Consider the following 230,686-nt stretch of genomic DNA (forward strand, 5'->3'; position numbering starts at 1 on the left):
CAATATCGCCTAGCTGGCTGATTGCGCCATCCACTGGATGAATGATGATATTGCTATCTTCTACCATTGGGCGCATGCCTTCTTTTAGAGGGCGAGTAAAAAATTCATTAAAGCTTTTATAATGAGCCGGATCTGGGTATTGGGCTTCGCTCATATCTACTTTATATTGCTTAATAAATAGTTTAATTAAAGTAGTGGTTAAAGCACCCGCTTTTGCAGCAGCTAATTTGCCGACTACGCGTGAAATAAAATGTTTTGGCATTGCGTACTGCATTGCGATTTTAAATTTGTCTAAACTCACAGTATTTTTCCTAAATTATACGCGAGGCGCACGGGCGCCTGCACGGCCATCGGCCATTGTTTCTAAAATTCGGTGGTAGCTGTCAAAGCGCAATTGAGAAATTCTTCCATCGGCTACTGCTTCTTTAACGATGCAACCCGGATCGTTTAAATGTTTACAGTCTCTAAAGCGGCACCCGCCTATAAATTCTCTAAACTCTTTAAAGCACCACGTTACACGCTCAACATCTAAATGCCATAAACCAAACTCACGAATACCTGGCGAGTCGATTAGGTTACCGCCACTTGGTAAATGGTGAAGTCGCGAAACAGTTGTTGTGTGCTGGCCTAAGCCGCTGTTTTCAGATACTTCTTTAGTTAATATTTCAGCGTTAGGCAATACAGTATTAACGAGGGTTGATTTCCCCACACCACTTTGGCCAACAAAAATATTATTTTTATCAACAAGTACTTCTTTTAATTTATTAATACCATCGCCTGATATATTACTAACAAGAAGTACTTGGTAATCAAGTTTACGATAGATATCGAGAACTTTTTGTATTTCGTTAAGGCCTGCTTCGTCAATTAAATCGGTTTTATTGAGCACTAAAATTGGCTCAATGCCCATATCTTCACAGGCTATTAAATAACGGTCGATAATACTGGGTGTAAATTCGGGTAATACCGCCGATACCATGAGTATTTGGTCAATGTTTGCTGCGATTACTTTTACACCGTCGTAAAAGTCAGGGCGGGTAAGTTGCGAGCGACGCTCTTGCGTGGCTTCAATTACACCGGCTAAATCACCCTCACTTACTTTGGCACGGCGAAATAATACTTCATCACCACATACTAAATTAGACACAGTACGGCGTATATTACAGCGGAGTACATCGCCATTTTCAGTTTCGACATCGGCGTGTTGGCCAAAACGACTGATCACAATTGCGCTCTCGACCTGACCTAAGTTATCGGTTTGCCATTCTTGCGCCCCTTTTTTAGCCGGTCTTGAGTCTGCGCTATTAATGCGCTTTTGGTGATTGGCCTTGATCTGACGCGATTGGCCTTTACTTAATTTTTTTTGTTTTGCCACTGGAGGCCTATAACCTTAGTTAAATGTCGCTTTTCCTAAAAAAAGCTTTAGCTCGACGGTTGATGCTAATATGATATATCGAAATGCGTTGGATCTAAAGGAAAGCACCGCTTAGGTAATTATGACTATTAATAAATCAAATTTAATTTGGCTCGATCTTGAAATGACAGGGCTCGAACCAGAGACCGATAAAATACTCGAAATTGCGACGGTTGTCACTGACGCAGACCTGAATATATTAGCCGAAGGGCCAACTATAGCAATTCATCAAAGTGATGAATTACTAAATGGCATGGACGAGTGGTGTACTACTCAACATGGTAAGTCGGGTTTAACAGCGCGCTGCAAAGCAAGTACCTTTGATGAAGCCTATGCTGTGGAGCAAACTTTAGCGTTTTTAAAGCAGTGGGTACCAGCAGGCACTTCGCCAATGTGTGGTAATTCAATTGGTCAAGACCGCCGCTTTATGAATAAATATATGCGCGAGCTTGAAGACTTCTTTCATTACAGAAATCTTGATGTGAGTACTATTAAAGAATTAGCACGTCGCTGGAAACCAGAAGTGCTTGCAAAAGTGAACAAAAAAGGTTCGCACCTTGCTTTGGATGACATTAAAGATTCGATTATGGAATTAAAAGTCTATAGAGAAAATTTCTTTAATTTGTAAAAAACACTTGCAAACAGACTGTATTATTGTAGAATCCTGCCCCGCTCAAGACGATAACCCACGCGGGGTTAGTGTGTTTGAGTGATTGAATTACCATCAATAAATGCGGTACTAGCTCAGTTGCTAGAATGTTGAACGCGACCTGTCGCGCACCAACGTAAAATAACTGAAGAAGTGAAAATGCGGTACTAGCTCAGTTGGTAGAGCGCGACCTTGCCAAGGTCGAGGTCACGAGTTCGAGCCTCGTGTACCGCTCCAATTTCTAACCAAAAGAAATTGAAGTGAATAAAAGCTAGCTCAGTTGCTAGGATGTTGAACGCAATTTATTGTACATCAATAAAATAACTGAAAAATGCGGTACTAGCTCAGTTGGTAGAGCGCGACCTTGCCAAGGTCGAGGTCACGAGTTCGAGCCTCGTGTACCGCTCCAATTTCTAACCAAAAGAAATTGTAGTGTTGAATGAAAATATAATGCGGTACTAGCTCAGTTGCTAGAATGTTGAACGCGACCTGTCGCGCACCAACGTAAATAACTACAGAAATAAAAATGCGGTACTAGCTCAGTTGGTAGAGCGCGACCTTGCCAAGGTCGAGGTCACGAGTTCGAGCCTCGTGTACCGCTCCAATCTTTTTATATCCTTTCAAAATTTTCTGTATTAAAAATCATAAATAAAATTATAATTTAAAATCTCTCTTATCTACTTTATTCTATGTGCAATATTCAGCATTGAAGTTTTGGTTGTTAGAAGCTATCGCTTCGCGCGAGCTCTTCGCCTACAAGAAAGGTGTCGTACTTTGAAGTTATGAGATATGAGTGAGGTACAGAAGAGTTAATACTTTGAAACCTGAAGCTTTTGTTAAAATAGCTCCCCCTGAATAGTTGCTATAACTCGTCTAGAGCCACCAGAATCACGATGTTCACCTAAATAAATGCCTTGCCATGTACCTAACGCTAAATAACCATTTGAAATAGGAATACTTAGCTCGCAGCCTAACGTACTGGTTTTTATGTGTGCAGGCATGTCGTCGTCACCTTCATAATCATGGCGATAATAAGGTTGACGCTCAGGGACGAATTTATTGAAATGGCTTTCCATGTCCATACGAACAGTGGGATCTGCATTTTCGTTTATTGTAAGGCTCGCTGAGGTATGCTGAATAAATAAATGTAACAAGCCAATTTTGTAACTCGCCAGTTCAGGAAGTTGAGATAATATTTCGTCATCAATTATATGAAAACCTCGCTGGCGAGGCTTTAATATAATTTGCTTTTGCTGCCAACTCATAGTTTATCGAAGCTAACTTCAATGTTTGCATTACCAGCATCACAACTAAATGGCATGATGATTTTTTTGCCTTGGCTTTTATGAGTAATTGTATGACCTTTACCCGATACCACAATAGGCGTTGCCATATCAAAGTCGAAGCCTTTCTCGCCAAGTAAATTTTTAGCACCACCAGTTACCATGTTGGTTATTTCGCCAACCATATCGGTAACTTCTTCATCTATAGTATCAGGGCGTTCGCCAAGCATACGCTCCATGATGGTTAATGCTAATCCTTCATCAAATGTAATTGAAAATGATCCACGCGTTTGCGGGCCAACCATACCAATCAAACCTGATACATCACCACAGGCTATCTCATCAGTTTTAATGCGAGGTTTACCCGGCTTCAATTGAGTTTGAGCCATAGTGCTTAAAACATTAATTAAAGAAGATAAAAAAGGATTGATGAATTCTACATTCATAGTGGCTACTCTTAAATTTGTTCTGTGAAATGACTATATAGTTTGAGTATAGTCACTAAGGATAACTTTGAAGGATTATGATGCTCTGCAAGATTCACATTTACCATGTGCTTCTATTGTTTGCCCTGATACGACAAAGCCACCTTCGGCAGCTAGATTATTAAGCTCATGCGAAATTACACTCGAGTGTAATTCTTTAACAAAGCCACATGTATCGCAAATTAATAATTGTACCGGGTGAATATGATCAAAATGATGGCACAGCATAAATGCATTTGTGCTTTCAATTTTATGAATAAAACCTAGTTCAGCTAAAAAGTCTAATGCACGATAAATAGTTGCAGGTTTAGCACCTGTTTCAGTTACTTTTAATTGCTCAAGCAAATCGTATGCACCAACACCACCTTGTGCACTGGCTAATAGACGAAATACTTTCTCGCGGATAGGCGTAAAACGCGCACCACGGTTGTCACAAACTTGTTTTGCTTTACTTACGAGTGATTCTATATTCATCATTACTCTTATCCTTATGCTACCGTGATATACTAACATACTGTGTTGTAGTTGCAGCGTTTTTATTAAGCGCTTTTTACCTAGGAAACCCAGTAATGCACGAACTATTGGCTATATTTATTTTCTTTTTTGCGGTTATTGACCCCATTGGCACTGTACCTGTATTTATTGCAGTCACACGTGGTGATGATGAGAAATTTAAACGTAAAGTTATATTTAAAGCGGTAGGCGTATCTGCATTAGTGCTCTTATTTTTTGTACTCGCAGGTGAGCAATTACTTAACGCAATTGAAATTCCACTTTCGGCTTTTCAAATAGCCGGCGGTATCATATTACTTATTTTTGCGCTTTCAATGATATTTGGTGAAAGTAAACCTGAAGCCGAAATTAAAAGTGTACGCGACAGCACTGAAACCGCTATTTTTCCGCTTGCGATTCCGTCTATCGCGAGCCCTGGCGCTATGTTAGGTGCTGTATTAATGACCCGCAATGAAGAATATACATGGGTTGAGCAGTTACTAACGTCTTCAATGATGCTTGCTGTATTAGCGGTTGTACTGGTTTTATTGCTGCTTGCAACGCACGTACATAGATTAATTGGTGATAGTGGTGCAAGTATAATAAGTAGAATTATGGGGCTTATTTTAAGCTCGGTTGCGGTTACCAATATTTTAAATGGCATAGCCCATTATTTTGGCTTGCAGGTATTTAATTAAAAGTAGTCCCTACTTAGAGGTGCAAGGCGTTACGCTATATTGCTGTTCTGGGTTTTTGGCGATCATTATGATCTAATGACGACTTAATATCTTCGTAGCTTCCTCTCAACGTTTTTTAAGTGTTCCCTTACTTCTTTCTATAGAGTGCTGTACAGAGAATAGGTATTAATATAGCCCTCAATCTATGTTGCTATCGTGATTAGTGATAAGAGTTACCCCACCCAGCAAAAATAAGCATGTTTCATATAAATAAAACTGCGTCATTTATAGTCTTGAATGATTTCATAAAAAATTTTACTAAGTAAGCAACCCTTCCTATATTTACTAGTGATATTGCCCCACATATGAAATAAATTTTTTTTAACAGTTTATTTAGTTATTACATTTTAGCTTTGTTATAAGGAATACTGACGGTGATGTAGTGTGGGCGTTTTTTTGTTTCCTTATTTAAAAGAGAAAATTATGAAAAATAAAACTGTAAAGCTCACGGTATGTTTATTAACTTTTTTAGCTCCAATTGCTCAAGCCAGTGATGAGGTAAAGCATATTCCTGGTTTTTTTATTGGTACTACACATTTTGATAGTGAGACTGAGTTTACGTTTGGTGTTGAATATGAATATAAGTTTACTCAAGCTTGGGGCGCTGGGATGATATTTGAGCGTACAAACGATGCTCATCATGGCGATGGTACTGCTATAGCTTTGGCTTCGCTTTATTATCATCCAACCAAAAGTATACGTTTAGGTGTGGGCTATGGTGAGGAGAGAATTGGCGGAGCTCACCCTCATAATGAAAATTTATACCGCATAAGTTCTGCTTATGATTTTCATATAGGAGATTTTGGAATTGCACCCACTATAGCTGTTGATTTTATTGATAATGAAGAAGCAATTGTTGTGGGTTTAGCTATTACCAGACCTTTTTAATGTGTTGACTTGTAACTGTAGAGTTAGGTTAAACCTAAATTATTAAGAGGTCTGAAATGTTAAATAAATTGTCTATTACAAGTAAAATATACCTTCTAGGGGTATCACAAATACTACTAATGTTTGTGATCGGAGTTATATCTTTAATACAAATGAATAAAATTGGTATAGAGCTAGTTGATATAGCTGAGCGAGATATACCGCTTAGCAATATGCTTTCTAAAATGTCTGAGCATAAATTAGAACAGACAATATTATTTCAGCGAGCTTTATTACAGGTAAGTTTAAATCCAGAGGGTGACAATGCAGAAATTGAGCAAAAACTCACTTCATTAACACAGAAAATTAAGAGTGAATTTGATAAGTCAGAAAAATTTGTCACTGACTCAATTGATAAATTGCATAGTGAAAAAGCGAAATTGAGTTTTAAGTCTCTCGCGAGCGATTTAAAGCTTTTAAATAAAGAGTATCAAAGTATTGCTGTGAGTATTAGTGATGTTATTGATATGACTAAAACGCAGACCGTTTCTAGTGTGAGTAATAAAGTAAAATCAATAGAGGTTGCGGAAGATAAGTTCGATAAAAAGCTTATAGCTTTACTGTCCCAGATCCAACAATTTACCTTAAATTCAGCGCTCCAAGCTGAAAATGATGAAAAACAAGGTATTCATTTTATTCTTTATATATTTATATTCTCCGTCATTGTTGGCGTTGCTTTATCATATTTGATCAGTCGAGCAATTGCTTTACCAGTGAATAAGCTAAAAAATAGATTGATTGAAATAGCTGATGGCGATGGTGATTTAACTTTAAAACTTGACGAGAGCGCTGGTGATGAAACTGGAGATACAGCCAGAGCATTTAATAAATTTTTACTAATGCTAAGAGAAACAATAAACGAGGCTAATATACACCTCTCCCAATTAGATGAATCATCAAAGTTTGCTGTAACTGTAATGCAAGAAACAGTCGTTAATGTTGAAATGCAAAGAGCTGAGACAGAAATGGTTTCAACCGCTGTAGAGGAAATGAATTGTACTACCCAAGAGGTTGCTAGTAATACCCAAAATGCATCGGACGTAACTGAAGCAGTTAAAGAGCGTGTATCAAAGGGGAAATTAGAAGCTTCACAGGCAAAAGTTGTTATTCAGCGTTTAGCTCAAGAAATAGATGAAGCAAGCACTGTAATAGAGTGCCTTGTTACTGAAACGAACAGCATTGGTAGTGTTTTAGACACAATACAAAGTATTGCCGAACAGACTAACTTACTTGCTTTAAATGCTGCTATAGAAGCTGCACGCGCTGGTGATACTGGTAGAGGCTTTGCAGTAGTTGCGGATGAAGTGAGAGCGCTTGCTCAACGAACGCAGGTTTCAACCATTGATATACAAGGACTGGTTACTCGCTTACAAAGCGAAGCTAAAAATGCGGTTATTAGTATGAATAAAGGCATTAATAGTGCTGACGAGTGCCTGCAAAAAAGTACTCAAACGTCAGAAATATTTGCCAACTCAGCCATTGCTGTTAATGAAATTACAGACTTAAACTTACAGATTGCTACCGCGGCAGAAGAGCAATCTGCTGTTGTAAGTGAAATAAATCAAAACCTGATTAATATTACTAACATTGCAATAGAAACGTCTACAGGTGCAAAAAACACATCAGAAGCGAATGAAAGTATTGCCCGATACATCGCTAATTTAAGAGTGAATTTAAATAAATTTAAAGTTTAAATTATATTTTTGGCTTAGCGGCGTTAATGGAATCGAATTATTGCTCGTCAAAAAATATATATGCCTAAGGTAGATAATCGCTTTATGAAATATGGTTATGTGCTTGTCTTGCTGCAGTTGTATTAGTTTCATTATTGCCGCACAGACAAATTAATCAATAATAGTCGCGTTAATATATTGAGCCTGTTAAATCTTCAGTTTTAAGATTTGTTTTATCTAGGGGAATTAATCGCGGCGTGAGGTTTGTAACCTTGTGGGCTCGCTAAAAAACGGGGCAAAGTTTTTGTGTTCTGTTAATGTCCCTAATCTAAACCTATGTAGGCAACAAAGGAAAATCGCCCAAGGAGAAATCCAAAGAGCGACATCTGTTTGGTATTTATACCGATTATCGCTTATTTATAGCAAATGAGCACACCACTTAGGCTTTGCCTTATTTAAAAATAAACATAGCTGTTGAAAGTTTAACCTCTACAGGTAAACGGGCTTTAGCAGAGTGATATGGTTTATTTTAATTGGTGTAGATTATTATTTTGGTTTTTAGGGGTTTTCTTTACATTGATGCTCGCTAGGCTTTTGTGTAAAATGCAGCGCCTTTTAAGCTGTGCTTAATAACTTTAATACCCTGAGGTTTGCTTTGAATAAATGTACTTTGGATAGACGCTTTTCTGTGGCCCCAATGCTTGATTGGACTGATCGCCATTGTCGTACTTTTCATCGCAAAATGACTAAACATACTGTGCTTTATACTGAAATGATAACCACAGGGGCTATTTTATTTGGTCGAGGCGACTACTTACATTTTAATAAACACGAAGGCCCAGTTGCGCTGCAACTTGGTGGCTCTGATCCTAAAGCGCTTGCGCAATGTGCAAAGCTCGCAGGTGAGCGTGGTTATGACGAAATAAATTTAAATGTAGGTTGCCCGTCAGACCGAGTTCAAAATGGTCGATTTGGCGCATGTTTAATGGCTGAACCTCAATTAGTCGCTGAGTGTGTTGCAGCAATGAAAAACGAAGTAAACATTCCTGTTACCGTTAAAACGCGCATTGGTATTGATGAGCAAGATTCGTATGAGTTTTTATGTGCGCTTATTGAAGCGTCTCATAAAGTAGGGTGTGATGATTTTATTATTCATGCTCGTAAAGCATGGCTTAATGGTTTAAGCCCGAAAGAAAATCGTGAAGTCCCACCGCTTGATTACCCACGCGTTTACCAGCTTAAAAAAGATTATCCGCAGCTAGACTTAAGCCTAAATGGCGGCGTTAAAACAATTGAGCAGAGCCTAGAACATCTACAACATATTGATGGTGTAATGATTGGTCGTGAAGCTTACAGTAACCCATTTATGCTCAATGACGTTGATGAGAAAATTTATGGTGATGCTGCAAACACGCAATCACGCCACGACGTAGTGCGCTCAATGTACAGCTACATTGAAGAAGAAATGCGTTTGGGTGCTAATTTTTGGCATATTGCACGTCACATGCTCGGTATTTTTCAGGGGCAGCCTGGTGCACGAGGTTTTAGACGCCACCTTTCTGAAAGTGGTCATGGTAAGCAAGCTGATTTATCGGTAATGGATAAAGCATTAAGCTTTGTACCAGAATAAAGCTAAGCTTTAAAAGTTCTAAATTTAAGCCACTTTCGAGTGGCTTTTTTGATCCTAAATATTAGTCAAAAGCATAATTTATTGGCCAATTACACTCTATGCTGTTCAGCTGGAAGTCACTAAAAACTAGAGTGCTTGTTGTTTATCACTATGATTTTAAATGTTTTATTTTTTTTTGATGAACTTGGCACAACTCTTGGAATCTTCTTGTTGAAATTAATTAAAAATCAACAGGAGAATACCATGGGAATATTTAACCGCGTAAATGATGTAATTCAATCAAACATTGTCGCTATGCTTGATAAAGCTGAAGACCCAGAAAAACTTTTAAACTTGATGCTTACCGAGATGCAAGATGCGTTGAATGAGTGCCGTAGTACAGCAGCCGCTTTATTGTGTGAAGAGAAAATAATTAATCGCCAACTTGATACTAAAAAAACAGAATTAGCAGCTTGGCAAATTAAAGCAGAACGTGCGGTTGAGAAGGGCAGTGATGACCTTGCTAAGTCTGCCTTACTTGAAAAGCAGCGCGTTAACGAAAGCATTGAAAATAAGCAAACTCAACTAGAAACACTGCAAGAGTCTATTGCAAAAATTAAGGTTGATTGTGAGCGTCTGCAGCAAAAAATGGCTATGGCTAAAACTAAGCAAGCTCAGTTAATGCAACGTCATAATGTTGCTATTGCTAGAGAGCGAATCAGTACGCAACTACAAAGCGATAAAGTAGCTCATGCGTTGTCTCGTTTTGAACAAATAGAGCAGCGTGTTGAAGGTATTGAAGCTCAAGTAGAGGCTTATGAGCTGACTGATACAGCAAGCTCTACGAGTGCCCAAATTGAGTCGTTAGTTAAAAATGAAAAAATTGATGCTGAACTGGCTCGCTTAAAAGCGAACTTAAATACTAATTTAAAACAAACTGCTTAGGAGATTGCTATGAACAGCTTTAATCGTCAACGAGGTTGGTATAAAGATACTCTAAATAAAAAAATATCGGGTGTTTGTAGTGGTTTAGCTCGTAGATTGGATTTTCCTGTATGGGCAACACGCGTAGTTACTATTTTGTTGTTTTTGAGTTTTCCGTTTGCAGTTGCACTTGGTTATTTTATAGCGCATTGCTGCCTTGAAAATAAAGAGTATTAATACCAAAAGGCATAAATATTTGAACAATTTAACGAATTAAATCACTCTATAACGTTATTAAAAATTTTTATTTAGAACAACTAGATATAAAAATTTTTGCCTAGTTATAGCGCAATTTTCTTATCGTTAAATAGACCTCATATATAAGCCAGTTGGTATAAGGAGAATTACTATGAAAGCTTTGGCAGTATGTGTAATTATCTATTTATTACTGTTTACTGATTTAATAACGTTTGTGCAGATTGATTCTTGGCAGTTGCCGTTATGGATTGCTGATATTAGCTGGGCTGGGCTTGAGCTTGTAGGTGCTTTGGTCGCAATTGTTGCTGTAGTTGCTGTAGTGGCTTTAATTACTGTGGGATTAGTTGGTGCGGGTGTAGTGGCATTAGCAGGGACTGTTTTAGCGCTTTTATTCGGATCTATAATGATTGCATGGCCGTTACTATTTGTTGCAGTGTTGTGTTGGCTTGTTGCCGATAACAAAAAAGTAGCCTCTTAATCCTTAATTTGACTGACTATTATAGGTTAACTATGTTAAATTTAGCCTGTAATTTAAAGTTTTCATAAGGATAAGAATGATGACGAAACTATGTTTTTCGATGGCTTCTGCATTAATATTTAGTTTTTTTTCGTCATCGTTGGCGGCGCACTCAGGGCATGATCATGGTTCTGATGTGGCTGTGCTCGAAGTAACTAACGCGCAAGTTAGAGAGTTTTTACCTGGCAGTGCTTCAACTGTAGGTTATTTAACCCTTATTAATCACAGTGGAGCCGCAGCAACTTTAACTAAGGCAACTATTGATGGCTTAGGGCGTGTTGAAATACACGAGCATTCACATGTAGACGGCATGATGAAAATGCAACAAGTTGAATCGGTTGAAATTAAGGCGCACGAAAGTGTCAGCTTTCAGCCTGGCGGTTATCATTTAATGGCATTTGAACCACAAGAGCCATTAAAAATAGGGCAAGAACGCAAACTCACGCTATATTTTAGTGACGGTAATCGCTTGTTCACTAATGCTCAAGTCGTGTCGCTTGAAGCGCAAGCTACGCAGTCAAAACCATCTACTCAACACGCTCATCACTAGGAGTACACATGTCGCAACACAAAGGAAAAATAGCAGGAATAGTTGTTTTACTGCTTATCATATTTTACGCAATTGCTGTTTATTGGAGCACTGAGCCTTCACGTTTTGATGTTGTTGCAAACGCCAAAGAGCAAGCGCAGCTTCGTAATGAAAAAATAGTTACGGGTTATGTAACTACTTCTACATTAATTACGGTAGCAAATACCTTACTAGATAAACCCGGTGGCTACTTATCAAATGATGTAATACCACCAAGTATTATTATGGATGATATGCCGGCGTGGGAATATGGCGCGCTAGAAATGGTGCGTGATTTATCGCTTTCTATGCGAAAAGATTTTAGCCGTTCGCAATCACAGTCTACTGAGCATGAAGCACTTAAAAAGGCGCAGCCACAGTTTAATATAAGCTCTGAAGCATGGGCATGGCCAAGTGCTGAAGGTGAGTATCAAAAAGGTATTGATTATTTAATGGTATATCGTGGACAAATTGCTAACGAGCATGAGCGCGATAGCCAATTTTACGCACGAGCAGATAACTTACGTAGTTGGCTTAAAGAAGCTGAAAAACGTTTAGGTAGCTTAAGTCAGCGTTTAAGTGCCAGTGTAGGCCAAGAAAAAGTGAACACCGATTTAGCAGGTAATTCATCAAATAAACAAGCAACTCTTGCTCCACTTCAGCAGCAAGTAAGAACACCGTGGTTAGAAATTGACGATGTATTTTACGAGTCTCGCGGTGCTACTTGGGCGTTACTACACTTTTTACAAGCGATAGAGTACGACTTTGCTGATGTACTTGAAAAGAAAAATGCGCGTGTAAGCGTTCAACAAATTATACGTGAGCTTGAGGCAACCCAAGAAACAGTGTGGAGCCCACTTATTTTAAACGGGAATGGTTTTGGCTATGTTGCTAACCACTCTTTAGTTATGGCAAATTATATTTCTAGAGCCAATGCGGCTTTAATCGAACTTAGCGAACTACTAGCTCAAGGATAAAAAATGAAAAAGTATTGTTTAGCAGCAGCCCTTTCAATGGCATGTTTAGCACCGGCAGCGCAAGCTGACACTCTACTAGGTTTATACGTAGGTGTTGATGGATGGAAGTCAGATAACGATGGCCAATTTTCTTACAAAAATAATGCATCTCAAGATTTTAATTTTGAAGATGAGACTTTTGTAAGTTATTACGCGGCGCTTGAGCACCCAGTGCCGTTAGTACCAAATATCAAATTAAAGTATACAGAGCTTGAGTTAAATGGTTCTGCGCTGCTTACAGATACATTTAGCTTTAATGGTTCTGATTATGTTGTTGGTTCTACTGTAAATACGGTAAGTGATTTAACGCATATTGATTATATTTTTTATTATGAAATTTTTGATAATGACTTAATTTCAATAGACCTAGGTTTAAATGCTAAACAGTTTGACGGTGATATTGTTGTAAGCGGCACTACCCAAAATGGTGGTATTAACTTTACCGAAACCAAAGACTTCTCTGGTTTTGTTCCTCTTGCATACGGCCGTGCCGAAGCTGGCTTACCATTTACTGGTTTAAGTGTATTTTTTGAAGGTAGCTTTTTGGCTATTGACGACAGCAAAGTACAAGATTACCAAGTAGGCGTAGCGTGGGAACTTATTGATAACTTGGCAGTAGATGTTGCTGTTAAAGCCGGTTACCGCTCTATGGTATTAGAACTTGATGATGTAGATGATATTACTACTGATATTGATGCATCTGGCCCATTTGCGGGTATTCAGGTTCATTTTTAATTAGTATTTTCTAATTAAACAAAGCGTGGCATATTATTTTATTGCGTGCCACGCTAAATCAAACTCTCCCTCTAGCGCATTATTAATCAACTGCTTATAGACCTTATTGACAGGGAAATTAATGAGTTTAGATAGCTCGTCACCTGTTTGCGTAAACTTGTAATAGCTTAATACCAAATCACTACTCTTTGCTTTTAACGTTACCTTTTGCGATAAAAATGAAAGGGTAAGTTCTTGTCCCGCTTTAAGCACTGCAGATTCAATTTCTTTTCTATACAGTAAATTAAGATCCATGAGCGTTAAAATATCAGGAAAGCTAATACCCGTTTTTCCTAAATTTAGAGATACTTTATTGCCTTTTCGTAGCAAATCAAACAAAGATGGTTTTTTGTAAAAACCGAGTAAAATAAAGTGGCTGTCGTCTTTTTCGTTATAGCCTGAGAGCGACACACATTTTTGCAAAGAGTCTGCTTCTCGCTGTGTCATATGTTTTAAAGTTTGTAGGCTTTTAATTGAAAACGTACCAGGATTGAGTGTTTCTCCTGTTAAAATTTTTGCCCATAAAATTTGCATTGATTCATTAGAAGTATCTTCACACAGAGCTATAAAATGCTCTACCCAATCAACATCGGGCTGTTTACTACTTGCTACATCAGGGCAAAACCCCATAGCCATTGCTAAAATTGATTCTATATTTTGTTGTTGTTTAATAAGTAATAAATCTTGGCGCTTTTGAGCGCGAGCTAAAACAGAGTTTTCACTGTTGATATGATAAAGCGGCTTAATTTGGCCCTTAATATCGTAACTTTGCTCGTTAGTGGGTAGTACACCGTTACTACCTACTTTTGTTATAGGGTAACCAAGTAAGGATTCGATGATGTTGGCAAGATTAATTCTCGCCTGTGCTGTTTTGACTGTCATGACTGTGCATTATCCTTTGTGGATCACTAAGCTGTGCAACAGTTTGAAGGTTATTTAACCCCAGTGAAACTGTATTACTGAGTACGTACTCGCTTAAAATTGCAGTGTAACCAGATATTAAAGGAGCAGTTGTTTGACCTTTAATATTACATATTAACGTAACTATACCGTTTTGCTCGCTAAGGTTAAAAGTGCCTCTAATAATATGTTCAGCATTTAAAAGTATGTTGAAGCTGACTTTATTTTGGCTTACCGAAGTTATGATCATTTCACCATACCCCCATTTTCCTTTCCAAGACTGATGAGCCCCTAGGCCAGAACTGGGTTCGCCCAAAGTAAAACGTATGCTGGGGTCTACTTTTTCCCATGGAGACCATTTTTGCCATTGGCTAAAGTCGGTGATAAGCGGCTTTATTACTTTAAGATTGGCATTAATTTCGATTGTTTTATTTACACTATAACTTTGAGGCAGTATTAGCCCTACCAGTGCCAATACTAATAGTAATAACAGTACGCATTTGATTAATATTTTTAATGGTTTAATAAGCACACCTTTTATTAGTTTTTCAAGTTGAAATACAACAACTTTTTATTAATCGACTATAGTATGAATTAGATTATAAACCAAAAATAATTTATTGATTGCTACTTAGGAGAGCGAATGTCGTCAGATCAAAACGATTTTTTATTTTTTGAACAAGATTTTGAAGACGATGCTGTTGTTGAGCAGACTAAGTTTTGGGATATTTTAATTGTTGATGACGAACCTGAGATTCATTCTGTAACAAAATTAGCTTTGTCTGGCGTTGAGTTTTTAGGGGCTGGCTTGCGATTTCACGATGCTTATTCGGGTGCAGAAGCAATAGAAGTGCTAGCTAAAAATAAAAATATTTCGGTTATTTTTTTAGACGTTGTTATGGAAACTGACGATGCCGGTTTGCAGGTTGTAAAAAGGGTGCGTGACGAATTAAATAATCAACATGTAAGAATTATTTTAAGAACAGGGCAAGCAGGTATTACACCAGAAGAAAAAGTAATACGAGAATACGACATAAATGACTATAAAACGAAAACAGAGCTGACTCGTTCTAAGTTAGTAACTTCGCTTATAACCGCTATTCGCTCATACGAGCAGGTATGTCAGCTTGAATATCAAAGTGATGCAATGAACACGATTGTTTCAGCATCAAAGTCTATTTTAGGACTTACTGATGTTAAGCAATTATGCAAAGAAATCATCAAGCACATGAGTATTATTTTAAAATGTTCACCTAGAGGGCTTGTTTGCAGTAAGTTAGATGGCGATGATTTTATTCAGGTCTTAGGTGGTTGCGGGCATTACGAAAGCTATTTTGGTAAAAAATTAATTAATGTTGATAGCAAAGTATTTGAACAAGTTGAGTCGTGTTTTGGTTTGTCGAAGCACCAACACATAGACTCAAGTTCAACATTTATATTAAAAAGTAAGCATCGAAAAGCGGCTTTATATATAGAGTGCGACCACATTCCCTTACAAGCACAGCTACAATTTGCTGAAGTTTTCTTAACTAATGTAAGTGTAGCACTTGATAACATAAGGTTATTTGTAAAGTTAAGAGATGCTGCTTATAAAGATGTGCTTACTGGTATTTCAAATCGTACTAACTTTATTGAGCGGGTGGTGAGTTATCAAAAGCCACACGTGAACGATCATGTATTTGTATTACTTGATGTAGTTAATTTTGCAGATATTAATAATGGCTTAGGGCAAGAGGTCGGCAATAAAGTATTAATTGGCATTGTGCAAAGGTTAAGAGAAAATTACCCAACAGCTAAATTACTATCACGTATTGGCGCTGATGTTTTTGGTTTTATTATTCGCCAAGACGAATTTGACTTAAAAAAATTGAATGAGCAATTAGGTATTTCATTTTACGCAGAAGAACATTTACTCCCTATCGATTTTAGAGTGGGCTTATGCCAACAACAAGACTTTCAAAGTAGCGGTATTGATACACTTAAAGTTGCTTATATTGCACTTGACCAAGCTAAAAAAGCAAAGCATAAAGAAGGCGTTTATTACAATATTGATATGCAAGATAAGATGGCTTGGCGGATAGGGATTATTAGGCAGTTACGTCATGACTTTGCTCGAAATAAATTAGAGGTATGGTACCAACCTCAACTTGCACTAGATGACTTATCGCTAATTGGATGTGAGGCATTATTACGCTGGCCGGCAAGTGATGGCGTGTATATATCACCGGCTGTATTTGTGCCACTTGCAGAGGATGCGGGCTTAATTGTTGATATAGGGCAGTGGGTATTAGAACAAGCTTGCCAACAGCAAAAGCGCCTAGAAAATATGGGCACAGAAATTTGTATTGCAGTTAATGTGTCTGTTCCACAGTTTAAAGTAAAAGGTTATGCGCAAACTGTTAAAAATACATTGTTAAAATATGGTGTTAAGCCAAAAAACATAGAATTAGAAATCACCGAGAGCGTAGTAATGGATGAGCTGGAAACGGTTATTAGTACGCTAAGCGAGCTAAAAGAACTCGGAATGGAAGTTGCTATTGATGACTTTGGTACTGGTTTTTCGTCGCTGAGTTACATTCAAAGTTTACCTTTGGATCGGTTGAAAATAGATCGTGCATTTATTAAAGATTTACCAAATGACGACACTGGCGCTATTGCTGCCTTAGTTATATCACTTGGTGCTAAGTTGGGCTTAAAAACAATTGCTGAAGGGGTCGAAACACAAGAGCAAGCCCAGTTCTTAAAAAATTTAGGATGCGATGAAGTACAAGGTTTTATGTATGCTAAACCCATGCCTGAAAATGAATTAATAGAATTTATAAATAAACGCTAAAAAGATTAACTTATTATTTAAGCTAATGAACGATTTAGAATTTAAGGCGCGATATGCTTTGACTACTTTGTATATATAAACAATTTAGTAGGGTATAATTCGCGCCTTTTGTTATTCTACGGCCACAATTATGAGCACACTCAAAGCTAAGCGCGCCTTATTTTCATACCCTAAATACTGGGCTGAATGTTATGGCACCGCGCCATTTTTACCAACTACACGTGAAGAAATGGATGCACTTGGCTGGGATAGCTGCGACATAATAATAATTAGTGGTGACGCGTACGTCGATCATCCTAGTTTTGGTATGGCGGTAATTGGCCGTGTACTTGAAGCGCAAGGTTTTAGAGTAGGTATTATCGCCCAGCCAGCATGGGACTCTAAAGATGCATTTATGGAACTAGGCAGACCGAATTTATTTTTTGGTGTAACAGCTGGCAACATGGATTCGATGATTAACCGCTATACAGCTGAAAAGCGTATGCGCCACGATGATGCTTACACGCCAGATAACGTAGGTGGTAAACGTCCAGATCGCGCCGTAATGATTTACTCGCAAAAATGCCGTGAAGCATACAAAGGAATACCAATTGTTATTGGTGGTATTGAAGCGAGTCTTCGTCGTATAGCTCATTACGACTATTGGCAAGAAAAAGTACGTCGTAGTATTTTGTTTGATGCAAAAGCTGATATTTTAATTTACGGTAACGCAGAGCGTCCGTTAGTTGAAGTTGCACATCGTATTGCCGCAGGCGAAACAATGGATACTATTCAAGATATTCGCGGCACGGCTGTTATCAGAAAAGAACCTTTACCAGGTTGGCGTGGAAGTGACTCCACCGCTATAGATAAAATTGGTAAAATTGATCCAATTCCAAATCCATACGGCGCTGATGATGTTGGCTGTAGTAAATCTGAATTTAAACAAGCCGGTATAGATTTAAAAGCAGAAGCTGCAAAACCGATTATGGTTCAGCCTGCGCGACCTAAGCCATGGGAAAAAACTTACGTTAAGTTACCTGCTTATGAGCAAGTAAGTGTTAACAAACCTTTATACGCCCACGCTTCGCGTATTCTACATCAAGAAACAAATCCTGGTTGTGCAAGAGCACTGTTTCAGCGACACGGCGATCGTTCTATTTGGGTAAACCCGCCAGCATACCCATTAGAAACACATGAGATGGATGCTGTGTTTGGTTTACCGTATCAGCGTATTCCTCACCCAAGTTACGGCGACTCTAAAATTCCTGCTTACGACATGATAAAAACGTCAGTTAATATTATGCGCGGCTGTTTTGGAGGTTGTTCGTTTTGCTCAATTACGGAGCATGAAGGGCGTATTATTCAAAGCCGTTCGCAAGAATCAATTATTGAAGAAATTGAACAGATTAGAGATAAGGTACCCGGTTTTACTGGTGTTATCTCTGACTTAGGTGGCCCAACGGCAAATATGTATAAACTGCGTTGTACTAGCAAAAAGGCAGAAAGTACCTGTAGACGTTTATCATGTGTGTATCCTGAAATTTGTAAGCATATGGATACAGATCATACGCCAACAATAGACTTATACAAAAAAGCACGTGAAGTTAAGGGTATCAAAAAGGTATTGATTGCTTCTGGAGTTCGTTACGACTTAGCTGTACGCGACCCGCGTTACGTTAAAGAATTAGTAACGCATCATGTAGGTGGCTACTTAAAAATAGCGCCAGAGCATACAGAGGATGGTCCATTATCAAAAATGATGAAACCAGGTATGGGGGCGTACGATCAATTTAAAGAATTATTTGATAAGTACTCTAAAGAAGCCGGTAAAAAGCAGTATTTAATTCCTTACTTTATATCTGCTCACCCAGGGACAAAAGATGAAGACATGGTAAACATGGCTTTATGGCTTAAATCAAACGACTTTAAGCTTGATCAGGTACAAAATTTTTACCCATCACCGATGGCTAATGCGACGACTATTTACCACACAGAAATGAACTCTTTACGTAATATAAAAAACAATACAGAAGTTGTTCCAGTACCTAAAGGTGCTCGCCAACGTAGATTACATAAAGCTATTTTACGCTACCATGATGCAGCAGGTTGGCCGATGATACGTGAAGCACTGCGTAAAATGGGTAAAGCTAATTTAATTGGTAAAGGGCCTAACTGTTTAGTGCCTGAAGAAGGGCGTGATGAAAAAGCAGGTAAAGGTGGCAGTAAAGGCGGACGTCCTGCACTAACGCGACATACCGGTTTTAGCCAATTTAAAAAGGCAAACACTAAACCAAAAGTAGGCGGTAATCGTCAAAGTACACGTTAGTGATTCAATCTAATAACAACTAGTAGATTAGTTTAATTACGCTAAGGTTTTTTAAAACCTTTTTAATACGTAAATTAAGTAAACCTTGCTCTTTATTATCTATATTATTGTAGGTGATAAAGAGCGAGCTTTTAGAAACCCCTCTTGAGATAGCACATATTTAGTGCCTATATACTTGCAGTTAGTTTTTTCTTAAAACGTTGATGATAACCACAAACGTAATTTAAGTGACCATAACGGCTGAATGCCTGTTAGCCCTTGCGTCATTTTATTATCTTTTAAGATTATATAAGATGGCGTGACTTGCCCTTGCCAATCGGCAAATATCTCACCGTGTTGATCGTTGACAGTGGTAAAACTGTAGCCATGATCATTTAGATACTCATGTAGTTTTTGATCCGAGCCTGATTTTATTGCGATGCTCACGACAGGGTAGTTATTCTCGTTTGCGAGTTCGTTTATGGCAGGGGAGGTAATGCTACAAATAGGGCACCAAGTTCCCCAAAAATAGACAAGTGTTGGTTTATCTTGGCTCATTGCTGACAAATCAATGTTTTGCCCTTTATAATCTATTAATTGTAATTGAGGATTTGCTGGCATAACAGGTTGTCGCCACCAATTTACAGCGTTATAAATTACGAAAAATATGAAACCATATATCAACACACTTTTTAATATTGATAGGCCTTTTTGTTTTGGCGTTTTTTTAGGTGTGTCTTTTTTATTTTTGATATCCGTTGTCATAGTTGCAGCTTTACCCTAAGTGTTTTTTACTTTAGTTATTTGCAAAGGTTTCTAATTTAAACCAGCAACCAAGTAGCAGTACCTAAAAAGGCGAATATACCCACAATATCTGTCACCGTGGTTAGCACCACACTCCCTGCAAGTGCTGGGTCTATATTCATTCTTTTAAGAATAATAGGGATACTCGCACCAGCAACACCTGCCACCACTAAGTTCATAAACATAGCGAAGGCGAGTACGCCACCAAGCATAAAATCCCATTGCCATAGGGCAATAACACCTGCTATTAACAACGACCACAAAACACCGTTTAACGCGCCAATAGCAAGCTCTTTCATCATTAAAAAGCGTTGGTTAGTTTGATTTATATGGCCTACCGCAATACCACGAATAACAAGCGTTAATGATTGGCTACCTGCAACACCGCCCATAGAAGGGACAATACCGTTAAGTACAGCTAAAATAGGTAAAACATCTAAAGTGCCTTCAAAAAAGCTAGCTACAAAAGCAGCTGCAAGTGCAGTTAGTAAGTTGACACCTAACCAAACTGAGCGTTTTTTAGAGCTTTTTAGTACTGGCGCAAAGGTATCTTCTTCATCATCAAGACCGGCTAAGCCCAATAAACTATGCTCAGCATCTTCTCGGATTACGTCAACGATGTCATCGATAGTGACACGGCCAAGGAGCTGATCGTTATCATCGACTACGGGGGCCGATATCCAATTATGACGTTCAAATAATTGCGCGACTTCACTTTCATCCATTGAGATTGGAATGGATTCACAATCTTCATCCATTAAATCGCGAACAATCTTTTCTGGCGGGTTAGTTAATAATGTACTCAGCGATAAAGCGCCTATAAAGCAGTTATGCTTATCAACAACGTACAAGTCATCGGTACCTTCTGGTAACTCGCCACGTAGCCTAATATACCTAAGTACAACATCAAGCGTAACATCAGGGCGAATGGTCACCGTATCGGTGTTCATTAGCGCGCCAGCAGAACGCTCTTGATACGAAAGTGCTTGTGTTGCACGCTCACGGTCTTGAATGTCCATCGCGCTAACAACGTCTTTATAAACGGTGTCTGGCAGACTACGTAATACTTCACCTAAGTCATCGTGGCCCATATCTTCTGTTGCGGCTGCAATGTGCTTAGGTTCCATTTGGGCAATAATGCCTAAACGAACATCTTCTGATAGTTCTTCAAGAACATCACCTTGCACATCAGGATCAACCAACTGCCAAAGGAGTCGGCGAATTTTATGTGGTGATGATTCTAATAATAATGCGGTATCACAAGGAGCTGTTTTTGCGAGCATGCGCCTAACTTGAACAAATTGACCACTATTGAGTGACTTAGTCACCTGTTTTAGTTGCTGTAGTGGGTAATCTTGTTCAAAAGCTTCAGGCATTGGCGTCCTTTATAAATTTTTATATTACTTTATGGGGAGAGGTGAGTTAACTGGCGTCACTAACCGTATTTATTTTATATATCTGTTTTAGTTGGGGCATTAGTAATGCGAGCATTATTTTTATAACTGTTTATTCTTGTTCATTAAAACGTTGTGCTATTAATTCTCCAACAGCATGTAAAGCTTGCTCAGAATCGGGGCCTTTACATACAACTTTTACTTCTTTGCCTTGGCTACTTTCAAGTAACATTAATGCAAGTACGCTATCGCCTGCAGCTTCTTTGTCATCTTGAAATAATGTAATTGTCGCATCAAACTGCACTGCCAATTGGGCAAGCACTGTGGCTGCTCTGGCGTGCAATCCTAATTTGTTTTTTATTAAAAAAGTGTCTTCACAATGCATAACTTACTCTACCTAAGCTGAACAGGTGATTATTCAGCTATATTATTTTTCTTGTTCGCGATGGCGAATTTTCACATTGGGATGTGTCATTGCAAAACTTTCACCGATAGTTTGCGCTAAATATACAGAGCGATGTTGTCCGCCTGTACACCCAATGGCAATGGTTAAATAACTGCGGTTATTTCGCTCTAAGTGCGGTAACCATGTTTGTACAAATGTTTGAATTTGCCATGTGAATTTTTGCACTATGCTGTGATTGGCCAAATAATCTTTAACGGGTTGATCTAACCCATTTAAAGGTTTTAATTCAGGTTCCCAATGTGGATTTGGTAAAAAGCGTGCATCAAATACGTAATCTGCTTCTTTTGGTATACCGTATTTAAAACCAAACGATTCAAACGTGACAATCAGTTGCTTATCTTTTTTACCTAAAATCTTTTCACGAATAGATTCAGCAAGTTGATGAACGCTTAAATCAGTCGTATCTATCATAAAGTCGGCGCGGGTGATTAATACATCAAGTAATTCTTTTTCTTTTTTGATGGCTAAATCAAGAGGCAACGAGTCAATTGATAGTGGGTGTAATCTACGAGTTTCAGAAAAACGTTTGATCAATGTTTGATCGTCGCTATCTAAATAAAATAACGTAGGGTTTGCAAAGCCTGGCAAGTATTCAAGAATATCGTTAAATTCATCTTGTTGTTTAGGGATGTTACGCACATCAATGCTAACAGCAATTTTATCGTAGCTATCAGACACACTGCGAACTAATGAAGGAAGCAAGTTAACTGGAATATTATCTACGCAATAATAACCTAAATCTTCTACAACGCGTAAAGCAACCGACTTTCCAGAACCAGAACGGCCGCTTATGATAATTAACTCCATTTAACACCCTTTATAAAACTATGATTGATTGACAATAACTTGGTAAAGCTCAGCATCTGATTTTGCACTGCGTAACTGTTTACAAAAATCTTTGTTGTTTAGTTTATCAGCAATGGTTGCTAGAGTCTTTAAGTGCTGCTGGTTATCGCCATCTGGTACGATGAGTGCAACGAAAATATCAACAGGGCGATTATCGATTGCATCAAAATTTATTGGAGTTTCGCTAACGAGTACTAAAGCCAAAGGCTCTTCTGCACCGCTCATTCTTCCATGAGGAATGGCAATGCCACGCCCTATACCTGTACTACCCAATTTTTCTCTGCTCATTAAAGCATTAAGAATATCTTGTTGCGGTAAATACGGAAGTTTGTCGTGAGCAAGTTCGCTAATGAACTCTAAAATTCTTTTTTTGCTATTAAAAAGGACCGCAGCTTTGCTGCAGTCCTGGCATATAAGTGAGCTTAATTTCATCATATTAGTGTCGAGCAAGCTTCTCTTTGTGTTTAATTACTTGTCGATCGAGCTTGTCGATCAACGAGTCAATGGCGGCATACATATCTTGATGTTCTGTAGAGGCAAATAGCTCAGCACCGCTTACGTGTATGGTGGCTTCTGCTTTTTGATTTAATTTTTCTACATCGAGAATGACATGAACATTATTAATATGATCAGAGTGTCTTTCTAGCTTCGCAAATTTGGTATTAATATAGTCTCTTAGTGAATCGGTTAATTCTACGTGACGACCAGTTAAGTTTAGTTGCATAAGCATTACCCTCTTTTTTTTGCGTCTTAAATCAAACTTTTACGCTGATTTGACGGTGGAATAGCCAGAGATTCGCGGTATTTTGCGATTGTACGTCTCGCTACTTTAATTCCTTGCTCAGCCAATATATCCGCTATTTTGCTATCACTCAATGGTTTTGCTGAGTTTTCTGCTGCGATTAATTTTCGGATAAGCGCACGGATTGCTGTAGATGAACATTCACCACCGTTTTCGGTGCTTACATGGCTTGAGAAAAAGTATTTAAGCTCAAATATACCACGGGGTGTGTGCATATACTTTTGGGTTGTTACGCGCGAAATTGTTGATTCGTGCATTTCTACCATTTCAGCAACATCATTTAAAACCATTGGTTTCATGGCTTCAGGACCGTGTTCAAAAAAGCCTTGTTGTTGCTTAACAATACAATTTGTTACTTTTAATAGCGTGTCGTTTCTACTTTCTAAGCTTTTAATAAACCATTTAGCTTCTTGTAAATGCGAGCGAATAAACTGGCTGTCACCACTGGATTTTACAGTGCGAGACATTGCAGCGTATTGGCTATTAACACGAATTTTAGGCATGCTATCTGGGTTTAACTCAACAACCCAGCGGCCTTTAATTTTTTTAACTGACACATCGGGAATAACATACTCAGATTCTTCTCTTACAATAGTATCTGCAGGTTTAGGGCTAAGAGTATGTATTAATGTCATTACTTCTTTAAGCTCTTCTTCTTTGAGCTTAGTTTTCTTCATTAATGTACGATAGTCACGAGCAGCTAATAAATCAATATGCTCGGTTAAAATCATTTTTGTTTCATTAATGTAAGGTGTTTCTTTATCAAACTGGTTAAGCTGAATACACAAACACTCTTGTAAACTACGTGCAGCAATACCAACAGGATCAAACAGTTGGATGCGTTTTAATACAGCTTCAATTTCATCAAGTTCGACTTCGTTATCATCTTCGTTTTCTTGATTAAAGCTTTCTAAAATCTCTTCGCAGCTTAGTGTTAAAATACCTGAATCATCGACGGCTTCTACAATAGCAATAGCAATAGCTTCGTCTGTAGGGCTAAATGGCGTTAGTTGTAACTGCCACATTAGATACTCATGGAGCGTTTCAGTAGAGGCGCCTTGGTATATTGATTCGTCTTCAGGCATCGGACCCGATGATGCTGCTGGAGCGGCACTCATGTACTCATCCCAACTAACATCCATAGCCATGTCGTCACTTAGCGTGTCTTTTGCAAGTGCTTCACCACTATCTTGTTCGTATTCGCTTGGAGCATCATCGGCAGATGCGCTAACAGTTATGTCATCTGTATCTGCTTTTTGCTCGTTTTTACCTGCAGCGTCTTCTGAATAGTCTGCTTCTTCAACCTCTAATAGCGGGTTGCTGTCGAGAGCTTCTTGTATTTCTTGCTGGAGATCCAATGTACTGAGTTGCAACAAACGAATAGCTTGTTGCAGCTGTGGAGTCATTGTAAGTTGCTGGCCCATGCGCAGCTGTAGTGATTGCCTCATGTATCTCTAACAATCCTTTTATGTTGTTATAATTAATACTAGCAGATGCTTAAAGACATGGCGTAAATGTTACAGCCTAAATTGCTCGCCTAAGTAAACATCGCGTACTGTTTTATCATTTAATACGTGTTCTGGAGTACCTGATGCAATCAGCTCCCCATGAGAAACAATGTAGGCTTTTTCACAAACATCAAGGGTTTCTCTTACGTTATGATCGGTAATTAATACACCAATCCCACGATTTTTAAGATGTTCTATTATTTTCTTTATATCTAATACCGAAATCGGGTCAACACCTGCAAATGGTTCATCCAGTAATATAAATTTAGGATCTGCTGCCAGCGCACGTGCTATTTCAACACGACGACGTTCGCCACCCGACAATGCCATACCTTGGCTATCACGAATGTGTTGTATGCTAAATTCATCTAATAATTTATCGAGAGTGTCTTCTCTAGCTTGTTTATTTAACTCTTTGCGCGTTTCTAAAATGGCCATTAAGTTTTGATAAACAGTCAGCTTTCTGAATATTGAAGACTCTTGCGGTAAGTAGCCAATGCCTAATCTAGCACGACTATGCATAGGTAAAAGAGTAATATCGTTATCGTCTATCGATATTTTACCTTTGTCGCTAGGTACAAGTCCTACTATCATATAAAACGTGGTGGTTTTACCTGCGCCGTTAGGGCCAAGTAAGCCAACAATACTGCCAGCTTTGACTTCAAGGCCGACGTTTTTTACAACTTCACGGCCTTTATAGCTCTTTGCTAATAGCTCTGCTTTTAATGTGCTCATGGTTGACCTTTGTCGCTTTTTTTACTTTTTTTAGTCTCGATTGGTACTAAAATTGTGTGAACGCGGTCAGTTGAGTTTTCATCTTTTTCGGCACTGATTAGCTGCTGCTCTATATCGTAGGTAATGCTTTTAGCATTTATTTTTTGTCCCGCTTGCGATACTTGTGCATTACCAACAAGCGTTAAAAAACGCTTAGATACATCATAACGCACTTCGTCAGCACTGGCGCTCATAGTCGTGCCATCTGATTGCTTTTCTTCAAAGTGCGCAGGGCTACCTGTAGCAATTAATAATTGTTTATTATCACCAAGTTCATCGCGTTTATGTACTTCTAAGCGGTCGGCTGTGATACGGCGGTTACCGTGAATAATTTCAACGTTTTTCTCAAAAATCCCGACATTAGCTTTTAATTGACCTTCTTGCTTATCGGCGCTTATTGAAATTTGATTTGCAGTCGGTTGCGTGTTTTGCTCTGCAGCACTACTATTAAACGCTAGTATAAGTGTAGGAATAATAAGTGATTTTAATATTTTATTGGTCATAATATATGGTTCGCGTATGGTTAATTAGTTTTATCACTTCGGTTTTTAAGTCGGCTTCTAGGCCTTTACCAGTGATTTTTAAATTGGGTCCAGTGATGATAACGGGTTGCTCCGAACGCATTGTTAATAGCTTTATATCTACCTGAATATTATCAGCATTGATTTTGTCTATCATGGCGTTATCGGTTAAGTTTTTGGCAACCACATTGCCTTCTAAAATTAATTGTTTGTCTTCGTATAATGTTGCTTCGTCTGCATTTATTTGCCACGTTTGCTTTTCGTTATATAAAGTAAAAATAGGTTTTTCAAAAAACGTAAAACCTAATTGTTGATATAGCTCCATTTTAGCCGCAGTGACTTTGTGGCTAATTTTACCTTGTTCGTCATAGGCTGTTTGTTTGAGTTCAATGGCTATGTAATCAGGCTTGGCAATAACTTCAGGCTCAGTCTGAGGTACAATATTTGTTTGTGTAAAATAAGGGTACCAAAGCCAAACCATACAGCTAATGAATAAAACGCTTAATATTATGCGCGCTGCATTCATGAACTAGTGCCTTGTGTAGTCAATGCTTTACCATTTTCAAGCATAAGTAAGTCGGTGAGCTCTCTTACTGCACCAAAGCCGCCAGGCATTTGCGTTACATAGTGTGATAAACGTTTAATAAGTGGATGGGCATCATTTACTGCAACAGCAAAGCCGACTAATTCCATAACGGGCATGTCAGGACCATCATCACCGATATAAGCAATTTGTTCATCGCTAAGGTTGAGTTTGTCTTTTAATTCTTGATAGGCAATGAGCTTATTTTCTTGGCCTTGATAAATATGCTGTACGGTTAAGCTGCTCATACGTTGTTGCACTATTTGTGAATGACGACCAGTAATTACAGCAACTTCAAAGCCACTGTTTATAAGCGCTTTAATGCCAAAACCATCTTTTGTATTAAATGCTTTTAGCTCTTCACCTTGATTACCAAGGTAAATACGGCCATCAGAAAATACACCATCAATATCGCATATAAGTAGTTTTACTTTTTTAGCGCGTGCTTTTGCATCATCGCTCAGCGGTTGATAGAGTTCTTCAAATTGCATTTATAATACTCCTGCTTTTAATAGGTCTTGCATGTTTAATGCGCCAATAGGTTGGTTTTTCTCATTGACGACGATTAAGCCATTTATACGTTTGTGTTCCATAATATTAAGCGCTTCAGCAGCCAAAATATCTTGCGTAGCCGTTGTGCATGACTTAGTCATAACAACATCTATTTGTGTTGTATGAATATCAATTCTTTGCTCTAAAATACGACGCAAATCACCATCGGTAAATAATCCCACGAGCTGCTGATTTTCATCAACAATGGCTGTCATGCCTAGCCCTTTAGCAGACATTTCAATAAGGGCATCTTTAACTGTTTGTGAAACGCTAATAATAGGTGTATTTGCGCCGCTGTGCATAACATCTTTTAAAGTAAGTAATAAGCGCTTGCCTAAACTACCACCTGGGTGAGATAGCGCGAAGTCATCAGCTGTAAAGCCGCGAGCTTCTAATAATGCAACCGCCATGGCATCGCCCATCGCAAGCGTTGCAGTGGTACTTGATGTAGGAGCTAGACCCAATGAACAGGCTTCTTTTTCTACTTTAATACACACATGTACATTAGCAAGGGTCGCCATGGTTGATTGCGTATTGCCAGTCATCGATATCATTTTGGCACCAAGTCGTTTTAAAACCGGAATGATATTTAAAACTTCGCTGGTCTCCCCTGAATTAGAAATAAGCATAACCACGTCATTTTTAGTGATCATCCCTAAATCACCATGACTTGCTTCACCAGGGTGAACAAAAAATGCTGGACTGCCAGTGCTTGCAAGGGTTGCCGCTATTTTATTGCCAATATGACCTGATTTACCCATACCAATGACAATAATACGGCCTTCGCAGTCGTACATTAATTGGCACGCGTTATGAAAGTTTTCATCTACATATTGTGCAATATCACTAAGTGCTTGGCGTTCAACATCTAAAACGCGAAGGCCTTGTTCAATAAAATTTAGCGTTGCCATCATTTACCCTACTTGACTAAAAATATACCCTTGGTAACCCAAAAACGCTATTAGCAATAAGCCGCCTTCTACTCTATTGATACGTTGGGTGCCTCTAAAGTTCAATGACATAATAATAAGAGCAAGTGTTGCGCCAATCATAATTAATACGTCTCGGCTTACTAATGATGGGTCAATGGCAGAAGGGTTAATAATACCGGCAAGTGGTAATACCGCTAGAATATTAAATATGTTTGAGCCAACAATATTACCTAGTGCTAAATCATCTTCATTTTTAAGTACACCTGCAACCGAAGCGGCAAGTTCAGGCAAACTAGTACCGATGGCAATAATTGTTAAGCCAATGACTAAGTCGCTTAAGCCGAAGTATTTAGCAATATCGACAGCCGAACCTATTAAAAAATGAGAGCTAACAGGTAGGAGTATCATGCCGACAACTAACCAAAATACCGCTTTTTTCGTAGGTACATCGTTTGGTACATCGTCGCAGGCTTCTGACACAAATGGATCATCTTGGTTTTTTGCACGCATAGATACAATAATTAACCCACCGATGAATACGATAAAGCCAACCAAAAGTGCAACACCTTCATTAAATGAAAAGTAGTTATCTGAGAACACATACCAAGTAGCTAAAGATACGAGCATCACTAATGGCATTTCACGTTTTAATGTACTTGATGAAACTGAAAGAGGGCGAAATAGAGCAGTGATACCTAACACAAGTAAAATGTTTGTAATATTAGAGCCAACAGCATTGCCAACCGCTGTGTCGGTTTTGTTAGCTAGAGCGGCAGAGGCTGAAACCATCATTTCAGGTGCTGAAGAGCCCATAGCTACCACGGTTAAACCAACAATAAGTGTAGGTACACCAAAGTTTTTAGCAAGAGCCGCAGCGCCATAAACAAACCTGTCTGCACTCCAAACAAGAGCTGCAAAACCAAGAATTAAAATAACAAACGAGGTAACCATTGTGTTAAGCCAGTTATACAAAATACGGATGGCGCGAATAGTAACAAAAGCCAAGATGAAAGTATAAATAAAAGAGTAAGGTCAACTACGTAACAATGCTGCTTTTAAACAGCTAATTTAAAAATTTAAGCCGGGGTTAAGCTGTTTTGAGCGAGTCTTATAATCCTTTTCATGGGTGTATTACAAAATCTTACGAATTGTTTTTTCCATCTTTGACAAAAAAGCTTTAAAATAGGTGCACTAGTGAACATTTTTATGGAGAGCGACTTGTCGCAATCAATAGTAGAAGTCAAGGATGTTAGCTTTTCGAGAGGCAATAGAACTATATATAAAAATATGAGTTTTAGCGTTCCTAAAGGTAAAATTACTGCGATCATGGGGCCAAGCGGAATTGGCAAAACCACTATGTTGCGTTTAATTGGTGGTCAGCTTAAACCAGATTCAGGTGATATTTTATTTGAAGGTGGCAGCATTCCTAAAATGTCTCGTAAAGAGTTATACGAAGCACGTACTAAAATGAGCATGCTTTTTCAAAGTGGTGCGCTGTTTACTGATATGTCGGTATTTGACAATATTGCGTTTCCTATAAGAGAGCACACAAAGCTAAGTGAAGACCTTATCCGATTAGTTGTATTAATGAAATTGCAAGCGGTTGGGCTACGTGGCGCTAAAGATTTAATGCCCTCTGAGTTATCGGGCGGTATGGCAAGACGTGCTGCACTTGCGCGCGCTATAGCACTTGATCCAGAGCTAATCATGTACGATGAACCATTTGCAGGACAAGATCCTATTTCGATGGGCGTATTGGTTAAGCTAATTAAGTCGCTTAACGAAGTATTGGGTTTATCGTCTTTAATTGTTACACACGATGTGACAGAGGTAATGAGTATTGCCGATCACGTTATAATTATCGCCGATCAAGGTGTAATTGGTTGTGGTACTCCTGATGAAATGCGCAATCATGAATCTCCTTTAGTTCAACAGTTTTTAAAAGGCTTGTCGGATGGTCCAGTACCATTTCATTTTCCGGCTCAAGCTTATGCAGATGAACTGCTTGGAGAAAAAGCATAATGTTGGATTTATTTCAAAAGCTAGGGCATAAAACGCTAGGACGTTTTGCGGCTCTTGGCCGTTCGGCTTATATGCTATTTAGTGCGCTTGCGCATGTTCCTAATTTTAAAAAAGGCACACCGTTACTTGTTCGCCAGCTTTATATGGTGGGTTCGCAATCGTTGCTGATTATTATGGTGTCGGGTTTGTTTATCGGCATGGTGTTGGCTCTACAAGGTTACACCGTATTAGTTGGTTATGGTGCTGAGGATAGTTTAGGGCCGTTAGTGGCACTGAGTTTATTGCGAGAACTGGGCCCGGTTGTTACTGCATTACTATTTGCAGGACGCGCAGGTAGCGCATTGACTGCTGAAATTGGCTTAATGAAAGCAACAGAGCAACTTTCATCACTTGAGATGATGGCAATCGATCCGCTAAAACGTATTATTGCACCGCGCTTTTGGGCGGGTTTTATAAGCATGCCATTGCTTGCATTGATATTTTCAGCCGTAGCAATCATAGGCGCTCATTTAGTGGGTGTAGATTGGCTGGGGGTTGATACAGGTAGTTTTTGGTCAATCATGCAATCACAAGTGTCGTTTCAGCAAGACATACTAAACGGTATTATTAAGAGTTTTGTATTTGCCATAGTGGTGACCTGGATTGCGCTTTATAAAGGATATGACTGTGTGCCGACCTCAGAAGGGATCAGCAAAGCAACCACCGAAACGGTTGTTCATTCGTCATTAGCAGTTTTAGGTTTTGACTTTATTTTGACAGCGGTAATGTTTACCAGCTAATAGGGTATAGATAATGAATTCACGGAAATTAGAAATTTTAGTTGGTTTTTTTGTAGCACTTGGCATTTTAGCTTTTGCGATGCTCGCACTTAAAGTTGCCAATTCAGGTATTAGTGGCTCTGGCGAAACATATACGCTTAATGCCAAGTTTGAAAACATTGGCTCATTAAAAGCACGTGCACCAGTAAAAGTAGGTGGTGTTGTAATTGGTCGTGTTGAATCAATTTATGTTCACCCACAAGAATTTTTACCAGTGGTAAACATGACCATTGATGCACAGTATTTATGTCGTTTTTCAGACACAAGCTCAATCTCTATTTTAACGTCGGGTATTTTAGGTGAGCAGTACTTAGGTATTCACCCTGTCATTTCTCCAGATTCGGCTAAACAACGTTGTTTAGGCGAAACAGTGACTGAAAACAAGCAAGATGAAGCAATTGACGATTTGTTTGGTGTGGAAAGTAAAGCACTAGGTGATGGCGATTCAATTACTGACACTAAGTCTGCCATTGTACTTGAAGAATTAATCGGGCAGTTTTTATTCAACCAAGGTAGTGAGTAATTATTATGTTGAAAAAGTTTTTAGCTATTGTAGCAATTGGCACAATGACGCTAACTCAAAGCGTAAGTGCAGCAGATGTAAAATTAATCGATCCAAATAAAATGGTACGCCAAGTTGCTGATAATACATTTGCACGTATTAAAAAAGATCAGCCATTAATTGTTAAAAATCAAGAGCATCTTCGCGTAATCGTTGAAGAAGAATTAATGCCTTATATCGACTACAAATATGCAGCACTTCGCGTACTAGGTAGTGAAGTATCTAAAGTACGTGCAATTACCGACGAAGCTGAAAAAGCCAAAGCAATTAAAGAAATTCAACGCTTTATTGGTGTGTTTAGAGAGTATTTAGTTGCTACTTATGCAGGTGTATTCACTCAATATACAAACCAGAAAGTTGAGTTTGGTGCAGAACAAGCATTTAAAGGCAAAGATGTCGTTGTCGTTAAAACTAAAATTATTGAAGATGGTAAACCTGATATCAGAATCGATTTTAAAGTACGCGAAGACCGTGACGGTGAATGGCGCGCGTACGATATGATTGCTGAAGGTATTAGTTTACTAGATGCAAAACAAAGTGAGCTACAAGGTATTTTGCGTCAGCAAGGTATTGATAATGTAAGTAACCTTTTAGAGCAAAAGAGTCAGCTACCAGTTCAGTTTAGAGGCAGTAACTCGAATGACTAAATTGGCAATAAGCCAAGTTGATGGACAACATTTTCGAGTAAACGGTGAGCTTACTCGAAATTCAATTGGCGATGAACAGCTTCTGAACAACAAGCTATTAACCAAGCATAAAATCATCTATTTCGACCTAAGTGGTGTATCTAGGGTTGACACAGCGGGCTTAGCTTGGTTAATTCACTCTTTTGCAGAATTAAAGCAGCAAGGCATTCGCCTTGAATTGCAAAACCTACCTGAGCAATTGCAAAATTTAATGCAATTGGGTCAGGTTACAACCCTATTTGAGTGAGAGTTATGGAAACTAGCCAAGTCGAAACATTATTACGCGAAGAACTTCAATTAGCTGAAGTACATGTAAAAGCCAATGGTAGTCATTATGAAGTTGTTGCAGTAGGTGAATGCTTTGACGGTTTAAGCCGAGTTAAAAAGCAGCAGCTAGTTTATGGCCCATTAATGAATACAATTTCAGATGGCACAATTCACGCAGTATCTATTCGTGCATTTACTCCTGTAGAGTGGAAGCGTGAACAAAAATTTATTTTACCGCAATAAATAGGGCCTCTTAATGGATCAATTTGTAATTCAAGGTGGTACTTCACTTGCTGGTGAAGTGACTATTTCTGGCGCTAAAAATGCCGCACTTCCTATTTTGTTTGCTTCATTATTAGCTGATGGAAAAAGTACATTTACTAATGTACCGCGCCTTCGCGATATAGTGACCACTGAAGCCTTATTAAAAACTCTAGGCGCTGATGTTAATTGGCACGGCGATACGCTAGTGATTGACGGCGCAACGGTTAATAAAACATTAGCGCCATACGACTTAGTTAAGCAAATGCGTGCTTCAGTACTTGCATTAGGCCCTTTAGTTGCTCGTTTTGGTGAAGCTCAAGTGTCTTTACCTGGTGGGTGTGCTATTGGTGCTCGCCCTGTTGATATACATATTCAAGGTTTGGAGCGCATGGGCGCACAAATAAACGTTGAAAATGGTTATATTAATGCCAAGGTAAACGGTCGCTTAAAAGGCGCTGAAATCTTTATGGAAATGGTAAGCGTAGGCGCTACCGAAAATCTATTGATGGCAGCAGCCCTCGCTGATGGTAAAACCATACTTGATAATGCTGCACGCGAGCCCGAAATAATTGATTTAGCTAACTGCTTAATTGCTATGGGCGCTAAAATTACGGGTGCAGGCACCAGCCGCATTGAAGTTGAAGGCGTTGAGCGTTTAGCAGGATGCGAGCACAGCATTTTACCAGACAGAATAGAAACAGGTACATTTTTAGTCGCTGCAGCAATGGCAGGCGGTGAAGTACTTTGTAAAAACACTGACTTTCATTCTCTTGAGCCTGTGATTGAAAAGTTACGCGCAACAAATGCACATCTAGAAGTGCATAACGACAGTATTTATCTTGATATGCGCGGCCGAGAACTGAGAGCCGTGAATATTAAAACAGCTCCACACCCAGGTTTCCCTACGGATATGCAAGCTCAGTTTACAGCATTAAATGTAGTAGCGAATGGTAGTGCGACTATTACAGAAACGATTTTTGAAAACCGTTTTATGCATGTACCAGAGTTGCAGCGTATGGGTGCTAATATTCGTTTAGAGGGGCATACCGCAATTTGTGGTGAGACTGAGAGCTTAACGGGCGCGCAAGTGATGGCAACCGACCTGCGGGCTTCAGCTAGCTTAATCTTAACGGGTATAGTGGCACAGGGTGAAACGGTTGTTGACCGTATTTATCACGTTGATAGAGGCTATCAGCGCATTGAAGATAAGCTAAGTGCGTTGGGTGCAAATATTAAACGTCGAAGTAGTTAAGTAGATATTTAACTAGCTAAGCTATTTTAAAAAGGTCGGACACGCAAATTGCTATCCGACCTTTTTATTGACGATGTATGAAAGTTGGTATTATTTTTTATTAAAGCTTTGTTTCAAGCTCAGCTACCACCACCATGATTTTTTCTATTTTACCATTCCGGTAAAGCTCAAATTCTATTTCTTTACCTGGTTCTGTATTACCTATTTCTTCCAGCACTTTTTGTGGATTTGCTACCGAAAGCCCTGCAATTTTAATAACAATATCTTGCTCTTCAATGCCCGCTTGCCATGCTGGTCCCAAAGGGTCTAAATTAGTAATACGCATGCCAGTAACTGGGGTTAGGCTGTCGTTCACTTCCTTGCCGGTACTATCTACTGCTGTGCCTTCAAAGCCTAAATAGCCGCGCACAACGCGACCATGACGAATGAGCTTACCCATTACTTTTTTAGCAAGTGAGTAAGGAACCGCAAAGAATATTCCTTGAATATTCAAGTTCTCACGCGTTTTAAACTGCGCAGAAGTAATGCCAACTAAATCACCATTGGAGTTAACTAATGCGCCGCCAGAGTTGCCCACATTAATAGCCGCATCCATTTGCAATAAGTTATTGTACGGACTGTCTGTAATTTTTTGCTTACCCGTTGCGCTAATAATGCCTTGCGTGATTGTTTGGCCTAAATTAAGCGGGTTACCTATGGCAAGTACAACATCGCCTACACTGGATACATAGCTATCATTTACAGGAATTACCGGGAGGTGATCTGCATTGATTTTAAGTAAGGCTAGATCAGTAATAGTATCAAAACCAATTAGCTGTACATCAAAAAAGCGTCTGCCATCGGTTAGAATAACCATAATTTGATCTGCATTATTAACAACATGGTAGTTGGTAAGAATGTAACCGTCTTGCGACATGATGACGCCAGAGCCTAGTTCTTGTACCGTGTTTTTTCTTTTATAACGAGGTTCTTTGGAAATACTTTCTGAAAAAATAGTAACCACAGAAGGAGCTGCTCGTTTAACTGCATCAGAAAAACTCAGGTGACTCGAACTCATTGCGCTTGGTAGGGGAACATTTGGAAGTAAAGCCGCTCGCATATTAGGGCTGAAAAAAACCACTAAAAAAGCAATACTTAGGCCTGCAAATAAAGGGGGAAGAATAAATTTTATTAGTTTCAGCACGATTTTCTTATTATGTAAGTGAGCAATCTCTTTATGATGACATAAAAAAAATAACAGCGGCAAGTGCCACTGTTATTTTTATTACATTAATAGTGCTATTTATTACTGAATTAAAATAAATATAGACTCACGACCACGTTGCACGCCAAGTACTATATTACCTTTTGTACTGTCGATGATTTTATTCATGTCGCGAATTGTTTCTACTCGTTGACGATTCACTTGCATAATAATATCGCCTTCTTCAAGGCCAACACGGGCAGACGGTGAGCGAGGATCTACAGAAGTAACCTCAACACCTTTATTACTGTTTTTTTGTACATTTTCAAGTGTCGCACCTTGAAATGCAGGATGGAGTTCTTCACCGGTCGCTGTAACACCTGATGCACCATCAAGGGTTACTTTCACTGTTTTAATTTTACCATCGCGGTAAATGCCTAGTTTTATCTCACGGCCTTCACCTAGCGTAGCAATTTTACTACGTAGTTCATGGAAGCCACTAATGTCGCCACCGTTTATGCTAACAATAACGTCACCAGCTTCAATTCCAGCCTTACTTGCGGCAGTGTCGTCCATTACTTGCATTACATAAGCACCTTGTTTGACATCAAGTTGCTGTGCTTTTGCAAGTCCAGCATCAAGTGGACGACCAGAAATGCCTAACGAGCCTCGACGCACTTCACCATGTTCAATAATTTGATCGACTAGATTTTTCATCATATTAGATGGAATCGCAAAACCAATGCCCACGTTGCCGCCAGAAGCACCTAAAATAGCGGTATTAATACCAATCAACTCACCATTGAGGTTAACTAAAGCACCGCCAGAATTACCTTGGTTAATAGCTGCGTCGGTTTGAATGAAATCTTCGTAGCCCTCAATGTTTAAACCACTTCGACCAAGGGCACTAACAATACCAGAGGTAACTGTATGGCTAAGGCCAAACGGGTTACCAATCGCAACCGCAAAGTCGCCCACTCGTAAATTATCTGAGTTAGCGAGTTTGATTTCGGTTAAGTCATCAGCGTCTATTTGTAAAAGAGCGATGTCTGATTCTGTGTCAGTACCAATTTTAGTTGCTTCAAATTCACGGCCATCTTCGAGAGTAACTACCATTTTTTCGGCGTCTTGGATTACGTGGTTATTAGTCACTACATAGCCCTCATCAGCATCAATAATGACCCCAGAACCTAATCCACTAAATTGGCGTTTTTGACTGCGAGGCTGCTGTTGTCCAAAAAAGTATTCGAGAGGATCTGCACGGCGGCGTACTTCTTTAGAGCCTGAAACTTGAATACTTACAACACCAGGAGATATTTTCTCTAGCATGGGGGCAAGAGTGGGTAGTTGTTGACCATTTACTGCAATTGGCATTTTTGCATAAGACGCTACAGGGCTCATTAATAAGCTTGTAGATAAAATAGCTGCGCTGATAAGTGATAATTTCATTTTCATAGTCAGGGGTAACTCCACTTAAGATAAAGCAAAAACAAAAAGGGCTACTTTAAAAGCAGCCCTTTTTGGTTTATTAAGATAAAATAACAAAGCTGTTATATCTAAAGACTATGGGGTCTAAAAAAAGTTCATCAAGATACTTTAGAATGTTCTGAAACTTTATTTTGACCAGCAAATAAACCAGATTCACCCGATACATAATCAGCTGGTTGTGCTGCGGCTGAAGAACGATCTGAACGACGCTCTTTTAAAGACGCTTGTAGTTGTTCTGTTGTTTCTTTAGAAAAATAAGGTTCTGCTGGTGCTTTATTTCTATCTTCTAGAAGAAGTTGGTTTGTTTCTTCAACGTGACTAAGCAGTTGATCATAGTTTTCTTTCATTTTATTTACGAGCTTGCCAGTATTCGCTAAATGATCAGCTACATCTTGACGATACTGCTCTAACGCATTTTCAGCTTGCTCTGCCTGCTCTTTTAATTCATCTTGTTTGAATTGTTTTTTAGTAACAAATGCGCCAATAAAAAATGCTACAACAGCAGCAATAACAATTAAACCTACCCACATAACTGTGCCCATAAAAACTACCCCTTTGGGAAAATAACTAACGAATGCCGATTCAATTATAAATCATACTAAGTGTAATATACCCCGAGTTATGATGCGTGTTAATATGCTTTGCAAATTAAACTGTGTTTTAACTGTAAATAGATATGACTCCTTGGCAAACATACCAACAAGACTTAAAGCGAGATGACTTTGTACACGACGCAGCACAAGAAAATGCTGTGCGCCATTTACAACGTCTATACGATGACCTAACTCAGGCAAAGCCAAAACAAAAAGGTTTTTTTGCTAAGTTATTTAGTAAAGATGAACCTGCGCCTATAAAAGGTTTGTACTTTTGGGGTGGAGTAGGGCGTGGTAAAACTTATTTAGTTGACACTTTTTACGAATCACTACCGGGCACACGTAAAATGCGCGTGCACTTTCATCGATTTATGCACCGAGTGCATAATGAGCTTAAAAAACTAAACAATACGGCTAATCCATTAGAAAAAATAGCCGACACTTTCAAAGCAGAAACAGACATAATTTGTTTTGATGAGTTTTTTGTTCAAGACATTACCGATGCTATGTTGCTAGGTGGCTTAATGGAAGCGCTATTTGCACGGGGTATAGTACTTGTTGCTACATCTAATATAGTGCCTGATGAGCTTTACAGAAATGGCTTGCAGCGTGCCCGCTTTGTCCCTGCTATAGAACTGGTTAAGCTCAATACAGAAATAGTTAATGTAGACTCAGGTATTGATTATCGGTTGCGTACCTTAGAGCAAGCCGAAATTTTTCATAGTCCGTTAGATAAAGAAGCGGATAAAAACTTATTTGAATACTTCGATAAGCTATCGTCAGAGCCTGGACAATTAGATGAGCCGATAGAGATAGAAGGTCGTTTAATCAAAACGCGAAAAGTAGCTAAATGCGTGGTGATGTTTGAGTTTAGTGAATTATGCGAAACAGCGCGTAGTCAGGTTGATTACATGGAGATTAGCCGCTTATATAATACGGTGATTATTTCTAACGTAAAACAGCTTGGGCAAACTAATGATGATGCCGCTAGACGCTTTATTGCTTTAGTGGATGAATTTTACGAGCGCCATGTAACTTTAATTATATCGGCTGAAAAACCTATTACCGAACTTTATACCCAAGGTAATTTAAACTTTGAATTTAAGCGCTGTATAAGCCGTTTGCAAGAAATGCAGTCTCTAGAGTATTTAGCTAGAGAGCATTTGGTTTAAATTAGTAGGTAAAAGTGTAATAGGTTAGCCATTAAAAGTAAGAGGTGCATATATAGTACTTCTTATTTCTAAAATTTCTTGTGGAAAAAACAACCGGCGAGTAGCAATGTGTTTTAAGTGCTGGTATACTCCCGCGTCTGCCACGTTGCGTTCTATGCCCTCATATAGTCTAGCCACTTGTGAGCGGCGCAAAAGTCTAAAACTCGAAGGGGTTATAGCAAACTTAGAGCAGTAGTTAATATTAACTACTTGTGGTTTTAATTGAAAAACATTGGATTTTTATAAATGAAAACGTTTGTTGCTAAACCAGAAACAGTAAAACGTGACTGGTACGTAGTTGACGCTGAAGGTAAAACTTTAGGTCGCATCGCTACTGAAATCGCTCATCGCCTACGCGGTAAGCATAAAGTTGAATATACACCGCACGTAGATACTGGTGATTATATCATCGTTATCAACGCTGAAAAAGTTACTGTAACTGGTAACAAATTCAAAAACAAAGTGTACTATTCACACTCTGGTTTTCCAGGTGGTCTTAAGTCTACTACTTTTGATAAACTTCAAGCTGCAAAGCCTGAAATGATCATCGAGAAGGCTGTTAAGGGCATGTTGCCACGTGGTCCTTTAGGCCGCGCTATGTACCGTAAACTTAAAGTTTACACAGGTACTGAGCACAACCATGCTGCACAACAGCCTCAGGTTCTAGACATTTAAGGAGCACCATCATGGCAAATCAATACTACGGTACAGGTCGTCGTAAAAGTTCAAGTGCTCGCGTATTCTTACGCCCAGGCACTGGTAACATCGTAATCAACAAACGCTCTCTAGAAGAGTATTTTGGTCGCGAAACAGCACGCATGGTTGTTCATCAAGCTCTTGAGCTAGTTGATATGACTGAAAAATTTGACCTTTACATCACCGTTTCTGGTGGTGGTACAACTGGTCAAGCTGGTGCTATCCGTCATGGTATCACTCGTGCACTTATGGAGTTTGACGAATCATTACGTTCACAACTTCGTAAAGCAGGTTTTGTTACACGTGATGCACGTAAAGTTGAACGTAAGAAAGTGGGTCTTAAGAAAGCGCGTAAGCGTCCACAGTTCTCAAAACGTTAATCTATACGTTATCAAGAATTCAAAAACCCAGCTTATGCTGGGTTTTTTGTTTTCAAATCAAAATGTTTACATTTGCAACTTAATATAAAGTTATTTATATCGACGGTGATACTGGGTGATTGCAGCAATTAATGATGATCAAATTGATTAATAACTGCGTATTAATCAAACGAAAGTTAAAAAACACTCAGATAGCTGCAAAAAAGTTAAATAATTATCGTAATTAGTTTAAATCCATCAGTTAATTGGTGGAATTTTTTGCTACAATTGGCATTGAAGTAAAATGAGTGAGTTTAACCGCACTATGTACAGTTTTTTACTGTTTCCTCTTAGTGGTGTTGATCTTGGTCAGTATATTGTTTTTACAGAAGCGTTATTATAGTCGTTCGGCTTTATTCTCGAGCTTACTTAATCAAATTTTGATCAAGTTAGTTTTATTCGAGCATAGGGCTTTGAATAACCTTGTTTTAATCAAGGGTTTTAATTATGATCGCTTCTATTTTAAAAATTCGAATAATTAACCTGCTGTAACTGATGTTCTCAATATAGCAAGTGTTGAGAATCATAGTGGAGATAAGTGGATGAGCAATGCGCCTGTAGACAATGGCCGACGTCGCTTTTTAACCATAGCTACCTCTGTTGTAGGTGGTGTTGGTGCGGCTGGGGCTGCTGTTCCTTTTATTGCGTCTTGGAATCCAAGTGAGCGAGCTAAATCTGCGGGTGCGCCTGTAGAAGTAGATATCAGCAAACTTGAACCGGGACAATTAATACGTGTCGAGTGGCGTGGTAAACCTGTATGGGTTGTATCACGGACCCCAAAAATGCTTGAGCAAATGAAAGAACATGAAGGTCAACTTCGTGATCCGCATTCGCAAGAGCCACAACAATTAGAATCATCAACAAATGATTACCGTTCATTACGTCCAGAAATCTTTCTGGCTGTAGGTATTTGTACGCATTTAGGGTGTTCACCTGGCTTTTTCCAAGGTAACTTTAGTGAGAAAGTTGAAGGAACCGATGATGGCTTCTATTGCCCATGTCATGGTTCTAAATTTGATATGGCTGGCCGTGTATTTCAATCGGTACCTGCTCCATTAAACTTAGAGATACCACCTTATACTTTTCTTGATGAGACCACTATTTTAGTGGGCGAAGAAAAAGGGGCAGCCTAATGTTTGGTAAGATTATTGGTTGGATAGACGACCGTATCCCAATGACACGTGTTTGGAACATGCATATTGCACAGTATCCAGCACCTAAAAACTTTAACTTCTGGTACTTTTTTGGCTCATTAGCCATGTTGGTACTAGTAAACCAAATCCTAACGGGTATTTGGTTAACGATGAACTTTGTTCCGTCTTCTGAAGGCGCATTCGCTTCAGTAGAATACATCATGCGTGATGTAGAATATGGCTGGTTATTACGTTACTTGCACTCAACCGGTGCATCAGCGTTTTTCATTGTTGTATATATGCATATGTTCCGTGGCATGATCTACGGTTCTTATCAAAAACCACGTGAGTTACTGTGGTTATTTGGTATGTTTATTTTCTTAGCGCTAATGGCTGAAGCATTCATGGGGTATTTATTACCATGGGGGCAAATGTCGTTCTGGGGTGCACAGGTAATCATCTCCTTATTCGGGGCTATTCCGGTTATTGGTGATGACTTAACACTTTGGATCCGTGGTGACTATGTAATATCAGGTGCAACGCTTAACCGCTTCTTTGCATTACATGTAATTGCACTACCACTGGTTATTGTAATCTTAGTTTTCTTACACATTGTTGCTCTACACGAAGTGGGTTCAAATAACCCTGAAGGTATTGAGATTAAACGTAAGAAAGGCTCAGTAGCTGAAGAAGATAAGCCTAAATTTAAATTTCATGAGTATTACACTGACAAGAAAGATATTGTTGATGCGATACCGTTCCACCCTTACTACACAGTTAAAGATATTGTGGGTGTGGTTGGTTTCTTAATATTGTTCTGTTGGGTTGTTTTCTTTATGCCAGCGATGAATGGCTTCTTTTTAGAAGGTCCAAACTTCGAGGCAGCTAACCCACTTAAAACACCTGAGCATATTTTCCCGGTTTGGTACTTTACGCCATTCTATGCAATCTTACGTGCAATCCCTGATAAGTTAATCGGTGTTGCGGCGATGGGTGCATCGATTGTGGTACTTGCGTTACTACCTTGGGTAGACCGTGGTAGAGTTAAATCGGTTCGTTACCGTTGTGGTTTCCATAAATGGAACATTGCAGGTTTTGTTGTAACTTTCGTTCTTCTAGGTTGGGTGGGTGCAACTCCACAAACTGATATGAAAACGATTATTTCTCAAATCTGTACTGTGACTTACTTTATGTTCTTCGTACTGTTGTTTGTATACAGTAAGAACGAAAAAACTAAGCCATTGCCAGAGAGGTTAACGAAATGATGAAGAAGCTTATTATTGGTTTATTTGCTTTATCAGTAAACTTGTTGCCGAACATGGTTATGGCAGCGGGTCCATCGGTTCCTTTAATGGAAGCGAACAACGACCTTACTGATCAACCATCTTTACAACGCGGTGCAAAGTTGTTCATGAACTACTGTCTTGGTTGTCACCAAATGCAGTATCAACGTTATGAACGTACTTTTCGTGATATCGGTATCCCAACAGAGGTTGGTTTAGAACAGTTGATTTTTGACGGTTCTAAAGTTGGTAGTCATATTACTAACGCGATTACAAAAGACGATGCAGCAAAATGGTTTGGTGCGGCTCCGCCGGATTTAACTCTAATTGCTCGTGTAAAATCACCAGATTATATTTACACGTACTTAAAATCGTTTTATAAAGATGAATCTCGCCCGTTTGGGGTTAACAACATTGTTTTCCCATCGGTAGGTATGCCTCACGTTCTTCAAGAACTACAAGGTTTACCAACACCTATCACTAAAGAAGTACAAGAGCATGGTCACACTGTGACTAAAGTTATTGCTACTGAAACAGATGGTACGGGCGAATTAAGCATAGATGAATACGACCAAGCGGCTCGTGATTTAACAAACTTCCTTGAGTACGTGGGTGAACCTTCACGTCTTGAATCGGAAGCGCTAGGTATTAAGGTAATAGGATTTTTAATTATCCTGTTTATCTTGGCATTTATGCTTAAGAAAGAATACTGGAGAGATGTTCATTAGGTTGAACATTTTTAAAGGTAATTTTGCAATAGGGGCTTAAGCCCCTTTTGCTGTTTTAGTTATTTAATGGAGGTATAGGCATGGCCGTAGCTGCCAATAAGCGCCCTGTAATGACCCTTTTTTCTGGTGCTAACTGTATGTATAGCCACCAAGTACGTATTGTACTTGCGGAAAAAGGTGTAAGTGTAGATATTCATTTGGCTGAAAAAGATAACTTGCCAGAAGCACTTCACGAAATTAACCCTTACGGTACAGTGCCAACACTGATTGACCGTGAGCTTGGTTTATATCAGGCAAACATCATCATGGAATACCTTGATGAACGTTTTCCTCATCCTCCACTAATGCCTGTTTACCCGGTAATGCGTGGTCGTAGCCGCTTAATGATGCATCGTATTGATACTGATTGGTACAGCCTAGCTGATAAAATCAGTAACAACACGTCAGACGCTGCTCAAGCTCGTAAAGAGCTAACAGAAGCATTGCTTGCTGTAGCACCTATTTTTAGCGAAGCACCTTACTTTATGAGTGAAGAGTTTAGCTTAGTAGACTGTTATTTAGCTCCACTATTATGGCGTTTACCAGAGTTTGGTATTGAGCTTAATGGTGCAGGTTCTAAAGAGCTTAAAGAGTACATGATCCGTTTATTTGAACGTGAGTCATTCCAAGCCTCTTTAACTGAAGCTGAGCGTGAGATCCGTTTATAATGACGCCTAATCGTCCTTATTTATTACGTGCTTTTTTTGATTGGATAGTCGATAACGAGTGTACACCGCATTTAGTGGTAGACGCTGGATTTGCAAATGTACAAGTGCCAACACAATTTGTTCAAGACGGACAAATTGTTTTAAACATAAGTCCATCAGCGGTCACACAGTTTTCGTTAGACTTAACCCAACTTAGCTTCAGTGCGCGCTTTGGTGGTCAGCCAATGCAAGTGTATGTACCTCTAGGTGCTGTGCTTGCAATATACGCGCGTGAAAATGGCGAAGGAACAGTCTTTACCGCAGATGAGTTTTTAGAGGACGAAGACGATTTTGTGCCAGAGCTTGAAAGTGTTGATTCATCAGCTGAGTTTATTGATGAAACACCACCAGAAAAGCCTGAGAAGAAAAAAGGCTCTCATTTACGCGTTATTAAATAATAAGTAAATGCCAAAAAAAACCGCTGAATAAGCGGTTTTTTTATGTCTGTATTTTGTGTTTACAAGTATTCAAATACTTTAATTACACGCTCTACGCCAGAAACATTGCGGGCAATATTTACAGCTTGAGTTGACTCAGAGTCAGATACTAAGCCCATTAAAAAAACTTCAGCATTTTCTGTCACTACTTTAATGTTATTACTGCTAATGTCTTTTGCTGTTAGTAGCTGGGCTTTTACTTTAGAAGTTAGCCAAGAGTCGTGAGTTTGTGTAGTAATGCCAGTATTTGAGCCAATACGAATTTGGTTATGTATTTTACGAATACCTGAAACGCCCTCAATGGTGCGCTGCGCTTCGTTTCTCATTTCTTCGTTAGATACTTGGCCAACAAGTAAAACAATACCGTTAACGCTTACAGCGCTTATATTGGCAAACTTTTCAAGACGTTCTACTTCGCTAAGTGCAATACTGGCTTTTATTTCAATGTTGTTATCGTCAATTTGAGAGCCAATAGTACGGCGGTCGTTCGCTGCAGTTACTGCACTGGCTGTACCTGCAACAACAGCGGCTGCGCAGCCTTGCAGTAATACAACAGTACCTAAAACAATAAGAGAGCGTTTAAACATAATTTTCATCCTGAGGGAAAAGCGTTAAATCAACAAGTTCGCTTAAACAATGTAAGTTAACTAAATGGGATTCGATAATGCGGCTAGGGCGTTTAGATGGCGATCTAATTTCAACATCGTTAGGGCCAAGTAGGCCTACCAACTCGCCACCATCATCACCAACCATAACTATGACCTTCATATCTTTAGTTAGTGCAGCTTCAACGGCAGAAATAACATGTTTTTCGTTACCGTTTATAGCCAGTACAAGCAATAAATCACCTTGTTGGGCAAAAGCGCGGACTTGGCGAGCAAATGTATCGTGATCGTCCACTTGAGTACTTTGCCCCAGATTAACGTTTTCTTGCGATAGAGCAATTGCAGGTAAGCAGGGACGTTCGGTTTCATAATGATTAACCAACACACCCGCCATATGCTGAGCGAGCATGTGGCAATTTGCAGTACCGCAGCAAATGAGTTTATTTCCGTTGATCAGACTTTGTGCAATAGTAAATGCAGCTGACTCAAGCGCACTAGGTAGCACTTCACCAGCAGCGATTTGAACTTGAATGCTTTCTGTAAAAATTTCTTTAATTGTGTCTTGCATAGCCTACCAATAATTTATCTTTGTATTTGCGTTTAAAATACATTTTTAAGCCAATTAATATTAGGAGATGCTTCTCCTGTAATGGCTACATAATCAATTCTTAGAGCTTGGTTAGTTAAATTTTTAGCTGCTAAGTAATGATAAATACTACGTTTTAATCGAGCTTGTTTTTGTGGACTAAGCGCATAGTTGGCACCGCCACGAGCATTATTTTTGCGAAACTTAACCTCAACGAATACAAGGGTATCGCCTTCTTTCATAATGACATCAAGCTCACCAAAGGGGCAGTAATAATTACGCTCAATGGGTGTTAGCCCTTGAGTAACTAAGTATTTTTGCGCTTCAAGCTCATAATACTGGCCTTTTTCGCGACTATTGTGCCACAGCTCTTTAAACCACGACATGCCGCCCCCTTAATTAAATTTAATTGATAGTTTGTATGTCACCCGCTGATTGCATAAACAATGGTACAGGGCGTTGTGTTTCTAATTGCACAGGCTTAATGCGACGGTTTGTATATTGAGCCCAGTCGAGCGTGCGTTCTATATGGCCGCTGGTATTAACAGATAACTTACCGCTTAAACCACTATATTGATTGCCTGGCATTACGCTTAACTGCCTGATGTCATGTAATATTGATACAGCATCGTACGCCATTGCAAATAAGCGTTGGCTAATATCTACTTGCTCTGGCCATAATGAATCATACTGCTGGCGTAAGTTATGTTGTTTAATTTGCGAATCGAGCATCCACGGCAATTCAGTGAAGTATAGGCCGTCTAAGTCGCCTTTGTCAGTACTGTCAATTTGTTTACTATGACTTTTAGAGCTGGCATAAAGAGGAATACGATCTGCAAATGTACTTACGTTTACATCAAGGTAAGGTTTAATTAAGCGTGTTTCTATTGCATCACCCAAAATATAAATAACGTCTATATCACTACGCGAACGGGTTTCGTTTTCTACTTCCTGTTTAAATAGTGCTTTAATCGTTTTTATGCGCTCTTTTGATTTATCAACTTCTAACAAGCTGGTAATTGTATTAGGCATATCTTTTTTATCGTTATAAAAACCTATTTGCGGCTTGGTTTCGCTATAGCGTTGCCACTGTAAGTTAAAGTAATCAACCAAGCGTTGGCCATTTGCGTTATTTGGTGCAAGCAACATAGGTTTTTGATAGCCCTTAGTTAAAAAGTGTTCTAAGGCTTGTTGTACTTCGTGCTCAGGGTTTAGTGCAAAGTAATAATGCTGAAGCGAAATTCGCTCACCATCAAAGGTGTTTAAATGCAGTACCGGAGTATCAATAAGAGTTTGCGCATTAGCTAGTTTATCAATATTTGCTTTAAGTAGAGGACCAATTACAAAGTCAGGCTTTATTTCTTCAAGTTGCGCTGCAATTTCTTCTGTACTTAGGTTTTCATCAATAAAAATAGTGTCGTTGATATTTTGCGTATCAAGTGCAGCTAATACGCCAGCTTTAAGGGCATCACCTAAACGTTCGTTAGGGCCCGATTGTGGAAACAGCACAACTAAGCGCTCTATATTGATAGGAGCAAGTTCAGTAAGCATTTCATCTTGTTCAGGTAATACAGTAAAAGCCGGATGCCCAATATAGCGTCTGCGCCAATTGTTGATCGCTTGATCTAACTCTACGCCACTACTTGCATATACTTGATGATATAACGCTAGGTTAGCCCACCCTTGCTGAATAACCGAACCACGGTTAAAGCGTTCAAGCGCGTAAGAAGAAAGTTGCTTTAAGTTATCCCACAAATTTTGATTAAGTTGAGGGATTTCTATATTATTTTTTGTTGCTGTTTCAGAGGCTCTAAAAAAGTAGGGGGCAGCTTTTTTAGGAAAATTTTGCGATGCGTAAATGCTGGCCGTTAAAAACTGATGCCAAGCAAAATGCTCAGGTTGAGTCAGTTGTCCGTCTAGCGACTGTAAAATAACCAAAGCTTGATCATTTTTATTCTGTTGTTTTTGTGCAAATGCAATATAAAGACGGTTCTGGATTTGATCAACACTTGCGGTTAATTCAAGCTCATTCCCAATTATCTCTAATAAAGGCCAGTTTTGCTCACTAATTGCGGCATCACGGGCGCTATACAATAACTGTATTTTATCGGCACCTTGGCGGTTTTGCGCCAATTGGTAGATAGATTGCGCACTGGTTGCCTGATTTTGCAGTGCATTAGTGCGGTTACTTACGTTATCGCTGTTTTTAGTTGGTTTTTCGGTTGTGCTACACGCCGATAACCCTGACAATATAATTAATAGACTAACTAGTTTAAGTCGCACAATGATTTCCCAATACGTTAACGCGATTTGCTTATATTACTGACTGACGCAGGAGACCTCAATGTTAAATGAGGAGAATTCACAGAAAATTGGCACTCTTTACATTGTTGCCACCCCAATTGGCAATTATGACGACTTGAGTCACCGTGCCATTGCGACATTATCGCAAGTTGACTTAATAGCTGCTGAAGACACTCGCCATACCGGCAAGCTACTTAGCCACTTTGGAATTAAGGCAAAAACGTTTGCATTACACGACCACAACGAAAAGCAAAAAGCACAACAAATTATTGATCAACTTAATCAAGGTTTAAATATTGCTTTAGTATCTGACGCTGGTACACCACTAATTAGTGATCCAGGCTACGCTGTTGTAAATCTGTGTCGTGAACAAGGTGCTCATGTTACACCTGTTCCAGGTGCATGTGCTGCAATTACAGCCGTATGTTGTTCAGGCTTACCAACTGACCGCTTTCAGTTTATTGGTTTTACGCCAGCTAAAAGCAAAGCTCGCCAAGACTTTTTTACCGAAGCTGTTAACTCAGGCATTACCAGCATAATGTACGAAAGTACGCACCGTATTATGGCAAGCCTTGATGATTTAGCACTAGCCCTTGGTGATGAGCAGCAAGTTGTGTTTGCTAAAGAGCTAACCAAAACCTTTGAAACATTTTTTAATGGTAGTGTAAGTGAGCTTAAACAGTTTTTAACTGATGATCCTACCAAGCAGCGCGGCGAAATAGTGCTTATGCTTCCGGGCAAACCAAAGCAAATAGACGATGTTCCGCCTGAAGCGCGCAAAATGCTGGCACTGCTTGAAAGTGAAATGCCAATGAAAAAGGCCTGTGGTGTGGTTGCAGAATACTTTGGTATGAAGAAAAACGCTCTATACAAAACAATTATTGAAGAAAAAGAGTAAATTTTACTGCGCTTGGTATTAGCCTCATGTATACTGCGCGCCGAGTCAGCCAAGATGATCGCTGCCTGTGACGAAAATGATCAGGGGGAGGAAAGTCCGGGCTCCATAGGGCAGAGTGCCAGCTAACGGCTGGGGGGCGTGAGCCCACGACAAGTGCAGCAGAGAGGAGACCGCCAATTTTCGGATTGGTAAGGGTGAAAGGGTGCGGTAAGAGCGCACCGGGCCGCTAGTAATAGTCGGTTGCAAGGTAAACTCCACTCGGAGCAAGACCAAATAGGGTTCCTTATGGCGTGGCCCACGTTGGAACCGGGTAGGTTGCTTGAGCCATAGAGCGATTTATGGCCTAGACGAATGATTATCACTTTCTTCGGAAAGGACAAAACCCGGCTTATACGGCTGACTCACTCATTCAATAAAAAGCCCGCAGTTAACACTGCGGGTTTTTTTGTGTTTAAAAATTAAGATAAGCGATTAGTTTTTGGCTATCTGTTTGCAGTACTCGTTAGAATTTCAGCAAAGAGTGATAACCGGGCAGTGAGAAATTATGATGTATGAAGTTAAGATTCGTCCCCATTGGCTTTGGTGAACTTTTAGGGGGTTCAAATCAGCATATTTCAAAAATGGAATTGGGTAAAACTAGAATTTTCGCTGCACAATTAGCAGATTATTATAATGTCAGTATTTCGTATTTTTGTATTTAGTATTAAAGATTGTTTTTTTGAATACTAGCTCTGGTAACCTATTGTAAAATCTTATATAATTTTTTTGGGTTACCGCGCACTTAACCGCAATGATGCAATCAATTTACCGCTTGTAAAAGGGTTTGCAGGAGTTGTCAGTGGCTAGCACTGTCGTAGATATACGAGGTTACTAGCATGATAGTTAAAACTGTTTTAGTTAGAAAATATCAGCGCTTTCGTCTAGGGAAGTGGGAAGATGTTTCACAACATCTTCGTTCACTACCTAGATAATGAGCGTTAGCGGTAGCCCACTACTACACTTCAACAGTTTCTTCCTCAATTAGAGTAGCAGGATTATCAATTCCCATCATTTGATAATAATGATCTGAATATCCAGTATTTTCAAAAACTTGTTTGAACTTCTCAATGTATTTTTCAACATCAATCCCTTCAAAGTCATTTATGTTTATTGAATCAGAATGTGATTCCCTATTAATATATCTAAATAAAGGCTTAAATTCTGACGAAGTTTTCCCTAAATCTTCCAATGTCTTCTTCAGAGCATCTTTCTTATGAATAAAGGTGAAGTAATGTTCAAGAATGTTTCTCATAGCATTTGGTAACATATTTGCGTAACTATGACTCTCTGAGCAATCTTTTATTATTTGCCAATATGTTTGATAGTCATTTTGAATTTCATTTCTTTGAAGGTCTTTAACTTTACTAAAATCTGATTTAGTAATTCTATGTAATTTATAAGGGACTGCGCGATTGCTAGGCGCTTTAAGCATTAATAATTCATGAAAGAAAAATAAATTATGAGTAAGAATAAATATTTGCTTAAAATTAGCTAGCAAGACTTTATGATGAATCAATGTTGCTATATCGTAAATGTAGTTATGAGAAAGACTTGAGATCGGATCATCTATTACAATGATCCTTCTATTAAGTATAACTGTAGATTCTTGATCTGTCGCACCGGCACAACTTTCTAGAAAATATAAGAAAGTTATTAAAGTCTTTTCACCTTCACTTAAAGTATTATAAACATCTTCATCAGCTTCGCTTTCTCGCACAATTTTATAATGTTGTGAGTCTTCTGACGCTTTTTCAAGTTGAAAACCTTGTAAGCCTAATTCTTTAAGCTGACTATTAATATTTTTTATTGAAAGATCTATATTGGTAATTTTTTTACTATTTTCGATAATAATATTATCTTGCTCTCTTTTATCTTTGTTTTTATTTTTATAATTTTCTCTTAGTTGTTCTACCTCTAGATTTAAAGATTTTGTTTTATCAATAGTAGCTTCTATTAAAGCAGCATATTCTAAATTTAATAATGACCAAAATTTTCTGTTTATGTTGGTTAAATGAATATTTTTATTTTTAATTTTGTCATTGAAAGTATCTACTTCGGATTGAATCTTCATAATGACATTATTTAAATTATCAATAAGCTCAGTAGTATCTAACAGTTTTATCACTTCACTAGGTTTAGTGTATTTATCGTTAATCAAAGACAGGTTATCTTTTAAGCACGTCAATAAAAGTAATTTTGTGGTACTAAACTCAGAATTATCAACAACGTACTCTGCTAAAAATGCGCCATTAACTAAATTAGACTCAAGAATCGAAATAGAGTTTTCATATACATTTTTTAAATTAAGAATTTCTTCCTTTTTAGATTGGTAAGTCGTATCAAACAATTGATTTATTGCAGTAGAAAAATCAGCTTCTAGTTCTTGTTGGCAAAATGGACAAGGTTCATCATCATTTAGATACTTCATACCAGATTGAACCCAATCTGAATTACCAAGTTTCTCGACTAACTCAGCTAAATAGGAGTCTTCCGATCCTACTATTCTAGATTTAAAAATCTGCTCATTTTCTATATAACTTCCGCTAAAAGAAATGGTTTGAATGCTCTCCCTTGGTGTACCATCTTGTTCATTTAATTCTTTAGCTTCAGCTTTAAGATCTTTTATAGTTGAATCACAGGAAGATTGGCTATCTTTTATCTTTTGAAGAAATTTATCCTTAGTCTTAAATCCTGCTAAACAAAACTCAAGCTCTGTTCGCTCATACTTGGATTTAGATTTCCAAACTGCCTCTTTTAAAGTACTTTCTTCATTCGTAATTTCTTTATTCTTTTTGTTTGCATTTATTTCAATTTCACTTTGAGAATCTTCAAGTTTTTTTATAGCATATTCAGCTTTTTCAATAGCTTCTTCCGCATCTTTGTTAGCTTCACTTAAAGTGAAAATACCTTTTTGCTGCGGTATTTCATAAAAATTATCCCGAACAAAATTTTGATTATAAACAATTATTTCATGTTCAACATTGCTTGGAGAAATTTCACAATGTTGATAGACAGGATCAGTTTTAGATTGTAAAAAATTACCTAAGGTAGATTTTCCTGAACCATTTAATCCATAAAATAGATTTACTTTTTTATTATCTGTATTAACAATGACAGGGGTTGTAGGCGAGTAACTAGCCACATCCATTAGCTTTATTGAGGTGATCACTTTATAAATCCTTTTTTATTTTTGATTAAATAATAATTATTACATTGTCAGATTACTTCACTACATTGATTAAATGCACTTTTATATCAAATTATTGTTATATTTTTTTAATAACTAAAATTTACACTGTTTATTTGTTTATCATAAAAAGTATCTAGCGCCAATTAACTTGGTCGGTTGACACCGAATTTTATTTTCTCTTATTGAGCGCTGTTCTGCGTCGGTAACTTTCATCTTCGCAAACTGAAGGCAAAAGAGTCAAATCTTAACTTCATACATCAATGATCTAGATTTATAGTTTATTGCTCATTGAGTTTATTATTATGTCTAGACCACTACGAATAGAGTATGAAAATTCGTTTTATCATGTGATGAATCGCGGAAGAGGGCGTGAAAACACCTTTTTGAGTGATGACGATCTTAAGCATTTTTTTTACTACATTGAGCAAGCAAGCTTTCGTTTTATATTGAAGTGCATTCGTATTATTTAATAACCAATTATTACCACCTACCAATAAAACCCCTGATGCGAACTTGGGCAGAGCCATGAAACATATTAAATATACACAATACAGATGGTGCACTGTTTAGAGGTCGCGACAAAGCGGTGTTGGTGGATTGTAGTAGTAACGAGACTAGACTAACTGTGGGCATCTGACCAAGTTAAAGAAATTGAAATTATGCTCTAGCAATCTCTATAACTGATTTTGAAAATGAGGAGGCTAGATTATATCAACAAATTTCAATAAAATTACAAGCAAGAGAACAAGCCAAACAAAGAGCAAAAGTCGGTTAATACCCTACAAATACAAAGCCTTTGCCTTTTCTTAAAGTACTTCCCAACCAGCGTTAATATATATTAGCATTTATTGCTTACTTTGGTGATTGGGTCGAGAGTATTAATATTGAGCTAAATATTAATATATACAACTTCAGCATCCTTAAATAATATTTTTCCCTTGTTCTGGATCGCGAGATTGCTCTGCTTGTTCACGTATTTCGTCGGTATCACTGCTTACATCATCAAGCGTTTTAGTTTGCTCAACAGTTTCACTTTTTTCGCTTTGTATTTGCGATGGTTGTTTTTCCTCTAAACTAGAAGCATTTTCATTAGGGTCGGTGAGTATAATTCTCTCTCGTGCGTCATCAGGCATGCTGATGTTTTGTTTTGTGAACTCATTGACTAATTCGCGCATAAGTTGTGAGGCTACTTTTAATGGGCTGTGTTGCTCGCTATTAACCCAAAAATATAAAACGAAGTTAATAGTAGATGAGCCTAAGTTTTTTATTAAAACTTGCGCAGGCGGGTCGCTAAGTACCGCATTTTGTTGATTGGCAATATCTAGGGCGAGGGTTTGTGCGCTGCGTATATCGTTATCGTAGCCAATACCAATTTCTACTTTGCCGCGCATTTTTGGATTGGCAGTCAGGTTTTTAATGGTATTTTTATATACAGTCGCATTGGGTATTTGAATATGATTGCCATCGTAATCAACAAGCGTGGTTGCTCTTGCTGTTACTTTTTTAACAATACCTAATCGGCCATCCACTTCAATTACATCGTCAATTTTAAAAGGTCTTTGTACGCTCAGTAATAAACTAGCAATAAAGTTCTCTGCTATGTCTCTAAAAGCAAAGCCGAGTATTAAACCTATCAACCCAGTCCCACTCATAATAGCAACAGCAAACTGAGTGAGCCCAGCTAAACGTAAAAATAAATATACCCCAAATAAAATTATTAGGGTGCTTATGCTGCGCCTTATGACTAGGTGAACAAGCTTGCTGTCAGTCATATAGTCAATGGGTTTGATTAGTAATCTAGAAAGTGGTCCTGAAATTAAGTAACTGAGTACCAAAAGCATTATGCCGAGTAAAATAGTGGGTAATATTTGCGCTGTTACGTGAAGTAATTGCACGCCTTGCTCATAAAAGAAATTCCACGAAAGTGTATCAACTTTGATCACGTCAGTTATTGGTGTTGTATTATTTAGCGCTACACTGCTTTTTAGGGTACCGAGCATGGCTTATCTTCCGTGTTAGAGTCATTTATAGATAAATATTAGCAAGTTTGGTACCAAACGCTTATAACTTGGCAAATATTTTGCTGTAGTAACGTAATAGAAATATTGAGGTTTAGAATGAAAGAAGCTAAACGAGGACAGCAAGCAGAGCAGCCTGCACATATCCCTTTTATAGGTTGGTGGGATATTGTTAAACGTATTTTTAAGCAAATGAGTGAAGATAACTTATCTATAGTGGCAGCCGGTGTGGCATTTTATGCGTTACTTGCTATTTTTCCAGCCATTGCGGCGATGGTATCGGTGTATGCGTACTTTTCATCCCCAACAGATATTAGTGAGCACTTAAGTAAAATAGTTACTTTGCTTCCACCAAGCACCAGTGAACTGATTTTATCTCAGGTTTCTAGCCTTGCTAAAACATCAAGTGCAAGCTTGAGCTTAAGTGCAATTGGTACGCTCATACTTACTATTTGGAGTAGTTCAAAGGGCAGCCAAGCACTTATTACTGCATGTAATATTAGTTATCGTGAGTATGAAAAACGCTCATTTTTTCAGGCTCAACTAGTGCGTTTTTTATTTTCGGTAGGAGCGATTGTAGTCGCAATTTTTGCGCTATTAATTATTGGTATTTTACCTATTGTACTTAATTTAGTGGGACTAAAAGAAAGTATAGATTTATTAATTAAACTCATTTCTTGGCCATTATTGGCTTTTACCTTTAATTTTGCATTGGTACTTTTATATCGTTATGCCCCACATCGTAAACCGGCTAAATGGCGTTGGATCACAATGGGATCGTCTATTGCTACCGTGCTGTGGATTTTGGCATCTATAGGTTTTTCATTTTATGTATCGCGTTTTTCTAGTTATAACGAAACGTATGGTTCGCTTGGTGGTGTAGTGATCATGTTGATGTGGCTGTATATCAGCGCTTATATAATCACATTAGGTGCTGTTATTAATGCAGCAACTGAGCAGCAAACAGGTAAAGATAGCACTGTAGGGCCGGCTAAAGAGCGTGGGCAGCGAGGCGCCTATGTAGCAGATCACCTCGATGTAAAAAATGAATAGCTATTAATTAGCTAAATTAGTAAGTGCAGTAATTTGCTCTTTAAACTCTTGTGCTGCAGGACCAAGCCTGTCGTTGTCGTTGCACATTAAATATAAATTAAGAGTGCGGGTTGTACCTTGGTCTAAATTAAGTGCAATGAGGGTTTGATCTTCAATTAAGTGTGCAATTTGTGTTTTTGGCAGCCAAGCGTAACCTAAATTCTGACTAACCATATCAATAGAGTTACGTAAGTGGCTTACTGTCCAGCGCATATCAGCACCTAGCCAGCCTTCGTTGTGACTGGTGTGGGTTGCTGAATCGCGAACTACTATTTGCCGGTGTAGCTTTAAATCACGAAAGTTGAGTTGTTCAGTATGTTGGTGTAATACATGGTCTTTATGCGCAACCGCTATAAACTCTATATCGCATAACGTACTGCAGCTAATTCCATAGATAGGAATTGACGAAATAGCTAAATCAACCACTGAGTTATGTAATAATTCGTTTGCACCTGTTAGCACGCTTTCTACTAAATCAATTTTTAAAAGAGGGTAAAGCTCACTCGTTTTAGCAAGTGCTTGGTATAAAATAGCGTGTGGAAAAACCTCATCAACAGCTATTTTTAACGTGCTTTCTACGCCTTCGCTTAGCGTACTTGCTACCGATTCTATTTTAGTCGCTTCTTCAATTAAAAACTCGGCTCTGCGTAAAATCAGCTTACCGCTATCGGTTAAAAATGCTTTACGGCCTTTTACTTCAAGCAACTTAATTTGCAAGGCGGCTTCAAGTTTTTGCACAGCATGGTGTACGGTTGACTGACTTTTATGTACAGCTGCGCTTGCGCCTGCAAACCCGCCATGATCCACAACCGCTTTAAACATTCGCCATTGCTCTAATGTTGCTTTTGCCATTTTTAAATCCTGTTACTACTTTATATCTGATTGCTTAACTTGACCGCGCAGACGCATTATTTATTGCGTAACAGTGATTTTTTGTCTATTTATTTTAACAAAGCTACTTTTTTATCAGCTAGAAGTGCCATAAAACTGCTTTTATTTAAAGGTCTTGAAAATAAATAACCTTGACCGTAATCGCATCCTGCTTCAAGTAGTAGCTGCATTTGTAATTTAGTTTCAATTCCTTCGGCGATTACTTTTAAGCCCAACTGATGCGCCATAACAATGATGGCTTCACACAATGCAAGTTCTTGGCTGCCTACTTGAATATTATCAACAAAACGTTTATCTATTTTTAAATAGTCGGTGTCCATTTCTTGTAAGTAAGCGAGCGACGAATACCCGGTACCAAAGTCATCAAGAGCAAGCTGCATACCTGATTTTACTATTTCTTTTAGGCGTCTTTGCGTAAGTGCTTCAGGGTTAACCATTAAGCCTTCAGTTATTTCTGCGACAATTGACGAAGCAGGCAGCTTTGCTGCTTTTAGCATATCGTACCATTCATCTATGCCACTCTCTGGCGTGGATAATTGCACTGGCGATACGTTTACACTTATTTGAAAAGTATCATCGGTTAGTGTTTTTATATCGTTAAGTGTTTGCAAAGCTTGGGCAAATACAAATTGACCAATTGCATTTATTTGCCTGGTTTCTTCAGCAAGTGGGATAAATGCGATAGGGCTAATTAGGCCTTTTTCGGGATGTTGCCAACGAATAAGCGCTTCAGCTTTATGGATATGTAAATCATTTAAAGCAACTATGGGCTGATAAAATAACTCAAACTGTTCAAGTTCTATGGCACTTCGTAAGTCTTTTAATAGCACCATGCGCGCGTGTGCATATTCGCGCATGTCAGCAGAGAAAAACTCAAAACAGTTACGACCATTACTTTTTGCTTTATACATAGCCTGATCGGCTGCCTTTAAAAGCTGTTCAGTATTTTCACCATCATTAGGAGCGCAAGCAATGCCTATGCTTGCACTAATAAATAACTCTTCGTTTTCAAGATGCAAAGCTGACGATAGACTAAGTAAAATATTACTCGCAATTTGATTAATATGGCGCGTACTTTTAATGTGACTAAATACAATAACAAACTCATCTCCCCCAATTCGTGCCACAAACTCAGCGTTTTTTGCCGACTGGACTATACGCTGAGATACGAGTTTTAATAAGTTATCGCCATAGTGATGGCCTAATGTGTCATTAATATCTTTAAAGTGATCAATATCTAAAAGCATGACAACCAATTGATTATCTGGAGTAACAACATTTGAAAATCGTTGATTTAATCGCTCCTTTAACTCTAAACGATTTGGTAAGTCAGTTAGGTGATCAAAATGAGCTTGTCGCCAAATGGTTTCATCAGCTTGTTTTTTTTCTGTGAGGTCTGTGAATATCGCGATACGACGAATAGGTGCGTTGTTTGTATCATAAATAGTATCGATTGTGAGCCACTCAGAGTAAAGCTGCCCATTTTTTTTACGGTTAATAACCTCGCCTTGCCAGCGGCCTGTTTGCTGTAATTCAGACCACATTTTATTGTAAAAATTCTTATCATGTTTTCCTGATGAAAGAATTGAAGAGGACCGGCCAATAACTTCTTCTTTACTATATAAAGTCGTTTTACAAAACGCAGGATTTACATCAAATATAATGCCCGTTGGATCGGTGATTGCCATGCCTTCACTACTGTTGTTATACACTAGTGAGGCAAGGTGGAGTGCTTCTTCATTTACTTTTCGTTGTGTTATATCTCGTAGCACAACAACGTATTCATTTTTACTTTGCATTGCGCTAATACGTGCTTCAAAGCTGCGTTTAGGATCTGATTTTTCGAGTGTGAATTCTAAATTGCTCGAAACATCAAGTTTAGATAACTGCGATAACAAAAGCTGAACATTGCTGTGTGAAAGTATTGATGATAAATGAGGTACTACAGTGCTGTTAGGATTTACTTGAGGCTTAAACTGTCCTGTTATGTTGAGAATATCGCCATGGATGTTAATTCTAACGTAACTATCGGGCAGAGTATTAAGCAAGCTAGTAAGCTCATCATGCTTGTTTTTTAAATTAGCTTCAGCTGTTAACCGAGTTTGCGCCATTGATTTAAAACGCTGATAGAGAGTATTTAGCTCTGGATTATTGGGTTGTATTTTTTGTGCGGGCATCTCGCCCTTAGCCAATACGTTTGTTGCATTTGTTAGATTATTAATTGGGTCAATAATGCTGGTTTTAAGTAGTTTACGTGCAATTAAAGACAGTATCAGCAGCGATAAAATAAACACACCAATCGCTATAAAAAAATTATTATTTATTTGCTTTAAAGCATGTGTGACAGGAAGTGCAATATGTATATTTAAGCTGTTATTACTTGGATCGCTGTAAATAACAGAGTGATGAAGCATTCGGGCTTCACCTTCAATGGATTTTATTTTTGTTGATGCCTCATTATCAATCGAAGAATCAGTTGCTAATAAAGTCTGTGCAATATTATCGCCAAGCGCGGCCGTTGTAGGTGGATAACGCGCTAAAATTTTTCCGTTAGAATCAGCAATTGCAGCAATAGAGCCTGGCGGAAGTTCAATGTCATTAAAAGCATTGTTCCACCAGTCAAGCGCAACAACGATAACTACAACCCCCTGAATTACATTTTTTTTATTAATAATAGGTAACGCAAAATTAAGAGTGTTTTTTTGCAGGCTTCGGTCGTGCTGAAAATAACCTACCGACAATTGGTTACTTTTTAAGGCGTTTTGGAAATACGCCCGATCGGCAATATTAATTGTTTTGGCTAACCCGCTTGTTGTACATATAACAATGCCATTTGGATCTATAATCCCGATATTGGCAACATGTGCGTAAATAGATCTAAATTGATTAAAATAATTAGGGCAGGTCGTTGCTAGATTTTCTTTCTTACTTTCCTCTTTAGCCAAATAACGTGCTAAACGGTCAATATCATCGACTAAGTGCTTTTGCTGTAAAATTAATTGCTTAGCAATATTTTCTACTTTTTTTTCACTTTGCTCAATAGAGTGATCGCGTTCAAGCAGCAGTGTAAAAATAATTACAGCGGTGCCCGGAATACTTAGCAATATAAGTAAACGATAAAGCTGATGTTTGAGAGAATAAGTAAAAATAACCATTCCTTAGTTTTGTATTTTGCAATAACAATTGTAGCCAAATTCACTCCAAATAACCATAGTAATTATAAGGTTGAAAATGTAACCAATGAATCATTATAGTTCTATTTTTTGGAATGTTAAGGTCGATTTAAAGACATAGTTGTTTTGTTTAATGAATGATTTAATAGCCTCATAAACTTATTCTTTAGAGTGAATTAAAAAATGAAAATATCAAAAATACTTACAGCTTATGCAACTCAAGATGGCGACGGCGTAAGCATTAGCCGCATACCAGGGTTTGATGGTAAATATTTAGATCCCTTTTTAATGATTGATGAACTTAAGTCAGACGACAAAAAAGATTATATGGGAGGCTTTCCTGAGCATCCGCACCGAGGTATTGAAACGTTTACTTATATTCTAAAAGGTGGCTTTGAACATCGTGACCAAATGGGTAACAGAGAAGCAATTAAAGCAGGCGATGTGCAATGGATGAGTACAGGGCGCGGCGTCATGCACAGTGAAATGCCACTCGCGGATGCTGTAGATGGACTGCATGGCTTTCAAATTTGGATCAACATGCCAAGCGCAGAAAAAATGCGTGATTCACGTTATCAAGATACTACTAAAAACCCAGCTCCGAGTTTTACAAATACGCAAGGTGTGACGTTAAAATCACTTGCGGGATCGTGGCAGTTCGAAAGTGAAACGCTTACAAGCGCTCTGCAAAGTTTAGCGGCTAATGCGGCGCTCGCTGATATTACATTACCCGCTGGTAAAAACATCTATTTAGAGCCTCTTAGCCAACAAAAAGTAATGCTTTATATTCATAGCGGCTCACTAATAATGAGCGACAATCAAACAATACCAGCGGGCAAGTTACTTATTTTGGAACCAGGCAGTGACATCAATATTAGCTCTGAGCACGGCGCTGGTGTTTTGGTTTTAGCAGGCGATCCACTTAATCAACCGATTGCTCATATGGGGCCGTTTGTAATGACGACGCAAGCAGAAGTACAGCAAGCAGTGCGTGATTATCAAAACGGCGAGTTTGGCAAAATTTAACGGTATTTTTAGGAGAGTTTTATGGGATTATTAGTTAACGGCCAATGGCAAGATAAATGGTACGACACCGATTCAAGTAACGGTAAGTTTGAGCGCGAAACAGCGCAGTTACGTCACTGGATAACTGTTGATGGTAGCGCTGGAATAACGGGCGAGGCCGGTTTTAAAGCTCAAGCGAACAGGTATCATTTATATGTGTCACTTGCGTGTCCTTGGGCGCATCGAACGCTTATATTTAGAGCGTTAAAAGGGCTGCAAGATTTAATTACGGTGTCGGTTGTTAGCCCTGACATGCTTAATAGTGGTTGGGAGTTTGATACGAAAAATCATAGTACTGGCGATGCATTATTTAATAGTAATTACTTACATCAAGTGTATACAAAAAATAACCCTGAGTATTCTGGGCGAGTAACGGTTCCCGTATTGTGGGATAAAAAGCTCAATAAAATTGTTAGTAATGAGTCTGCCGATATTATACGTATGTTCAATAGTGCGTTTAATGAATTAACAGGTAATAACGATGATTACTATCCTGAGGCACTGCAACCAAAAATTGACGAATTAAATACACTGATTTATCCAAATATAAATAATGGTGTTTATCGTACGGGCTTTGCTACAACTCAAGATGCGTATGAAGAGGCGTTTAACGATGTATTTAAAGCACTCGATACAGTAGAGGGGATACTGAGCAAACAGCGGTATTTAACAGGGGATAACCTCACAGAGGCTGATTGGCGATTATTCACCACGCTCATTCGGTTTGATAGTGTGTATGTTGGCCACTTTAAATGTAATTTACGCACAATTGAAAGCTATCCTGCACTGAGCGGATACCTTAGAGAGCTATATCAGGTTAAGGGAGTAGCACAGACAGTTGATTTTTATCATATTAAACGTCATTACTATTTTAGCCATACAATGATCAATCCAACACAAGTTGTGCCAAATGGCCCAAGTGTTGATTACTTATCTGATCACGGTAGAAATGTTTAACGTTTAAGCAAATAGCCTAACAAGCCAGCCGTATTTTCTTACCAAGCTGGTTTCGCCTTTCCCTGCTTGTACAGCTGCGCCGGCTAAAAAGGCACTTGTTAGTCCCACTTTAGTTGCGGCAAAACGCTTTAGTCTATATTGAAACGCTGCATGATGTTGGCGTTTTAACTCACTGCGCGTGTCCATTTGCTTACTAAGAGCATCAACGTTTTTATTAGGTGCTTTGATTAAGTAGTTAACTAACATGATAATTTCCTTATAAGTTAAACAGTTGTTTTAAGCTTTTGAGCGTTTTACTAAAGCCAATTTTATTGCTTAGGTAAACTGTATTTTTCCAAAGCCATGCTAAACAAGCAACTTGCAGCAAAGCAGCTGTTGCAATACTCAGCCATACTGACCCAAAAACATCGTATACACCGTATCCAACAGCACCTAGAAATCCTGCCCACAACAAAACCAAACCACTGGCAAAACAGCCTAAAAATATAGTGATCAATGCAAGCGATCTAAGCGATAACCGCCATTCAGCTTTAGCAAGCTGATGGGTGATCTTTCCTTGAGTTTGGTAATCATCCTTGAGCTGCTTAGAGTACTCTAAAAGCTTTGCAATATGATCTTGCCAATCGTCCTTTTGGCTCTGCTGCTCAGTAGTTTGGTTTTGCGCTTCACCATCCTTGGCTGCGCTTGTTTGTGGGTTATTCATCACTGATTACTTACGACGAAATAGTGATGTAATCAGCATACCCGCAGCAAAAGCAATACCCGCGGTTGCTAATGGATTTTCAGAAGCAAATGCACGGGTTTTAGCTGTACATTCACTTAACTTTTCACGTGCGATAAGTTGTTTTTCGCTTAATGCATCTGCTGAGCTAGAAGCTCCTTTACGCACACTGCTTTCAGCTGTTGCAGCTTTGCTAGAAAGTGCATCTACCGCATCGTGCGCCGCTGATGTTGCTTTCTCTGTAAGAGGAGACTCAGTATTTGTTAGTTTAACGTCAGGCTTAACATCTGAAGTTGTGTTTGGTTTCGTATTTGTTGCAGTAGCCATAATCAATCCTTAATAAGTTAAAAAATTTAAATAGTGATTCAGATAATGCAATGATTAAACCAAAACTGTTGTTTATTTTAACTTGTTGAATTTATTGCTTTTACTGTGCATATGTAGCTTTTTTATATTTAGTAATTTAAAGCAAACAGTAACTATTACTACACGATTAGGTAAATTTTACAAAGAGAGTAAAAATGCTTAAAAAGTTGTAAATATTCATTGGTTATTCAGTAAGCAAAGCGTGTAAACAAAAAGTTATAAAAAACAGAATAAATATTTTTTCCATCACAATCCCACTTTTTCCCACGTAATTCAAACGCTTCGCTTGAGCCCTTATTTTTTCTAGCTTTGGGACTTACTAAAGCTGGTCAGCTTACTTGACAAAATGGCTTGTCAAGCCCTAAACTGGAGCACTGTGGTAAAAAGTGGTTTTTAGTGGATCACACTGGATAAAAATAAACAAAAGTTGAATAAAACAATTTTAAAGTAGGTTTTTTATGTTTCGTGGCGCGAGTTCACTGAGTTTGGATGATAAGGGGCGTTTTGCGGTACCGACTAAGTACCGAGAATCTCTATTGTCTGAAGATCAGGGAACGGTTATTTGTACCGTCGCATTAAATGAGCCGTGTTTATGGTTGTATCCGTTGGCTGAGTGGCTCGAAATAGAAAGCCGTTTAGCTAAAATCTCCAATATGAACCCACGAGCCCGTCGAATGCAGCGTATGTTGCTCGGGAATGCTACTGAATATCAACTTGATAAAAATGGTCGAATTTTGCTTGCGCCGTCACTGCGGGCTCATGCATCACTTGGCAAAAAAATCATGCTAGTTGGTTTGATGAATAAATTTGAAATTTGGGATGAGGCGCGTTGGCACGAGCAAATGCAGCAAGATACTGAGCTTGAAAGGCTTGGCGATTTTGAACCTAACCAAGATTTAGATAATTTTACACTCTAACAGCACAAAAAAAGGCAAATAATAGCTAATGACAGCGCAATTTGAACACGTATCCGTATTAATGGACGAAACCATCGATGCCCTCGCAATTAAGCCAGACGGTATATACATGGATGGTACGTTTGGACGTGGCGGCCACTCTGGACAAATTTTAGCACGCCTTGGTGATGAAGGTCGCCTGCAAGCAATTGACCAAGATCCGCAAGCGATACAATCAGCCGAAAAATTTGCTGATGATCCACGTTTTGCGATTGCACATACTCGTTTTTCAAATTTATACGAAGTAGCAGAGCAGAACGATCTCATTGGTAAAGTAGATGGCATTTTATTAGACATTGGTGTCTCGTCGCCACAACTGGATGACGCTGCGCGTGGTTTTAGTTTCATGAAAGATGGGCCACTTGATATGCGCATGGACCCAACAACAGGTCGCAGTGCTGCACAGTGGTTAGCAGAAGCCGAGTTAGATGATATTACTCACGTAATTAAAAAACTGGGCGAAGAAAAGTTTGGAAAACGCATTGCACACAAAGTACTCGAAGTTCGTGAGCACACGCCAATCACAACAACCAAGCAACTTGCTGACCTTGTTGATGAAGCAGTGCCGGTAAAAGATAAGTTTAAGCACCCTGCAACACGTACTTTTCAGGCGATTCGTATTTATATCAATAGCGAGCTTGAAGAGATTCAAACAGCGCTACAGTCTGCAGTTAAAGTGCTAAAGCCAGGCGGACGTTTAGTGGTGATTTCGTTTCACTCACTAGAGGATCGTATTGTAAAACAGTTTATTAGAAAACAGAGTAGGGGAGAAGTGTTACCCAGAGGTCTGCCTTTAACTGATGCACAAATAAATAAAAACCTGACGTTAAAAGCAGTGGGTAAGGCTATTAAGCCAAGTACTGTTGAAGTAGAACGTAATCCACGTTCTCGTAGTTCTGTACTTAGGATTGCACAGAGGTTGGGATGAGTAAAAAAGCGAGCTATCGTCAACCCAATTTATTCTTTGAAATATTAAAAGGCCTAGGTGCTAACAAGCTAACCTCGGCCTTGTTGGTTGTGATATTCGCTTCTAGTTTAGCTGTTGTGCAAACAACACATTTAGCTCGTGGGCAACTTATAAAGCAAGATCAATTATTACAAGAACGTGATGAACTCGATTTAGAGTGGCGCTACTTACTTGTTGAAGAAGAATTTTATTCGCAACATGCACGCATTGAAGAAGTTGCTATATCACAATTAAAAATGAAACGACCTACGAGTCAAGATGAGCAGGTAATAATAGTACAATGAGAAATAGAGGCAAAAAACCAGTCACTAATTTAATCACATGGCGCTTTATGCTGGTGTGTACAGTTGTGTTTATGGTGTTTGTAACACTCGTATCTCGCGCTGCTTATTTACAAGTGATAGAACCCGATAAAGCACGTTCAGAAAGTGATAAGCGCACGGTACGTGTTGAAAAACTGCATGTGCAACGCGGAATGATTTTTGACCGCAATGGTAAAGAATTAGCGGTAAGTGTGCCTGTGGTAAGTGTATATGCTGATCCTAAAGCATTACATAAATCGCTTGTTTCTAAAGTAATCAAACAAGCCCGCAAAAGCGGCGAAGATCACTTATCTTTAACTGAAAACACTGTTGAGCTTGATAAACGTACTGCACTTTATTATAAAAACGATTTACGCTGGCGTGAGCTTGCAGATGTGCTGCGTATTGATCCTAAAAAGATTAATTCTCGACTTTTAAACGATCCTTCGCGTCGCTTTGTGTATTTAAAGCGCCAAGTTACTCCTGCTGTAGCAAATTATATTGGTGATTTACGCCTCCCTGGTATCCATTTACTAGATGAATCTAAACGCTACTACCCTGCAGGTGAAGTTACCGCGCATGTTATTGGTTTTACCAATATCGATGGCAAAGGCATTGAAGGCATTGAAAAGCTATACGAAAATGCTTTAACGGGCGAGGAAGGCCGCCGCACCATTCGTAAAGACGCACAAGGGCGTGAGGTAGAAGTACTTGACGAACGAGAACGTGTAGAGCCAGAAAGTATAGAACTAAGTATTGATCAACGAATTCAAGCCATTGCGTACAAGGCCGTAAAATCAGCTGTACTGACTTATAAAGCCACATCGGGCTCAGCTATGGTAGTTGATGTTAAAACCGGTGAAGTACTGGCAATGGTAAATAGCCCTTCATTTAATCCAAACAACTTAAGCGATGCTGCACCTCATAAACGTCGTAACCGCGCAATTACAGATTTGTTTGAACCAGGCTCAACTGTTAAGCCTCTAGCCATTTTGGCTGGGCTAGACTACGGCGCCATTCAGGCAGATGACACGATTGATACCTACCCAGGTTGGATGCGTTTAGGTGGTAGTTTAGTGAGAGATACCCGTAATCACGGCGAACTAACACTGCGCGAAATACTAAAGTACTCCTCAAACATGGGAGTTGCGAAGGTTACTCAGTTAGTGCCTAAAGATTACCTTGTTGGTTTATACCAAAAAGTAGGCTTTGGTAGTGATACTGGAACAGGCATGGTCGGTGAAAGCAGCGGTTTGTTTTATCCAAATCGTCGTTGGTCTGACTTTGAAATTGCCACTTTATCATTTGGTTATGCGATTTCGGTAAGTACTGCGCAAATGGCGCGCTTTTATACCATGTTAGGCGCTGGTGGAGTTAATCGACCACTGACTATTTTAAAGCAAGACAATATACCTGAAGGCGAACGTATTTTTAAACAAAAAGACGTAGAAGCCGTAGTGCACATGATGGAAAGTGTATTTGAAAAAGACGGTACTGCTCGCAACATAAAAGTTGATGGGTATCGTGCAGCTGGTAAAACAGGTACATCTAAAAAAGCCGTAGCAGGTGGTTATGGTGATGAATATGTAGGTTATTTTGCAGGTGTAGCGCCGGCAAGTAATCCTCGTTTAGCCGTGGTAGTTATGATTAATGAACCAGGTGGTGATGTGTACTATGGAGGTGCCACCGCTGGCCCTGCATTTGCAGAAATCATCTCTAACGCATTAAGAATATTAAACGTAGCGCCTGACAAGGAAGAGGTTGCGTACGTACAAGGTAAAGATAACGATGCGTGATTTAAAGGATATTTTAAAATACATCGAAATAGATGCGCCCTCGCAACTGGTAAAACATTTACGCCTTGATAGCCGTGAAGTAACGCCAGGTGATGTATTTGTTGCTATTAAAGGCCATGCACTTGATGGCGGTCAATTTATTAATAAAGCAATTGAAAATGGCGCAACAGCTATTATTGCTGACAGATTATGTGAATTTGAAACAAGTTTTGAGCCACTATATTTAGTTTCGGAGCTTGATAAAAAGCTTCCAGAATTAGCAAGTCGCTTTTATAGCCAGCCAAGTCAGGCTCTTGATTTAATTGGTGTGACAGGTACAAACGGTAAATCGACAACCACAGCAATGATTGCCCACTTGGCGCAATTTTGCAGTACTGATTCGGCTATTATTGGCACTTTAGGTTATGGTCATCCTGATAACTTAATTCCACTGATTAATACCACACCTTCAACGGTTGATTTACAGCATATTTTGAGCGATTTAAATTCGCAGCATAAAAAGCTGGTAGCCATGGAAGTGTCATCTCATGGATTAGTGCAGCAGCGTGTTGCTAAATGCGCGTTTAAAGCGGCTGTGTTTACTAATCTTTCGCGCGATCACTTAGATTACCATGGTGATATGGCAAGTTACGGTGATGCGAAACTAATGCTTTTCCGTGATTTTGAGCCGCAAGTTGTAGTGCTTAATCAAGATGATTCTCAAGCTGAGCAATGGCTTGAAAAGTATGATTTTAATAACCTAATCTGTTATGGCCGCAAAAACTTAGCCCCTAAGAATGCTCAGTACGTTTATTTTTCTAATGTTGAATATTCAAGTGAAGGTATTTCGGCGCAGTTATCGACTAGTTGGGGTGATATATCGATTAAATCCCCTCTGTTTGGCGAATTCAACTTATATAACTTAACGGCCGCGATCGCTACATTACTAGGGCTTGGTTATCCGCTTGAGCAATTAGTTTCAGGTTGTGCGCAGTTACAGCCAGTAGCTGGGCGAATGCAAGCATTTAGCCAAGCAGGCATGCCGACGTGTGTTGTTGATTACGCCCATACACCCGATGCACTTGCGCTTGCATTACAAGCATTACAGCTGCATGTGCCAGGTGGTGTAAGTTGTGTATTTGGTTGCGGTGGCGACAGAGATAAAGGTAAGCGTGCATTGATGGCGCAAGCTGCAGAGCAAAACGCTAATAAAGTTATTATTACCAGTGATAACCCTCGCTCAGAAAACCCTGATGACATTATTGCAGATGTAGCAGGCGGTTTAACCCATCCTCAAAATGCACATTTAGAGGCTGATAGAGCAACTGCAATTCGTTTTGCTATAGAAAATGCTACAGCTGATGACGTTATTTTGATTGCAGGTAAAGGCCACGAAGATTATCAAATTATAGGCGATAAGCGAATCGACTTTTGCGATCGCCGGTATGTACAAGAACAACTAAAAAAAGCAGTAAGAGGGATAACACAATGATCCCAATGGATTTTGATTGGTTAGCTAATGTGCTAACAACCGATTATCAAGGTGATAATCAACACGTGCTTAATATAAATACTGATACTCGTACAGTGTGCGATGGCGAAGTGTTTTTAGCACTGAAAGGGCCAAATTTTGATGGGCATAAATTTATAGCTGAGGCTAAACAAAAAGGCGCTATTGGCGTTATTGTTCAGCACAAAGTTGATGTAGATATTCCACAATTTATAGTAAGCGATACACGTATTGCACTAGGTGTAATTGGCACCGCTGTTATGGCCCAGGTGGCGCCTAAAACAATTGCAATTACAGGGAGTGTAGGCAAAACCACCGTAAAAGAAATGTGTGCGGCAATTTTGTCGGTTCACGGTGATGTATTAGCTACTAAAGGTAATTTTAATAACGATATTGGCGTCCCACTTACGTTATTGCGCTTAGAGCCTCAACATCGCTTTGCAGTAATTGAACTAGGTGCAAATCACTTAGGTGAAATTGCTTACACCACTGCAATGACAAAACCAGATGTAGCCGTTGTATGTAATGTTGCAGCAGCCCACTTAGAAGGTTTTGGTAGTTTAATGGGCGTCGCAAAAGCTAAAGGTGAGATTTTTGATGGCCTTAAAGATGATGGCGTTGCGATTGTTAACTGCGATAGTGAATTTAGCCAATATTGGTTAGATAAGCTTGAAGGGCGTAATGTTAAACGTTTTTCTACAACTGAAAAACTAGATATTTGGGCAGAGAACATCACGCTTGATGCCAATGCGCGTGCAAGCTTTACGCTTTGCACTAAAAACAAGCAAGTACCTGTTACTTTGGCACTTCCGGGTAAGCACAATATTAGTAACGCACTTATCGCAGCTGCACTGACCCGTGAATTTGATGTAACCCTTGAAGAAATAGCCAATGCACTTGCCACAATGGCTAATGTAAAAGGGCGCGTTAATTTAATTGAAGTGTCTGATTTACTCACCGTGGTTGATGATACCTATAATGCCAATGTTAAGTCTGTAAAGGCTGCGATTGACTTGTTAAGTGATATGCAAGGTCACCGCATTTTAGCACTCGGAGATATGGGTGAGCTAGGTGAAGATGCACGTAAGTACCATCAAGAAGTTGGCGAGTATGCACTTGAGCAAGGTATTGATGAGTTATTTACATTAGGTGTATTAAGTAAATACGCAAGTGATGTGTTTGAACTACCTAATCGCCACTTTTCGAGCCGCGAACAGATGCAGCAAAAAATTCAAGAAAGTATTAATAAAGTGAATACTAAAACAACAATAGTAGTGAAAGGATCGCGCAGTTCTCGCATGGAATTATTAGTAACCGATTTAGTTAATGGCCAGCAACAAGCCATCAATGGAGTATCATAATGTTAGTTTGGCTGGCAGAGTATTTAACACAGTATTTTAGTGGTTTTCATGTTTTTTCGTATTTAACGCTACGTGCCATTTTAGGTATTTTAACTGCGCTAATTATGTCTCTTTATTTAGGACCTAAGTTAATTCGTGGTTTGCAACGTATGCAAATAGGCCAAACAGTTCGAGACGACGGTCCGCAATCGCATTTGTCTAAGTCGGGTACACCGACTATGGGTGGCTTACTTATTTTAGCGGCCATTTTTACCAGCACGCTACTTTGGGCCGATTTATCAAATAAATACGTATGGGCAACACTGTTTGTAATTGGCTCTTTAGGTATTGTTGGCTTTGTTGATGATTACCGTAAAGTTATTCGTAAAGATCCAAAAGGCTTAATTGCTAAGTGGAAGTACTTTTGGCAGTCGGTCATTGCATTAGTTGTAGCTACTGCTTTGTATTTTACCAGTGCACAAGCATCTGAAACATCACTTGTTGTTCCATTTTTTAAAGACGTGTTACCGCAATTAGGTTTGTTTTATATCGTGCTTACGTATTTTGCCATAGTAGGTACATCAAACGCGGTAAACCTGACCGATGGTTTAGATGGCTTGGCGATTGTGCCAATTATTTTAGTGGCTTCAGCACTGGCAATTATTGCTTACTTAACAGGTAATATTAACTTTTCGGCTTACTTACATATTCCACATTTACCGCTGGCGAGTGAGCTTGTGGTTGTATGTACTGCCATTGTGGGCGCAGGGCTTGGCTTTTTATGGTTTAACACTTACCCAGCACAAGTATTTATGGGCGATGTTGGCTCATTAGCACTTGGTGGCGCATTAGGTATTATTGCTGTTTTAGTACGCCAAGAGTTACTGCTTATTATTATGGGCGGTGTATTTGTAATGGAAGCACTATCGGTAATATTACAAGTGGGGTCGTATAAATTACGCGGTCAACGTATTTTTAGAATGGCGCCGATTCATCATCATTATGAATTAAAAGGTTGGCCAGAGCCTCGCGTTATTGTGCGCTTTTGGATTATTTCTGTTGTGCTAGTGCTTGCTGGCTTAGCTACTTTAAAGATTCGATAAATGCAGTATTTAAACGAGATAAAAAACAAACAAATAACAGTGCTCGGACTCGGTGTAACCGGTCTGGGCATTGTGCGTTTTCTATTATCTCATGGCCTTACACCAAAGGTCGTTGATAGCCGAGTAACCCCGCCGGGGATTGATTGGTTAAAAGAGCACGCGCCAACTCTAGATACCCACTTTGGTAATTTGGATGACGCAGAGCTTTGTTTAAGCGATATGATTATTATAAGCCCTGGGCTTAGCTTAAAAATACCAGCTGTTGCAGATGCAATTAACGCAGGTGTTGAAGTGATTGGCGACGTTGAGTTATTTGCACGTATTAATACAAAACCTGTTGTTGCAGTAACGGGCTCTAACGGTAAATCAACCGTGGTTACGCTCGCTTATGAAGTGTTAAAAGAAGCCGGCTATAAAGTTGCTTTGGGTGGGAATATTGGCACAGCGGTACTTGATTTACTCAATGATGATTTTGATGTGTATGTGCTTGAGTTATCGAGTTTTCAGTTAGATACCACAACGAGTTTAAAACCAGTAAGTGCAACGGTATTAAATGTGTCTGAAGATCATCTTGACCGCTACGACAGTTACCAAGCTTATATAGACTCAAAGCTAAGTATTTATAATTTTGCAGAGCTTATTGTTGTCAATGCAGACGATAGTCAAACACATCCAGTTGAGCGCGGTACAACCCCTTTAATTAGCTTTGGTGCTCAACAAGGTGATTACCATTTAGCGCAGCACAATGGCGAAACTCACTTTATGGTTAAAGGCGATGTCTTTTTACCTGTTGATACACTTGCGGTAGTGGGTAAGCACAATTATTCAAATACGCTTGCAGTAATGGCGCTCTTAAGTCCGTTTGAAGTAAGCAAAGAGCAATATAAAAATGCATTAGGTCAATTTAATGGGTTAGCTCATCGTTGCCAATTTGTAGCTGAGCTTAACGGTGTAAAGTATTTTAACGATTCAAAGGCAACTAATGTTGGAGCGACCATTGCTGCAATAGATAGTTTAGCTAGTGACGGTGAAAATCTGATTGTTATTGCTGGTGGCGATGCCAAAGGCGCTGATTTAAATGCGCTTAAACCCTACATAGAACAGCATGTAAAAGCATTAATTTGTTTTGGTAAAGATGCAAGTGACTTAGCTGCGATTACCAATAAGAGTTATTTAACTAACAATATGGAAGAAGCCGTTACTTTGGCCAAAGTACTTAGTAGTACAGGCAATATTGTTTTATTAGCACCCGCATGTGCCAGCATTGATATGTATAACAATTATATGCAACGCGGTGATGACTTTGTTCAGTGTGTAATGGCAGAGGCGTTATGATTGCTTTTGCCGATATAAGAGACGCATTAACACCTAAGCCTTCGGCGCAGTTATACGATGTACCGCTATTGTACTGCGTAATAATGCTCATTGGTGTTGGTTTTATCATGGTGACCAGCGCATCAATGCCTACCGCAGAGCGGTTATTTGATGACCCGTACCATATTACCATTCGCCACAGCATGTTTTTGGCAATGGCTTTTGTGCTTTTTTGGATAAGCGTTTGTGTGCCAATGGAGTGGTGGAAACGATCAAACCCTTATCTATTAATACTAGGCATGGTGCTATTAATAGCGGTATTGATTATTGGGCGTGAAGTAAACGGCGCTAAACGATGGATACCTATTGGACCTGTTGGTTTTCAGGTGGCTGAGGCCGCTAAGTTGTACTTTTTTAGTTATATTGCGGGTTATTTGGTAAGAAAACGCGAAGAAGTACAAGAAAATATTAAAGGCTTTGCAAAGCCAATTGCTGTATTTGCAGTGTATGCACTGCTTATTCTGCTGCAGCCAGATTTAGGCACAGTGGTTGTTATGTTTGTAACAACGGTTGGTTTATTGTTTTTAGCTGGTGCTAAGTTATGGCAGTTTTTTGTACTTATTTTAACGGGCGTTGGTCTGGTTGTATTACTTATTATTGTTGAACCATATCGTATGGCACGTGTTGTTGGCTTTTTAGACCCTTGGGATGATCCTTTTGGCAAGGGTTATCAGTTGGTGCAATCGCTAATGGCATATAGCCAGGGTGGTTGGTTTGGCCAAGGCTTAGGTAACAGTGTACAAAAACTACAATATTTACCTGAAGCACATAACGATTTTATTTTTGCCGTTATAGGTGAAGAACTTGGCTTAATAGGCGTTGTAAGTATTTTAACGGTATTAGCTACTTTAGTATTTAGAGCCTTATTAATAGGCCAACAAGCCCTTAAGTGCGGCAAGGAATACGAAGGCTACTTTTCATTTGCCATTGGTATTTGGTTTGCATTTCAAACCATGGTGAATGTAGGTGCGAGCGCGGGTATTTTACCGACGAAGGGTTTAACCCTGCCGTTTATTTCTTATGGCGGCTCAAGCTTATTAATTATGACGATTGCCACGGGTATTTTATTACGCGTAGATTTTGAAACCAAAATGGCAACCAAACAAGCCACCTCACGCGGAGGTAAGCGATGAGTAAAAAATTAGTAGTAGTGGCTGGTGGAACTGGCGGACACATTTTTCCCGGTATTGCAGTGGCCGATTATTTAAAACAGCAGGGCTGGCAAGTTAGCTGGATCGGCACACCAGATCGAATGGAAGCGAGCGTTGTACCTAAGCACAATATAGATATTGATTTTATTAACGTTAAAGGTGTTCGTGGTAACGGATTAAAGCGTCTTATTAAAGCCCCATTCATGGTAATTAATGCAGTATTGCAGGCGCGTAAGGTATTGAAAGAACAGCGTCCTGATGTAGTACTTGCAATGGGCGGTTATGTTACGGGTCCAACGGGAATTGCCGCAAAAAGTTTAGGTATCCCGCTGGTTATTCACGAGCAAAACGCTGTAGCGGGTATGAGCAATAAACTGCTAGCTAAGGTGGCTACACGAGTATTAGCTGCATTTCCAAGTGCTTTTGCACAGGGTCAAGCCGAGCTAGTAGGTAACCCAGTTCGCCAAAGCGTTATGAATATAGCCAAACGCGACGTATCAAGCCCTATTAATATTTTAGTAGTGGGCGGCTCGCTTGGTGCGCAAGTGCTTAATCAAACATTACCAGAAGCATTTAAAGTACTAAATAATACAGCTCCAATAAGTGTATGGCATCAAACAGGTAAGGGTCATTTAACTACCGTAGAAGCCGCTTATAAAATGCATGCTTTTACAGGCAGTAATACAAAAATAGCTGAATTTATTGATGATATAGACGCAGCGTATAGCTGGGCCGACATTGTTGTTTGCCGTGCTGGTGCGTTAACTGTAAGCGAAATTGCAGCGGCAGGTAAAATGGCCGTTTTTGTTCCGTTTCCACATGCCGTGGACGACCATCAAACAGCTAACGCACAATATTTAGTGATGGCTAATGGCGCATTATTAATGCCACAAGGGCAGTTTAATAAACAATCAATTGTTGAACTACTAAGCCCGTATTTAGCCCAACCTTCATTAATAACTGAAATGGCTACAAATGCAAAAAAACAAGCCATTTTAGATGCCACAGCAAGCGTAGCAACGCACTGTGAGCAAGTAACAAATAAGAGAAAATAAGTGAAAGAAACGTCAGTACAAGAAAAACACACACGCCCCGCAATGCGCCGAATAGAAACCATCCACTTTATTGGTATTGGTGGAGCAGGTATGGGCGGTATTGCTGAAGTACTCGCTTTTGAAGGCTACCGTATTACAGGTTCTGACATTGCCCACAGCGCTATGACAGATCGTTTAATTAAAGCCGGTGCAGAAGTATTTATAGGCCATCATGAAAATAACGTGAAAGATGCCAATGTAGTCGTTGTTTCAAGTGCGATTGATGAAACAAATCCTGAAATTATTGCAGCTAAAGCCGCAAGAGTTCCTGTTGTTCGCCGCGCAGAAATGTTGGCTGAATTAATGCGTTTTCGCCACGGTATAGCCATTGCGGGGACGCATGGTAAAACAACGACAACAAGCTTAATTGCGAGTATTTATGGACAAGCAGGGCTTGATCCAACCTTTATTATTGGCGGCTTGTTAAATAGCGCAGGTAGTAACGCAAAAGTAGGCAAAAGTGATTTTTTAATTGCAGAAGCTGATGAAAGCGACGCGTCGTTTTTACACTTACAGCCAATGGTATCGGTGATCACAAATATTGAAGAAGATCACATGGATACTTATGGCGGCAGTCTTGAAAAAATGAAAGACACGTACGTAGATTTCATCCATAACTTGCCGTTTTATGGTTTAGCTGTTGTATGTATTGATTCTGAAGTTGCTGCTGAACTTATCCCGCGTTTTGGTCGCCCAGTTATCACGTATGGCGAATCGAAGGATGCTGATTACCGCATGAGCGACTTTAGCCAATCAGCTAATACATGCACATTTACAGTAACTAACAAGCAAGGTGAGTGTTTAACTGCCACGTTGAATATGCCAGGTAGACACAACGCACTTAATGCAACCGCTGCGATTGCTGTGGCAAAAGATCAAAACATTGCGAATCATGCAATTTTAGAAGCGCTGCAGAAATTTGAAGGTATTGGTCGTCGTTTTCAACACTATGGTGAATTTGAAAACGAGCGTGGCAATGTGATGTTAGTTGATGATTACGGGCATCATCCTTCAGAAGTTGCAGCAACAATTGCAGCAGTACGTGAAGGTTGGCCTGATAAGCGTTTAGTAATGGTATATCAACCTCATAGATTTTCCCGTACACGCGACTTATACGAAGATTTTGTAAAAGTACTTGCTGATGTAGATCAGTTGCTACTGCTTGATGTGTATAGCGCTGGTGAAGATCCTATTGTTGGCGCAGACAGCAAAAGCTTATGCCGTAGCCTTCGTCAACGTGGCAAAGAGCCGCTGCATGTAGCAACAAATGCAGAGCTTGCAGGCGTTTTGGCCGCAAATTTACAAAATAATGATTTAGTATTAACCCAAGGCGCTGGTAATATAGGTCAGTTAGTTAAAACATTAGCTGCGACGGGTATGTCGATAGAAAAACTTAAGCAAGGTGAAGTATGACTCAGGTAAACACACAATTTGGTAAAGTAGCGGTACTGCTAGGTGGTAACTCAGCAGAACGTGAAGTGTCTTTACGATCGGGTCAGGCTGTTTTAAATGCGCTGCAAAATAGTGGCATTGATGCAATTGCATTTGACCCGCAAAGTCGTTCTTTGTGGGAGTTAAAAGAATTAAATGTAGAGCGCGTTTTTATTGCTTTGCATGGTCGTGGTGGCGAAGACGGAACTGTACAAGGTGCGCTTGAATTTATGAACCTGCCTTACACGGGCAGTAATGTACTGGGTTCAGCACTTGCTATGGATAAAGTACGTTGTAAGCACTTATTTAAATCAGCGGGTTTAAGCACTGCACCTTATACCGTAGTTGACGCTAAAAAAGGCTTTGATGCTGCAGCTATTATGGGTGAGTTTAAAAAGGTAATGGTTAAGCCATCGCACGAAGGCTCAAGCATAGGTATGGCGCAAGCAAGTACAGCACAAGAACTTGAAGACGCACTAGCTAATGCATTTAAGTTTGATAATCAAGTGCTTGTAGAGCAGTGGATCACGGGACGTGAATTCACAGTTACAGTGCTTGGCGATGAAGTACAACCAGTCATCGAGATGACGACACCAAATGGTTTTTACGATTACCAAGCTAAGTATCAATCAAATACAACGCAGTATCATTGCCCTGCAGATTTATCAGAGCAAGATACTAAGTACTTACAAGCTATATCGCTAGATGCATTTGATTTAGTGGGCGCAAGCGGCTGGGGCCGTGTTGATGCGATGCAAGACGAGCAAGGTAACTTTTATCTGCTTGAAGTAAATACAGTGCCAGGCATGACTGAAAAGTCGTTAGTGCCGATGGCGGCAAAAGCGAATGGGGCAACTTTTGAACAATTAGTTGTTCGCATTTTAGAGCAAACGCTTTAATATGCATCCCCTTTTAGAAAAAGCTCAGGAAATCAAACTGAAACTTAATTGGTCTCTGATTTTTGGTGTGAGCTTTTTTCTGATAGTTGTAATTGGCTTAGTGCAAATTACAACAGGTGTATCGGATTGGTTAGTTGAAAACAAAGATGCTCAAATTAAGCACCTTACAGTGCAAGGGCAGCCTAAATACACAGATGAAACGGCAATTATAAAAGCGATTAAAAAAGCCGATTTAAGTAGTTTTTTTGAACTTGATGTTAAGCATGTGCAGCAGCTAGTTCAAGACTTACCCTGGGTTGCTACCGCTTCGGTGCGTAAACAATGGCCTGATACTATACAAGTATATGTTGTTGAACATGAAGTAGTAGCACATTGGAATAGCGACTTATTGCTCAACCAAAGTGGTCAGGCATTTCAAGCCAGCAGCGATAAGTTAGATGATGACTTACCGCAGTTATACGGCCCAGAAGGCAGCGAAGAAGAAGCGTGGATTGCTTTTAAGCAATTTGATGAAATGCTAAAAGTTAACGGCTTAACGTTAACAAGTTTGGCATTGTCGGAGCGCTTTTCGTGGCAACTATGGTTAGATAACGGAATACGTTTAAATTTAGGACGTAAAGATAAAGCCAAGCGTGTACAACGTTTTATAGACGTTTATCCACGAATGGAACAACGTGCAGATGCACAAGTAGATACAATAGATTTACGGTATGATACCGGCCTTGCAGTCAGCTTTAAGCCAGTGCAAGAAGAACAATTACAAAATAAGAGTAAGGCATGACTAAGTCAGCAGAAAGAAACCTAGTAATAGGGTTAGACGTTGGCACCTCGAAAGTGGTTGCCACGGTAGGTGAAATCACCGCAGATAACAAGCTCAGCATTGTTGGTGTGGGCAGCCAAGTATCTCATGGTATGGATAAAGGCGGCGTTAACGATTTAAACTTAGTGTCTGAGTCTATTCGCCGAGCAATAGACGAAGCCGAGTTAATGGCTGATTGTCGTATTAGCTCTGTGTATTTGGGTATTTCTGGCAAACATATACAGTGTCAAAATGAAAGTGGCGTGGTGGCAATTAATAACACTGAAGTCACTGACGAAGACATTGAAAATGTAATTCATATTGCGCGTTCTGTGCCTATTTCGGCAGAGCGTAAAATGCTGCATGCATTGCCGCAAGAATACAGTATCGACATGCAAGAGGGCATTAAAAACCCACTTGGTATGAGTGGTGTTCGTATGGAAGCGCGTGCACACATTATTACGTGCTCAAACGATATGGCAAAAAATATCGAGAAATGCGTAGAGCGCTGTGGTCTTGAAGTCGATCAACTTATCTTTACTGCATTAGCGTCATGTTATTCTGTACTAACAGATGACGAAAAAGAGCTAGGTGTTGCAGTACTTGATATTGGTGGCGGCACTATGGATATCACCATTTATATTAATGGCGCACTTCGTCACTCTGCGGTTATTCCAGTGGCGGGTAACCAAGTTACTGGTGATATTGCAAAAATATTTCGCACACCTATATCACATGCCGAGTCACTCAAAGTACAATACGCATGTGCTAGTAGCCAAATGGCAAGTAGCGAAGACACAATTGAAGTACCAAGTGTAGGCGGACGACCAGCAAGGTTAATGTCGCGCCATACATTATCTGAGGTGGTAGAGCCTCGTTTTAGAGAATTATTTGAGCTTGCGATGGAAGAAATTCGTCGTTCAGGCTTAGAAGACCAAATTGCGGCAGGTCTCGTTATTACAGGCGGAACTGCTAAAATGACTGGCGCGATGGAAGTGGCAGAAGACATCTTCCAAATGCCAGTAAGAATAGGCAAGCCAATCGGGATGGTTGGTTTGACAGACTATGTAGATGATCCTTCGTACGCAACCGCTGTTGGTTTGTTACAATACGGGCGTACCATGCAATCGATGAATGCACAAAAGTCGAAAGCAGAGGATAACAATAATTGGTGGAACCGCATTACTAAATGGTTCCAAGGCGAGTTTTAAGACTCAAGTCGGAGAGTAAACATGTTTGATATAATGGAACAACACAGCGAAGAAGCTGTAATAAAAGTAATCGGCGTGGGCGGTGGTGGCGGTAACGCTGTTGAGCACATGGTTAAACAACAAATAGAAGGCGTGCGTTTTATAGCCGCTAATACGGATGCGCAAGCATTACGTAACTCTGCTGCCGATATTACAGTTCAGCTAGGCACGCAAATAACCTCTGGGTTGGGTGCGGGCGCAAACCCTGAAGTAGGCCGTAAGTCGGCTGAAGAAGATGCAGATACAATTCGTGCCAGCCTTGAAGGCGCCGATATGGTATTTATTGCAGCCGGTATGGGCGGCGGTACAGGTACTGGCGCAGCACCGGTAGTTGCTAAAATTGCTAAAGAACTCGGTATTTTAACCGTTGCAGTTGTAACACGTCCTTTTGATTTTGAAGGTAAAAAACGTGCAGCAGCCGCTGAACAAGGCATTAACGAATTGTCAGAAATTGTAGATTCACTTATTACAATTCCGAACAATAAATTGCTTAAAGTTTTAGGAAAAGGGACTACACTTCTAGATGCCTTCGCTAAAGCTAATGACGTATTATTTGGTGCGGTACAAGGTATAGCAGAGCTAATTACACGTTCTGGTTTAATTAACGTGGATTTCGCCGATGTTAGAACTGTAATGTCTGCAATGGGTACTGCAATGATGGGAACGGCGTCTGCGTCAGGTCCTGATCGTGCACAAGAAGCAGCAGAAGCGGCTATCTCAAGCCCACTACTAGAAGACGTTGATTTAACAGGTGCTAAAGGTATCTTAGTTAATATCACCGCAGGTATGGACATTGCGATTGAAGAATTTGAAATTGTTGGTAATCACGTTAAAGCACTTGCGTCAGAAAACGCAACGGTTGTTGTTGGTGCGGTAATCGACCCAGAAATGACTGATGAGCTACGTGTAACGGTTGTTGCAACTGGCTTAGGCGGCGATCGTCGTCCACAGTTTGGTATTGTTGATAACGGCTTTAAAAAAGCATCAGGTTCTGATGTTGCAAGCACATCAAACCAAACGAGCAGTATGTACGTACCAAGCTTTGCAAGCCAAGATACAAACACTGAAGAAAACACTGCTAAAGCGCAAACGCAAAGCAAAGAAAAAGCGCCTACAACTAGTTCAAGCAGTGCATCGAGCTCTTCAGCACAAAACAGTAAAAAAGCGGATAAATCAGAAGGTGGTGATTATTTTGATATCCCCGCTTTTTTACGTAAGCAGGCTGATTAACATTTAATAATACTTTTGTTTGAAATATGTACAAATATTGAAAGGCAAAAGGATTTATGTTAGAATCCGCCATATAACTGTAACTGATTTAAAAGTGAGCATACCTATGATTAAACAGCGTACGATTGCAGAAGTAGTCAAAGCCATAGGAATTGGACTTCATAAAGGTGAGAAGGTCACAATAACTCTCCGACCTGCGAGCGCAAATACTGGGATTGTATTTCGTCGTGTCGACCTTGATCCGGTTGTTGATTTTGAAACAACACCTGAAGCCGTTGGTGATACGCAGTTGTGTACCTGTTTAATTAACAAAGATGGTGTTCGCTTATCGACTACTGAGCATCTTATTGCAGCCGTTGCTGCAATGGGAATTGATAATCTAATTGTAGAATTAGATAGCTCAGAAGTGCCGATTATGGATGGTAGTGCATTACCATTCATATATCTCTTACAAAAAGGCGGAATTGAAGAGCAAAACGTTGCTAAACGCTTTATCCGTATTAAAGAAAAAGTACGCATTGAAGAAGGTGATAAGTGGGCTGAAGTTGAACCATATGATGGTTTTCATATCGACTTTGAGATTGCATTTAACCACCCAGCTATCAATGAAAGTCGCCAACGTATTGGGTTGGATATAACAACGCAAAGCTTTATTGAAGAAATTAGCCGTGCGCGTACTTTTGGATTTATGAAAGATATTGAATACATGCATGCAAACAACCTAGCGCTAGGTGGTAGCATGGATAGTGCTGTGGTACTTGATGAGTTCAAAGTTTTAAATCCTAACGGTTTACGTTATAGCGACGAGTTTGTTAAGCACAAGATATTAGACTGTGTTGGTGACATGTTTATGACAGGCCATAACCTTTTAGGTAAAGTAACTGCATTTAAATCGGGTCATGATTTAAATAATAAATTACTTCGTAAAATTATGGCTACAGAGTCAGCATGGGAGTGGGCAACATTTGAAACGCCTGTGACGATGCCTGCACCCGGTCTTGAGTTAGCTCCAGCTTAAAAGCAGTAAAAGAGCAGCTCGAAAAACAGTTATAAAAAATGACGCTAATTAGCGTCATTTTTTTGCGTGAAATTTAATAGCTCTATACTTTATTATAACTCCAAAAGAGCTTGTAACTGATTTAAACTAGCTACGGTATAGGTTGGCTTTATTCCGTCGGCTAATTGCTCACCAGGGTGCTGTAACCAGCAAGTATCAATACCTGCATTGTTGCCGCCAAGTATGTCACTTGCAGCAGTATCACCCACCATAAGTATCTCGCTTTTATCTGGGTTACCCATTAGCTCAAATGTGTGCTCAAAAATAGCTTTATTTGGTTTTGCTATACCTACAAGTTCAGATATAACTAACCATTCAAACATATCTTTTAAGCCAGTATGCTCAAGGCGTACGGTTTGCAAGCGGGCAAATCCGTTAGTAATAATACCTAATCTAGCATTTGGCTTAAGTTTATTTAAAAGCTCAATAGCACCAGGTAATGGCTCGCAAATTTGCGCCATAGAATCTAAAAAAGCATCGTTTAGCTCTTTTGCTGGCACATTAAGTTTTGAAGCCCACTCATTAAAGCGTGTTACTTGTAAGTAATCTGCGCTAATAGTGCCATTTTGATAATCAACCCACAGCTGCTTATTGGTTTTTTGATAATGAATATAATCGTCTTGGCTAAAATCTACGTTGTAAGCTTTAAACATGCGAGTCATGCCCGCTAAAATATCAAACCTAAATAAGGTTTCGTCTGCATCAAACAATACATAGTTGTACTTCATTAAACTTCCTAAATTAATTTGTTTGGCCGTATAGCTCAGGGTGTAAAAAAGGCGCCATAGCTAAAGTGAGTGCTTGTGTATAGGTACTTTCGCGCGTGGCATGATTGTTGGTAAGTAGACCAATAGCGCCACCTTTTTGTTTAACGTTGGTGGTATTAAATGCTTTGTCCATTACATCGCCAAGTTCTTCACCTTTAAGTAATGCATTATAAAGTACTTGGGGTAGAGGAAGGTTGCTGCTACGCCCTACAACTTGATTTAAGGCATTATCAATAACAACGTAAGCAAAGGTTGCTGCACCATAGCTAAATTGCTCTGCACCGCCTTCCATTGCAACGTAATAGTGAGCTTGGTGGTGCTTTTTGCAATAATTAACACGGTTTTGCGCGCCAATACGTGTTTCGTCTTCGCCAATAGGCTGATCGGGCACGCCTGAGGGAGCATTCACACCTTCACAGTCAATGATACATTCTGGAAAATACATAGTAAAAATATGTTTAGCGGCATTTATTTTTACAGGATTTTTAGAACCGACAATAATTTTTAATTGTTGTGACATGCTGATCTCACCTTGAGCAAAATCAGCAGTGTACGTGAGTTAGCTTTAACAAAAAAGAGTCGGTAATCAAATAGGTAAATCGAGTGGTGCTAGGTTTTCCAGTGCACGCTTTTTCAAAATAATATCTTTAATTAATGGGGTAAGCACAAGCTCCATAGCCAAGCCCATTTTACCCCCCGGTACTACAAGTGTATTTATACGAGACATAAAACTGCCTTCGATCATCCGTAAATAATAAGGAAAATCAACATCATCAATACCCCTAAAGCGAATAACTACAAAGCTTTCATCAAGAGATGGAATATCTTTGGCGCTAAATGGGTTTGATGTATCAACAGTAGGCACGCGCTGAAAATTAATATGGGTACGAGAAAACTGCGGGGTAATATGATTTATATAGTCATCCATACTGCGCACAATAGAGCCCATAACCGCTTCGCGAGAATGGCCTCGTTCGGATGTGTCGCGTATTAATTTTTGAATCCACTCAAGGTTAATAATTGGAACCATGCCTATTAATAAATCGACATGCTTTGCAACGTCTACATCTTGATCAACTACGCCGCCGTGTAACCCTTCATAAAACAATATATCAGTATTACTATCAAGGTCTTGCCAAGGAGTAAATGTACCCGGTAATTGATTATATGGGACGGCTTCATCAAAGGTGTGTAAGTATCGGCGTAACTTACCTTGGCCTGTTTCACTATAGTTTTCAAACAACGCTTCTAAAGCACCAAAGTCATTTGCTTCTCGGCCAAAGTAACTAATGTGTTTATTTTCTTGTTGTGCTTCACGTACTTTTTTATCCATTTCAGGGCGAGTGTAACGATGAAAGCTATCTCCTTCGATAAAAGCCGCTTCAATATTAAGGCTACGGAAAATATGTTTAATTGCATTGGTTGTGGTGGTTGTACCCGCACCAGACGAACCCGTAATCGCAATAATAGGATTTTTAGCTGACATGTTAATTCTCTTTTTTAGGACCAGGTTTTATAACCAGACTAAACTTAACATTATTTTAAGCCGTTTGGGTATCTTAAGAGTTGACTGACTTAGCTCAAGTGACGTCATCAGCAAATAACGTTATCATGAGGTGCTTAAAATTAAAACGAGAGAAAGCATGAAACTTATCAAACCATTACTTGGGATATTTTCTATAGCAGCGCTTAGCCCAATTATGGCGCAGGCTAGCATGCCAAAAAGCCAAGTATTACTTGCTGATTTAAATACGCCTTATGGGGTACAAGTTAATATAGTGAGTGATAAAAACAGTTATAACAACCAACCGCACTTAACAAGTACAGGTTTATACTTTACTCATGAGGTGATTGCAGATGAGCAAAACCAAACCGATATTGCTTATTACGATTTAACATCAAAAAAAGTTATTAATATCAGTAACTCTCCCGTAAGCGAATATTCACCAACGGTTATGCCAAGTGGTGATGCAGTATCAGCGATTGTTGTAGAGGCAGATGGTAAGCAAAAACTGTGGCAATACCCACTCAAAAGCGAAGATGCGCCAAGGCGTATTTTTGATTGGATTGAACCTGTTGGGTACCATGCATGGGGTGTTCAAAATGATTTAGTAATGTTTATTTTAGGAAAGCCTCACACTCTTCAATATACTTCTGTTGCACAAGCGAAGGGGAAAATAGCTGCCAGTAATATTGGCCGAACGCTTATTTATAACAACTCTACAGCTGCATTTTTATTTAGTTACACTAAAAACGAGCAACATATTTTAGCGAGTTTTAATCCACAGGATAAACAAGTTGAAGACCTACTAAGGTTACCTGCTCAAGTTCAAGATTTTATTTTGAAAGATGATGAAACTATCGCTTATGCTATTAAAAACCGCGTTTATCAGCGTAAACTTGATGGAAGTGATGAAGTATCGCAATGGCTTAATTTAAGCACCTACTGCGAAACAAATATAACAAGAATGAGTTACAACAATGAAAAACTCGCTTTTGTATGTGATATAACGCAGTAAAGCAGACAAATAAATTCAGATTTTATTGTGTGTATGCGTTAATCTAATACGCAAATTAACTAATAGGGATTACACGTGGCTTATAGTGCAGACGAGCTGACAGAACAGCTCATTAAATTACAGTGTAGAAGTAATTTTAAGATTAAAAATATTGCAGAGTACATGTTAGTAAACTCTAAAGAAGCATTTTATACCCACAGCGAAAGCGGCAAGGGTAAAATAGTAATTCGCCCAGCATTTGAGGTGTTTAGCGATGACTTTAGTGATATTGATGGCGTAACTCGTGCGCAAGGCTACTTTCATAGCAGCGAGATGACACGCTTTCCTACACGTATTTTTAAAAGTGCTCAGCCTATTCACTACGGTGTGGCGTTTAAAATAAATTCTGAGCAAGCAGCCAAAGACTTTATAGCCAAGCTAACGATGATTATTGGTAACTAGTAAAACATAAACGTAAAAAGCCGCTGAATTTATATTCAGCGGCTTTTGTGTTTTTATAGCTTAATAAACCTAAGGGTTACTTACTTTTTAAGAAGCTATTAACCGATTCAAGTTCACGTGTTTTAAGCGCAATACAATCGTTTGTGCTTTCTTCAAGCTTACTTAATGTACGAGCGTAACCGGCTACATCGGCTACTTTTTCGTTAAAAAAGGTCTTTGTTTTAGCTAAGCTTTCTGCATTACAACTCGCCGTTGTAAAGTACGGTAAGTTAGGAATAAAGAAAGGCGGTAAGCTTGCTGTTACTTTATCGTAGTTACTGTAAACCCAGTCAATAAATAACGCTTGGCGCTCATCTGTATAACTTTGACCTGACAAAATAGTACGCATGTCAGATGCAGTTACTTCATCCGTTAAGCTATAAGCTAATACCGCTTTTTGTAATTCAGGTTTGCCAAAAAAGCCCATTGCAGCAAGCATGTTAGTGCGTACTTGTGGATCTTTCGTTGTTTTAAACGTTGTCATGAATTGATCAAGCAGCGCTTTGTCACCATGAAAAGCAGCAAGAGTTAAGTACGTACCGGCTAAGTAAGGGTCTACTTTTTGTGGATCATTTAAATAAACTTGTGTTTGTTCTTTCGCTTTACTGATTACGTTTTGATCTTCACCATCAAAACCTAAGCGTGATACAACGGCCGCACGAAGTTGTGCAATAGCTCCGTCTTCTCCCGCTTTAGCTTCTAAACCATATTTTTTAGCTGCAGGCGTTACTGCATTACGAATAAATTCAGGCCATAGGTCTTTATTGCTATCGTCTTTAAAAGTACGTTGTTGCGATACTAAGTAACCTAGCGCGGTATTTGCTACGCGAGGGTGGCTATCGCTTACGAACACTTCAAGTGTTTGCATTAACTTAGCAGCAGATATAACACCAGCGTCAAGTAGTGCATCAGTAGCCGATAACAACGCTAAGCGTTCACGGTCACTCAGTACGCTTGGCGCCTTTTTAACAAGTGCGCTAAATTGTGCGTCATCCATTACCCAGCGGTAGTAGCCTAGTGCACCCTGATCTGGATAAATCCATTCTGGCTCAAAGTCTAAGTCTAGCGTTTGGCTTTGTTTATTAAGTAATACATTTGCTGTTTTTACTTTATCGCCAGCACCATATTTAATTGCAACCGGTACATTCCATAACTGCTCTGGCGCATCAACGCCTGCATTTACAAAGCGGCTTTGTGAAATAGTTACTTTGCTACCTTGTTGAGTTACTTTAACTAGTGGGAAAGAAGACTGTTCAATAAACGATTTTAAAACACTCGCTACGTCTTTATTTGATGCTTTACCAAGTGCTTCCCATAAGTCGGCCGCTTCAGCATTTTTATATGAAAACTCTTTTAAGTAGCTTTGAATACCTTTTTGGAATGCATCTTCGCCAATCCAGTTTTCAACCATAGCAAGTACTGAGCTGCCTTTACTGTAAGCTAGACCTAAACCGTCCATAATGTCGGCTTCGGTTTTAATTGGCTTACGAATAGGCTTGGTGCTTAGGCGTGCATCAAGTGCCATTACGTTATTTTGCGGCAGGTCTAAGTGCGATTCAAACTCAGGGTTAAGCTGCTTAGTAATTTTTGCAGCCATCCAGCTAGCAAACGCTTCGTTTAACCATAAGTCGTTCCACCATTTCATGGTTACTAAGTTACCGTACCATTGGTGAGCAAGTTCGTGAGCAATAATTGATACATTACGTTGTTTTTTACTGCGTGTTGCGGCAGCTAAATCAACCAATAAAATATCTTCTCTGTAGGTCACTAAGCCTGAGTTTTCCATTGCGCCAAATGGAAATTCTGGTACAGCTACTGAGTCTAATTTTTTGTAAACGTAAGGAATACCAAAATACGCTTCAAGTGCGCCCAGTACTTTTGGCATGTTTTCTTTAGCGTATTGGGCTAAGTGGATTTTACCTTGTGGGGTAATTACACGACCAGGAATTGGCATGCCTTTAATTTCTAATTCTTCAAACGGGCCAACAGCCATCGCTACTAGGTATGAAGGGATTGGCGGTGTTTTATCAAAGTAGTGTGTGGTCATATCGCCATTAACGATTGCTTTAAGCTCTGGCGTATTTGAATATACTTTTTGTGATGTAGGCGCAGTAATCGTTAACTGAAATGGAATTTTGTAACTTGGCTCGTCAAAAACAGGAAATGCACGGCGTGCATCACTCATTTCAAATTGAGTAAATAAGTAAGGAGTGCCTTGGTCTAATGTTTTGTATAAACCAACACTTTGACGGTTATATGGCGCTGAAAAATCAACTTTAAGTGTGTATTTACCTGGTTGAATTTGCTCATCACAGCTAAATTTTACTTTACCTGTTTTAAGCATTTCATTGTTTAAATCACAGTTTTCATCACCAAGCAGTTGCGCCATTTTAACAGCGTAAGCTACGCCATTTAACTCAATGTATTTTGTTGGTTTTAGTACTTCTAGGGAAATCTCAGTCATCCCTGTGAATGTATCTTGGCTCGGGTCGAGTGTTAACGACACCTGTTGTGAACTTGGTTTTGCGAGTTTTTCAATAACGAATTCGTTAGCGTTTGCAGCACCCATTGCCAAAGCAACGCTCACTGTTAAGAGGCTTTTAAGAAACATAGTGATCCCTAGATTGTTGTTGTTAGAAACTACCCTAAATAGGCTTTTTTATGCTCATATAATTAGGGGGTTAGATATCCTAACAGTTTTTTTAAATAGAGTAATTGATTATAACGGTGACTTTAAGGGGAAATAGTAACAAAGTTTGTCAGTGGCTTTCGCGTGTTATAAAACGCTGCCAATGCAGGTGTGAGTTAATAATACGTATTTGTTGGACAACGGTATTTAATAAGTGGGTATCGCTAAACACATCGTGTGGATACTCGTTAAAACCCATCAAGTAATTAAAAGCGTCTTTAGAGTTAGCTTGTAGGGCGTATATACGCACTTGTTGCTCAAAGTTAAGACGAAGACTGCTTATTGCTGTTTTCATACCGAGTTGATCTACGTTTGGTATATCACATTTTTGCAGATAACCGGCTCGCTCACCTTCGCCTGAAAACCAAATGCGGACTTTTTCACTGTACCTGCCAGTTTTAGCGGGTAAGTCGAACATTAATCGGTGTTGGTTTTGCGATTTGATGAACGTTATATATTCATTAAATCCAGCATTTATAAGTGCTTGATGTACAGGAACTAAGCGAGGTTTTATTTTACCGTGGGTATGAAAATTAAAGCATAAGACGTTTTTTTCAAGGGACAGATCGTCAAGCGTTAAATAACCAATCTCATCGCTATAAGCACCACTATAATATGCAATTAAAGGGAGCCAAAAATGCCAGTGTTTTGGTTGCTCTCGTGCAACTTTAAAATCACCGTATATATATCCATTATAAAGAGTGTGCAGTTCCATGGCTGAAAAGGGCCGGCGACCAAGATGGGTTTTCAACGTAATACCTTGAAAATAATGATGTGTTTTATTTTATACCCAACTAGCAGTAGATGCTAGTCGGGTTTTATCCGCTTTTAGAGTAAAGCGTATAAAGTATTATTCACTCAATGCGCGAGCTAAACCTGTAGGTTCAATTTCTGCACATACTTGGTCGTCATTCCAATTGATACCAACAAGTGCGTTATCTTCATTTAAGTCTTCAACCCATGCATCTAAAAATTCATCAAGGTTGATTTCTACTGGGCTGTAATCTTTCCACTCTTCTTTACACTGTGCTTTAGCTGCTGCTTCACTTTCCCAAAGCAGTAGTACGTCAGTTTCGTCAAATTGGTTAGAATCGCACACTACAAAGCCATTATCTTCTGCACCAAGTGCCCAAATTACTTCGCTAACACGTACTTTTTCTACGAAGTTAACTAGTTGTGATTCAATTTCGATATCGCTCATGTGTTTACCCTTTTAAATTAGTGACGAGGATTGGTGTCTATTGCTGCTTGGCGCTCGTCATATTGCTTATGAAAAGCAACAAGCGCTGAATGCTGACTAAAGTCAGCTAATTCGCGAAAGCAAATCCAATCAAGCAGGCAGTATAAACTGATGTTGAGGTATTCACAGCTTTTAAATTCTTCATCGCTTAAATGGGTATTTAAAAAGCTTAATGTTTGTTCAATACGTTCGTTTTGCAGATTAAAAAATAATTTATCGCTTTTGGTGTCAAATCCAGAACGTTTACATAACACCATTTCTACTAACGAATCGTTACAAGCATTTATAGTCGTAAGTAAGTGCTCTTGAGGCCACGTTAGTTTTGGCTGACCTGTTTTTTCAAGTAAATAACGCAATATAGAATTAGAGTCACTAAGAGTTAAGTCGCCATCTACCAGTATTGGGATTTTTCGAGCTGGATTTTTACTAGCCATAGTAGGGCGATCTTGCTCAGAAAATATATCGAGACTTACAAGCTCTAGTTTGCAGCTGTTTTGTTGTGCCCAAATTCTAATGCGGCGCACGTAAGGTGAAGGTACAGAACCAATTAATTGCATAATTACTCCATAAAAAAGCCGCATAAGCGGCTTTTATCAAATGTTACTTACAGTACAGTTAAATTTATTCTGAACGGCTAGTAACTTCAAGTAAATGATAACCAAATTGAGTTTGCACAGGGCCTTGTACTTGATTAATTGGCGCAGAAAACACAACTTTATCAAACTCTGGAACCATCATACCAGGGCCAAACTCACCAAGAGCACCGCCATCCTGACCTGAAGGACAATTAGAATGTGCTTTTGCTAGTTCAGCAAAGTCTTCGCCTTGCTCAATTTTTGTTTTTAAGTCTAAGCATTGTGCTTCACTGTCTACAAGTATATGTCGTGCGCTTGCTACTGTCATAAAATCTCCCGAGTATAGTGTGGTGTTTTTTTAACCGAATTGAAATGTCATTCTAGTTAGTTTCAACTAATTGTACCAGTATAAACTTATTTATCAGAAAACGCAGTTTCAATTGCAGTAATCATTTGCTCTGAATTAGGTGCCACTTTGCTGTTAAACCGTAAAACTGTTTTACGATCAGCAGACACTAAGTATTTATAAAAGTTCCAATTTGGAGAGCTAGTTTGCTCATTCAAATATTTAAAAATTGGATTTGCTTCGCTACCACGAACTTTGCTGGTGGCAAACATGGGAAAAGTTACACCATAATTTACAAAGCATACTTTCGCTGTTTCTGTTTCATTGTCTTCTTCTTGAAAAAAGTCATCAGAGGGGAACCCTAATACGACTAAACCTTGCTCTTTGTATTGTTGATATAGCGCTTCAAGGCCTTTAAATTGATATGTAAAACCACAATTACTTGCCGTGTTTACTATTAACAAAGGTTTATTTTTAAATTGGCACAAGTTAATAGATTCTTTTGAGCGAAGCTTTCGTATATCTACATTGGTAAAATCTTGGCAGTCCTGTGTAGAGATTTTATTTATGATTGATGGTGTTTGAGCTTGAAGGGGAGCATTAATAAGTAAAGCCGTTAAACCTATTATAATTATTTTAAGCATTACATTACCTAAACTTTACGATTGTTTGATTGGATAATCATACGCTAATATGGAACAAATTGATCAACCCTCTAATGACCTATGACAATCCGTTTAGCAACTATTAATGATCTTAATGAAATTGTAGCCATTTACAACGAAACTATTGCAGGGCGAATGGTAACTGCAGATACGCAAGAAGTGAGCGTTGACGAAAAGCGTGACTGGTTTAATAGCCACAACGATAAAAGGCCTATTTACGTTTACTGCGAAAATAACCAAGTACTTGCTTGGGTAAGTTATAAATCGTTTTATGGGCGCCCAGCTTACGACGGCACAGTAGAAATGAGCATTTACATTACCAGTAAAGCGCAAGGTAAAGGGCTTGGTAAAAAGCTAATGATATTTGCTCAAACACAAGCTAAGCAATTAAATATTAAAGTATTACTCGGCTTTATTTTTAGTCATAACTTACCGAGTGTTAAATTGTTTAAGCATTTTGATTTTGCAATATGGGGTGAGTTGCCAAGCGTTGCCGTAATGGATGATAAGGCGTATAGCCTTACTATTTTTGGAAAACATCTGGAATAAATTATTTTTCATAATGTTGTAATATTTTTTTACAAAATAAGACGAAGGGTTTATGCCAATTAAATAAAAATAGTCTACGCTATTAACATATTAAGTTTATTAATTTGAAGTGTAGCTTGATGATTCGAAAAATATTAATTGTTGATAGTAGCAGTGTCATCGCAATGCGTGTGAAAGTGCTTTTAGAATTAATAGGATGTGAAGTCGAATTAATTCATTTCAGCATGCTAGACATGTATACCAATATAGGCGACTACGACTTAGTTGTTGTTGCCCATGGTGTGCCTGTTGATTCTATAAAACCGCTTGTTAGCCAAGTAGCGCAAGAGCGTTTTATGCTGCTTGCTCCAAAAGCAGAAAGTGGTGAGCAACTAACTGCGTTTAGTGAGCTAAATCATGTTGCGCCTGACGCAACCGTGATCTACCCGTTTTTTTCTAATAAAGAAATTACTTCTCTTTTAGAGAGCTTACTAGAATTAGGCTCTAATCATATTTTGCAATTACCCGCTATTTTACTCGTCGATCATGTTCCTGAGCGCCTCGAAAAAATGAAAAACAGCTTGATAGGTGCTCATATCGAGACCCATACAGCAACCACCTCTGCAGAAGCTTTAGAAATTACGAAAGAAAAGCAAATCGATATACTGATAAGTGATTTTGTTTTAGATGACGGAACCGGTTTAGAAATTTTTTCAAACTTAAAAATAATGCAACCACATTGCCGTTGCTTATTATTTACCTCACGTCCCGATCAAGTTTCAATGATTGAAGCTATTCGTCAAGGTGTAGAAGACGTACTTATTAAGCCATTGAACGACAGCTCATTATTACAATCAATACATAAACTGTGGCAAACAGAGCTATTAAAACGCCATAACGCAGAACTCGTCGAAAGGCTACAAGATACAGTTGATGCCCTGATTGAAAAAGACAGCCTACTTCAGGTTATTTATAAGCATACGCCCGATGCAATTATGTTGTTTGAGAAATGCGGTAGAGTGATAGAAGCTAATGATGCTTGTTTAAAACTATTTAACTTACCGTTTAACGAACTAGAAGGTAAATCAGTATTTAGCTTTTTAGATGATGATTCAACGTTAGGTATTAAAAATAAAATTTCGACATTAAATAGTAATCGCCAATTTAGCTGCGACTTACGTTTATCTAAAACTGCAGGGGGCTATATACCGTTAGTGGGATCTTTTAATGAGATAGATCACCATGGCGAAATAGCACTTGCCGTAATATTTAAAAATGTAACTCACCTCAAGCAAAAAGAAGATTTACTACTTGAAGCAAAAGATATCCTTGAAGAGCAAGTAAGAGCGCGTACTTCACAACTCGAGCACGCTAAAAACGTCGCTGAGGCTGCAAACTTAAGTAAATCAGAATTTTTAGCAAACATGTCGCATGAACTTCGAACACCTATGCACTCTATTTTAAGCTTTTCACGTTTTGGTTTAAGCAAACTAGAAACTGGAGATTTTGCAAAAGAGAAACTCATTAAATACCTATCGCGAATAGAGAGTAGTGGTGAGCGTTTACTGTCGTTACTAAATAATTTACTCGACCTATCTAAGCTAGATGTGGGTAAGTTTCCATTTAATCCTCGTCCATATAATTTAGCGAACATTATAAAAACAAGTATTGATGATGTATCTGGTACGGCAATGGAAAAAGAAATTGAGGTTGTATTTACCGCGCAGCCATTACCTGTAATTGCGCAATGTGATGAAGAGCAAATAAATCAGTTACTTCGAAACGTATTAGGTAATGCACTTAAATTTAGCGAACCCAAAAGTAAAATACGGGTAAATTTAGAGTCAGATAATAAGCTTGCTACTATAGAGGTTACCGATAATGGGGTCGGTATACCAGAAGATGAGCTGGAACATATTTTTACTAAGTTTGTACAAAGCAGCAAAACAAATAGCGGTGCCGGTGGTACCGGATTGGGCCTTGCATTGTGTAGAGAGTTTGTGTCTTTACATCAAGGTGAGATCACTGCACGTAACAACGAAAATGGTGGTGCAACTATATCTATACAGGTGCCATTAGAAATAAATCTAGATGATCATTTGGCTGAAGATCAATTAATACAACACAGTAATTAATTGTTTTTTGGCAAGCCAAGTAACTTTTTTGAGAATTTGAATGGATGATAAATTATGGCCTTAACTAAAATACTTGCCGTTGATGACGAACCCTTTAACCTTGAAATTATTGAGGAAATTTTAGAGGAGCTTGATTTTGAATTACAAGTAGCAACGAGTGGTCCTGAGTGTTTAAACATGGTTGAAGGCTATATGCCTCAGGTTATATTGCTCGACGTAAGTATGCCGCAAATGAACGGCTATGAAGTATGTAAGGCACTTAAAGCAAACCCAAATACAGCACACATTATTGTTATGTTTGTGTCTGCTCGTGGCACAGTTGAAGAACGCATGGAAGGCTACTCAGTTGGTGCAGAAGACTATATTGTAAAACCCTTTGGCCATGATGAACTTAAGTCAAAGCTTAAAAATTTAAACCAAGTACTTGTTGAAAAACAAAGCCTTGAAAAGCAAGTTGAAGATGCTACATCAACTGCATTTAATGCCATGGCTAACAGCAGTGAAATGGGGCAGATAGTTAACTACGTTGAAAACATAGGCTTTATTAATGACCCTCAAGAGCTAGGTAAAGCGCTTATAGATTGCCTACAATCTTTTGATTTGCAAAGTAATATTGAGTTTAGAGAGAACGATGAAATTAGTCACTTTGCATTAAGTGGCGTGTGTTCACCTATTGTGGTGGAGCTATTTGAAATGCTTAAAAACAAAGGGCGTTTACATGAATTTTCGCATCGAATTTTAGTTAATTATGAATTGATTAGCTTACTTATTTTAAATATGCCCGATCATGACCCTGATAAGCATGGGCGTATACGCGACCACGTATGTTTTATTGTCAGTGTTACCGAGCAGCAGCTACGCGCCATCATGACTAAGAAAATGCTTGAATCACAACAAGCAAAACTTAATGCCGTAGCAAGTACAGTTCACAGTAAGTTTCATGGCTTAATTAGCTTATTGAATGACAACCGTCAAAACAACGAAAAAGTGTTTAAACAGTTACAAGAAGAGCTCGAAGAACGTATCCCATCAATGGGATTAGATGAAGATCAGGAGGTGTTTATTTATAAAAAAGTAGATGAAACTATCCAAAACTCAGTGGCCAGAGAGGAGTCTGTTAAAAAGGTAAAAGCAGCTTTTGCTGAAATTGAACAAGACCTGTCATTGCTTTTAAAGAGCTAAATATACTTAATCAAATAATGTTACTTTAAGGCTTACTCCAACTGCATTATGCATCTCTGGGTAAGCCTTTTTCTACGATTCTGATTAACCTAGCCGTTTTACGAATTTGTAATCGTTGTTTATCGTTTTGTTGAGCAAGCGCCCATTCAATATGTTCTAAAACAAGCTCGCTGCATATTTGGCTTTTATCTTGTAAGGCATGAATAATAGCCGGGCTAAACTCTGCATTACCTAAACCGACCGCTATATTACGTAACCAACGTTCGTGACCTATGCGGCGAATAGGGCTGCCTTCGGTATTTTTTAAAAATGTAGGCTCATCCCAAGCAAATAGCTCAAGTAAATCTTTATTTTTTAATTGAGTACGAGGATGAAAGTCATTTTCATCCGTTATTTGTCCATAACGATTCCAAGGGCATACCAACTGGCAATCATCACAACCATATATACGGTTGCCTAATAAAGTTCGGTATTGTTCGGGTATGGGGCCTTGGTGTTCTATCGTTAAGTACGATATGCATTTACGTGCATCAACGACGTAAGGCTCTACAATTGCACCTGTTGGGCAAAGAGTAATACAAGCAACACATTTACCGCAGCCTTCAAACGTATTCTCTGCATCTATTGGTAGGGGTAAATCAATAAATAGCTCGCCTAAAAAAAACCACGATCCTGCTTCTTGATTAATTAATAACGAATGCTTACCACGCCACCCTAAACCGGCTTTTTCGGCAAGTTGACGCTCAAGTACCGGGGCTGAATCTACAAAGGGCCTAAAGCCATATTCGCCAATTTCTTGCTCTATTTTTTGGCCAAGTTTTTTTAAACGATTACGCATTAATTTATGGTAATCACGACCCAGTGCATAACGACTTATGTATGCTTTTTCTTTATTTTTTAAGGTTTTTGCAAAGCCAGCATCGGGAGGGAGATAATTCATTTTTACGGATATAACACGCTGTGTACCAGGTACTAATTCAGCAGGGCGAGCGCGTTTCATACCGTGAGCAGCCATATAATCCATCGAGCCGTGGTAGCCAGCATCAAGCCAGCGTTGCAATTGGGCTTCGTGCTTAGATAGGTCAATATCAGTAATACCTACTTCGCTAAAACCAAGCTCTTGCCCCCAGGTTTTTATTTGTAGGGCTAATTTTTCATAGTCTGGGGTAGGGTTGCTCACACACTTCACACACTTAAATTAATAGCTGCGTAATTTACCATATTTCTCTGAGCCCGAAAACGCTTCTTAGCGCACGAAGCGCTTTAACTGTTGTTGGGTCTGTAAGCTTAACTGTTGAGATTGCTCGCTATCGGCTAATGCCGTATCTATTTGCTGTTTAGCTTGCTCACCTAAAGCTACTATTTGCTCTACCGATTGGTGAGTATTAGTTTGAGTGCCCTCAAGCATATGTACAGCACTGGCTATTTGTTGTAGTTGCTGTTGGTTGTGCTCAAACTCACTAAGCATTTTTGTAAAACCCTCACAGGTTGCACTAATTGAGCTTTGTGCATTATTGGAGTGAGTCATTAATTGCTCTGACTCTTTATTTGTTTCATTTACTAGCTCATTCATTTGAGTAATAAAGTCGCTTATTTGCCTAGTTGCGCCACTTACCTTTATTGAAAGTGTGCGTACTTCGTCTGCAACTACGGCAAACCCTCTGCCAGCTTCACCCGCTCTAGCTGCTTCTATTGCGGCGTTAAGGGCTAACAAATTAGTTTGATCAGAAAACTCTTCAACCATTTTTAAAATACTACGAATGTTTTCACTGTTCTCTTTAAGTCCCGCAATTGTATTTGAAAAGCTACCTAGCATATTAGTAATAAGTTTAACCTGCTTTACTAAGGCAGCGAGCTCTGATGCAGATAGTTTTACAAAGTTAAGGTGTTCATTATTAACGTTATGCACGCTATCTGTATTATTTACTATGTTTTGTAAGCTTTGGGTTATTTGCATACTGGCATTAATAATACTGTGGCTTAACTGTATTTGTTGCTCACTTGATTGCTCAGTATTTTTCATCGATTCAGTGACTTGTATATTACTGTGTGCACTAGCTTGAGCACTGTTATATGTTGTGCTGAGTAACTCACTTAAATGGGCAGTAAATATATTATATTGTGAACTTAAATCTTTAAATTCGTCATACGAAAAGTGGGGAAGTTTTGCTGCTAAATTTGCATCTTGTTGGTTTATTTTTATCAAAGTATCGCGCATAGCAGTAACAGGGCGAACAATTAAAAAACGCATATAAAAAAGAGTAAAAATAAAACCAGATATAATAACAAGCGTAAGAAGCCAAAATAGCCCTGTACTTTGCTGTTGTTCGCTTAAGCTCTGATGCAGCCAAAATAACGTAATTGCTTGGAACAATAATACAAAACTTAAATTACCGACTATTTTACGTGTTAACGTAAAAAAGAATGTTTGCTCTATATAGTTATAAATTTTCATAAAACTACTCATTATGCTTAAGCCCTACGATTCTTATTTTAGTTAGGGAGGTGTAAGTTAGCTTTTTTGTAACGATAACAAGTAAGCTTTGGTTCGCGCTGGGTAATTTGTAAAAATTCCGTCTATGCCATACTCAAGCATTCGCGCTATATCTTGTTCTCTATCGACCGTATAAGCATAAATCTTTAAGCCTCTTTTTTTTGCATCATCGGCAAAAGCCTTATTTATAAAGGTTTTATCTGCATGTACGCTATAAGCGTTTAAATCACTTGCAAACTTTGCATAGTTAATTGGAATAGAAGAAGTAAGGGCGCCTATTTTAAGCCATGGTAGCTTGCTTTTAAGCCACTGTAGTTGATGATGATCAAACGATGATACTAAAATATTGGCTTTCGATATTTTGTTAGCCTCAATGTTTTGTTCTAGTTGAGCCACAAACCTTTCTAGTTCAAATGTATGTTTAAGCTCAATATTTAATAAAGATTTATTGTTATTCCAATCAAACAACTGTTGAAGAGTGGGAATTTTTTCACCATTTCCAGCATCAAGTTTAGATAGTTCATGTGCCGTAAAGTTACTCACCCTACCTTTACCGCTGGTGGTTCTATCGAGCCATGAGTCGTGTATTACCATGTAATCATCTAAGGAACTTTGAATATCTACTTCAATACCATCAACACCTACTTTTAATGCTTCTAAAATAGCGCTTTTGGTGTTTTCAGGAAAATCCCCACTGGCACCACGGTGTGCAAATACTTTCATTGTCGAGCCTTTTTAGTGATTGACCACGTTTCAAAACAAGCGGCACTAACAATAAGTGCTCCACCAACTAACGTCATAACAGTAGGACGTTCATGAATAATTACTATAGCCAGTATGGTGCCATAAAGTGGTTGCAAGCAAGAAATTAACCCCGCAGTTGCCGCTGATAAATGCTTTAAACTTGCTGCAAATAATGAATGAGGTGTAGCCGTAAAAATAACACCCGCTATGGCAATTAAAATTAGGTCGTGATGACTAACCTCATATACCGGCACTTCTATAAATGCGCACAGCATAATGCTTGCCACTAAGGTTTGATAAAACATAGTTTGCGGGCCACCATATTGGCTAAAGTAGCGCTTATGGGTAATGTTTCTGATTGAAAAAAACAATGCCGATATAACACCTGTTATTACACCTAAGGTCACATCGTCGCCTAAATTTGCACTTGGTACTAACAGGTAAATACCTAAAACAACCACCGCCGCACTTATTATATCTTTTGCTTTTGGCCTGCTTTTATTAAATAAGGGTTCTAAAAACACCGTCATTACGGGATAGCTAAAAAATGCCAGCATTCCAATAGTTATACCGGCCATTTGCATACCAGCAAAATAGGTAACCCAGTGAATACCCACCGCAACACCTAAAAATAACGCAATAAGGTAGTCTTTAGGTTTGTTGAGTTTAATTTGTTTTCTTTGAAAATACAGCATGGCTAAAATAGCCATTCCTGCAATTGCAGTTCTGTAAACGGTAATATCTAAAGCATTTAAACCAATAAGCTTGGCAAATAGAGCGGTTCCGCCAAAAAGTAATACCGCTATGTGCAAATAAATTAAACTTTGCTGCTGAGATTGCATTTAGTTTCCTTGTTGTACTTTTTGAACATATTAACATTGCTTAAAAATTCTTAAGATGAATTTTTTTATCGCATGACAAATGTCATAAAAGTTGATGACACTTCACACTCTTATTATTTTTATACGCTGGCATAGTTACCTTACTCAACAGGGGATAATTATGAATTCTTTAATTTTAATCAGCTTAACTATTAATGAAGTGCTAGAGGCGTTAAGTTTTACGATTACGTACGCAGATTGCTTTATGCTGGCGTGCATTTTTATGTTATTTATATTTATTAATAAAAATAGTCCTATAAGTAAAAATAATATGCCTGAGGTATTAGTATGAGCTCGCTTAACTCCTTTTCTCAACAAAGTGATAAAGGTTTTTGGAAATATGGGCATTTAATTTTTACAGGCTTTTATTTACTCCCACTAATAATTAATTTTGCGAGCTTTACTGCTAACCAAATAACGATGTCTTTAGCCTTTTATGTTGCTTTTATTCTTTTATATGTAAAAGCAATAAACTGCAAAAGTGCAGGGGTGACCAAGTTGTTTGTAGCCATGCTATTAATTTGTTTTTGCGCCACTTTTTACACCACTGGTACTCCTACTTTATTTGGCTTTGCAGCGTACGTAGCAGGCTATGCATACAGCTACCATCAAAGAATTTATGCTGCACTCGCGATTATATCTACGGTTTTATTAAGCGCATATATTGGTGATATAGGGAAGGTGCAATACTTTTTAGCCGTTGCTTTGATTTTATGTGCAGCCTTATTTAGTTACGGTATTGCAGCTAAAAGAGAGAGCCTGTACAAAAAACGTGAGCAAGAAAACGCTAACCAATTGGAGCAATTAGCAGCAATTGCTGAACGTGAACGGATAGCCCGCGACTTGCACGATATTTTAGGTCACTCATTATCATCTATTGCTTTAAAAGCTGAGCTTGCCAATAAATTAAACCAAGGTGAGCGTTACGCTCAAGCAAATAGCGAAATTGCACAAGTGGCAGATCTTGCAAGGCAGTTACTTAGTGATGTAAGAAGCGCCGTTAGTGATTTAAAACAGCTTAACCTTGTTAGCCAAGTAGCACAGTTAAAACAAAGATTAATAGAGCAAGACTTTAACGTTTCATTTAGTGTAGTTTTAAATACTCTACCCGCTAAAGTAGAGGGTATCGCCGGCCTTATAATTAAAGAAGCCGTTACCAACTTGCTACGCCATAGCAGCACAAAAAATTGCGAAATAAATATAGAACAAACAGCGCAGCAGCTACTCATTACCGTTATTGATCGAGCACCGTGCTCCACATTAAATTCGGGCAATGGCCTAAATGGTATTAAAGAGCGGGCAGAGCAACTCAATGGCAGTGCAACATTTACCTGTGGCGATATTTTTACTTTAAATGTAATGCTACCAATTTCAGCTAAGGATTTACAATGATCAGAGTGTATTTAGTGGAAGATCAAGCGCTTGTGCGCGACGCAGTAGCAGCATTGTTAGGACTCGATTTTAATATTGAGATTATTGGGCAAGCAAGTAACGGGCAAGATGCACTTAATGCAATTGAAGCGCTTGATAGTGATTTACATCCCGATATAATTTTAACCGATATAGAAATGCCAACTATGAATGGTATAGAGCTGAGTGAAAAAATAGCCGCTAAGTTCCCCGCTATAAAAATGGTTATTATGACCACATTCTCTCGTGCGGGTTATATTAGGCGAGCGCTTATAGCAGGTGTTAAAGGTTTTATTTTAAAAGAAGCACCCAGTGAAGAGCTAATAAATGCGCTTAAAAAAGTAATGCAGGGACAAAAAGTGATAGACCCAGAGCTTGCTATTAATGCATTGGACGACGCAGATCCACTTACCGATAAAGAACGCAAAGCGCTTAAACTTGCAAGCGACGGCCTTAAAACAAGCGACATAGCCAAGCAGTTATTTATAAGTGAAGGTACCACACGTAATTATTTATCAGATGCTATTGCTAAGCTAAACGCCACTAACCGTATAGATGCTGCACGTATAGCTAAACAAAAAGGATGGCTTTAAATAGTGGGTTTATAAATTATAAGCAAAGTATTACTATATTACTTATAAAAGTAACGAACAGCGCTTAAAATTAGCTTAAAAAGCGTTAAAAGAGGGTTTAATGGCAAATATAATAGAACTAACAACTAAAAATAACACCGCTATACTCACCATGAATACCGCTGAAAACCGTCACAATCCAGCGTTTTTGGCCGAGTTTAATTTACACCTTGACCACATTGAAGCAGATCAAAATATTAAATCAGTTATTTTAACGTCCTCGAGTGACAAAAACTGGTCATTGGGTATCGACCTTCAATGGATGTCCAATCCAAGTATTTTACCTGCTGCAATTTCTGACTTTATGATTCAAATAAGTGACTTGTTTGAGCGCATAGTTACTTTTCCTATGCCTATTATTGCTGCGTTAAACGGGCATACCTATGGCAATGGTTCGGTGCTTGCGTGTGCGTGCGATTTTAGATTTATGAAGTCAGATAAAGGCTTCTTTTGTTTTCCTGAAGTGGATGTGATGGTGCCGTTTGTACCGTCGATGTTTCCTATAATTAATAAAGCTATTTCGCAAACATTCTTTAATCGTTTAGCTATGTCAGGAGAGCGTGTTGGTGCACAGCAGTTGCTAGACAATAAAGTGGTTGAAGCTGTGTTTGCAAATAACGATGAACTACAAGCAGGTGTACTTGAGTTTGCCCAGCAGTTTAATAAAAACCGCTGGATTTACGCTCAAAATAAATCACAAATGAATAAGCAAATTTTGCTTACAATGAAAGAGGAAGACCCAAGCTTTATTGATAATATAAGCAAACTGCTCTGGAAAAACCTACAAAAAAATAAATAACCTGAACTCTGGTTAAGAGATTTACTAACGTATTGAATCATGGTGATATTTAAATTTATTTTCTCTAGCCAGAGATTTTCAGTGAAAACAAGGCGAATTTACGCGTCAATAGCTGGCCTATTGCAAGTATATTCAACGCTGTTAGCGCTGAAAATAGCTGCTCGAGATAGATTTATTATCCAGAGCTCAGGTTATAATAGCGCGAAAGGGTTTTAGCATAGCTACTAGATGACTAAACACTTTGTAGTTAAGGGGTCGTTAAGCCCCATTGCGCTAGATTTTTAAACTATACAGCAAGATAAACAGCAAGGTAAAAGTGCTTTCTTAAAAGTTTAATCGCTTTTACCTGTCTCATTATAACTATATGGGTTAAAATACCTACATAACCAACTAACAAGATAGTGAATGTCAAACCAAGATCCAAATCTCAGTCGAGAACAAGAAAAGTACGAAAACCCAGTCCCTAGTCGTGAGTTTATACTTACTCACCTTCAAGAGCGTTCAAAGCCTGCTAACTACGCGCAATTATGTGAAGAACTAGCAGTAAACGATGACGAACGCCAAATAGCATTTAAACGCCGCCTTCGCGCTATGGAGCGTGACGGACAGCTGTATTTTAATAAATTTAAATGCTATGCCCTAATTGACGAAGCCGGTTTAACTAAAGGCAAAGTAATAGGCCACAGAGACGGTTTTGGCTTTTTAGAAGTTGAAGGCGAGAGTAAAGATTGGTTTATTGCCAAGCACCAAATGAATATGGTGTTACATGGCGACATTGTACTAGCTAAAGGCACTAAGCGTGGCTCTGGCTCAAAATGCGATGCACGTATTATAAAAGTGCTTACTAACGAGCGCGCGCCAATTGTTGGCCGTTACTTTGTAGAGCATGGTGTTGCCGTTGTGGTAGCTGAAGACCCGCGCATAACGCAAGATATAATGATTTTACCAGGCAACGAAAACGGTGCCCGCCATAACCAAATGGTGCAGGTTAAAATCACTCAAAATCCAAGCCGCAACATGAACGCGGTAGGTAAAATTATTGATGTACTTGGTGAGCATTTAGCCCCAGGTATGGAAATTGAAGTCGCACTTCGCAATCACGATATTCCACACGTATGGCCAGAAGAAGTTGAAGCACAAGTTGCTCACCTAGGTGAGTTTGTTGAAGACGCTGACAAACAAGGCCGCGTAGATTTACGTGACTTACCACTTGTAACCATTGATGGCGAAGACGCTCGCGACTTTGATGACGCCGTATATTGTGAGCCTAAAAAATCGGGTGGCTGGCGCTTATGGGTTGCCATTGCCGATGTATCGCATTACGTAGGAATGAACACGCCGCTTAACAAAGAAGCAATTTTGCGTGGTAACTCAGTGTATTTCCCTGAGCAAGTAATTCCGATGCTACCAAAAGTGCTTTCTAACGGATTATGTTCGCTTAATCCAAAAGTAGATCGCTTATGTATGGTTGCCGAAATGACCGTATCGAGCGCGGGTAAACTTTCGGGCTATAAGTTTTACGAAGCGATAATGAACTCGCATGCACGTTTAACTTACACCAAAGTAAATGCCATTTTACAAAACGACGAAAAACTACGCGAAGAATACTCAGCCGTAGTGCCACATTTAACTGACTTACAGCAAATGTATATGGCACTTAAAGCTGCACGCCAAGACCGTGGTGCCATTGAGTTTGAAACCCTAGAAACACGTTTTGTATTTAACGCTCAGCGTAAAATAGAATCAATAGTGCCTGTTATTCGTAACGATGCGCACAAACTAATTGAAGAATGTATGATTTTAGCCAACGTATCGGCGGCTAAAATTCTTGAAAAGCACGAAGCAAGCGCGCTTTATCGTGTGCATGACGAACCAGACAGCGAAAAACTAGGTAACTTTACTAAGTTTTTAGGCGAGTTAGGTATTCAAAGCACATTAAGCGACGAGCCAACACCAAAAGAAATAACCCAAGTATTAGCGCGACTAGGTGACCGCCCAGAAGCCGAGCTTATTCAAACTATGCTACTGCGTTCAATGAAACAAGCTGTATATCAGCCAGATAACATTGGTCACTTTGGTTTAGCGTTATCGGCTTATGCGCACTTTACATCGCCAATACGTCGTTACCCAGATTTAGTAGTACATCGTGCTATTAAAGCAGTTATAAAAGCACAAGGTCAGCAAACGTCTGGCGAATACGCTTATACCGACGACGAAGTTGATCAACTAGGTGAGCAGTGTTCTACCACAGAGCGCCGCGCCGATGATGCAACTCGCGAAGTAGCCGACTGGCTTAAATGTGAGTTTATGCAAGATCATGTAGGTGACGAGTTTGACGGTGTTATTTCATCGGTCACTAACTTTGGTTTGTTTATTCGTTTAGACGATTTACAAATTGATGGGCTTATTCATGTTACTAATTTAGGCGACGAATTTTTTGCACATGACGCTGCAAAACACACCCTAATAGGTGAGCACTCTCACAAAGTTTATCGCCTTGGCGATAAAGTAACAGTAAAAGTTGCGTCGGTTAGTTTAGACGATCGCCGTATCAACTTAACGCTTAAAGGCGATGTTGCACAAGACAGATACTCACGTCGTCGTGCGCCAAAAAAAGGTTCAGGTAAATCTGAGCATGCTCCAGCAAGTGTGCGTTCGCAATTAAAAGCAGGCAAAGTACCGGGTAAAAAGTCACACAGCGATGACAAACCAAAAGGTAAAAAAAAGCCAGCAAATAAAGATAAAGGCAAGCCTGCAAATAAGTCTGCAACTAAACCCGCAGATAAAAAAGCAGCAGACACTGCCGTAAAGAAAAAGCCGAAGAAGAAGGCAGTTAAAAAGCCTAAAAGAGCTGGCAAAAATGCCCGTAAAAGTACTAGCCCAGGAGCAGATAATACGTGAGTAATGAATTAATTTTTGGCTTTCACTCTGTTGAAGCAATTTTAGAAAGCGAGCCAGAGCGCTTTGTAGAAATTTACGCCCTTAAAGGTCGTGACGACAAACGCTCAACTCCGATTATTGATGAAGCACGTAAATTTGGTATTTCAGTACAGTTTATGCAGCGTAAAGCCCTTGATAGCAAATCAAAGGGTGAGCAGCATCAAGGTATTATTGCCAACGTAAAAGCAGCGCCAACGTTTAACGAAAAAGATCTTGATGCGATAATCGCGCGTGAAGACACACCGTTTTTACTTGTGCTTGATGGTATTACCGATCCGCATAACTTAGGCGCATGTCTACGTAGTGCAGACGCTGCAGGTGTTCACGCTATAATTGTACCTAAAGATCGCTCTGCCAAGCTTAACGGCACAGCACGTAAAGTAGCTTGTGGCGCAGCCGAAACAGTACCGCTAATTCAAGTGACTAACCTTGCACGTACGCTTCGCGAAATTAAAGATGCAGGCGTATGGGTTGTAGGCACTGCTGGCGAAACTGATAACCACGTATTTGATGCAAGCTTAACGGGGCCAATGGCTATTGTTATGGGCGCAGAAGGCGAGGGCATGCGACGCTTAACGCGTGAGCATTGCGATATGCTTGTTAAAATCCCAATGGCGGGTACTGTTTCAAGCTTAAACGTATCGGTAGCGACAGGTATTTGTTTGTTTGAAGTATTACGCCAACGTAACGCAAATAACTAATACCTAATAAATAATACCTAATTTAAATTGAGTATTAAAAAGCCGAGATTGAAATTCAATCTCGGCTTTTTTGTATCTGTAACTTACGCTTTTAACTTTGCACCAATTGTACTGAATTGATGCTCTATCATAGCGATAGGAAAATAACCCTATAGCAAGGCAAAAATAACGAAATATAGTTGTTCTTATATGAGTTATTTTTAACGCAGCTAGTGAACCATTTCTCCTATACAAAGCGCAGGTAAACGGTTTAATAACAAGTCAATAATTTAGATGTGTAGTGTTCTTACATAAAAAATTATTAACGCTGTTAGTGAACCATTTCTCCTATACAAAGCGCAGGTAAACGGTTTAATAACAAGGCAATAATTTAGATGTGTAGTGTTCTTACATAAAAAATTATTAACGCTGTTAGTGAACCGTTTAACCAGCTTTCAATTTAGAATGAGTAAGTGTAGCCCATCTGTACAGTACGCGGCTTACCTGGTTGAATGCCACCGTTTGAACGGTTAGCAACGTATGTTTTATCAAACAAGTTATCAACGCTTAGGTATACTTTTTGATTTTCATCGATTAAGTATTTAGCAGCTAAATCCCATACTACGCGGCTATCAATTGCGTTTAAGCCCGACTGCGTTAAGTTAGCATGCGCATCAGATACGTAACGTATTTGGCTGTTAACTACAAACGCAGAAAACTCAGCACCTAACGATAACGCTACTTGGTTTTCTGGTACGTAAGGCATTGCATCGCCTTTTTCTACCGTGCCCCAAATTTCTGAATCAAAATCGTTTTTAAACTCAGAGTCTGTGTAGGTATACGTTAATTTAACTGGGAACATAGCTGTATCAGTTGCAAACGTACGTGCTGCACTAAATTCAAAGCCCGCTACTTCTACTTCACCGTAGTTGTATTGGTCGCCAATGTTGTCGTCGCTACAACCAACCGCTGCAGTACAGTTACCGTGCATGTTGCTGTAGTCAGAGTAAAACGCAATTACTTCACCGCTAAAGCCATCCATATTAAAGCGAGAGCCAAACTCAATGTTTACACTTTCCTCTTCTTCTTGGTCAGCATTACCAGGTGCTGCTGGTGCATAACCTTTTTGAATGCCCGCAAGTAGCGTTACGTTTTCGTTAAGCGTGTAAGTAGCACCTAGTGACGGCACTAAAATTTCAGTGTCGTTCGACACATCTTTAGTTAAACCGTTGCTGCGTGTTGGATCTGATTTAGCCCACTCTTCACGCGTAATAGTAATGTCTTCATAACGAAGGCCTGCACTTACTACTAATGCATCAATTGTCCACTCGTCTTGAATAAACAATGTACTTGCTTCTGCGCTATCTACACGGTTGCTGTCAGAGCCCGGAACGCCTTGCTCTGTAAGCGTTAAGCTTAGGTCTTGATTAAGTGTGTATTTGTCTTCCCATTGAAAACGATCCATTTCGTCTTCGTGGTAACGTACGCCAACAGTCACATAGTGATCGCCTGCAGGAATATGTAATTCAGACTGAATACCTTTAGCTTGGTAATCGCGGTTATTAGCTTTAATACCAATACCTTCAATACCTTCGCTTGTCGGGTTTGCTTCAAATTCACTGTATTGCTCAAGGTAGCTTTCGCTTACTTTGCTGGCTTTATACCAGTTACGATGAAAATCGTTTAAGTAAGCCGTAGCTAAAAACTCATAGCCATCACCAAAACGGTACGCGTAGTTAAGTTGGTATGCGTTGTGGCGAGTATTCATTTCATCGTTTTGCGATGCAGCATAACGACGGTAAGGACTTTCTTGATAGTCTTCGTCAGTTAAGCCCATGTATGTTTCGTCTGATGTTTCGTCAGAGTACTTAATTTTTAGCTCAAGATTATGCGCATCGTTTTGACCAAACGTATGACCAAACTTTAATAGTAAATCTGTTTTTTCAAAGCCGGTGTTGTCATTACCTACTGGCAGCTCTTTAAAGCCATCTGCGCCGTAAGTAAATACTTCAATTAAGCCTGCTGTGTTGTTTTTTTCTTTACCGAAGTAAGCGTGACCTTTGTAGTAACCATCACCACCAAGGGCTGCATCTACCATACCTTTTGAGCTATTTGGCTCCGTAGGTAAGCTGCGCGAAAGTAAGTTTAAAACACCGCCCGTAGTACGCGGGCCATACTTAACTGATGCCGCGCCTTTTAATACTTCAATAGACTCCATACGACCCGTAGTAGGGAAGTAGTAAGCAGATGGTGCTGAATATGGTGCTGGTGCAACTAATACACCGTCTTCCATTACTGATATTTTATCGTTACGACCAGTACCTGTGCCGCGCATACCAATATTAGGACGAAGGCCGTAGCCGTCTTCTTCTTGCACGTAAACGCCCGGAACAGACGCTAAAACGCGAGAAATATCAGTAAATTTGAATTTTTGAAGTTCTTCATCAGAAATAAACGTAGCCGAACCAGGAATATCGTTAATTGCTTGTTCTGAGCCAATAACGGTAATTTGTTCAAAGCGTTGTTCTTTATTGCTGGTGTCTTTTGCTATTGCAGTAGCACTAAAAGACAAAGCAACCGCAGTTGCTAGGGTAGATACTAAAAACTTAGGGTTCATTGTGTTCCTAATCATGTCAATTATCTTAATTGGCGTAATTTGAACACGTTAACGAATACGAATCAATGTTATTAAGTATTTAATTATTCAGTTTAATAGAACTAAAAGCACCAGCTTACGCAACTTTGTTAACTAAATTGTTTCTTTTGTATTATCTATAATTAGCTAGCTAGTTATAAAGTTTGGATTAGCTATAACCTAAACGTAGCGCTATAAACTCCGCGAGTTTGTCTACTGCATGGTCAGATTCACCCGAACTTTTAATTAAACTGATACCAATATTACCAAGAGTGGGTAAATGTTTGGTTTGAACCTGATAGTTAAGCTCACTCGGTACTGTGCTTTTAGCAAGTACCGTAATACCTAAGCCTTCTTTTAACGCGGCAATAAGGCCGGTTAAATCGGCGTTGCTATATACAATTCGGTATTTTATGCCCGCACTTTTTAATGCATCAATTGCACGGCGACGATAAATACACCCCTCTGGTGCGGTAACTAGCGTAACCACGTCGTTTTGCGCAAGTGACAGGTCGCCCACCCACACCAGTTCGTCTTGCATAAAAATAGGAAACTTATCAGAGTTGAGTCGCTCATTTAGCGCAAGTACTAAATCGAACTGATCTTGGCGAGACGCTGAAAGTAAATGCTTACTTAAACGCGACTTAACTTCTAACGACACCTCAGGGTAGAGCGCCACAAAGTCGCCAATAATAGAAGGTAAAATACGCGCAGCAAATTCGCTCGGAATACCCAAGCGCACTTTACCTGCGATGTTTTCTGATGTGAACTGCTGCAAAATAGCATCGTTGTGTTGCATCATTTGTTTTGCCATAGGCAATAATAGCTCGCCGTACTGGTTTAATACTTGGCGCTGTCCTTGTTTTTTAAATAGTTTATAGCCAAGCACGTCTTCTAAGCGCTTTATTTGCAAACTGACAGCAGGTTGCGACAAGCCAAGTAAATCGCCAGCTTTAGCAAAGCCACCTATTTCAACTACCATTACAAAAGTACGTAAACCGTCTGTTGATATGTTTTTCATATTTAAAATTACAATTTATATAGCTATATATATAAGTATTATTTATCAATTGATAAAAAATTACAATTTGTTGTTGGTAGGCGTGGGCAATATACTTTTGTAATCGAAAATACACAGGTGTTTGTTATGACTTTTAACCCAATAATGTTTGCCCGCCACAGCAACGCAAGTAGTGCGGTTACTAACGCTTTGCAAACTAACAACAATCACGTTGTAATGGATTTTAGCGGCACCGAGACCAGTGTATTTTTAAGCACTATTTTAGGCCTTGATTTAACTAAGCTTACCGCCAGCGGTTTAGGCTTAAAAGGCACGCTTGATGGCGACTATAATTCTGACTTCAGCTTTGCTGTTTATTACTTTAGCGAAACCGCCTTTAGATTCGTACTGCCACACAACGCAAGCCTTCAACTACAAGCACTTATAAACGAGCAACAACTACGTTTTGATATTGATTATGTAGTACGCACCGACCTAGCAAGCTTTATTTTAAGTGGCGACAACGCGTTTGATACTCTAGTAAATGCTTTTAAATTAACACCAGGTTTGCGCCTTTCTGACGCGCAACTATGCTACGGTGCGCAAAGTGGTGATGTATTTATTACCGCCATTGATAAAAACGACGAACAACACTTTGTATTAGTCGCTAAACAACAAGAATTACAAAAATGGCAAAGCTACATGCAAGCGCAAGGTTTTGCACTTATGCATAGTGAAGCCGCATAACGAATACAAACAACAGGTGAACATAACAATGTTTACCTGTTTTTAATTGCGATTAAGCAATTAAAGTCTATTTAAGCCACGCCCTAAACAGGGTTAATTTAAACGTGAAGGAATGTTATGACTTCTAAAACTGTACTACATGCTAAGCACCTAGAAGCGGGCGCTAAAATGGTTGATTTTCATGGCTGGGAAATGCCAATCAACTACGGCTCACAAATAGAAGAACACAATAGCGTGCGTACCGACGCTGGTATGTTTGATGTATCACACATGACTATTGTTGATATTGAAGGGCCTCAAGCACAAGCATTTTTACGTAAGCTAGTAGCTAACGACGTTGCAAAATTAACCGTACCAGGTAAAGCGCTTTACACAGGCATGCTTAACGAGCAAGGCGGTGTAATAGACGACTTAATTATTTATTTCTTTAGTGAAACCTTTTACCGCCTAGTTGTTAACTCAGCAACGCGCGAAAAAGACCTAGCGCATTTAGCTAACATATCGAGCGACTTTGACGTAACCGTTACAGAGCGCCCTGAGTTTGCAATGATTGCAGTACAAGGCCCTAACGCTAAAGCAAAAACAGCCACTCTTTTAAATGCCGAGCAACAAGCAGCTGTTGAAGGCATGAAGCCGTTTTTTGGTGTTCAAGTAGGTGATTTATTTATTGCCACAACGGGTTATACTGGCGAAGACGGTTACGAAATAGTAGTACCGAACGACCAAGCAGCCGATTTATGGCAACAACTGCTAGACGCAGGGGTTAAGCCTGCTGGTTTAGGTGCACGCGACACGCTACGTTTAGAAGCAGGTATGAACCTTTACGGCCTAGATATGGACGAAAGCGTATCACCACTTGCAGCTAACATGGCATGGACCATTGCATGGGAACCAGAAGATCGCGACTTTATTGGCCGTGATGTACTTGTTAAGCAACGCGCAGAAAAAAGCACTGACAAACTAGTTGGTTTAGTGTTTGAAGAAAAAGGCGTTTTGCGTAGCGGTTCTAAAGTAATTGTTGACGGTGGGATAGGTATTATTACTTCTGGTACTTTTTCACCAACACTTGGTTTTAGTGTAGCCCTTGCACGTGTACCACGTTCAACAGGCGATACAGCTCAAGTAGAAATGCGTAAAAAATTAGTAAACGTTAAAGTAGTAAAGCCTAGCTTTGTACGTAACGGAAAATCAATAATTTAAATAATTTGGTTATACCAATCACAATAATTATTGTGATTGGTATCCTCCCAATATAAACCAAAGGACAAATAAAATGAGCAACATTCCTAGCGAGTTAAAATACGCACCTTCACACGAGTGGGTTCGTAACGAGGGCGACGGTACATTTACTGTTGGTATTTCTGAGCATGCACAAGAACTTCTTGGCGACATGGTATTTGTTGAATTACCAGAAGTTGGCGACGAAGTAGACGCTGGCGAAGACTGTGCAGTAGCAGAGTCGGTTAAAGCAGCATCAGACATTTACGCACCAATTAGTGGCGAAATTGTTGCTATTAACGAAGAACTTGAAGATTCACCTGAAACAGTAAACAACGACGCTTACGGCGACGGTTGGTTATTCCGTATTAAAGCATCTGACGAGTCTGAGCTAGACAACTTATTAGACGCTGAAGGTTACTCGCACACTATCGACGAAGAATAATCATTTTTTGAAGATAACTAAAAGCCCCGTTTAATGTATAAAAATGGGGCTTTTATGATTTTACAGCTCACCACCCCATACTGAGTGAACTGTTAAATCGTCAAATATTTTAATTAATGCTAGTTACCCATTAGCATTTAGGATCATAGGAATCTGGATTCATGTCAAACGCCAAATCTCTTGAAGAACTAGAGCAAAAGCAAGATTTTATTCGCCGCCATATTGGGCCAAGCCCAGCACAAGTAAGCGATATGCTAAGTGCTTTAGAAGTATCGAGTGTGCAAGAGCTCATTGACCAAACTGTACCGGCTAGCATTCGTCTAGAACAACCGCTAACAGTTGGCGAAAGCCGTACTGAAGTTGAAACACTAAGCTACCTAAAATCAGTAGCCAGCAAAAATAAAGTTTTCAAATCGTACATTGGCCAAGGCTACCACCCAACTAACGTACCGCACGTAATTTTACGTAACGTACTAGAAAATCCAGGTTGGTATACAGCGTACACACCGTATCAGCCAGAGATTGCACAAGGGCGTTTAGAATCATTATTAAACTTCCAGACTATGACCCTAGATTTAACTGGTCTTGATTTAGCAAGTGCATCACTACTTGACGAATCAACAGCGGCTGCAGAGGCTATGGGCCTTGCAAAACGCGTATCAAAAGCTAAAAAAGCCAATGCCTTTTTTATTGCCGACGACGTACACACACAAACAATCGACGTAGTAACAACGCGTGCCGAGCAGTTTGGTTTTGAAATAATTGTAGGTAAAGCAGAAGATGCCGTAAATCACGACATTTTTGGCGCATTGTTCCAATACCCAACTACATCAGGCGAAGTGGTAGATATAACTGACCTAATCGCTGGCGTACAAAGCAAAAAGGCCATTGCCTGTGTTGCTGCCGACATAATGAGTTTATTACTGTTAAAAGCACCGGGTAAACTAGGCGCAGACGTAGTACTTGGTTCGGCTCAACGTTTTGGCGTACCTATGGGTTACGGCGGCCCACACGCAGCATTTTTTGCAACACGTGACGCATACAAACGTTCATTACCAGGTCGTATTATTGGTGTATCTAAAGACCGTTTAGGTAACGACGCACTACGTATGGCAATGCAAACGCGCGAACAACACATTCGCCGCGACAAAGCCAACTCAAACATTTGTACAGCGCAAGTATTACTTGCCAACATGGCAGCGTTTTACGCGGTGTACCACGGCCCACAAGGCTTAAAAACTATCGCGCAGCGTATACATCGCTTTGCTGATATTTTAGCTGCTGGCCTTAAAGCTAAAGGCATCGCACTTAAGCACAGTACTTGGTTTGATACGCTAACAGTAGTAAGCGACAGCAAAGACGACGTAACAGCACGTGCAATTGCAAAAGGCGTAAACTTTGCAACAAACCACGAAGGCGAGTACTCAATTTCGGTATCAGAGACAACAACACGCGCCGATATTACTGAGTTATTCGATATTATTTTAGGCGAAGGCCATGGCCTAAGTGTTGACGCTATTGCAGCAGACGTTGAAGCAAATGGCAGCGAGTCTATCCCTGCAAGTTTAGTACGTGATGACGAAGTACTAACGCATCCAAACTTTAACAGCTACCACAGCGAAACAGACATGCTTCGCTACATTAAGCGACTAGAAAGCAAAGACTTATCGCTTAATCACTCAATGATCTCGTTAGGCTCATGTACCATGAAGCTAAACGCGACTGCCGAGATGATCCCAATTACGTGGCCTGAGTTTGCAAACCTTCACCCATTCTGCCCGCTGGATCAAGCAGAGGGTTACCAAATAATGATTGGCGAGCTTCACGACTGGCTAGTAAACATTACCGGTTACGATGCAGTATCACTTCAACCAAACTCTGGCGCGCAAGGTGAATACGCAGGTTTAATCGCGATTCGTAAATATCACGAATCACGCGGCGATGCACACCGTAATGTATGTTTAATCCCAAGCTCTGCGCACGGTACTAACCCTGCATCAGCGCAAATGGCGAGCATGAAAATTGTGGTAGTTAACTGCGACAAAAACGGTAACGTAGACATGGCAGACCTTAAAGCGAAAGCTGAGGAAGTGTCTGAAAACTTATCGTGCATCATGATCACATACCCGTCTACGCACGGCGTATACGAAGAAACAATTCGCGAAATTTGCGACATTATTCATGAGCACGGCGGCCAAGTTTACATGGACGGCGCTAACATGAACGCGCAAGTTGGCGTAACAAGCCCAGGTTTTATTGGCTCTGACGTATCGCACTTAAACTTGCATAAAACGTTTTGTATTCCACACGGTGGCGGTGGTCCAGGTGTTGGCCCAATTGGTGTTAAATCGCACCTTGCGCCATTTATGCCAAACCACAGCGTAATTAACGTACCAGGTACTAACATTGGTAACGGTGCGGTATCGGCAGCGCCTTACGGGTCAGCCGCTATTTTACCTATTTCATGGGCTTACATTACCATGATGGGTTCAGAGGGCTTAAAACAAGCTACTGAAATGGCAATCGTTAATGCTAACTACTTAACGCATGAGCTAAGCAAGCACTTCCCAATTTTATACCGTGGTCGTAACAACCGTGTTGCTCACGAATGTATTGTTGACTTACGCCCGCTTAAAGAGCAATCAGGCATTACTGAAATGGACGTCGCTAAGCGCTTGCAAGATTACGGTTTCCATTCACCAACTATGTCGTTCCCAGTAGCTGGCACATTAATGATTGAGCCAACTGAGTCTGAATCAAAAGGTGAGATTGACCGCTTTATCGAAGCAATGGTGTCAATTAAAGGCGAAATTGAAAAAGTAATTTCTGGTGAATGGTCAATCGAAAACAACCCGCTAGTGTTTGCACCGCATACACAAGGCGACGTGTTAGGTAACGAATGGGACCGCGCGTACGACCGTTTTTACGCTGCATTCCCAGTGCCTGCAGTGGCTAAAAACAAGTTCTGGCCAACGGTTACACGTATAGATGACGTGTACGGCGACCGTAACTTAGTATGTTCATGCCCAGCGGTAGAGACTTATCGCGACTAAGATCAGAGACTAATTTTTGAACTTTAATGGGAAGTAAGTTCTATTATAGTTTGGGAATTTATCAAAATTAAAAAAGTCGTTGCAGCAATGCAACGGCTTTTTTGTGTGTGGTGATTCGCCATAAATTATATGGGCGTAGGTTGGGAAGAGTGAAACGAAACCCAACAAATCACAAATATACTTACTCACTCAAAAGGCAGGAGTATATGTTATTTACCGTAGGCGTTTAGCTTGCTGGCGCGCGGGCGCCAGCCCAAAAGTTATAAATAACATTGTGCACTCGTAGCCTTTAGGCTACATTTGTTTAGCAAGTTGAATAAATTGGAGTAATTATTATGGCGCTACAAACATCAGATTTTAATCCGTTTGATTATATGGAAACACAGCAAGAAATTAATACATTTTTAGAAGAGTGTTTAGCTGATGATGATCCAAATACCTTTATTGAAGCACTTGGCTTATTAGTTAAAAAGCATGGCGTGAGTGATATTGCTAAAGCAACGGGGTTAAACCGTGAAAGCTTATATAAAGCAGTTAACGGTAAAACTAAACCACGTTGGGAAACTATTTTTAAAGTGATGAAAGCACTTAACTTTCGCCTTACAACACAAGTTGCATAGGCTAGGTAGAGTGAAACGAAACCCAACAATTCACAAATATACTTACTCGCTCAAAAACCAAGAGTATGTGTTATTTATTGTAGGCGTTTAGCTTACTGAGGCGCGGGCGGCAGCCCGAACAAGTATTTGAATAGGTGCTTGAGGTTACTATTACAGATAACGCGAATACGTTTCACACTTCTAGAAATTAGAAACCTTATTCAAGGTTTTGTCGTGCTGGCGACGGCAGCCAAAGAGGGGCTGCCGCTGACCCCTCTCTGGACTCTCTCAGCGCACCCGAGCATCACGCTTAATCCTTCAAACCACAATTGATGTGAACGTAAACGCCATGAAAGCACATCCATGTGCAAGCATGGCTTTCATTTTATCCATGAAATGCATTACTCATCAATTGCTTATTTTCAGGGCGTGATGACGGGGGAGGGTGTTAAACGTGAGGTTGGTGTTTGGTCTTGGCAAAAAAGACCAGACCCTGATGAACCCTAATTCCTAATGGTGATTCACTAAATAGAACTTCGCCACTCTTTTTTAAATGTCATTTCGTAAAGTTAACTACATTAAGCTTACATTTATCAATGAGTAACCTGAAAAATGGTTTAACGTTATTCCACGTAGAAGACCTATTATCATGCCCATTGTTGACCCGATGACTTCTAGTTTTGGTATATGTCACATTTATTCTTTCTTTAGCCCTTGATAAAGCAACATATATCGCACAGTTATTTTCAAAAGGGTTCCGCCTATAACTCCAAAAAGCCTGATCTTCTAAACCAATAAGAAATACAGTGTTATATTCAAGTCCTTTACATCTATGGATGTTCATTATTTGTACTGAGTTTTCGGCATTAAATAACCTAACAGCCATATTTAATGAATTTGCTTGTGAGCACATATTTCTTAAGTGCAGCTCTAAACTTTGCCAAACTAAATCATAATATGCCGGCGATTTATACTGCTTCCAACGGCCTTTTATTTTTTGACTTCCGATAAAGTGTATAAATTCCTGCACATAAGTTAGTAAATCTTCAACTGTTGTGTTTACGGTTACAAAATCACGCTTTGATGATAGGAAGTTGACAACAGAGGCGGTTAAAGTTTCTTCCTTATCATCACCTATTTCAACTTTATTTAAAACCAAATTGACTTGAAAAAGCTCAGTCATAACTTGCGGAGATGGGCACATTAATGCTTTCAAAAATAAAGAGAATAGTCGCCCCAATGGTTCTTTCAATGCATCTTGCAAATCCGTCATCTCTAAATTATTTATTCCTGCGACAGTCAGAGCAGTTCTTAAAGTTTCTGTATATTGTTGGGATTGCTGCTTTGTTAAAATACAGATATCCCCCTCATTCACACCTGTCGCTAAAATTTCTTTAATATTATCAACGATAAACGATGCTTCCTGATATTCATCATTAAAAATATTTATTGAACAATTTGCAGGAGTAGATGATAATTCTTTCACCTCTTGAGTTGGATCTTTGATGTACTCTAAAACCACTTCTAATACATCTTGAATTTCCTTTGAAGCTCTGTAATTTTTTACTAAAAACTTATTTGTTGCAGAAAAATCATTTAAGAAGTCATTGAAGACTGTTTGCCTAGCCCCAGCCCAGAGCATAATACTCTGGTATAAATCACCAACGGTTAATAGTTTTATATTGGTATCTTGAAATAATATTTGAAGAAGCTCATACTGCTCATCTGTTGTGTCTTGAAATTCATCCACAAAGACATATTCATATGAGTACGAAAAAATTTTTTTTATATCAGGCCTTTTTCTTAATATCCTAATAGCTAAAGACACTAAGTTATCCATTAATATTTTATTCACACCATCAGCTTCTTGAGCACGAAACACTACATCGTAGTTATTAATTGGTCGCTCATTATCAGATAAAACATTTTTAAATCTATCCACAATGCTTTTACAAAATGCATGAAATGTAAAAGAATCGAAACGAGTTGCTTTGTGCCCACAGCGTTTATTAATTCTTTCTTTGATATTTATTTGTGCCTCTGTTTTGAAAGTTAAAGAGAGTATTCTTTTAGGCCAAGCGCATTTTTCTGTAAAGAATAAATAATTAGCTTTTTGAGCTAAAAGCTCAGTTTTCCCGGATCCTGCGCCAGCAAGAACAGCCACAGATTCATTACATTCTATAATATCTATTAGTTCATTTGTAGCTTCGATACCATCAGAGAGACTCCATTCTTTGATCATTCTATTATCTCTCCGGCAAGCTCAATAACACGTTCTGCCAATCGGTTCAGCTCCGGTGGTAGTTTTGCTCTAACTTGTTTTTCTGTGTACCTAATGGACAATTTGGAAAGCATTCGAACATGAGAAGCTGGTTTACTCTTGTTAGACAGAAAGCGGTAACGATACCAAAGGAAGTTACGCTCCCAGTTATCCCCAAACTCAAATCGCCTGCCTGCATTCCCCTTTTTTAATACAGCTTTGGTCAATGCCTCTTCTCTTTTAACCCTATCACCATCTTCTTCATCTTCTTTGCCTTCAGACGGTCCACGCTCACCATAGGTAGCGTCTATTGAGCAAAAAATTTCAGGAAAGGCGCAAATCATTGAATAGTCAATATCTAATGGACTAGAGAAAAATACATTACATTCTTCTAATTCATGCACTATATTCTTAGTCTCTTTACCATAAACCAAACAAAATGAATTTGGATCTCTTTGATCAGTCCAACTAGGAATTAGTGGTGTGACATTACGTGTTATGTATTGACTTGCAACTTCATCCATTTCAAGCAATTGCTCAACAGCATATTTTATTCGGCCGAAACCACCTCCATTTCGATCAATATCAAAATCTAACAAAGTAACAAATGGTATTTTCAATGTATTAAGAAGTCGCCAAAAGTGATTTACATGTCTGCCACCTAATGGCACAACGGATATCGAATGAGTGTCTACATCCTCACCATATTGTTCCAATAACCTGGGAATAATTACTTGTTCACTATCACCCTCACCGAGAATTATTAGCTTTGAAAAATAGATTTCAGGATAAGCTTTAATAGCTTCACTAACATACTTTGACTGTTCGTCATCATCATCTGGGAGGTCTATTGATTGAATATGCGTACTTTTGCTCTCACTACTAAGTCGGAAGTGTCGTATTTGTTTTGGTTCAACTCGACCAACTAATGAAGCTGAATGTGTAGAGACGACTGACTGACAAAACTCACTAGCTCCGTACTCTTTAATTAGCTTGATAATACGGCCAAGATAATGTGGTGATAGATGATTCTCTGGCTCTTCCAATGCAATTAAACTAAATATAGGCAACTTCATTTTATCACCATCAAAATTCGATGGTTGCTTATCTATAATTGCTTGTCGCGTAGCTTTATCTATATCAAATAACGCTTTAGTCAAAGCAAAATAAACTAGAGATTTTTGTCCGTCACTTAGCCTGCTTGTATCTACTTTATTTCTTGCTGCATCAGGCATAAATTGAAGTTTTATTAATTTTAATATCTCGTCAACATCACCAACAGGGAAGTTAAGATCAGCATGATTCAGATGGCGTCCTTTATAAATTTTTTGCCAACTTAAGTTTATTGCATCAGTTATTTGCATAAGTGCTGGGTTGTGTGCTGCTAGGCTATTTAATTGCTGCGCTTGCTCTTCAAAAGACTCTTTTTCTCCATCTGACCATTTTATGGCTTTTAGTAAGCGCCCTAAGATTGCTTTTGATGAATACTTCAATTGAACTAACGGATCTCTATTCGCTGGTATATAGTTGACCTGAATTGCATTTCGTTGTGTTGCTGATAAACGGTGTTTATTGTCCTCTACAGGGGTATCCATATCACCATCTATAACCCAAATATTTTCCTCTACATCACCTAAAGGGTTATAGTCAAAAGATAAACTAGCTTCCAAACGTACTCTGAATATAATTTCGCCATCTCCGCTTGATGCAGTTAGTCCATTAATCAATGTAGGGATAGAGGTGTTACCATCTATATCAGATAAAGTGAACCATGCTTCAATTAATAAACTTCTTGCTGCATTTTTATCTGCATCGTCTTTTAAATAAAAATCTGAAGGTGATATTCCCCGTAAAGAATGGTCAATAGCAAATAACTTATTTAGCGCTTCTAAGGAAGCACTTTTCCCTGTTCCATTATGTCCAATAAATGTTGTTATATCAGACTCAAACTCAATCGACTGAGCTTGCTCAGAGGAAATGCTCTTATATCCAGATACAAATAACTTCTTTAACAGCATTACTCTTCCTTAAATTATTGCTTACTCTTTAAAAACCTATAGGCACTAGTAAACACTTTACTTATTAAAGCTCAAACAAATCGGGAGGGTCAGCTCTTTCTTTTTGCCTTTTGTGATTAAGAAAAAATGCAAAACCTGCCCCTAGTAACCCCATTTAAAAAAAGGGCAATGTTATTGCCCTTTTTTATACGCTTAAACTGGTAGTTATAAACTATAGCGCGACTAAGCTTTGCGCTAGCATTGCCTTTATTTGTTTTACTATTTTAGCTTCTGTTTCAGGTTCGAACTGTTTTATACGTGGGGTATGAATATGCCCTGTAGGTATACTTGAATTAAGCGCATCGCGCAGGCGAATACTTCGGTACGATATTTCGTTAGACAGGTAGCCACCGCCGCCGCCATTTACCGCAATACTATTTTTAAGCTCGCCGTACGAACCGGCTTTATAGGTTTTTTCAAGCGTGGTGACTTCATGATTGTCGATAACTTTATAAGGGCCTTTGGCTTGTTGCATGTAACTTACAGGCAAGCTAAATTTTACAAACTCGTTGCCTGGGAGTGGTCGGCCATTAAGTTTTGGTATTACAGGGCTTGTTTGCGTTCCGCCATACACAATATTGGCATTATCTGGGGCGGTTACACTGCGACGTTTACCCGGGAAATGCTCTAAATCAAACTCTGTTCTGCCCATACTTACGGTTACTACCATGTCTACATTATTAAGTGCGTAGTAGGGGGCAAGTAGCGACTCTATTATGCCTTGATCAAAGTCTTCGTAGCGCACAGGCACCATAACGGTGTTAATTTCTGCGCTGATACCGTTGTAATTAATAACTTGGCCGTCGAGTAATAGCGCCGCAACACCTGAGGGATTACTTTGGTTTATGTTTTTATCGAGTAAAAATGGGTCAAAACCCGTTAGTAATATTTTTTTAGTACTGCCTGATGAAAAAGCAAGGTCGGTACGTCCTCGGCTGCCTTCCTCAAGTAGGGTTAGTAAAGTATTTAGTTGAGCCTGCGTAATTGAAAATTTAGGTGACGTTGTACGTATTACTTTGCTTGAAAGCAGGCGCGCCCAGTAAAGCTCTCGGTCGTCGTAGTTATTGGTTTTTACTATGCGTTGCTTTGCGTTTTCCCACAGTTCAAAGCTAAAGCTTTGTACTAATGCTTTTGCACTTTTAAAGTCGTTTAATTCTTTAAATTGCTGCTCAAAACTTGATACTTGTGGGGTAAATGCATTTAAAACACTTGGCATTGCTGATTGGGCTTTGTTGATACGCTGTTCTTCAACAGTTAAAGGATTACTTAAAGCAGCGAATGAAGAGGCAATTAAGCTGGTCGCTAATAATACTTTGATCATAATACTCCTAAGATAAAGCTATTGTTTTATGTGTAATTTACTATCCTACTATTGCTAACTTAGGGCAACCAATTAACGTTGAATCGACTGATATTTGCTTTTGCCGTGCATTAGTATTGTTTAACGGCCAATTAGTATCATCGGCTAATAAAAATCCCTGAGTCAAAAATTGATCTTTATAGGTACTACTTTAAGCTCTAATAAAAGTAAAAAGCCGTTGCAGTAATGCAGCGGCTTTTCATTATAGTTTTATGTGCTTTGGCAATACGAGCATAAGGCTCTATACCCCTTTAAAAACCTCGCTTTAATCATCAGGCCCTTTTAAGGTAAACACTAAATGTTTACGCATATCTTTTAAAATAACGCCTTTTTTAAGCATTGCGCCGCTTAAGCGTTTTTGCCATTTTAATAAATCAGGTTCTGCGGCGGCTAAGGCTTGCTCGTTTTCAAACTGAAAGCACAGCAGTAGTGTACTTGGAAATAAGTGGTATTCCACATCAAACCAGCATTGCAGCATGCCTGGGAGCTCAGCGCGGCCTTGTTCTTCTAATTTTTCAGCAGTATTAAGTACAAGTGCTTGCTGTTTTATTTGCACTGCAGAGAGTTTTTTCATTATTAAAATCCAAGTTAGCGGCTAAAAAATGCAGCCGGAATGCGGGCATTATACGCAAGCTTGTAGGCAGGCAACAACTTTGAAAGGGAGTTAATGTTTAATAGGTTAATGTTCAATAGAGTGTATCTGTTTAAAATCTAGGGGTCTTGTTGGAAGGCGCCTTTGGCTTTTTCAACCTACGTAGGTTGGATAAGCGGCGCAGCCGTGCCATCCGACATTTTAAATTTAACCACAGAACCCCGGTTTGGATATTAATATATTTTTTAACTTAATAGTTAAGTAACCTTAACTAGGCTTTAGCAAAGTTGCTTGCGACAACTGGGGATTGGTTGTCGCAAGCCGCCTTTAGAGCCTCACCGCATTACGATTAATACTTATAAGAGGTATCAATCGGGTCGGTTTATTTGGATCGGCGCTTGTCTAGCACGTAACGTACGGCCATTCTTGCAGCACCCGCACCAATACCTGAGACCACTGCCCATGTAACGGCCTCTTTAAGATCTGTTTCTTCGCTTGGTCTATCTTTTGGGGCTGGTTCGTTGGTAACCTTTTCCCACGATTTTTGTAAAGTTTTCCTTGTTAACATACCTGCAGATGCAGCGGCGAGACCTATACCGATAGTCGTAATTAGTTGTTTATTACTCATAATGTTCTCCTTTTTATAAATAACGGCAGCGTTATTTATGTGTAACTCTTTAAGTAAGAACATTAGTAACAGCAATTTATATACCGATAGAACCGTAAAGCCTTTAATCGGGCTATTTTAAAATCTACACTTTAATATTCTTCCGCTAAAGCTTTATTAAACCCCGCGAGTATTTGTATTTATTAAATAACTACTTAATTTAGTGATGGTATTGGTTACGTATTTAAAATAATGCATTAAGCAAGGAGAGTGGGTTCTCACTAAGTGGGTATTGATGGAAAGTCTATTTGCAGCTGTATTTACCAGTATCTACGTAATCTTTATTTTAGTTTTAATATTAAAGAATAACTAATCTGTTGTTTTTAGTTTTCTTTAAACCTTTAATATAATTAATTTTTATAATATATTTGAGTCGATAAAAATTTAGTAAACTCTAAATTATTGATTAAAAACCTCCCATTTAAAAGGACTTAATTACTTATGCATAATGATGCAATTCCAGGCGTTGAATTTATCGATAACGCTAATCAAAGAACTCCATGTGTGTTGGTGCTAGATGCTTCTGGCTCAATGGCTGGTGAGCCTCTAAAGCAGCTCAACCTTGGTCTTAAAGTTTTTGAAGAACAATTAAAAAGTGATTTGTCTGCCGCATTAAAAGTGCAGGTTCTTGTATTAGCTGTTGGAGGTCATGATGATGTAGAGGTAATACAGCCATGGGTAGATGCTGTAGATTTTAAAGCACCAACAATTGAAGCCGGAGGCTTAACCCCATTAGGTGCAGGAATGACGACGGCACTTAATGAGGTACAACAACAAAAGTTAGTATATGACGAGAATGGTATTTCAAGTACTCGACCTTGGATCATCGTATTATCTGATGGCTGTCCGACAGATTTGGATTGGGAACAATCAGCTGATGCGTGCCGTAAAGCTGAAGAAGATAAAAAAGTTGTTATTTTTCCAATAGGTACTGAAGGCGCAGATTTTGCAGCGCTGGGGCAGTTTTCTAATAAATCAGCAAAAAAATTGAAAGGATTAAATTTTACAGAACTTTTTGTTTGGCTTAGTCGTTCTATGGCAACAGTATCAGCAAGTGTTCCTGGTCAAAAAGTGCGCATTCCTTCAGCCGATGAGTGGGCTGAGGTTGAGATTTAATGGCTGGGCGATTTCTTGGCTGCTCAGTTACTGGTTCATCGCATATTGATGGCAAGATACCTTGCCAAGACGCTTGGCAAGTAAAAAAAACGGCAATGGGACTTGTCGCTTGTGTATCTGATGGAGCAGGCTCTGCGCAATATTCACATCTAGGCTCAAAGCAATTAATTGATAAAGTATGTGAAGCATTAGCTCAAGAAAAAACGATTGGCGAAAGCGCAATAGTAAGCTTAAAAACTGCAATTAGTGAAGCTCGAAAGTGCGTTGCCCTGCAAGGTGAAATATCGGATTATCATGCCACCTTATGTGGCGTGGCAACTTCTCATGAGGGAAGTTTAGTGTTTCATATTGGTGATGGGATTGTTATTGGTATTAACCCTGAAGATTGGTCTGATTTTATTGTCAGCGAACCTGAAAATGGCGAATTTGCCGAAACCACTTATTTTTTTACTTTACCTGATTGGCAATCTCACTTACGTATTATGTGTGCTCCAGAACGTTATAAACTCTGGTTTTTAATGTCTGATGGCGCGGCTAGTTTTGCTGCATTAACAAATCCTTATAGACCCACAACTAACTTTTTGTTACCGATACACAATTACTTAGCTAGTGTAGATGACGCAACAGGACGCCACGCACTAAAAAACACTTTAAATGATCCTCGTACCAATAGTATTACAAACGATGATAAAACCTTAGTTTGGTTATTGAATGAGTAATAGCGTAAACCTAATTTATCTTGATGGAAAAACAGCGCAAGTACAGTACAAAAAAAAGCCGATTAATAGCGGTGCTGATGGCACTATTTACGCTACTATTGACAACAAGTTAGCTTTAAAAATTTATCATGATCCAAACAAAGATATGCAACGGCAAGATAAATTGTGGCAGATGTTGTCGAATGCGCCGACAGCAGAGGGAATTTGTTGGCCTGTTGCCGTTATAAGTGATAAAAAAAATAACTTTATTGGTTATGCAATGCCTCTACTTGATTTAAGTCGTTGCTACACTATTGAAATGTTACTTTCTAAACGCTTGCGTGAGTCATTAAAAATAACCGACAGTTATAAGTTTAGGGTTACCGTTGCGATTAGTTTAGCGAGTAAGGTCGCAGAGCTTCACCGTTTGGGTCATTATATTATTGATTTAAAACCAGCAAACTTATCTTTTGATAAGCACACTGGTGATGTAATGGTTTTAGATTGCGACGGCTTTTCGATTAAAGGTGATAAAAAGAGATTTAAGGGGCATCAATATACGTCTGGTTATATTGCCCCCGAAGCTTTTGGCGGTAAAATACCACCTGAAAAGTTAGGAGTCGGTCAAGATTTATTCGCGTTGACTACAATACTCTTTCAGCTGTTAAATAACGGTTTACACCCATTCCAAGGCGTATCTAAAAATGGATATTCTTTACCAAGCGACAACCAAACTAAAATTACTGAGGGTCTTTACCCATATGCAATAAAAGTTCATGCAAAAATAAAGCCTTCTCCGTGGAGTATACACACTGATTTTCCTGACGTTTTGTCAAAAGCATTTACTCAAAGTTTAACGAGTAGAGTTCGAACTAAAGCTAATATATGGCAAAAGTTACTACTAGAACAAAGTTTAAAGCTCAAAGTATGTAAACAAAATTCAGAACATGCCTATTGGCAAAAAGCTTGTCCACATTGCCAGCTTAATCAAAAAAAAGCGCAAGTTAAAAAAAATATAAAACCGAATATTAAGTCTGCAGTAAAGCGCAGTGCCCCTATAAATAATTCAAGTCAGTCATCTAGTAATGTAAGTCAGTCATCTAATAACCAACCTGGTAGTGGTATAGGGATGTATGCTGTATTTTTTACGATTGCGATCATTGTAACTCTTGTGGTTAATTTTCGTGGTGGTGTTAGCCCAGAGTCAACTTATAGCCAACCGCAAGCAACGCCTTCTCATAGACAAACTAAACCAGTAGAAAACAAAGGGGTTAAGTTTGAACATAAAACAGTTCATAAAGCAAAAACAGTCAACTCATTATTAGGTAATGTGACTTATTATAAACATGATATGGTTTTGCTAAATAAGTCGAGAGAATTAGTTGAAATCCCTTTTTATCAGTTAACTGGTTTTAAATCGTCTGACGCTTTTCCGCTCATTAAACACTCTCCCTTTGGTAGAATATTCCCTAGTGATTCACCTCAAGTTAGTTTAAGTAAAATTGATTTTGAAATGGCAGGTGAAAAAGTTGGGCAACTTGAATATCGAAGCGATAGAGTTTACCACTTAGATGATTGGCAGTATGACAGTAATAGTGAGCAAGGTTATGTTTATAACTGTAAATACGATCCCAATATTTGCACGCACGTAACGCAAATAGGTATGCAAAAAAAAGTTAGTTTTAAATTTAATGATTTTAAAGCAGAAAAAAGTTTCCCCGATGAGAATACAGGTGTTTCGGCAGATAGTTATCGACCTTGGCGTTTTAACATCACTGAAAATGGTAAAAAAATTGTCATGCTCAGCAATTTTGAATTAGTTGTTTACGATATTGCCAACCCAAGTAAACCGATAATAAAACAAAGGCTTCCTAAGGAGTGGGATGAGTGGAATGTAACCCGCTTACTGAGTGTTAATAATGGACAAAGGCTATTTGTCGCTTTGGCTAAAAGTGAGCAATATGGAAAAAATTATCAGGGTTTTGTGACAGAGCTTTTGTTAGTTAACAACACTTATCAAGTCACTACTAATTTTGCTATGTTGCCTGACTCTAATAAAATGTCAGGGGTTGATATTGCAACTAATCTTAAAGGCGATGTATTAGCGATAGGTGAATACATTCAACCTGAGCAAAATAACACAAGGTTCCATATACTTAATACGCCTGTAGAGGTAACCATTGCTCATCCGGTTATTAAATTATGGAAAAAAACAGCGCAAGGCTGGCAGGCTATCCGCTTGCCAAATGACCAAATAGTCACGTTAAAACAAAATGAACTAAGTCCAGATAAAGTGGTAACTAAAGTACCAGCAAATATTAGTAGGTCTGTACTTGTGGCGAATTTCAGTTCTGACTCTAAGGTAATGGGCGACCTGAGGTTTAACCGACAATTTATGTTGAGCAAATCAGGCGATGTTTTACTTTCAGGGATCACAGCAAGCAAAAGGCGAGATTACATAAAAGCGAAGGCTTCTATTTTTAAACTAAACTTTTTAGAAAATGAGTTTTTGTTAGCAGCCGAACTAGACAAAACTTATGATCCAATCAACCAATCAAATTCTCCATCTAATACAGCCTATCTTAGTTATTTGAGCGCTAGCTTATCGCACGATGGTAGTCAGGTTGCTTTAGGCTGGTTTGTATTTTTTGACGTTTTATCAAAAAGCAGTAAAACAAGATTTGAAAAGCAACGATATCAACTCGAACTTTTGAATGTTGAAGCAATGAAGGAATAATTCATGCTTCAACTTTAAAATGCATACCACAAGGGCTGTAATGATTGTAATACTGAAATTGATTTTTTTATAATACGAGCAAGATTGCTGACTTTATATTTGAACCTCTCTTATATATTTATTTTTAGCCATAACCTTTTTCTTTAAAAGTATACTTGGGCGTTATTGGTTGGTGGGCTTTGTTACTTGCTATATTAAGCTTGTGCTTCAGTTCCTAGTAAGGCACCGATATAGGCGAGTTCTTCGCTAAAAATACCATTCAAAAGAGCGTTTTGCTCAATTATTACAGCGTCATTAGGTTGGGCTTTGTATTCTTGTTGGCATCTTGCAAGCTCGATGGATAACCATTGGCAGGCGTTGCTAGCTGTGTTTATTGCTGTTTTTAAAAATGATGACCATTTTATTTTTTGCAAATTAAGGCGATAAAGCATAACTGCAATAGCCCCATAAGCTTGTTGCTCAAGCGAAGGTACATCTTCACTATTTATTGAAAGGCGACTTAAAAGCTTGGTATTAATTAGCGCTTGTTGCAGTGCAGCTTGCTGTGATTGACATAAAAAGTTGTTTTCGTAATCCATGGGCGGCCTATATCTGCTGATAGCAGGGCAATATAAAAAGGAGATTTAGCACAGTATTTTACGATTCATGCGCACCGAAAAATGAACCACAGTGATAACAAAATTAGACTGACTCTTTACTGAATTAATAAAACACAATTGTAACTGGGTAGGGGAATTGAAGAGGATAAGCGTCTTTGTTTTAACCTTCAAATCGCATGAAAAATAATGCTCTGTTGGTGTTTTTAATTTTATTGGTAAGCACGGTAATAACCATAGACAAGAGAGTGATAAAAACCTCTCTTTATTTCGCAAGGAATTTTGTTTATGTAGATAGGAGTTTTTTACAAAATTTAGCAATTTTTACTCTAATAATAAGAGAGTTAGTACGAGGTTTTGTTTTATATTATTGATTTTAAATGATAATTTATTTGGTTTGAGTTTTGCTTGGTAGTAAGTGTATTTTCTTAAATAAATAAAGGAGTTATTATGAGTACCGTTATTACTGGGTTATTCGAAAGTGCATCACAAGCAACACTCGCAATTTATAGATTAGAAGCTTTAGGTATTAATGAAGCTGATATTAGTATTGTAGCCAACGACTCATACGCAAAGGAAGATTTTGCTGTAGACGAAGGTACTAAAGCTGCCGAGGGCGGCATTATAGGCGCGGCTTCGGGTGGTATTCTTGCTGCAATTATTGGCGGATTTACTGCCGTAGGGACTGTAGCAACAGGTGGTACAGGCTTATTAGTTGCCGGTCCATTAGTCGCTGCATTTGCTGCTGGTGGCGCAGGCGCTGCAGTTGGTGGTACTTTAGGTGCCGCAGTTGGTGCGTTTATCCCCGAGCACGAAATTAAGTATTATGAAGATGCCATTGAAAAAGGCTCTATATTAATTGGTATTAAGTACGATAGTGACAACAAAAACGCTATTGAAGAAATACTTAACAATGCAGGCGCAAGTAACGTTTCTACAGCGTAATGCTAGCTAATTAGTTTCAAAATTAATATGAAAGGTGAAACTTAGTTTCACCTTTTTTATGCTATTTTTTTGATTAGGCATAAAATCTAACTTTAAGTAGCGCTTACAATTAAGTTATTATTTTAACTGTATTAATACCAAGCCCGAGAACACTTTGAATTATTTAGCTCACCTTTATTTAGCACAGCCTACAGCCGATTCTCACTTTGGGAACTTGTTGGGCGACTTTGGTGGTAAAAGGCATGTAGAACACTTACCAAATACGGTTATAAACGGGCTCGATAACCACTATTTAGTCGATAAATTTACCGACTCCCACCGCGCAGTAAAACACGCTAAACAGTACTTTTCACCCGAGCGTAAGCGCTTTGCTGGTGTAGCTATTGATGTGGTGTTTGATCATTTTTTAATTGTGCATTGGCAACGATTTAGCAAGCAACCTTTAAGTGACTTTAAGTACACCAGCTATCAGCTTTTAAATAATCGGATACCTGTTATGCCAACGCGTATGCAGCATGTTGTAACAAGTATGACTAAAAACGATTGGTTTAAAGAATACGAAACCATAGATGGAATAGGGCTAGCACTTGATAATATTGCCAAGCGTATTCGCTTTACTAACACTTTTGCGGGCGCGGCTGATGACATAGCACGGAATTACGATGAATTAGAAGCCGTGTTTTTAGCGTTCTTCCCGGAGCTAATTAAGCATGTAAGTGAGTTTGACCTTGAAAGCACCCCAAAAAAGGGCATAAAGCGCATTATTTAAAGTTTTCATCAATTGTTAACCTTTTGTGATAATTTAAGGTGAAAAAAACGCTACTCTAATACAAATTAATTTTTGAGTGTTTTTAATGAATCGCAATTACTTGGTTATTGTGAGCTTTGCCGTTTTAGCGGCATTTCAATCTGGTGCTGTATTGGCTTTCGATTTTGACTTAAAGTCGATACGCACCACTATTTCAAACCCTAACACTAGTCACGCGTTAATATACGATGACTTGGCTGGGAGTAATCAAAAAACACTGTTTTCGTTAGAGCCCATAAACAATCAACGTGTGGGTGTGTTTTTTGATATTAACGACATTGAAATTGGTTATTCAGCCGATATTTTCGAAGAGGATGTTGAAACAAAAACACAAGATATACTGCTTTCGTATAGAAAATTTAAAAATTCTAAAATCACATTTAACTATCAAACGCTTGAAGGGCTGCAAAGCACGGCTAGCAATTTAAGCGGCAATCAAACGGATCAAATTTTCTCGCAAAATACACGTTCAACCAAGTTTGAGCTATCTGGCCAACACAACTTTTATACCTTCAATAATAAAGAGTCTTTGTTTGAGCACTTTTTTCTTAATAGGCCAAAGCTAAGCAGCAAATTTGATTTGTCGTTAAGTATTGTTGGCGCGTGGTCTTTTAAGCATGTATCTCTTGAGAATAAAGATAATATTGTGTTTCAAGCTGATTTTTTAAATTCATCTGCACCACAGGTCACTAAGTTAATTTCTAATTCGTACGGGGCGAGTATTGGCTCGCTTTTATCATTTTCGTTACCGCATAATGTTCACGTATTTGCTGAATACAAAGTAGGTAAGGGAAATATTCGAAATACAGACCCTGGGCTGGGGTTAAAAGATTCGGGCGGCGAAAAAGTGGCAGCATACGGCGGTGGAATTTCTTGGACTTCCGACAATAAAAAACTTATGGTTGTACTACGTGCATGGGAGCAAACAGGCCGGCATATAGATACTTCTTTTGGTGATTTGTCAGTAATTAAGTTTTTTTAGTATTGAGCACCGAAATAGTGAATTTACCAGGAATATTATGAGTAAGAATAACGATGTACCTCAGGCTTATGTTAAGCAAGAGGAAGGTTATAGAATAAAGGCCTTAAGATTATATCCTTGGGTATGCGGGCGTTGTGCTCGTGAGTTTGAATACTCAAATTTACGTGAGTTAACGGTGCACCATGTTGATCATAACCACAGTAATAATCCTGAAGACGGAAGTAACTGGGAGTTATTGTGTATTTATTGCCACGACAATGAGCACAATAAATACCACGAGCATATTATGTATGGCGGGTCGACTACAGATCGCAAAGTTGAGGCTGCGACGCATTCTCCATTTGCCGATTTAAAAGCGATGCTTAATAAATCAAAGTAATATTAGTTAAATTAAGAGCTTAAGCCTAAAATTTTATTAATTTAAATGGCATTTTGAGGGTGAACGGTTATAAACCGAAGCAACCTCAAAAATTAACTTTAAATTGGTTTTATTAAAGCTCTTTTGCTGTTTTGTCTTTTATGTCAAACCAGTTTGAATCGGCTGAAGTAATAAAGCCTGGTACGTCTTTTAGCCATTGTTTTTGAACCGATTTATCAAGATTTAAATAAAGTTTGTTTTCAACAATTTTGAAAGCCTCTGGATCTACGTCAAACTTTTTCTCCATTGATACACCAAACGCACAAAAGCCACCAAATTGTGGTGCGTACTTTTCTGGGTTAGCTCTAAATAAGTCGCGGTGCTTAGCTGAGCTGAACTTATAAATGGCATTTTTATGTGTTGCAGTATATTCAGAGCTGCCTGTTACCGCTTTGTTTTGGGTAAAGTAAGCAACGGTATCATAACCACTAATTGCAATGTCGTTAACGTCGGCATTTGCGTCTATGTCTGCTGCAAAGCTTAATGAACTTGCAAGTACCGATGCTGCAAAAAAAGCTGATTTAGTGAGTGTCGAAAATTTCATGTGTATCTCCAAAGAAAAATTAAATAGGTTTGTTTGTTTAAAACTCAACTGTACTTTATCGTTATTATTTGGTTAATATGCGTCTATTAGTCTGTATTTTCATACCAATAATCCAAAGGAGCGTTTATGGACGTACTTTCGAGTGTGTTGAGTCATTTTTCACTTAATGCGAATGTGTTTTTTAGCGGCAATATGTGTGGTACGAGCGATTTTAGTGAGGATCAAGGTGTTGGGCATTTACATTTATTACGTTCTGGTACGTTAAAGGTGCGTAGTAATAGTGGCTTTGAAGTAGCTTTGTCTAAGCCTTCGGTTATCTTTTTTCCTCACTCTACTGGGCACTGTTTGTTTGCGGATAAGAGTGACGGTGCTGATTTAGTGTGTGCACAAATTAGCTATCAAAGTGGAGGGCATAGCCCTTTATTACAGGCGCTGCCTTTTTGCTTAAATTACGAATTAACGGGTGATGGATTATTAGCGCAGAGCGCTTTTTGGATTTTTGAAGAGGCATTTAAAGACGCCAGCGGTAAGCATTTAATTATAGACCGCTTATGCGATATATTTTTAATTAGTGTGCTTCGTAAAGTACTAGAAGAAGGCACAATTAAAAGCGGGATGATGGCAGGGCTTGCCCATCCTCAGTTGGCTAAGGTATTAATAAAAATACATCAAACCCCAGAGCAAAGCTGGTCGCTTAGCGCTATGGCTGAGGAGTGTGGTATGTCGCGCTCTAAATTTGCCGATACCTTTAAGCGAGTAATTGAGCAAACACCGGCAGACTATTTGGCTGATTGGCGTTTATCGGTTGCTAAAAAGCTTATTTTAAAAAATCAAAATATGGATTTAGTAGCTAATCAGGTTGGGTACGAAAATGGCTCTGCACTCGCCCGTGTATTTAGAAAAAAAACAGGGCAAGCGCCAAAAGAATGGTTGTTGAGTCAGCAGTAAGCTTTATTTTTTGTGTGCTAACTACTATTCGTTTTTAATTAAGTAATTTGAATCGAGCGACCAAAAGTTATTTTCGAGCTTTTGTAGAGGTCGTTTTTTAGAGCCTGGCGATGCTTTATGTAATATCAAATTAATCAGATCAGAGCTGACCGCCGGATCACTATGAAAGTAGTCATGGCCTATTAGGCTGCCAGATTTAGGCACTTTAATTAGGCTTACATTACCTACCGAGGTAAATATGTCTTGCTCGTTTATGTTTACATCTTTGGTGTTTAGCCGACCAAAGCTCAAGCTGTTTGTTAGCCACTGTGAAATACCCAACGCGCTATCTTCTTGAGAGGTGTAAATGGTGATTTGCCCAAACGCAGGCCCAAATTGCTCTGCCATTAGCCTTTGTTTAATTATACCAAAATCGAGATCAGGGGCTGCTAAAATTAAGTTTTCAATACGCAGGTCTTCTCTGGGGTTTCCGCCATTGGCTCTGTTTTCAATTATAAGTTCTCTAAGTGTTGTGGTTACTACATCTGTACCTCGGCTATGCGCAATAATATGAATGTTTTCTATTTCAGGATTTTTGAAAAGCAGTCGCAAAGTCTCTTTTAAATGAAAAATAGTAAATTGACCAGACTCTTTATCTTCAAAATAGCCGGTTAATCCTGTGGCAGCAGCAGGCCAAGAGTAAACAATAGGTACGCCTTGTCGGTTCAAAAAATGCCAAATACCGGCAAGAGTAAATACTGATTCGTTAAAGGTATTATTAAAGCCATGCACAAACAAAATAACGTCTTTATTATTACTGTTTTTTAAACGCTGATTAATGTTTTTGTTTAACTGGGTTTCGTGAAAAATTTTGCGTTCTAAAATATCTTCGTCAATTTGGAGTTTGTTTTTTACGCGTCTAAATTTATAAGGCGATAAAGGGAAGCGACCTAATTCATCCGCTTTCTCCATTACGTAAGTCAAATTTGCGGAGCGATTTTTAAGACTACTTTGCTTTAATAGCTCACCCCACTGCAACGACCTATCGCCAAAATTTACTTTTGCTACACCGTACGCAATTGATGGCGAGCGACTTGCGTTATACATAACCCCCTCTTTTTCAGAAATTGCTCGGTCTGTAACATAGAGTAATTCCATACTTGTAGTATGTAGGTTTTTAGGTACTTGGGCTTCTGAATAAGGCGTACTTACATATAAATTGGGTGTAGGCATTAAAGCTGGGTTTGAAGTACAAGCAGATAGCAAAATAATGAGCAAAGGGGCGAAAATATAGGATTTACCGTGAGGGTGAAAAAGCATGCTTATTCCTTATTTTCGGTTTGTAAATTATTTTAAAGAGGTTAAGTATAAAATTAGCATATAAAAAGTAACATATTTATTACCTTTTACACATCACATACTAATTTTATAATTTATTGTTGCGTTAACGAGGATTCAAAATAAAAATACCCGAGCTTATAAGTAGAGAAAGCTGCGGGCATTGTTTTTGGGAGGGTTATAAAACTAAATCTTAGTCGCTTCAGTAGGCGTTGTTGATAATCCACTAAAATACTTCATTACCAATTGGCCTTGGCTGTTTTTTTCTATTACTAAGTAATTGTTTGAATTAGGGTAGTAAAAGCTATTTTTAGACATCGTAATAAGTTTTGTTTTATCGCCACCAGTGCGCTTTGAATACAAAATGTCATTTTCAAAAAATAGGCTGCGTAAGGTATTTTCATCAATACGGTAATCACCCAATACGGGCGCTAATTGCTGCTCTGTTACATCTGCTTTTTTAAACTCGGGCAGTGCAATACCTAGTGCTCTGGCTGTGAATTTTTCGTTGATAAAAATAGGGTTTATGTGGTTTGAATTAGCCAGTACTGCAACATATAGCTTTTGCTCTGGAATATAGCGTGCATGTGCTAAAAAGCCATTTATTCCGCCAGTGTGTTTAATTACGGTGTATTCATTCAAAGGCTTAATAATTAATCCGTAACCATAGGATGAAAAGCTGCCGTCATTTAGTTTAAAAGGGCTGACCATCTTCTCATAACTTGCTTTACTAATAAGCTTGCCAGACGATAACGCATTAAACCAAATATTTAAGTCAGCTGGAGTAGATATAAGCGCACCTGCGGCATATGGCCAATCCATATTAATGTAGCTGGTGTTGATAAATCCTTGCTCTGTTTGTTCATATCCTGCTGCGCGATGGGCAACAATTTCTTGCCCTTCATAACTACTCTGGTTCATTTCTAGCTTTTTAAATATGTGTTGTTCAATAAAGTCTTTGTAAGACTGGCCACTTGCTACTTCAATTATTTTCCCAAGCAGTGAATAACCGGTATTTGAATAAGCCATCGCTTCGCCGGGTTTAAACACCATTGGGTGTTTGGCAAATCGCGCTAGTGCATGGTCAACGCTGGTGGGGACTTGTATTTCTTTATCAAAGAGATCGTCGTCATCTGTGTAGTTGGCGATGCCTGAGGTGTGGGTTAATAAGTTTTCGATTGTGACGAGGTTGCCCTCTGTTGGAAAGCTTGCAACATACTTATGAATATCATCGGTAACCGCTAGCTTACCTTGCTCTTGCAACATCATAATTGCAGCTGCAGTAAATTGTTTTGAAATAGAACCTAAACGTAAAACGCTTTGCTCATTAAGTGCAATGTTATGTTCAAGGTTGGCAAGCCCGCGCGCTCCTTTAAAAAGGACTTTGCCATTTTTGCTTATAATTACCGATACCCCAGGCTCGTTTTCAGCAAGGTTCTCGTTAAGAATTTCCTGATATTGCGAGGCTGTCGGGTTTGCTTTTACAAGGCAGGGTGTTAATAGCGAGAGGGCTAACAAACAGCTAACGTAAAATGGCTTAATCATATTCATCCTTTTTAGTTTTTATACCAAACCTCTAGATAGGCTTAGCGATCCTTGTGTTTTATAGTGAGTTAATATTGCACAGCTAAAAAGTAAACACAATTATCGGATTTTATAGGGGCTCAGTAATAGGTATAATCGGTGCGTTTATTGGTTTTTATTATATTTTTACAAGGAAGTTGTTGATATGCCTGATGTAACGGCTCTATTTTATATTGCCATAATGGCCTTTTATTTATTGCGCTCAAATGATGGAAGTAAGTTAATTATAACTACGATCGTTTTAGCTGCTATTCCGCTATTTACGAGCGATTATTGGCAGTGGTTACAATTAAGTGGGCTGTTAAGTGTCATTATTTTAATTATAGAAAAAGAGAAAGCAGGGGCTACCGCAGGCGGTGCAATTGCGGTGTTAGTCGCTCTATTTATTGGGGCTTTTATTGTAAGTATAATTATTAATACAGGATTGACCTTTTCGAGTAATTTTAAGCTTTCTACTTTTGAAGTTAAAGCTCCCTTAAGTTACGGATGGTCTACTCATATTATTTGGTTGTATTGTCTTACTTTTGTTATACCGCTATTTGCCATTTTACGCGGTATTAAAAAGCCCGTAGCATTCTTTGGCACTAATTTAACCGCACTCGCTTTAGCTGTATTACCACACTATTGCGGCTCATTTATTTATGGGCTTATGCTAAGCGTAGCTATTATTGCTTCTCTTTATTTAGTCGCTTTCGTGTTTAAAACAGATTCTGAACAACGCTTTATGTTTACGTATATGGGTATGAGTGGACTACTAACAAGCTGTATAGTTAAAGGTGTAATGGTGGCCTATTTTTAAACTTCAGCTGTTTATTTTATCCATATTAAAACCAATCTGCTGCAACTTGTAGTGGGGTAGGGTCGCTTTTTTCAGATACCCAAAATACTAAGGCTTGCTTAGTTGGCGATACATTATTAGCGCGAGGCAGGGGTAAGTCAGTTAATGATAATTGCTGCCTGGTCTGCATGTCACTTTGCTCGTAGCCAATAACAACAAAGTCGTGTTTTAACTTATGGCCTGCGTTTTCGCCGCTGTGTATTTGTGTTTCTATGCCAAAGCCTAACAGAGCTACATGGGCTATTAAGTTTTGGTTAGTATCATCTTTGGTATTAACAGTATCGTATTCGAGATTAATTTTACTGTTGTTTATAGTCGCTTTTAAATTACCTAAATAAGGGGCTTTAGCTATAGGAATAGCTTGCTTATAAAACCAACCTTGCCACCCGCTGCCGTTAACCATAAATCCTGGGGTTGCTACAATCCTACTTTTACCGAGTGCCTTATAAGTACGTTGTCTTTTACTAAAAACAGCAGAGGCAAACGGGTCTTTCCATCCTAAATAATCCCAATAAGTAACATGAAAATTAATAGGGATTAAATCAGTCCATAGTTTTTCATCATCTGTAAACGTTGAAATCCAGTGCTCTGCTGGTGGGCAACTACTGCAGCCTTGCGATGTGTAAAGCTCTAAAAAGGTAGTCGGATTAGCTGTACTGGTAATAGTTACTTGCTCAGCAGCTTGGCTTTGAAAGCAAAAAATTATTAACCCAAAAAATGCGATAAGGAATGGACGATATAATGTTTTAGAAAGCATGGTGTGGCTCATAAAGGCTAATATTCACCTTAGCATAAGTGATTTTTAAGATTGAAGTATCACGCAATACTCACAATTAAATCACGTTTTAACTGTGTATTTTATTTAGCTGCTCAATTATTGAAATACTTTACATGACTAAATTTTATTTTTAGGAAATATTATACTTAATCTGATGGTTTGTTAGTTAAAAGCGTCAACCTTTAGTGTGTAAGTGTTTTTTATATAGAGGTTATCAAATTTTGAGTTTTTATTTGGTTATTAGCAATAAAGGTTGCGATATTTATCAGAGTTATATTTACCTAATAAATATTATGCTAATTAGTTTTTTAGCCTTTTTTATCTAGAAATAAGGGGATAGTGAGTTGTTTTAGGAAGTATCGCTTCGTTTTATTATTTTAATTAAGTTAATTATTTGTGTTTTAGTTTTTTATTGTTCTGATAAGTGGTACGGTTTTATGTTGCCTAAGTTGCTATCCTGTTGTTTTATTTGACTTTTAATTGTTGCCTTTAAGTGTCATTTAGTTAAAATAAGGTTTCAATATAACTTTTTATTGGGTCAAAACACCCGATTTTAGTTTTAAACGGATGTTTGATTTACTAAAAATCAGTAAATTTCAAAAGGATTTATTAAATGAAAAAGACAAAGTGCTTTGCATTGTGTTTAATCGCAACCTCTATTTTAACTGCGTGTGGCAGTGATAAAGACCCATCTAGTACTAGTGAAACACCTAAAGTAGTAGCCAATACAGCACCTTCAGTAAATGCAGGAGTTGACCTTATCGTAGATGAAAATCAATCTATTTCATTTACAGGAACTGCTGAAGACTCAACCGGTACAATAGCAAGTTATGCATGGCAGCAAACCTCAGGGATTAATTTAGAGCTTAGCGGCTTAGATACAAGCACCCTTTCTTTTACAGCGCCAGAAGTAGATGAAGAGCAAGTTGTTGTATTTGAATTAGTCGCTACTGATGATGGTGGTTTAACTGCATCTGACTCTATTTCAATTACTATTAAAAATGTACTAGTAGAACCAACATTGAGCTTAAACGAAAGAGTCACTGTTGAAGAAAATACAGAAGTAGAAATTACAAGCATAGCAGAAGATTCTAATGGCTCAATAGTTTCGTATGCTTGGCAACAAACTGACGGCATTATCATTGAAATTGATAACTTAACTAATGATTCTTTAAAATTTATTGCTCCAGAAGTTGATTTTGATACAACGTTAACTTTTGACTTAACAGTGACTGATAATGATGGTCAAACAGCTACAAATAGTGTTTTTGTTGATGTGACTAATGTTGCCGCAAGTGTTATGTCTATACCTGGTGGTAGTGAAAATATTGTTATAGATGGGCAAACCGTTGAAGCAGCGCTGAATGAAGTATTAGTACATTTAAACGATGATGTTACAGAAGCTGAATTAGAAGCTGTTTTTGATGAGATTAGTAATAATGATGCTGGAATCGCAAGTTTTGATGATGCATTAAAAGTATTACAGATAAGAGTTAGAGAAGGCGCTTCTGAAAATAGCTTGATAACAAAGATTGGTGAAATGGGCGGCGTTAGGCATGCAGGTTTAAATACTGTTATCGAGTCAAAAAACTTAAGTCTGATTAGTAATTACAATCATGTAATCAAAAATAAAAACACTGTAATACAATATATTGCAGAGGAAAGCACTGATGAGCCTCTTTTTTCTGGAGATTATTGGGTTAAAGCTGTAGCCGCAGATAAAGCATGGGATGCATTACAAGAACGTACTTTAGCGCCAGTGACATTAGGTGTTGTTGATACCGGTATAGGTGCAGGACAAAATAGCATTGAAAGCTCTCGCTTAACTCGTCTACGCGCACAAGAGAATGGCCAATTTGGTGTTGTTGAAGGTGATGATACAGAAACTGATAGTTCTCATGGGTTGTGGGTATCTAGCTTTATTGCAGGACATAACACGAGCGAAGGCAGTGCAGTGTATGGTGTTGATCACAGTGCCAACTTAATACATACCGATATTTATGTTAAGCGTTGCAAGGATGGATCAACTACTGAAGAGTGTTCATCTGAATCTCCTATTAAAACTTATATAACAGATTTAATAGCAGGAACTAAGGCGACTATAGATAACGGTGCGAGCATTGTAAATATATCTTGGGGTGATACAAGCACTTGTGCTGACGACTCACAAGTTAGATTAAAAAGTAATAGAAATTGGCGTCTACAACAAACTAACTTAGTGGAATACGCAAAAGAAAAAGATGTATTACTCGTTTATTCGGCTGGTAATAACTGTGAAAAAAATGATGATCAACTTTTAGTTGATATCAATGATATTGCCCAAGATGCTTGGCAAACAAATACATTGATTGTAGCGGCAACAGATGCAGATGATAAAGAAACTGATTTTACACGTATGGGTAACGTCGTAAATATTGCAGCTCCTGGTGATCAAATGGGGTGGGGGAATACTGATGGTAGCTTAGGCGTAGGTACATCATTTTCAGCTGCTTTAGTAACAGGCTCTGCAGGGATTGTGAAAGGAATTAATAGTTCATTAAAAGCAGCGGAGATTAAAGATATTTTAGTTGCTACATCTTCTAATTTAACGCTTTCTGAAGAGTCAAAAGCGCTAGGCACAACCGGTCCTACGCAGTTACTAAATATTCATTCTGCAATACAAACAGCCGATTTAACTGTTGATTCTGTTTTAGAAGTTAAGGCTCCAATTGCTTTATCTAAAGGGGATAAAACTACTTCGCAATTAAGTTTTACCTTACCTGCAACTACTGTGACAGCAATTGATGTTATGTTTTTAATTGATGTTAGCGGTAGTTATGCTGATGATATAGCCAGTTTAAAAGAGCAAGCTGACAAAATATTAGAAAACTTATCTGGCCGTGGAATTAATGTTGCTTTTGGAGTTTCTGCTTTTTCAGATTTCCCTATTGATGGATATGGCAGTGAATACGATGGTGATGAAGCGTTCTATTTATTACAGTCGATGACAACGGATATAGATGCCGCAAAAATAGGTATTAACAATTTAACTATTTATTCAGGTAATGATTATCAAGAGTCACAGTTAGAAGGTTTGTACCAAGCTGTAACTGGGGCTGGTAGAGATATAGACAACGATGGAAATTATACTAGTTTGGGTGATATTGAACCTATGAATATTGGTTGGCGTGAAGGTGCTTTAAAAGTTATTTTATTAGCGACAGACGCGCCATTTCATGATTCAGATATAGATGATAATTACCCAGGTGCGGGCAAAACTGAGGTCATCAATATATTACAAGAAAAAGGTGTGACTGTATTTGGATTGCAAAGCGGCTCTATTGGCCTAGCTACAGATGATTTAGATTCAATTGTGTTAGCTACTAAGGGACAAACATTTTTATTGTCGTATGATAGTAACGAAATTGCAGCGACTATTTCTTCAGCTCTTGATGAGGCTTTAAAAGAAATCGATCTCTCAATTGAAGTGATTTCAGGGGAACAGTGGGTTGAAACCATTACACCAGTCTTAATTGAGAACGTTAAACCAAATGAAGAAGTGACCTTTGAAATTAATTTGAAAGGGATTAAAAATGCCTCTCTTGAGGAATTAAATTACGAAGTGATACTTTGGATAAGAGGTGATGGTAGCGCAGTTGTAAGAAGGGTTGTAATTCCTATTACAGTTCCAACTTTAGCCGATTAATTTAGACAAAATTAAATGATTAATAAAGCCGATATTGAGCGTTGCTCAATATCGGCTTTTTATTTAATGGGCCAAATATGAGTAGTGCTAATACTTGCCATGCTTTTATTTTTTTGTTTATATAATTGATTTTTAAGTGTATTACTTCTTACAAAAGTTTATTTTTTCTTTAGCATAAGTGATTTTTAAGATTGAAGTATCACGCAATACTCATAATTAAATCACGTTTTAACTGTATATTTTGCTTAGTTAAAACTTAATTTGAACACCCGCTCAAGTTGTGCTTTAATCGTTGCTCCATTATTGAGGAACTTTACATGATTAAATTTTATTTTCACCATACTCCTAACCCAATGAAGGTTGCACTCTTTTTAGAAGAAACAGGCTTACCGTTTGAACTTGTTCCTCTTGATACTTTAAAAGGTGAGCAACATACGCCTGAATTTAAAGCAATTAATCCAAACGCTAAAGCGCCAGCAATTGTTGATGGTGAAACTCGTGTATTCGATTCGAACGCTATTTTAATGTACCTTTCTGAAAAATATGGAAAGCTAGAAGGCAAGAGCGATGACCGCGCTGAAATGCTGTCGTGGTTAATGTTTATCGCATCTGGTTTAGGTCCGTATTCAGGGCAAAGTGTACACTTTAGACACATGGCGCCAGAAGGGCTTGATTACGCGGCTAATCGTTATTTACGTGAAGCGCAGCGCCATTACGAAGTGCTTGATACGCACCTTGAGGGCCGCGACTTTATTGTGGGTGATACGTATACCATTGCTGATGTATCTGCATGGGGTTGGATTGATAAAGCACCGGTTGTACTAGGTGAAGAGGGCTTAGCGCCGTACCCAAATCTTAAGCGTTGGTTTGAAAGCATTGATAGCCGCCCAGCGGTTGCACGTGCACGCGTAATTGGTACTGATGTAGCATTTAAAAAAGAGTTTGATGAAGACGCTAAAAAAGCGTTTTTCCCTTCAAATTACCCTAAAGTATAAAAAGTACTTAATACTAAACAGCAGATCAGTTAGCTGATCTGCTGTTTAGTATTTTATGGCTGTGTGAGCGCTTCTTTATTTTCGTCTGACTCAAACAAGCTAACTTCTTGTGTATGCTGGCTTACGCTATTTCTTTTTAGGGCGATGTATAGGTCTGAGTGAATATATATACCTTCTTTTCCTGACTTCATTCCTGCAATTTCAAACCACGAAAGTAGTTGGCGTTTTCTACCTGCAAGTTCAAGCCTTATATCGCGCTTTTTAAATATAACATCTAGATCGGCAAGCATGGCCATTACACTTAAATCTAAGTGAGTAAAGCAGGGTACAGCGTCAATTATTACACATTGAGTGTCGTCTTTTTGTCTTGCGTATTGCTCAAGTAATCTGCGTTTAAAGTAGCTGGCATTAAAGTAAGTTAAAGGTGAATTAAAACGATAGATAAACACGCCTTGCACCGATTTTGCTTTATCTGTGGCGTCTAAACTTCTTACTACACCGTTAACATCTACGCCGAGTATATTGTCGGTTGGGCGCATTACAGTGCGAATAAATTGAAATAACCCCAGTAATACAGCAAGTGTGATCCCTGGTATAACGCCAATAAATAACACCGCAAGTAAGGTGGCTGAGGCGAGATAAAATGCCTGTTTATCTTTTCGTTTTAATTGCCAAACAGCTTTTAAATCGAGTAAATGAACAGAGGCAATAATGAGTACAACACCTAGCGCTGCGCTTGGAATAAATTCAAGTGGGGCTGTTAAAAACACGGCTATGAGCGCAATAATGGCCGCTGCTATTATTGATACTAACTGCGTTTTACCACCTGTTGCATCGTTAACAGCGGTGCGTGAGTCGGCGCCACTGACTGCAAACCCTTGCGAAAGAGCCGACGCAATATTGGCAATACCTAACGCTCTAAATTCTTTATCGGCGTCTATGTCATAGCCATTTTTAGCTGCAAAGCTGCGGGCAGTTAGCATCATACTAACAAAGCTCACGATGGCTAAGTTAAGTGCGGGTACCACTAGCTCACGAATAATCCCTAAATCAAAAACAGGGGTATTAAAAACGGGAAGCCCGCCAGTTACGGTGCCAATAGTTTTTATATCAAGTTGTTTTAATTCAAAAATCCATACCAAAAGCGCACCAAAAGCAATGGCAAACATAGATGCAGGCCACGTGGGTCTTATGCGCTTCATGGCAAAGTAAACCGCCAGTGTAAACAAAGCCATTAGTAAGGTGGGAACATGTGTTTGCGCTAGATATGTGGGTACACCACCTAGGCGTTCAAGTAAGTAGCGCTCATCAAAGGTAAAACCGAATACTTTAGAAAATTGACCAACAATAATAGTGATAGCTACGCCGTTTAGTAAGCCCATTAAAATAGGTTTAGATAAAAAGTCGGCTAATACACCTAACTTAAATTTACTGGCTATAAAACACCAAAAGCCGGTCATAGCGGTCATGGTGACAACAAGTTGCCAATGCTTAAAGCTGTCACCTGCAGCAAGAGGTGTTACTACTGCTGCAATAACGGCGCAGGTGGCGGCATCAGGGCCGACTATTAATTGTTTAGAAGTGCCAAAAAGCGCATATAGCATCATTGGCAGTATGCAAGAATATAACCCTACGGCGGCGTTAACACCGGTTAGTTGTGCGTAAGCAATGGCAACAGGTAAAGCTACGGCAGCTACCGATAGCGCCGCTCTTACATCATCAGCAAACCATTGTCGCTCGTAGTGCAGCAATGTATCTAAACCCGGCATAAAATTATATAAACGCGACAGCACTTCAGTATCCTTGCTAATAGTTACAACGTTTTGATAGTAAATTTAATATTCAAATAAGTATAGCTAGGAGGGAGTGTTTTTTACGTAATATAAAGCCACTTTTTTATAGACGTAAAAAAGCCTGCATAAAAGCAGGCTTTAGTGTCTTGGGCGTGTTGACCTTTGTGGATTGAAATTTGTTCAATCTAGGGGCGATTAAATCGCGGCGCGAGGTTTGTAACCTAGTGGGCTAAGTAAAAACCGATCAACAAAGAGTTAATCGTCCCTAGAAAGAACCCAAAGGGCAGCGCATGTTTGGTCTTTATGCTGCGTTATCGCCTATTTATGGGGAATAACCACACTACATAGGCTCTGTCTTGCCTGAAAAACAAACATACCGCTGCAAATTCAACCACCAAAGAACAACACGCCCTAGGGAAAATTAAAATTTAGCGCGAATACCAAAGCTGTAACGGCGATCCGCTTCAGTGTACTTCCAAGCACCACCTAGTTCAGATAGGTAGATTGAAGGCTCACCCGTTAAGTTGGTCGCATTACCTACTAAGGTCACGTTTTCGTTAATATCCCAGCTTGCAGAGAAATCTAACTGGCCTCTGTCGTCACGGTAGTTATTACCGTAAACAGTGCCTTCTGCTGAAATGCTGCCGTCTGAGTTAATATTTTCTACGCGTTTCTCGTTTTCAGTATCTAAGAAACTGTCACGGTAGTTATAAGCGATACGAGTAGAGAACCCTTCGTATTCCCAAAATACTTGTAAGTTGTACGTATTTTTAGAAATATCTAATAATGGGTTGCCGTTTGGTTGTTCGCTGTCTGCATACGTGTAGTTTGCATTAACACCTAAGCCAGAAAATGCACCAGGTAAGCTTGTGAAGAACTGTTGGTAACCAACTTCAAAACCTTGTACTGAGCCGTTTTCACCGTTTACATTTTTAACTGTATCAATACCCGTTAGTCCTGCGTCACGCAAGCCTGCAACATGGTTAAAGCCATCTATATCTACAGGGTAGTCAGTCGCATCTGAGTAAACTAGGTTGTCTTGAGATACACCTGCAACGTCAAGCTGACATACTTGGTTCCACTGAGTTACGTTTTGACCTGTTGAAGTGCTTGATGCAGCTACACAGCTACTTTCGTTACTTAAGAAAGACTCAACATCTTTATAAAATACTGCGAAAGATAGTACGTTACCTTCATCAAAGTAATGCTCTACAGATAAGTCGTATTGCGTTGCACGGTATGGTTCTAAATCAATAGAGCCTTGCGTTGCACCTGTAATGTCATTATTAACGTCAAATGCAGGGCTTAGCTCACTAAAGTCAGCGCGGCGCATAACTTTTGCAGCAGCAAAGCGGAATAATGTTTCGTCTGAGTAGTTATACGTAACGTTTAAGCTTGGTAAAAAGTCGCTGTAGTCATTGTCGCCAGTTACTTTTTCGCCATTAAGAAATACGCTTGATTCTAAATCTGTAGTCACATAACGACCACCCACAATCGCAGTGATGTTATCAAAGTCTAAGTACGCTGATATGTACACAGCAGCTGTATCTTCAACTACGTTACGGTATGCGCTTTCTTGGAACTCTTGGTTATCTGAAAGACTCCCTGTTGACGCTAGGTTAGTACCTGCAAGTAACTGCTGAAGTTGAGCGTAAGTATTTGCAGGGTTAGATAAACCGTTGTAGCTTAAAAACGTTAGTAGGTCATTTTGTCCCGAATGACCTAATTGGTCAAAAGAGTTGTCGTGGCTAACTGTTGTGAAGCTATTTGAAAAAGCAGCGTTGTAGTCATCAACCCATAAAGTAGCCAATGAACCATCTGAGTCGTTAAATGCATTTTTGTAAATGTCTTTAATTTCTACTTTGTATTGCTCATATTCGTAATCGCGGTTAGTAACACGTACACCTGCTTTTACTTTAGACACCCAGCTTAAGCTGCTGAGAGGTTCAAACATTTCAACATCAAAACGAATAGCTGTTTCGTCATTGTCTGTTCTTCTATCTTCACTTTTGAACGTACGTAGTGCTAAGTTTTGTGGGTCAGTAAATGCATTTGGATCTGAATGAATGATGCTTGGTAATTTATTACCGTCTTGAGAAAATGCACCATCATATAAATGATTTGTTAGCTGAGTTCCGCCACTTGCTTCAAATGTTGATTTTTCGATTGGGCGAAGTGTAAATTCAGAATCAGGTCTTACGCTTTCTGATGATGCTACTGCAATTTCACCAGAGATTTTTATACTGTCAGTAAGGTTCCACTCTGCACCAAGTGCATTTGAAAACGAGTCAGTTTCACGAAAGTCACTGTATGTTTTAGGGATACCAAATTCGTTTGTTAGCGTGTAATTATTTACGCCGTTAGCATCTTGAGTTGTATTTGCATCTGTTGATAGTGAACCCGCAACACCTAATATAGAGTTACCACTTTGCTCACCAGAGCGTTTAGTGCCACTTAAATCAAGATACACCATGCCATTACCAGATTGCGGTGCCCACTGAAGTGATAAATTTACAGCAGTACGTTTACGTTGTTCTACATATTGTTCAACACTGTGCTCGTCTCGTACGATAGCGTTGCCACTTGGTGTATTACCTTCTTGGCCATTAATATCAATGTCTTGAGGTTTAACACGGCTAGACGTTTCATCTTGACGAATTTCACGATCTTGATACGAAAACATAGCAATGGCACCAAAGGTACCCATTTCGTCAAAGTCCCAGTTGTTACCAAGTGAACCACTAAAAATAGGTGCTACTTTTTCTGTTTTATCTGCATATTCACCATCTAATGAAACTGCACCAGTTAGTTTATCTAACTCTAATGGGCGAACTGTTTTTAAGCTAACTGTTCCGCCTAATGCACCTTCAATCATATCGGCAGTAGGAGACTTAACGACTTCTACTGTTTTTAAGAAGCTTGATGGGTAATCTTGTAAGCTAATACCGTCACGAGAGTCGCCAATAGTAGAGCGACCGTTTAATTCAACACGGTTTTGAGGTAAGCCACGAATCGAAACACTGTCACCCACACCAAAATCGGTATTAATAGATACACCAGTAATACGTTGCAGTGCTTCTGCAATATTATTATCAGGTAACTTACCAATGTCTTCAGCAACAATCGCATCTACAATACGTCCGTCAGTACGCTTAAGCATAGCGGCGGCTTTCATACTACCTAGCATGCCTTTTACTTCAATAACTTCAATATCTGCAGCTGCCGTTTCTGAAGCTGCCGGAGCCTCTTGCGCTGCAATATTTGAAGAAGCCATTAGTAAAAGAGCTGCTGCACTGATTGTTGTAGAGCTACTTCTTTTATGTTTATTAATTAATGTTGAAGTAATTTGATTGAGTTTCATGTATCTCTCCCGTTTGGGTACGACTTACGTCATTGTGTGTGTTGTTACTTGGTTTGGTTAACCAATTTAACTGCTGTTTCCCTGTGGTGTGTCATACAGGTGGTATGGTTGAAATTAGTCCAATTCAGCTTTTATTACAACCTTTGTTTACCAAAAATTCACAAGGTGTATTACAAAGTGTTCTTTTATTTTGCTTATATTTAATAAATTTAATGGCTTATGGTGTATTTTTATTTTTTATATTTTGAGTGAATTTTATTGAAGTATGTTTACCAAAGGCGTTTTTTTATATTATTTGTACTATTAAATACATTTTTTAGTACTGTTTTTAAATTTTATGTCGTACTTTTATACGTATTTAGTTTGTTTTTTAAGTGATGTTAAAATAATGAGATGTTCATTAAAGGTTGGGTATGGCTTATAAATTTGTGAAATAGTAAGGAGTATAAAATCATTCAATTTTATTTTGGTTATTTGTTTTGGTAATACCAATTTTCTATTGTTTTTATATGATTTTTGTATTAGAGCTTACTGATACATATCTATATATGATTATAAATAGAGTGATTTTTGCGCAAAAAAAAGCCCAGCATATTAATGCTGGGCTTTCTTAGATTAAATGTATTAGCTTTTTAACTCGCCTGTAGATGATTCTAAATGGGCTCTAATAAACCACTGAAATTGCTCTAGATCAGCTAGTTGGCTGGTGATCATATCTTCAGACACCGGATCTAATTCAGAAAGAGTCTCAATTGCTTTGCGGTGATCGCCATTAACGCCGTTGTATACTTTATCAAGTGCGGCTAAATGCTCGGTTACTAACCCTTTACCTACTGAGTATTCGTTCCATGTACGACGATCTACGATTGATTTAGGCGTACCAACGGGCACTCCACCAAGAGTCGCAATTCGTTCTGCAATTGTATCTGTCATTTCGCGCACAATGTCTACTTGTGGGTCTATCATTTCGTGTACGCCAATAAAGTTAGGTCCCACTACGTTCCAGTGAATATGCTTTAAAGTAAGCTGTAAATCTATTAATGCAACCATGCGGTTATCTAGCGTAGCTATTGTTTTTTGAGCTGATTCGTCACTCATACCTGGCGCGGTAAATTTAGTTGTTTTGTTTGATTCGTTATTGTTACTCATAATTTCTCCTACATTAAGTAATGTGTTGCTCATATAATATGTTGCGTTATGAGCATGACTTAAACTTAATGAAGCAACTGTTATGCCGTAAGTTGATTGTTTTTAAAAGTGATTTAAAAACATGTGGTTATGTTATTATTTAAGATTTTAGAGGCTGGAGGGGTGATTGAATTTTTGAAAAGCCTGCATACATTTGTAAAATCTGCAGACTTTAATTTAATAACGCTTAAGTGTGTTTAAACTTTGGCTATATATTCGTGCGCTTTTAAAACATCGAGCGGCACTATTTCTAATGATTTTTTATTTGTAGCTTCAAGTACCACTGGTGGCGCAACGTTTGCTGAAATAGCATGAAGCCATCTTAGCGCACACAAGCACCATTTATCACCGGCTTTTAAACCTTCAAAATCGTAAAGAGGGTTTGGGCTTATTAAGTCGTTACCTTGTGATTTTGAAAATTGTAAAAACTCGTCAGTCATAATTGCACACACACTGTGATTGCCAAGATCTGATTCTGGTACATAACAAAATCCTTCACGTGTGTAGCCACCATTACCGCAACATAGTTTTAAACGTGTGCCAAGTACATTAAATTGATTCGCCATGAAATACCTTAGTTTGTGGTGTTTAATAAATTTACTCTATCAGGAGTAACTCGCTTGAGATAGCTATAAAACTTAAAAGAGGGAAGGGGGTCTACACAAACTTAAGCCCGCAGCAAAATTGCGGGCTTAGTATTATTTATTTAATACGCAGTGCCATACAATCGCTATGGCCGTTTATGATCATGCTTTTATCAACACGTACGCCACCACCAGAGTATTTTCCGGCGGCTGTAAAACTACATATTTGTACAAAGTAGTCATCTACTTTAGGCAGTGCAAATAGTTGTTGGTATATTTGGTCTTGCTCGGCAAAGTGCCCCATTGTTTTTTCTATAACTTGCTGCTGTTCATCAACAAGTTGAATATTAGCGCCACAGCGCCCTACTATTGGTTTAACTACATAACCGGTTTGTAATAACTCGTCGTTAAGCTCAAACGCGGTATTAAGTAAATATTTATGATTAGGGAATAAGCTCCACAGTATTGGCAAAATAGCTTTGTTACTAGGAATTAATGTCCACAGCGGTTCAAACACCATCACATTTTTACGCAGTAATACATCGACTAAGCGTGGCGTTTCACCAATTTTGAATTGTGGTTCAAAGTTATCACCTAATGATTGGTCGGCTTCACATTCTTCACGAATTTGATCAAGTGCGGTTTCCCACGACCAGGTTTTCCACACGAAACTCAGTTGTGAGCCGTCTTCATCTACTATGTTGCCTGATTCATTCCAGCGAAGTGTGCTTAAGCCAATTACTAACTTACACTCAAAGCCAGCGGCTTCAATGGCTTCTTTCATAAATAATGCGTGGTAATGCTCTTCTGGTTCATCATCTTGCAGAATATGAACAAGACCTTTTACTTCACTTTTACGCCATGCTTTTACGAGATCTTTAAATAAATTTTGGCCTGCATCTACACCTGTTTTAACACCAAAGTGTTTTGCCCATTTACCCTGAACTTTGCCGCTTTCCATGTAACACGATGCCGAATCGCAATTGTATTCGTAAACTTTTAAACCTGCCGCTGTTAAAGCAAAGTCAAACCGACTGGTAATTAATTGGTTTAAGCGGTTATCCCACGATTGGCGAATTTTATTAAGCACAACATCGGGTAAATTAAACTTTTTTAATAACTCAGGGTGCTGCAGTACATAGTCGGTTGCATGCATAAATAAGCCATGCAGCTCATTTGTTGCATGCTCAATGCTTTGCTGCGCCGTTTGAGATATCGCAAAGTAATTATGTTGATCCGCAGCTACTGATGTAAGTTTATGGCCTTGCATCATTTCTACGTAGGCAGCTTCATCGTCATTCGCAATATTTAACCATGACTTGTTTGCTTGGCCTGTATCTACTGCTTTATGGGCTTCTATAATAAATAAATCAGTGTTTAGCTCAGACGTTGGCTCAGCATATTCTGTTTCATCAGTTTGTGTCATCCAGCCTAAAATAGTGGCGTCGCTGTAAGAGCACTCAATCCAATAGTCGCCATCTTTAGTTACTTTTGCTTTTAGCTCACGACACCAGCTTTGATCTTTTGGCCATATTTGATGCCCTACATTTTGCTCAGCTAGACGTATTTTATCTTTATGCACTTCAACAACGACAGCAACATGGCCTGTTTCTTCAAACTCGCCGCCTTCTTCCCATATAAGTAAGCTACCTACTTGAGGATGATGTTTTGCACCATTTTTAAACGCGTTTAGTGGCAATCTGTTTTGGCTATTTACATCGCGCACCGAACGCAGCTCAAAAATATCGTAAGCCATAGCAATATCATCAAAAATATAGCTATGGTTGAGATACATCCATCGACGTGCAAATTCAACGCATTGCCATTTATAGCCCATGTAAATGCCATCAAGGTAACTACGATAGGCGCTACGATTAGGATAAATGCTTTCGTCAGCCGTATCATAATCAGATGAATACACAGCAACATTACCAGGTGCATAACCTAATAAGGTACCAAAATCACTAGCAGGAGCAGAAGATTTCATAAACAAAGATGTTCAAAATAAAGGTGTGATAATTTGCTGACTATATGAGCGAAACTGCGTTATAGCAAGATATAACTGGGTTTAATTTTTAATTAAATATTGGCGCTAAATAGGGCTTAAAATTATATTTTATCAATCCATAATTTTAAAAGCAGTAGTTAAAAAATCCCTCCTTCAAAGCGCTTATACATGTAAAACTGAACCTATATTCGTACTTTAGTTAATTTTTTGTTAAACTGTTGCGCTTGGTATGGCTAAAACTAGTTAAAAGTTTTTAAAACAGGAAAAACAATGGAAGACATAATAAACAACATTGATATTAATCAATATTTACCCGCTGCAATTACGTGGGCAACCAACATATTACTGGCGATTGCAATTTTACTTGCGGGCTTATGGTTGGCAGGCAAAGTACGCAATTTAATTATTGGCTTATGCCATAAATACACTCATCTTGATGACACGCTTTTTCGCTTTTTAGGCAGCATGGCTCGCTACATCATATTAGCGTTCGTTATTATTGCTGTATTAAATCGCTTTGGTGTACAAACAGCCTCTATTATTGCTTTGCTAGGTGCTGCGGGACTTGCTATAGGCTTGGCGTTACAAGGTGCAATGTCGAACCTTGCAGCAGGCGTTATGCTACTAGTTTTCAGACCTTATAAAGTGAATGACTTTATTGAGGCTGCAGGGCGTTTTGGTAAAGTAACAGAAGTAGATATGTTTACTACTATTTTACAAACGTTCGATAACCAACAGGTTATTATTCCAAATAGTCAAATTTGGGGCGCGCAAATTATAAACCATTCACATCATCCAATTCGTGGTGTGGATATGCATTTTGGTGTTGCTTACGGTGAAGATACAACGGCTGTACGTAGAGTTATAGATGGCGTACTTGCAGCGCACCCACACATACTAAAAGATCCAGCTCCTTTTGTTGAAGTAGAAACTCTTAACAACAGCTCAGTAGACTTTTTAGTAAGACCTTTTTGTAAGGGCGAGCATTACTTCGATATTCTTTACACTGTGCCAGAGTTAATTAAAAAAGCACTGGATGAAAACAACATCGAAATACCTTTCCCACATCGTAAAGTTATTTTAGTTAACGAAAGCAAAGATTAACTAAATTTAAAACGATTTAAACCTAAGGGCACTTTTAAAGTGCTCTTTTTTTGTGTGAAAAAGTTACATACCTGTGTAACCTTTTCTTTTATAAATCACCTCAAATACTACATTGTTATCTGTACAGTCCTTTTTTACTAGGTTGGATGGCTGGTCTTTATTTTGCATTTGTATAGTCGCTTTTAGCTTTAAAGCTCATAAAAACTATTGACCCATTAAATCAAACTGTATGAAGGACTAAACATGGCTGAATCATTTAAATACTCAGGTAATAAAGGGCATGGCGGCGAATTGCATCAAAAGGCGTCGGATGAACACCCTACCATGACCACCGCGCAGGGCTGCCCTGTAAGTGACGATCAAAACTCATTACGTGCAGGTAAGCGTGGCCCAGGATTATTAGAAGATCACATAATGCGCGAGAAAATCTTTCACTTTGATCACGAACGCATTCCTGAGCGTGTAGTGCACGCCAGAGGTTATGGTGCACACGGATATTTTGAAACTTACGACACGCTTGAAGATTTAACCTGTGCAGATATTTTTCAGCGAAAAGGTGAAAAAACCCCAGTATTTACTCGTTTCTCTACGGTTGCAGGTAATAAAGGGTCTCCAGATTTAGCACGTGATGTACGTGGTTTTGCGGTGAAATTTTATACCCAAGAAGGAAACTGGGATTTAGTGGGTAACAATATACCGGTATTCTTTATTCAGGATGCAATGAAGTTTCCAGACTTAGTTCATTCAGCTAAAGCCGAGCCAGATCGTGGTTTCCCCCAAGCGCAAACAGCACATGATAACTTTTGGGACTTTGTAAGTTTATCGCCTGAGTCAATGCACATGGTTATGTGGGCGATGTCTGATAGGGCTATTCCGCGTTCATTGCGATTTATGGAAGGTTTTGGCGTTCATACCTTTAAATTTATTAATGCCAAAGGCGAAGAGAAATTTGTTAAATTTCATTGGAAACCAAAAGGCGGCATGCAATCAGTTGTGTGGAACGAAGCACTTAAGCTAAACGGCGCGGACCCTGATTTTCATCGCAGAGATATGTGGGAATCTATTGGTAATGGCGACTTCCCTGAGTGGGAGCTAGGTGTACAGGTGTTTGATCAGCAATTTGCTGATGAATTTGAATTTGATGTATTCGATGCCACCAAGCTTATACCTGAAGAGCAAGTACCAGTGCAAATTGTTGGCCGTATGGTGCTTGACCGTGTTGTAGACAACTTTTTTGCAGAAACAGAGCAAGTAGCATTTTGTACTCAAAACATTGTACCGGGGCTCGACTTTACACCCGACCCGCTACTGCAAGGTCGTAACTTTTCATACTTAGATACTCAAACTAAGCGTTTAGGTGGTCCTAACTTTACGCACATTCCGGTCAATGCGCCTAAATGTCCAATGCGTCATTTTCAGCAAGATGGCCACATGGCAATGCACAATCCAAAAGGGCGTGTTAATTATGAGCCAAACTCATGGAGCGGCGACGAAAACAACCCGCGCGAATGCCCAGTACATGGCTTTAAAAGCTCAAGCGAGCCTGAAGTAAGCGGCGGTGATAAACTGCGTTATCGCTCAGAAACATTCAGCGATCATTACAGTCAAGCCCGTCAATTTTATTTAAGTCAAACAGAGGTAGAGCAGGCGCATATTCAATCTGCGTACGTGTTTGAGCTGTCTAAAGTTGAGCATTTACCAATACGAGAACGTTTGGTATCGCACTTGTTAAATATTGACGAAACCCTCGCAAATAAAGTTGCCAAAGGACTTGGCTTGCAAGAAATGCCAGACCCAGCTGAGGCTGCAATGCCAACACGTAAAGACTTACCTGTATCTGATGCGTTAAGTATTTTGAAAAATGCGCCCAACACCTTCAAAGGCCGCAAATTAGGTATTTTAGTAAGTGATGGCTTTAATGCAGACATTTTTGAATCGGTTACTAACGCACTTAAAAGTGAAGGCGCAAATTTTGAAATTATTGCTCCACAAGTCGGCGGTGCTAAATGCAGTAAGGGTAAGCACTTTGAAGCCGATCAGGTTATTAATGGTGGTCCATCGGTTTTATACGATGCAGTACTTGTACTCACCACTGAAGAGGGAGCCGAAAAATTAGCTGCTATTGCAGAAGCTAAAGACTTTGTAAGTGATGCATACGCACATATGAAATACATAGGTTTTACAAGTGAGGCTAAGCCATTATTTAAAGCGGCTGGCCTTGATGGAAAAGCAGATGATGGTTGGATAGATTTAGAGGCACATTCAGCCGATAAATTTATAAATACATTGCGTAACTTAAGATATTGGAAACGTTAGTAAGCTCAATAATTAAAAAACCACAGCATGTAATTGTTGTGGTTTTTTTTAGCTCACCTAGTTAAGGTATTAGTTCAAGCCAACAATAAAAAAATTGGATATATTATGAAGCTTAATGGGGCTTGTCACTGTGGCAAAGTGATATTTACGGTCAACTCAAAACACCCTTATCTTTACAATTTATGTTACTGCTCTATATGCCGTAAAACCGCAGGGAGCGGCGGGTTTGTTATTAATTTAAACGCGCAATTCAGCACGCTTGAGGTTACAGGGCGTGAACACATAACTATTTATCATGCAAAAATAGGCGATAAAATCAGCCCTGCAGAGCGTCATTTTTGTAAGCATTGTAGTGCTAACTTGTGGTTATACGATGCACGTTGGCCTGAGCAAGTTCACCCCTTTGCTGGTGCAATAGATAGTGAGTTACCCATACCGCCAGAGCGCACTCATTTAATGCTTGGTAGTAAAGCAAATTGGGTAAATGCGCCCATTAATGAAGGTGACAAGCAATTTGAAGAATACCCTGATGAAAGTATTGCTGCTTGGCATAAGCGTTTAAACCTCGAAAAGTAACGCAATTTTTTGTATGAGCTAAGCTTAAATTTAGGGGCAATTAAACGCATATTTAGTTTATTAAATATTAAAAATCACCGCGTAAGTAAAGGAGAATATTATGGCAGTCCCAGCAATACCAAAAGGGTTTCATTCAGTTACACCATATTTAATTATGAATGACGCACAAAAAGCGATAGATTTTTATTGTGATGCATTTAGTGCTGAACACGTAATGCAAATGCCTTTACCTGATGGTGGAATAGCCCATGCAGAAATAATAATTGGTGATTCGCATATTATGCTTTCAGATAATGGTTCTGAAGAGCATTTAAAAAGCCCAGAAGAACTCGGTGGTACAGCGCTAAGCCTTATGCTTTATGTTGAAGATGTTGATACCGTATTTAAAAAAGCAATTGAGCTTGGTGCAACACTAATAAGACCCGTACATGATCAGTTTTATGGTGATAGGACCGGCACGATACAAGACCCATTTGGTCATATATGGATCATTGGTACACACAAAGAAGATGTTAGTGACGAAGAGTTAAATAATCGAATAGGGAATATAACAAATCAAGAGCAAGACGCATAACTAGCATGCTAATTAGATTTATGTACCTTTCTAATTACGTTGACGGCTTTAATGAAAGGCTTGTAGCTTTTGCTTCAGCTCATCTAAGTTTTGCCTTGTTATCGAAACCGTTTTCTTACCTCAAAATAGCTCACTTAATTAAGCGAATTGGTATAAATTACTAGTTAAATTTTAGGCATAAAAAAACCTCAGCCAATAATTAGCTGAGGTTCAAAAAGTGGTACCAGCGGCCGGACTCGAACCGGCACTCCTTTCGGAAGGGGATTTTGAATCCCCCATGTCTACCAATTTCATCACGCTGGCATAATTTTTCTTTAATCTTTTAAGCATAAAAAGATAAAGAAAAACCACTTAAAATAAAAAGGATACTTATATACCTCTTATTCTGTATCCGCATTATACAAACAAAAGAGGGGGCGGCAAGCCTTTTCTTTTATTTGCATAAACAACTGGTTGATAATTAATCGTTTATAGTAAGGAGACTCCACCGGTAAATTTTTTAAGTCTTTTTGGGCTGATATATAAAGCGAATGTTTTGGGTTATGAGTGCTATTAAATTGTTATGCGATTGAATAAATAAGCAATTGAACTATTGATAATAGTTAATCGTATTACAATAATTATTCCTGCTTTATCCCGATGTTGCGCTTAATTCAGGTATTATTTGTACAACAAGGTTTTTAAGACATTATATATGACCCAATTAAGTGCCAAACAGAACATTCAATCGATTGTTAAAGCAATTAAGGCAGAGGAAGCATCACTTCGTCAAAAGCACCCGTTACTTGCACATCAAAATACCTTAGGGTTAATTATTTTATTGCTATCGCTTAGCGCATTAATTGGTGTTGGTGTTTTATATTATTTAGCCATCATACCTGCTTGGGTATGCATAGTACTTGCGGCTATTGCTGCATCTATTTCCCATGAGTTAGAGCACGACCTTATACATAAACAATATTTTAGTAATCAGCCGTTCATGCATAATTTTATGATGCTAACAGTATGGTTAATGCGGCCAAATACTATTAGCCCATGGTACCGACGTAAAATGCATTTACACCATCACAAAACCTCAGGCACACAACAAGACCTAGAAGAACGCTTGGTGGGAAACGGTATTAAAAATCCATTTTTACGTGCGCTAGTTATTGTAGATGGGTTATTAGGGTTAGTTATTTCTACTAAACGTTTTAGAAAAGAAATTAATGGCTTTAGTTTTTCGAGTGTTTTTAATGCGGGGTTTCCGATAGCGACTGCGTATTTTGCTGTTTTATACAGCGTTATTGTATTTCATATTGTTGATTTATTTATACCACTTTCGCTAAATTCGCCTAGCTGGTTGTTAAGTACAATGAATGTGTTCGAATTTTTAATAGTTGTGCTCATTGTTCCTAATATTATTCGCTCAAGCTCGCTTAATTTTGTTACCTCAAGCATGCATTACTATGGCGGCGTTAATAACATGCTTGAGCAAACTCATGTACTAACGAGCCGTTTATTTATGCCGTTTCACTTGTTTTGTTTTAACTTTGGTAAAACGCATACTATCCATCATTTTGTGCCAAATCAGCCGTTTTATTTACGTCAAATGCTAAGTGAAAAAATACTTAAAGTAATGGCGCAGCATAATGTGCGCTTTAACGATTTTGACAGCATAAAAAATGCTAACGCATTTAAATAATTACCCCCAACATAAGGGGAGGTTCTACATTGCTATTCTTATTTTATGATTTAAACGCACATAAAAGATAGCTTAAACGCACCACGTTACGCTATTAGCTTAACGTGGTATTGCTGTTTTATTTAAAACATCGGATCATGTTTGTAGCACTTGCTCAACTTTTAAAAATCACTTTCAAAAATTAAAAACCTAACCGAATATACAAATGAACCGGCGAGCAGTTTTTTTATATTTTAAAAATAATGAATCGATACTGCCGGTCTTATATCTCGATTCAATCTTCATAAGCATTAAGGATTTAAATAATGGAAATTACTGGAAGCTGTTACTGTGGTGAAATTAAATACCAAGCAAAGTCTCAAAATAACAATGCACTTGTTTGCCATTGTAGCGATTGCCAACGTATGTCGAGCGGCCCATTTAGAGCCGTTATAATTGCAGAGCCAAATTCGGTAGTATTTACCCAAGGTGAGCCAAAAGAGTTTGTTAAGACAGCGCAAAGCGGTAACAAGCGTGCGCAAGGTTTTTGTGGCACATGTGGTACAACACTTTATGCAACTAACGAAGCTAAAGCTGACCGTGTATATGGCTTGCGTATTGGTGCGGTTGATCAGCGTGATCAGTTTACGCCAACAGCACAAATTTGGGCTAAATCAACATTGAGCTGGTTGAGCGGCTTACACGAAGTACCTGCATTTGATACAACCCCACAAAACTAGTTAGTTGGAGTTATTAGTAATACTGATCAAAAATCATTTTTTTAGTAAGCGGTTTGAAATTTATTTAACCAAATGACTGTCTACTTATAAGTCAGTCATTTGGAGAATAATATGTGTAGTTCACCTAAAAGCAGCCGAGCAGTGAAAAAAACAGCCATTAGTTTTAATGATGAGCTTACTCAAGAACAGCGTTTACGTTTTGCTGCAAAAGCTAATTTAGCGCAAGAGCGTCGTGAGCAGCGCGAAGCGACGAATAAACGCTATGAGCAAAAGCACGCGAGTAGTAAACCTTCATCTGGTTTATTTTCGTGGTTACAGCAACTAGTTAGCTGATTTAGCTAAAGTAGTGTTTTTACCACTGCCTAAACCACATAATGCACACAGTACTCCGGCAATAGCGCACAGCCATAATGGCGCACTCCAACTGCCTGTTGTAGTGTGTAATGCACCAGCTAGCATAGGCCCAATAGCCGCGAGTAAATAACCTACGCTTTGCGACATACCTGAAAGTGACGCCGCTTGTTGTGAATCATCGGTTCGTAAACTAATAAACGACAGCCCCAATATAAAACACGCTCCAGAGCAAAAGCCCAACATTAGGGTCCAAACAAAGGCAAAGTTAGGCATGTAAAGTAGCCCCAATGCACTGAGTGCACTCAGCATGGCTAAAATAAAGCTAAGCGCGCTTTGATCTTTTAATTTTGCCAATAGGGGGATTAATATTAAACCCGGTAATGCAGTCGCTATTTGAAAAGCCCCATGATAAGCACCTGCTTGCGTGGCACTTTGGCCTGTTTCGATTAATATGCTAGGTAACCACGTGATAATTATATAATTTAAGAATGAGTTTAAGCCCAGCAGTAGGGTAATTTGCCATGCTAGTAAATAGCGCCATACACTTTTTGACGTGTCAGCGTGTTGAGCAATACTCGCGGGTTTTGTGTGCTTACTTAATTGCGACATCCATACAATAATACTCGCCAGAGTAATAAGAGCTGATGAGCCCAGCGCAAGTTGCCATCCTAATCCGTTTAACTGACTAAGCGGAAATACCAAAGTAGAAAACCCACCCGATACCACGCCCATAGTAAGCACGTAGGCAGAGGTCATTAACGCAACCTTTGCAGGAAAGTCGCGCTTAATTAAACTTGGTAATAATACGTTTGCGATGGCAATACCTACACCAATAATAGCGGTGCCTACAAAAAGCATAGTTGAGGTATTTATTACCCGCGCCGCAACCCCTGCAAGTATAAATAATAAAGCCACAAACAAGGTGCGCTCTAGCCCTTGCTTTTTAGCAAGAGTTGCGGCCATTGGCGATACAACCGCAAAGGCAATGAGTGGCAGTGTTGTTAAAAAACCAGCTTGCGATGCGCTAAGCCCAAAGTGATTAATAATTTGTTCAAGCACAGGTGCAATACCTGTAAATGTGGCGCGTAAATTTGCGGCAATAAGTAATATGCCAAGCACAAGTAATATGCCAGCAAAGCGTGATTTAGGTGTGTTATTTAACAAAAGGGAAGACCATTAAAGCTAATACTTAATGGGCGCTAGTATAAAGGCTTAGCAAAAACTATAATTTAGAGATAATGACATTAAATAACTAAAAACAGACAAAACTATGTTTGATGCAATTGGCTGGGACGACATTAAAAATTTTGAAACTATGGCGCAGCCCATAATAGCCAAAATAGAGCACGCGCATGCAAGTCACGAAATACCACTACATACCCATCCAAAAGGGCAATTAATTTTAGCGCTACATGGTTATGTAACATGTGAAGTGTCGGCCAAAATGTGGATGGTGCCTACGCACAGTGCAATTTGGATCCCAGCACAAAAGGTGCATAGTAATAGGGCGTCTGATAACGCGCAGCTTTGTCATTTATTTATTGATAGCAGTAAAAATGGTATGCCGTTAAATACCTGTACGTTAGCTATTACGCCGCTGGTTAAAGAGCTAATGTGTGAGTTGGCTGGGCATAATCAGCACTATACTTTAAATAGTAAAACAGCACGTTTAGCGCAGGTGTTATTTGATCAACTTATTGAAATGCCCGTACAACCACTGGATTTTGTATTATCTAAAAATGAGGTAATTCAAACCATGAGCGATCAGCTTATAAATATGCCAAATAACCGAAAAACACTACCACAATGGGCTAAGCAGTTTGCATTAACTGAGCGCACATTAGCGCGGTTAATAAAAAAAGAAACCGGTATGACATTTGGAAAATGGCGTACGCAATTGCATATAATTACAGCCTTAAAAGCGCTTTCTGATAAGCAAAGTGTGCAGCAGGTGTCGGAGTTATTAGGGTATGAGTCGGTTAGTGCGTTTATTACTATGTTTAAAAAGGTGATGAAAAAGTCGCCCATGAAATACATGAGCGACTTAAATCAGTTAAATTAGCTTAGCTCTTAAATAAGTTTAGCCCTTAAATAAGCATTACCACGTATAAGTTGCCGAAAGCATGGCGTTACGTGGTTTGCCAGGGAAGTACCTGTCGCCGGTAAAGCTGGTGTAATCGGCGCGTTCCGCATAAGCCTCATTAGTTAAATTAATAATGCGGGCAAGCACTTCAAGGTTATTAGTAACTTGCCACTGTGCGCGTAGGCTTAAAACATCATGCCCTTGGTATTTATTTAAGTTTTCTGGGTCGGTGTAGTAGTTACCAACGCGGTGCCACTGCAAAGCAAATTGCGCGTTGTTTAATGCCTGCCATGTTAAATCGAGATTAGCAATATTACGCGGCGCGGTATCTATGTCGTTGCCGTTTATATTTAAACCGTTAAGTATTTGGTTGTTAGTGTAAGTATGCTTTGCGTGAGTGCCTGCAAAGTTAAGCGCAAGCGACTTGGTGAGCTGGTAGTCAAGCTCAAGCTCAATACCACGATGGCGAGAGCTGCCATTATTTACCGTAAAAAAATCACTATCGCGGTAAATCGTATTGTGTTTACTCATAGCGTAAACCGACACGCCATAACGTAGTTTTTCGTAAATCCCTTTAATACCCAGCTCTGCGTTATTGGCTATTTCGGCGCTTAAATTTGCAGTAGTTTGCTCGCGTTGTAATTGGTATAACTCAACCGCTTGTGGCGCTCTGTAACCACGAGAAAAGTTCGCATAAAGCGTGTCATTTGTATTGTACTGATAACTAACCCCAAGCTTTGGTGATAAATTACTAAAGCTATTTTTAGCACTCGCTGGGCGGCTGTATCGGCAGCCACCAAAGCCGCATTCTGTGCCATCGTTTTTTGTTCTACCTGCTAGCATATTATTGGTGTAGTCGTACTGCATATGCTCGTAGCGCACACCTGCGGTAAGTAACCACTTATTTAATTGCCAATCAATAGATGCAAAAGGGGCATAAAGCGTGGCGTTTACATCATAATCGTAATGCTTACCTTGTGGCACTGTAGCAACTAAAAATGCAGAACCTTGAGTGGGCTCGTATTGGCTTTGAGTAAAATCGGCTTGCGTGTATTCGCCATCAAGCCCTAGGTTTATTTTTATATTGCTTTGTAAATTATGTTGATAAAGCGATTGTACGCCAAAACCAGTTTGACTGTTTTTTTCAAGCGGTGTGCCGGGTAAAAAGTGCTTAAAAAAGTCCATGCTTTGGTCGCGAAAATATAACGTAGTAGAGAGCACATCATCGTTATTTAATTGCCATGTTGCATTGCTCCATGCTCTAAATGCACGTGCTTTTCTAAATGCGTCTGGGTCAAAGTTTTTTTGCGAGAGGTCTTCGTTTTTATAGCTTTCAAAGCCTGTAATAAATCCAGCCGTTTGCTGATCAAGATTTGTGTAAGTAAGGCCTGAGGTAAGTAATAAATTATTATTTGAATAGCGATGGCGAATATTTACTTTTTGTTGTTCTACGCTTTCGTCGTCGCGGTAACCGCTATCGTCGGTAACACTTGCGTTAATGCCTATACCGCTGTTGCCGTAATCTTGTCCTGCACGTAATTTGTAGCGAGTATAACCGTACGAGCCATAATCTAAACCAACTAAACCACCGCCTTGAGTAGTGTCGGGCGTTATTACATTAATAACACCATGCACAGCATTTGAGCCATAAAGTGCAGAGCCAGGGCCTTTTAATACTTCAATGCGCTGCGCCATTTCGCTGTGCGCTTCAAATAGCTCGTTTATATTACAAAACCCAGCTGCTCTAAGTGGTATGCCATCCTCCAAAGTCAATATGCCACCACAAGCGCCTGCGCCCGAAAGTACCGGGGAGCGAAGTGCGGGTAAATACTCTTGGCCATTTCCGCGTTGAATATTAGCCCCTGCTACACGTTGCAGGGCTTCTTCAATATGGGTAGGCGCTATGCTATTTAGCTGCGCTTCGCTAAGTGTACTTATTGATAAAGGGAGTGGGGTAGATAGCGCTTCAATACGTGATGCCGTAGTTGTTATGGTTTCTATTGCATCATTATTTTGATTATTGGCAAACGCAGCGTGGCTAAAGGGTAATATCAGCGGCAAAAAATAAGGTTTCATACATTCCTTGAAAGTAATCTATATTGCATTGCCTCTATAATATGCGGTTTTAATATGCATTTAAACTTGTTGCGTTAAAGCGTACGTAACCTATAAACCCGATACGTAATTGATAAAACAAAACAAGCCACAGCAGGAAACACCAAAGCCAGCACTAAGTAATGCTTAAATAAAACGTAGCCGGTTATACCGCCTAGTAAAAAGCCTGCAATAATGAGCAAAAACATAACGCCTTTACGGGCATCAAATTGCTCACCTTTAAGCGCTTTACCTAGCATTAAACCAAGGTCAGTAAAAATACCGGTTAAATGTGTCGTACGTATAACAGCACCACTGTAATTAGTTGCTAGCGCATTTTGTAACCCACACGCAGCAGACGTTAAAACAATGCCGTAAACGAATGTGTTTTTGAGTAAATAAGCACTCGCAAGTAGTAGCAATCCTTCAATAAAAAGCAAAGTGTCGTAATGACGACCAAGTTTTAATGAGCCACCAGAGAGCAAAAAGCCCGACAGTGCCGAACCCAACATAAAGCTAACAATTATTGAAAGTAACAATAAGGCAGTACTGGGATTAGTTATTGCTTTAATACCAAGTAAAGTAACAGAGCCAGATACATGCGAAATAGCCTGGTGCTCAAATCCTAATAAGCCTACAGCGTTTACTATGCCCGCTATAAATGCGAGCGTAAACGCGCCATATTCAACCCACTTTGGTAGTTTTGTAAACATTGGTTATCTCTTAACGTGTGCAGTGTTAATTATTGAGTTTGTGCTTTAAAACGCTTTATTTGCTCATCAACTAATTTTGTATCTATTACGCCACGCTTAAAAGCAATGTAAGTAGGAAACGTAAACTCATTTAATTGCCGAGCATAAATGTTTTTATATTCTTTTGAGTACCACAAACCCGCTTGATAGTTAGTTATTGCGTATTCAACACGTTTTTTTTCAAGTAGCTCAAAAGTGTCTTTAGTTGAAAGTGAGCGAAGTAAATTACTCTCATCAAGGTTGTACTTTGTAGCAATAACCTCAGGCAAAGCAACACCGCGCAGCATCGCTATTGGGGCATTAAATAAATCGTCAGTAAGCAATTTATCTTTGTTTAAAGTAAATAAACCATACTTAGTAGTATGCAAGGGCACGCTTGTAAAATCTAAATACTTTGCACGTTCCTCTGTATTGGCCAAAGAGAAATAGCAGTCGTAGTAACCCAGCGCCATTTCTTTTTTAACGCGCGCCCATGGCAGATGAATTACGTCAATTTTAAGATTTAAATTACGCTCAATAAAGGTTAAATATTCAATATCTAAACCCGTGAACGTATCGCTTTTCTCATCAAATATAGTAAAAGGCGGGTAGTGGGTTGTTACGCAGCGCAGGGTTTTACTTGGCGCTGCAAGTAATAACGAAGGTAAAGTTAAAGCTAAAAACAGAAATATTGCGCGCATAAATATAAATTCGATATCTTTTAAAGTACATAACTTGAACGCCAATTATACAGTTACTGAGCTTAATTGCATTGATCTAAGTATTTTTACCTAGCGTATAAGTTAAAATTTGTGAGATATACCATGTTTAACGCAGAGCAGCAGTCACGCATTATCGAAATGGCGTGGGAAGATAGAACCCCCTACGAGGCTATAGAGCAGCTATACGGATTAAAGTATCCGCAGCTGGTGGTTTTTATGCGAGACAATGTTTCAAAAGGCAGTTTTAAAGTGTGGCGTAAGCGCCATGCAGGTCGTAAAACAAAACATTTAAAATTACGCGATCCCGCCATTATGCGAAGCCACTGTAAAACACAATATAAACAACGTTAAATAAGTGTTAGTTGTTTCATATGATGTTCATCCGTGTTTGTTAATCTTTAGCTATTAATTATGCTAGAGATTATTTATGAGAGCACCTATACACACAGTACTAATAGCATTGGCTTTATTTTCAATAAGCGCAGATGCAAAACCGCATAAAGATAAGCATGGTCATAAACACGGCCATAAAAAGCATCATTCACATAAGCATAACGACAATGTCTACCTTTCTAAAAAAGAGGCTAAGCAGCTAATTCGTGCAGGTTGGACGCCACCAGGGCTAAGTAAAAGCTACCACCGAGGCGACTATTTAGATCGTGATTTATACAAACGAGGTAGAGTGATTGAACGCTCTAGAGATAATGGTACAGTGAGTATTGAAGTAGACCGTACAGTTATCCATATGGTGCACGATACTCGAGAAATACTTTCAATTTTAAGTCGCTAAATTAACTTTATAAGGATATTAAAATGCTCATTGCGCTGGCTATAATTATTGGCTTTTTTTTACTGGTTACCTTACTACCTATGTCGTACAGCCAGCATTACTTAGTGCGTAGCTGCGACTTTGTTCGTTTACAGGTTTTTTATATTGCCAGTTTTGTCGCCGTTACTTCGTTGTTTTTATTATGGCAAAGTAGCGAAATAGGTTACGTGTTTATAGCCTTAACCTCATTACTTATAATGATTTTACAAGGTAAATGGATTTACCCGTATACGTGGCTTGCTAAAAAAGAAGTGCAAAGCGCACCTAAGCATATAGATCATAGTATAAGGATTATGTCGGCAAATGTACTTATGTCGAACCATAAAAGTGAGCAGTTAATTAGCCTTGTTGATGAGCATCAACCCGACCTACTTATTACGCTTGAGAGCGATAGCTGGTGGGAAAATAAATTATCAGTCATCAAAAAAAATTACCCGTATTACATAGAATGCCCTAAAGACAATCGTTACGGCATGCACTTATACAGCAAGTTTAAAATACTCGATGCACAAATATGTGAGCTCATAGAAGAAGATATTCCCTCAATTCATATTCTGTTTGAAAACGATGAAGGCCTGCAAATGCAAGGGCACTTTATTCACCCAGCACCGCCAAGCCCGACCGAAGAAGACTCATCGCGTCCGCGCGACTCAGAGCTAATAATGGTGGCTAAAGCACTTAAAAACCCAACACGACCTACCATAGTTGCCGGTGATTTAAACGACGTAGCATGGTCGCGTAGCACCCGTTTGTTTATGCAGATAAGTGGCTTTTTAGACCCTCGAAAAGGCCGTGGTTTTTATAACACCTTTCATGCAGGCTACTTTTTTATGCGTTGGCCGCTCGATCACTTATTTCACAGCGAAGGTTTTAAAGTAAAACGTATTAAGCGCTTAGCTAAGTATGGCTCTGATCACTTTGCGCTACTGACTGAGCTTTCTTACGAAAACGCTAATCAGCAATCATTAGAAACTAAATCGGCGCAGCACAAGCAAGAAGAAATTCAAGAGCTTGCTATGAATAAGGCAGACAAGCGAAAAGTGCCGAGGTTTGATTAGTAACGTTAGATATAGCGGTATTTATATAAAGCATTGAGTTATTAATAGCTGAAGCCTGACTTGTGTTGAATTGTTACTGTGTTATTTGGTTTGTACTTTATTTTTAATATATATACTTGTTTTCTTAGAAGTAAAGAGTGGTAAAGCTCTCAAAATAAGCGCTGGCAATTAACTTACCTTGTTTGTACTTTTTAGTCATTGAGAATAGCGTTAATACGTTCAAAACGTTGGATGTTCGATTATATGTTTGAGTTTTTTCGGCTTACTTTATTGGTTTTAGGTGCTATTCCTTTACTTGTATACCCATTTGCAGTTATCGCTAGTCCTATGGGCTTAGGAAGTAAGCCTAGTATTAATATTCCATTGTTTAATAGAATCATGAATAAATTTTTTCTATGGGGCGTTTTAATATATCCCATAGTGTTTTTTGGATGCTATTGGCTTAGCGATAATTTTGTAGAATATGACCTTATATTGGCTTCTCTGCCCATGTTTTTTTTACTATTACTCTGGGGCAGTTTTCACTTTATGGATGCTCCAGCAAAATACGAAACGTAAAATGGGCACAAAGTTTATTGAAGTTGAAAAATATAAATCAGATAAACGAATTAACTCGATTATTATGCAATTTAGTTTATTCACTAAGCGTTCGATAGCTTTTCTAATACTAGGGCTTGAGAAAAAGCGCTTTGAGTACCTAGCTAAATATTACCTAATCATTCTCCATTCCTCATCAAACTTTCTCGTAAAATACCAAGAGCCAGCTATAAGTAACGCTAGTAAGCGAAAAATAGTAATTGATGTAACACATCATATAGGTTGGTTAGGTTTAAATGCTAGACAGTTCTCCCGTGCACTTTGAGGGTCCCGAAATCTAATACATCCTTATGAGCAAATGGCTAGTAAAATGTACCCTGATGTCGATACATGTGATATTTCTTGGCTAGTTGTTCAGGCCGCAGTAAATTATTTAGCTAGAGCATTGAAAAACGACTAAACACTTGGTGGGTATGAGAGTTTACGATTAAATATAAAATTAGACCACGATATTTATTCCCCATTAAAGGCTATGTTTGCAGTCTTTGACTCCTCAGATTAAAAGCGCGATGTAAAATCGCACCTACGAATATATCCAAAACTCGGTACTATCTCTTAAAATTTGGTACTGTCTCTTACTAAAAACTAAGTATTGTTTCCTGAAAACTACTTTCTACAAGTCATAAAAAAGCCTAAAAGTGGTTACCCACTTTTAGGCTTAGTAATTTTTGTGTTTTAAACACATATTAAGAATCTGGATTTAAAACACTTATTTCATTTATGCAGCTAAATTAGCTGGCGATCATAATGCTTTTAACATTAACAAATTCGCGCATACCAAAGCCGCCGTGTTCTCTGCCGTAGCCACTGCCTTTAACGCCACCAAATGGTAGGTTAGGTTGTGCTAAACCGTAGCCGTTAATGTTGATCATGCCGGTGTCGAAGTACTTTTTAGCAAGCTCAATCGCTTTTTCCTCATCTTTTGAGAAAATACCACCGCCTAAACCGTAGCGAGAGTCGTTGGCGATGCGCATAGCATCGTCGTTATCTTTCGCTTTAATAAGCGAAGCGACAGGGCCAAATAATTCGTCATCGTAGGCCGGCATGCCAGGTGATAGGTTATCAAGTAGCGTTGGTGGGTAGTAGTAACCTGTTTGCGATGGTATTTCGCCACCCGTTACTATGTTTGCACCTGCTTTAACTGATTCCATTACTTGGTCGTGAATGCCGTCGCGTAAATCTTCACGAGCCATTGGGCCTAAGTCTGTGCCATCTGCCATTGGGTCGCCCATTTTCATGGCTTCGAACTGCTCTTTAATTTGTGCTTTAAAGTCATCGTAAAGTGACTCAACAACAACATAACGCTTAGCTGAAACACACGTTTCGCCGTTATTGATCATGCGACCTGTTACACAGGTTTTAACTGCAAGCTCTAAATCAGCGTCATCGAGTACTAAGTATGCATCGTTGCTACCCAGTTCTAACACTGTTTTTTTAGCGTGTTTACCCGCTTCTGCAGCTACTTTTTTACCTGTGGCATCACTACCCGTAAAGGTTACGCCGCTAATTGCTTTGTGCGCAATGAGTGAGCTGGCGGTTTTACCGTCGATGAGTAAGTTGCTGAAACAGTACTCTGGGAAACCGGCTTGTTTAAATAGCTCTTCAATTTTTTCAGCCATGCCAAATACGTTACCAGCATGTTTTAATACGGTTGTGTTACCCGCCATTATGTTGGCAGCACTGTAGCGAATTACCTGATAAAGCGGAAAGTTCCACGGTTGAATACCTAACAGTACACCTGTTGGTTGGTAGCTGATAATTGCACGGCCGCCGTCCATATCACGTTCTTCGTCAGCAAGTACTTGTGGGCCTTGTTCGGCTGTGTAACGACAAATTCCTGCACATAGTTCAACTTCTTGAAAGCCTTGCTCGTATACTTTACCCATTTCTTCGGTCATGAGTTTTGCGATAGATTCTTTTTGCTCTTCGAAAAGTGAGGCTAACTTATTAAGGTATCTCGCACGTTCAGTGAACGACGTTAAGCGCCATTTTAAATATGTTTCGTGAGATTTTTCGATTACCTGTTCTGCTTCTTTTTGAGAAAGTAGCGTGTAGGTTTCAATGGTTTGCTCAGTTGCCGGATTAATCGTTTTAACTGTGTTACTCATTTCTATCTCCTTACAAATTAATTATCTATAAGGGTGCAAAACGAAAGCCAATATCAAAAAAACAGTATTAATTAATCTCAAGCTATTGAAATGTATTATCTATTTTGGGTTTTTTATTCTGCTAATAACTTTTTACTACTATGAATATATTATCCAAAGCAGTAAAAAGTTCTGATTGATGCAAAATTTACAAGGTTGACTGCTCATGCTTATTCAACTTATAGAAGTTCTTTAGCAATGCGCTTTAGTAGGTAGGTTTCTCGTAAAATGGAGAGTCCTTGTTTTTCACTGTTAGCAAGTGTGCGCTCGTTATGAGCAATTGCATCGTTAATATCAACCCATTTAGCAGTCATGCCATTTTGCTGCTCATAATGCTCTAACTGTGCTTTGCCAAACTCGTCGGCAATATTACATACAAAGCAATACGATTTGATATGAATAATATCAAAGTCTTCTTTATACCAAGGGCGATACTCTTCATAGAGTCCAAAGGCTTTAACTACACTTATTTGTTGTGCACCGGTTTCTTCGCTTAGTTCGCGAATTAAGCCTTGTTCAATACTTTCGCCTTCATCTACTCCACCACCAGGTAAGCTGTAATCTTCATAGCGGTTTGTATACATTAAAAGTATTTTATTATTTTTAATAACAATGGCGCGAGCTGTTAAGCGCGTAAACTGACTACCGTGGTCAATATTAATACCTGAATGAACTAAGGTTTTTAATTGCTGCATTTCGTCTCCTTTTTTAAGCTTCTAATGATAACAGTTGCTACCATTCTACAAATAGAAACGATTTTAATTATTTTTCGTAATTTGTGATCGTTTTTTTTAAGCATACGTAAATGTAAGGTTGGTAAAATAAATAGCATTGGATTACTTAGCTATTTAAGTAATTAGATTCTAGGCGTGCCTTTAAATTAATATTTAGGATGCGTAGAATAAGAAAAAAAGCATAGGGATTTATCATGTTAGACATACTTTTAGTAGACGATGACGTTGAATTTAGTGACGTTGTTTGCCACATAGTCGAATTCCTCGGCCACAATATAAGCACCGCCACCAGTTTAAAAGAAGCACATCAATGGTTTGAAAATAATACCTTTGACCATGTGCTACTTGATTTTATGTTACCAGATGGTAGCGGTTTGCACTTACTTGATCATTTAAAAGCGATTGGGCAATCTCCAAAAATTACACTTATATCGGGTCATCCTTCAGTTAAAGGCATTTTAGCTGAAATGTGTGAGCCAAATGTAGGGCATTTATTAAAACCATTACAACGCGAAGATTTAGAACTCGTTTTAAATGGCCCTAAAAAAACAGTTAAAAAAGCCAAGTCGAGCGGTATTACACGCCACTTTGGTGGGTTAATTGGTGAGTCTGAGCCAATGCAAAAACTATACAACATGATTGAACGCGTAGCTAAAACAAACGCTAACGTGATGCTTATGGGTGAAAGTGGTGCAGGTAAAGAAGTAGTGGCTCAAGCTATTCATAACGCAAGCCAGTGCGAAGGCCCATTAGTTGCTAGCAACTGTGGCGCACTTTCAAAAGAATTAATTGGTAGTGAGTTATTTGGCCACGAAAAAGGCGCATTTACAGGCGCAATTGCACGTAAAGAAGGTGTGTTTGAGCAATCAAATAACGGTACTTTGTTTTTAGATGAAGTAACCGAAATGCCAATTGATATGCAGCCAAATTTACTGCGAGTACTTGAAACTAAAAAAGTAACACGCGTAGGTGGTAACAGAGAAATACCAACCAATTGTCGTGTTATTTCAGCCACTAACCGCTCGCTTACCGATTTAGCGCAAAATAATATTATTCGTGAAGATATTTACTTTAGGTTGGCTGTTTTTCCTATTGATATACCGCCACTTCGCGATAGGAAAGAAGATATTCCTTTATTAGCTAAAGCATTTTTAGATCAACTTAATGATGAAAACGGTACCCCATTTAGTTGGACGCCAGCGCAGCTCAAAGAGTTACAAAGCTATGAATGGCCAGGTAATGTGCGAGAGCTTCGCCACGCTATACACCGTGCATTTATTATGAGCGATCCGCAAACCAGCGACATTACTCTACCTGATAACTTAGAGTCGCCTTTTTCGCGCGTTAATAACCAAGCGGCCGAAAAGCCAGTATCAGCAGGACAAACCATTGAAGAAGTTGAAAAAGAACTTATTCATGCAACGCTTGATAAGGTGCAAGGTAATAAAACGCTTGCTGCACAAATGCTGGGTATTAGCACCAAAACACTTTATAACCGCCTTAATGCATATGGCGGTATTGGCGAATATAAATAGATTTGAGGAAGGGCATGACATCCGATAACCAAACAGAGCAACTAAATAAATTAGTACACGACGCAAGAGCGCCGCTTAATCGTATATCGATGAATGCAGAGCTTATTAAGTTGGTACTTGAAAACGATATGCCAAAAGAAAAAGCGCTAGATGCACTTGATAAAATTATTAACAATTGCCAACAGTGTAGTGAAAGTTTACAAAAAATAACTGACTCTCAATAAATAGTAAGTGTTGTACAAACTCTAATTCGGGAAGCTAAATGAGCAAGCAAAAACAGCAAGGTAAAGCGAATGTTACTTGGGCAGCTTTTATAGTTGTTGTGTTAAGTATTATTGTAGGTAACGCAGTTTTAGCATTGAATACGATTCAAGGTTTAACGCAAACCCAAAAGAGTTTAGATAACACTAATATGCTGACAGCGGCAATTGAGCAACTGCATTTATCAATAGTGCAGGCTGAGTCTGGTCAGCGCGGTTATTTATTAACAGAAGAGACTGACTATTTAACGCCTTATTACGATGCTATTGGACAAATTGAAGCTCAAACAGATCATGTTAAGTCACTACACTCTGAGATTGACGGCCAAGCTGAGCGTATTGCTCAGTTGTTAGTACTAGTTGATAGCAAAATTAAAGAGCTGAAGCAAACTGTAAACCTAGCATTGGATGACAAAGAGCGACGTGCAATTTATGTGTTAAATACACATAAAGGTCGGGAGCTTTATAAGCAAATTAGAGAGTATGTTAATGAAATTCAAGACCGTGAATTACTCTTTAAAGTGAGCCATTTTTCAAAGTTAGCGCAAATTAAGAATGAAGCTAAAATCACGTTTGCTATTACAGCAATCACAAGCTTATTACTTATTATTGGTATGTTTGTAATGACACGTCTTAATTTAAGAAATGCAGCTAAGTATCGTTTTGAGCTTGAAAAACAAAACGAGACTTTAGCAACTAAAGTGTCTGAGCGTACGCAAGAATTAACGTTGTATTCTGACGAACTGAGCCGAAGTAACCGAGAGCTTGAAGAGTTTGCTTTTGTAGCGAGCCATGATTTACAAGAACCGCTTAGAAAAATTCAAGCCTTTAGTGACCGCCTAGAAACCATGTTTAAAGATGAGCTGGGTGAAAAAGGGATTGATTACATTGGCCGCATGAAAAATGCAGCGCAACGCATGTCTAACTTAATTAATGACCTATTAGAGTTCTCGCGTATTACTACACGCGGCAAAGACTTCGATGATACAAATTTAAACGAAGTAGTAACCGATATATTAAGTGATTTAGAAATTGCGATAAAAGAGTCAGATGCACAAATTGATGTAGAAGACTTACCGGTTATTCAGGCTGATAAAAGCCAAATGCAGCAGCTGTTTTTAAACTTGTTGTCGAACGCTGTAAAATTTAGGCGCCCAGGTGTAAGTCCACATATAAAAATCAGCTACCAAGATAAAGATATTTTTAGTGAGGATCATAATACCAATTTGAGCTTTCAAGTTATTACTATAGAAGATAACGGTATTGGTTTTTCACAGGACTATGCCGATAAAATATTTGTACCGTTTCAACGTTTGCACGGTCGCTCACAATATAAAGGCACAGGTATTGGCCTTTCTGTATGTAGGCGTATTGTGGAACGTCATGGCGGAACAATTACAGCAAAAAGTAAAGACGGTGAAGGTGCAACCTTCATTATAAAACTACCTGTGGAAGCTGCGCTTTTCACATTGCAAGGAGAGGCTTAAATGCCCTATTCAAAAGTAAAACCTATTACTATTTTAATGGCAGACGATGATGAAGATGATCGTTTGTTAACACAAGATGCCCTTGCCGAAAGCCGTGTACTTAACGAGCTTCATTTTGTTGAAGATGGCGTTGAGTTACTTGAATATTTAGAACGTAAAGGTAAGTTTGAAGACAAAACAGTGTCGCCACGACCAGGATTGATATTACTTGATTTAAACATGCCAAGAATGGATGGTCGTGAAGCACTTGAAGCTATAAAAGCAAACCCTAATTTAAAGGGAATTCCGGTTGTTATTTTAACTACGTCTAAGCAAGAAGAAGACATGGTTAAAGGGTATAACTTAGGTGCCGCATCTTATATTACTAAGCCAGTGACGTTTGATGGTTTAGTTGATTTGATGAAAACGCTAGGAAAATACTGGGTAGAGTTTGTAGAGCTACCGACAACATTTAACGATTAATGGAGATTGTATGTTAGATAAAGTGACTCAGTTGCTGCTTGTAGAAGATGATGAAGATGATTACATACTCACCTGCGACTATCTGGACCAATTGGATTCACACACGTTTAACATTCAATGGATAAGTTCCCCAGAGCAGGCAATTGCAACGCTTAGTAAAAACGAGCATGACATTTGCCTGCTTGATTACCGCTTGGGTGCATCTAATGGTTTAGATGTATTAAAAGAAGCAATTGCCAATGGCTTTAGCGGCCCCATAATTATGCTTACTGGGCAGTCAAACGACGAGTTAGACTCGGCAGCGCTTGATGCCGGTGCAGTAGATTATTTAATAAAAACAGAAATGAGTTCGAGCCGCTTTGCGCGCGCTATTCGTTATGCACTTGCTCGTAAAGATGTTGAAGGTGAGCGAGTAGAGCGTTTAAAGGCCGAAGCTGAAAATCGCTCAAAAGACCGCTTTTTAGCTCATTTAAGCCACGAATTACGTACTCCTCTATCGTCTATTTTAGGTTACACCGAACTATTAATGCAGAGCGACTTTAGTCAGCAAGCAGAAAATGAATTAGGTGTTATTTATCGAAACGGTAAACATTTATTGAGCCTGTTAAACGATGTGCTCGATTTGTCAAAAATAGCAGCCGATAAACTGGAACTTACCCTAAGCGAAGTTAACCTTGATAGCATGCTTGCCGATGTATACACGCTAATGCGCGTATCGGTGCTAGATAAGGGCCTTACGCTGCGCTTTGAATCTCATCAGCCATTACCTTTGGTTGCACGACTTGATGCAACAAGAGTTCGCCAAATTTTAATAAATCTAATAAATAATGCGGTTAAATTTACCGATAAAGGCGAAATTGTTGTTAATGCGTGGACGCAGTGGGTTGATGATCGTGAAATGCTATTTTTTAGCATTAAAGACTCAGGCATGGGCATTGCCCCTGAAAAACAAGAACTAATATTCAAGCCATTTGAACAAATAGCTGATGTAGAATCACGCTCTGTAGGTGGCGCAGGCTTAGGTTTGGCAATATGTGCTGAATTGTTAGCGCGTATGCACGGTGATATTAGTTTGCACTCTGAAATAGGCAAAGGTTCCACATTTACGATTTCTGTGTATCCAGGTGATATTAGCGAAGTAGAACGACAGGTACTTAATTTTAGCAGTGCGCCGCAACTACAAAGTAAATCGGCTCCATGTAAAGTGCATGGGCGAGTATTAGTAGTTGATGATTTACGTGATTTACGCATGCTAGTCGGTCATATGATCAGTACCTGTGGTGCGCGCGTCGATTATGCCGAACATGGCCAACAAGCGCTTGAAAAGGTGCGTATTGCAGATGCGTATAAAGCGCCTTACGACATTATTTTTATTGATATTCATATGCCTGTAATGGGCGGCAAGGAAGCTACCATAGAGCTTAGAAAAATGGGTTACAAAGGCCCAATAATCGCGCTCACTGCCGCTACTATGAAAGGCATACATGAGGAGCTTGCTGCACTTGGCTTTAACGATGTAATACCAAAACCTGTTGATAGCGCGGCTTTATATCAATGTTTGCAAGATTATTTGGTAGCGCCAGAGCATGCACCGCAAGCTAAAGATATAAATTGTAGTAAGGGCTTAACCGAGAAAAAGCAGCGCTTTTTACTTGTTGAAGACGATCACGATGCAGCGCAAATTACGCAGCTACTTTTAGAAAGTCTAGGCGTTGAAACCGTCATTGCGTCTAGCTGCGCACAATGTTTGCAAATACTTAATCACGACCAGCAATTTAATAAGGTATTGTTAGACATGCATTTACCCGATGGGCGTGGCATTGATTTAGGCCAGCAAGTTAATGAGCGATATCCAGAGCTACGCTTGGTGATTGTAAGTGGCGCAGAGCCAGACCCTAAAGAAATAAAAGATTTAAATATCGACCGAGTTTTACTTAAACCTATTAATTTGAGCTTACTTGAAACGCTTATTAGCTAGGGCCTGTTTATCTTTCGAGGTTAAATTTGCAGCAGTATGTTTGGTATTTAGGCAAGGCAGAGCCTGTGTAGTGTGGTTATTCCCCATAAATAGGCGATAACGTAGCACAAATGCCAAACATGCGCTGCCCGAAGGGTTCTGCCCAGGGGCTATTTACTCTTTGTTGCCTACATGGATTTAGGTAAGGGGCGTGAGCAGGACGCGGAAGCTTTGCTCGGTTTTTACTTATTCTTACAGGGATGTAAGTCAGTAGAATAACGCAGGAGCAGTTATCGAGCCCACTAGGTTACAAACCTCGCGCCGCGATTAAATAGCCCCTAGATTGAACAAATTTTAATCCTGAAAGGTCAACAGGTCCAATAACTGAGACATTATTTATATGCATTCAATAAAGTTAGTATCTGAAGAATTAACACCATCAAAAGTAGTCTGTGTTGGCCGTAACTATACCGCACATATTGCAGAGCTAAACAACGAAACACCAGATCAAATGGTTTTATTTAACAAACCAAATAGCGCGATTACAAATACGTTATTTGCTGCTCATAACGGCGATACACTGCATTATGAAACCGAGCTATGTTTTGTAGTTAAAAATAAAAAATTTGTAGGGGTTGGACTCGGCCTTGATTTAACTAAGCGCACCGTACAAAGTAAATTAAAAAATAAGGGACTTCCATGGGAGCGCGCTAAAGCGTTCGACGGCTCTGTTATTTTAAGTGATTTTGTAGCGCTAACTGATGCAATGAAGCACTTTACCTTTGAACTTAAAATTAATAATAAAGTAGTTCAGCAAGGCGATACTCATTTTATGCTGCATAATCCGGACTCAATTTTACAAGAAATTAGTGAATTTATGAGCTTAGAAGATGGTGATGTAGTAATGACAGGCACACCGTCGGGCGTGGGCGAGGTAACACCTAAAAGTATTTTTGCTGTGGCACTTTATGCTAATGATCAGTGCTTGCTTGAGCATCAGTGGCAAGTAAGTAAAAATTAATAACTTGCTGTTGGTAGTGTTGATCAAAGTCGGCAAAGGTAGTTTTAAGCCAATTATGCTGACTTTGTTGATACTCAGGCGATTGTAGTACATTATTTTTTAGTGCGCGGTTAATTTTTTTAAGCGCTTGCTGTGCAAAATTATTAGGTGCGTTAGCCGCACAACCTATTGCTCCTCGTATAAATTGAATGTCATTTTCTGCAATTGGTACACTCTCTATATTCGTAAATTCGCCTTGTTTATTAAAGTAATCGGCCATAAACGGGTAATCAATTGAGTAGTCTAAAAAGCCGTGACTCAAGCGTGCTATAACAGCCTGACTTTCATTTTCGCTACTCCAACTTAACGACGACTCTTTATCTCGTTTTGTATTTTCAATAATTGTATTAATTTTAGTTGTAAATTTACGTGCAGCAGCTTGCCCGTATACGTATTGCGGGTCGGTTAATAAATTAATAAGGTGAATAGGCGAGCCGTGCTTTTCTTCTAATTTGGGCTTTAGCTCTTTAGTCGTGATAATTGAAAATGGGGGATATACCGTTGTTGGATTTGAGTAGTTAAGTAGTTGGTTATTATGTTTTTTATAAATAACACACGGGAAGCATACGTTTTGTCCTTCACTTAAATATTTATTTATACGCTGCTGAGGGACAATTAAGCGGGTATGTTTTACATCTGTTATGGTTCTAATGAGTTGCTCGGTTAGGTTGTCGCAAATACCGCCTTGTGGTGCACTTTCGCTTTTAGCTATATGAAAAGGGGGCGTGTAACTTTGTAGCCAAATAATTTCTTCTAGAGGCTGTACTTTTTGCTCAACAGCATGCGCGTTAAATACAATTAATAGACAAAATGCATAGTATCCGTTTTTCAGCATTGATAAGTGTTCGTTGAATTAAGAAAACTTAATTAAAGTATAGTGTTGGTTGTAGTAGGGTCAAATATTTTAGTTAAAAGCAGCCTTGTTCAAGGCTGCTTTTAACTGGTACATGCTTAATAAGGCATAGGATAGTTTTTAAATATAGTGTTAATCTCACTAAGAATTTCGTCGTTTAACGTGATGTTAAATGCATCAATATCTTCTTTTAATTGGGCTATGCTTGTTGCACCAATAATTGAAGAGGTTACGCCATCTACTTGGTTACACCATGCCAGTGCTAGTTGTGCTGGAGTAATATTGTTTGCATGAGCCAGTTCAACATACTGCTTAGTGGCTTGCTCTGCATTGGGTGTATCTCTAAAAATACCGTTGCGCTGCATAAACGTCCAACGAGAACCTTCAGGGCGCGCGCCGTTTAAGTATTTACCCGTTAATAAACCAGCCGCTAGAGGTGACCATGGTAAATACGCAATATCTTCATGAACACATTGTTCTATTAAATACGGCCAATCTTTAGCGTGCGCTAGGCTAAACTCATTTTGAATAGATACCATACGCGGTAAGTTATGCTCTTTGGCTAAATTTAAAAACTGGCTTATACCCCATGGTGTGTCGTCAGATAAACCACAGTGCTTAATTTTACCTGCTTTAACGCAATCATTAAGACCTTCAAGAATATCAAGCATGCTAGCTTGCTGTTCTTGTGTATTTACATCGGTAAATTTAAGTGTGCCGGGCCACTGTCTGCCAAAGTGCGGGGTAGAACGGTTTGGCCAATGCAGCTGATATAAATCAATGTAGTCAGTTTGCAGGCGCTTAAGTGAGTCGTCCACGGCTTCTATTACTGTTTGACGCGTAATATTGCCACCATCGCGTACCCACGATAAGCCATTGCCTGCTATTTTTGTGGCAAGTACTACATCGCCGCGTTTTTGTTTATTACGCGATAGCCAGTCGCCAATAATTTCCTCGGTTTTACCATAGGTCTCTGGAGAGGGGGGGACTGCGTACATTTCGGCTGTATCAATAAAGTTTACGCCTTGCTCTAGCGCATAGGCTATTTGTTCATCAGCATCGCTTTGAGTATTTTGTTTACCCCAAGTCATACTGCCTAAACATACTCTAGAAACGTTAATACCACTGCTGCCAAGTGGGCTGTATTGCATGAGAGTTCCTTATTGCTCGTCTTGAGAGTAGCTAACTAACGCCGATAAAAGAGGCTCTGCAATGAGGGCTTTTTGGCCTGTTTCAAAATCAAACATGACCACTTTAGAAGTGCCTGTTGTGGTTATAGCCTTTTGTGCATGGCTGTAAACGGTATAATTCATATTAAAGCGGTCTGTTTTTATATCAGAAATAGTAACGCCAACCGTAAGCGTGTCTGGAAAAGTAACTGGGCGTTTATAACGAATGTTATTTTCGCTTATTACCGGACCTACGCCATTAGGGCTTATTGTATCGAACAGATTTATTTTATTTAAGAAGTCGATTCGGGCTATTTCAAAGTAACGTAAATACACTACATTATTTACGTGTTGTAGCGCATCCATATCAGCCCACGCTACGGTGATGTCTGTATGGATAGGGTGCTGATCTTTAAACGTTTGCATTATTTATTGGCCCTTAATTTTAAAGTACTTAGATTATCAACATGGGGTTACGAGCTCAAGGTAATTAATGGCAAGTTTTTTTATAAGATGATTGTACCTATTTAATTTTAGGTCTACAGTTAAATTGCACAGACAAACACAAAAACACACAGAGGTAGAAATATGCAGAACATAATTAACTGGTCCTTAGCTTGTTTGGTTTTTATAGCCTCTTTTACCTGTTACGCAATGGGTAACGAATCAGGCGCTATTATTTTAATGTTAGCGGGTTTTTTTTTCGAGGTTATGTTTTGGTTGCGCGGTTATAAAGAGCAAGAAAGTAATAAGCGCTTTTTTTAATCGCTAACTAGGGCCTGTTGACCTTTCAGGATTAAAATTTGTTCAATCTAGGGGCTATTTAATCGCGGCGCGAGGTTTGTGACCTAGTGGGCTCGATAACTGCTCCTGCATTATTCTACTGGCTTACATCCCTGTAAGAATAAGTAAAAACCGAGCAAAGCTTCCGCGCCCTGCTCACGCCCCTTACCCACATCCATATAGGCAACAAAGAGTAAATTGCCCCTAGGCAGAACCCTTCGGGCAGCGTATGTTTGGCATTTGTGCTACGTTATCGCCTATTTATGGGGAATAACCACACTACATAGGCTCTGCCTTGCCTAAATACCAAACAGTCTGCTGCAAATTTAACCTCGAAAGATAAACAGGCCCTAGGCTTGCTTATCGCATGTGATTCTATAATAATGACTGTATAAATAGCCAGTCGTTATAGTGGTGATGAAAAAATTTATTCACATAGACATGGATTGTTTTTACGCTGCAGTAGAAATGCGAGATAATCCACAACTTGCACATGTACCGCTTGCCATCGGAGGCAATAGCCGACGAGGCGTGCTCTCGACCGCTAACTATATAGCGAGGGAGTATGGCGTGCGATCGGCTATGTCGAACTATCATGCTAAACAATTATGCCCTGATTTAGTTATTGTCCCTGGGCGCATGGCTGTATACAAAGAAGCCTCAAATCAAATACGTGAAGTATTTAACCGCTACACAGACTTAATTGAACCACTCTCTTTAGACGAAGCCTACCTAGATGTAACAGACAGCACCGCTTGTAAAGGCAGCGCCACACTTATTGCACAGCAAATAAGAGCCGATATTTACAATGCCACGGGGCTTACTGCGTCGGCAGGTATTGCACCGATTAAATTTATTGCCAAAATAGCGAGTGACGAAAAAAAGCCTAATGGTCAGTTTGTCGTTTTGCCTCATGAGATCGATGACTTTTTAGCGCAATTACCGCTGGGTAAAATTCCGGGGGTGGGTAAAGTAACGCTCGAAAAGCTAAATTTAAAAGGCTTATATACCGGTAAAGATGTACGCGAAAAAGGTGTGAATTGGATGCAGCAACATGTGGGCAATTTTGGTGTGTCGCTTTACCAAAAATGTGCAGGTGAGTATGTAGGTCATGTCTCTACTAACCGAATTAGAAAGTCATTAAGTGTTGAGCATACTTATGAGTACAACAAAACGAGTTTGCAGGAGTGCCTAGATCAGCTGCCAAAATTGTTAGACGAATTAGTTTTAAGGCTTAATAAACAGCAATTACAAAACCGTATTAATAAGCTGAGTGTTAAAGTGAAGTTTGCAAACTTTGTATCGACTTCAGCCGATCAGACGTATCACGAGCTAAACACAGAAATATTTATTCAACTCCTTACTAAGGCTTATCAACGAGGGTTACAGCAGCCGGTTCGATTACTTGGTATAGGCGTTGGTATTAAAAGCGAGCCAGAGCAAAACTTCCAACTGAGTATTCTCGATTAAGTTGTAAAGCCTGTAACTTCAAGTTGCCATTTATTGGCAAGTTATGTCATTAGCTCATCGCACCTTGCTGGTCTTCAATATTTAAATCGACGATAATAGGGTTTATGTTTTTTAACAGGATCTTATTTATGGCATACCCTCAAGCGGTTAGTGCAAGTCTTGAATGCACGTCTCATGATGCGCTTATTATTATTAGTGATGACTATTCTCAATTACCAAATAACTCATTACGTGATGCTATTTTAGCTCAAGCAAAAGTTGATTCTCGTATTGGTAAACAAGTTACTTTATTGGTGATTGAAAACAAGCGCGTAATACTTGCGCCAACCGGTCCATTAAATAGAGATTATGACGATGTGCGCCGTTATTTTGATGCTGCTAAATTAGCGATTAACGAAGCCAAAGCGTCGGGTAGTGTTAACCCTGCATTATTTTTACCAAATTTAAATGGCGATAGCCGTTATCAACATGCCTTAGAAGTTGCTTACTTAGGTGCTTGCCAAGCATTATGGCAGCCATTAGAAGCGCGTGAATATCACGGTGAGGGTATAGAACCTATAACTCAGATTGGTTTAGTTAGCGCAAGCGAGCAAACAATCAAAGCTGTTAATGCAATTGCTGCGGGCCAATATGCCGCGCGTGACTTGTGTGGCACCGAACCTGAGCGTATGGCTCCACCACGTTTTGCTGATTACTGCGTTGATTTATTTAAAGGCTCAAGCATTGCAGTTGACGTAATTGATGATATTGCAGCTATTGATAAAAACTACCCAATGCTAAGCACTGTTGCTCGTGCATCGTATGCAGTTGAGCGCCATCACCCACGTGTTGTTAAGCTTGAATATGTACCAGAGGGCGAAATTACTCGTACACTTATGTTTGTAGGTAAGGGTCTTGTATACGATACAGGCGGTGCAGATTTAAAAGTAGGTGGTCATATGGCAGGCATGAGTCGCGATAAAGGTGGCGCAGCTTCTGTTGCGGGCTTTATGAAAGCCGTTGCGGATTATCAGCCTAAAGGCGTTAAAGTAGTATCGTACTTGGCTGTTGTTCGTAACTCTATTGGCTCGGATTGTTTTGTGCCAGATGAAATTATTACTAGCCGCGAAGGTATCCGTGTACGCATTGGTAATACCGATGCAGAAGGGCGCTTAGCAATGGGCGACCTGCTTAGCGAAATGAAAGATTTAGCTAAAGGCGAAAGAAACCCAACGTTATTTACTGTAGCTACATTAACGGGTCACGCGGCACGTGCAATGGGTCCTTACGGTGCGTATGTTGAAAATGGTCCAGCTCGTAGCGCTGGTGTTTCACGTCAAATAGCTGACCTTGGAGATTTGTGGGCCGATGGCGCTGAAGTATCGCGTTCTCGCCGTGAAGATTACGACTTTATTAAACCACGCACGCTAGCTGACGACGTACTCTCGAGCAATAACGCAGCATCTGCAGTTACTGCGCGTGGGCATCAGTTCCCTATGGCGTTTATGGCTATTGTTGGTGGGCTTGATAAGCACGGTAACGACTCTGCACAACCTTTGCCTTATGTGCATATGGACATTGCAGGAAGCGGTGTTGAAGGCGGTGATTGGCAGCATGGCAAGCCAACGGCTGCATCAGTAACGAGCTTGTTTGCACGTTACTGTTTGTAAGCTAAAAACTTACATGCAATAAAAAAGCCCTGTTAATTCAGGGCTTTTTGCATTTTATGAGAACGGTATCGATTAATCTAATTTAAAACGATTAACTACGCTCGAAAGCTCTTGGCTACTTTGTTTAAGATTATCACTGGCATCGGTAAGCTGTTTAGTATTATTTAATGATTGCTCAGTTGATTGAGATAGCTCATTAATACGCAAATTAACCTCGTCGGCAGCTTGAGTTTGTTGCTCTGTGGCGCGAGCTATTTGGCTGTTCATTTCGGTAATAATTGAAACAAGTCGTTCTATTTCATTAAGTGAAGTATTGGCTGATGACGCCTGATCTACGGTAGAAACTGAAAGTGCTTGGCTTGATTTAACTGCTTCTACTGCTGCTTTTGCACCTTCTTGAAGTTTAGTGATCATGGTTTGAATTTCGTCGGTACTTTGCCCTGTACGACTGGCTAGTGTTCTTACTTCATCTGCAACAACAGCAAATCCTCGGCCATGCTCTCCTGCGCGAGCAGCCTCAATGGCAGCATTTAATGCCAGTAAGTTTGTTTGCTCCGATATGCTTCTTATTACATCAAGTACAGAGCCTATATTATGGCTCTCGTTGGCTAAATCTTCTGTTACACGGCTGACTGTTTCTATGTTGCTTGAGAGTGTTTCTATTGCTGTAATTGTTTGCGCAACCACATTTTTACCCGTTGATGCGTTTTGTGCTGCATCCTTAGCTGCTTGCTCTGCGGCTTCGGCGTTACGGCTTACATCATGTATTTGGTGAGTCATTTGCTCCATGGCAGCTGCAACTTGGGTTGAGCTGTCGTTTTGAAGCTCAATAAACGAGTGGCTTGTTCTACTTGAATCATCAACTGTATGCGCATGCTCGCTTACATCGTTTGCACTTTGTGATACATGAACAAGAGACTCTCGCATTTTCAAAACAAATAAATTAAATGAGTGTGATAGTTCAGATATTTCATCGTTACCGGATTCATTTAATGTACGAGTTAAATCGCCTTCACCTTGTGAAATATCTTTCATCATATCGGCTGCTAAACGAGTAGGTATTAAAATGCTCTTGCCTATAAAGTAACTAAGTAAAATAACAGCAATAATCATAATTGTTGCACTGACGACTATTAGATTACGTTGCTCGCTAAATGCTTCGTCAATTGAATCAAGATAAACACCTGAGCCAATAATCCATTGCCATTGATTAAAACCTTTAACAAATGCGATTTTTTCAACTGGTTTTTCTTTACCTGGTTTTGGCCATTTATAAGGAATAAATCCCTCGCCAGAGCGTTTAACTATATTAACCATATCAACAAACAATGCTTTGCCGTCAGGGTCTTTATTATTGGTTAAATCTTTTCCTTCAAGAGCAGGTTTTATAGGATGCATAACCATTTTTGGCTGGTAATTGTTAATCCAAAAGTAATTGGTTTTGTCGTAGCGCAGAGCTCTTATTGCATTAAGTGCTTGCGATTGAGCTTGTTGTTGAGTGAGAGTATTATTTTGCTCAAGGTCATAAAAGTGCTCGATTATACTGTACGCAGTTTCTACTACATTTTGTGTTTTAAGGTACTGCTCGTTTTTAAGAGAGCTATATTGGTGAGTTAGGCTGGCTACACTAAGCGCTATAAGCCCAAATACAACAATAGCTATGAGCAGCGAGAAACGTTGGAATATACTAAAACTACGTAGACTAGGCATACATTTATCCTCAAAAAGTGTGCGCTTTAGCGCATAGAATAAGCGTAGCTAAAAAAAGAGTTTAATCTAGGCTTAACGCCCATTAATGCAAAAAAAAGGCTGATTTATCAATCAGCCTTTAGTCTGTTATTACTTTACTTGCTTATTTAACATCAAAATGACGATTAAAGAAGTTTGTAATTGTTTGATGTAAGTGTGTTTGCACTTGTTTACCACGTAGGCTGTGCTTAGAGCCTGGGTAGGTCATCATTTCAAACTGTTTTTCGTTATCTTGCAGTTGTTTAAACAATTTAGTTGAATGAGTAAACAGCACGTTGTCGTCAGCCATTCCATGATAAATCATTAATGGGCCTTTTAAGCCATCTGCATATGGAAATACTGCGCTGTCTTCATACCCTTTAGCATTCGTATCAGGGTGACCTAAATAACGCTCTGTGTAATGCGTATCGTATAGAGCCCAATCGGTTACAGGAGCACCCGATACGCCGGCTTGAAAGTAATCGCCTGCTTTAAACATAGTCATAAGTGCCATGTAGCCGCCGTAGCTGTGGCCATAAACACCGATGCGTTGTGGGTCTACGTAATCAAGTGTACGTAAAAACTCTACGCCTTTAATTTGATCGGCAACTTCAACCACGCCTAGGTTTTTATAAATAGCATCTTCAAACTTTTTACCACGGTTGTACGAACCACGGTTATCCAGTTGAAAAATTACGTAACCTTGTTGCGCCATGTACTGAAAGTACAAGTTTTTACTGCGCCAGCTATTCGTCACTCGTTGAGCATGCGGGCCGCCGTATACGTTAACAATAACAGGGTGCTTTTTGCCATCAGTAATGTTGCTAGGCTTAAATAAACGGTAATGCATAACTTGGCCATCTTCGGCTTTAATTGTGCCGTATTCTGGTTTTGTTAAGTCGCTTAAATAAGGAGTAAGCGGATGGTTACTATCAAGCTTATTTTCTTCAAGCCATGTAATAAATTCGCCGTTTACTTTGCGAAGCGCTGCTGAGTTTGGTTTATTATCAGACGAGCTATTATCGATAAAGGTTTTGCTGTCTTTTGCTAGCACAACATTATGGTACTGACCTTTTTCGGTGATACGTTTGGCATCGCCTTTTTTAAATAAAGGCGCGCTGTATAAATGGCTTTCAAGCGGTGTATCTTTTCGACCGGCAAAGTAAACAATGCCTTTTTTCTCATCAATACCTTTTAAGCTATCAACAGCCCAATCACCAGAGGTGATTTGACGTACAAGTTGACCGTTTGTGCGATACAGATATAAGTGTTTAAAACCGTCGCGCTCAGATGCCCATACAAAATGTTTTTTGTCTTTTAAAAACTCAAGATCAAAATGTAGGTTAATCCACGTTTCGCTGTTTTCGGTTAATGCTACTTTTTGGACTTTAGTTTCGCTGTTATAAAAACGAAGCTCTAATTTATGTTGCGAGCGATTTTGCCATTGGTACGACAGTGTATTGCCGTCTTTTAGCCATTTAGCACGCGCGATATAAATGTCTTCATCTTTACCTAAATCAATCCAATCTACTTTTTGATCATTTAGTTTAACCACACCGAGTTGAATTTTTACGTTATCAGTACCTGTAAACGGGTAGCGTTGGTTAAATAATTTAACTTCATCAGCGTAAATTTCGTTACGGATAGCTTCTTTTACTGGAGTTTCGTCAACGCGGGTATAAGCAATTTTAGTTTCATCACCTGACCACCAGTAACCCGTCATACGGCTCATTTCTTCTTGAGCTACAAATTCGGCCATGCCGTTTTTAATTACGCCGCCGCCATCTTTACTAAGCTGAATTTCTTTACCTGATTCAAGCTCTAAAGCGAATAGGTTTTGCTCTCGAATAAACGATACGTAGTTACCTTTAGGTGAAAAGCGTGCATCGGTTTCAAATGTTTCAGTGTCGGTTAGTTTTTTACTTTTAGCAGAGGCTAAATCGTAATAGTAAAGGTCGCCGTTAAGTGGGAATAAAAGTGCTTTACCGTCTTTAGACCATTTGTATTCTAATATGCCTTTACCAAAAATACGTTGGCGTTCGCGGCGTGCTTTTTCTTCATCAGATAGGTTTTCTGGGCCTGAAAATAACTTTGCCGAATCAACTAGCACACGGTTGGTGTTATCTTTTAGATTGTATTCCCATAAATCGTAGCGGTTGTAGTCATCGCTTTTGCCTTGTAAATAAGTTACACGGCTGCCGTCAGGCGAAAATTTAAGTTGTACAGGTGATTTACCTGAAAGGCTCGGATCGTCAAAAATACGCTCCAACGATAAAGGTTTTGCTTGAACACTAATAGCGCCAACCATTAATGGGAGGGCTAGTGAGAGGTGTTTTATTTTTTTTAGCACAAGGTTGCCTTAGCTTATTATAAATATTGCTTTGATGGTAAAGCCAAGCGTGTGCAACTGCAACTAAATGCTATAAAGTGGCGATTATTAAAGACAAAGTAGGACATAACAATGACTAACCCTGAATTTAAACTAGCGCCAGAACTTAAACGCGACTGTATAGAGCTTGCCGATTGGCCACTGTGTAAAGTACTTTTATTGAACGACAGCCAATATCCGTGGTTTGTATTAGTGCCTAGGCAGGCTAACTTAAAAGAGATAATTGATTTATCTGAGGATGATCAAATTGTGTATTTAAAAGAGTCAGCCAAGCTAAGTAAATTATTAATGGATGTGTTTAGCCCTGATAAGTTAAATATAGCGGCTTTGGGTAATATGGTGCCGCAATTACATATTCACCATATTGCACGCTTTACTACTGATGCTGCTTGGCCTGCGCCAATTTGGGGTAAGTATCCAGCTGTGCCGTATACAGATGTACAAATTACAGCGTTAAAAAAAGCGCTGCAGTTTTAAGCTGCAACGCTTTTTTAGGGTTTAGCTAAGTTTAACTAAAACTACTTAAGCCCTAGTACTTCTTTACCCTGTTTAAACGTTACATCTACAGGGATATTTGCTTTACTTAGTTTTTCTAAGTCTTCAGCAAGTTCTTCTTTTATATCGCCATGCGTTGCAATTAGTTGATCTACTTTTTCGTAATCGCCATCACCTTGTAAGGTTAAAATTAAGCGAGAAAGCTTGGCCATTGCAATGCTCATTTTTTCCATATTAACGCGGTACAGGCCTTCTTCATTTTTAGAAAAAGCGCCTTCTTGAGCAAAAAAGTTAAAGCGAATCATATTTGCTTTACCATGCGCACTTGATGCTCCAAAACGAACTGAGCGGAATATACCCGCCATGAAGGTCGTGTAATAATCTTCAATAGTTCCTTCTGTAATTTCGCCCTTTTTAAGTAATTGCTCAATCATGTACAGGCCTAAAATGTCGGCTTTACCTTCTTCAAGCGCACTTGCGTGTTCTTGTAATGATTGACGAACAGTACCTTTACCAGTAATTGTATTTTTAATACCTAAACCGTGAGCGACTTCATGGAACATCGTATTGGCAAAAAATGCATCAAAAGTAATGTGTTTACGCTGCTCAGGTACAATTAACTGCTTTGAAATTGGCACTAAAATTTTATCAAACTTAGCACGCATCGCATTTTTAAGTTGCAGGCGACGAGTTCCTTTTTCTAGCTGTACTTGCTCATCGTTTGGCAAGTTAATCGCTATTGTTTTACTACCCGCGTTTGAATGCCCAGCGTAGTAAACAACATCATATGCATTTAGGTCGGCGTCAGAGCCTGGTACTTCTTGTTTGTACTTAGCATCAACGGGTAAGCCTTTTTGAAGCTCTGGTAAAAATGCGGCAAACTTAGCTAAGCGTTCGCTCCATTTTAAATCTTTAATAAGTACGTAAGATTCATAAGCTGCACGGTAACCAAATAATTGATCTTCATAAGTTTCAATTGGACCAATAACCACATCTACTGGGTTATTTTTCATATCCATCCAAGCAAAGTCAGATACTTGGAAGTCATCCTTTTGTAGAGCATCAGCACGCAGATTTAGGTAATTAGCAAATTCTTTATCGTCAGCAAGTTTGCTTGCTTGACGTAAAATATCAGCGGCTTTTGCAAGCTCATTAGCGTATTCTTTTGAATATGGCACGCTGTAAAGCTTACCTTGTTCATCACGCTTAATTACAGAGTAAAGGCCTGTTTTGTCCTCAACATCTGCATTGTTTAACTCTTCTTTGGTTATATCGGCAGGGTAAAACTGTGCGCCAAGAGGTTTTTCTTTATAACTGGATAAAAACGCTTCATCGCCATTTAAACGATCCCATGGACCGTAGTTAATATCGGCAAATTTACGTACTTTTTCATCACCTAACTTTGCTAAAAACGCATCTTTATTTTCACCAAAAGATTGCTTCCAAAATAACTCGTCCATTATTTTTGAAGCATCAATAAGCTTTGCAACCATTGCTCGTTGGTTATCGCTTAAGTGCGATAAATCACTTTGTAAGCTAAAGTCGGTGTAAATATCTAAACGTTGGTTATTTGCATTAATAAGCTCAGGGCCTGATTGTGCACTGCTTTTTTGAGCAAGCTCTGTGGCTGTGTTGTCGGTAGAAGACGGCGCTTGTTCAGAACATGCACTAAGAAAAACGACACCAGAGAGCATAATTGCTTGGCTAATTTTATTTAAGATCATTATATTACCTGTTAAAAAGTAAGTTTAATAATTTGTACTGCTTTAGTTAAAAAACTAAATATGTACAAACGCTTCCTTAATTGTGAGTGCATTAAAGCAAAACTAAATAGTAAATAGCAAGTATTTGGCGTTGTAAGGCAAGCATGAGCGATAAAGCATTATAAATAAAAATAAACTTCTATAATTTTCTTAACTTTATCGGTAAGTTAGACAATACTAATTATATTACTAATGCGAAAATTAACTGCCTGAGTTTGCAGTTACTTTACAGGCTGAACACAAAAGGACGGCAGCTTTATGTCTACAGAAAACGCTTTATTAACGATTCTAGTCGATAGAATAAATAACGATACGTTGGTTTTACCAACGCTACCTGAAGTAGCGATTAAGGTTCGCCAAGCTGCAGATAACCCTGATGTGAATTTAATGCAAATGTCAGATGTAATCTCACAAGACCCAGCGCTTTCAGCTCGTATGATAAAAGTAGCTAATAGTGCGATTATGGGGCGTTCTGTAAAAGTATCTAATTTACAACAAGCAGTGACTCGCATTGGGTTGCGCCAAATTAAAAATATTGCAACGGCTATGGCTATGGAGCAATTATTTGTATCAAACAATGAGCTAATTAAAGGCTACATGGGCAAGGCTTGGCAAAAAACATTAACCGTTGCTAGCCATTCAATAACACTCATGGAGTTTTACTTAAAAAACAATAAACACACTTCATTAAATCGTGATTCAATTACATTAGCTGCGCTTGTTTATAATATTGGTGTATTACCAATTTTAACAGAAGCTGAGCGCCACCCTGAAGTGTTTGCCAACCCAAGCTTTTTAGCGCACGCAATTCAAAAGCTGAGTGGAAAAATTGGCTCGTCGATTATGCAAGCGTGGGAATTTCCTAAAGAGTTTGTTGATGTAGCTCTAAGCTGGGCAGATCCAAGTTACAAACCTGATAAAGTTAGTTACGTAGACTTTATTCGAGTAGGCGCTATTTTAGAGGGAACATTACAGGTTTCTGATAAGTCAGCAGCGCTGCAAACGTACATAGATAAAGGTGTAATACCGTCTATGCAATTATTCACAAGTGATGAATACAACGATATGCTAAAAGATGTGAAAAACATGTTTAGCTAAACATGTTTTATTACACAAATAAAAAGGGTTAACTTGCGTTAACCCTTTTTATTTATTTATCGATAGTATTTTCTGTTTTGGTTTTTTCGTACCGTTTTATTCCTGCTACCCATGTTTGCAGTACGTTTGTTTTGTATATCTCGTCAACAGGTACTTTAAAGTAGTCTTTATCAATTAAAATAAAGTCGGCCCATTTACCTTTTTCTAAACTACCCACCTTAAATTCTTGATGAGCTGAATAAGCGCCACCGAGAGTAAATGCACGTAATGCATCTTCGCGGCTTAGTACTTCACTTGCGCGCCAGCCGTTTTCAGGTAGTTTGTTATGATCCATGCGTGTAATGGCTGAATACAAACCATCAAATGGATTTGCAAGCTCTACAGGGTAATCAGAGCCTGCTGCAACCACCGATCCTTGCTTTAAAAATGTTTGCCAAGCATAGGCACCGCTTAATTGTTTTTCAGTTAAGCGTTGCTCTGCCATATGCATATCAGAAGTGGCATGTACTGGCTGCATTGAAGGGATTATTTTTAACGCTTTAAAGCGAGGGATATCCTCAGGCGTTACAATTTGTGCGTGCTCTATTCGGTTACGTAGTAATATACCGCCCGTTTTTTTAAACACATTTTGATAAGCATCAAGTACTACTTTATTTGCTTTATCGCCAATTGCGTGGGTATTTGCGCTAAAGCCGCTTTTAAAGCTTTGTGTAAAGAGCGCTTCGAGTTTTTCTTGTGTTTCAAGCATTAAACCATGGTGACCAGGTCTGTCTGCGTATTCTTCAATCAGAGCGGCTCCGCGAGAGCCAAGTGCGCCATCGGCGTAAACTTTAACACTGCGAATTTCCATAAAGTCATTTTTGTCGTGGTATCGGCCTGCCTTTAACATTGCGCCTAAATCAGGGCTTGCACCACTTAACATTGCCACAATACGTAGCGGTAAATTACCAAGGTCGCCGCGCTCTTTGTAAACCTCCCATGTGGCTTTATCAATACCTGCATCGTGAGTAGAGGTAATGCCTAAACTTAATAAATGCTTACCTGCTGCATCTAGTGAGTCACTTATATCTTGCTTTGAAGGGGCTGGCATATGCTGGGTAATTAGCGATTCTGCTTTATCTACAAAAATACCTGTAGGATTGCCAAATTCGTCTTTAATTATTTCACCGCCTTCAGGCGCTTTTGTTTGGGCGTTAATACCAGCAAGTTCGAGCGCTTTTGAATTAACCCAAATGGCGTGACTATCAACCCGCGAAAGAACCACCGGTCGATCGCTCACTACTTTGTCTAAATTTTTAGCTGTAGGAAAGCGTGTATCAGCCCAAAGCTCTTGGTTCCAACCTCGCCCAATAATCCAACCTTGTTTGTTATCGGCAAATACTTTTAGTTTATTTGTTACTTCATCAACCGATGTTGCGCCGCGTACGTCAAGTTGCGATAAATTGTCGCCAAGGCCAATAACGTGCCCATGAGCATCAATTAAGCCAGGTAATAAGGTATTACCGTGCGCGTCAATTAGCTTGGCATCTGGGTAGCTATCTTTAAGTGTTTCGCTACCGAGCTTAACTACCTTGCCATTTTTAATAACGAGGGTAGAAAACTGCTGTACTTCACCTTTGTATAAAGGGGTATAACCATTGGCATTATAAATTACTTTTGTTTGTGCGAGAGTGTAACTAGAACTAGCGCAAAGGCTGGCTAGTATGAGTGGTTTGATTATTTTTTTGAGTGGCATAGTTACTTAATTTTTATTGTTAATTTACTTACATTAACAAACTTGATTTTATAATACCAATGAATTGATAGACCTCATTTTAAGGCTTTTCTCTATATTAACTGTTTACAAAATAGGTAATTGATGTAATTATTTAGTATGTAAAATAATCAATAAAGCATAAGGAAACGCTATGAAAGCCCTCTATTTATTACTCCCATTAACTTCATTACTTGCGGCATGTGGATCGACACCTACTGCAGATAAAAGTGTAGAAAAGCTAAACCATACTGATGTATCAAATGCTGAAATACGCGATTATATAGATTTATCAAGTGTTGAACTGCGCGACAGGGTGAAAGACTATTGGAATATTTCCACAAGAACAGAACCACGATATCCAATAGCTGCTGCAAAAAAAGGTCTTGCAGGTTGTGTAGAACTCATGACTATTATTAATTCTGAGGGTAAGGCGCAAGGGTATAAAGTAATTTCTTCATATCCTAAAGGGTTATTTGATGAAGCAGCAGCTCAATCTTTAAATACATGGGCCTGGCTGCCTACCAACGTAAATGTAACTAAACAACCTGTACTTACTCATATCAGAATTGATTTCATGATTGATTCAATACCAGTAGGTAAAAAATATTTAAAAAATTGTCCGGCTGGCGAAACATTTCAAGTAACAGGAAAAACTAAAAAAATCTCCTACTGATGAAACATTTCAAGTAACGGGGAAAATTACAAGGTTTGAAAAAAGTACTTATTTACCTCACTTTAAAGTTACTTTCGGTGTGTGTAATATTTTGGATCGAACCTTTATAAAATCTGATGGGTATGAGTTTAATACGAATATTACAAACAACTAAATAAGCATCAAGAATAAGGAAATGCTATGAAAGCTCTCTATTTATTACTCCCCTTGAGTATGATGCTAACAGCCTGTAGTTCAACGTCTGATAAACAAGTAAGCGATGAAATGCTGAGTATTATTGATTTATCGAGTCCTGAACTGCGAAGTAAGGCAGGTGAGTATTGGGATGTTGTTAAAAGAGTAGAGCCGCGATATCCGATAGAAGCTGCAAAGAAAAGTATTTCAGGTTGTGTTGAGCTTGCTACGTTAATTAATTCACAAGGTAAAGCCCAAGGGTATAAGGTTATCTCGTCTTACCCAGAGGGCGTGTTTGATAATAATGCGGCAGCTGCTGTGGGTTTATGGCGCTGGAAAGCGACAACTGAAAATACGAGTAATCAACCTGTTCTAACTTATCTCAAAATGGATTTTATGGTAAGCCCAAAACCTACTGATGCAGAGTATTTGGCGCATTGTTCTAAAAATAAAACCTGAACGTAATTAATAGATATAGATATAATAAGCTAGGTGTTTTTTTACCTAGCTATAAAACTACTTACTTGCATATAAGCCATATTCATTTAATGCTAATTTACCGTCTTTGTCACTGTCGTAGCTTGAAAACCGTGACCACAAAGCCGGGTCTATAGCGGTTTCTGAACGTGATAAAAAACCGTCTTTATTCCTATCTAGCTTTTTAAATTGCTTTGCAATGTCGTTACTTGCGGCAAAACTAAATGTGCTAAAAATACTAAACGCCAGCAGCGTTATATAGCTAATACTTTTCATACAAATCACTTAGTAAAGGTTGTTAGTTAGATAACTTTTAAATTCGACTAGCGAAATTTGGTTATCTTGGTTTTTGTCCCATTTTACAAAGGTGTTTAAAAGTTGTGGTTGGGGATCAAGTTCGTCGTGTGTTAAATAGCCACTTTTGTCGCTATCTAGGTGATCAAAGCGTTGCTTTACATCAAGTGCCGCGGCATCAAAACTTAATAGCATTAAAATGCTTATAACAAGGGAAAGTATCTTCATGGTCTTCCTTCCAAAAGATGTATTAAAAGTTCGTGGCTAAAATAAAGTAAAAAGGAAAAAAGCACTTGCCGTAATTTAACTCCCAACATTAAATCCTTTTACACACTCCCTCAGGGATTATGGCAAATGCTTTTAAATTCAGTTTACTTGTAACAAGCTTAAGTAAAGCTTAATCAGTAATTACTCATTAAGGCTTAAAGCTTTCAAATTCTTTTTTTGAGACTTTTTCATCACCGTCTTCATCTAAGTCGGCAAATTGTCTCATTACTTCCTTGTCTTCCTTAGCTTCTACAATTGATATTTGCCCATCCATATCTTTATCTAAATGGGCAAAGCGCACGTTTGTTGGCGATGCAATTACGGTGGCACTAATTGCTAAAAACATTAATGAAAAAGCGGCTATAAGTTGTTTCATAATCACGTTCCTTATTAAATGAGTTTATTGAATAAATTTTTTGAATTCATCTAGCGACAATTGCCCATCTTGATTAGTATCAATTTGTAAAAAATTTTCGTGTAGAACGGCATCTTCACCTGCTTCGGCTTCACTTAATGTGCCATTACTGTCTTTATCAAGCTCGTTAAAAGTCGCGTGAACGTCCATTGCGTGTGCGTTAGCGCCTAAAAAGCCTAAAGCCAGTAATGATGAAATTACTAAAATGCGTTTGTTCATAATTATTTCCTTATTGATTAAAGTTATTACTCCTACTACAAAAATAATGCCAAAAATAATTGTTGTTAATTTTCAAGTGTTTATATTTTTAACTTAAAGGGGGTGAGAAGTTTTTACGGGGTTTATTGTAATTTTTGTGTACCTTTTGCAACACTATGTAGTGAGATTAAAGGTAGGGTTTAAAAATCAATGGTTTACGTTGTCTCTATTTGGCGACACATTGTTTTTGTAGCGCTGGCTGTTAATCGTATTAAATATAATTGCTGGTTCAGCTAGTGTATAAGGTAAGCACTTAATAATAGAACGCTTAACTTAAAAGGACTAAACGAAATGCCAGCAACCATAGCTAAAAAATACCATGCAATGCTTAACTGGCGGCCTAATTTAATTGGGCAATTTGCAATGAGTATGCTGCTTTCGTTACTCCCGCTTTCTATAGTGGTGATTGTATTTTTAAATGCGCTTAACAAGCAATTAGCAGTGACTCAAAGTATCGTGAGTAACAACTACCAAGTTACCAAATCGTTTAATACTCTAAAACAAGAACTCAACAGCCTTGAGCGCGCCACTAGGCAAAACTGGGTATTAAAAAGCGAATCGTTAGATAAGCTCATTGTCGATAAATGGCAATCATCCCTGCAAAGTATTGATGAACTTAAATTTGTAAACACGGATAAAGATTACACCCACCAATGGCAACGCTTATATGTCACCTTACAAACAGCGCATGTAGAGCTTGTTGAGCAAAAACAACAGCAAGCGGAGCTATTTGTGCCAGTGAGCGATTTAGTTGCTGAGCTTACTTTATGGTTACGTGATAAAAATGAAGCGCAAATTACCAATAACCAAAATGAGCTTACAAGCCTACAAACTTCATTTATAAACTGGCTGGTGGCACTTATTCCGCTTACTTTAATTGTTGGTGGTGGTTTTTTATGGCGTATAAGTGGGCGACTAAAAGGGTTAACTACGGTTATTGATAAGCTAGGGCAGGGGCATTGGCAGCAAAAAATATCTGTGAAAGGCTCCGCTGAGCTAGTTGAGCTAGGAGAAAAACTCCAATGGGTGCAAGAGCAACTTCACATGCTTGAGCAGCAAAAAGATACCTTTTTACGCCATGTTACCCATGAGCTAAAAACGCCGCTTGCTTCAATGGTCGAAGGCACTGATTTACTAACTGATGAAATAGTAGGCCCAATTACTGCTGAGCAAAAAGCAGTGCTTGAGCTTATTAGCCAATCTATGGTGCGCCTTCGTACAATGATTGACAGCCTGCTGAGTTATAATGCGATTCGCACCAGTAAAGACAGCCTAAGCGAAGTTGAGTTTAGCTATCTTATTAATAAAATTAATAGCCATTTTGAACATCGCTTAAGTGCGCGTCAGCAAGCTCTGCAATGGCAAAATAACTTACCTAATAAACAGCTTGCTTTACCTAGTGAGCTTATTGAGATGATTTTAATTCAGCTTATTTCAAATGGCTTAAAATTTTCACAAGATAAGCAAAGCGTTACTATTAATTTAGCACTTGAGCAAAACCAACTTTGCATTGCTGTGCTTGATAAAGGGTGCGGTATTAAAGAGCAAGAAAAAACTCAAATTTTCAGCGCATTTTATCAAGGTAAACACAGTAAAAATGTTACGCTGCAAGGCAGTGGGCTTGGCTTAACTATTGTGAAAGAATCTGTTGAACAGCTAAGAGGTACACTTACTGTTGAGCATAACGAGCCGCATGGTTGCCGGTTTTCAATTAAAATTCCCATAACAAAAAATCTAGGAGTTAATTAACATGCGCTTGCGTTTAATCGCTATTTTATGTGTGCTTAGTAGCAGCATTGTTATATCAGGTTGTGAAATTAATAATGGGCAAGAAGAGCGTGTGTCAATTACACCTGCACCTGTGGTCGATACCAAAATAGCAAACGACAAAAACAGTAAACCTAGTCCAAAACCCAGACCAAAAATTGAACCAAGCTATCCGCCTGCAGAGCAAGTTATAGCATGGCACGCTAATCAGTGTGGCGGATTTAAATTGGTGCCAAAAAAAGATATTTTTACAGGTGAAAACGATCTTAAACGTTTTTTTAAATTTATGTGCTTAAACATAAATGATGATCCAAATACGGTAATGACTAAGTTGCTAAAACTCGATCTTGCTTACTTTTGGCCAGATGATATAAAGCAATATTTATGGCTTCAAAAGCAGCAAGTGACTATGCAAATAAATGCTAAAAAAGAGCAGCAAGCACTTAATAATAAAATGCAAGAAACCCTCTCATCGTTAGCAACTATTGAGCAGCAGCTTTTACTACGAGAAGAAACTAAGGAGCAGTAACTATGGCAGCAAATAAAGTGCAAGGTGCAAAAGTATTACTCGTTGACGACGACGCTAGCTTATTAAAACTGCTCGCTATTCGTATCGAATCAAAAGGATACGAAGTAACGACCTGTGAAAGCGGCTTAACCGCACTACAAATACTTAAAAGCCAAGTGTTTGACGCCGTAATAACCGACCTACGTATGGATGAAATGGATGGCATGGCACTGCATCGTCAGCTGCAAAGCCGCTACCCTGCATTACCTGTCATTATGATGACAGCGCATGGCTCAATTCCTGATGCCGTAGAGGCAACTAAGCAGGGCATTTTTGCATTTATAACTAAACCTGTAGATAAAGATGAGCTATTTGACAGCCTTGCTAAAGCGATAGAAATACATGGTGTTAATGCAGATGAAGCAGCACCTAAAAGTAATATAGTTACGCGCAGTGGTGCAATGCTGCACTTGTTAGAGCAAGTAAAACTACTTGGGCCAACGCAAGTTAATGTATTGATTTCGGGGGCTAGTGGTACAGGTAAAGAGCTACTCGCACAAGCGATTCATCAGCATAGTCATGTAAGCGGTGGCCCTTTCGTTGCAATTAACTGCGGCGCTGTACCAGGGGAGCTTTTAGAGTCTGAATTATTCGGTCATAAAAAGGGCTCTTTTACGGGCGCAATTAAAGATCACCAAGGCTTGTTTCAACAAGCTGAGGGCGGCACGCTATTTTTAGATGAAATAGGTGATATGCCACTTAACTTGCAGGTTAAGTTACTGCGCGTATTACAAGAAAAAACAATTCGCCCCGTAGGCTTTCAAGAAGAAATAGCAATTGATGTACGTATTGTATCGGCAACACATAAAAATCTTCCTGAAGCTATTTTAAACCAGCAATTTAGAGAAGATTTATACTATCGCTTAAACGTAGTTAATTTAAAATTACCGCCACTGTGTGAGCGCCGCGAAGATATAAGCTTATTAGCACAGCACTTTAGTGCAAGCATTGCTAAGCGCATGAAGCAAACTGAAAAACACTTTGCCAGCGATGCTATGCATGCGCTTGTGCGTTACGACTGGCCAGGTAATATCCGCCAATTACAAAACGTAGTAGAGCAGGTTGTAGCATTAACGCCAAGCGATGTTATTTCAGAGCACTTAGTATTAGCTGCGCTAAATAGTAACGAAACAAACGTAGAACCATTATCACTAAACGACGCTAAAAAAGAGTTTGAGCGCGACTATGTAATTAACACTTTAAAAATGGCAGGTGGTAACGTAGCCGAAGGCGCTAAGCTTGCCAAGCGCAATCGCTCAGATTTTTATAAGTTGATTAAAAAGCATAATATTGATGTTGATAATTTAGGTTAAGGAAAAGCATGCAGTTATTTATGGTGTATTTAGGTGGCCGGATTCAAGGTTGCCACATTGAAATGCATGATATTCGTTTTGTTGTAGGGCAAAACATCGAGCAAACTTATACAAAGTTAAAAAGCCAGTGGGTAGGCGACAGAAGTAGTGTTCACATGGATAGCTACATGGCAATTAATCATATTGATGGCTTTAAAGTAGACGTTGTTGATAGTTATGTGGAGCAAAATAAACAACTCTATTTTGTAAATTTAGGCGCTTACAGAAGTGATTCTATGGCTGAGCAACACGACTTTGCACTGTATGTTGCAAGCAGTAGCCATGAAGCTAAAGAGCGAGCTAAAAACGATTTACTAGCAGGGCTTAGCCATATCCATAAAGATGATTTACATGACGTAGACGATTGCTTTGCCATTGATTTACTCGATAGCCAGCTAAACATTAAGCTCACGCCCAGCGGTATATCGCAGCCTATAAAGCCAGACTGGTTTGGCTATCACATACTTTAAATTATAATAAGTAGCTAAAACTAAGCAGGATTAAGAGTCCTGCTCGTTTTGTTCATCCTTTTCGCTTTTAGCCGCCATTTTAAACGCCACAATAACCAATCCAAACATAGCAAATGGAAGCGCTGCCAACATATATTCAACCATATTACTGTCTTGAAAATTAGCTTGTAGTAAAAAGTGACCCGCCACACACATTAAAATAACCACTAATAAAATGGGTAGTAACATAAGTTCTTTTTTTGATGAATGGTTTTTCATTAATTGTGAGGCTATAGCTGAAAATAATGCGCCATTGTAATGAGCTTACTTAAGCTTGGCAAACACCGCAGAATTTTTTAATTAATGTTATGATTAGTATCAAACAATTTTATTAATGTTTATGGGAATAAAGTGAAAAGTAACTTAAAAAAAGTTTACCTCGTTGGTGGTGCAGTGCGCGACAAACTGCTAAATATAAAATCAAAAGATAACGATTATGTAGTGATTGGTGAAACGCCAGACACAATGCAGTCGCTCGGTTTTGTACCAATAGGTAGCGATTTTCCTGTTTATTTACACCCAAAAACAAAAGAAGAATATGCACTTGGGCGCACAGAGCGTAAAAGCGGCAAAGGCTATACTGGCTTTGTGGTTGATGCCAGCCCAACAGTGACGCTAGAAGAAGATTTAGCAAGGCGTGATTTAACCATAAATTCAATGGCGCTTGATGAACACGGTAATATTATTGACCCGTTTAATGGCCAAACTGACTTACAAAATAAAACACTGCGCCACACCACTGAGGCATTTGTAGAAGACCCTGTTCGAGTACTGCGTATTGCCCGTTTTTTAGCGCGCTATGGCAGTGATTGGCGTATTCACCCAAGTACGTATGCATTAATGCGCGAGCTTAAAAATAAAGGTGAGCTAAATCATTTAGTACCTGAGCGCGTGTGGCTTGAAACCGAAAAAGCACTGGGTGAAAAGTACCCTGAGCTTTATTTTGAAGCATTGCAAGGTTTGGGGGTTTTTCCAGAGCTTGAGCGCATGGTTAATGTACCGCAACCAGCAAACCATCATCCTGAAGGTGATGTATTTGTGCATACTATGCTGGTACTTAGGCGTGCAGCGGATTTGAATTTTAACTTGGAAACTCGTTTTGCTGCACTAACCCATGATTTTGGAAAAGCGCTTAGTTTTAAAAAATATGGAAACCTACGTGGACACGAACGCGAAGGTGTTGCAGTTATTGAGGCGTTTTGTGAGCGCTTAAAAGTGCCTAACCGTTTTCGCGATGTTGGCGTACTCACCAGTGATAATCACACCCTTTGCCACACGATTGATCAGTTAAGGCCGCAAACCATTCACAAGCTAATAGTGACTAACTTAAATGCGTTGGTACACCCAGAACGTTTTATAGCGTTTACCCAAGCATGCCAATGCGATGCACAAGGGCGTGGTGAAACACTTGTTGATAAGCCATACCCGCAAGCAGCTAAGCTGCGAGCAATTCATACTGAACTGCAAAAAATGGATAAGAAACTGGTAGTGCAAAATGCACTTAAAAATGGCAAAAAAGGCCCTGAAATAGGCGAAGAAGTAAAACTTGCAGAAATAAACTGCATTAAAGCATTTTTAGAACATGAGAAGTCCCAAGCGTAATAAAATTAGACTAAGTAGTGCGATACGCCTTGGTTTTTAGTCGCGTCGTGCTTTCTTAGCTCTTTGTAGTTTGTACTTTTTGGTTTTACATTTTCAGACTCAGGTTTTTTAGAGGGCCTGTATAAGTCAAAAATAAAGTCTAGTTCTTCACGCTCTAGTGATGGTTTCATGAGTATTCCTTCAATTTAATACTTTAATATGATGTAGGGTATGGTCATTCGACTGAATTAAAAGTGAATAGTTACATTTGAAGTTGTACTAAATTGTAACCGGCAGGTTTTGAGGGATGAGAGGGGTTTATTTGTTAATTTATATGTAGTTAAGGTAAATTAAAATAACTCTTTTTAACTAAAAATATACAGCTGAATTTAATTTATTGCGTACTTACTATTTGCATATAATGCTGTGGCTATAAATATAACGGTACAAATATAACGGTATAAATACAGCCTTAACCATTAACTAACGGCAGTGTTACGGTAAACACTACACCATCACCTTGTTCGTTGTTTTGCGCTGTTACACTGCCTTTATGGTAGTCGCACACCAGCCTTACAATATAAAGCCCTAATCCCAAATGTGGCTGTTGCTGCATTTGCTGGCTACGTACCGACACCATAGAGTCAAAAATATGCTCAGTGAGTCCTTCGGGTAACGCGGGGCCTGTATTACTCACTGTTAATGTTGCTTTATTTTCGCTCTGCTTAAGGCCTACATTAATAGCCGTATTGGCTTCACTAAACTCCAGCGCGTTATTAATAAGTTTATCAAGCAGCTGAGCTATAAACTCCGGTGCACCTTGCATAGGTAATTTGTTTTGGCATACATCAAGCGTAAATAACTGGTTTGGGTAAGTAAGCTGATAGCCTTGCATGCAACCATTTATTACTTTTTGTAAATCAAAAGGCTCAGGCTCGTTGCTTTGAATACTTTGCTCAAGGCGAGTGGCTTCGCTCATGGTGGTTATTATTTTACCTAAGCGTTCAACGCCTTCACTGGCGCGATCGAGGTATTTTTGACTCAGCTCGTTTTGTGGCAAGCTTTGTAAGTTTTCAAGTGATGAGCGTACTACCGCAACAGGCGTGCGTAGTTCATGCGATAACCGCGACGACATATTTTCTAAGTAATCGGTATAGCCGCCAAGTCGGCTTACAATGTTTGAAAAACTACGAGACAGATCGCCAATTTCATCGTTAGCATCGCTGTAATTAATACTGCCGGTAACACGCCCTTGTGCATCAATTGCTTGTTCAGCGGTATCGCGTAGTCGTCTAATACGGTTCGATATACGTGAGGCAAAAAAGAATAAAGTCACAGTACCAATTAGCATCACAGCTAAAATAACGTTAAACAGTTTTTCGAGTGACTTATTACGCAGCGTACGTACGCCGTTTGTGGTTTCCTCTGCTATTACTGCGCCAATTACTTGGTCTTGGATCCAAATAGGGTAAGCGGCCGATAAAATAACGGCTTTGCTGTCGGGGGTTAAGCGCCAAGACGATGCTGGTTGTCCTTTTAATGCTTTCGCTAAATGTGTGCCCTGCATAGAAGCTACATCGTGCAGGGTATCTAAAAACTCATTTTCGGGACGCGTTAAAATTTTATAGTAAATTGGGTGTAAGTAATTTTGCTCAAAGCGCTGCCACCACGTTTCAGGTGCTTGGTTAGCAAGTCCATCAGCCCAAACGCCATCTGCATTTTGAATAGTACCCGACTGCGCAAGTACGCGATGATGGTTATCGACCACCCAAATGCGGCTACCACTGTGGCCCATGCCTTTTAAAATACGGCTAATTTCTGGAGAAGGGACTAATACAGAGCCTAAATCGTTTGGGTTATTTAAGTTTGAGGTCGACATTATTTTAGGCTCTAACAATGCCTCTTTACTATCAATGTCAACAATGGCAAAGCCAAGTTTGTTGCCCAGCATGTTAATAGGAAAGCGCAGCTCTACGTTATATCCTGATTTGGTACTTTCAAAATAGCCCTGAATTTTTGTAAAAGGGGCTTTGGTATTTGCATCAAACGCATTAACCCAACCATCTTGGCGCGGCGCAATAATGTAAGTATTAAACTGACCGTCTGGCGTTTTTAGGCCAATTTGTAAATAATCGTTATTGGTAATGCTTAAGCTATTTTTAGCGCGATAAATAAGGGTATTGTCGGTGACTTTAAATACGGCGTATAAGTAGTTATCAAATTTTCCCACCATATGATCAAACGATAAGTCACTGGCTTGATGTTTGTTATCTGTTTTTTGTAAGTAGCGCTTGTCGTAATGCCAAAATAACGGCTGGTAGCTGTCCCAATCGTTAAGTTTACCGTCGAGCTGAATAGGGTTTTTAAGATTATAAGCGTATAAATCGCGGCCTTTTACTACTTGGTCTAAAAAGTTGGTTTGCTCGTCAAATAATGCGGGGCGCTCATGTAATGCAGTAGCAAGTGCTCGAGTGGTGCCTACGAGGGTTTTTTCTTGGCCTTGGCGTAAAAACTTTTCCATTTCCCACACGTACTCGTAGCCAAGCCACGGTAGCAAAAACAAAAAACATGAAAGTAATATAAATTTACTGCGCAGACCAAATCGTAGCATTAGTGTTGTTCCCACCGATAGCCCATGCCATACACGGTATCTATGCAATCAAAGGTGCTATCGAGTGCTATAAATTTTTTACGAATACGTTTTACGTGTGAAGTAATGGTGCTGTCGTCTACATAAATTTTTGCATCGCTCATTAATTCGTTACGGCTTTTAACATGGCCAGGTCGCTGGGCGAGTGAATGCAGCATCCAAAATTCGGTTACGGTTAAATCAACTAATTGTTGCTGCCAAAATACCTGCATGCGTTGTGTGTCGAGCGTTAATTGTCCGCGTGTTATGAGTGCGTTTGCATCAGCAGGTTGTTCAAGTGCTTCCATTCGGCGAAACAGCGCACCAATACGCGCAGCCAAGTGAGCCAAGCTTATGTCTTTTGTTAGGTAGTCGTCGGCGCCCATGCGCAGGCCGCATACAGTATCTATTTCGCTATCGCGGGCGGTTAAAAAAATAATAGGCAGTGTTTTAGAAAGCGATCGCAATGTTTGGCACAGTAAAAAACCGCCATCTATTTCATGGCCTAGGCCAATATCAACAATGGCTAAATCGGGCAGGGCATTTTTAAATGCAGCTTCAGCGCTGGCGCGATCTGCAAAGCCACTCACTTGGTAGCCCTGTAAGCTCAGCATTTCTATGTAGTTTTCGCGGATTGCGGGTTCATCTTCAATGATGGCTATTTTTTTCATTCTAATCATTATCCTATTGCCTCTGTTGTGCACTATAACGAAGTTCTTAACCTAAGTAAGGTTAAAAAGGCAATTGCCATTTTTTTGCCACAATTGCTCAGCAGTTTGCCATTTTTGCTCCCCTTTATTGCCACTTGAACTTGTTTTAATACACCCATCAAAACAAAACATCACAAATTAAAAAGTAAGTTTAAGGATCAAATCATGAAGAAGACATTAATTGCGTTAACACTGATTGCTAGTTTTTGTACTCCAGCAATTGCCTCAACATCTAACACGCCATCAAAAGAAGCCCATAAAGAAACGGCTATTGGGCTAGGTGCAGGCGCTATTATTGGCGGCGTAGTAGGCGGGCCAATAGGTGCGTTTATTGGGGCATTTGCCGGTGGTTTAATAGGTGATTCAAAAGTAGCTGATAACAAAATTGCAGAGCAAGAGCGTGCAATTACGGTTATGGAAGAAAAAACCAGCGATTACCAACACGTGCTTAACCACAACAATATATTAGAGCAACAGGTAGAAGTGCTTGCCAATCAAAATGAGCAGTTAACTCAAGTTCAAATTAATAACTTATTGGCGATGACGGTGCAATTTAAAACAGGTTCAAGTGTTATTGCCCCGCATTTTGCACTGCAGTTAGACCAACTCGTTACCTTGTTAAACAACCAATCACAACTCGCACTTGATTTAAGTGGCTTTGCCGATCAACGCGGCGATGAGCAAGCTAACCTTTTACTTTCTAAAGCGCGTGTAAATGCTGTGCAAAGCTATTTAATAAAACACGGTGTGAGCCATAAACGCTTAAGCACGCAGGCATTTGGCGAGCAGCAAACATTGGCTAACAGCAACACGGTGGAAGATAACTTTTTTGATAGACGCGTAACGCTTACCACTCGCTCAATGTACCCAGCAAATGGCCAAACGGCGAGTAACTAAACCTAACGGAACCTAAGTAAAGCTAAGCGTTCGATGGAGTGATTTTATGTTGAGTAAATCAACCAAAATGCTTACTAAAGTAAGCATTTTTATATTCATAGTGATTGTGCTGTTAGCTAGCTTTAAAAGCCATGCGCAATCACCCAAGTTAGAGCTTTTTGATAGCAATGGTGCGCCAGCAGGCCCAGCAATAATATTAAAAAGCGACGCCAATATGACCTTAACTGGCCTAATTAATCATGTTGTAGTTACGCAAACCTATCAAAATGAAAACCCGTTTGCAGTTAACGCGCGCTACGTTTTTCCATTGCCTGATGAAAGCGCCGTACATGCCATGACGATGCGTATAGGTGAGCGAGTCATTAAAGGCCAAATTGATAAAAAAGTGGAAGCTGAAAAAAAATACGAAGAGGCTAAAAAAGCAGGTAAGCAAGCGGCCCTTGTACGCCAGCAACGCGCCAATATGTTTATTACTAATGTGGCAAATATTGGCCCTGGTGAGCAAGTAATAATTGAGCTTGAGTATCAAGAAATAATTGATTATAGCAGCGGTACATTTGCTATTAGATTTCCGACTACCATTACACCGCGTTATCACGCGATTAGTGGTGAGGTTGAGGTTAGTACTCAAAATAAAGCGCATGTTAATCCGCTCCCAACGGGATGGTTAAGCCCTGTTTACAGCATTCAAAACATCACTCAAAATAGTACTAAAATTGATAACGTACCAAGCAGCCAATTTAGCTTAAACATTGATATAGACGTAGGCTTAGAGCTGGTGGATATCAATTCTAAATTTCATAATGTTGATGTACAAAACACAGCATTTGGGCAATATAAAATAGCGTTAAATGAGACAAATGCAGTTAATCGCGACTTTGTACTTGAGTTTAAACCGCTGCAAAAAGAGCAAGCTCAAGCCGCATTTTTTACTGAGCAGTTTGAAAATGGTGACCGATACGGGCTTGCTATGCTAATGCCACCGGGGGATCACTTTACACAAACTCAGCGCTTACCTCGCGAAATGGTATTTGTAGTTGATACGTCAGGCTCTATGCACGGGCAATCTATGGAGCAAGCTAAAAAAGCCTTGTTTTATGCGCTGTCATTACTTGATAGCGACGACAGCTTTAACATTATTGGTTTTGACAACTTAGTAACTCCAATGAGCGATAAACCACTTATAGCCAGCGACTTTAATTTACGCCGTGCAGAGCGATTTATTTATAGCCTAGAAGCCGACGGCGGCACAGAAATACAAGGTGCGCTTAATGCCGTACTTGATGGCAGCGAGTTTGATGGTTTTGTACGCCAAGTTGTATTTTTAACTGATGGCAGCGTAAGCAACGAAGACGCATTGTTTAAAAATATTCAAAGTAAGTTAGGCGATAGCCGCTTATTTACGGTAGGTATTGGCAGCGCACCTAACAGCTTTTTTATGCGCCGAGCGGCAGATATAGGCAAAGGCTCATTTACGTTTATAGGCAGCACAAGTGAGGTGCAACCTAAAATGCAGCAGTTATTTGATAAGCTTGCACATCCGGCTATTACTAATTTGGCGCTAAGCGATGAAAGCGGTAACAGCTTAGATTTTTGGCCATCACCACTACCTGATTTATATTTTGGCGAGCCTATTATGGTCGCTATAAAACTTAATAATGCTAAAAGTGTGGTACTTGCTGGGCAAACAGCACAAGGGCCTTTAAGTATTAAATTAAGTACACAAAATAGCTCAAGCGCTCAAGGTATAGCAAAACTGTGGGCGCGCCAAAAAATCAAGTCATTACTTTTATACAACGAGCAAAATACAGTTAAAGATGAAGTACAGGAGCTTGCACTTACTCATCAATTACTTAGCCCGTTTACTGCTTTTATAGCGATTGAACAAACTCACATAAAAGAAGTGGCAGAGCAAACAGCGCAAGCTACTAATGCAGTACCACAAGGTATGGCAATGCGTTTACCGCAAACCGATGGGCAAAGCAGGTTACATATATTGCTAGGCTGTATTTTATTATTGGGATTTGGTGCTCTTAAAATAAACCGATCATTTAAATTAAGCAGGGCACGTAAATGAAAAAGTGGCTAAGCGTGGGTTTACTAATCGCTGGGCTTGGATTATTTGGTTACGGCGCTTATATGCAGGCAAAAGCGTGGCTTGCTCAAGTATTAATTGAGCAAGCATGGCAAGAGGCGCTTAAATCACCCGGGATTAAAGTAAGGCCGTGGTATTACGCCGACAGCTACGTTACTGCAAAGCTTGATTGGCCAAGCCATAATAAAACATTAAGCGTATTGGCTGGAGCGAGTGGTCGTAATTTAGCATTTGCGCCTAGCCAATTTTTACCCGCAGGGGAGCTTGGCGGAAAAGAATTTGGAAACGAAAAAGGCGCGCTAATAGCAGGGCATAACGACACCCACTTTGCATTTTTACAAAACGCAAAAGTGGGAGAGGCGTTTACTTTGCAGCTGCAAAGTGGGGTGATACAAAATTATAAAGTAACGGGGATTGAGGTTATTCATCAATCCCAAAACACATTTTTACAAACACCCGGGCTGTATTTGCTTACCTGTTACCCTTTTGATTCGCTTGCCTCGGGTACTGATTTAAGATTGCTTGTATCTGCGCAAATGTCTTCGCCCGATTCATTAAGCGGTATATCAACCACAAGTTCTTGATGGCGCTGGCTTACCATTACACCAATAAATACCACAAATATGCTCAGCCATTGCCAAACGTTGAGCACTTCGCCCAAAATAATAGCTGACAAAATAAGTGTAAAAATAGGAATTAAATTAGAGTACGCAGCAGCGGTTAATACCGATACTTTGCTAATAGCGTAGTTGTACATGCCGTAGCCGCCAAGGGTTACACACGAGCCTAAATACAAAATGCTCATAAGTGCGGTTAAGTCGTGTTGGTTTTCGCTTGGTAGGTCGATAAAAAATAAAAACGGTGCAAAAAACAAGCTGCCGCTAATACCTTGCAACGCAATTAAAGTCAGGGGCGAGTAGCGATTAGCTAAATGTTTAATACTTACGGTATAAAATGCAGCGCACACCATAGCCATAAGCTCTAAAAAGTTACCCAACAACGGATTAGGTGCCTGCTCAGAACTGGGTGAAAGAAGCGTAAGTAAAATACTGCCGCCAATACACAGCGTAAAACCGACCACGATGGATTTACTTATGTATTCTTTAAGCAATAAAAAGGCAAGCAGCGCAATAATAATGGGCAAGCACGACACAATAACACCAGCCTGCGAGGCCGATGTGTATTCCATTGCATGGCCTTCAAATAAAAAGTACAAGCAAGGTTCAGCAAGCGACATACCCACTAAATACTTCCAGTCACCTTTTAAATACTCAAACCGAATAACGTAGCGCCACAAACAAAGCGACAAAACTAACGTGGTGAGCATGCGTAAAAATATCACCAATGCAGGGTCGTAAATAGCAATGGCGTATTTAAGCGCTATAAAAGAGCTGCCCCATAAAAAGGTGGCAATAATTAAACATAAACTGGCAGGCATAGAGAGTAATTTATATAATTTAATAAAATCAGATCCTAGCATGAATATTTTTAACTTGTTCAAAAATACCGAGCTGGTATAAATTAATTCATCTTTAATTAATCAGTAGTAAAAAGCACATGCAAAGGGAACAGGTAATAGTTGTAAAGCTTGGTACAAGCGTACTCACTGGCGGCACCGATAAGCTAGACAAAGCACATATGGTTGAATTAGTACGCCAATGCTGCGAGCTTAAAAAACAAGGCCATCACGTTATTTTAGTATCGAGCGGTGCGGTTGCTGCTGGGCGCGAACAACTATTAAAACCCTGTGGCAGAAGCTTAATTGATAAACAAATGCTTGCTGCAATTGGACAAGGTCAACTTATTCATATTTGGCAGAGCTTGTTTGGTTTATACGGTGTAAATGTAGGGCAAATGCTACTTACTCGCGCCGATGTAGACGACAGAGAGCGCTACCTTAATGCCCGCGATACACTCAATGCGTTATTAAATTACGACGTTGTACCCATCATTAACGAAAATGACGCAGTCGCTACCAGTGAAATAAAAGTAGGCGACAACGATAATTTATCGGCACTTGTCGCTATTTTGGCTAATGCTAATAAGTTACTGCTACTTACTGATCAAGAAGGGTTATTTACCAGCGATCCACGCACAAACGCCGATGCCACCCTCATTGGTGAAGTAACACATATAAATGATGAGCTGCGACAACTTGCTGGTGGCAGTGGTACAAATTTAGGCACCGGCGGTATGGCGACTAAACTGCAGGCCGCCGACATTGCAAGGCGCGCAGGTGTTGAAGTTATTATTGCTAAAGGCGCAGGTAAAAACGTTATTTTAAAATGCATGAGTGACGAGTTACCAGGCACGCGTTTTTTAAAACTCACCGCTCCAAAAGATGGCCGTAAAAAATGGTTACTAGCCGGGCCTAAAAGTACCGGCCAAATTGTTATAGATGCAGGTGCTATTACAGCGCTGCAAAATAAAGGCGCAAGCTTACTTGCTAAAGGCGTTACTAATGCATTTGGACGTTTTGAACGCGGTGATTTAATTGATTTAATAGATAATAAAAAGCAAGTAATTGCACGGGGATTAACGCGCTTTAGTAGCGTTGAAGTAAATAAAATAAAGGGTGCGCATTCTAGTCAAATAGGCCAGTTACTCGATTACGATAGTGGCGCAGAAGTACTTCATAGGGATGATATGGTCTTGCTATAGAAGCACTTTTAGTAAATTAAATTACTTGAGTGTAATTCTCGCAGTATTACACTTTTTTGATTGTAAATTTGTGCTAAAATCTGGCTCCTTAAATTGTTGTAAGCAGAGCGCAGAACATGAAATTAGTTCGTTGGTTTTTAGGTTGTATAATTTTATTCTTTAATTTTGTATTTACTCCTCGCAGTAAAAAGCGTGCAAGCGACGAGCAAGCACAGCTTGATCAGCAAACCTCACAATTTAAACTGTATCAATTTAAAGCATGCCCGTTTTGTGTAAAAGTACGTCGCGCCATTAAACGCGAAGGCTTAAACATAGAAACGCGTGATGCAAAAGACAATGAGCAATATCGTCAAGAGCTACTAGAACAAGGCGGAAAAGTTAAAGTGCCTTGCCTGCGTATAGAGCAAAACGGCCAAGTACAATGGCTGTATGAATCAAACGATATTATTGCTTACTTAAACAAAGTAGCTGCATAAACCACTTTTATTATCTCACTTATTTAAAGAGAATATACCATGACAATTCGCACCCGTGTTGCCCCGTCGCCAACTGGTGACCCGCATCTTGGCACCGCTTATATCGCCTTATTTAACTACTGTTTTGCTAAACAACAAGGCGGTGAATTTGTACTTCGTATAGAAGATACAGACCAAGTACGTAGCACGCCAGAGTCTGAACTTGCGATTATGGATAGCCTACGTTGGTTAGGGCTTGAGTGGGATCATGGTCCTGATGTGGGTGGCGAATTTGGTCCTTACCGTCAATCTGAGCGTAGCGATTTATATAAAAAATACGCGCATCAGTTAGTTGATGATGGTAAAGCGTTTTACTGCTTTGCAACAAGCGAAGAGCTTGATCAAATGCGTGAAGAGCAAATGGCAGAAGGCCTACGCCCTAAATATGACGGTCGTGGTTTAAACCATACAGATGAAGAAATTAAAGCAAACTTAGCTGAAGGCAAACCTTACGTTATACGTATGAAAATCCCAAGCGAAGGCACATTTAAGTTTAACGACTACCTACGTGATGAAATTGAGATCCCGTGGGAAAACGTAGACATGCAAGTGCTTTTAAAAGCAGATGGTTTTCCAACGTACTTTTTAGCGAACGTGGTTGATGACCACCATATGGAAATTAGCCATATTTTTCGTGGTGAAGAGTGGATTAACTCAGCACCTAAGTTATTAAAGCTGTATGAAGATTTTGGTTGGGAAGCACCAGTACTTGGTCACTTACCATTACTACGTAACCCAGATAAATCAAAGCTGTCTAAGCGTAAAAACCCAACGTCTATTAATTACTATAAAGAAATGGGCTACCTGCCAGAAGCCGTGCTTAACTACTTAGGTCGCATGGGCTGGTCAATGCCAGATGAGCGTGAAAAGTTCACGTTAAACGAGATGATTGAAAACTTCGACATGAAGCGTGTATCGCTTGGTGGTCCGGTATTTGACGTAGATAAACTAAGCTGGTTAAACGGCATGTGGATCCGTGAAAATCTAACCGACGAGCAGTTAATTCAGCGCTTTGTTGATTGGAAGTTTAATGGCGAAATGCTCGCTAAAATATTACCAGAAGTTAAAACACGTATTAATACGCTGTCGGATATGGTTGAGCTTGCAGGGCACTTTGTAGGTGGTATTCCAACTTACGATCCTGCGCTATTAACAGCCGGCAAAGCAGACGAAAACGTGATTCGCCAAGCGCTACAATTTTTTGTATGGCAGCTTGAAGGTTTACGTAGCTTTGAAAAGCCCGCTATTTTTGCAATTGCAAAAGAAGTTGCAACATTCCACGAGCTTAAGATTAAAGACTTTTTAGAGCCAATATTTGTCGCAATTACTGGCAAAACGTCAAGTACGTCAGTGCTTGATGCAATGGAAATATTGGGGTCTGACTTATCACGTGCTCGTTTACGTGTTGCACTTGCTCATTTAGGTATTTCTAAAAAGCAGGCTAAAAATATAGAGCGTGCGTACCGCGAATACCCAAGTGCATAATTACTAAAATGCACTTATAAAAGCCGAGCTTAGTAAAATAAGTTCGGCTTTTTTGTGTCAGGTTGTTTAGCTATATGACATGGCATTTTGATATTGTTTAACTAAAGTATTAGTACTCAACCCAATGATACAATAAGGCATGTAAACCCATAGGAGGCAGTATGATTGCAACCGTTAAAAACAAAGCTATTTTTAGCAGTAATACATTTTCGATAAACCTTGTTACTTACCCAACTAATCACAGCGTAATGAACCATATTGACCCTGTGCAGCAAGGGCGCTATTACAAGCTCAACTTTGTATTAGAAAAACCTAAAGCGGGTGGGGTATTTAAATGCTCAAAATGCATTATAAATTTATTTAATCGCGTGTATTTATTCAGACCCGATAAGTACGAACACAGCGTATCTAAAATCGAGTCTGGAAAGCGCGTACTACTTAGCTTTGCGCTTAATATATAATTTGCACTTTTACTTATTAATAGTCGTAGGCCTGTCCGGTGCATAAAACAGATAGGTCGCAATACGATACAGACGTTTCACTACAAGAATTAATAGTAAAAGCATTTCCGCCTTTGCGCATAGCATCAGCTTTAAGTAAATCAATCGCGTTTGATTTAGAGCGGTTATAGCTTACATTATTGTTACCCATACCGTCGCCATCACAGCTTTCACCTTCTATTCGGCCTAGGAGTGTAGCGCCACTTTCGTGTGCTTCTTGGTCGCTATAAAATTGCTGTAAATCTCTTTTATTAACGTAGGTGCCAATTTCTTGAGATAAAACGCCGTTGTCTATATCTGTATGATAAGTCATGCTTGAACAACCCGTTATTGTGGCGAGCACTGTTATTGCCGTTATAAAACGTAGCATATTTATTAGTCCCTTAATTTATTATTTGAAATAGTAAATTACTAACAAAATCAAATGCGGGCAATGTTTACTACTAAGTAAATTGTTAGCATTTGTAAATGTATTTAGATTTTATTGAGCATAGGATAAGTAAACAAAAAGAAGTGGCAAACATTAACCAACCAATGGCATAAAATAGCCCACTCTAAGCGCTGCGTTTTATAAAAAACATAGCCATACCCCAAGCCGGCAATAAATGAAACCAATACATAGTTAATTCCTCCAGCAAAATGTGCCAAAGCAAAAATACCTGCAGTAATTACAGGGGCAAGTATTGCTAAACGGGTCGGTGTAATTATTTTGCTAAGCTTAGTTTGTAGTAAACCTCGAAATAAAGCTTCCTCGGCAACACAGGTAAATAAAAGATTAATAGCCATAAAGGCTAACCAAAAGCCAGGAACCTTAGGGTTAAAGCTTGCAAGTCCAAGCATTAAAGCCGCAGTGAGCGCAGCTAAAACAGTAGCAATAATTATTAAAATGGGTTGTTTAACGTTTGATGGGTCTGCTTTATTAGAGTCTGCTTTTAAAGCTTTTTTATTCGAATAAAAGTAAGCACAAAGAAATAAACCCGCCATAGCTTTATCAAAATTAGCATAAAGGGTAAAAGCAATCGCATCGCTTGTAATACGCTCGTTTATAACAATGGGGAGGTTATTAAAACCAGGTACCCAATGAAGTGCCAATGCTAATGAGGAAACTATAAACACAGTACTTAAAGTAGCGCGTATTATTGCCTGCTTTGTATTTAGCACACAGTAGTATAAAACAACGTAAAGCCCAGTGAACAGCAGAGCATATAAATTTATATAACCTTGAAAATATGCACTCACAACACCTAAAGCTAGTAAGTAGTGCCAAAGGGGTTGTCGCATTATTGATATTTTGCAATACGGAAAAACACATATAATTGATAGCGCTAGTAAATAAAAGGTCATTGTTTTTTATTGCTCTGTTTTATTTAGCAACTAATCTAACAGATTCGACCTCTCAGTATTTTTTTTCTGGTAATATAGATAGGTTATAAGCAGTTTAAGCAGTGAACAAACTATGTTAAGTCCTTTTTTTCAGCAGCATGCTGATTATGTTTCTATCTCTCGTGAGCAAGGTTGTCGATTCGCTAAATGCGTTGCTGACGATTACAATCCACTTCACGACAAAGATGCCAAAAAGTTTTGCGCGCCAGGAGACTTACTTTTTTCATTGGTACTAGACCGCTACGGTATTAGTGAACAAATGGAATTTACTTTTGCCGGTATGGTTGATGAAAACACCAAACTTAACTTCCCTGAAGGGGCTGATGAGTTTGATGTAACCAATGGCGAAAAAGTTATTTTAAAGGTAAAGCGCAAAGGTAAAACCAGCCAATGCCCAGCACTGACTAATAGCCTAATAAAAAATTATGTTGAGTTTTCTGGTACTACTTTCCCGCATGTAATTATTCCATTAATGGGTAAGCAAGAGGTAATGATTAACCCTGCTCGCCCAATGATTATTTACGAATCAATGCTTATCAACCTTGATAATCTTGATATTACAGCACCAGAACTTGAGTTTGCAGAGCCTAGTTTTGAGTACGCCGGCAAGCGCGGAAAAATTACACTACGTTTTAACCTGTTAGAAAACGGCGTTAAAGTGGGTAGTGGTGAAAAGCATATGGTAGTTTCGGGTATACGCGAATACTGCCAAGCAACAGTTGACGATTTAATAGCGTTTTACAACGAGCGTAAAGCGACACTAAAGCCAGCTTAAAGCTACAGCAAATTATAAAAGGCGCTAAATACAGCTGTTATTTAGCGCCTTTTTTATTGTTTTTAGCGCTAAAGCGAAAGTGAGCAACCACGATTAAATACTTTTCTGGACTGGTTAATTTACGCAGTACAGTAATATGCGTACAATAGCGCTCTTTGTTATTTTAAAGCTAAGCCTATGTCTGCCACTACGTTCTCATCACTTAATCTCGACCCGTTATTATTAACAGCGATTGAGCAAAATAATTACACTCAACCAACCGCAATTCAGATTAAAACTATTCCGCCTATTTTAGCCGGAAGTGATGTAATGGGCAGCGCGCAAACAGGTACGGGTAAAACTGCCGCCTTTGTTTTACCTTTATTACATAAGCTTTTAAATACCCCTAAAAAAGATGAGCAAGGCCTTGCACGTGTAGTCATTTTAACGCCAACCCGTGAGCTTGCTCAGCAAGTATTTGCAAGCTTTGAAAAGTACGCACAAGGCACTAATATCAATGGCGCTTTAGCCTATGGTGGCGCAAGTATTGGCCCTCAAATAAAAGCACTTAAAACAGCGCAAGTTATAGTGGCAACACCTGGGCGTTTGCTTGATCATATAGTTAAAGGCAGTGTGGTACTTTCAAGCGTAGATTCGTTAGTGTTTGACGAAGCCGATCGCATGCTTGATATGGGATTTATTGACGAAATAAGACGCATATTGCGCCATATCCCGGGCGATCGCCAAACTTTACTATTTTCAGCTACGTTTGATGACAGCGTGTTTGAACTCAGTAAAAAGTTACTTAAAAACCCAGAGCTAATTGAAGTTGATAAACGTAACTCAGCAGCCGTTGAAGTAGAGCAAGTTATTTACGCTGTAGATGAGGATCGTAAGCGCGAACTTGTATCGCACATGATTGGTATGAAAAACTGGCGCCAAGTGCTTATTTTTACTCGCACAAAACAAATGGCTGATCAGCTTGCTAAAGAAATGTGTAAAGACGGTTTAAAAACCGAATCAATCCATGGCGACAAATCGCAAGGCGCACGCGACCGTGCATTGCAAAACTTTAAAGAAGGTATTACACGCGTACTTGTTGCAACCGATGTAGCTGCGCGTGGTTTAGATATTTCTACACTTAGATACGTAATTAACTTTGAACTACCATACATTGCCGAGGATTACGTGCACCGTATTGGCCGTACAGGTCGTGCTGGCGAACAAGGACTTGCTATGTCGCTGGTAAGTCTTGATGAGCAATGGCTGCTAGAAGAAATTGAAGTACTACTCGATACGCGTTTAACGCCGCAGTGGTTAGAAGGTTACGAGCCAGATCCTAATAAAAAGCCAAAAGATAATCGTAAAAATACTAACAAGTCGCGAAAAGATCGCGATAAAAAACGCATCACTGGTAAAAGAGAGCCAAGCAGACGTCGTAAATAATAGCTTTTACTTTGCTTTTTTGCCTATACTGGAGCTACTAAATAGCCGAGGTAAAGCAATGTTTGAAATTGATCAATGGGCATTTTCTGGTATTGATGGCCAAATATCTTTGCATAAATGGCAAAAAACAATCGACCTTATAACGGGGCTTTTTTCAGCCCCGTCTGGTTATATAGTTCAGGCAACAAGCAAAGGCTATCGCGTTGTTATTAGAAGTAACGAGGGTGGATCTAACTTTGAGACCAACCCTATACTCCCTCCTCAAACACCTCTGTTTTGTCGGTACGTTGCTGAAACTAAAAATATTTTATATGTTAATGATGCAAGTAATAACGATGCATGGAACACCCTACCAGAAGTAGTTGAAGATGGTGTTGAATCCTACCTAGGTTTACCTATTCATTGGCCTGAAGGCGAAGTATTTGGCACGCTATGCTTAAAAGACACTCAGAAAACAAGCTATACCGATGAATATTTTGAACTCATAGAACAACTACGTGATTTGATTGAAGACGACCTAGCGCTTGTGTATAGCTATGAGCAAATGCGCGAAATAGCCATGTTAGACTCATTAACAGATATTTATAATCGCCGAGCACTCAACTTATTAGCCCAGCAAAAACTTAACTTAGCGCTACGTTTAGGCTTTGACGTGTGTTGTTTGTTTATTGATATAAACGACTTTAAAAAATTAAACGACACCTGCGGACATGAAGTGGGCGACAAAGCCTTAATTATATTGGCAGATACGCTAAAAACGCATTTAAGAGATGCTGATATAGTAGGGCGCTTAGGTGGCGATGAGTTTGTTGCAGTAATGCAAGTAAGCGATAAAAGCAAAATTAACTACATCATGGATAAAATTTCGACTGAGTATTCAAAAGCCTTACTCAAAGAAGACGTTTGCGATTTATCGCTCAGTATTGGTTATAGTTTTACTAATAAACAAAAGCAGCCATTTGAAGCGCTATTAAATGATGCAGACCACGCAATGTATAAAAATAAACAAGCGTATAAGCTCGCTAAAAAAGCATAATAAAAGGAAGTTCGTCATGACTCATGCCACAAAAATTTGGCTGGTTTTTTCTGCGATAGGTTTTATTTTTTCATTAGCAATAATAAGCTTATTTGAAACGTTCCCTAGCATTAGATTTATATCTAATGAGGGAATAATTTTTGGTGTTATGTGCTCATTGATGGGGTTTGCCTTAAAAAGGCTTGAGAGTAATAACCAAAAACAGCTTCAATAAATAGCTTAAGCTGCAAATTTTTACTTGTATTTATTAATTCATTTTTCAAAGTACGGACATAAAAAAGCAAGCCATTAGGCTTGCCAAGAAGGGTGTTAATTAGCTCTAACCTCGCCTTTAAGCTATTAGCTTTTCAGCTAGGTTTAATTCCATTATTGCTTTTAATAAACGGTATAAGTTGATTGATGCGTCAATTTCTTCTTTACGGTTTGTTAAGCTTTCAATATTTAAGCCCAGCGGTACATCTAAATGCGCACAGCTTTTAAGTATTAAGTCGAGGTTTTCGCGGCAAATACGTACTGATTCGCTTAATGTATTGTCTGCATCAAGCATGCGCCATTTCGTTGCCTCTGGTACTGAGATACCCAACCATTGCATAAACTCTAAGGTTTTTTCGCCGCCGCACGGTGTAAACGTTAATATAATACGTTGAGGTGTAATACCCTGTGCTTTACATGTACGTGCGTAGCTAGTAATTAGCTCTATAGTCGCTTGTGCATCGTAAACAGCTTGCGATATAAAAAACTGACAACCTTGTGCTGTTTTTTCTATTAATCGTTCGTGCTCATTTCGTTTACTTGAATGGCGCTCGGCAATAGTAACGCCACCTAAAAAGAAATCATCTGATTGCTCAGCCATCGCTTTATACGCATCTGGCAGGCTTAGCTTTATATCGCCTATCGATGACGGGCTACCTACTAAAACAACATTTTGTAAATCGTAGTCGTTTTTAGTTTCACTTAGCCAATCTTTAAATTCGCCTACGCCACGCTGCGCCACACTTTTATAAGTAATCACATCTTGTGCAGACAAATTACGAAGTAAATGGCTGTATTCACGCGGATCAACGGTTTGTTTAAACGCAAATGGGCGGTCTTGATTAGTTCGGCTGCTTTCGTCTTGAATGTCGTAAATTATCACGCCGTCGTATTCAATTTCGTGTAAGCGACCTAATAGCTTTTCTGCAATGGTTTTTAATTGCGCTTTATCGGTGCCAATTTTAGGCGGGGTAGTACCAATAAGATAAACACCTTGGTTGGTGTCCACTATCTTCTCTTTTAGTGATAAAGCCATAATCCTCATTCCAGCTAAGTTTGTTTTGATGGATTTAATATAGCAGCCATTTAGACGTCTAGATAGATTTATTTAGTGAAAGTTTTTCAACTAACATGATGTTTATTCATAGTGCTTGTTCCCATAATTTATAATTGACACAGTTGTTTACATAATAAATTCCCTTGGGGCTCTTATATTTATTGGCTTTGGGGCATAATTAAAGAGTTAAATCTGACAACAAATTTGCTCAATTTAAAAAAGGGACAACAATGAAATTTAAATTATTAGCAACCAGCTTAGCGGTATCGCTGGCGTTAACAGGTTGCGCCATGCAACAAAACCAAAGCACGCAAACAACAGCACAACAAGAACAAGTAAATAAAGCTGATGATCGTGTTTTTTCACAAGATTATTTAATTGAAGAGCTAGAAAACGGCTTACGTGTCATGGTTGTTAAAACCGATTACCCTGATGTAGTGTCGCTGCAAATTCCGGTATCGGTTGGATCGCGTAACGAAGTTGAAGAGGGCAAAACAGGCTTTGCTCACTTTTTTGAACACATGATGTTTAAAGGCTCACAAAAATACCCTGAAGATGTGTACTCAGACATATTAAAAAATTCAGGTGTTGATAACCGCGCTTATACAACAAACGATTTTACAAACTACCATTTAAACTTTTCAAAGCAGCATCTTGATAAAGTACTTGAACTTGAAGCTGATATTTTTCAAAACTTAACTTACACCGAAGAGCAATTTAGAACAGAAGCACAAACGGTAAAAGGTGAGTACTTAAAAAACAACGCGAGTCCAATTCGTAAATTATTAAGCGCTGTACGCGAAGAAGCGTTTGATAAGCACACGTATAAACATACCACTATGGGGTTTTTTAAAGACATAGAAGCCATGCCTGATCAAATGGCGTACGGTAAAGAGTTTTTTGCTAAATTTTATAAACCTGAGTATGTGTCACTTGTTATTGTGGGCGATGTAGATCCACAAGCAACAATGGCAATGGTTAAAAAGCATTGGGGTAGCTGGAAAAAGGGTAACTATGTTGCTGACATTAAAGCAGAACCTGTTCAACAAGCACCAAAATATTTGCACCAGCAAGATGAAGCGCTACCAGGGCATTGGTTACTTGTATCGTACAAAGGCGCTGCGTGGGAGCCTGCTAAAAAAGACAGAGCGGCACTTGATTTAATCTCACAGCTTTATTTTTCAAATAATTCAGATTTATATCAAGAGCTAGTGGTCGACAAACAAATTGCCAGCCAAATGTTTACTTATAACCCTGAGACTAAAGATCCGGGTTTATTACACGTATTTGTTAAAGTAGAAAACGCAGACGATTTAGCCACTGCACGCGATGCCATTAACCGCACTTATGCAAAAGCACGCACTGAGCTTGTTGATGAGCAAAAGTTGAGTGATTTAAAATCGAACCTTAAATACAGCTTTATAAATGGCTTAGACTCGTCGCAAGCGATTGCATCAACCCTTGCCAGCTACATGCATTTTGAGCGCGATCCTGAGGTTATAAACCAGCTGTATAAATCGGCAGATAACATTACCAGCGCAGATATTAAAGCCGTTGCTAATAAATACTTTACTGATAACGCACGTACCACATTAACAATGTCGGCACTTGATAAAGCCCCAGGTTTTGAGCAAGAAGTTGATTTAAATGCGCTTACTGCAAAGCTTGAACAAGCACCTGCGGCACCTGTATTTAAAGTACTTGATAAAACGAATAGCTCGCCATTAATTGATGTTAACTTTTTATTCAATACCGGTGCGGCTGCCGACCCACAAGGCAAAAAAGGTGTTGCTGCGCTCACTGCGGCTATGCTTGCACAAGGTGGCTCAGAGGCGACAAGCTATAAAGATATTCAAAAAGCACTTTATCCGCTTGCGGGTAGCTTTGGTTATCAAATAGATAAAGAAATGCTGTCGTTCCAAGGACGTATTCATAAAGATAATGCGGCGCAGTGGTATTCACTTGTGAGCGATCAATTACTAAATCCAGGTTTTAGAGACGATGACTTTAAGCGCCTTAAAAAAGAAATGATCGACGGTATTAAATCAGGTTTGAAAGCATCTAACGATGAAGAGCTAGGTAAAGAAATTCTATACAGTGCGCTTTACAAAAATCACCCTTACGAAAGCTACAACTATGGTGATATTTCGGATTTAGAAGCGCTGACCCTTGATGATATTAAAGCGTTTTATAACAGCGAGCTTACGCAATCTAAACTCACGGTTGGTTTAATTGGGGCTGTTCCTGCAAAACTTAAAGCTAAAATAATGAGCGATTTTGCAACGCTACCAAAAGGTGATCAAAGCCGTTTAAGTATTCCTGATGCACCAGTGCTTAAAGGTCATCATGCAACGATTGTAGAAAAATCGGCACAATCGACTGCGGTATCGTTTGGTTTTCCTATTGATACAATAAGAAGTAGCGAAGACTGGACAGCCCTTTGGCTTGTGCGTTCGTACTTTGGTGAGCACCGTAGTTCTAACAGCTTTTTATATGAGCGCATTCGTGAAACTCGCGGCATGAACTATGGCGATTACGCATACATTGAATACTTTCCACGTGGTATGTTTCAAACCAAGCCTGATGCAAACCTAGGGCGCTCTGAGCAAATATTTCAAGTGTGGTTACGCCCACTTCGCTCTAATAACGATGCGCACTTTGCAACACGTACCGCCTTGTTTGAGCTAGATAAGCTAATTGAAAATGGTATGAGCGAAGACGACTTTGAAGCTACGCGTAACTTTTTAATTAACTTTGTGCCGCAAATGGTGGCAAGTCAAAACCGCCAATTAGGTTACGCGCTTGATAGCGAATTTTACAACACAGATAGCTTTGTAAGTTACGTAACTAACAAACTTAAAACGCTAACGCTTGCTGATGTTAATCGCGTTATTAAAGAAAACTTACAAACAGACAATGTTCACTATGTGTTTATAACCGCAGACGGCGCTGATATGCAAAAACGTTTAGCATCGCAGCAAACCTCACCAATGGTTTACAACACAAAAAAACCAGCGGAACTAGTTGCTGAGGATAAAGTAATTGCTGATTACAAATTAGCAATTCCTGCAAAAAATATTGAAGTAGTAAAAGTTGAAAAAGTATTTCAATAATTTAAGTGGTTTTTAATGGTTGGAAAGTGCCCTAACTTATGGGGCACTTTATATCTTTAATGACTCTGTAGTAGGGTCCTTTAATTAATGAAACGCGCATCATATATTTTGATGGCAATACCAATAATCATAATTATTAAACTAATGAGAAGTAATATATTTATTCCACGCTTTTCTTTATTTTTTAATTCAGAGTCATCACTCATTTTGAATTCCTCATTTCTATTTGTTTATGTAAAAAATCAATAAAACTAAATATAGCTTAGCTCGGTATAATGAACAAACTTAGCTTAAATCCTAATTAATTTAGCGTTTTTTTACGCCGTCAGCTGTACGTCAGTCCGTATTCTTTCATATGACAGGTGAGCTTTCGTATGTTGCTAGCTTTTGATTTTTATTAATTTACTATATTTTAAGTATGTATTGCTAATTTTAGCTACTGTCGTATAACTTAATCTAAAAAATGGGTACGTATTTGAAATATCATTTCTGGGTGCTAGGGCGTGTTGAACTCTGTGGATTGAAATTTGTTCAACCTAGGGTCGATTTAATCGCGGCGCGAGGTTTGTAACCTAGTGGGCTCGATAACTGCTCCTGCGTTATTCTACTGACTTACATCCCTGTAAGAATAAGTAAAAACCGAACAAAGCTTCCGCGTCCTGCTCACGCCTCTTATCTACATCCGTGTAGGCAACAAAGAGTTAATCGTCCCTAGTTATATCTAATAACCAGAACAAATAACTAAGGGATTAACACCTTAGGCTTTAAATCCGTTAGACTTGGGAAAAGGCTATTTTATATCAACTTAAGGCAGTGCAGTATTATGCGTCATGCAATTTGGCAACAGCTTCGCGACGAAGCTAACGATGTAGTAACACGTGAACCATTATTAGCAAGTCATGTTTATTCATGCATTTTGAATCATGATTGTTTAGGTTCGGCATTGAGCTTTATTGTTGCTAATAAGTTGGCTGATGCGGTGGTATCGGCATTCACTATCCGAGAGCTGTTCGATCAAGCATTTGTAAAATGTGACCGTATGCTATCTTTTGTTGCTGAGGATATTAAAGCGGTAAAAGACCGCGATCCTGCATCAGAAACCTATCTTACGGTTATATTAAATCTAAAAGGTTTTCATGCTATTCAGGCGCACCGTTTGGCTAATTGCTTGTGGCAACAAAACCGCAAAGAGCTAGCGCGCTTTATTCAAAGCCGTAACTCTGAAGTGTTTGGGGTCGATATTCACCCAGCATGTAAAGTGGGTAAAGGCATTATGTTTGACCACGCAACCGGTATTGTTATTGGTGAAACAGCAGTAATTGAAGATAACGTATCAATTTTGCAATCTGTAACGCTTGGCGGTACAGGTAATGAGCAGGGTGATCGTCATCCTAAAATTAGAGCGGGCGTATTAATTGGCGCCGGCGCTAAAGTACTTGGTAATATTGAAGTAGGTGAGGGCGCACGAATTGGTGCGGGCTCAGTTGTACTTAGCAATGTTCCACCACACACAACCGCTGTTGGCGTACCCGCTAAAATTATTGGTCGACCGGATTGTGAGTGTCCGGCGCAAAGTATGAACCAAAACTTTTTAGCAAATCCTGAGCCTGAAAACGAATCGCACACGAGTGCAATGCTATAAGTAATTAAAAATCATAAAACTTAAAAGGAATTAACATGAACAAGAATAGTTTATTGGCTCTAGGGATTGGGTTTATTGCGGGTGTAGGTTTAACTTGGGGCTACTTTAATGCAGCTTCAAGTCATCCAGAATCTGTTAAGTCGCAGCCAAGTTATGAAAAACAGCAAAAGCTTCATACTGAACAACAAAGTAATGAGGTATTAAGTAATGCAGACTCTGCAGTACCTGAGCAAGTCGTTAGTATAGAGCCCGCTGAAGATACGCCTCCAACCTATTCAGAAACCCAAATGCTTGATGAACTACCTTTAGAAGAGCAAGTAACTCAGCTTAAGCAGCAACTCGCCGAACAGAAAGCGACAGTTAAAAGCATTTTAAAGCAAATGAGAGGTCCTTCAGATTTTGAGAAGATCTTACGTGATAAATTTGAAAAGCAAACGCGTGACGAAGAATGGGCTTATCGTACTGAAATGGCATTACAAGATTTTTTATTAACAGCTGATTTAGCGATTATACCCGATGTTGTTAGTGCAAAATGTAAAACGACGATATGTGAATTTGAACTAGCCGCACCCGCTGATAACGACACATTTGATAATTCTCAATGGCGAGAGCTAAACGACAAGTTGATGAAGCAAGAGTTTTGGCAACAATTTAAAAGCACTACCTCCACATCAAGCGATAGCGAGCTTAAATTGTTGCTAAGTACAGAGTTTTAAGTAATACCAACTTTATGTAACAGGTATAACCTGTGATTCTATAGAGCCATCAACGAGCTCTGTAATCAAAACATCGCCTGTTTTAATCTGCCCCACAGATTTAACCACTTTGCCTTGTTGTGTTTTAGTGATGCTATAACCGCGCGCTAAAACATTAAGCGGACTTACTGAATCTAACCTGCTAGCCTGCAGTGCTAAGCTATTATTCGCTTGCTGTAACTGATGCTGTATAGCTTGGTTTAGCCTAGCTTGTAATTGCGAAAGTTGATGGCTTGCTGTAGCGAGTTTTTTATCGGGTGATTGGCGCATTAAACGCGGCGTTAAGTTATTGAGTGTGCGTTCTTGCTGGTATAAACGATTACGCATCGCCTGTTGCAGCGCAATGCTTAGCTCATCCAAACGTTGTGATTTTTGATTAAGCTGATTACGCGGATGACATAAATTAAGGCGGTGTTGTAACTGCGTTGCTAGTGCGCGTTTATCGGCAAGACCGTGCTTAAACGCGTTAGATAAACGATTAACTAATTGCGTTACTTTGTTGTGTAACTCTTGCGTATTTGGGCTTACAAGCTCAGCTGCGGCTGATGGAGTCGCTGCACGAACATCAGCAACATAATCGCTAATAGTGGTATCTATTTCGTGGCCTACCGCACTTACTATCGGTAATTCACTTTTGAAAATAGCGCGGGCGAGCTGTTCGTGATTAAAACACCATAAATCTTCAAGTGATCCGCCGCCTCGCCCTAAAATAAGTACGTCTACTTCATCACGTGTGTTGGCTAATTCAATTTGGTTAATTAAATGCACGTGCGCTTCTTTGCCTTGTACCATAGCAGGGTAAATGATGACTTCTAGCTGCGGTGCACGGCGTTTGAGTACCGTTAAAATATCTTTTATAGCAGCGCCGGTTGCTGAGGTAATAACACCAATGCGATTAATATTTTGGGGTAATGGCTGTTTGTGAGCAGAGCTAAATAATCCTTCGGCGGCTAAACGCATTTTAAGCGCATCAAATTCTTGTTTTAGCTGGCCTTCGCCTGCGGGTTCCATATGCTCAACAATAAGCTGGTAGTCACCGCGAGGTTCATAAAGCGATACACGCGCTTTTACTGTAACTTGTGCGCCATTTACAGGGCGGTAGCTTTGGTTGCGATTATTGCCTCGCCACATTGCGGCTTTAATTTGTGCTTTATCGTCTTTTAACGAAAAGTACCAATGTCCAGATGCAGGGGTAATAAAGTTAGAAATTTCGCCCGTGAGCACTAAAGATGCAAAACCTTGCTCAAGGATTGTGCGAATTTCTCTATTAAGGCGTGAAACGGTGTAAACCGCCTGCGAAGGCTTCGAAAACATAAAAAACAACCTAAAACTATTTATTGCACTACTTTATCATAAATATTTGCGAAATATTATTTACTCATGCCAACAACGCTGTTAAAATTTGGCCGCAATTCCTTATCTTAGATCCACATGTGAGAAGTTGCCAAAATGCTTAGAATCGCTAAAGAAGCTCTTACCTTTGATGACGTACTTTTAGTACCTGGTCATTCTACTGTTTTGCCACACACGGCAAATATTTCAACTCGCTTAACGCGTGGTATCAAACTTAACTTGCCGCTTATTTCAGCATCTATGGATACTGTTACAGAAGCTCGTTTAGCTATTGCCCTTGCGCAAGAAGGTGGTCTTGGTTTTATTCATAAAAACATGACTATTGAAGAACAAGCGAAAAACGTACGTAAAGTTAAAACCTACGAAGCAGGTATTGTTTCATACCCTGTAACGGTGACTGCCGATTTAACAATTGCAGATGCAATTGAGCTTTCGCACGAAAAAGGTTTTTCAGGCTTTCCGGTTACCGATAGCAATAATGTGCTTGTAGGCATTGTTACTAGTCGTGATATGCGTTTTGAAACTAAGCTTGAACAGCCTGTTTCTACCGTTATGACTAAAAAAGAAAAGCTTGTTACCGTTAAAGAAGGCGCAGCACGCGAAGAAATTTTAGGCTTAATGCACGAACACCGCATTGAAAAAATCCTTGTTGTTGATGATGAATTTAAACTTAAAGGCATGATCACAGTAAAAGATTACCAAAAAGCCCAAGACAAACCTGACGCATGTAAAGACGACCAAGGTCGTTTACGTGTAGGTGCTGCTGTAAGTGTTGGTGCAGGTACTGATGAGCGTATTGCTGCATTAGTAGAAGCGGGTATTGATGTTTTACTTATTGATACATCGCATGGTCACTCTCAAGGTGTTATTGACCGTGTTACTAAAACGCGTAAAGAGTACCCAGACTTACAAATTATTGCAGGCAACATAGCAACAGCTGAAGGTGCGATTGCACTTGCTGATGCCGGTGCCGATGCAGTTAAAGTAGGTATCGGCCCAGGTTCTATTTGTACTACACGTATTGTTACCGGTTGTGGCGTTCCACAAATTACAGCTATTTCAGATGCTGTTGAAGGCTTAAAAGGTCGCGACATTCCTGTTATTGCTGATGGTGGCATTCGTTTTTCTGGTGATATTGTTAAAGCACTTGTTGCTGGTGCATCGTGTGTAATGGTGGGTTCACTTCTTGCTGGTACTGAAGAAGCACCAGGTGAAGTTGAATTATACCAAGGCCGTTATTACAAATCTTACCGTGGTATGGGCTCATTGGGCGCGATGGATCAAAAAGAAGGTTCATCAGATCGTTACTTCCAAAAATCAAACGAAGCAGACAAGTTAGTACCTGAAGGTATTGAAGGTCGCGTAGCTTACAAAGGCCCTATTGCAACGATTATTCATCAGCAAGTGGGCGGCCTACGAAGCGCTATGGGCTTAACGGGTTGTGCAACAATTGAAGAGCTAAATACAAAACCACAATTTGTACGTGTTACTTCAGCCGGTATGGGTGAGTCGCACGTTCATGATGTGCAAATCACTAAAGAAGCACCAAATTATCGCTTAGGTTAAGCAGCGTAATTAATTTAATATACTGGGCTTGCTTTGCAAGCCCTCTTTTTAGTCGTTTACATTAACAAACGGCATTTAGCATCAGACTTTACGAGATACTCCATGAGCAAAGATATTCACGATTCACGAATTCTCATTTTAGACTTTGGTTCACAATACACTCAATTAATCGCCCGTCGTGTGCGTGAAATTGGTGTTTACTGTGAGCTTTGGGCATGGGATGTGACTGAAGAGCAAATCCGCGAGTTCAACCCACAAGGTATTATTCTTTCTGGTGGTCCAGAATCAACAACACTTGAAAACAGCCCGCGCGCTCCTGAGTATGTATTTAATGCAGGCGTGCCTGTGCTAGGTATTTGCTACGGTATGCAAACAATGGCAGCTCAACTTGGCGGAAGTGTACACAGCTCTGATAAAAAAGAGTTTGGTTACGCACAAGTAGAAAAAGTAGGCAGCTGTGCATTATTTGATGCAATTGAAGACAGCATTACCGATGGCGGCAACGGCATACTCGACGTATGGATGAGCCATGGCGACAAAGTAATGGATATTCCAGCTGGTTTTGCAACAACAGCTAAAACATCTACTTGTCCACATGCTGCAATGTCTAACGAAGAAAAACGTTTTTACGGTGTACAGTTTCACCCAGAAGTAACACACACGCATCAAGGTCAGCGCTTATTAGAGCGTTTTGCTATTGATATTTGTGGCTGTGAAAAATTGTGGACTGCTGCAAAAATTATCGATGATGCTATCGAGCGTATTAAAGAAACAGTTGGCGATGACGAAGTTATTTTAGGCCTCTCTGGTGGTGTTGATTCATCGGTTGTGGCTATGCTTATTCACCGTGCAATTGGCGAAAGACTAACATGTGTATTTGTTGATAATGGTTTACTTCGTTTAAACGAAGGCCAACAAGTAATGGACATGTTTGGTAATAAATTTGGCTTAAATATTGTTAAAGTTGAAGCTGAAGAGCAGTTTTTAAATGATCTAGCGGGTAAGTCAGACCCAGAAGATAAACGTAAAGCCATTGGTCATACGTTTATTAATGTATTTGATGAGCAAGCCAAAAAGCTTAAAAATGCAAAATGGTTAGCGCAAGGTACAATTTACCCAGATGTAATTGAATCAGCGGCATCTGCAACTGGTAAAGCGCATGTTATTAAATCTCACCACAATGTGGGTGGATTACCAGATGACATGAAAATGGGCCTAGTTGAGCCATTACGTGAATTATTCAAAGATGAAGTACGTAAAATTGGCCTAGAGCTTGGTTTACCGTACGACATGCTTTACCGTCATCCTTTCCCTGGACCAGGTTTAGGTGTGCGTGTACTTGGCGAAATCAAAAAAGAATACTGTGATTTATTACGCCGCGCTGATGCGATTTTCATCGAAGAGCTTCACAAAGCTGAGCTTTACCATAAAGTAAGTCAAGCGTTTACTGTATTCTTACCTGTTAAATCGGTAGGGGTTATGGGCGATGCACGTAAGTACGATTGGGTTGTATCACTTCGTTGTGTGGAAACAATCGACTTTATGACAGCGCGCTGGTCACATTTACCTTATGAGTTTTTAGGTGTGGTATCAAACCGTATCATTAACGAAATAGATGGTATTTCTCGTGTTGTTTACGATATTTCAGGTAAACCACCTGCAACTATCGAATGGGAATAATTAATTTTAGTTTTAATTAACTAATTTTAAGTGATTAAAAAACGGCGAATTAGCATGCTAATTCGCCGTTTTGTTTATTTAAAAAGCAGTTAAACTAAAAGAGTGATTTTTCTCTTTACCTTTGGCGAAACTTCTCTATAATTCGTCGTCATTGCAGGGGCGTAGTTCCAATTGGTAGAACAGCGGTCTCCAAAACCGATGGTTGGGAGTTCGAATCTCTCCGCCCCTGCCATTTCTTCTTTACATCGTTTTTATTACTTCTTATATTGTTCAAATGTCTAATCTACTGAGTTGTTATGCATCCACGTTACGCAGCTATTTTTGATATAGAAAATCTTGAACTCAATCAACATTATTGTCCTCAAGCAAATGATCAAGCTAATACTTTATCGCAAAGCACGATAGCTAGTTCTTTAACGCTAAATGAGCAACTACTTGCAGACATTAAACTCAGTGCAGAGCCTATTATTATAAATAGCGTTGTACAGGGCAGTGAGATGCAATTAAACGACAATAAGCTTACATTGCCAACCCCACAGCTCAACGCCTCTGAGAAGCGTGCTTTATGGGCTTTAATGAGTGAACACCTTGATAAACTTTAAATCAGTAGATGAAACTGCAATACCTCAATTAATGGCCATCGAAACAGCGTGTCATAGCCATCCGTGGACTTTAAATACAATGGGTTCATGTATAGGTGGACGCTACTTTAATGTTGCCGCATTTGATGAGGCGAGCATGATTGGTTTTTATATTGGTGAAAAAGCAGGGCCTGATTTTACACTTATGGATATTTGTGTAACACCAAGTCACCAGGGTAAGGGTATTGCAAGGCAGTTGTTAGCGCAGTTTATTGAATATGGTGAGCAGCAAAATGCTGAAAACCTCTTTTTAGAAGTACGCGAATCAAATACGCGTGCTATTGCGCTGTACGAGCGCGCAGGCTTTGCTGAGATGTCAGTGCGCAAAAACTACTACCCAAGCGATAACCCTGCTAAAAATGGCTTTGAAGACGCTATTTTAATGGGTATGGCGCTAGGTTTAAACTTTTCATAATTAAAGTCGGTAATTAGCATTTAAAATATAGAGCCGCTAAAGTACTGCATTTGTACCGTTTTGTAAGTTTACTTTTTAGGTTACTTTGTCGCTAATTGCTTGCTCAATGGCTGCTATTAAATCATTTACCAGCTCGTCTCTTGGTACTTTATTGTTACTTTTTAAGTTCTCTTCAAGTGCCGCAGCGCTATGGTAAATTTCATCAAAGTTAAAGCATCCAGAACTACCTTTAACACTGTGCGCTATACCTCTTAATGCTTCCCAATCATCACAATGCTGCAAAGCTTTAACTTCTTCTAAATATGTAGGTAAGTTAGCTAAGTAATTATCGGCAATTTGCTGAAACTTTTCGCTCTTTAATAGGCTATCCCATTTATTTTGATTATCTTTTTCAAGATGCAGGTAGCTTACGAGTACGTTTTCCAGAGCATCTTTATCAATGGGTTTAGCCAGTGCTTTGTCGCAACCAGCTTCTAGATAAGTGCCTATATCATGGTTCATTACATTGGCAGTAAGGGCAATGATAGGGCCATCATACGCTGCATGACGAAGCATTTTAGTCGCTTCTAATCCGCCCATTACAGGCATTTGCATATCCATAATAATAAGTTGGTAGTCGTTTACGAGCGCCATTTCTACAGCTTGTGCGCCATTACTGGCAATATCGGGTTCAAGGCCCCAGGTTTGCAGTAATAATTTAATTAATAGTTGGTTATCTGGGTTATCCTCAGCCACTAATATATTGGCGTCGAAGCTATTGGTTGCAAACGATAAGAGAGGATCTTTCTCTGGTATTAACTGGCTTTCTTGCGTTAAAAACTCAAGCATGGGTTGATCATCAGATAGCTGACATGCCACCCTAATTGTAACTCGGCTACCTACACCCACTTCACTTTCAAGGTTTACATCGCCACCAAGTAACAGTGCTAAGTTTTTAGAAATACACAACCCAAGACCTGTACCACCAAAACGACGTGTAGTTGTGGCATCGGCTTGTTCAAACGGCTTAAATACACGTTCTATTTGATGCTCAGACATACCAATACCAGTATCTTTAATTACAAACTCTAGCTTTTGACTTGCTTGTAAATAATGCACACAAATAGACACGCTGCCATTTTCGGTAAATTTAACAGCGTTATTAGCAATGTTTATAAGTATTTGTTTTAAGCGGGTCACATCACTATAAATGGTGCGGGGTAGCGGCAGTTGATAGTCGATATTAAGGGTTAATTGTTTTTCTTGTGCCAGTGGTTGAATAATTGATTCAATGTCGTGCACAAGCTGCACTACGTTTAACGCTGACAAATCAACAGCCAGCTTTTCAGCTTCAATTTTAGATAAATCGAGTATGTTATTTATTAACTCTAGTAAGTGTTTGGAATTACGTAAAATAGTGCTTAGGTGTTGTTTGTCATTCGCTACTTTATCGTTATGTAGTAACTGCTCTGTAAAGCCCATAATGGCCGTGAGCGGCGTGCGTATTTCGTGACTCATGTTAGCTAAAAAACGACTCTTAAGTTGATTAGCTTGCTCAGCTTGGCCAATAGCTAACTCAAGTTGGCTGTTCATAGCTTCAAGTGCTTGGGTACGACTTTCCACTTTATCTTCAAGGTGGTGTTTGTATTCTTCAAGCTGTTGTTGGTAGTGCCTTATTTGATTAACCATGTGGTTAAAGTCGTTAAATAAAACACCTACTTCATCATTTGTATGAGCTGGTAAGTGCACCGACAAATCGCCATCACCAACACGATGACTCGCAGCCCCGAGTAACTCAATTGGGTTAAGTAATAAATTGCGGACCACTACAAAAATTAATATTGGCAGGGTGATCACCGAAATAATAACAATTAAGCCTGTTATTAAACTTATGGCTTTACCTGATTGATAAAGCACCCCTTTGGGAATGGTCGATACGTAATAATATCCGCCGGGCATTTGCACTGCAAAAATCATTCGCTCTATTTTGTCTATGCTTGAGAGTTCAATAGTTGAAAGCATGCCGATATCAGCGAGGTCGTGCACTTGATTAAGTTCGTACTCGCTTATGTATTGGCCACGCATATTATAATCGGAGCTAAATAAAATTTTCCCGTCTTTAGTCAACATTAAATTAAGCGTGTTGTTATATGGCGCTTCTAAAATACTAGAGTTTAGTATTGAAGGTTCTATATGTATTACAATAAAACCAAGCTGCTGTGGTCGTTTTAAATAGTAATCAACACTATAAATTCGTTGAATAAAATATAAACTAGTGGTGCCATCATCCTTTTGAATCATAAATTGCTGTTTACTTAAATTACTTTGCAATACTTGATTAAAAAACGGGTAGCTTTTAGGCGCTGTTGTTAGGTTGTTAGAGTAGTAGGCATCGCTTTTCCCACTGGCTGAAACTAAATTAATGCTAATTATATCGGGATAAGCCTCACTGTAACTGGCAAATACATCCATAAGCGCGCCAAGTTTTCGGGTGTAATTACCGTTGGCACGAATGTCGTTTGCTAAAAAATCACTAAGTACTGGCGAGGTTGAAAGTAGTTTTGCAGTAGAGTGAAAAGAGTCGATATAATTAAATATTTTTTGCTGTTGTTGCTCAACAAAACGGCTCATTATTAAATCAGCTTGTTTTTGTGTTGAATTAGTTACATTGGTGAGCGTAAAGCCACCTAAAAATAGCAGCGGTAGAATAACAAGGGGTGTTATATACCATAATAATCTAATACTTAACTTACTGGTTTTCATGACCAAACGACTTATCCTCCATGCAATCTATCAATAATATGCGTTACGACTTTATTACACAAGCTTGTGGCGGTCTTGGTGGCTAAATTACAATCAGTAGTTGCATGGTATTTAGCTCTGTATTGGTTTTTTTTTATTTTATTAAGTTATTTTAATTTAATAAGTTACATGCATATAACCGTTATTTTATCGTTCAAAAAAGTTTACATAAATTTACATCTTTTAAAGTCATTTTTTTAAAGATAAATGCTATCACTTAAAATTGAATTTTCTAATTTACTCTCAGTTATAAATACCAGTGGGTTAACGCTGGGCTGTTAGCCGGGCCACTAGGTTATATTCTCAAGCAAGGCTTAAAAATTCTAATGGTGTGCAGAGGCTTGGTGTATTGTGTGCTGATTCTATTTATTTGGCTTATTACTGATTTTTTTGTACCTCATTTGCAGTTAGGCTTCCCAAAATCCATATTAATAAAAAAGATCAGCTAATAACCAACCATTGATTGTTTATAAGGCCAAGATCAGCGAAAATAGTTTCCAATTACGATTAACATAACGGATCGCATGTGAAGGGCCAATTTAGGGCTTTTCTGATGGTGTGTTGAGCTTTCGAGGTTGCTCTATACCAATTTTATTAAAAACAAGATCGTTCTAGCGTATTAAATAACTCACTAACTACGTTAAAAATTATTCATAGAGAATAACTCTATGTGATAATTTCGCCTTGTTATTGCGCTATTTTATTATCGCTATAATAGAACGCTAATTTAATGCAATTGGTATTATTTAAGCCTTGAAAGCTCAGCATACTTAAAGTGGATAATATCCGTATACAAACTAAAAGAACTTTTTTAATGGCAGATCAAAATCTCCTTAGCGAAATTAATAAACGACGAACCTTTGCTATCATCTCTCACCCAGATGCTGGTAAAACAACCATTACCGAAAAAGTATTGTTATTCGGACAAGCTATTCAACGAGCCGGCACTGTAAAAGGCCGTGGCTCTAACCAGCATGCAAAGTCTGACTGGATGGAAATGGAAAAAGAGCGTGGTATATCTGTTACTACCTCTGTAATGCAGTTTCCATATAACAACGCACTTGTTAATTTACTTGATACTCCAGGACATGAAGATTTCTCGGAAGATACTTACCGCACATTAACTGCGGTAGATTCGTGTTTAATGGTTATTGATGCGGCAAAGGGTGTAGAAGATCGTACCCGTAAGCTAATGGAAGTTACACGCCTGCGTACAACGCCAATTGTTACGTTTATGAATAAATGTGACCGTGAAATTCGCGACCCAATGGAAGTGCTTGACGAAGTTGAAACAGAGCTAAATATTGCCTGTGCACCCATTACTTGGCCAATTGGCTGTGGTAAAGAGTTCAAAGGTGTTTATCACATTCATAATGACGAAGCTGTTTTATACAAAACAGGTCAGGGTCATAAAATTCAAGAAGTTCGTACCATTAAAGGTCTTGATAACCCAGAACTTGATATTGCCATTGGTGAAGATTTAGCTGCGCAATTACGCGATGAGCTTGAGCTTGTTATTGGCGCATCAAACGAATTTGATTTAGATCTGTTTTTAGCCGGTGAGCTTTCGCCAGTTTATTACGGTACCGCACTTGGTAACTTTGGTGTTGACCACGTTTTAGATGGTTTAACTAAATGGGCACCAACGCCACTGCCTCGTGAAACCGAAGACAGACTTATTGTTGCAACTGAAGAAAACTTTACTGGTTTTGTATTTAAAATTCAGGCCAACATGGACCCTAAGCACCGTGACCGTATTGCATTTATGCGTATTGTATCGGGTAAGTACAGCCAAGGCATGAAAATGAATCACGTGCGAATTGGCAAGCAAGTGAGCATTTCTGATGCGGTAACCTTTATGGCGGGCGATCGTGAGCGCGCAGCTGACGCTTACGCGGGCGATATTATTGGTTTGCATAACCACGGTACCATTCAAATTGGTGATACGTTCACACAAGGCGAAAAGCTTAAATTTAGCGGTATCCCTAACTTTGCGCCTGAATTATTCCGCCGTATTCGTCTTCGCGA

Annotated in this window: 216 protein-coding genes, 5 tRNA genes and 1 other RNA gene (2 of these 222 only partly in view); 129 read left to right on the forward strand and 93 right to left on the reverse strand. The window is 39.1% G+C overall.

The window, feature by feature from the left end; all coding sequences use genetic code 11:
• Both asd and rsgA read right to left on the reverse strand, forming a co-directional pair.
• On the reverse strand, positions 1–301 hold the 5' portion of the coding sequence (gene asd / locus QL995_RS02890; RefSeq protein ID WP_010554252.1) for an archaetidylserine decarboxylase. It extends 566 nt beyond the left edge of the window; the window shows 301 of its 867 coding nt (coding positions 1–301); it begins with the start codon at positions 299–301; the stop codon falls past the left edge of the window.
• Between the two features lie 15 nt (positions 302–316).
• The gene (rsgA, locus tag QL995_RS02895; RefSeq protein ID WP_024589774.1) at positions 317–1,375 is read right to left on the reverse strand and encodes a small ribosomal subunit biogenesis GTPase RsgA; all 1,059 of its coding nucleotides are present in this window, start codon (positions 1,373–1,375) and stop codon (positions 317–319) included.
• 121 nt (positions 1,376–1,496) lie between these two features.
• On the opposite strand from rsgA, the gene orn reads away from it, so the two are divergent.
• The 4 genes from orn (at position 1,497) to QL995_RS02915 (ending at position 2,667) form a co-directional block, all read left to right on the forward strand.
• Positions 1,497–2,042 carry an oligoribonuclease gene (gene orn / locus QL995_RS02900; protein WP_007585019.1) on the forward strand — a complete coding sequence of 182 codons (546 nt, stop codon included), beginning with the start codon at positions 1,497–1,499 and terminating at the stop codon, positions 2,040–2,042.
• Between the two features lie 182 nt (positions 2,043–2,224).
• Positions 2,225–2,300: transfer RNA gene (locus tag QL995_RS02905), tRNA-Gly, on the forward strand.
• Between the two features lie 96 nt (positions 2,301–2,396).
• A tRNA-Gly gene (locus QL995_RS02910) sits at positions 2,397–2,472 on the forward strand.
• A gap of 119 nt (positions 2,473–2,591) precedes the next feature.
• A tRNA-Gly gene (locus QL995_RS02915) sits at positions 2,592–2,667 on the forward strand.
• 232 nt (positions 2,668–2,899) lie between these two features.
• On the opposite strand, the gene QL995_RS02920 is transcribed toward QL995_RS02915, so the two are convergent.
• The 3 genes from QL995_RS02920 to QL995_RS02930 form a co-directional block, all read right to left on the reverse strand.
• Positions 2,900–3,328 carry a secondary thiamine-phosphate synthase enzyme YjbQ gene (locus QL995_RS02920; protein WP_024613048.1) on the reverse strand — a complete coding sequence of 143 codons (429 nt, stop codon included), beginning with the start codon at positions 3,326–3,328 and terminating at the stop codon, positions 2,900–2,902.
• On the reverse strand, positions 3,325–3,792 hold the full coding sequence (locus QL995_RS02925) for a chemotaxis protein CheX (protein ID WP_007580265.1): 468 nt from the start codon (positions 3,790–3,792) through the stop codon (positions 3,325–3,327). Before QL995_RS02925 ends, QL995_RS02920 begins: the two co-directional genes overlap by 4 nt.
• Positions 3,793–3,867: 75 nt before the next feature.
• Positions 3,868–4,305 (reverse strand): transcriptional repressor, encoded by a 438-nt coding sequence (locus tag QL995_RS02930; protein WP_007580267.1) that lies wholly within the window; start codon positions 4,303–4,305, stop codon positions 3,868–3,870.
• A gap of 95 nt (positions 4,306–4,400) precedes the next feature.
• On the opposite strand from QL995_RS02930, the gene QL995_RS02935 reads away from it, so the two are divergent.
• From QL995_RS02935 to QL995_RS02980, 10 genes are all read left to right on the forward strand, one after another.
• Positions 4,401–5,021 (forward strand): MarC family protein, encoded by a 621-nt coding sequence (locus tag QL995_RS02935; RefSeq protein WP_282115177.1) that lies wholly within the window; start codon positions 4,401–4,403, stop codon positions 5,019–5,021.
• A gap of 462 nt (positions 5,022–5,483) precedes the next feature.
• A complete protein-coding gene (locus QL995_RS02940) occupies positions 5,484–5,948 on the forward strand; it encodes a hypothetical protein (protein WP_290292600.1) in 465 nt (154 codons plus the stop codon).
• Between the two features lie 152 nt (positions 5,949–6,100).
• The gene (locus QL995_RS02945) at positions 6,101–7,681 is read left to right on the forward strand and encodes a methyl-accepting chemotaxis protein (protein ID WP_290292602.1); all 1,581 of its coding nucleotides are present in this window, start codon (positions 6,101–6,103) and stop codon (positions 7,679–7,681) included.
• A 676-nt stretch (positions 7,682–8,357) separates the two neighbouring features.
• Entirely contained in the window at positions 8,358–9,290 is a 933-nt protein-coding gene (dusA, locus tag QL995_RS02950; protein ID WP_290293419.1) for a tRNA dihydrouridine(20/20a) synthase DusA, read from the forward strand.
• Between the two features lie 243 nt (positions 9,291–9,533).
• On the forward strand, positions 9,534–10,214 hold the full coding sequence (locus tag QL995_RS02955) for a PspA/IM30 family protein (RefSeq protein WP_290292605.1): 681 nt from the start codon (positions 9,534–9,536) through the stop codon (positions 10,212–10,214).
• Positions 10,215–10,223: 9 nt separating this feature from the next.
• The gene (locus QL995_RS02960; protein WP_007580277.1) at positions 10,224–10,430 is read left to right on the forward strand and encodes a PspC domain-containing protein; all 207 of its coding nucleotides are present in this window, start codon (positions 10,224–10,226) and stop codon (positions 10,428–10,430) included.
• 172 nt (positions 10,431–10,602) lie between these two features.
• Complete coding sequence (locus QL995_RS02965; RefSeq protein WP_290292612.1) at positions 10,603–10,929, forward strand: hypothetical protein; 327 nt, start codon at positions 10,603–10,605, stop codon at positions 10,927–10,929.
• A gap of 76 nt (positions 10,930–11,005) precedes the next feature.
• Positions 11,006–11,518 (forward strand): copper chaperone PCu(A)C, encoded by a 513-nt coding sequence (locus tag QL995_RS02970; protein ID WP_290292615.1) that lies wholly within the window; start codon positions 11,006–11,008, stop codon positions 11,516–11,518.
• Between the two features lie 8 nt (positions 11,519–11,526).
• Positions 11,527–12,513, forward strand: a complete 987-nt coding sequence (locus tag QL995_RS02975; protein ID WP_007580283.1) for a DUF2333 family protein — start codon at positions 11,527–11,529, stop codon at positions 12,511–12,513.
• A 3-nt stretch (positions 12,514–12,516) separates the two neighbouring features.
• A complete protein-coding gene (locus QL995_RS02980; protein WP_290292619.1) occupies positions 12,517–13,287 on the forward strand; it encodes a TIGR04219 family outer membrane beta-barrel protein in 771 nt (256 codons plus the stop codon).
• 33 nt (positions 13,288–13,320) lie between these two features.
• Here the strand turns inward: QL995_RS02980 and QL995_RS02985 are convergent, their stop codons facing one another.
• Together QL995_RS02985 and QL995_RS02990 are read right to left on the reverse strand one after the other, a co-directional pair.
• The gene (locus QL995_RS02985; RefSeq protein ID WP_024594005.1) at positions 13,321–14,208 is read right to left on the reverse strand and encodes a TIGR03899 family protein; all 888 of its coding nucleotides are present in this window, start codon (positions 14,206–14,208) and stop codon (positions 13,321–13,323) included.
• Complete coding sequence (locus tag QL995_RS02990) at positions 14,177–14,758, reverse strand: SRPBCC family protein (RefSeq protein ID WP_007580289.1); 582 nt, start codon at positions 14,756–14,758, stop codon at positions 14,177–14,179. Before QL995_RS02990 ends, QL995_RS02985 begins: the two co-directional genes overlap by 32 nt.
• A 111-nt stretch (positions 14,759–14,869) precedes the next feature.
• Between QL995_RS02990 and QL995_RS02995 the strand changes: the two genes are divergently transcribed.
• Together QL995_RS02995 and QL995_RS03000 are read left to right on the forward strand one after the other, a co-directional pair.
• Positions 14,870–17,059, forward strand: a complete 2,190-nt coding sequence (locus tag QL995_RS02995; RefSeq protein WP_290292627.1) for an EAL domain-containing protein — start codon at positions 14,870–14,872, stop codon at positions 17,057–17,059.
• A 130-nt stretch (positions 17,060–17,189) separates the two neighbouring features.
• Positions 17,190–19,367: a YgiQ family radical SAM protein gene (locus QL995_RS03000; RefSeq protein WP_007580292.1), complete on the forward strand. Its 2,178-nt coding sequence runs from the start codon at positions 17,190–17,192 to the stop codon at positions 19,365–19,367.
• A gap of 192 nt (positions 19,368–19,559) precedes the next feature.
• Here the strand turns inward: QL995_RS03000 and QL995_RS03005 are convergent, their stop codons facing one another.
• The 13 genes from QL995_RS03005 to QL995_RS03065 all read right to left on the reverse strand — a co-directional run bounded on the left by QL995_RS03005 (position 19,560) and on the right by QL995_RS03065 (position 29,479).
• Entirely contained in the window at positions 19,560–20,111 is a 552-nt protein-coding gene (locus tag QL995_RS03005) for a protein disulfide oxidoreductase (RefSeq protein ID WP_290292633.1), read from the reverse strand.
• 56 nt (positions 20,112–20,167) lie between these two features.
• On the reverse strand, positions 20,168–21,526 hold the full coding sequence (gene mgtE, locus QL995_RS03010; RefSeq protein ID WP_010554268.1) for a magnesium transporter: 1,359 nt from the start codon (positions 21,524–21,526) through the stop codon (positions 20,168–20,170).
• 130 nt (positions 21,527–21,656) lie between these two features.
• On the reverse strand, positions 21,657–21,929 hold the full coding sequence (locus QL995_RS03015; RefSeq protein ID WP_002957937.1) for an HPr family phosphocarrier protein: 273 nt from the start codon (positions 21,927–21,929) through the stop codon (positions 21,657–21,659).
• Positions 21,930–21,971: 42 nt separating this feature from the next.
• Entirely contained in the window at positions 21,972–22,817 is an 846-nt protein-coding gene (gene rapZ / locus QL995_RS03020; RefSeq protein ID WP_166377049.1) for an RNase adapter RapZ, read from the reverse strand.
• A gap of 18 nt (positions 22,818–22,835) precedes the next feature.
• Positions 22,836–23,288, reverse strand: a complete 453-nt coding sequence (gene ptsN / locus QL995_RS03025) for a PTS IIA-like nitrogen regulatory protein PtsN (RefSeq protein WP_024594001.1) — start codon at positions 23,286–23,288, stop codon at positions 22,836–22,838.
• Positions 23,289–23,292: 4 nt separating this feature from the next.
• Complete coding sequence (gene hpf, locus QL995_RS03030; protein WP_007580301.1) at positions 23,293–23,580, reverse strand: ribosome hibernation promoting factor; 288 nt, start codon at positions 23,578–23,580, stop codon at positions 23,293–23,295.
• Between the two features lie 26 nt (positions 23,581–23,606).
• Positions 23,607–25,106, reverse strand: a complete 1,500-nt coding sequence (locus QL995_RS03035; RefSeq protein ID WP_007580303.1) for an RNA polymerase factor sigma-54 — start codon at positions 25,104–25,106, stop codon at positions 23,607–23,609.
• A gap of 69 nt (positions 25,107–25,175) precedes the next feature.
• Positions 25,176–25,901 carry an LPS export ABC transporter ATP-binding protein gene (lptB, locus tag QL995_RS03040; protein WP_007580304.1) on the reverse strand — a complete coding sequence of 242 codons (726 nt, stop codon included), beginning with the start codon at positions 25,899–25,901 and terminating at the stop codon, positions 25,176–25,178.
• A complete protein-coding gene (gene lptA, locus QL995_RS03045) occupies positions 25,898–26,443 on the reverse strand; it encodes a lipopolysaccharide transport periplasmic protein LptA (protein ID WP_007580307.1) in 546 nt (181 codons plus the stop codon). The genes lptB and lptA overlap by 4 nt, the downstream gene beginning before the upstream one ends.
• A complete protein-coding gene (gene lptC / locus QL995_RS03050; protein ID WP_007580308.1) occupies positions 26,433–26,987 on the reverse strand; it encodes an LPS export ABC transporter periplasmic protein LptC in 555 nt (184 codons plus the stop codon). Before lptC ends, lptA begins: the two co-directional genes overlap by 11 nt.
• Positions 26,984–27,535: a 3-deoxy-manno-octulosonate-8-phosphatase KdsC gene (kdsC, locus tag QL995_RS03055; RefSeq protein ID WP_007580311.1), complete on the reverse strand. Its 552-nt coding sequence runs from the start codon at positions 27,533–27,535 to the stop codon at positions 26,984–26,986. The genes lptC and kdsC overlap by 4 nt, the downstream gene beginning before the upstream one ends.
• The gene (locus QL995_RS03060; RefSeq protein WP_024607452.1) at positions 27,536–28,507 is read right to left on the reverse strand and encodes a KpsF/GutQ family sugar-phosphate isomerase; all 972 of its coding nucleotides are present in this window, start codon (positions 28,505–28,507) and stop codon (positions 27,536–27,538) included.
• Positions 28,508–28,510: 3 nt separating this feature from the next.
• Positions 28,511–29,479, reverse strand: coding sequence for a calcium/sodium antiporter (locus QL995_RS03065; protein ID WP_024607453.1), 969 nt, complete (start codon positions 29,477–29,479; stop codon positions 28,511–28,513).
• A 255-nt stretch (positions 29,480–29,734) separates the two neighbouring features.
• Here QL995_RS03065 and QL995_RS03070 point away from each other — a divergent pair, with 255 nt between their 5' ends.
• The 7 genes from QL995_RS03070 to murA are packed head-to-tail and all read left to right on the forward strand — an operon-like array spanning position 29,735 to position 34,399.
• Entirely contained in the window at positions 29,735–30,550 is an 816-nt protein-coding gene (locus QL995_RS03070) for an ATP-binding cassette domain-containing protein (protein ID WP_076915496.1), read from the forward strand.
• Positions 30,550–31,329: a lipid asymmetry maintenance ABC transporter permease subunit MlaE gene (gene mlaE, locus QL995_RS03075; RefSeq protein WP_002957949.1), complete on the forward strand. Its 780-nt coding sequence runs from the start codon at positions 30,550–30,552 to the stop codon at positions 31,327–31,329. Before QL995_RS03070 ends, mlaE begins: the two co-directional genes overlap by 1 nt.
• Positions 31,330–31,342: 13 nt before the next feature.
• On the forward strand, positions 31,343–31,891 hold the full coding sequence (mlaD, locus tag QL995_RS03080; protein ID WP_002957950.1) for an outer membrane lipid asymmetry maintenance protein MlaD: 549 nt from the start codon (positions 31,343–31,345) through the stop codon (positions 31,889–31,891).
• Between the two features lie 5 nt (positions 31,892–31,896).
• A complete protein-coding gene (locus tag QL995_RS03085; RefSeq protein WP_007580315.1) occupies positions 31,897–32,577 on the forward strand; it encodes an ABC transporter substrate-binding protein in 681 nt (226 codons plus the stop codon).
• On the forward strand, positions 32,570–32,863 hold the full coding sequence (locus QL995_RS03090; RefSeq protein WP_010554274.1) for an STAS domain-containing protein: 294 nt from the start codon (positions 32,570–32,572) through the stop codon (positions 32,861–32,863). The genes QL995_RS03085 and QL995_RS03090 overlap by 8 nt, the downstream gene beginning before the upstream one ends.
• A gap of 5 nt (positions 32,864–32,868) precedes the next feature.
• Complete coding sequence (locus QL995_RS03095; protein ID WP_002957953.1) at positions 32,869–33,126, forward strand: BolA family protein; 258 nt, start codon at positions 32,869–32,871, stop codon at positions 33,124–33,126.
• Between the two features lie 13 nt (positions 33,127–33,139).
• On the forward strand, positions 33,140–34,399 hold the full coding sequence (murA, locus tag QL995_RS03100) for a UDP-N-acetylglucosamine 1-carboxyvinyltransferase (protein WP_007580318.1): 1,260 nt from the start codon (positions 33,140–33,142) through the stop codon (positions 34,397–34,399).
• A 100-nt stretch (positions 34,400–34,499) separates the two neighbouring features.
• Here the strand turns inward: murA and QL995_RS03105 are convergent, their stop codons facing one another.
• From QL995_RS03105 to QL995_RS03115, 3 genes are all read right to left on the reverse strand, one after another.
• Entirely contained in the window at positions 34,500–35,582 is a 1,083-nt protein-coding gene (locus tag QL995_RS03105) for a trypsin-like peptidase domain-containing protein (RefSeq protein WP_007580320.1), read from the reverse strand.
• A 102-nt stretch (positions 35,583–35,684) separates the two neighbouring features.
• The gene (locus tag QL995_RS03110; RefSeq protein WP_010554276.1) at positions 35,685–37,037 is read right to left on the reverse strand and encodes a Do family serine endopeptidase; all 1,353 of its coding nucleotides are present in this window, start codon (positions 37,035–37,037) and stop codon (positions 35,685–35,687) included.
• A gap of 131 nt (positions 37,038–37,168) precedes the next feature.
• The gene (locus tag QL995_RS03115; protein ID WP_007580324.1) at positions 37,169–37,612 is read right to left on the reverse strand and encodes a YhcB family protein; all 444 of its coding nucleotides are present in this window, start codon (positions 37,610–37,612) and stop codon (positions 37,169–37,171) included.
• Positions 37,613–37,746: 134 nt separating this feature from the next.
• Here QL995_RS03115 and zapE point away from each other — a divergent pair, with 134 nt between their 5' ends.
• From zapE to QL995_RS03155, 8 genes are all read left to right on the forward strand, one after another.
• Positions 37,747–38,835, forward strand: a complete 1,089-nt coding sequence (gene zapE, locus QL995_RS03120; protein ID WP_010554277.1) for a cell division protein ZapE — start codon at positions 37,747–37,749, stop codon at positions 38,833–38,835.
• A gap of 285 nt (positions 38,836–39,120) precedes the next feature.
• Positions 39,121–39,549, forward strand: coding sequence for a 50S ribosomal protein L13 (gene rplM, locus QL995_RS03125; RefSeq protein WP_007378318.1), 429 nt, complete (start codon positions 39,121–39,123; stop codon positions 39,547–39,549).
• 8 nt (positions 39,550–39,557) lie between these two features.
• Positions 39,558–39,950 (forward strand): 30S ribosomal protein S9, encoded by a 393-nt coding sequence (gene rpsI, locus QL995_RS03130; protein ID WP_024590200.1) that lies wholly within the window; start codon positions 39,558–39,560, stop codon positions 39,948–39,950.
• Between the two features lie 581 nt (positions 39,951–40,531).
• Positions 40,532–41,122 (forward strand): ubiquinol-cytochrome c reductase iron-sulfur subunit, encoded by a 591-nt coding sequence (petA, locus tag QL995_RS03135; protein WP_007580333.1) that lies wholly within the window; start codon positions 40,532–40,534, stop codon positions 41,120–41,122.
• Complete coding sequence (locus QL995_RS03140) at positions 41,122–42,387, forward strand: cytochrome b N-terminal domain-containing protein (protein WP_007580335.1); 1,266 nt, start codon at positions 41,122–41,124, stop codon at positions 42,385–42,387. Before petA ends, QL995_RS03140 begins: the two co-directional genes overlap by 1 nt.
• Complete coding sequence (locus QL995_RS03145; protein ID WP_007580337.1) at positions 42,384–43,133, forward strand: cytochrome c1; 750 nt, start codon at positions 42,384–42,386, stop codon at positions 43,131–43,133. Before QL995_RS03140 ends, QL995_RS03145 begins: the two co-directional genes overlap by 4 nt.
• A gap of 80 nt (positions 43,134–43,213) precedes the next feature.
• A complete protein-coding gene (gene sspA / locus QL995_RS03150; protein ID WP_002957965.1) occupies positions 43,214–43,840 on the forward strand; it encodes a stringent starvation protein SspA in 627 nt (208 codons plus the stop codon).
• Complete coding sequence (locus QL995_RS03155; RefSeq protein WP_007580339.1) at positions 43,840–44,277, forward strand: ClpXP protease specificity-enhancing factor; 438 nt, start codon at positions 43,840–43,842, stop codon at positions 44,275–44,277. Before sspA ends, QL995_RS03155 begins: the two co-directional genes overlap by 1 nt.
• Before the next feature lie 59 nt (positions 44,278–44,336).
• Here QL995_RS03155 and dolP read toward each other — a convergent pair whose 3' ends face one another.
• Genes dolP through QL995_RS03175 form a run of 4 tightly spaced genes read right to left on the reverse strand, consistent with a single transcriptional unit; the run spans position 44,337 to position 47,790 of the window.
• Complete coding sequence (gene dolP, locus QL995_RS03160; protein WP_007582867.1) at positions 44,337–44,903, reverse strand: division/outer membrane stress-associated lipid-binding lipoprotein; 567 nt, start codon at positions 44,901–44,903, stop codon at positions 44,337–44,339.
• The gene (locus tag QL995_RS03165) at positions 44,896–45,489 is read right to left on the reverse strand and encodes an SIS domain-containing protein (protein WP_002957968.1); all 594 of its coding nucleotides are present in this window, start codon (positions 45,487–45,489) and stop codon (positions 44,896–44,898) included. The genes dolP and QL995_RS03165 overlap by 8 nt, the downstream gene beginning before the upstream one ends.
• A 32-nt stretch (positions 45,490–45,521) precedes the next feature.
• Positions 45,522–45,893 (reverse strand): YraN family protein, encoded by a 372-nt coding sequence (locus QL995_RS03170; protein ID WP_010554278.1) that lies wholly within the window; start codon positions 45,891–45,893, stop codon positions 45,522–45,524.
• A 19-nt stretch (positions 45,894–45,912) separates the two neighbouring features.
• Positions 45,913–47,790 carry a penicillin-binding protein activator gene (locus tag QL995_RS03175; protein WP_007582872.1) on the reverse strand — a complete coding sequence of 626 codons (1,878 nt, stop codon included), beginning with the start codon at positions 47,788–47,790 and terminating at the stop codon, positions 45,913–45,915.
• A 61-nt stretch (positions 47,791–47,851) separates the two neighbouring features.
• Between QL995_RS03175 and rsmI the strand changes: the two genes are divergently transcribed.
• Positions 47,852–48,709 (forward strand): 16S rRNA (cytidine(1402)-2'-O)-methyltransferase, encoded by an 858-nt coding sequence (gene rsmI / locus QL995_RS03180; RefSeq protein WP_010554279.1) that lies wholly within the window; start codon positions 47,852–47,854, stop codon positions 48,707–48,709.
• A 42-nt stretch (positions 48,710–48,751) separates the two neighbouring features.
• An RNA gene (rnpB, locus tag QL995_RS03185) (RNase P RNA component class A) lies at positions 48,752–49,116 on the forward strand.
• Between the two features lie 587 nt (positions 49,117–49,703).
• Here rnpB and QL995_RS03190 read toward each other — a convergent pair.
• Complete coding sequence (locus QL995_RS03190; RefSeq protein WP_290292689.1) at positions 49,704–51,917, reverse strand: AAA family ATPase; 2,214 nt, start codon at positions 51,915–51,917, stop codon at positions 49,704–49,706.
• Positions 51,918–52,240: 323 nt separating this feature from the next.
• Between QL995_RS03190 and QL995_RS03195 the strand changes: the two genes are divergently transcribed.
• Positions 52,241–52,408 (forward strand): hypothetical protein, encoded by a 168-nt coding sequence (locus tag QL995_RS03195; RefSeq protein ID WP_232785140.1) that lies wholly within the window; start codon positions 52,241–52,243, stop codon positions 52,406–52,408.
• A gap of 450 nt (positions 52,409–52,858) precedes the next feature.
• On the opposite strand, the gene QL995_RS03200 is transcribed toward QL995_RS03195, so the two are convergent.
• A complete protein-coding gene (locus tag QL995_RS03200; RefSeq protein ID WP_290292696.1) occupies positions 52,859–53,938 on the reverse strand; it encodes a mechanosensitive ion channel family protein in 1,080 nt (359 codons plus the stop codon).
• Positions 53,939–54,055: 117 nt separating this feature from the next.
• Here QL995_RS03200 and QL995_RS03205 point away from each other — a divergent pair, with 117 nt between their 5' ends.
• A complete protein-coding gene (locus QL995_RS03205) occupies positions 54,056–55,009 on the forward strand; it encodes a YihY/virulence factor BrkB family protein (RefSeq protein ID WP_007582878.1) in 954 nt (317 codons plus the stop codon).
• A gap of 3 nt (positions 55,010–55,012) precedes the next feature.
• Here the strand turns inward: QL995_RS03205 and QL995_RS03210 are convergent, their stop codons facing one another.
• On the reverse strand, positions 55,013–55,900 hold the full coding sequence (locus QL995_RS03210) for a LysR family transcriptional regulator (protein ID WP_010554286.1): 888 nt from the start codon (positions 55,898–55,900) through the stop codon (positions 55,013–55,015).
• An 89-nt stretch (positions 55,901–55,989) separates the two neighbouring features.
• A complete protein-coding gene (locus QL995_RS03215; RefSeq protein ID WP_010554287.1) occupies positions 55,990–59,094 on the reverse strand; it encodes an EAL domain-containing protein in 3,105 nt (1,034 codons plus the stop codon).
• 201 nt (positions 59,095–59,295) lie between these two features.
• Between QL995_RS03215 and QL995_RS03220 the strand changes: the two genes are divergently transcribed.
• Both QL995_RS03220 and QL995_RS03225 read left to right on the forward strand, forming a co-directional pair.
• Positions 59,296–60,138, forward strand: a complete 843-nt coding sequence (locus QL995_RS03220; RefSeq protein ID WP_010554288.1) for a pirin family protein — start codon at positions 59,296–59,298, stop codon at positions 60,136–60,138.
• 21 nt (positions 60,139–60,159) lie between these two features.
• Complete coding sequence (locus QL995_RS03225) at positions 60,160–61,134, forward strand: glutathione S-transferase family protein (RefSeq protein ID WP_290292708.1); 975 nt, start codon at positions 60,160–60,162, stop codon at positions 61,132–61,134.
• Between the two features lie 3 nt (positions 61,135–61,137).
• Here QL995_RS03225 and QL995_RS03230 read toward each other — a convergent pair whose 3' ends face one another.
• The 3 genes from QL995_RS03230 to QL995_RS03240 are packed head-to-tail and all read right to left on the reverse strand — an operon-like array spanning position 61,138 to position 62,182.
• Positions 61,138–61,380 carry a hypothetical protein gene (locus tag QL995_RS03230; protein WP_290292711.1) on the reverse strand — a complete coding sequence of 81 codons (243 nt, stop codon included), beginning with the start codon at positions 61,378–61,380 and terminating at the stop codon, positions 61,138–61,140.
• 10 nt (positions 61,381–61,390) lie between these two features.
• Positions 61,391–61,837 (reverse strand): hypothetical protein, encoded by a 447-nt coding sequence (locus QL995_RS03235; protein WP_007582900.1) that lies wholly within the window; start codon positions 61,835–61,837, stop codon positions 61,391–61,393.
• 6 nt (positions 61,838–61,843) lie between these two features.
• Positions 61,844–62,182 (reverse strand): hypothetical protein, encoded by a 339-nt coding sequence (locus QL995_RS03240; protein WP_007582901.1) that lies wholly within the window; start codon positions 62,180–62,182, stop codon positions 61,844–61,846.
• A 497-nt stretch (positions 62,183–62,679) separates the two neighbouring features.
• Between QL995_RS03240 and mraZ the strand changes: the two genes are divergently transcribed.
• From mraZ to lpxC, 16 genes are all read left to right on the forward strand, one after another.
• On the forward strand, positions 62,680–63,138 hold the full coding sequence (gene mraZ, locus QL995_RS03245; RefSeq protein ID WP_007582904.1) for a division/cell wall cluster transcriptional repressor MraZ: 459 nt from the start codon (positions 62,680–62,682) through the stop codon (positions 63,136–63,138).
• 28 nt (positions 63,139–63,166) lie between these two features.
• Positions 63,167–64,105: a 16S rRNA (cytosine(1402)-N(4))-methyltransferase RsmH gene (gene rsmH / locus QL995_RS03250; RefSeq protein ID WP_008167099.1), complete on the forward strand. Its 939-nt coding sequence runs from the start codon at positions 63,167–63,169 to the stop codon at positions 64,103–64,105.
• Positions 64,102–64,428, forward strand: coding sequence for a cell division protein FtsL (gene ftsL, locus QL995_RS03255; protein WP_007582915.1), 327 nt, complete (start codon positions 64,102–64,104; stop codon positions 64,426–64,428). Before rsmH ends, ftsL begins: the two co-directional genes overlap by 4 nt.
• A complete protein-coding gene (locus tag QL995_RS03260; RefSeq protein ID WP_010554293.1) occupies positions 64,425–66,242 on the forward strand; it encodes a peptidoglycan glycosyltransferase FtsI in 1,818 nt (605 codons plus the stop codon). Before ftsL ends, QL995_RS03260 begins: the two co-directional genes overlap by 4 nt.
• Positions 66,235–67,713 carry a UDP-N-acetylmuramoyl-L-alanyl-D-glutamate--2,6-diaminopimelate ligase gene (gene murE / locus QL995_RS03265; protein WP_290292724.1) on the forward strand — a complete coding sequence of 493 codons (1,479 nt, stop codon included), beginning with the start codon at positions 66,235–66,237 and terminating at the stop codon, positions 67,711–67,713. Before QL995_RS03260 ends, murE begins: the two co-directional genes overlap by 8 nt.
• On the forward strand, positions 67,710–69,092 hold the full coding sequence (gene murF / locus QL995_RS03270) for a UDP-N-acetylmuramoyl-tripeptide--D-alanyl-D-alanine ligase (protein ID WP_290292726.1): 1,383 nt from the start codon (positions 67,710–67,712) through the stop codon (positions 69,090–69,092). Before murE ends, murF begins: the two co-directional genes overlap by 4 nt.
• Positions 69,092–70,174: a phospho-N-acetylmuramoyl-pentapeptide-transferase gene (gene mraY, locus QL995_RS03275; protein WP_007582922.1), complete on the forward strand. Its 1,083-nt coding sequence runs from the start codon at positions 69,092–69,094 to the stop codon at positions 70,172–70,174. The genes murF and mraY overlap by 1 nt, the downstream gene beginning before the upstream one ends.
• Positions 70,175–71,509 carry a UDP-N-acetylmuramoyl-L-alanine--D-glutamate ligase gene (murD, locus tag QL995_RS03280; protein WP_290292731.1) on the forward strand — a complete coding sequence of 445 codons (1,335 nt, stop codon included), beginning with the start codon at positions 70,175–70,177 and terminating at the stop codon, positions 71,507–71,509. It begins immediately after the preceding gene.
• Positions 71,506–72,681, forward strand: coding sequence for a cell division protein FtsW (ftsW, locus tag QL995_RS03285; protein WP_007582927.1), 1,176 nt, complete (start codon positions 71,506–71,508; stop codon positions 72,679–72,681). The genes murD and ftsW overlap by 4 nt, the downstream gene beginning before the upstream one ends.
• Positions 72,678–73,754 (forward strand): undecaprenyldiphospho-muramoylpentapeptide beta-N-acetylglucosaminyltransferase, encoded by a 1,077-nt coding sequence (murG, locus tag QL995_RS03290; protein ID WP_290292733.1) that lies wholly within the window; start codon positions 72,678–72,680, stop codon positions 73,752–73,754. Before ftsW ends, murG begins: the two co-directional genes overlap by 4 nt.
• Positions 73,755–75,206 (forward strand): UDP-N-acetylmuramate--L-alanine ligase, encoded by a 1,452-nt coding sequence (gene murC / locus QL995_RS03295; RefSeq protein WP_002957994.1) that lies wholly within the window; start codon positions 73,755–73,757, stop codon positions 75,204–75,206.
• Complete coding sequence (locus QL995_RS03300) at positions 75,203–76,123, forward strand: D-alanine--D-alanine ligase (RefSeq protein WP_024592944.1); 921 nt, start codon at positions 75,203–75,205, stop codon at positions 76,121–76,123. Before murC ends, QL995_RS03300 begins: the two co-directional genes overlap by 4 nt.
• Before the next feature lies 1 nt (position 76,124).
• Positions 76,125–76,904, forward strand: coding sequence for a cell division protein FtsQ/DivIB (locus tag QL995_RS03305; protein WP_007582934.1), 780 nt, complete (start codon positions 76,125–76,127; stop codon positions 76,902–76,904).
• Positions 76,901–78,133 (forward strand): cell division protein FtsA, encoded by a 1,233-nt coding sequence (ftsA, locus tag QL995_RS03310; protein ID WP_007582937.1) that lies wholly within the window; start codon positions 76,901–76,903, stop codon positions 78,131–78,133. The genes QL995_RS03305 and ftsA overlap by 4 nt, the downstream gene beginning before the upstream one ends.
• 21 nt (positions 78,134–78,154) lie before the next feature.
• The gene (ftsZ, locus tag QL995_RS03315; protein WP_007582938.1) at positions 78,155–79,402 is read left to right on the forward strand and encodes a cell division protein FtsZ; all 1,248 of its coding nucleotides are present in this window, start codon (positions 78,155–78,157) and stop codon (positions 79,400–79,402) included.
• A gap of 106 nt (positions 79,403–79,508) precedes the next feature.
• Positions 79,509–80,420 carry a UDP-3-O-acyl-N-acetylglucosamine deacetylase gene (gene lpxC, locus QL995_RS03320; protein ID WP_007582940.1) on the forward strand — a complete coding sequence of 304 codons (912 nt, stop codon included), beginning with the start codon at positions 79,509–79,511 and terminating at the stop codon, positions 80,418–80,420.
• A gap of 92 nt (positions 80,421–80,512) precedes the next feature.
• Here lpxC and yjjG read toward each other — a convergent pair whose 3' ends face one another.
• The 3 genes from yjjG to QL995_RS03335 all read right to left on the reverse strand — a co-directional run bounded on the left by yjjG (position 80,513) and on the right by QL995_RS03335 (position 82,712).
• Entirely contained in the window at positions 80,513–81,187 is a 675-nt protein-coding gene (yjjG, locus tag QL995_RS03325) for a pyrimidine 5'-nucleotidase (protein WP_010554302.1), read from the reverse strand.
• Between the two features lie 13 nt (positions 81,188–81,200).
• Complete coding sequence (yjjX, locus tag QL995_RS03330) at positions 81,201–81,746, reverse strand: inosine/xanthosine triphosphatase (protein WP_007579903.1); 546 nt, start codon at positions 81,744–81,746, stop codon at positions 81,201–81,203.
• A gap of 66 nt (positions 81,747–81,812) precedes the next feature.
• Complete coding sequence (locus QL995_RS03335) at positions 81,813–82,712, reverse strand: phosphoribulokinase (RefSeq protein WP_007579904.1); 900 nt, start codon at positions 82,710–82,712, stop codon at positions 81,813–81,815.
• A gap of 157 nt (positions 82,713–82,869) precedes the next feature.
• On the opposite strand from QL995_RS03335, the gene QL995_RS03340 reads away from it, so the two are divergent.
• Complete coding sequence (locus tag QL995_RS03340; RefSeq protein ID WP_290292749.1) at positions 82,870–83,745, forward strand: hypothetical protein; 876 nt, start codon at positions 82,870–82,872, stop codon at positions 83,743–83,745.
• 75 nt (positions 83,746–83,820) lie between these two features.
• On the forward strand, positions 83,821–84,186 hold the full coding sequence (locus tag QL995_RS03345) for a hypothetical protein (protein ID WP_007579906.1): 366 nt from the start codon (positions 83,821–83,823) through the stop codon (positions 84,184–84,186).
• Positions 84,187–84,262: 76 nt separating this feature from the next.
• Here QL995_RS03345 and QL995_RS03350 read toward each other — a convergent pair whose 3' ends face one another.
• The 6 genes from QL995_RS03350 to QL995_RS03375 all read right to left on the reverse strand — a co-directional run bounded on the left by QL995_RS03350 (position 84,263) and on the right by QL995_RS03375 (position 89,719).
• On the reverse strand, positions 84,263–86,836 hold the full coding sequence (locus QL995_RS03350) for a M1 family metallopeptidase (RefSeq protein ID WP_290292753.1): 2,574 nt from the start codon (positions 86,834–86,836) through the stop codon (positions 84,263–84,265).
• A 148-nt stretch (positions 86,837–86,984) separates the two neighbouring features.
• Positions 86,985–87,665, reverse strand: a complete 681-nt coding sequence (locus QL995_RS03355; protein ID WP_024590219.1) for a hypothetical protein — start codon at positions 87,663–87,665, stop codon at positions 86,985–86,987.
• A gap of 99 nt (positions 87,666–87,764) precedes the next feature.
• The gene (locus QL995_RS03360; RefSeq protein ID WP_007579911.1) at positions 87,765–88,115 is read right to left on the reverse strand and encodes a DUF2750 domain-containing protein; all 351 of its coding nucleotides are present in this window, start codon (positions 88,113–88,115) and stop codon (positions 87,765–87,767) included.
• A gap of 17 nt (positions 88,116–88,132) precedes the next feature.
• Positions 88,133–88,711, reverse strand: coding sequence for a glutathione S-transferase family protein (locus QL995_RS03365; protein ID WP_007579913.1), 579 nt, complete (start codon positions 88,709–88,711; stop codon positions 88,133–88,135).
• Positions 88,712–88,775: 64 nt separating this feature from the next.
• Complete coding sequence (locus QL995_RS03370; RefSeq protein ID WP_002958009.1) at positions 88,776–89,057, reverse strand: peptidylprolyl isomerase; 282 nt, start codon at positions 89,055–89,057, stop codon at positions 88,776–88,778.
• A gap of 86 nt (positions 89,058–89,143) precedes the next feature.
• Positions 89,144–89,719 (reverse strand): glutathione peroxidase, encoded by a 576-nt coding sequence (locus tag QL995_RS03375; RefSeq protein WP_290292757.1) that lies wholly within the window; start codon positions 89,717–89,719, stop codon positions 89,144–89,146.
• Positions 89,720–89,800: 81 nt separating this feature from the next.
• On the opposite strand from QL995_RS03375, the gene QL995_RS03380 reads away from it, so the two are divergent.
• The 3 genes from QL995_RS03380 (at position 89,801) to QL995_RS03390 (ending at position 93,585) form a co-directional block, all read left to right on the forward strand.
• Positions 89,801–90,289: a GNAT family N-acetyltransferase gene (locus QL995_RS03380; RefSeq protein WP_290292758.1), complete on the forward strand. Its 489-nt coding sequence runs from the start codon at positions 89,801–89,803 to the stop codon at positions 90,287–90,289.
• A gap of 119 nt (positions 90,290–90,408) precedes the next feature.
• Positions 90,409–92,403 (forward strand): ATP-binding protein, encoded by a 1,995-nt coding sequence (locus QL995_RS03385; RefSeq protein ID WP_010554311.1) that lies wholly within the window; start codon positions 90,409–90,411, stop codon positions 92,401–92,403.
• 54 nt (positions 92,404–92,457) lie between these two features.
• Positions 92,458–93,585, forward strand: coding sequence for a response regulator (locus QL995_RS03390; RefSeq protein WP_010554312.1), 1,128 nt, complete (start codon positions 92,458–92,460; stop codon positions 93,583–93,585).
• Positions 93,586–93,631: 46 nt separating this feature from the next.
• Here QL995_RS03390 and queG read toward each other — a convergent pair whose 3' ends face one another.
• From queG to QL995_RS03410, 4 genes are all read right to left on the reverse strand, one after another.
• Positions 93,632–94,765 (reverse strand): tRNA epoxyqueuosine(34) reductase QueG, encoded by a 1,134-nt coding sequence (queG, locus tag QL995_RS03395; protein WP_007579922.1) that lies wholly within the window; start codon positions 94,763–94,765, stop codon positions 93,632–93,634.
• Positions 94,766–94,831: 66 nt separating this feature from the next.
• A complete protein-coding gene (locus QL995_RS03400; protein WP_169044159.1) occupies positions 94,832–96,052 on the reverse strand; it encodes a methyl-accepting chemotaxis protein in 1,221 nt (406 codons plus the stop codon).
• Between the two features lie 45 nt (positions 96,053–96,097).
• Positions 96,098–96,802, reverse strand: a complete 705-nt coding sequence (locus tag QL995_RS03405; protein WP_290292771.1) for a glycerophosphodiester phosphodiesterase family protein — start codon at positions 96,800–96,802, stop codon at positions 96,098–96,100.
• Positions 96,799–97,665, reverse strand: a complete 867-nt coding sequence (locus QL995_RS03410) for a DMT family transporter (protein WP_290292774.1) — start codon at positions 97,663–97,665, stop codon at positions 96,799–96,801. The genes QL995_RS03405 and QL995_RS03410 overlap by 4 nt, the downstream gene beginning before the upstream one ends.
• 327 nt (positions 97,666–97,992) lie before the next feature.
• On the opposite strand from QL995_RS03410, the gene QL995_RS03415 reads away from it, so the two are divergent.
• From QL995_RS03415 to rlmB, 5 genes are all read left to right on the forward strand, one after another.
• On the forward strand, positions 97,993–99,096 hold the full coding sequence (locus tag QL995_RS03415; RefSeq protein ID WP_290292777.1) for a sensor histidine kinase: 1,104 nt from the start codon (positions 97,993–97,995) through the stop codon (positions 99,094–99,096).
• Positions 99,093–99,707 (forward strand): response regulator transcription factor, encoded by a 615-nt coding sequence (locus QL995_RS03420; protein WP_010554318.1) that lies wholly within the window; start codon positions 99,093–99,095, stop codon positions 99,705–99,707. The genes QL995_RS03415 and QL995_RS03420 overlap by 4 nt, the downstream gene beginning before the upstream one ends.
• Positions 99,708–99,807: 100 nt before the next feature.
• Positions 99,808–100,545, forward strand: coding sequence for an enoyl-CoA hydratase/isomerase family protein (locus tag QL995_RS03425; protein WP_290292782.1), 738 nt, complete (start codon positions 99,808–99,810; stop codon positions 100,543–100,545).
• A gap of 405 nt (positions 100,546–100,950) precedes the next feature.
• Entirely contained in the window at positions 100,951–103,446 is a 2,496-nt protein-coding gene (gene rnr / locus QL995_RS03430; RefSeq protein ID WP_197236754.1) for a ribonuclease R, read from the forward strand.
• Positions 103,443–104,186 (forward strand): 23S rRNA (guanosine(2251)-2'-O)-methyltransferase RlmB, encoded by a 744-nt coding sequence (gene rlmB, locus QL995_RS03435; protein ID WP_007378377.1) that lies wholly within the window; start codon positions 103,443–103,445, stop codon positions 104,184–104,186. The genes rnr and rlmB overlap by 4 nt, the downstream gene beginning before the upstream one ends.
• A gap of 439 nt (positions 104,187–104,625) precedes the next feature.
• Here rlmB and QL995_RS03440 read toward each other — a convergent pair whose 3' ends face one another.
• Together QL995_RS03440 and QL995_RS03445 are read right to left on the reverse strand one after the other, a co-directional pair.
• On the reverse strand, positions 104,626–106,782 hold the full coding sequence (locus tag QL995_RS03440; RefSeq protein WP_290292789.1) for a TonB-dependent receptor: 2,157 nt from the start codon (positions 106,780–106,782) through the stop codon (positions 104,626–104,628).
• Positions 106,783–106,969: 187 nt separating this feature from the next.
• Positions 106,970–107,821 (reverse strand): LysR family transcriptional regulator, encoded by an 852-nt coding sequence (locus tag QL995_RS03445; RefSeq protein ID WP_007579940.1) that lies wholly within the window; start codon positions 107,819–107,821, stop codon positions 106,970–106,972.
• 126 nt (positions 107,822–107,947) lie between these two features.
• Between QL995_RS03445 and QL995_RS03450 the strand changes: the two genes are divergently transcribed.
• The 6 genes from QL995_RS03450 to QL995_RS03475 all read left to right on the forward strand — a co-directional run bounded on the left by QL995_RS03450 (position 107,948) and on the right by QL995_RS03475 (position 114,369).
• Positions 107,948–108,547, forward strand: a complete 600-nt coding sequence (locus tag QL995_RS03450; protein ID WP_010554322.1) for a hypothetical protein — start codon at positions 107,948–107,950, stop codon at positions 108,545–108,547.
• Positions 108,548–108,664: 117 nt separating this feature from the next.
• Positions 108,665–109,747 (forward strand): glycine cleavage system aminomethyltransferase GcvT, encoded by a 1,083-nt coding sequence (gene gcvT / locus QL995_RS03455; protein WP_290292794.1) that lies wholly within the window; start codon positions 108,665–108,667, stop codon positions 109,745–109,747.
• A gap of 73 nt (positions 109,748–109,820) precedes the next feature.
• On the forward strand, positions 109,821–110,210 hold the full coding sequence (gene gcvH, locus QL995_RS03460) for a glycine cleavage system protein GcvH (protein WP_002958029.1): 390 nt from the start codon (positions 109,821–109,823) through the stop codon (positions 110,208–110,210).
• 161 nt (positions 110,211–110,371) lie between these two features.
• On the forward strand, positions 110,372–113,263 hold the full coding sequence (gcvP, locus tag QL995_RS03465) for an aminomethyl-transferring glycine dehydrogenase (RefSeq protein WP_290292797.1): 2,892 nt from the start codon (positions 110,372–110,374) through the stop codon (positions 113,261–113,263).
• 335 nt (positions 113,264–113,598) lie between these two features.
• Positions 113,599–113,883 carry an addiction module antidote protein gene (locus QL995_RS03470; protein ID WP_007579952.1) on the forward strand — a complete coding sequence of 95 codons (285 nt, stop codon included), beginning with the start codon at positions 113,599–113,601 and terminating at the stop codon, positions 113,881–113,883.
• Positions 113,884–114,225: 342 nt separating this feature from the next.
• A complete protein-coding gene (locus QL995_RS03475; RefSeq protein WP_290292801.1) occupies positions 114,226–114,369 on the forward strand; it encodes a hypothetical protein in 144 nt (47 codons plus the stop codon).
• A 49-nt stretch (positions 114,370–114,418) separates the two neighbouring features.
• On the opposite strand, the gene QL995_RS03480 is transcribed toward QL995_RS03475, so the two are convergent.
• From QL995_RS03480 to QL995_RS03500, 5 genes are all read right to left on the reverse strand, one after another.
• Positions 114,419–116,104, reverse strand: coding sequence for an ATP-dependent helicase (locus QL995_RS03480; protein ID WP_290292803.1), 1,686 nt, complete (start codon positions 116,102–116,104; stop codon positions 114,419–114,421).
• A complete protein-coding gene (locus QL995_RS03485) occupies positions 116,101–118,140 on the reverse strand; it encodes an AAA family ATPase (RefSeq protein ID WP_290292805.1) in 2,040 nt (679 codons plus the stop codon). The genes QL995_RS03480 and QL995_RS03485 overlap by 4 nt, the downstream gene beginning before the upstream one ends.
• A 211-nt stretch (positions 118,141–118,351) precedes the next feature.
• On the reverse strand, positions 118,352–119,500 hold the full coding sequence (locus QL995_RS03490; protein ID WP_290292808.1) for a hypothetical protein: 1,149 nt from the start codon (positions 119,498–119,500) through the stop codon (positions 118,352–118,354).
• A 304-nt stretch (positions 119,501–119,804) separates the two neighbouring features.
• On the reverse strand, positions 119,805–120,113 hold the full coding sequence (locus QL995_RS03495; protein ID WP_007579961.1) for a hypothetical protein: 309 nt from the start codon (positions 120,111–120,113) through the stop codon (positions 119,805–119,807).
• Between the two features lie 400 nt (positions 120,114–120,513).
• The gene (locus QL995_RS03500; protein WP_024593336.1) at positions 120,514–120,759 is read right to left on the reverse strand and encodes a DUF4235 domain-containing protein; all 246 of its coding nucleotides are present in this window, start codon (positions 120,757–120,759) and stop codon (positions 120,514–120,516) included.
• 480 nt (positions 120,760–121,239) lie between these two features.
• Here QL995_RS03500 and QL995_RS03505 point away from each other — a divergent pair, with 480 nt between their 5' ends.
• From QL995_RS03505 to QL995_RS03515, 3 genes are read left to right on the forward strand one after another with little or no spacing between them, the layout of a single operon-like run.
• Positions 121,240–121,914 (forward strand): VWA domain-containing protein, encoded by a 675-nt coding sequence (locus QL995_RS03505; RefSeq protein WP_290292812.1) that lies wholly within the window; start codon positions 121,240–121,242, stop codon positions 121,912–121,914.
• Complete coding sequence (locus tag QL995_RS03510) at positions 121,914–122,633, forward strand: PP2C family serine/threonine-protein phosphatase (RefSeq protein WP_282115210.1); 720 nt, start codon at positions 121,914–121,916, stop codon at positions 122,631–122,633. Before QL995_RS03505 ends, QL995_RS03510 begins: the two co-directional genes overlap by 1 nt.
• Positions 122,626–125,349: a hypothetical protein gene (locus QL995_RS03515; RefSeq protein WP_290292818.1), complete on the forward strand. Its 2,724-nt coding sequence runs from the start codon at positions 122,626–122,628 to the stop codon at positions 125,347–125,349. Before QL995_RS03510 ends, QL995_RS03515 begins: the two co-directional genes overlap by 8 nt.
• Positions 125,350–125,543: 194 nt before the next feature.
• On the opposite strand, the gene QL995_RS03520 is transcribed toward QL995_RS03515, so the two are convergent.
• On the reverse strand, positions 125,544–125,927 hold the full coding sequence (locus QL995_RS03520; protein WP_165725634.1) for a hypothetical protein: 384 nt from the start codon (positions 125,925–125,927) through the stop codon (positions 125,544–125,546).
• Positions 125,928–126,395: 468 nt separating this feature from the next.
• Between QL995_RS03520 and QL995_RS03525 the strand changes: the two genes are divergently transcribed.
• The 4 genes from QL995_RS03525 to QL995_RS03540 all read left to right on the forward strand — a co-directional run bounded on the left by QL995_RS03525 (position 126,396) and on the right by QL995_RS03540 (position 129,059).
• Positions 126,396–126,890, forward strand: a complete 495-nt coding sequence (locus QL995_RS03525) for a hypothetical protein (protein WP_007378461.1) — start codon at positions 126,396–126,398, stop codon at positions 126,888–126,890.
• Positions 126,891–127,044: 154 nt separating this feature from the next.
• The gene (locus tag QL995_RS03530; protein WP_290292826.1) at positions 127,045–127,659 is read left to right on the forward strand and encodes an ACP phosphodiesterase; all 615 of its coding nucleotides are present in this window, start codon (positions 127,045–127,047) and stop codon (positions 127,657–127,659) included.
• A gap of 85 nt (positions 127,660–127,744) precedes the next feature.
• Positions 127,745–128,680: a hypothetical protein gene (locus QL995_RS03535; protein WP_290292828.1), complete on the forward strand. Its 936-nt coding sequence runs from the start codon at positions 127,745–127,747 to the stop codon at positions 128,678–128,680.
• 37 nt (positions 128,681–128,717) lie between these two features.
• Positions 128,718–129,059: a YajD family HNH nuclease gene (locus QL995_RS03540; protein WP_007581433.1), complete on the forward strand. Its 342-nt coding sequence runs from the start codon at positions 128,718–128,720 to the stop codon at positions 129,057–129,059.
• 112 nt (positions 129,060–129,171) lie between these two features.
• On the opposite strand, the gene QL995_RS03545 is transcribed toward QL995_RS03540, so the two are convergent.
• A complete protein-coding gene (locus tag QL995_RS03545; RefSeq protein ID WP_008165251.1) occupies positions 129,172–129,642 on the reverse strand; it encodes a YHS domain-containing (seleno)protein in 471 nt (156 codons plus the stop codon).
• Between the two features lie 126 nt (positions 129,643–129,768).
• On the opposite strand from QL995_RS03545, the gene QL995_RS03550 reads away from it, so the two are divergent.
• Positions 129,769–130,590: an AraC family transcriptional regulator gene (locus QL995_RS03550; protein ID WP_290292837.1), complete on the forward strand. Its 822-nt coding sequence runs from the start codon at positions 129,769–129,771 to the stop codon at positions 130,588–130,590.
• Positions 130,591–130,614: 24 nt separating this feature from the next.
• Here QL995_RS03550 and QL995_RS03555 read toward each other — a convergent pair whose 3' ends face one another.
• Together QL995_RS03555 and QL995_RS03560 are read right to left on the reverse strand one after the other, a co-directional pair.
• Positions 130,615–131,889, reverse strand: coding sequence for an alpha/beta hydrolase (locus QL995_RS03555; protein WP_290292839.1), 1,275 nt, complete (start codon positions 131,887–131,889; stop codon positions 130,615–130,617).
• Between the two features lie 204 nt (positions 131,890–132,093).
• Entirely contained in the window at positions 132,094–133,452 is a 1,359-nt protein-coding gene (locus tag QL995_RS03560) for a serine hydrolase domain-containing protein (protein ID WP_290292842.1), read from the reverse strand.
• 184 nt (positions 133,453–133,636) lie between these two features.
• Here QL995_RS03560 and QL995_RS03565 point away from each other — a divergent pair, with 184 nt between their 5' ends.
• Positions 133,637–134,290: a hypothetical protein gene (locus QL995_RS03565; protein ID WP_290292844.1), complete on the forward strand. Its 654-nt coding sequence runs from the start codon at positions 133,637–133,639 to the stop codon at positions 134,288–134,290.
• Positions 134,291–134,315: 25 nt separating this feature from the next.
• On the opposite strand, the gene QL995_RS03570 is transcribed toward QL995_RS03565, so the two are convergent.
• On the reverse strand, positions 134,316–135,098 hold the full coding sequence (locus tag QL995_RS03570) for a DUF1223 domain-containing protein (protein WP_290292847.1): 783 nt from the start codon (positions 135,096–135,098) through the stop codon (positions 134,316–134,318).
• A gap of 622 nt (positions 135,099–135,720) precedes the next feature.
• Between QL995_RS03570 and QL995_RS03575 the strand changes: the two genes are divergently transcribed.
• Both QL995_RS03575 and QL995_RS03580 read left to right on the forward strand, forming a co-directional pair.
• Positions 135,721–138,792, forward strand: coding sequence for a S8 family serine peptidase (locus tag QL995_RS03575; protein ID WP_290292849.1), 3,072 nt, complete (start codon positions 135,721–135,723; stop codon positions 138,790–138,792).
• Positions 138,793–139,109: 317 nt separating this feature from the next.
• Positions 139,110–139,787, forward strand: a complete 678-nt coding sequence (locus tag QL995_RS03580) for a glutathione S-transferase family protein (RefSeq protein ID WP_290292853.1) — start codon at positions 139,110–139,112, stop codon at positions 139,785–139,787.
• 53 nt (positions 139,788–139,840) lie between these two features.
• Here QL995_RS03580 and QL995_RS03585 read toward each other — a convergent pair whose 3' ends face one another.
• The 5 genes from QL995_RS03585 to gss all read right to left on the reverse strand — a co-directional run bounded on the left by QL995_RS03585 (position 139,841) and on the right by gss (position 148,700).
• Positions 139,841–141,580 (reverse strand): SulP family inorganic anion transporter, encoded by a 1,740-nt coding sequence (locus tag QL995_RS03585; protein WP_290292855.1) that lies wholly within the window; start codon positions 141,578–141,580, stop codon positions 139,841–139,843.
• 421 nt (positions 141,581–142,001) lie between these two features.
• Positions 142,002–144,941 carry a TonB-dependent receptor gene (locus QL995_RS03590; RefSeq protein WP_007581455.1) on the reverse strand — a complete coding sequence of 980 codons (2,940 nt, stop codon included), beginning with the start codon at positions 144,939–144,941 and terminating at the stop codon, positions 142,002–142,004.
• Between the two features lie 624 nt (positions 144,942–145,565).
• On the reverse strand, positions 145,566–146,090 hold the full coding sequence (dps, locus tag QL995_RS03595; RefSeq protein WP_010553097.1) for a DNA starvation/stationary phase protection protein Dps: 525 nt from the start codon (positions 146,088–146,090) through the stop codon (positions 145,566–145,568).
• Between the two features lie 236 nt (positions 146,091–146,326).
• On the reverse strand, positions 146,327–146,695 hold the full coding sequence (locus tag QL995_RS03600) for a DUF2237 domain-containing protein (protein ID WP_121953954.1): 369 nt from the start codon (positions 146,693–146,695) through the stop codon (positions 146,327–146,329).
• Positions 146,696–146,831: 136 nt separating this feature from the next.
• The gene (gss, locus tag QL995_RS03605) at positions 146,832–148,700 is read right to left on the reverse strand and encodes a bifunctional glutathionylspermidine amidase/synthase (RefSeq protein WP_290292859.1); all 1,869 of its coding nucleotides are present in this window, start codon (positions 148,698–148,700) and stop codon (positions 146,832–146,834) included.
• A gap of 291 nt (positions 148,701–148,991) precedes the next feature.
• Between gss and QL995_RS03610 the strand changes: the two genes are divergently transcribed.
• From QL995_RS03610 to QL995_RS03625, 4 genes are all read left to right on the forward strand, one after another.
• Positions 148,992–149,825 (forward strand): mechanosensitive ion channel domain-containing protein, encoded by an 834-nt coding sequence (locus QL995_RS03610; RefSeq protein WP_290292862.1) that lies wholly within the window; start codon positions 148,992–148,994, stop codon positions 149,823–149,825.
• Between the two features lie 243 nt (positions 149,826–150,068).
• Positions 150,069–152,141 carry a catalase gene (locus tag QL995_RS03615; protein ID WP_290292865.1) on the forward strand — a complete coding sequence of 691 codons (2,073 nt, stop codon included), beginning with the start codon at positions 150,069–150,071 and terminating at the stop codon, positions 152,139–152,141.
• Positions 152,142–152,246: 105 nt separating this feature from the next.
• Entirely contained in the window at positions 152,247–152,717 is a 471-nt protein-coding gene (locus QL995_RS03620; RefSeq protein ID WP_290292866.1) for a GFA family protein, read from the forward strand.
• A 100-nt stretch (positions 152,718–152,817) separates the two neighbouring features.
• A complete protein-coding gene (locus tag QL995_RS03625; RefSeq protein ID WP_290292869.1) occupies positions 152,818–153,291 on the forward strand; it encodes a VOC family protein in 474 nt (157 codons plus the stop codon).
• A gap of 218 nt (positions 153,292–153,509) precedes the next feature.
• On the opposite strand, the gene QL995_RS03630 is transcribed toward QL995_RS03625, so the two are convergent.
• Positions 153,510–153,594 (reverse strand) — tRNA-Leu (locus QL995_RS03630).
• A gap of 391 nt (positions 153,595–153,985) precedes the next feature.
• Between QL995_RS03630 and QL995_RS03635 the strand changes: the two genes are divergently transcribed.
• From QL995_RS03635 to QL995_RS03645, 3 genes are all read left to right on the forward strand, one after another.
• Positions 153,986–154,975 (forward strand): fatty acid desaturase, encoded by a 990-nt coding sequence (locus tag QL995_RS03635; RefSeq protein ID WP_290292871.1) that lies wholly within the window; start codon positions 153,986–153,988, stop codon positions 154,973–154,975.
• 305 nt (positions 154,976–155,280) lie between these two features.
• Complete coding sequence (locus QL995_RS03640) at positions 155,281–155,694, forward strand: GFA family protein (protein ID WP_007377055.1); 414 nt, start codon at positions 155,281–155,283, stop codon at positions 155,692–155,694.
• 111 nt (positions 155,695–155,805) lie between these two features.
• Complete coding sequence (locus QL995_RS03645) at positions 155,806–156,027, forward strand: hypothetical protein (protein WP_024605837.1); 222 nt, start codon at positions 155,806–155,808, stop codon at positions 156,025–156,027.
• On the opposite strand, the gene QL995_RS03650 is transcribed toward QL995_RS03645, so the two are convergent.
• Complete coding sequence (locus tag QL995_RS03650) at positions 156,016–157,212, reverse strand: MFS transporter (protein WP_290292875.1); 1,197 nt, start codon at positions 157,210–157,212, stop codon at positions 156,016–156,018. The two genes, QL995_RS03645 and QL995_RS03650, sit on opposite strands and share 12 nt — an antisense overlap.
• A gap of 106 nt (positions 157,213–157,318) precedes the next feature.
• On the opposite strand from QL995_RS03650, the gene QL995_RS03655 reads away from it, so the two are divergent.
• Entirely contained in the window at positions 157,319–158,110 is a 792-nt protein-coding gene (locus tag QL995_RS03655; RefSeq protein ID WP_007581507.1) for a helix-turn-helix transcriptional regulator, read from the forward strand.
• Between the two features lie 36 nt (positions 158,111–158,146).
• Here the strand turns inward: QL995_RS03655 and QL995_RS03660 are convergent, their stop codons facing one another.
• From QL995_RS03660 to QL995_RS03670, 3 genes are all read right to left on the reverse strand, one after another.
• Positions 158,147–160,207: a TonB-dependent receptor gene (locus QL995_RS03660; RefSeq protein ID WP_290292879.1), complete on the reverse strand. Its 2,061-nt coding sequence runs from the start codon at positions 160,205–160,207 to the stop codon at positions 158,147–158,149.
• 74 nt (positions 160,208–160,281) lie between these two features.
• Entirely contained in the window at positions 160,282–160,938 is a 657-nt protein-coding gene (locus QL995_RS03665; protein ID WP_290292881.1) for a YoaK family protein, read from the reverse strand.
• A 29-nt stretch (positions 160,939–160,967) separates the two neighbouring features.
• Positions 160,968–161,657 (reverse strand): transporter substrate-binding domain-containing protein, encoded by a 690-nt coding sequence (locus QL995_RS03670; protein ID WP_197151883.1) that lies wholly within the window; start codon positions 161,655–161,657, stop codon positions 160,968–160,970.
• A 123-nt stretch (positions 161,658–161,780) separates the two neighbouring features.
• On the opposite strand from QL995_RS03670, the gene QL995_RS03675 reads away from it, so the two are divergent.
• The 4 genes from QL995_RS03675 (at position 161,781) to QL995_RS03690 (ending at position 164,123) form a co-directional block, all read left to right on the forward strand.
• Positions 161,781–162,029 (forward strand): TIGR03643 family protein, encoded by a 249-nt coding sequence (locus QL995_RS03675; protein ID WP_007581511.1) that lies wholly within the window; start codon positions 161,781–161,783, stop codon positions 162,027–162,029.
• A gap of 76 nt (positions 162,030–162,105) precedes the next feature.
• Positions 162,106–162,468, forward strand: a complete 363-nt coding sequence (locus QL995_RS03680; RefSeq protein WP_290292888.1) for a hypothetical protein — start codon at positions 162,106–162,108, stop codon at positions 162,466–162,468.
• Positions 162,469–162,491: 23 nt separating this feature from the next.
• On the forward strand, positions 162,492–163,565 hold the full coding sequence (locus QL995_RS03685) for an endonuclease/exonuclease/phosphatase family protein (RefSeq protein ID WP_290292890.1): 1,074 nt from the start codon (positions 162,492–162,494) through the stop codon (positions 163,563–163,565).
• Positions 163,566–163,808: 243 nt separating this feature from the next.
• Positions 163,809–164,123: a hypothetical protein gene (locus tag QL995_RS03690; RefSeq protein ID WP_290292893.1), complete on the forward strand. Its 315-nt coding sequence runs from the start codon at positions 163,809–163,811 to the stop codon at positions 164,121–164,123.
• A 770-nt stretch (positions 164,124–164,893) separates the two neighbouring features.
• Here QL995_RS03690 and QL995_RS03695 read toward each other — a convergent pair.
• Together QL995_RS03695 and QL995_RS03700 are read right to left on the reverse strand one after the other, a co-directional pair.
• Entirely contained in the window at positions 164,894–166,270 is a 1,377-nt protein-coding gene (locus QL995_RS03695; RefSeq protein ID WP_290292896.1) for an NAD-dependent succinate-semialdehyde dehydrogenase, read from the reverse strand.
• Between the two features lie 218 nt (positions 166,271–166,488).
• Positions 166,489–167,004: an NUDIX hydrolase gene (locus QL995_RS03700; protein ID WP_010553130.1), complete on the reverse strand. Its 516-nt coding sequence runs from the start codon at positions 167,002–167,004 to the stop codon at positions 166,489–166,491.
• A 233-nt stretch (positions 167,005–167,237) separates the two neighbouring features.
• Here QL995_RS03700 and QL995_RS03705 point away from each other — a divergent pair, with 233 nt between their 5' ends.
• The 6 genes from QL995_RS03705 (at position 167,238) to QL995_RS03730 (ending at position 173,765) form a co-directional block, all read left to right on the forward strand.
• A complete protein-coding gene (locus QL995_RS03705; RefSeq protein ID WP_290292900.1) occupies positions 167,238–168,578 on the forward strand; it encodes a sigma-54 dependent transcriptional regulator in 1,341 nt (446 codons plus the stop codon).
• A gap of 14 nt (positions 168,579–168,592) precedes the next feature.
• Positions 168,593–168,802: a histidine kinase dimerization/phospho-acceptor domain-containing protein gene (locus QL995_RS03710; RefSeq protein WP_007581523.1), complete on the forward strand. Its 210-nt coding sequence runs from the start codon at positions 168,593–168,595 to the stop codon at positions 168,800–168,802.
• A 38-nt stretch (positions 168,803–168,840) separates the two neighbouring features.
• Positions 168,841–170,325, forward strand: a complete 1,485-nt coding sequence (locus QL995_RS03715) for a sensor histidine kinase (RefSeq protein ID WP_010553132.1) — start codon at positions 168,841–168,843, stop codon at positions 170,323–170,325.
• Positions 170,326–170,787, forward strand: coding sequence for a response regulator (locus QL995_RS03720; protein ID WP_007581526.1), 462 nt, complete (start codon positions 170,326–170,328; stop codon positions 170,785–170,787).
• A gap of 10 nt (positions 170,788–170,797) precedes the next feature.
• The gene (locus QL995_RS03725; protein WP_010553133.1) at positions 170,798–172,765 is read left to right on the forward strand and encodes a response regulator; all 1,968 of its coding nucleotides are present in this window, start codon (positions 170,798–170,800) and stop codon (positions 172,763–172,765) included.
• Between the two features lie 379 nt (positions 172,766–173,144).
• Entirely contained in the window at positions 173,145–173,765 is a 621-nt protein-coding gene (locus QL995_RS03730; RefSeq protein WP_290292910.1) for a fumarylacetoacetate hydrolase family protein, read from the forward strand.
• Here the strand turns inward: QL995_RS03730 and QL995_RS03735 are convergent.
• From QL995_RS03735 to QL995_RS03745, 3 genes are all read right to left on the reverse strand, one after another.
• Entirely contained in the window at positions 173,716–174,639 is a 924-nt protein-coding gene (locus QL995_RS03735) for an ABC transporter substrate-binding protein (RefSeq protein WP_290292912.1), read from the reverse strand. The genes QL995_RS03730 and QL995_RS03735 overlap by 50 nt on opposite strands.
• A gap of 116 nt (positions 174,640–174,755) precedes the next feature.
• Complete coding sequence (locus QL995_RS03740) at positions 174,756–175,808, reverse strand: aldo/keto reductase (RefSeq protein ID WP_290292914.1); 1,053 nt, start codon at positions 175,806–175,808, stop codon at positions 174,756–174,758.
• A gap of 9 nt (positions 175,809–175,817) precedes the next feature.
• Positions 175,818–176,252, reverse strand: coding sequence for a thioesterase family protein (locus tag QL995_RS03745; protein WP_290292917.1), 435 nt, complete (start codon positions 176,250–176,252; stop codon positions 175,818–175,820).
• Positions 176,253–177,026: 774 nt separating this feature from the next.
• Here QL995_RS03745 and dinB point away from each other — a divergent pair.
• Both dinB and QL995_RS03755 read left to right on the forward strand, forming a co-directional pair.
• Positions 177,027–178,079, forward strand: a complete 1,053-nt coding sequence (gene dinB / locus QL995_RS03750) for a DNA polymerase IV (RefSeq protein ID WP_290292920.1) — start codon at positions 177,027–177,029, stop codon at positions 178,077–178,079.
• Between the two features lie 128 nt (positions 178,080–178,207).
• Entirely contained in the window at positions 178,208–179,728 is a 1,521-nt protein-coding gene (locus QL995_RS03755) for a leucyl aminopeptidase family protein (RefSeq protein ID WP_290292923.1), read from the forward strand.
• A gap of 72 nt (positions 179,729–179,800) precedes the next feature.
• On the opposite strand, the gene QL995_RS03760 is transcribed toward QL995_RS03755, so the two are convergent.
• Entirely contained in the window at positions 179,801–181,438 is a 1,638-nt protein-coding gene (locus QL995_RS03760; RefSeq protein WP_007581540.1) for a methyl-accepting chemotaxis protein, read from the reverse strand.
• Positions 181,439–181,580: 142 nt separating this feature from the next.
• The gene (locus tag QL995_RS03765; protein ID WP_169059786.1) at positions 181,581–183,806 is read right to left on the reverse strand and encodes a DPP IV N-terminal domain-containing protein; all 2,226 of its coding nucleotides are present in this window, start codon (positions 183,804–183,806) and stop codon (positions 181,581–181,583) included.
• A gap of 111 nt (positions 183,807–183,917) precedes the next feature.
• Between QL995_RS03765 and QL995_RS03770 the strand changes: the two genes are divergently transcribed.
• A complete protein-coding gene (locus QL995_RS03770) occupies positions 183,918–184,322 on the forward strand; it encodes an HIT domain-containing protein (protein WP_007581544.1) in 405 nt (134 codons plus the stop codon).
• A 41-nt stretch (positions 184,323–184,363) separates the two neighbouring features.
• On the opposite strand, the gene QL995_RS03775 is transcribed toward QL995_RS03770, so the two are convergent.
• Positions 184,364–186,064, reverse strand: a complete 1,701-nt coding sequence (locus tag QL995_RS03775; protein WP_290292933.1) for a Zn-dependent hydrolase — start codon at positions 186,062–186,064, stop codon at positions 184,364–184,366.
• Between the two features lie 297 nt (positions 186,065–186,361).
• Here QL995_RS03775 and QL995_RS03780 point away from each other — a divergent pair, with 297 nt between their 5' ends.
• Positions 186,362–187,201, forward strand: a complete 840-nt coding sequence (locus QL995_RS03780) for an HDOD domain-containing protein (protein ID WP_024590070.1) — start codon at positions 186,362–186,364, stop codon at positions 187,199–187,201.
• Positions 187,202–187,253: 52 nt separating this feature from the next.
• On the opposite strand, the gene QL995_RS03785 is transcribed toward QL995_RS03780, so the two are convergent.
• The gene (locus tag QL995_RS03785; protein WP_290292936.1) at positions 187,254–188,936 is read right to left on the reverse strand and encodes an amidohydrolase; all 1,683 of its coding nucleotides are present in this window, start codon (positions 188,934–188,936) and stop codon (positions 187,254–187,256) included.
• Positions 188,937–189,108: 172 nt separating this feature from the next.
• Here QL995_RS03785 and QL995_RS03790 point away from each other — a divergent pair, with 172 nt between their 5' ends.
• Entirely contained in the window at positions 189,109–189,630 is a 522-nt protein-coding gene (locus QL995_RS03790) for an energy transducer TonB (RefSeq protein ID WP_290292939.1), read from the forward strand.
• A gap of 180 nt (positions 189,631–189,810) precedes the next feature.
• Positions 189,811–190,263 carry an energy transducer TonB gene (locus tag QL995_RS03795; protein WP_290292941.1) on the forward strand — a complete coding sequence of 151 codons (453 nt, stop codon included), beginning with the start codon at positions 189,811–189,813 and terminating at the stop codon, positions 190,261–190,263.
• A gap of 57 nt (positions 190,264–190,320) precedes the next feature.
• Here QL995_RS03795 and QL995_RS03800 read toward each other — a convergent pair whose 3' ends face one another.
• The 4 genes from QL995_RS03800 to QL995_RS03815 all read right to left on the reverse strand — a co-directional run bounded on the left by QL995_RS03800 (position 190,321) and on the right by QL995_RS03815 (position 191,476).
• The gene (locus tag QL995_RS03800; RefSeq protein WP_024598659.1) at positions 190,321–190,557 is read right to left on the reverse strand and encodes a calcium-binding protein; all 237 of its coding nucleotides are present in this window, start codon (positions 190,555–190,557) and stop codon (positions 190,321–190,323) included.
• A 9-nt stretch (positions 190,558–190,566) separates the two neighbouring features.
• Entirely contained in the window at positions 190,567–190,803 is a 237-nt protein-coding gene (locus QL995_RS03805; RefSeq protein WP_007581558.1) for a hypothetical protein, read from the reverse strand.
• Positions 190,804–190,990: 187 nt separating this feature from the next.
• Positions 190,991–191,218, reverse strand: a complete 228-nt coding sequence (locus tag QL995_RS03810; protein ID WP_007581559.1) for a hypothetical protein — start codon at positions 191,216–191,218, stop codon at positions 190,991–190,993.
• 24 nt (positions 191,219–191,242) lie between these two features.
• Positions 191,243–191,476, reverse strand: a complete 234-nt coding sequence (locus tag QL995_RS03815) for a cag pathogenicity island protein Cag25 (protein WP_007581561.1) — start codon at positions 191,474–191,476, stop codon at positions 191,243–191,245.
• 330 nt (positions 191,477–191,806) lie between these two features.
• Here QL995_RS03815 and QL995_RS03820 point away from each other — a divergent pair, with 330 nt between their 5' ends.
• The 4 genes from QL995_RS03820 to QL995_RS03835 are packed head-to-tail and all read left to right on the forward strand — an operon-like array spanning position 191,807 to position 195,672.
• Positions 191,807–193,264, forward strand: coding sequence for a HAMP domain-containing sensor histidine kinase (locus tag QL995_RS03820; protein WP_010553149.1), 1,458 nt, complete (start codon positions 191,807–191,809; stop codon positions 193,262–193,264).
• A 1-nt stretch (position 193,265) separates the two neighbouring features.
• Positions 193,266–193,811 carry a hypothetical protein gene (locus QL995_RS03825; RefSeq protein WP_169059783.1) on the forward strand — a complete coding sequence of 182 codons (546 nt, stop codon included), beginning with the start codon at positions 193,266–193,268 and terminating at the stop codon, positions 193,809–193,811.
• A gap of 2 nt (positions 193,812–193,813) precedes the next feature.
• Positions 193,814–195,163 carry a sigma 54-interacting transcriptional regulator gene (locus tag QL995_RS03830; protein ID WP_169059782.1) on the forward strand — a complete coding sequence of 450 codons (1,350 nt, stop codon included), beginning with the start codon at positions 193,814–193,816 and terminating at the stop codon, positions 195,161–195,163.
• 8 nt (positions 195,164–195,171) lie between these two features.
• The gene (locus QL995_RS03835; protein ID WP_290292955.1) at positions 195,172–195,672 is read left to right on the forward strand and encodes a DUF1543 domain-containing protein; all 501 of its coding nucleotides are present in this window, start codon (positions 195,172–195,174) and stop codon (positions 195,670–195,672) included.
• Positions 195,673–195,702: 30 nt separating this feature from the next.
• Here the strand turns inward: QL995_RS03835 and QL995_RS03840 are convergent, their stop codons facing one another.
• Positions 195,703–195,930, reverse strand: coding sequence for a hypothetical protein (locus QL995_RS03840; protein WP_024611697.1), 228 nt, complete (start codon positions 195,928–195,930; stop codon positions 195,703–195,705).
• Between the two features lie 132 nt (positions 195,931–196,062).
• Here QL995_RS03840 and QL995_RS03845 point away from each other — a divergent pair, with 132 nt between their 5' ends.
• On the forward strand, positions 196,063–197,313 hold the full coding sequence (locus QL995_RS03845) for a multifunctional CCA addition/repair protein (RefSeq protein WP_007581573.1): 1,251 nt from the start codon (positions 196,063–196,065) through the stop codon (positions 197,311–197,313).
• 5 nt (positions 197,314–197,318) lie between these two features.
• Here QL995_RS03845 and QL995_RS03850 read toward each other — a convergent pair whose 3' ends face one another.
• From QL995_RS03850 to pdsR, 3 genes are all read right to left on the reverse strand, one after another.
• Positions 197,319–197,483 (reverse strand): hypothetical protein, encoded by a 165-nt coding sequence (locus QL995_RS03850; RefSeq protein ID WP_007581574.1) that lies wholly within the window; start codon positions 197,481–197,483, stop codon positions 197,319–197,321.
• Between the two features lie 281 nt (positions 197,484–197,764).
• Positions 197,765–199,903: a proteobacterial dedicated sortase system histidine kinase gene (gene pdsS / locus QL995_RS03855; RefSeq protein ID WP_197151926.1), complete on the reverse strand. Its 2,139-nt coding sequence runs from the start codon at positions 199,901–199,903 to the stop codon at positions 197,765–197,767.
• Positions 199,903–200,592: a proteobacterial dedicated sortase system response regulator gene (pdsR, locus tag QL995_RS03860; protein ID WP_166378079.1), complete on the reverse strand. Its 690-nt coding sequence runs from the start codon at positions 200,590–200,592 to the stop codon at positions 199,903–199,905. Before pdsR ends, pdsS begins: the two co-directional genes overlap by 1 nt.
• A gap of 204 nt (positions 200,593–200,796) precedes the next feature.
• On the opposite strand from pdsR, the gene pdsO reads away from it, so the two are divergent.
• From pdsO to QL995_RS03875, 3 genes are read left to right on the forward strand one after another with little or no spacing between them, the layout of a single operon-like run.
• Positions 200,797–201,528 (forward strand): sortase-associated OmpA-like protein PdsO, encoded by a 732-nt coding sequence (gene pdsO, locus QL995_RS03865; RefSeq protein ID WP_290292973.1) that lies wholly within the window; start codon positions 200,797–200,799, stop codon positions 201,526–201,528.
• 46 nt (positions 201,529–201,574) lie between these two features.
• Positions 201,575–203,605, forward strand: coding sequence for a marine proteobacterial sortase target protein (locus QL995_RS03870; protein WP_290292976.1), 2,031 nt, complete (start codon positions 201,575–201,577; stop codon positions 203,603–203,605).
• Positions 203,602–204,207 (forward strand): class GN sortase, encoded by a 606-nt coding sequence (locus QL995_RS03875; protein ID WP_290292978.1) that lies wholly within the window; start codon positions 203,602–203,604, stop codon positions 204,205–204,207. The genes QL995_RS03870 and QL995_RS03875 overlap by 4 nt, the downstream gene beginning before the upstream one ends.
• Here QL995_RS03875 and QL995_RS03880 read toward each other — a convergent pair.
• Positions 204,102–205,061, reverse strand: coding sequence for a DMT family transporter (locus QL995_RS03880; protein ID WP_169044267.1), 960 nt, complete (start codon positions 205,059–205,061; stop codon positions 204,102–204,104). The two genes, QL995_RS03875 and QL995_RS03880, sit on opposite strands and share 106 nt — an antisense overlap.
• Positions 205,062–205,180: 119 nt before the next feature.
• Between QL995_RS03880 and proB the strand changes: the two genes are divergently transcribed.
• The 4 genes from proB (at position 205,181) to QL995_RS03900 (ending at position 208,745) form a co-directional block, all read left to right on the forward strand.
• A complete protein-coding gene (proB, locus tag QL995_RS03885) occupies positions 205,181–206,284 on the forward strand; it encodes a glutamate 5-kinase (protein WP_010553162.1) in 1,104 nt (367 codons plus the stop codon).
• A gap of 116 nt (positions 206,285–206,400) precedes the next feature.
• Entirely contained in the window at positions 206,401–206,760 is a 360-nt protein-coding gene (locus QL995_RS03890; protein WP_007581591.1) for a glutaredoxin domain-containing protein, read from the forward strand.
• Between the two features lie 39 nt (positions 206,761–206,799).
• Entirely contained in the window at positions 206,800–208,284 is a 1,485-nt protein-coding gene (gene gltX, locus QL995_RS03895; RefSeq protein ID WP_007581594.1) for a glutamate--tRNA ligase, read from the forward strand.
• A gap of 161 nt (positions 208,285–208,445) precedes the next feature.
• Positions 208,446–208,745 carry a hypothetical protein gene (locus tag QL995_RS03900; RefSeq protein ID WP_021032137.1) on the forward strand — a complete coding sequence of 100 codons (300 nt, stop codon included), beginning with the start codon at positions 208,446–208,448 and terminating at the stop codon, positions 208,743–208,745.
• Between the two features lie 16 nt (positions 208,746–208,761).
• On the opposite strand, the gene QL995_RS03905 is transcribed toward QL995_RS03900, so the two are convergent.
• On the reverse strand, positions 208,762–209,154 hold the full coding sequence (locus QL995_RS03905) for a hypothetical protein (RefSeq protein ID WP_282114554.1): 393 nt from the start codon (positions 209,152–209,154) through the stop codon (positions 208,762–208,764).
• A gap of 104 nt (positions 209,155–209,258) precedes the next feature.
• Positions 209,259–210,128 carry a CPBP family intramembrane glutamic endopeptidase gene (locus QL995_RS03910; protein ID WP_356947981.1) on the reverse strand — a complete coding sequence of 290 codons (870 nt, stop codon included), beginning with the start codon at positions 210,126–210,128 and terminating at the stop codon, positions 209,259–209,261.
• 112 nt (positions 210,129–210,240) lie between these two features.
• On the opposite strand from QL995_RS03910, the gene QL995_RS03915 reads away from it, so the two are divergent.
• The 4 genes from QL995_RS03915 (at position 210,241) to QL995_RS03930 (ending at position 213,617) form a co-directional block, all read left to right on the forward strand.
• The gene (locus QL995_RS03915) at positions 210,241–210,942 is read left to right on the forward strand and encodes a DUF3581 domain-containing protein (protein WP_007581602.1); all 702 of its coding nucleotides are present in this window, start codon (positions 210,241–210,243) and stop codon (positions 210,940–210,942) included.
• A gap of 177 nt (positions 210,943–211,119) precedes the next feature.
• Entirely contained in the window at positions 211,120–212,367 is a 1,248-nt protein-coding gene (locus QL995_RS03920) for a DEAD/DEAH box helicase (RefSeq protein WP_024593280.1), read from the forward strand.
• A gap of 58 nt (positions 212,368–212,425) precedes the next feature.
• Positions 212,426–213,403, forward strand: coding sequence for a sensor domain-containing diguanylate cyclase (locus tag QL995_RS03925; RefSeq protein WP_290292996.1), 978 nt, complete (start codon positions 212,426–212,428; stop codon positions 213,401–213,403).
• 16 nt (positions 213,404–213,419) lie between these two features.
• Positions 213,420–213,617 (forward strand): hypothetical protein, encoded by a 198-nt coding sequence (locus QL995_RS03930; RefSeq protein WP_290292999.1) that lies wholly within the window; start codon positions 213,420–213,422, stop codon positions 213,615–213,617.
• 117 nt (positions 213,618–213,734) lie between these two features.
• Here the strand turns inward: QL995_RS03930 and QL995_RS03935 are convergent, their stop codons facing one another.
• Positions 213,735–214,691, reverse strand: a complete 957-nt coding sequence (locus tag QL995_RS03935) for a methylenetetrahydrofolate reductase (RefSeq protein ID WP_021032136.1) — start codon at positions 214,689–214,691, stop codon at positions 213,735–213,737.
• Positions 214,692–214,942: 251 nt separating this feature from the next.
• On the opposite strand from QL995_RS03935, the gene QL995_RS03940 reads away from it, so the two are divergent.
• Entirely contained in the window at positions 214,943–217,825 is a 2,883-nt protein-coding gene (locus QL995_RS03940; protein ID WP_290293002.1) for a pitrilysin family protein, read from the forward strand.
• Between the two features lie 80 nt (positions 217,826–217,905).
• Here QL995_RS03940 and QL995_RS03945 read toward each other — a convergent pair whose 3' ends face one another.
• On the reverse strand, positions 217,906–218,031 hold the full coding sequence (locus tag QL995_RS03945; protein WP_007581611.1) for a hypothetical protein: 126 nt from the start codon (positions 218,029–218,031) through the stop codon (positions 217,906–217,908).
• 617 nt (positions 218,032–218,648) lie between these two features.
• On the opposite strand from QL995_RS03945, the gene cysE reads away from it, so the two are divergent.
• Positions 218,649–219,467 carry a serine O-acetyltransferase gene (cysE, locus tag QL995_RS03950; protein ID WP_007581613.1) on the forward strand — a complete coding sequence of 273 codons (819 nt, stop codon included), beginning with the start codon at positions 218,649–218,651 and terminating at the stop codon, positions 219,465–219,467.
• A 35-nt stretch (positions 219,468–219,502) separates the two neighbouring features.
• A complete protein-coding gene (locus tag QL995_RS03955) occupies positions 219,503–220,183 on the forward strand; it encodes a hypothetical protein (protein ID WP_290293008.1) in 681 nt (226 codons plus the stop codon).
• Between the two features lie 12 nt (positions 220,184–220,195).
• Here the strand turns inward: QL995_RS03955 and xseA are convergent, their stop codons facing one another.
• On the reverse strand, positions 220,196–221,536 hold the full coding sequence (xseA, locus tag QL995_RS03960) for an exodeoxyribonuclease VII large subunit (protein WP_290293009.1): 1,341 nt from the start codon (positions 221,534–221,536) through the stop codon (positions 220,196–220,198).
• A 135-nt stretch (positions 221,537–221,671) separates the two neighbouring features.
• On the opposite strand from xseA, the gene guaB reads away from it, so the two are divergent.
• The 5 genes from guaB (at position 221,672) to rimI (ending at position 225,877) form a co-directional block, all read left to right on the forward strand.
• Positions 221,672–223,141 carry an IMP dehydrogenase gene (gene guaB / locus QL995_RS03965; RefSeq protein WP_002958783.1) on the forward strand — a complete coding sequence of 490 codons (1,470 nt, stop codon included), beginning with the start codon at positions 221,672–221,674 and terminating at the stop codon, positions 223,139–223,141.
• 102 nt (positions 223,142–223,243) lie between these two features.
• Positions 223,244–224,821 (forward strand): glutamine-hydrolyzing GMP synthase, encoded by a 1,578-nt coding sequence (gene guaA / locus QL995_RS03970; RefSeq protein ID WP_024606053.1) that lies wholly within the window; start codon positions 223,244–223,246, stop codon positions 224,819–224,821.
• A gap of 155 nt (positions 224,822–224,976) precedes the next feature.
• Positions 224,977–225,053 (forward strand) — tRNA-Trp (locus QL995_RS03975).
• A gap of 64 nt (positions 225,054–225,117) precedes the next feature.
• The gene (locus QL995_RS03980) at positions 225,118–225,423 is read left to right on the forward strand and encodes a hypothetical protein (protein WP_169059768.1); all 306 of its coding nucleotides are present in this window, start codon (positions 225,118–225,120) and stop codon (positions 225,421–225,423) included.
• Positions 225,410–225,877 (forward strand): ribosomal protein S18-alanine N-acetyltransferase, encoded by a 468-nt coding sequence (gene rimI, locus QL995_RS03985; RefSeq protein WP_007581622.1) that lies wholly within the window; start codon positions 225,410–225,412, stop codon positions 225,875–225,877. The genes QL995_RS03980 and rimI overlap by 14 nt, the downstream gene beginning before the upstream one ends.
• 75 nt (positions 225,878–225,952) lie before the next feature.
• Here the strand turns inward: rimI and QL995_RS03990 are convergent, their stop codons facing one another.
• Positions 225,953–228,619 carry an ATP-binding protein gene (locus QL995_RS03990; protein ID WP_165721063.1) on the reverse strand — a complete coding sequence of 889 codons (2,667 nt, stop codon included), beginning with the start codon at positions 228,617–228,619 and terminating at the stop codon, positions 225,953–225,955.
• Between the two features lie 853 nt (positions 228,620–229,472).
• Here QL995_RS03990 and prfC point away from each other — a divergent pair.
• Positions 229,473–230,686, forward strand: the 5' portion of a protein-coding gene (gene prfC / locus QL995_RS03995; RefSeq protein ID WP_007581628.1) for a peptide chain release factor 3. Its footprint extends 376 nt past the window's final position; only the first 1,214 of its 1,590 coding nucleotides appear in the window; the start codon lies at positions 229,473–229,475; the stop codon falls past the right edge of the window.

The organism is Pseudoalteromonas sp. APC 3358, from assembly GCF_030408075.1.
Lineage (GTDB): Bacteria > Pseudomonadota > Gammaproteobacteria > Enterobacterales > Alteromonadaceae > Pseudoalteromonas > Pseudoalteromonas arctica.

Bases quoted from the DNA above. Each gene is read 5' to 3' on its own strand.
- orn (WP_007585019.1), top strand. From the start codon at position 1,497: ATGACTATTAATAAATCAAATTTAATTTGGCTCGATCTTGAAATGACA.
- QL995_RS02920 (WP_024613048.1), bottom strand. From the start codon at position 3,328: ATGAGTTGGCAGCAAAAGCAAATTATATTAAAGCCTCGCCAGCGAGGT.
- QL995_RS02925 (WP_007580265.1), bottom strand. From the start codon at position 3,792: ATGAATGTAGAATTCATCAATCCTTTTTTATCTTCTTTAATTAATGTT.
- QL995_RS02930 (WP_007580267.1), bottom strand. From the start codon at position 4,305: ATGAATATAGAATCACTCGTAAGTAAAGCAAAACAAGTTTGTGACAAC.
- QL995_RS02935 (WP_282115177.1), top strand. From the start codon at position 4,401: ATGCACGAACTATTGGCTATATTTATTTTCTTTTTTGCGGTTATTGAC.
- QL995_RS02940 (WP_290292600.1), top strand. From the start codon at position 5,484: ATGAAAAATAAAACTGTAAAGCTCACGGTATGTTTATTAACTTTTTTA.
- QL995_RS02945 (WP_290292602.1), top strand. From the start codon at position 6,101: ATGAATAAAATTGGTATAGAGCTAGTTGATATAGCTGAGCGAGATATA.
- dusA (WP_290293419.1), top strand. From the start codon at position 8,358: ATGCTTGATTGGACTGATCGCCATTGTCGTACTTTTCATCGCAAAATG.
- QL995_RS02955 (WP_290292605.1), top strand. From the start codon at position 9,534: ATGGGAATATTTAACCGCGTAAATGATGTAATTCAATCAAACATTGTC.
- QL995_RS02960 (WP_007580277.1), top strand. From the start codon at position 10,224: ATGAACAGCTTTAATCGTCAACGAGGTTGGTATAAAGATACTCTAAAT.
- QL995_RS02965 (WP_290292612.1), top strand. From the start codon at position 10,603: ATGAAAGCTTTGGCAGTATGTGTAATTATCTATTTATTACTGTTTACT.
- QL995_RS02970 (WP_290292615.1), top strand. From the start codon at position 11,006: ATGATGACGAAACTATGTTTTTCGATGGCTTCTGCATTAATATTTAGT.
- QL995_RS02975 (WP_007580283.1), top strand. From the start codon at position 11,527: ATGTCGCAACACAAAGGAAAAATAGCAGGAATAGTTGTTTTACTGCTT.
- QL995_RS02980 (WP_290292619.1), top strand. From the start codon at position 12,517: ATGAAAAAGTATTGTTTAGCAGCAGCCCTTTCAATGGCATGTTTAGCA.
- QL995_RS02985 (WP_024594005.1), bottom strand. From the start codon at position 14,208: ATGACAGTCAAAACAGCACAGGCGAGAATTAATCTTGCCAACATCATC.
- QL995_RS02995 (WP_290292627.1), top strand. From the start codon at position 14,870: ATGTCGTCAGATCAAAACGATTTTTTATTTTTTGAACAAGATTTTGAA.
- QL995_RS03000 (WP_007580292.1), top strand. From the start codon at position 17,190: ATGAGCACACTCAAAGCTAAGCGCGCCTTATTTTCATACCCTAAATAC.
- QL995_RS03005 (WP_290292633.1), bottom strand. From the start codon at position 20,111: ATGACAACGGATATCAAAAATAAAAAAGACACACCTAAAAAAACGCCA.
- mgtE (WP_010554268.1), bottom strand. From the start codon at position 21,526: ATGCCTGAAGCTTTTGAACAAGATTACCCACTACAGCAACTAAAACAG.
- QL995_RS03015 (WP_002957937.1), bottom strand. From the start codon at position 21,929: ATGCATTGTGAAGACACTTTTTTAATAAAAAACAAATTAGGATTGCAC.
- rapZ (WP_166377049.1), bottom strand. From the start codon at position 22,817: ATGGAGTTAATTATCATAAGCGGCCGTTCTGGTTCTGGAAAGTCGGTT.
- ptsN (WP_024594001.1), bottom strand. From the start codon at position 23,288: ATGAAATTAAGCTCACTTATATGCCAGGACTGCAGCAAAGCTGCGGTC.
- hpf (WP_007580301.1), bottom strand. From the start codon at position 23,580: ATGCAACTAAACTTAACTGGTCGTCACGTAGAATTAACCGATTCACTA.
- QL995_RS03035 (WP_007580303.1), bottom strand. From the start codon at position 25,106: ATGAGGCAATCACTACAGCTGCGCATGGGCCAGCAACTTACAATGACT.
- lptB (WP_007580304.1), bottom strand. From the start codon at position 25,901: ATGAGCACATTAAAAGCAGAGCTATTAGCAAAGAGCTATAAAGGCCGT.
- lptA (WP_007580307.1), bottom strand. From the start codon at position 26,443: ATGACCAATAAAATATTAAAATCACTTATTATTCCTACACTTATACTA.
- lptC (WP_007580308.1), bottom strand. From the start codon at position 26,987: ATGAATGCAGCGCGCATAATATTAAGCGTTTTATTCATTAGCTGTATG.
- kdsC (WP_007580311.1), bottom strand. From the start codon at position 27,535: ATGCAATTTGAAGAACTCTATCAACCGCTGAGCGATGATGCAAAAGCA.
- QL995_RS03060 (WP_024607452.1), bottom strand. From the start codon at position 28,507: ATGGCAACGCTAAATTTTATTGAACAAGGCCTTCGCGTTTTAGATGTT.
- QL995_RS03065 (WP_024607453.1), bottom strand. From the start codon at position 29,479: ATGGTTACCTCGTTTGTTATTTTAATTCTTGGTTTTGCAGCTCTTGTT.
- QL995_RS03070 (WP_076915496.1), top strand. From the start codon at position 29,735: ATGGAGAGCGACTTGTCGCAATCAATAGTAGAAGTCAAGGATGTTAGC.
- mlaE (WP_002957949.1), top strand. From the start codon at position 30,550: ATGTTGGATTTATTTCAAAAGCTAGGGCATAAAACGCTAGGACGTTTT.
- mlaD (WP_002957950.1), top strand. From the start codon at position 31,343: ATGAATTCACGGAAATTAGAAATTTTAGTTGGTTTTTTTGTAGCACTT.
- QL995_RS03085 (WP_007580315.1), top strand. From the start codon at position 31,897: ATGTTGAAAAAGTTTTTAGCTATTGTAGCAATTGGCACAATGACGCTA.
- QL995_RS03090 (WP_010554274.1), top strand. From the start codon at position 32,570: ATGACTAAATTGGCAATAAGCCAAGTTGATGGACAACATTTTCGAGTA.
- QL995_RS03095 (WP_002957953.1), top strand. From the start codon at position 32,869: ATGGAAACTAGCCAAGTCGAAACATTATTACGCGAAGAACTTCAATTA.
- murA (WP_007580318.1), top strand. From the start codon at position 33,140: ATGGATCAATTTGTAATTCAAGGTGGTACTTCACTTGCTGGTGAAGTG.
- QL995_RS03110 (WP_010554276.1), bottom strand. From the start codon at position 37,037: ATGAAAATGAAATTATCACTTATCAGCGCAGCTATTTTATCTACAAGC.
- QL995_RS03115 (WP_007580324.1), bottom strand. From the start codon at position 37,612: ATGGGCACAGTTATGTGGGTAGGTTTAATTGTTATTGCTGCTGTTGTA.
- zapE (WP_010554277.1), top strand. From the start codon at position 37,747: ATGACTCCTTGGCAAACATACCAACAAGACTTAAAGCGAGATGACTTT.
- rplM (WP_007378318.1), top strand. From the start codon at position 39,121: ATGAAAACGTTTGTTGCTAAACCAGAAACAGTAAAACGTGACTGGTAC.
- petA (WP_007580333.1), top strand. From the start codon at position 40,532: ATGAGCAATGCGCCTGTAGACAATGGCCGACGTCGCTTTTTAACCATA.
- QL995_RS03140 (WP_007580335.1), top strand. From the start codon at position 41,122: ATGTTTGGTAAGATTATTGGTTGGATAGACGACCGTATCCCAATGACA.
- QL995_RS03145 (WP_007580337.1), top strand. From the start codon at position 42,384: ATGATGAAGAAGCTTATTATTGGTTTATTTGCTTTATCAGTAAACTTG.
- sspA (WP_002957965.1), top strand. From the start codon at position 43,214: ATGGCCGTAGCTGCCAATAAGCGCCCTGTAATGACCCTTTTTTCTGGT.
- QL995_RS03155 (WP_007580339.1), top strand. From the start codon at position 43,840: ATGACGCCTAATCGTCCTTATTTATTACGTGCTTTTTTTGATTGGATA.
- dolP (WP_007582867.1), bottom strand. From the start codon at position 44,903: ATGTTTAAACGCTCTCTTATTGTTTTAGGTACTGTTGTATTACTGCAA.
- QL995_RS03165 (WP_002957968.1), bottom strand. From the start codon at position 45,489: ATGCAAGACACAATTAAAGAAATTTTTACAGAAAGCATTCAAGTTCAA.
- QL995_RS03170 (WP_010554278.1), bottom strand. From the start codon at position 45,893: ATGTCGTGGTTTAAAGAGCTGTGGCACAATAGTCGCGAAAAAGGCCAG.
- rsmI (WP_010554279.1), top strand. From the start codon at position 47,852: ATGTTAAATGAGGAGAATTCACAGAAAATTGGCACTCTTTACATTGTT.
- QL995_RS03195 (WP_232785140.1), top strand. From the start codon at position 52,241: ATGTCTAGACCACTACGAATAGAGTATGAAAATTCGTTTTATCATGTG.
- QL995_RS03200 (WP_290292696.1), bottom strand. From the start codon at position 53,938: ATGCTCGGTACCCTAAAAAGCAGTGTAGCGCTAAATAATACAACACCA.
- QL995_RS03205 (WP_007582878.1), top strand. From the start codon at position 54,056: ATGAAAGAAGCTAAACGAGGACAGCAAGCAGAGCAGCCTGCACATATC.
- QL995_RS03210 (WP_010554286.1), bottom strand. From the start codon at position 55,900: ATGGCAAAAGCAACATTAGAGCAATGGCGAATGTTTAAAGCGGTTGTG.
- QL995_RS03215 (WP_010554287.1), bottom strand. From the start codon at position 59,094: ATGGTTATTTTTACTTATTCTCTCAAACATCAGCTTTATCGTTTACTT.
- QL995_RS03220 (WP_010554288.1), top strand. From the start codon at position 59,296: ATGAAAATATCAAAAATACTTACAGCTTATGCAACTCAAGATGGCGAC.
- QL995_RS03225 (WP_290292708.1), top strand. From the start codon at position 60,160: ATGGGATTATTAGTTAACGGCCAATGGCAAGATAAATGGTACGACACC.
- QL995_RS03230 (WP_290292711.1), bottom strand. From the start codon at position 61,380: ATGTTAGTTAACTACTTAATCAAAGCACCTAATAAAAACGTTGATGCT.
- QL995_RS03235 (WP_007582900.1), bottom strand. From the start codon at position 61,837: ATGAATAACCCACAAACAAGCGCAGCCAAGGATGGTGAAGCGCAAAAC.
- QL995_RS03240 (WP_007582901.1), bottom strand. From the start codon at position 62,182: ATGGCTACTGCAACAAATACGAAACCAAACACAACTTCAGATGTTAAG.
- mraZ (WP_007582904.1), top strand. From the start codon at position 62,680: ATGTTTCGTGGCGCGAGTTCACTGAGTTTGGATGATAAGGGGCGTTTT.
- rsmH (WP_008167099.1), top strand. From the start codon at position 63,167: ATGACAGCGCAATTTGAACACGTATCCGTATTAATGGACGAAACCATC.
- ftsL (WP_007582915.1), top strand. From the start codon at position 64,102: ATGAGTAAAAAAGCGAGCTATCGTCAACCCAATTTATTCTTTGAAATA.
- QL995_RS03260 (WP_010554293.1), top strand. From the start codon at position 64,425: ATGAGAAATAGAGGCAAAAAACCAGTCACTAATTTAATCACATGGCGC.
- murE (WP_290292724.1), top strand. From the start codon at position 66,235: ATGCGTGATTTAAAGGATATTTTAAAATACATCGAAATAGATGCGCCC.
- murF (WP_290292726.1), top strand. From the start codon at position 67,710: ATGATCCCAATGGATTTTGATTGGTTAGCTAATGTGCTAACAACCGAT.
- mraY (WP_007582922.1), top strand. From the start codon at position 69,092: ATGTTAGTTTGGCTGGCAGAGTATTTAACACAGTATTTTAGTGGTTTT.
- murD (WP_290292731.1), top strand. From the start codon at position 70,175: ATGCAGTATTTAAACGAGATAAAAAACAAACAAATAACAGTGCTCGGA.
- ftsW (WP_007582927.1), top strand. From the start codon at position 71,506: ATGATTGCTTTTGCCGATATAAGAGACGCATTAACACCTAAGCCTTCG.
- murG (WP_290292733.1), top strand. From the start codon at position 72,678: ATGAGTAAAAAATTAGTAGTAGTGGCTGGTGGAACTGGCGGACACATT.
- QL995_RS03300 (WP_024592944.1), top strand. From the start codon at position 75,203: ATGACTCAGGTAAACACACAATTTGGTAAAGTAGCGGTACTGCTAGGT.
- QL995_RS03305 (WP_007582934.1), top strand. From the start codon at position 76,125: ATGCATCCCCTTTTAGAAAAAGCTCAGGAAATCAAACTGAAACTTAAT.
- ftsA (WP_007582937.1), top strand. From the start codon at position 76,901: ATGACTAAGTCAGCAGAAAGAAACCTAGTAATAGGGTTAGACGTTGGC.
- ftsZ (WP_007582938.1), top strand. From the start codon at position 78,155: ATGTTTGATATAATGGAACAACACAGCGAAGAAGCTGTAATAAAAGTA.
- lpxC (WP_007582940.1), top strand. From the start codon at position 79,509: ATGATTAAACAGCGTACGATTGCAGAAGTAGTCAAAGCCATAGGAATT.
- yjjG (WP_010554302.1), bottom strand. From the start codon at position 81,187: ATGAAGTACAACTATGTATTGTTTGATGCAGACGAAACCTTATTTAGG.
- yjjX (WP_007579903.1), bottom strand. From the start codon at position 81,746: ATGTCACAACAATTAAAAATTATTGTCGGTTCTAAAAATCCTGTAAAA.
- QL995_RS03335 (WP_007579904.1), bottom strand. From the start codon at position 82,712: ATGTCAGCTAAAAATCCTATTATTGCGATTACGGGTTCGTCTGGTGCG.
- QL995_RS03340 (WP_290292749.1), top strand. From the start codon at position 82,870: ATGAAACTTATCAAACCATTACTTGGGATATTTTCTATAGCAGCGCTT.
- QL995_RS03350 (WP_290292753.1), bottom strand. From the start codon at position 86,836: ATGTTTCTTAAAAGCCTCTTAACAGTGAGCGTTGCTTTGGCAATGGGT.
- QL995_RS03360 (WP_007579911.1), bottom strand. From the start codon at position 88,115: ATGAGCGATATCGAAATTGAATCACAACTAGTTAACTTCGTAGAAAAA.
- QL995_RS03365 (WP_007579913.1), bottom strand. From the start codon at position 88,711: ATGCAATTAATTGGTTCTGTACCTTCACCTTACGTGCGCCGCATTAGA.
- QL995_RS03370 (WP_002958009.1), bottom strand. From the start codon at position 89,057: ATGACAGTAGCAAGCGCACGACATATACTTGTAGACAGTGAAGCACAA.
- QL995_RS03375 (WP_290292757.1), bottom strand. From the start codon at position 89,719: ATGCTTAAAATAATTATAATAGGTTTAACGGCTTTACTTATTAATGCT.
- QL995_RS03380 (WP_290292758.1), top strand. From the start codon at position 89,801: ATGACAATCCGTTTAGCAACTATTAATGATCTTAATGAAATTGTAGCC.
- QL995_RS03385 (WP_010554311.1), top strand. From the start codon at position 90,409: ATGATTCGAAAAATATTAATTGTTGATAGTAGCAGTGTCATCGCAATG.
- QL995_RS03390 (WP_010554312.1), top strand. From the start codon at position 92,458: ATGGCCTTAACTAAAATACTTGCCGTTGATGACGAACCCTTTAACCTT.
- QL995_RS03400 (WP_169044159.1), bottom strand. From the start codon at position 96,052: ATGAGTAGTTTTATGAAAATTTATAACTATATAGAGCAAACATTCTTT.
- QL995_RS03405 (WP_290292771.1), bottom strand. From the start codon at position 96,802: ATGAAAGTATTTGCACACCGTGGTGCCAGTGGGGATTTTCCTGAAAAC.
- QL995_RS03410 (WP_290292774.1), bottom strand. From the start codon at position 97,665: ATGCAATCTCAGCAGCAAAGTTTAATTTATTTGCACATAGCGGTATTA.
- QL995_RS03415 (WP_290292777.1), top strand. From the start codon at position 97,993: ATGAGCTCGCTTAACTCCTTTTCTCAACAAAGTGATAAAGGTTTTTGG.
- QL995_RS03420 (WP_010554318.1), top strand. From the start codon at position 99,093: ATGATCAGAGTGTATTTAGTGGAAGATCAAGCGCTTGTGCGCGACGCA.
- QL995_RS03425 (WP_290292782.1), top strand. From the start codon at position 99,808: ATGGCAAATATAATAGAACTAACAACTAAAAATAACACCGCTATACTC.
- rnr (WP_197236754.1), top strand. From the start codon at position 100,951: ATGTCAAACCAAGATCCAAATCTCAGTCGAGAACAAGAAAAGTACGAA.
- QL995_RS03440 (WP_290292789.1), bottom strand. From the start codon at position 106,782: ATGAACCCTAAGTTTTTAGTATCTACCCTAGCAACTGCGGTTGCTTTG.
- QL995_RS03445 (WP_007579940.1), bottom strand. From the start codon at position 107,821: ATGAAAAACATATCAACAGACGGTTTACGTACTTTTGTAATGGTAGTT.
- QL995_RS03450 (WP_010554322.1), top strand. From the start codon at position 107,948: ATGACTTTTAACCCAATAATGTTTGCCCGCCACAGCAACGCAAGTAGT.
- gcvT (WP_290292794.1), top strand. From the start codon at position 108,665: ATGACTTCTAAAACTGTACTACATGCTAAGCACCTAGAAGCGGGCGCT.
- gcvH (WP_002958029.1), top strand. From the start codon at position 109,821: ATGAGCAACATTCCTAGCGAGTTAAAATACGCACCTTCACACGAGTGG.
- gcvP (WP_290292797.1), top strand. From the start codon at position 110,372: ATGTCAAACGCCAAATCTCTTGAAGAACTAGAGCAAAAGCAAGATTTT.
- QL995_RS03470 (WP_007579952.1), top strand. From the start codon at position 113,599: ATGGCGCTACAAACATCAGATTTTAATCCGTTTGATTATATGGAAACA.
- QL995_RS03475 (WP_290292801.1), top strand. From the start codon at position 114,226: ATGTGCAAGCATGGCTTTCATTTTATCCATGAAATGCATTACTCATCA.
- QL995_RS03480 (WP_290292803.1), bottom strand. From the start codon at position 116,104: ATGATCAAAGAATGGAGTCTCTCTGATGGTATCGAAGCTACAAATGAA.
- QL995_RS03485 (WP_290292805.1), bottom strand. From the start codon at position 118,140: ATGCTGTTAAAGAAGTTATTTGTATCTGGATATAAGAGCATTTCCTCT.
- QL995_RS03490 (WP_290292808.1), bottom strand. From the start codon at position 119,500: ATGATCAAAGTATTATTAGCGACCAGCTTAATTGCCTCTTCATTCGCT.
- QL995_RS03495 (WP_007579961.1), bottom strand. From the start codon at position 120,113: ATGAAAAAACTCTCTGCAGTGCAAATAAAACAGCAAGCACTTGTACTT.
- QL995_RS03500 (WP_024593336.1), bottom strand. From the start codon at position 120,759: ATGAGTAATAAACAACTAATTACGACTATCGGTATAGGTCTCGCCGCT.
- QL995_RS03505 (WP_290292812.1), top strand. From the start codon at position 121,240: ATGCATAATGATGCAATTCCAGGCGTTGAATTTATCGATAACGCTAAT.
- QL995_RS03510 (WP_282115210.1), top strand. From the start codon at position 121,914: ATGGCTGGGCGATTTCTTGGCTGCTCAGTTACTGGTTCATCGCATATT.
- QL995_RS03515 (WP_290292818.1), top strand. From the start codon at position 122,626: ATGAGTAATAGCGTAAACCTAATTTATCTTGATGGAAAAACAGCGCAA.
- QL995_RS03520 (WP_165725634.1), bottom strand. From the start codon at position 125,927: ATGGATTACGAAAACAACTTTTTATGTCAATCACAGCAAGCTGCACTG.
- QL995_RS03525 (WP_007378461.1), top strand. From the start codon at position 126,396: ATGAGTACCGTTATTACTGGGTTATTCGAAAGTGCATCACAAGCAACA.
- QL995_RS03535 (WP_290292828.1), top strand. From the start codon at position 127,745: ATGAATCGCAATTACTTGGTTATTGTGAGCTTTGCCGTTTTAGCGGCA.
- QL995_RS03540 (WP_007581433.1), top strand. From the start codon at position 128,718: ATGAGTAAGAATAACGATGTACCTCAGGCTTATGTTAAGCAAGAGGAA.
- QL995_RS03545 (WP_008165251.1), bottom strand. From the start codon at position 129,642: ATGAAATTTTCGACACTCACTAAATCAGCTTTTTTTGCAGCATCGGTA.
- QL995_RS03550 (WP_290292837.1), top strand. From the start codon at position 129,769: ATGGACGTACTTTCGAGTGTGTTGAGTCATTTTTCACTTAATGCGAAT.
- QL995_RS03555 (WP_290292839.1), bottom strand. From the start codon at position 131,889: ATGCTTTTTCACCCTCACGGTAAATCCTATATTTTCGCCCCTTTGCTC.
- QL995_RS03560 (WP_290292842.1), bottom strand. From the start codon at position 133,452: ATGATTAAGCCATTTTACGTTAGCTGTTTGTTAGCCCTCTCGCTATTA.
- QL995_RS03565 (WP_290292844.1), top strand. From the start codon at position 133,637: ATGCCTGATGTAACGGCTCTATTTTATATTGCCATAATGGCCTTTTAT.
- QL995_RS03570 (WP_290292847.1), bottom strand. From the start codon at position 135,098: ATGAGCCACACCATGCTTTCTAAAACATTATATCGTCCATTCCTTATC.
- QL995_RS03575 (WP_290292849.1), top strand. From the start codon at position 135,721: ATGAAAAAGACAAAGTGCTTTGCATTGTGTTTAATCGCAACCTCTATT.
- QL995_RS03580 (WP_290292853.1), top strand. From the start codon at position 139,110: ATGATTAAATTTTATTTTCACCATACTCCTAACCCAATGAAGGTTGCA.
- QL995_RS03590 (WP_007581455.1), bottom strand. From the start codon at position 144,941: ATGAAACTCAATCAAATTACTTCAACATTAATTAATAAACATAAAAGA.
- dps (WP_010553097.1), bottom strand. From the start codon at position 146,090: ATGAGTAACAATAACGAATCAAACAAAACAACTAAATTTACCGCGCCA.
- QL995_RS03600 (WP_121953954.1), bottom strand. From the start codon at position 146,695: ATGGCGAATCAATTTAATGTACTTGGCACACGTTTAAAACTATGTTGC.
- gss (WP_290292859.1), bottom strand. From the start codon at position 148,700: ATGAAATCTTCTGCTCCTGCTAGTGATTTTGGTACCTTATTAGGTTAT.
- QL995_RS03610 (WP_290292862.1), top strand. From the start codon at position 148,992: ATGGAAGACATAATAAACAACATTGATATTAATCAATATTTACCCGCT.
- QL995_RS03615 (WP_290292865.1), top strand. From the start codon at position 150,069: ATGGCTGAATCATTTAAATACTCAGGTAATAAAGGGCATGGCGGCGAA.
- QL995_RS03620 (WP_290292866.1), top strand. From the start codon at position 152,247: ATGAAGCTTAATGGGGCTTGTCACTGTGGCAAAGTGATATTTACGGTC.
- QL995_RS03625 (WP_290292869.1), top strand. From the start codon at position 152,818: ATGGCAGTCCCAGCAATACCAAAAGGGTTTCATTCAGTTACACCATAT.
- QL995_RS03635 (WP_290292871.1), top strand. From the start codon at position 153,986: ATGACCCAATTAAGTGCCAAACAGAACATTCAATCGATTGTTAAAGCA.
- QL995_RS03640 (WP_007377055.1), top strand. From the start codon at position 155,281: ATGGAAATTACTGGAAGCTGTTACTGTGGTGAAATTAAATACCAAGCA.
- QL995_RS03645 (WP_024605837.1), top strand. From the start codon at position 155,806: ATGTGTAGTTCACCTAAAAGCAGCCGAGCAGTGAAAAAAACAGCCATT.
- QL995_RS03655 (WP_007581507.1), top strand. From the start codon at position 157,319: ATGTTTGATGCAATTGGCTGGGACGACATTAAAAATTTTGAAACTATG.
- QL995_RS03660 (WP_290292879.1), bottom strand. From the start codon at position 160,207: ATGAAACCTTATTTTTTGCCGCTGATATTACCCTTTAGCCACGCTGCG.
- QL995_RS03665 (WP_290292881.1), bottom strand. From the start codon at position 160,938: ATGTTTACAAAACTACCAAAGTGGGTTGAATATGGCGCGTTTACGCTC.
- QL995_RS03670 (WP_197151883.1), bottom strand. From the start codon at position 161,657: ATGCGCGCAATATTTCTGTTTTTAGCTTTAACTTTACCTTCGTTATTA.
- QL995_RS03675 (WP_007581511.1), top strand. From the start codon at position 161,781: ATGTTTAACGCAGAGCAGCAGTCACGCATTATCGAAATGGCGTGGGAA.
- QL995_RS03680 (WP_290292888.1), top strand. From the start codon at position 162,106: ATGAGAGCACCTATACACACAGTACTAATAGCATTGGCTTTATTTTCA.
- QL995_RS03685 (WP_290292890.1), top strand. From the start codon at position 162,492: ATGCTCATTGCGCTGGCTATAATTATTGGCTTTTTTTTACTGGTTACC.
- QL995_RS03690 (WP_290292893.1), top strand. From the start codon at position 163,809: ATGTTTGAGTTTTTTCGGCTTACTTTATTGGTTTTAGGTGCTATTCCT.
- QL995_RS03695 (WP_290292896.1), bottom strand. From the start codon at position 166,270: ATGAGTAACACAGTTAAAACGATTAATCCGGCAACTGAGCAAACCATT.
- QL995_RS03700 (WP_010553130.1), bottom strand. From the start codon at position 167,004: ATGCAGCAATTAAAAACCTTAGTTCATTCAGGTATTAATATTGACCAC.
- QL995_RS03705 (WP_290292900.1), top strand. From the start codon at position 167,238: ATGTTAGACATACTTTTAGTAGACGATGACGTTGAATTTAGTGACGTT.
- QL995_RS03710 (WP_007581523.1), top strand. From the start codon at position 168,593: ATGACATCCGATAACCAAACAGAGCAACTAAATAAATTAGTACACGAC.
- QL995_RS03715 (WP_010553132.1), top strand. From the start codon at position 168,841: ATGAGCAAGCAAAAACAGCAAGGTAAAGCGAATGTTACTTGGGCAGCT.
- QL995_RS03720 (WP_007581526.1), top strand. From the start codon at position 170,326: ATGCCCTATTCAAAAGTAAAACCTATTACTATTTTAATGGCAGACGAT.
- QL995_RS03725 (WP_010553133.1), top strand. From the start codon at position 170,798: ATGTTAGATAAAGTGACTCAGTTGCTGCTTGTAGAAGATGATGAAGAT.
- QL995_RS03730 (WP_290292910.1), top strand. From the start codon at position 173,145: ATGCATTCAATAAAGTTAGTATCTGAAGAATTAACACCATCAAAAGTA.
- QL995_RS03735 (WP_290292912.1), bottom strand. From the start codon at position 174,639: ATGCTGAAAAACGGATACTATGCATTTTGTCTATTAATTGTATTTAAC.
- QL995_RS03740 (WP_290292914.1), bottom strand. From the start codon at position 175,808: ATGCAATACAGCCCACTTGGCAGCAGTGGTATTAACGTTTCTAGAGTA.
- QL995_RS03745 (WP_290292917.1), bottom strand. From the start codon at position 176,252: ATGCAAACGTTTAAAGATCAGCACCCTATCCATACAGACATCACCGTA.
- dinB (WP_290292920.1), top strand. From the start codon at position 177,027: ATGAAAAAATTTATTCACATAGACATGGATTGTTTTTACGCTGCAGTA.
- QL995_RS03755 (WP_290292923.1), top strand. From the start codon at position 178,208: ATGGCATACCCTCAAGCGGTTAGTGCAAGTCTTGAATGCACGTCTCAT.
- QL995_RS03760 (WP_007581540.1), bottom strand. From the start codon at position 181,438: ATGCCTAGTCTACGTAGTTTTAGTATATTCCAACGTTTCTCGCTGCTC.
- QL995_RS03770 (WP_007581544.1), top strand. From the start codon at position 183,918: ATGACTAACCCTGAATTTAAACTAGCGCCAGAACTTAAACGCGACTGT.
- QL995_RS03775 (WP_290292933.1), bottom strand. From the start codon at position 186,064: ATGATCTTAAATAAAATTAGCCAAGCAATTATGCTCTCTGGTGTCGTT.
- QL995_RS03780 (WP_024590070.1), top strand. From the start codon at position 186,362: ATGTCTACAGAAAACGCTTTATTAACGATTCTAGTCGATAGAATAAAT.
- QL995_RS03785 (WP_290292936.1), bottom strand. From the start codon at position 188,936: ATGCCACTCAAAAAAATAATCAAACCACTCATACTAGCCAGCCTTTGC.
- QL995_RS03790 (WP_290292939.1), top strand. From the start codon at position 189,109: ATGAAAGCCCTCTATTTATTACTCCCATTAACTTCATTACTTGCGGCA.
- QL995_RS03795 (WP_290292941.1), top strand. From the start codon at position 189,811: ATGAAAGCTCTCTATTTATTACTCCCCTTGAGTATGATGCTAACAGCC.
- QL995_RS03800 (WP_024598659.1), bottom strand. From the start codon at position 190,557: ATGAAAAGTATTAGCTATATAACGCTGCTGGCGTTTAGTATTTTTAGC.
- QL995_RS03805 (WP_007581558.1), bottom strand. From the start codon at position 190,803: ATGAAGATACTTTCCCTTGTTATAAGCATTTTAATGCTATTAAGTTTT.
- QL995_RS03810 (WP_007581559.1), bottom strand. From the start codon at position 191,218: ATGAAACAACTTATAGCCGCTTTTTCATTAATGTTTTTAGCAATTAGT.
- QL995_RS03815 (WP_007581561.1), bottom strand. From the start codon at position 191,476: ATGAACAAACGCATTTTAGTAATTTCATCATTACTGGCTTTAGGCTTT.
- QL995_RS03820 (WP_010553149.1), top strand. From the start codon at position 191,807: ATGCCAGCAACCATAGCTAAAAAATACCATGCAATGCTTAACTGGCGG.
- QL995_RS03825 (WP_169059783.1), top strand. From the start codon at position 193,266: ATGCGCTTGCGTTTAATCGCTATTTTATGTGTGCTTAGTAGCAGCATT.
- QL995_RS03830 (WP_169059782.1), top strand. From the start codon at position 193,814: ATGGCAGCAAATAAAGTGCAAGGTGCAAAAGTATTACTCGTTGACGAC.
- QL995_RS03835 (WP_290292955.1), top strand. From the start codon at position 195,172: ATGCAGTTATTTATGGTGTATTTAGGTGGCCGGATTCAAGGTTGCCAC.
- QL995_RS03840 (WP_024611697.1), bottom strand. From the start codon at position 195,930: ATGAAAAACCATTCATCAAAAAAAGAACTTATGTTACTACCCATTTTA.
- QL995_RS03850 (WP_007581574.1), bottom strand. From the start codon at position 197,483: ATGAAACCATCACTAGAGCGTGAAGAACTAGACTTTATTTTTGACTTA.
- pdsS (WP_197151926.1), bottom strand. From the start codon at position 199,903: ATGCTACGATTTGGTCTGCGCAGTAAATTTATATTACTTTCATGTTTT.
- pdsR (WP_166378079.1), bottom strand. From the start codon at position 200,592: ATGAAAAAAATAGCCATCATTGAAGATGAACCCGCAATCCGCGAAAAC.
- pdsO (WP_290292973.1), top strand. From the start codon at position 200,797: ATGAAGAAGACATTAATTGCGTTAACACTGATTGCTAGTTTTTGTACT.
- QL995_RS03870 (WP_290292976.1), top strand. From the start codon at position 201,575: ATGTTGAGTAAATCAACCAAAATGCTTACTAAAGTAAGCATTTTTATA.
- QL995_RS03875 (WP_290292978.1), top strand. From the start codon at position 203,602: ATGAAAAAGTGGCTAAGCGTGGGTTTACTAATCGCTGGGCTTGGATTA.
- QL995_RS03880 (WP_169044267.1), bottom strand. From the start codon at position 205,061: ATGCCTGCCAGTTTATGTTTAATTATTGCCACCTTTTTATGGGGCAGC.
- proB (WP_010553162.1), top strand. From the start codon at position 205,181: ATGCAAAGGGAACAGGTAATAGTTGTAAAGCTTGGTACAAGCGTACTC.
- QL995_RS03890 (WP_007581591.1), top strand. From the start codon at position 206,401: ATGAAATTAGTTCGTTGGTTTTTAGGTTGTATAATTTTATTCTTTAAT.
- gltX (WP_007581594.1), top strand. From the start codon at position 206,800: ATGACAATTCGCACCCGTGTTGCCCCGTCGCCAACTGGTGACCCGCAT.
- QL995_RS03900 (WP_021032137.1), top strand. From the start codon at position 208,446: ATGATTGCAACCGTTAAAAACAAAGCTATTTTTAGCAGTAATACATTT.
- QL995_RS03905 (WP_282114554.1), bottom strand. From the start codon at position 209,154: ATGCTACGTTTTATAACGGCAATAACAGTGCTCGCCACAATAACGGGT.
- QL995_RS03910 (WP_356947981.1), bottom strand. From the start codon at position 210,128: ATGACCTTTTATTTACTAGCGCTATCAATTATATGTGTTTTTCCGTAT.
- QL995_RS03915 (WP_007581602.1), top strand. From the start codon at position 210,241: ATGTTAAGTCCTTTTTTTCAGCAGCATGCTGATTATGTTTCTATCTCT.
- QL995_RS03920 (WP_024593280.1), top strand. From the start codon at position 211,120: ATGTCTGCCACTACGTTCTCATCACTTAATCTCGACCCGTTATTATTA.
- QL995_RS03925 (WP_290292996.1), top strand. From the start codon at position 212,426: ATGTTTGAAATTGATCAATGGGCATTTTCTGGTATTGATGGCCAAATA.
- QL995_RS03930 (WP_290292999.1), top strand. From the start codon at position 213,420: ATGACTCATGCCACAAAAATTTGGCTGGTTTTTTCTGCGATAGGTTTT.
- QL995_RS03935 (WP_021032136.1), bottom strand. From the start codon at position 214,691: ATGGCTTTATCACTAAAAGAGAAGATAGTGGACACCAACCAAGGTGTT.
- QL995_RS03940 (WP_290293002.1), top strand. From the start codon at position 214,943: ATGAAATTTAAATTATTAGCAACCAGCTTAGCGGTATCGCTGGCGTTA.
- QL995_RS03945 (WP_007581611.1), bottom strand. From the start codon at position 218,031: ATGAGTGATGACTCTGAATTAAAAAATAAAGAAAAGCGTGGAATAAAT.
- cysE (WP_007581613.1), top strand. From the start codon at position 218,649: ATGCGTCATGCAATTTGGCAACAGCTTCGCGACGAAGCTAACGATGTA.
- QL995_RS03955 (WP_290293008.1), top strand. From the start codon at position 219,503: ATGAACAAGAATAGTTTATTGGCTCTAGGGATTGGGTTTATTGCGGGT.
- xseA (WP_290293009.1), bottom strand. From the start codon at position 221,536: ATGTTTTCGAAGCCTTCGCAGGCGGTTTACACCGTTTCACGCCTTAAT.
- guaB (WP_002958783.1), top strand. From the start codon at position 221,672: ATGCTTAGAATCGCTAAAGAAGCTCTTACCTTTGATGACGTACTTTTA.
- guaA (WP_024606053.1), top strand. From the start codon at position 223,244: ATGAGCAAAGATATTCACGATTCACGAATTCTCATTTTAGACTTTGGT.
- QL995_RS03980 (WP_169059768.1), top strand. From the start codon at position 225,118: ATGCATCCACGTTACGCAGCTATTTTTGATATAGAAAATCTTGAACTC.
- QL995_RS03990 (WP_165721063.1), bottom strand. From the start codon at position 228,619: ATGAAAACCAGTAAGTTAAGTATTAGATTATTATGGTATATAACACCC.